Below are 230,686 nucleotides of genomic sequence, written 5' to 3' on the forward strand. Positions count from 1 at the left end.
AAAGCATAGTTACAACGTAGCGAAAGATGCAGCGGGACTTGTTGAAGGCTCACGCAAAGTAAACGATATGCTATTAACCTTTAAAGTTTAAAGCTGATTAATACAAAAAAGCCGCATCATTATCGATGCGGCTTTTTGTTTTTAATGCTAATTATCGACTAGAGAATACAAGTCCATTCTCATCAGCATCAATATGAATGATGGCACCTGGCTGGTAATCCCCGCCTAATAATCGCTGTGCTAATGGGTTTTCAATGGTATGTTGAATAGCACGTTTTAAAGGCCTTGCACCATACACAGGATCAAAACCACTTTCTGCGATGCGGTCTAAAGCTGCATCTGTAACTTCAAGAATGTAGCCTTTTTCAGTTAATCGCTCACGTAGCTTACTTAACTGAATATCAGCAATTTCTTTAATGTGCTCATTAGCAAGTGGGTGGAATACCACGGTTTCGTCGATGCGGTTAATAAACTCAGGGCGGAACTGACTGACCAATACACCCATCACTTTTTCTTTCAACCCGGCATAATCATTTGAACCCGCTTGCTCTTGGATAATATCTGAACCCAAGTTAGAGGTCATGATGATCACCGTATTTTTAAAATCAACGGTGCGACCCTGACCATCTGTTAAGCGGCCATCATCAAGCACTTGCAGTAAGATGTTAAATACATCAGGGTGCGCTTTTTCGACCTCATCCAATAAAATGACTGAATACGGACGACGGCGTACAGCTTCAGTTAAATAGCCGCCCTCTTCATAGCCAACATAACCCGGAGGTGCACCGACTAAACGTGCCACCGAGTGTTTCTCCATAAACTCCGACATATCAATGCGCACCATGGCATCTTCAGTGTCAAACATAAAGCTGGCTAGTGCTTTTGTCAGCTCAGTTTTACCCACCCCTGTTGGGCCTAAGAATAGAAATGAACCGATTGGGCGATTTGGATCAGCAAGCCCAGCACGAGAGCGACGAATTGCATTCGCAACAGCGACAACGGCTTCATCTTGACCAATCACTTTGTGATGTAATTGATCTTCCATTTGCAGTAGTTTTTCACGTTCACCTTGCAGCATTTTCGATACCGGAATGCCTGTCCAGCGCGATAAAATCTCCGCAATTTCGTCTTCACCTACTTGGTTTTTAAGCAAGCTCATTTCTTGCATTTCAGCTTGCGAAGCAAGGTCGAGTTTACGCTCAAGCTCAGGTATACGACCATATTGTAGTTCAGACATGCGCTGTAAATCACTAGCACGACGTGCCACTTCTAAATCAAGGCGCGCTTGCTCAAGCTCAGCTTTAATAACTTGCGTGCCTTGCAATGAGGCCTTCTCGGCATTCCACACTTCGTCTAGCTCGCGGTATTGTGCTTCAAGTTCAGTGATCAGCTCTTGCATTTCGGTGCGGCGCTTTTGACTCGCTTCGTCTTTTTCTTTCGCCAGCGCATTGTCTTCCAGTTTTAACTGAATAATACGACGTTCAAGCTTATCTAAAGACTCTGGTTTTGAGTCAATTTGCAAACGAATTGAAGAACCCGCTTCGTCAATTAAATCTATTGCCTTATCTGGTAATTGGCGATCGCTGATGTAACGGTGCGACAACTGCGCCGCAGCAACAATAGCCGGATCGGTAATATCAACTGAGTGATGCAGCTCATAACGCTCTTTTAAACCACGTAAAATCGCAATGGTGTCTTCAACCGATGGTTCATCAACAAACACTTTTTGGAAACGACGCTCAAGTGCCGCATCTTTTTCGATGTATTGACGATACTCATCAAGGGTCGTGGCACCCACGCAATGTAACTCACCACGGGCAAGTGCAGGCTTTAACATATTACCCGCATCCATTGCACCGTCTGTTTTACCTGCGCCTACCATAGTATGAATTTCATCAATAAAAAGGATGACTTGACCTTCTTCTTTGGCAAGTTCATTCAATACTGATTTTAAACGCTCTTCAAATTCACCACGGTATTTAGCACCCGCAACCAAAGCACCTAAATCAAGCGATAATACTCGCTTGTTTTTTAAGCCCTCAGGTACTTCACCATTGATAATTCGCTGCGCAAGGCCTTCGGCAATGGCTGTTTTACCTACGCCCGGCTCACCAATTAATACCGGATTATTTTTAGTACGGCGTTGTAATACTTGGATCGTACGACGAATTTCGTCATCACGGCCAATAACAGGGTCAAGCTTACCTTGCTCTGCTCGTTCAGTTAAATCGATGGTGAATTTTTTTAATGCCTGACGGGTTTCTTCAGCATTTGGGTCGTCAACCTTCTGACCACCACGAATAGCCTCAATAGCCGCTTCAATTTTGCTAGAAGTAATATTCAGCGCTTTAAAAATATCGCCTAATGGACCTTTATCGTCACACGCTGCAAGGACAAATAACTCACTCGAAATGAATTTATCTTTTCGCTTTTGAGCATACTTATCACACAAGTTAATTAACGAAATCAGGTTATTTGACAGCTGAACATCACCACCAATACCTTCAACTTTAAACAGTTTTTCGATTTCTTGAGATAACTTGGTATTTAACTCATCAGCACTGACACCTGCTTGCGCAAGTAGCGCACGCACGCTTGAACCATTTTGCTGAAGCAATGAATACATTAAATGCACAGGCTCAATAAATTGATGATCGCGCCCAAGTGCTAATGACTGCGCATCTGAAAGCGCAGATTGAAATTTACTTGTAAATCTATCTAAACGCATAAGGGTTTACCTATTAAAAAATCTAATTGCTTAATTAATGGGTATGCTTAGTGATTTGTTCAAGTAAAAGAAGAAAATTTAATCGTATAAAAGGCGTATTAATTGCGCCAGATCAAGCTAGCCATACGGCCTGTTTGTCCGTCGCGGCGATAAGAGAAAAACTGTGATTTATCAGTGACGGTACAGTACTCACCACCATATATTTTAACCACCCCTAATTGTGCCAGTTGCTGACGTGCCAGTAAGTAGATATCAGCCATGTATTTTTCGTGCTTGGCTGTAAAAGCTTGTTGATGCACTGGGTTTTGTGAGCAAAAACACTCTTTTACTTCTGGCCCGACTTCAAATTGCGAAGGACCAATGGCAGGGCCTAACCAAGCAATAATATCGCTCGCTGGCGCTTGAAAATGCGAAACTGTGTTTGCCACTATACCTTGTGCTAAACCACGCCAGCCACCATGTACAGCGGCGACTTCATCGCCTACACTCGAACAAAGTAGTACCGGCAAACAGTCTGCAGTCATTATAGCAAGCGGCTGCTTTACTAAACGGGTGTAGAGTGCATCAGCAGAGCGCACGAGACTTAAATCAGACTCTTCATCAATCACGACTACATCGCTGCTATGTGTTTGGTTTAACCACACAGCAGGGTTTGGCAGCTGATTTGTAAGTAACGCGCGATTTGCAAGCACGGCTTGCTCATCATCACCAACATGTAAACCCACATTAAAACTATCAAAGGGTGCAACTGATACACCGCCCTTTCGGGTCGTACTCAATGCACTAACAGTGTTTGGGGCAGTCCATGCTGGTGTGATCATAACGCTTAAAACTCGATATTTGGGTTTGCTTTAGTATCAGCGCGTAATGCTTCTGTCATTGCAGCCATATCATCTGGAATAGGGGCTTGCCAAGTCATTAGCTCACCCGTAATTGGGTGTGCAATTGATAGTTTTACAGCATGCAATGCTTGGCGTTTAAAGTCGCGTAGCATTTGAAACAGCTCTGGCGTCGCGCCTTTAGGCGGACGTGGGCGACCACCATACAGTTGATCGCCAACTAATGGGTGGTTTAAATAAGCCATGTGTACACGGATTTGGTGAGTACGGCCTGTTTCTAGACGTAAACGTAAGCGTGTATGTGCACGGAATTTTTCTGCAACACGATAATGCGTAACCGCTGGTTTGCCCATTTCATGCACGGCCATGTGAGTACGCTTTGTTGCATGACGACCAATTGGTTTTTCAACCATGCCACCAGCAGTCATTGTGCCATTACAAATTGCTTCGTATTCACGGGTGAAGTTTTCACGCTTTTGTAGCGCAGACACTAAATGTGTTTGTGCCGGAATTGTTTTCGCCACCACCATTAAACCAGTGGTGTCTTTATCTAGACGATGCACAATACCCGCACGAGGTACATTAATAATATCAGGATAATGGTGCAGTAAAGCATTTAATACCGTGCCATCTGGGTTACCCGCACCTGGATGAACGACTAATCCCATTGGTTTATTAATTACCAAAATATCATCGTCTTCATAAACGATGTTTAATTTGATATTTTGTGCCTCATATTCACGAGGGGCTTCGATGGTTGTTTCTACACTCACCATTTCGCCACCGAGTAGTTTTTCGCGCGGCGTGTTTAATATTTCGCCGTTTACAGTGATTTTATCATCCAAAATCCACGTTTTTATACGTGATCGAGAATAATCAGGGAACAATTGCGCTAATACTTGGTCTAGACGTTTACCGCCAAGGTCAATTGGAACCTCGGCTTGGAGAGAAATTTGCTCTGACATTAGTAACTTTACCCAATTTACCAGTGCAAGCTGTGCTCGACTGGGTTAGAATCGCTTTAATATAATACGTATAGTTTACTCGGTTTTCCTCACTTGGCCTAGCCGAAGACATCGAAGGTAAGAAATAAAATGATAAATAAAATAGGGAAACGTGCGTTCGCCATAGTTTTTTCAGTATCTGTACTTGGCTTAGGTGCCTGTTCATCAGCACCCGATCAAGAAGATATCCAACGCGTTCCTAATAAATCTGCGCAAGCTTTATATGAAGATGCAAAACAAACATTAGATTCTGGCTTATATGCGCGTGCAATTGAGCTATTAAGTGCGATTGATTCTCGCTACCCTTTTGGTCCTTTATCAAAACAAGTACAAATGGACTTAGTGTATGCGCATTATCAAGCAGGTAATACTGAGCAAGCACTCGCAACAATCGACCGTTTTATTCGCTTAAACCCAAACCACAAAGATTTAGATTACATGTACTACATGCGTGGCTTGGTAAACATCAAAGCCGATGAAAACGCATTCCAAGAATATTTTGGTGTAGACCGTGCTGACAGGGATGCAAACCGCACTCGTGTTGCGTTTACTGATTTATCGACGCTTTTAAAGCGTTTTCCTAACAGTGCTTATGCACCAGAAGCAAAAAAGCGTTTAGTATGGTTACTTAATAAAATGGCGCGCTACGAGTTAAAAGTTGCAGAATACTACTATGAGCGAGAGGCGTACCTTGCTGCAGCAAACCGTGGTAAATACGTGGTTGAACACTACTCACAAAGCAGCTACCTTGATCAAGCACTTGAGATCATGGAAAAAAGCTACAACAAACTTGGCTTACCTGAGCTAAGTGAACACGCTAAAGCAACACGTGAAGCTAATAAGCGTTAAAAATAAACTAAAAGCAAAAAAGGCGCCTAAGGCGCCTTTTTTAATATTTGCGATCGAATATACCCAAACCAGCTCAAGGTGCGAGTTTCAGTTGGAATTAAATCGCGTCTTCATCTTCTTCAGCGGTACGAATACGTACAACACGCTCAACGTCAGTGACAAAGATTTTACCGTCACCAATTTTACCTGTTTGCGATGTTTTAACAATAACATCGATAGCACGATCAACATCTTCATCGCTTAATACGATATCTAATTTTACCTTAGGTAAAAAGTCCACCATATACTCAGCACCGCGATAAAGCTCGGTGTGTCCTTTTTGACGGCCAAAGCCTTTTACTTCGCTTACCGTCATACCTGTGATGCCCACATCTGATAATGCTTCGCGTACATCATCAAGCTTAAATGGTTTAATAATTGCTTCGATTTTTTTCATTGTACTGGTTACTTATTATTTCTCGATTGCCTCGATTTTAGACAATCCCATTGCTGATGGCAAACAAAGCTATGAATTACGGTGATTAAATCAGCAATCATGATATTATTAAACAAAGTGATTCAAAATAGAGACAAAAATGAAATCATTGCAACAGGGTTTTACATTATTGGAGTTAATGGTCACGATTGCTATCGTAGGTATTATTGCAACTATTGCGATCTGGGATAGCTCAGACCTACTAGAAAATGATAGAGCGGAAAGCTATTTGCAAGAACTTAAACGCAATTTAAGTTTTGCCAGAGCAAAAGCTACTACTAGCGATGCTGTTGTGGTTGTTTGTAGTGGAAACACGTCAAGAATTGAAAGAAATAGACGAGTCCCATGTCTAAACGATTGGAGTCAAGGCACTGTATTCGTATTTTTCGATTCGAATCAAAATGGTATATACAACCCAAAAGTTGGCGATATCATTTTAAGGGTAATGGAAGAAATACCTGATAATAGTCAGTTAGCATTTTCAGGAGATCGCTCTTTAATATTCGATACCAGCGGTATGCTCACTTCAAATCCAGGAAAATTCACTTACTGCCCCTCTAAATCTAATGATGATAACAATAAACAACTTGAGGTTTTCAAATCTGGTACTGCTTTATATCTCGACAGTACGAAAGATGGCTGTAATTAAGCTTGGTAAATTGACAGCCCACACTCTCGAATTATAGTTAAATAAACAGTCGCAATTTTGGAGTCTTCAAGGATGAAGGCATTTACAACTCTGCGCAGCCTCAATGGAGCGACGTTAATTGAAAGCCTAATAGTGTTATCAATTTTATCACTCCTGCTGCATTTCGTCTTATTTGAATATAAGCCACTTCTGGCCAAAAACCGTTTAGAAAGCAACATGCAAACGGTGAAAAGAGCGCTGCAGTTTACTCGCCTAAAAGCGCAAACAAATGATGCCTATGTCACCTTCTGCGCCTTAAAACACAACAGATGCAACAACGCTATATGGCACAAATCGTTAACCGTTTTTGTAGACAGAGGCGTGCTAGGTGTATTTGAAAGTGGTGATACTAAACTAATGGAAATCGAAGCTATAAGTAAGTTTGACATGCTGACGTACCAACGTCATGCAGTTACGTTTAGTCCAGCGGGTATGCCGATGGGATTAGGCAATGGTACTTTTATTTACTGCCCTGAATATAGTAAAGCAAGCCTCAAAGGGCTTGCAATTAAGGTCAGCCCGATAGGCCGAGTTAGATTAATTGATACAGATAAATGCTAAAGTCTATTTACCCCAACAGGTGCTTGAGTCAGCAGAACCTGTTGACGTTTTTAAACCCGTATCAGAAATAGACAATGTTTTACATTCGGCATCTTGTAACGGCGGTCCAGACTCAGGTGTTGCCTTGAATGTAAATGTACCTGCGTCATTATCTACCTCGACACTAATGGTATAAAAGTTACTTTCTGTCGTCGTAGAAACACCTAAATCAGCAATTGTGCTTGTATATTCTCGATTATCGACAAAATACTGCTCTTGCTTATTAGCTGCATCTAATAACGAAGTAATTGCCTCAGTTCGAGCAGTACGTTTTACGTGCTCAAAATAACTAGGAATAGCAATGCTCGCGATGATCCCTAAGATAGCTACAGTAATCATAAGCTCGATTAGCGTAAAACCGTTGTGACCCTTTGTTCTTATAAAGTTCATTTTTTAAAAACCTATATGATTGTTTTTTACAGGAATTACCCCTATTTGTTCTTATCTTAGATGGCTAACAATAATTATGCAATTAAGGCGAATATTCAAATCGCTACCACATGCTCTGCCTTAACATCTAAGGCAGAGTATTCGCTTAGTGCTTTATTGGCTATTATCGTTTCGCTCTTGCTTGTAGATGAAAGTTTGTTGAGTTTTAAAGCCAAAACCAGTAGGGACAGCGTCACTAACAAGCTTAATTTTACCGTCTTCAACTGTTAGCCCTGGTCCTATGGTATCTTTAACCTTAAATGGGTTTTCTTGCCCCTTGATACCAGGTCCAATTGTTAAAAACTGACTTACCTCTTCAACTTTAATGTCGGTATCTTTAATGTTATCTGGATTTTCAGGATCTGGGTTCTCAGGATCTGGGTTCTCAGGGTCTGGGTTCTCAGGGTCTGTTATGTCATCACAGTAACCATTATTATTATTATCAACACAACTATTTCCCACGCCAAAATACAACTGTGGGGTATCCGGAACATCGTTAGAAGTAGTATATTTTAAACTATCGTAAACCTTTGTGCCATAGTGTAAATGAAAGGCATATACGCTTCCTGAGCCTCCAGTTAACGAGCACTGATTAGTTGTCTCAGTTGCGGAAGCAGGGGTATAGCTTGTGAAATAGGCAACTCCCCCTATAACTGTACTCGCAGCAAGTGATTTTTCTCCCACTGACGGAAGGTTATAATACCAGCCTTTATAGGCTCCAAGTTCAACTTCAAGCTTGGTAAATTTATCGACATTATCCAGCGCATTACCAAATGGATCTGAGTCCATATTCATTAAATCAGATTGAGTGATTACTTTGGGTACGTCACTATCTACAAAAGATTGAGTAACTGTATTAATGTCTCGAATCATGAAAAGTTGATCATTGGTTACTGTTGCAGTTGGCTTTGAACGATTACCACTGCCAACTAAAACTGCATCAAAGGGTGTATCTCTTCGAGTAAATATTTTTTTCCCATTAATAGTTGTTTCTGTTACCTTGCTGAACATAGTTCTTGCTATCAGCGGTTTGTAGAAAAAACGTCTATCTTGCGTGCTCAAAGGACTACCTAGACTTGCTAGTTTGAAGTGAGTCCAAGGACTATCAGAGCTATTTGGTTTATCACTCGGCATATCTATTCGCCAAATATCCCCGCCTGTGTCAGTTGCATATAAACGGTCAACAAAGCCATCATAATCCGAATCAAGAACACTAACATCAGCTGCAATACTGTGCTTACCTTTGAAACCGTTTTCGTTTGGAGTTAGTGCCCAAATCTTATTCCCTGTTTTCGCATCAATAATATAGATCCCACGACCTTTCTTATCATCTGTTCGAATAACGTTATCCTTGTTGGTGTCGTAACCTGCACCAAAAATCAACACAGGGCGGTTTTTATAACCTTCCATATTAATATAGGTAACCGTAGGCTTAGACCAAGTTTGACCTAACTCTTTGAAGTCACCAGAACCACCCTTAATTGGTTGATTCCAAAGTAAACTTGGTGAGTCGGGATTTGTAATATCTAAGCCATAGTAATAATTACCACCACGCCTCAAACCAAAAAATGCCCAAACACGATCACTCCCATTTACCACACCATCATTATTTTTGTCATCGAAAAATACAGATATTGGGCCATCAACACCATATACTTTGGTGTTTGCTTGATTCTCTCGTAGCGGCTTAATTATTTTGTACAAACTACTAGGAATAAATGCCCAGCTTTCCTTAAGAACGTCCTTTTTATCCTGGAAAAAGTGTAAGAAGCCTGCATTTGTACCAATTAAAATGCGAATGTCATCATTGCCATAATCAATTGTAACGGGTTTAGAATGTAGCGGATCACCGAAAATATCTTGTCGCTGATCTACTGAAGACGAATCGCCATCCTCATTATCAACATCTATCCCACGCGCCCAATCAATTGTTTTTTGTAATTGCGACTTATCAATCCCAAACAGCTTCGCGGCCTTATCATCACCACCTAAGGCACTCGAAACATTTGCTTTGGTAAAATCTACTAGGCTAGATTTACCCGCGTCTGTGTATAACTTTCGCGATGCCAGTTGTGTTAAATGCAAATTTACACCACCACGTTGTACTGTGTTTCCATCAGCCTCTTCATTACTTGGTAACCAGAATGTTTTTGCTTCTTTTGAAATCAGACCATCTTCATTTAGTGCTGATTTACCTGTTGAGTCAACAATTTGATCGCCTGAAACTTTTAATTTTTTCAAATTTCCACGCCAACGCGCGCCCGTTTCAGGGTAAAACATAGCGTAATAAATCGATTCTCGGCTACGCGTTTGATCAGCATTATTACTTGCAACAGATGGTGAAGTGAAACTATCGTTAACTTCGCGAATTTGTGTGATCGTATTTTTCAGCGCTTCGGATAATTGCTCCGATGTATTCGCATGCAGGTACTGCCCACCGCCTAACCTAGCGGTTTCCGAAAGTAGAGTTTTACCGTTATTACTCATCCCACTACCAAAGCCGATGGTATATACACGCCCTGTTTCATGGATATCCGTTGTGGTTGGCCTTAAGTCGACTTCAACATCATCAGTGCCATGTATGATCTGAGCTAACTTGTGTAGAAGAACCCCTGCAATTTTATCGTCATTTGATAATGAGCTACCAAAATACGACTTATATAATGCGCTAATATTAGAGTCTTGCTCATTATCAGATCCTGCAGATGGGTCCCCATCTGTCATGTAGATAATATTAACGGAGTTATCACAGCGCTTTACTTCATCAGAATTATCAAATGGTGAAATATATGAGAAATTAGTGATGACTTCATTTTCCCAGCGACACCCCCACCAGTAACATTTACGAACTCTGTTTGTTGTAGTTGATTTATTCTCTACGGAAGTATCACGTAAAAGCTCATTGACTTTTTCACCATAGAATAAGTTTTGCCCTGTAATATATAAGTATGCTTCCCACAAAGTTTCAGTCAGCGGCGTACCACCATCAGCAGGTAAATTGGCAATCGTCGTTTTCAACGTTGACATTGGCGAGCCAATACCAGCAAGTACATAACCACCTTCAGTACTATTAAAGCGCATTATGCCAAAATCAATATCATCGTTACCATCAACCAGTTTAGTAATAGCATCTTGTGCAACGCCTAACCGACTATCTGAACACGGGATATACAAACCATTTGAGAACCCGCAACTGTTACCCGAACTAGTAGAAAAGGCCATACTTCCAGAAGTATCGAATACAATTAATACGCGTGGTTTTTCATCGAGATCAACATTATGATTTACATAAAGCTCTATATCTTCTGCTGAACTAGAAAAGCTAACCGCAGCAAAGGCACAAAGAAGTATCCTGTTTACTGTTTTACTAATTTTCATTACTTCTCCCGTCACCTTAATGCTATTAATTTAGCGATTAGCTTTGTTATTGCCGAACTTCTGCTTTGTGATTTTCTGCAGCAGTTGAAAACCTTAACAGTGCGATAAATTACAACACCCTTATGTTTGAGTTGCTGCAATACTTATACAGAACCATAAAAAAGGCTAAAAAGCATTTTATAAAATTCAAACACGCTATAATTATTATAATAAAAAGCTACTACTATTCCACACTTTTCTTATCTAAATTAATAATAGAAAAAATAATTAAGGCATAAAAGAGAAATAAGAAAAAAGACCGGAAAATAATCCTGAATGGGTTGGTAAAACAGCGGAGATAAAAAATAAAAGTATAAAATAAACAGCAACTTAATAGAAAGTAGAAATATTAATTTAATATAGAAAAAACACTGACGATGAGTTCACCCAGGTTAAGCTTATAAAACGGGTGACTGAGAAAATAAATACTCAAAAACTCATAAAGCCAGTGTTCAAAAAAGGATGTTATTTAATCTAGTAACTTCTGTCGTTCTCTTCTTTTTTATATATGTAAGTTTGTTGGACTTTAAAACCAAGAGGTTCATCACTCACTAATTTTATCTCTCCATTTTCAATAGTTAAACCAGGTCCATTTACCCCTTTGACTTTAAATGGACTATCTTCACCTATGATTTTGGGCCCAACAGTCATAAATTGGCTTATCTTTATTTGCTCAATTTCACCTTCGTAGTCATCACAATAACCATTACCGTTTGTGTCTTTACAGCTGTCAACCTCTCCAAAAAAGAGTTTTGGGGTGTCTGGTACATCAGTACCTGTCTTAAACTTCAAGTTATCATATATTTTTGTACCGTAATGAAGGTGAAATGCGTATAGACTTCCCGTACCTGCACTCAATGAGCATTGGTTTTCTGTGCTATCGTCAGATGCTGGAGAAAAGCTAGTATAATAAGCAACACCACCAATTACAGTGCTAGCAGCAAGCGATTTTTCACCTGCAGAAGAGAGGTTATAATACCAGCCTTTAAATTTCCCTAATTCCACTTCAAGGTCAACAAAGGTATCTATATCTTTCAAAGCGCTACCGAATGGATCTGAGTCAACATTCATTAAATTCGATTGAAAAATAACATCAGGAACATCATTACCTTTAAATGACTTAGTAACCGTATTGCTATCTCTAATCATAAATAGCTGGTCATTTGCCAATGTTGAAGTCGGTTTAGCTCTATTACCGCTACCAACCAATATTGCATCGTATGGAAAATCAATTCTAGTTGTCTCTGATTTGCCATTGATTATTGTCTTAGAAACTTTACTAAATACAGCCCGAGCTACCGTCGGTTTATAAAAAAATCTACGATCATTACTTGCAAGTTGGCTGCCTAAACTTGCGAGCTTAAAATGCGTCCATGGTTGTTCAGAATCTTTTGGGTTTTCGCTTGGCATATCAATACGCCATATATTACCGCCAGTATCCGCAGCATAAAGCCGATCAATATAGCCATCATAATCTGAGTCTAATAAGCTGATGTCTGAAGCAATACTATGTTCACCGGTGAAATCATTTTCATCAGGTGTTAATCCCCAAACTTTTTCGCCTGTCTCTGCATCTACAATATAAATGCCACGTCCTTTGTTATCATCACTTCGAAGCACATTATCTTTATTAGTATCATAACCTGCGCCAAAAATTAGTACTGGTCGGTCTTTAAAGCCATTCAAGTTAATATAAGCAACTTCTGGTTTAGACCAGGACTGGGCAAGTTCTTTAAAATCACCAACCCCACCTTTTAATGGTTCTTTCCATAACAGTTTAGGTTGATTTGGGTTAGTGATATCAAGTGCATAATATTCATTCCCGCCTCGTCTTAGGCCAAAAAATGCCCATACTCTATCTGAACTATTAACAACACCATCACCGTTTTTATCATCAAAGAAAACTGAAATAGCGCCATCAACACCGTAGACTTTCGTATCTTGTGTATTATCTCTCAGTGGTTTAATAATTTTATACAAGCTCCGGGGTATGAATGCCCAGCTTTCGGCCAATACATCATTTTTATCTTGAAACATATGCAAATAGCCTGCATTAGTTCCAATTAAAATACGAACGTCATCATTACCATAATCTATAGTTACAGGTTTTGAATGCAGGGGATCACCAAAAATATCTTGACGAGAATCATCTGTTTTCCCATCGTTATCTTCATCATTAACATCCAAACCTCGCGACCAGTTTATGAGATCTTCTACCTCATCGGGTGAAGATTCAAAATCAACGGCAGCTTTGGCGATTGTATTATAGTGGAATACTACTCTATACCTTGTAAAATTAAGTAACCTTCCCCCTGAAAGGTTAGTAAGAACCTTTCTACCGGTATTTGGTAAGCTTGAAATATTTGCAAGATATGAGTTAACACCACCTAACTCAACTGCATTCCCATCTGGTAAATCGGAATTTGACCAAAAAGTTTTAGCTTCTTTTGCTATCAACCCATCACTTTGAATGGCGGACTGCCCATTAGCATCGACTATAATATCGCCCGAAACCTTCAATTTTTTCAAATTACCACGCCAACGGGCATTAGTGCTGGGATAGAACATAGTGTAATACAAACCATCTCTACTACGAGTTTGATCGGCATTATTTGAGGCTGTCGATGGAGCCGTAAAAGTTCCGGACTCATTTCTAAGAACCGCAAACGTTTCTTTGAGCTTTTCAGATAATGCTGTTCCATCACTGGCAAAAAAGTATTTCCCACCTCCAAGTTCAGCAGTTTTCTCAAGTAAACCCTTTGCAGGCTTACTGAGACCATTACCAAAACCAATTGTGTAAATAATACCTTGATCATGAATTTTAGGCGTCTTTTTATTTAAATCGACAATCACTTCATCTGTTCCGTGTATTACTTTTGCAAGCGCCGCTAAATAGTTTAGATTATGTTCATGACCATAAAGAGGGGCAGGCTCTGAGAAGTAGAATTGATTAAGCTTTTCAATATCAGCGTCTCGCTCATTATCATTCTGAGGCTCGCCATCAGTTATTAGCAGTACATTTACAGTGTTATCGCACCTTTTATCACCGGTTAGCTTTGTATCAAATGGAGAAAGGTATTTTTTTCCAATTTCTGCTTTTGTATCTCTCTCATCTACGGCAACTAAGGAACCAAAATCAACTTTTTGGCCAGTTAAGTACATGTAAACTTCCCAAAGTGACTCGGTGACAGGAGTCGAGCCTCCTGCTTTGATCCCACGAATCAAGTTTTTTAGGGTATTATGCTCTGTGCCTAAGCTCGCTTTTACATACCCCCCATGAGAGGGAGCAAAACGGTTAAAGCCAAAGTCCATATCAGAATTATTCTCAATTGTTTCAATTATGATATCTCTAGCAGCTGCTATTCTACTTTCGGGGCACTCAACTAAGTAACCTCCCGTAGGGTGATGGCAACGACTGCCATCAGTTGCTGAGAAAAGCATACTTCCTGATGTATCGAGTAAAAAAATAACTCTTTGTTTTTCTTTTAAGTCATGGTCATAATTAACGTACAACTCCGTATCATCCGCATACCCACTACAACCAATGAATAAAAAACTAATAACTGAAAGCTGACATAATAAGTTTAGTTTTCTCATAAAATTTTCCTTATCAACCACCCGTATTCAGGCTCGCCATTTCCTGGGCAACCCCTGTTGTAATTGTCAAAGTATGCTTACTTTTAGTGCCATAGGTAATGGTGGTATCAACTTGAACCATGTTGCAGGAGATACCTGCAGTGAAGTTAAATTTACGCGGACAAGGCAAATCAAGAACACCGTTATTTAAATTTGTCATCGTATTGGTTGCGCCACCAACCTCTCCCATAGCAAATCCACCATCAGGGATTTCTGCTGCTTTCATTAAAAATGCACTGTTGCCACCTGCGGCAGCTTCGTTTGCAATTACTTGCTGAACAGTTCCTATTAATTCATTTTCTGCTGTTTCTCGCTCTTGGGCGGCATTAGTAATTTTAATATCTATGCTACTACTACTCATCAAAGAAACGGCAATACCTGTAACAGCTACCACCATGATCAAAGCAACGATTAACACCACCCCTTGTTGTTTCTTTTGCAAGGTTAAATGCGCCATAAATTTGCTCCAACATTATTTAAACGAATCGTTGTAGTAAACACCGCCCGACGATAATTATCTGTAAAGGTTAATTCTTTTCTGCTTGCATCTTCACCAAGCGTATACTTTTGATTTTTGATTTTTAGATTCGGATCAGGCAATAGCGATCTAACTAATAAAAACACTTGTACTGTCAAAATACCACGGCGGTTCTCCCAATCACTGTTCGTCATTTGACTAATACTTCTATAAGTATCTACACGGCTGTTGTTCGTGGTATCTAGACCAAATACAAAATGCATATTCTCCACGCCTTCCATCACGCTTTCAGTTTCCATTTTCTTTTTCACTGTTAGGCGTTTTCGGCGTAAAACAGGGACTTTAATTGATTGGTCATTTATCGTGTATGAGTCTTCAAAGATGTAGTAAACATGATGACGGTAACGCCAAATCGTCGCATTACCATTGATAGTTGAGGCCGCGATTGGGCCTTGTCTAAATTCAGCCCGTTCTTGCTCAGCAATGAAGTAATAATAGTCATTGCTCGTCTGGTTAGGTTGGATCTGCAGCCCTTCAAGAAACTTCATCTGTAAAACTTCAGTATTTTTCTTTGCATTGTTGATACAACTAAGCGCAGAACCATCTGAGGTTTCTACAGCATAAACCGAGCGAAAATTACTAGTTGCACTGTCAGCAGGGAAGCTCGCATTATTGAGGCCTTCTGAGCAGTCACCTGTAGGGTTATTTACAGCATCCGTATTGGTATTTTCGTCTGAGAATGAGTCTTCATAGAATGTCCCCCAAAAGCCAATTTGTTCTATATCACGCTGCATGATATTTAAAGCTAACCGACCTGTTTCCTGCAATTCACCAATTGTCATGGTGTCTCGTGTTGTTACTTTCATACTTAAATAAGTAAACATCACCCCACCAAGCACTATGCCACCAATGAATAAAGCGACCATCATCTCAACAAGTGTAAATCCAGTTTGCTTTTTCATCTTATGACCTTAAGTGTATGTAGCTTTCAAGCACGACTATACGGCGCTTGTCGTTTTGTGTTCCACAATCAATAGCAGCTGTCGCATTATTTGCTTTTTGTTCCTGCCTACCTTGCCAACTGATCACCACCCTTATATTAAATTCACTCGCATTTCCTGCTGCGACTGGGGTGTTATTTATACACACAGTGGCATTATCTAAAGCCCCCGTATTTTCACGAGCTTGAATTGCGCGGATCCATTGTTGTTTATCAAACTCAGCTATATTTTGTGCGGTACAAGCAGAATTAAAACATGTCTGAGCTTTGTCGGCTGCTGATTGACTACTAAACTCTCCATTGTATAAGCCGGCAAAACCCGAAGAGTCATTTGCTCTCATACGTTGGATTATGTCATTACCAAGTGCCACAGCAGCTGCACGCTGCATTGAATCAAAGCTAGCTTGTTTTGCTTTAGCTTGTAAGGCCACGGCACCTAATAAACCAAAACTCAAAATAACAAAGGCAATAAGCACTTCAATAAGCGTAAAACCTTTCTGCTCAGAATGTTTAATCATGGTGAAGTTCATTGATACTTTTACATACCATAAGAATATTACGACACAGATAAATAACAATCTGTATATGGACAAGCGGTCATAATGCGCGATAAACGGTACTGAAACTTTCTTCAGAGCAAAGTAATAAACAATAAAGAAGCTGGGACTTTAGGAGATAAGCTGCTGCATTGAGAGTTTTTATTATTTACCCATTACAGCTTTTACATTTTTAAGCTCTCGACGACTAACAGACAAGGGCTCTTTAAACTGCTTCATCGTGACTGTATGTCCACCAGCAGAAGGACTAAAAAGGCTTACAATATGTTGCTTATTGACAAGCGTATTACGATGAATTCTAAGTAGCTGCAGCGGATAGGTCTGCTCAAGTTGTTTTAAACTTTGCTCAACAAGTGCCTCACCTTCAAAAAACACCACCCGCGTGTATTTTTGCTCTGCAATACAGCAAATAACATCATCTATATTTACTCTTCTTAATACGCCTGCAAGTTGATAACAAATATAGTTATTTTCAGGGGTTAATACTTGAGTTCGGTTTAATTTACTAAGCTGCGCCATTGCTTTTGTTAAAGCTTGCTCGGATACAGGTTTAACTAAATAGCCATCTACAGCGAGATCAAATGCAGTTAACGCATACTCAGGATGCGCTGTTAAAAACATCACTGCTGGGGGGATCGAAAACTGCTTTAGTTCAGCAGCTACTTCAAGGCCCGACTGCTTGGGCATATTAATATCCAGCATCACTAAATCAGGCTGGAGCTGCTTACAAAGTTCAATCACCTGTTCGCCGTTACTGGCTTCACCTACAACTGTGCAAAGTTCGTTAGTAGCTAATAAACGTTTAATACGCGCCCTTGCTAAAGGCTCGTCATCAGCAATTAAAGTTTTTATCATGCGCTTCTCTTAATAGGTATCACCAGTTTCACCCTAAAGATCTCATCACGAACAGTCGTAGTTAGTTGCGCTTTTTGATGATAGAAAAGTGACAAACGCTGGCGGATGTTTTCAAGTGCCATACCGTTGCCTGCTCGTGAATGGCTCCCTTGCTTCGCTACAGGGTTAGTAATAATGAAAGTATAAGCTTTGTTCGATTGATGCATCTCGACAGAAATGTTGCCCTGCTCTGCTGACTCTACGCCATAAAAAACCGCATTTTCAATAATCGGCTGTATTGTCAGACACGGAATATCTATATCTGGCAACTCATCAGGTAATTGCCAGCTTAAAACTAATCGCTCGCCATAACGCCAACGCTCAAGGGCTACATACTGCCTACACAAAGTGATTTCATCAGCAAGCTTTATGGCTTTACCGCTGCGCATTGCGGCCTGCGACAGCGCCGCCAGCGCCAAAATTGCTTGTTCAGCCGCCTCAGCATCATAATGGGTAAGCTCAGCAGCAGTGTTTAAACTATTAAACAAAAAGTGAGGGCGTATTCTTGCTTGTAATGCATCAAGTTCAGCCTGCGCTAACGCTTTCGTTTGTTGCTCTTTTTGATTATGAATAAGCAGGAATTGGCTGAACAACGCGGTGACCAAAAATATGATCAGTAAATTACTGACAATAAAGTTAGCCCTCGACTCCATAGCGAACACATCTGAAAACACAGACAAAAACAGCCAGCTAAAAACAGACGTTAATGCCAGTAAAGTGGATATCAGAATGAATAACTGTTTAGGGTGCGACAGCTTTGTAAGTAGAGCCCGGCATACATACAGTAACGACAAGCTTGAAAGAAAAATTAGATGTAAAAAGCAGCTAAATATAGCTAGACGTAACCAAACATCACCTAAGCTCATTGGTGAAAAGGCGAGTAAAATAGCAATGACTTGGCTGACGATCAGTGTGGCAAGGACACCACGAGATTGAAAAAGAGCCGCAATCAGCAAGCCGTTTGAATTAGGCTGTTTGCTCATGGGCTCCTCTTTTAACTGTTGACTACTATTTGCTTAGATTAGCGTAGCTCAACAGGAACGGCAAATACTATGTTCTCTTCTTCGCCAGGATTTTCAACAACTTGATTGCCACCCAATTCTTTTAGACGAGCAATAACTTGTTGAACTAAAACTTCTGGTGCAGATGCACCTGCAGTAACACCCACCGCATTTACATTGTTGAACCAATCAGCTTCAACATTACTTGCATCATCAATCAAATAAGCCGTAGTGCCCATTTTATCGGCAAGCTCACGTAAACGATTAGAGTTAGAGCTATTTTTAGCCCCAACTACAAGCAATACATCCACTTTATCAGCTAAGTCACGCACTGCATCTTGACGGTTTTGCGTAGCATAACAAATGTCATCTTTACGCGGGCCATCAATTGCTGGAAACTTAGTGCGTAATGCATCAATCACATCTGCTGTATCATCTACAGACAACGTTGTTTGGCTACAGTAAAACAGGTTCTCAGGGTTTTTAACCGTTAAGTTTGCAACATCTTCTGGCGTTTCTACTAAGTAAATACCACCCGCTTCGTTGTCGTACTGCCCCATTGTACCTTCTACTTCTGGATGACCATGATGGCCAATTAACACACACTCAGTACCTTTACGGCTTGCACGTGTTACTTCCATATGTACTTTTGTTACCAACGGGCAGGTTGCATCAAATACTTTAAGGTCACGACGCTTTGCCTCGCTTCGAACAGCTTGTGATACACCATGCGCACTAAAGATAACAATGCTGTCGTCAGGAACCTGATCTAGCTCTTCAACAAAGACTGCACCGCGATTTTTTAAGCCATCAACAACATATCGGTTGTGAACGACTTCATGACGCACATAGATTGGCTTTTCAAAGATATCGAGTGCGCGCTCCACAATACTGATTGCACGGTCAACGCCTGCGCAAAAACCACGTGGGTTCGCTAATAAAATATCCATTAACCTGTTACCTCTAAAATATCGACTTCAAAGGTTAAGCGTTGCCCTGCAAGTGGGTGGTTAAAGTCAATAGTAACTGACTCACCTTGCACTTCACGAACAAGACCTGGTAACTCAGTACCATCAGGCTGAGTAAAGGCAATAATATTACCTACTTCAGCAGGCGTGTCTGCACCAAACTTGCTGCGGTCAACATAGTAGATGTTATCTGGATTTGGCTGACCAAATGCATCTTCTGGCTCTAATGCAAATGACTTACTTTCACCAGCCGCTAAACCGAGTAAGCACTTTTCAAAGTTTGCTGTCAGACTGCCATCACCCATTCGCAATTTTGCAGGTTTATTATGTACTTTAGTTGAATCGGCTGCTGAGCCATCTTCTAACTTAATTGAGAAATGAAAGATCACTTCAGAGTTTTCACCTATTACAGCTTGGCTCATGCTTGTTGCTCCTTAGGACTTTCGCCTGTGAAGGCATCAAATAAAAGTAATGCGGCACCGATACAAATCGCACAATCGGCAATATTAAAAACAGGAAAGTGCCAGTTTTCGTAATATACATGCAGGAAGTCAATAACATAGCCATACGCGATTCGGTCGTATAAATTGCCTATTGCACCGGCTAAAACTAACGCATAAGCAGAACATAATACCTTGTTAGACGCAGGTAAACGTTTCAACCACCACACTAAAAGCACACTGATCGACACTGCAATCAAACTAAAGAACCAGCGCTGCCAGCCACCTGAATCACTCAAAAAGCTAAATGCCGCACCATAGTTGTGTACATAGGTGAAGTTAAAGAATGGCAGAATATCTATCGACTCTTGATAGGCCATGGTATTAACGACAAGTGATTTTGTCGCATAGTCTACTACCAAAAGCAGTAGACTAAGCCATAACCAAACCAAGCCACTTTTTCCGGCTAGTTTGCTCACAAACAACTCCTATGCGAACTGACGCTGTTCACCATCGCCGTCAACATTGCTTACACAACGGCCACAGATTTCAGGGTGTGCAGGATCAGCACCTACATCATCACAGTAATGCCAACAACGCTCACATTTTTCAGCGGTTGTTGCGGCAACTTTAATGTATAAGCCATCAATTTCTGTAGCTTGCGTATCCTCTGGCTGCGTAGTCACAGTTTCAACTGTCACGCCTGAAGTTAATAGTACAAAGCGCAGTTCATCACCTAATGCAGCTAATTTCGCGCTTAGCTCTTCACCTGCATAGATGCTTACGTTTGCTTGTAGAGTTGCACCAATAACTTCTTCTTTACGCGCCGCTTCTAGCACACGGTTTACTTCATCACGAACGTTTAGGATTGTTAACCAATCATCGTTGCTGAACTTACCTTGTGAAGAAGCTTGTAAGCCATCGTACCACACAGAAGTGAATACAAACTTGTCACGCTCACCTGGTAATGCTTCCCAGATTTCTTGCGCAGTGAAGCTTAAGATCGGTGCCATCCAACGAGTCATTGCTTCAGCAATGTGATAAAGCGCAGTTTGACATGAACGACGCGCGTGGCTGTCGCTTTTCGCTGTGTATTGACGATCTTTGATTACGTCTAGGTAGAACGAACCAAGCTCACCAGTACAGAAGTTCATTAGCTTTTGCGTTACAAGTAGCATTTGGTACTTGTCGTAAGCCGCTAAGATTTCATCTTGCAGCTCAGCTGCACGGCCCACAATCCAACGGTCAAGCTCAACCATGTCTTCAATAGCAACTTGATCTGTTTTTGGATCAAAACCACTTAAGTTCGCAAGTAAATAACGGCTCGTATTACGAATACGACGATAACGGTCTGCTGAACGTTTAAAGATTTCATCAGATACAGTCATTTCAGCTGTAAAGTCAGTTGATGCAACCCATAAGCGTAAGATGTCAGCACCTAGTTTGTTCATCACATTTTGTGGTGAAATTACGTTGCCTAATGACTTAGACATCTTACGGCCATTTTCATCAACCGTGAAACCATGTGTTAGCACTTGCTTGTATGGCGCATGACCATTGATAGCAACCGATGTCATCATTGACGACATAAACCAACCACGGTGTTGATCAGAACCCTCTAAGTAAAGATCAGCAGGACCGGTTAAATCGTCACGTGCATCAACCACACATGCGTGAGTCACACCTGAGTCAAACCATACATCCAGCGTATCTTGAACTTTCATGTATTGCTCAGCGTCATCGCCAAGTAAAGTAGCTGGGTCTAAGTCATACCAAGCTTGAATACCTGACTTTTCAACTAATTTCGCCGCTTCTTCGATAAGCTCTTGTGTATTCGGGTGAAGCGCACCAGTGTCTTTATCAACGAATAATGCAATTGGCACACCCCATGTACGTTGACGTGAAATACACCAATCAGGACGGCCTTCAACCATGTTTGCAATGCGGCTCTCGCCCCACTCAGGTAACCACTCAGTCTTTTTGATTTCGTTTAATGAATCTTGACGAAGATTAGCTTGGTCCATACTTACGAACCACTGTGGCGTAGCACGGAAGATAATAGGTGTTTTATGACGCCAGCAATGTGGGTAGCTGTGCGTAAGCGCATGATGATGCAATAACGCATTGTTTTCAGTTAATACGTCAATAACGCTCGCATTTGCTTTAAATACGTGCTGACCTGCAAACATTGGTGTGTCAGGTAAGTAAACACCGTTAGCACCAACAGGGTTAGCTACTTCTAAACCATAAGCAAGACCTGCCGCGAAATCTTCTTGACCGTGACCTGGTGCAGTATGAACAACACCAGTACCAGAATCAGTCGTTACGTGATCAGCCACAATCACAGGCACTCTGAAGTCATAGAATGGGTGAGCAACCTGTAAGTTCTCAAGTGCAGCACCTTTTACATAACCGAGTACGTGGTAATGTTTGAAGCCATAACGGTCCATAGCATCTTTAACTAGCTCAGAACCTAAAATTAGACGTTGCTGTGCACCTTCGTCATCAATTTGAACAAGGGCATACTCAAGCTTTTCGTGAACGGCTACTGCACGGTTAGCTGGTAATGTCCACGGTGTTGTCGTCCAGATAACTGTACTAACTGCACCTGTACCTTCATGGCCTTCAGCAAGTTCAAACGCATTGATTACAGCATCTTGATCAGCAAACTGAAAACGTACATCGATTGCTGGAGATTGTTTATCTTGGTATTCAACTTCCGCTTCAGCAAGTGCTGAACCACAATCTGTACACCAGTGAACAGGCTTAGCACCTTTGTGTAAGTGACCATTTTTAATGATGCGACCAAGCACGCGAATTGCGTTCGCTTCAAAGTCAAAGTTCATTGTTAAGTAAGGCTTGTCCCAGTCACCAAATACACCAAGACGTTTAAAGTCTGTTTTTTGACCCTCGACTTGTTTTTTAGCGTATGCGCGACATTTTTCACGGAACTCAGCAGCAGACACTTTCACGCCTGGCTTGCCTACTTTCTTTTCAACCATTAATTCAATTGGTAAACCGTGACAGTCCCAACCCGGCACGTAAGGTGCGTCGAAGTCAGACAAGGTTTTTGACTTAACAATAATATCTTTAAGAATTTTGTTTACCGAGTGGCCTAAATGGATATCACCGTTTGCATACGGAGGGCCGTCATGCAAAATGAAGGTTTTTTTACCTTTTTTAGCGCTGCGAATTTGACCGTAAAGATCGTCTTCATACCATGTCTTAAGCATCTTTGGTTCACGTTGTGCCAAATTGCCGCGCATTGGAAACGCTGTTTCCGGTAAATTCAAAGTATGTTTGTAGTCGCTCATTAATCCTACTTTCCGTATCGGCTACCTAATTTAAACCAAAACACTGCTTAGCGGCGGTTACATCATCTGCAATCTGCGCCGTCAGTTGTGTTAATGTCTCGAATTTTTTCTCATCGCGAAGCTTTTTAATTAGCTCCACGTGCATAAATTGTCCGTAAATGTCTTGCGCAAAGTCGAAAAGGTGAACCTCTAACAATGCGCGTGTCCCATTAAATGTGGGTTTGTTGCCAATATTTGCAACCCCATATAATTCTTCATCACCCACTTTTGCTCTTACAGCAAATACCCCATTTACTGGGCATACTTGGCGTTTTAGCGCTATGTTGGCCGTTCTGAACCCTAATTCACGACCTTTCGCCCAGCCATGAATAACACGCCCAGAAATCGCATAACCATGACCTAACATGGTTTTTGCATCTTCCAATTGCCCTGCAGCAAGCGCATGGCGAATAAGGGTACTACTTACTCTATCATTGAGTCTGCGAAAACTTGCAGTACTTTTCACATCCATGTTCAGCTCAGCGCCCATGGTTTTTAGTAACGCAAAATCGCCACGACGACGTTTGCCAAAACAAAAGTCATCACCAACAGTTAATGCTTTAACGCCTAGCTTTTCAACCAGTACTTGGCTGACAAACTGTTCTGCTTCCATGTTGGCAAATTGCTGATTGAAGCTAATACAAATCACTCGTTCCACGCCTAATTTAGCAAGCAAACTGAGCTTATCACGTAGTCGAGTTAAACGCGCGGGTGCATTATCTTTGGCAAAAAACTCTTGTGGCTGAGGCTCAAATAACATCACGGTACTTGGCAATTGATGCTTTTGTGCGTCTTGCAGCAAGCCTTTAATCACTTCTGCATGACCTAAGTGCACGCCATCAAAATTACCAATGGTCAACACACAGCCATAATGCTGCGCGCGAATATTGTGAATACCTCTAATTAACTCCATGCCACCTTTTTGCCTTTATCAGCGAGCCCAAAACATTGATATCGGGCTTGAAGCGCCGATTATAATCTTTTTTTTAGTTTGATTCAGTAGTTGCAACACTTTTTATCGTATTTAGTCTCACACCTAGAATGAATAAGGCCGCAAAGTAAACAAAAACCGCCAGCACCAATAACCCACTCAACAGCAGCACTTGCTCAGTAAAGTGCCATACTTCCCAGGCAAATTGCTGGCCCACATACCATACAGATGCGGCCATTAATAAACTTGAAAACAAACACTTAATGGTAAAACCAAAACTCATAGCAGAAAACTGATAAACGCCTTCTTTACGTAATTGATGATACAGCAGGTAAGCATTACAACTGGCCGACATCGCGGTTGCTAACGCTAACCCCAAATAACCAATAAATGGAGCTAGCATAATGTTAAACACCATATTTAACACCAGTGTTTTAATACCAATTTTTACGGGGGTTTTAGTATCTTGACGCGAATAAAAGCCCGGTGCTAACACCTTGATTAACATAAAGCTAACCAGTCCAACTGAGTAGGCCATGACACCGTAACTTACCGCTTTTACATGATCAATTTCACCATCCTGAAATGCACCATGATCAAATAAAACCGTAATAATGAGCGGGCTTATCACCATTAAACCAAACATAGCAGGCAAGCCTAAGAAAATAACAAATCTCACCCCCCAATCCAGGGTTAGCTGAAAATCTTTTGTGCTTTTAGTGCTATGTAGCTTAGACAATGCGGGTAAAATTACCGTCGCGATACCGATACCGAATAAGCCAAGAGGAAACTCAATTAAACGGTCTGAGTAGTAAAGCCACGCGATAGAGCCGGTCATCAACATTGAGGCAATCATGGTGTCGAGCAACAGGTTTATTTGACTGATAGACACGCCAAACAAGGCTGGTAGCATGAGTTTTCGCACTTTTTTAACGTTTTCATCTTGCCAGCCCCATTTTGGGCGGCTCAGCATACGGGCACGGTACAAAAATGGCAACTGAAACAGTAACTGCACTACTCCCCCAACAAATACGCCAATGGCAAGGGCATAAGCCCCCACCGAAAATTTATCGTGCAATAAAACTGCGCAGCTAATAATCGATATATTCAACAGCACAGGTGTAAACGCTGCAACAGCAAAGCGATTATAGACATTCATGACCGCACCGCTCAGGGCAACCAAACTCACGAAAAATAAATAAGGGAAAGTCAGTTTTAATAGTGCACTGGCAAGTACGAACTTCTCGGCATTTTCGCCACCTTGCCACCAATCAATAAACCAGCCAGTTCCAAATAAGGCCGCTATAACTGGAGAAGCAATAACTCCGAACAGGGTAACAATTAATAAAATAGTTCCTAACGTACCGGCGGCTTGAGCCACAAACAACCGGACTTTATCATCACCTTGTTGCTCTTTTATTTCAGATAAAACCGGCACAAATGCTTGGGCAAAGGCTCCTTCGGCAAATAAGCGTCTTAGGAAATTAGGAATTCGATTGGCAAATAAAAACACATCCGCAGCAGCACTGGCACCTAGGAGATTCGCCACAACCGCATCTCTTACTAACCCTAAAATACGCGAGATCATCGTCATTGCACTAACAATCATCCCAGAACGAAATAATCCTTTTGCCACCTTAAACCCATTATCAAAAAACTTCTAAGATAGGCGATTATGCCTAAAATATCTTTAAAGCACTAGGCTCGAACCCGACCCTTTGTTACAATGGCGATATTAACTGCTAAAGCGGCAAATTGATGTTCGTTATAAGGAGCAGTTTTTCTTGAGATGTCAAAATTTCATTGACATTCATGATAAAAACAGGCATATTCCACGGCCTTTAAATTAAGCTTATTTTAAGATTGTTAGGAGCAAACCTTGGCTAACATCAAGTCTGCAAAAAAACGCGCTATTACGAGCGAAAAAAATCGTCAACATAACGCAAGCCGTCGTTCAATGATGCGTACTTACTTCAAAAAAGTAGTTGCTGCAATTGAAGCGGGCGACAAAGAAGCTGCACAAGCGGCATTCGCTGTTGCAACACCTATCCTAGACCGTTACGCAACTAAAGGTCTAATCCACAAGAACAAAGCAGCTCGTCATAAGAGCCGTTTAGCAGCTAAAATCAAAGCGCTATAATTTGTTTTTGATAAATATGAAAAACCGGCTTTTGCCGGTTTTTTTTTGTTTGTAATTTAACAAGGCACTTTTCTAAATGCCCCAATAGTTAATTAGCTAGACAATTTCTAGTTCTGGGTAAAACTTTTTCAGCATTGCCGCAATTTTCTTAGGTGTAAACGGTTTTACTACAAATCCTTTAGCGCCCTTTTCAATTGCTTCTTTAACGTTTTCTACTGTTGAATGAGCCGAAACCATCACGACATTGGCTTCGGGCGAAATTTCATTAATTTGCGTGATAATCTCTTTACCATCTCCATCGGGTAATTCAATATCTAGAAAAATTATATTGAACTCTTTCTCTTTACATGCGCTTAAACACTGTGCGGCTGTAGAAGCTTCACGTACATTATCGATACCAAGGTGCATTAATGTTTGATTTAGAAAACTGCGGACCGTACCTACGTCGTCCACAATTAGAATTGAAAGCTGCGTATCCATACTATTCCTCTTAAACTATGAAGATAAACACTCATTGCACTGTAGAGTGTAACGCATTTAAGCTATGAGTGATTTGAATTTGACTATTATATCAAAAACTTCGTTATAATCTCATTATAGAGACCTATATTTAAAAGGCCAGATAAGCTTTATGTCTAATAAAATAAAAAAACAATCTTTACTTGGTAAAGCTCCTGCACGAAAGAAACCAACACAAGCAAAGCGCCAAAGACCAGTAAACCAACAACAAGCGCGCGCACAAGCTGCTCAGCACAGTGCTCCTGAAGTAGAACTTAAGAAAAGCAAAACACGGTGGTATGCACTCGCAGCAGTTGTATTAATTCTGCTAATTACACCAAAACCCGTGTTAATCACTTACGAAAAGCTAGGTATGGTCTCACAAAGTATATTTTGGCCCGGGGTTTTTGGTTATGGTGCAAACTTATTTGATTCTACTCTTAGCCCCCGTGCAGACCTAAGCCGCAACATTATTTACCTGTGCCAAGATAAGCGTAAACCAGACACCTGTCAGAAGTACCGAGTTACAGAACAAAATGGATTTTTTGCAGCGATGAAAAAGCTGATAATGGATTAAAAAATCTAATCCGAAAATTTAAAATTACTTGGTTGAAAGCTGTGTAAAAGATCACCATAATGGCGCTCCTTTTTCAACACAGACACGATCAGATACGACCATGCTAAACGAGCTAGATTGGCTTTTAAACTTAACGTTACTTGCACTAGGACTAGGTGCATTTTTTATTAACCAGCTAACATTACTGCGTTTTGCAGCGATTAGCGCGTGTAGTTTATTATTTTTATCGTTTAGTTTAGATCTGATGTCATCAAGCGTAATATCAAACATGAGCTTGGTGTTGATCAACACATTTTATTTATTCAAGGTCTACACATTTGGCCAGTTGAATATTAATCAAGGTTAATCTTCCCCTAAGATAAATTGATAGAATAGGCTATATCATCTATCAGCATTTATGCCCAAGCAGTCCCCTGCTTGGGCTTTTTTTTTACTTACAAAATGGTTGAACTGAGATACCATTAATGGCGTATATAAATAATTTGGAGGTACCTTATGTCATTAAACGACTTCGACTTATTTCTCTCATCTATGGAAGACGTAAAACCTCTTAAGCATGACACTGTTCAATTTGATTCCACCAAGCAAGGCCCTTCTTTAGCGCAACAAGAAAAACGTAAAGCAGCTGAGTGTGATTTAGCAATTGATGAAAACTATTTGCGAAGCGAGTTCGTCGAGCTGTTAGATCCTCATGCCATATTGGCATTTAAAAAAGATGGCGTACAAGGCCAAGTATATAAAAACTTACGTTTAGCTAAATATCAACTCGATGCCACGCTTGATTTGCATGGTCAGCCTCTTCAACGTGCACGTAGTACGTTATTTAATTTTATCGATGACTGTCATAAACGAAATATTCGTGTCGTACTTATTCGCCATGGGATTGGTATCAAAAATAAATCACAGCCAGGTATTTTAAAGAGCTATACCAATAAGTGGCTGCAAGAAATTCCAGCGGTTTTAGCCTTTCACAGTGCCCTTAAGCATCATGGTGGTAGTGGTGCAACGTATGTGATGATTAAAAAATCTGACGAGAAGAAACACGAGAACAGAGAAATCCACTCAAAAAGAAGTTAGTTGAATAAGCGATTAAAGTGCAGCATCTAAACGTGCTGCACTCGATGAGCATGCTGTGTGGTTATGATTGACTAACTTCAATGTCCTGAACTGGTTGCTCCGATGCATTAGCTTGGTTAAACCATGCTGACACACCTAAAACGATAACTGACACGACGACCAGACTAAATTTAGCTCCACTTTGATTAGATTTCATAACGCCTCTTTTATTATTGTTTTTTTATTGAGCAACTCCAGAATAGCAAAATTACAGATGTTAACAAGGTGTATATTAAACTAATTTGTAATGTGTCAATAACCTTTTGTTCTATCAACCTGATTTATTAGACTTTCACCTTCAATTAATCTTTTGACATTACCCGCGATTTGCAGCGTCACAGTCTCTAAATCTGACAATGCAGCACAGTGAGGTGTTAAGATCACCTTTTCATGAGACCAATAAGGATGCACCTTAGGTAAAGGCTCTTCGCTGAACACATCAAGGGTAGCGCCACGTAATTGCTCACTATCAAGTGCTTCAAGCAAGTCTTCATCGACAACATGCTTGCCTCTGGCAACATTAATAAGCACCGCATGATTTTGCAATTTACTTAGCAGTGATTTGTTAATGATACCCTGAGTGTGTTGGTTAAGTGGCAGCAAGCACACGAGATAATCAATTTGACCAAGCATGTCATCTAACCCCTGCTGTGAGTAATAGGTGCTTACTTCAGCATCGTGTTTTTCACTATTAGACCAAGCACTCACTCTAAAGCCATTTGCGAGTAAACGCTTAGCACAGGCTTTACCTAGTTCACCATAACCCAAAATACCCACATGTTGATGTGAATACGCTCGCTTTGGCTTCCAAGTACTGGCTGATTGTTTTAAATAATATTCTTTGAGTCTCAGCTTGTGTGCCAACACATGGGTCAACACGTACTCTGCCATATCATTTGCAAGATTATCATCAACAATTCTAACAACGGGGACATGCGCAGCTATCTTCGTTAAGTCGATGCTATCAACGCCTGCACCAAATGAAGAAACTGCTTTTAAATTTACTAGCTTAGGCCATAAATCAGCAGGGACATTCCAAGCCAGTACAAACTCTACAGCTTCGTAGTCGGTGCATTCAGACCAGAGCTGCACGTCAACCTCTGGTAATAACGCTTGTAATCGAGCAATTAATTGGCTGCAATCTCGGCCTGTTACAGCTACAAGTAAAATCATTGTCTTCTCCATTTTGCCTCGTCCTCGAAGCGCTCTTTAAAAAGTCACACAACTGCAACCTAACTGTCACAGCGAACTCTTACCCTAACCTCATCGCTGAATGCGTTTATGTTTGAGGTTTGTATGATCAGTGTTGATAAAGTAATAGAAGCAAATTTACCACAGTTAGAAAATTCACCAAAAGTAAAAGGCTTAGTAAAGAAAGGTCTGGGTTATTTATTACATGAGCAAGAGTTTGTTGCCTTTGGTGATGCATACCCACACTTACAAGGACTTGAGTTTGTAGAGCAAGTACTTGATGAGCTAGACTTTGACACGCGCTACAAGCCAAAGCAAATGGAACATATTCCTAGTGAAGGTAATGTCGTTATTGTCGCTAACCACCCTATCGGTTCTCTTGATGCATTAGCGCTAATAAAAGTCTTATCAAGTGTGCGCCCTGACTTAAAAGTCGTTGCAAACCGCATGCTGATGTCAATCACTCCGATGCACTCATTACTCTTACCCGTTGATAACCTCTCTGGTACAAGCAAAAAGAAAGAGCTGGCTAATATCCAACAGCATTTAAAATCAGACGGTGCGTTATTAATCTTTCCTGCAGGAGAGGTGTCACGCTTAAGTCCAACGGGCATTAAAGACTGTAAATGGAATACTGGCTTTTTACGTATGGCAAAGAAAGCCAACGCACCTATTTTGCCAATTTACATTAAAGCGAAAAACAGCCCATTATTCTACGGCACCTCAATGATCTACAAACCCTTAGCCAGTTTGTTGTTAGTCAAAGAGATGTTCAAACAGCGACAAAAATCATTAGAGTTTGAAATTGGCGCGTCCATCCCACCTGAGTCATATTTAATCGAGAATTTAAAAGATAAAGAAATAGCTCAGCTGATAAGAAAGCAACTGTATCGACTTATCACTAAAAAACCTCTGCCGTTAAAAACGCAAACTCCCATTGCTAGCCCAGAAGCAACAAAAGACCTTAAAAAAGCCATTGAAGAGTGTGAATTATTAGGTGAAACCTCTGATGGTATGAAAATTTACTTATACCAATACTGTGGTAGCTCACCGATTTTCCGTGAGCTAGGACGACTGCGTGAAATTGCGTTTCGCGCAGTCGGTGAAGGCAGTGGTAAACGCCGTGATATCGATAAATACGACATGGATTATCAACACCTTGTACTTTGGGATGCTAAACAACTTGAACTAGTTGGCGCATACCGACTTGCCTGCGCAGAAGACATTATAGAAAAACATGGCCGCAAAGGTTTATATACTGACAGCCTATTTAGCTACAGCGATGCTATGACGCCGTATTTTGAAAAAGGCATTGAGCTCGGTCGCAGTTTTGTGCAACCCAAATACTGGGGCAGAAAGAGCCTAGATTATTTGTGGTTTGGCATTGGCGCATTTGTGAACCGGTACCCGCAATACCGCTATTTATTTGGCGCGGTCAGTGTGTCTAACGCGCTCCCCGAGCAAGCTAAATCGCTATTGGTTCACTATTACCAGCATTATTATGGTGCTAAACAAGTATTAGCCATTCCAAACAATGAATATCGCCATACCGAATCACAAAAAGAGCAATGTGCTCAGTTATTTGCTGGGGATGATATTAAAGAAGATTTTGTTGAACTTAAGCATGTGCTTGCCAATATTGGTGCGCAAGTCCCAACCTTATTCAAACAATACACAGAGCTTTGCGAGCCAGGAGGCGTACAGTTTTTAAGTTTTAGCATCGACCCTGAGTTCAATAATTGCATTGATGGATTAGTGCTTGTCGACTTAGATAAAGTAAAAGCGAGTAAAGCCAAACGATACTTAGGGCAGCCACGCGAATAGTCGTTATAAAATAGCTTAAAAAAGTCGGCATATTCGCCGACTTTTTCTTTTTAATTAAAGATATTTCTAAGCGCAGCTAAGTATATTTGCTCAATAGTTTTTAAATCTGCGATAGGAACATGCTCATTAACTTGATGAATGGTATGGTTTCGCACGCCACATTCAATCACTTGCGTGTGCTCATTGGCAAAAAATCGCCCATCTGATGTGCCACCACTGGTACTAAGCATAGGGAAGCTGCCTGTAACTTCATGCACGGCTTGTTCAAGCTGCTGCAACAAGCAATTGCACGCCTGATGCAATGTATAAAATGATTCGCACGGACGCTCCCAAACAAGCGTTAGCCGCGATGCTAAATCTGCCAATGCAAACTGAATTTCTTCTTTAACGTCTTTACTTTTGTAGCCATGACTATAACGTACGTTAAACGTGATCTCACATTGAGCAGGCACAAGATTATCGACCACATTGGCTATATTAATGCCGGTTACTTGCAGTGTTGTTGCCGAGCTTGTTTCATCTTTGTGCCAGCTAATTGCCGTTAAGCGCTTTACGACCTCTGCACTTAAATGTGCAGCGTTTATGGTGTTTTCTGGATAAGCAACATGCCCAGCTTTACCTTGAATACATAATCGAGCAGACAACGCGCCTCGCCTGCCATTTTTAATGGTATCACCCACATGCTGATGACTCGTCGGCTCGCCAACTAGGCAACCATCAAGCACAACACCTTGTTTGGCTAGACGCTCAGCAATCAATAAGGATCCGTATTCAGCTTCGCCCTCTTCATCTGAGGTTATTAACCAGTAAAATGTGCCGCGTTTATTGCTATTTTGCGCTAAAAAACGTTTTGTTGCGCAAAGCATCGCAGCAACACCGCCTTTCATATCTGCTGCGCCACGGCCATAGACACTGCCATCGACTATCTCGCCACTAAAAGGATCAACTCGCCAATCACCTTCTGCAGCAGGGACCACATCAATATGGCCAGAAAAAGCAACGATAGGGCCTTCACCAAAGGTGATTTTAGCAATTAAATTAGTAACATGATTAAAGCTAAATACCTCACAATCAAAGCCGAGCTGGCTTAAGTTACCTTCAAGCCAATCAATTGCACCAGCTTGAGCGGGCGTTACCGATTTAAATCGGAGCAAGGTTTGTAATGTTTCAACCACCTCAGATTGCACCGACTGGTGCGTTACTAACTCTGCATTTGATATCAAACTCATAATAACCCTAATCAGTTAGAAAGCTTAGGTTATTACATCGAGAGATTATGACCGCAGTGTGAAACTTAAATTAATGATTTCCTTCTTCAATAAGGGTTTCTTGGGTTACCTTGGCAATGTCTTTGTCTTCTTTGGTTAATTGTGTTTGTTGCCAACGACCAGCTGCGAACCAAAGATAAGTAATAATCGCCACAAGTACATTCGTAATAGCAAACGAATACCAAATCCCCTGCGGTCCAAGAGAGGTATGCTTAGACAAAATATACGCGGCAGGAAATTGAATAACACATTGTGAAAGCAGTGACACAACCATCGCATTTAGCATGTTGCCTGAAGCCCTAAATGCAGCGACTATACAAAGCTGCACGCCTATTCCGCCCCAAGTTAAGCACATAACCCGAATGAACTCTGCACCACCCGCTATCACAGACTCATCATCAGGAATGAAAAAAGCCACCAAGTATTCAGCAAACAGATAAGCAACAACACCCACTATTGTCAGGCCCAGCAGTCCCCAAAGTGAGGCTAATCGTGTTATTTGTGCTGCACGCTGTGGATTTCCCGCCCCCATGTTTTGACCAACCAAAGTCGAAACAGCCATTGAAAGACCCATTGCGGGGATCATCACCATTTGTAAAATATTAGATCCAACACCATAAGAGGCAATCGTGTGCGTACCAAAGCTTGCCACCAAAAACGACATAATAATTAAACCAAAGGCTCGCGCAGAGAGTTCAACCGAGCCTGGCGCTCCTAAAAAGAAGGCTTGTTTCATATACTGCCAGTCTGGTTTAAAACTAGAGAGTTTAAGTTGAATGCCGTGACGCCCTCGCAAAAACACCCATACCCCGATTGCAGCCGCTAAACTTTGCGTGATAAGTGTGGCTAATGCAGCGCCCATTACGCCAAAACCCGAAAAGTCACCAAAACCAAAAATCAGTAAGGGGTCAAGCACAAAATTGAGTAACACAGTACCGCTTACAATATAGAGCGGCACCTTGGTTTGCCCTATACCACGCATTAATGCTTGAAACATGGCATAAATAAATACAAACACAACGCCGATAAAAGATACATGCATAAATTTAAGGGCATCACCAAACACTTGATCTTCAACACCTAATAAAGTCAAAAAATATGGTGAAAGCATATAGCCTATTAAGCCAAGTATGGTTGCGGTAATTGTCACCATTAACATAGTTTGGGCAGCAACGTGATTAACCTTATCTTGCTGACCCGCTCCCATGTATTGAGCGGATAAAATAGCGCCCGCCATTGCCAACCCAGAGCCAATAGCAATCACTAAAAAAGTGACCGGCATACTGACAGAAACGGCAGCTACTTGCTCTGCCCCTAACCGGCCTACCCAAAATGCATCGGTCAGTTGATAAGCCGACTGCAAAATATTGATTAAGATGATCGGGATACCTAATTTAAGTAGCGCTTTTGAAATCGAGCCATGAAGAAATAAGTGCTGAGGAGCAGCCATGCAAAACACCTAATAAGCAAATAACACCGTTAGTTTACCAGCCGCAACTGAATGTAGAGTCAATAAGAGTCAATCTTTTTTTGATCTTCCCATTTAAAAACTTAATCTAAATCAAAAAATGGCTTCACTTAGTTCAAACATTTTTGAAACTTTGATCTAGAACAGGTTTTGTCCGCTGCAACTTAGTAATAATAGCCTCAACCAATTAAGACAAGTAGTTCGCGGAGAACAACATGAAAACTAAATTAAGCATTGCATTACTTACTTCACTATTAGCACTCTCTCCTGTTGCAAACGCAAACTTAAGCGTGAATGTAGGTGCAATTAATGTAAACCCTGATAACGACAGCTCAAAAATCAATGAAGCGCCAACGTTAGGACTTCGTGGCGATGACAATACCCAATTAGGTATTACGATTGATTACTCTTTTAATGACAAATGGGTTCTTGAATTAGTTGCAGCGACACCATTTAGCCATGATGTTCAAGGAACTGGTGGCTTAGCGGGCAATAAAATTGCCGATATTAAGCAATTACCACCATCACTAATCGCCCAGTACCACTTCTTAGACTCAACTTATAAGTTCCGTCCTTTTGTGGGTGTAGGTATTAACTATACAACCTTCTTTGATGAGAAACCTTCTGCGGCTTTAAAAGCAACATTAGGTACTGACGATGTAGAAGTAAAACTAGATGATTCATTTGGCTTTGCAGCTCAAGCTGGTTTTAACTACATGATGAGTGAAAACTGGGGCCTACATGGCATGGTTTCACTAATCGACATCGATACAGACGCAACAGTTTATGCTGACGGCGCAAAGGCATTAACTTCAACGGTAGAAATTGACCCAGTTGTTGCTATGTTCGGTGTTAAATACAAATTCTAACTTTCATTTTGTGAAAGCCCATACGCACAAAAAGGCCATTTAATGGCCTTTTTTTTCATCTTCACTTAGTCGATTACAAATTTATTCTTTAACTCTGGCATCATATTTGTTAAACCCTAGTGAACAAATTATATTTTTGAAAAAAAACATTTTTTTGAGCTAAACTTCAATTTAAGACGTATTTATTTTGCTAAATTTCAACGTACTAAGAATTATCTGAATTTTCAGAGCCAGCGGTTATTGTTCCCGATAACTAACAAAGATACAATATAGCAATAATAATATTGACCTATAGAATGTAAAAAAAATGATAACGAGGCTTGCCTTTTGAAAAAGATTATCAACTATTTACTTATAATTTCATGTTTAACCTTAACAGCATGTAAAGTGAAAGACCCTGATGAAGATAAGCCGCAAGAGCAAAAGCAAGATTCCATCAGTGCTAGAGAAACTTTACTTGCTGGTAAGGCTGATTTATCCCTATCAGTGGTGGATGAGAGTAAAGCCAATTTAAGCAATGTTGTCATAAAAGTCGCAGGACAAAGCTACACATCAGATGCCAATGGCAAAGTTAACATTAGCGATTTGCCTTATGGTAACCATGCCTTAATGGTGCAACAAAACGGTTACTTTGCAAAAGCAGGGGTTATCGTTAATCAACCAAATTATGCAACTTCTCAAGTACAATTAGAAACAAAAGCTCAAAACAGTAAAAGCCTGATTTTTGCTGGAGATACTATGTTTGGACGCCGTTATTTAGATCCAAGCTTATCGACTATGGGAACAAACATCCCCGATGTTAAAAATGCACTTATTCGCCCTGAAACAGCTGGGGCAGATAGTGTTGCAATTACTGCCGATGTTGCTGAGCTATTTTTAAATGCAGACTTTGCTTCTGTTAACTTTGAATCACCAGTAACAAGCAATCCTAGTACCGTTCATCCAACAAAAGAGTTTAGCTTTTTTTCTTTACCTGATTCACTCCAAGGACTTTCAGCCATAGGCGTTGACTATTTGGGGCTCGGTAATAACCATGTGTATGACTATTTACAATCGGGTCTTGAAGACACACTTATAGAAGTTGCAAATGTGGGGTTCTTACACAGTGGTGCTGGAATAAATGACACTGACGCTCTTGCACCTGTGAATGCTAGTCTTGGGGATATTAACTTAACACTCTTTGCTGCAACCTCTATCACTGGAGATGAGCATGAATTTAATTATGTTGCAGAGCAGAGTAAAGGAGGAGCGGCAGATCTTACCAATGCAAATGCAGTAAATGATACTCTACAAGCTCTTGATACTAATAATTTTATAATTGCACAAATGCATGGCGGTGATGAATATAGTTACTCGCCAACAAGTTATATAGACGGTCGGTTCCAAGCTCTTTCTTCGCAAAATACTGATTTATTAATAGCTCATCACCCTCACGTTGCTCAGGGTTTTGCTGTTTATAATGATATTCCTGCAGTACTCGGCTTAGGTAACTTTGTGTTTGATCAACCTAGATTAGACACTCTATTAGGTGTTGCGGTGATGATTGACCTAAACGCAGACACACAAACAGTAAATCGTGCCTTTGCTTACCCTATTTACATTGAAGACTACAAGCCTCGTTTTACCACTGGCTTTTTAAGTAACTATTTAGTGCGCCGTCTAGCAGAGTTCTCAGATGACTCGGTAACGTTAATACCGCGTGACAACTATGCTGAAGTATATTTCTCTAAAGACCAAGCAACAAAGCGTACTTCACAAGTGACCGTTACACTCGATAGCAGCAGTGACATAATTGACTTACGTCAATATGCACCATCATCCGCTGCATACTTGTCTAATATTGAAGTGACTAGTGGTGAGCTTAGCAATAGTATTTTAGGCCGAGACATCATGGTATTCGGCGATTTCGAAGACTGGGATAACGACTCAGAAGCTTTTGAGGTAAGTCGCTGGGATCATACTAGTGATAGCGTTTTTCCTTGCACCGATAAACCCTACGCTGGGATTCAAGCTCTTTGCTCTAGCCGCGATGAGTTTGACAATACCCCTTCAATCATTCCTTTTAGACACACTATGCGAGTGATGGAATTGATTGACGAAAATGGGGCGCCATTATTGAGTAAAGATTTCTCATTATATGGCTACTTACAATCTGAGAATGGTGGCAAGCTAGAAAGCTTGTTAACTTATACAACCGAAATTGATGATCTTACTTTTTCGGAAAATGAAGTTGTTATCAGCAACGGAGGTGATAACTCGTGGCAAGTATTTAGCCATGATTTCAGCTTACCTTCTGACGACTTTACCCTTGGCCCAAAAAACTTACCGCCTCGTGGTATTAAGCTTCAATTTAGACAATATGCGCCAAGTAATGGCGAAGCAATGACGCGCTTAGACAATATCGCGATGATCACTTGGCAAAACCCAATCAGTCTTGAAAATAAGCAATGGCAAACCAGTAAAATGCATGGATTTGACTTTTTAAAAGTCTCTGCAAGTAATGATACGAGTATAAAGCTCACTTTCACTTTACTTGACTAAGGAGGAGCAGTGGCTGTATTTCAACAATTGTTACGATTGAGGCACCAACGTGCGTTTTGGTTAACAGTTAGCTTATTTGTGATTGTAATGTTCAGCAATTTACTGAACCTATTTCAGGCAAGTAATGCTTTTTTATACCAAGCACTTGAGCCATTAGGTCAAACACAGCAAACTAATATCGTATTAGTCAACAGTGATAATTTGAGCAATAATCACCAGCAGCTGGTAAGTAAACTTCATGATTATAATCCAAAAGCGATTATTGTCTTAGCCGATGAACCTTTGCAGCCCTTACCGATAGACAATGTATTCTATCCGTACTCAAACAAAAGCTATTGTGTCCCTCATGTAATTGCTTGGGCAACCTATCAGATTCAAATTCCTTCTCAAGAGGGTTTGAATTGCATAAGTATTTGGCAAGAAATATTTGATTATGAAAATAATCAAACAGCCTTGATTGACTTTAAGCTCGCCGTGGCCGCTTTACCAAAATTTAGTGCTCAAAGAGTGCTTAACTTTGATGTTATGAGTGAACAATTAGAAAATAAAGTCATCATTGTGGGTCAAAAAGCTTCCTCATTTAACGTGCAAATACACGCGCCAAAACTTAACGGCTTACATGACCCACTATTACTCACGGCTTACATGGCTGACAGTATTGATAAGAACACTGTAGTAACACTGCTAAAACCAACCTACTCTATTGTTATTGAATTAATTTTAGTGGTGGTTCTGCTTTTTAGTTTTCAGAAACTATCACTCTTTTACTCATTTTTCATTGCCTTCATGAGTATTTTTGTCTGGTGCACAATTGGTTATTTTTTCGTTGAATCAATGCAGATTTATATCCCGATAGGCCAGTACATTATACTTACCTTTATCACCCTTCTCTGGATCCTAGTTGTCCGCAAAGTAACAGAGGATGCAGAGCTTAATGTTGTGGTAAATAATATCCAACAAAAGATGATGGGACGCTTCATACCACAAAGCTTTATAGATCAAGCTTCGCCTTGGGACCCTATTATTCAGTTAATCAGTCAACAATTAGACTTAGAGAAATCAATTTTCCTTGCTCGCAAAGAAGATGATCACCGAGTTGTAGAAATTCGTGCAATGAATTGTAATTTAGATGACATACAAGAAATGCGCAGAGATTATCAACGAACGCCCTACAGTAATGCGTTAAAGTCATTGGGGATAGTGCAAATAACTCGACCTTTTTTTAAGCATGTTAGTGCGAATGAAATTGAATTTATGGTACCGCTTGTTTATGCCGGTGATGTACGCGGTTTCTGGGCACTTTCAGTGATCCCAAATACGCAGTTCAATCAACAAGCCTTTGAAAAGAATGTTAATAGATTTGCTGCTCAAGTCGCTGAATTGCTATTCCATTACCATATTTTTAAAGCCACTGAGAGAAAAAATAAAACTCTAATTAACCAACTACTTAACTTGAGACTGCATGAGCCTACGAGCCAGCGAGTTAAGCGCTCTATTGATGAAATGGAGCAAAAAATGACAACTTTAGAAATGGTATTCAGCCACACTCGTTCTGCTAATATTTTGTTTAACTTATTTGGCCAAGTTATTCAGACGAATGCCGCATTAGAGCAATTTGCAAAACAACATCAAATTGCTGTCTTTGAGATGACTGCATTAGATCTATTATGCCGCTGTTGCAAACTGGATACTGAGGTTGCCAAGGGCAAACTTCGTTATGTGACGTTAAACAAAGCTGAGATAAGTTTACCTGCCAAACTTAATAACCGAAACTATACGCTAAGTATTAAAGCGCTGAACACCGACAGTTCGCAAACAGCCTCAGGCGAACCATTTCAAGTATCAGGAATCTTATTTGAATTTATTGATAACCATGCTGTTATAGACGAGCAAGAAGCCACTAAAGAGGACCAAAGTTAATGGACTTTGTACTCGCGCTTTTTCCTGCAGGCACAGGCTTAGGCCAGTCTGTTATTACTACCGTATGGGTAGGTACTGCGGTCGTCTGCTTGTTAAATTTGCGTTTTGGTTTCCCTCTGACGGGGCTTGTTGTACCAGGCTACCTAGTCCCTTTACTGATTATTAGCCCAACCTCAGCTGCGGTTATTATTATCGAGGCAATCGTTGTTTATGCATTAATGCGCTTTAGTGCTCATTATATGATGGAAAAGTTTGGCTATGGAGAAATGTTTGGGCGGGATCGCTTTTTCGCCATAATCTTGCTTAGTATTCTTGTGCGTGTCTGCATGGACACATTGTTTTGGCCTTTAATTGCCGCTCAGTTAAGCCAATGGGATATTACTTTTGATTATGCATCTCAGCTTTATTCTTTAGGCCTTATTATTATCGCACTAACAGCGAACGTGATGTGGAACGGAGGGTTTAAGTACGGGCTTAAAGTAACTTTCATTCAATTACTTATCACTTTCTTGCTAGTTCGTTTTGTCTTAATGCCTTTTACTAATTTTAGTATTGCTAATTTGGGCATTATGTACGAAGCCGTTGCCGCTTCAATCATCGCGGCACCAAAAGCATATATCATACTAGTCATCACTGCATTTATTGCTTCCAGAGCAAATATAAAGTACGGCTGGGAGTTCAATGGAATAATGCTACCGGCATTACTTGCACTGCAATTAACTCAGCCTTCAAAGCTTTTAACTTCTTTTATAGAAACGGCCGTTATTTTAATAATTGGTAGCTCATTGGTGCATTTTACTCGGCTAAGACATGCGAACATTGAGGGTGCCAGACTATTAATGTTCTTCTTCACTATAGGCTTTGTCTATAAGTTAATACTGAATTATGTCGTTGTTTGGTATTTCCCTACGCTCAAAGTGACAGACACATTTGCATTTGGCTACATGCTTGCAACTCTACTAGCACTAAAAATATATCAAAAGAATGCGCTTGGATTAGTAATCAGAGCAACATTTCAAACTTCGGTAATTGGCGGCATTTTCGCTATTACTGTAGGTTTCTTAGTGATGTTAGTGCCCTCTTTGCTGTCTAATCAGGATGTACATTCAGATATCGACAATCCACATGTCATCACCTTAAATCAACAAGTAAGCCAATATAAGAGCTACTTATACACAACTCGGACAGATAAAGTAACAGTCAGTAGTTATAAAGCTAATCAAGCAATTAATGATTTTAAGTATGCTGTTTACCAGTTAAATCAGGCGCTTGATAACAAGCAATCCATAGCAAAGTTTGGTTATTTGTTTAGCGAGCTGGGTTTTTCGCTTGAAAGTGATGAGCAATATGTTTACTTGGTAGATACCTACGAAAGTCAGCAAAGGGGGCTATTTATTTTTAATAAAACGCCAAAGTCTCCTTTGTTGATAACTATTCCCTATCCAATTACAGAAAGTCTAGCGAGTGACTCTGCAAGCTTGATTTTTCAACATATGAATAATAAAGCAATGTTATTTGGCACTGCTAAAACGCCACAAAAGACGATTGCAACGGAAGATCAACAAAGCTTTTATTTTCAAGCTTTCATTGACGCACTACAAAGTGACGAAATCTTACAAATTCGAGAAGCTAATCGCTTCACGGCTGCACTAGTTGAAAAGCCTTCTAATAAATTCGACAGCCAATATTGGATATATAACCAACTACCAACTTCAATTAGCCAAAGAGACATTCACCAATTTATAGGCAGTGAGGCAACTTATTTTGGTGCAGCAACACAAAGCAGTTTGCCAACAGCGAATTACTCGGGCTCTATGCTTGAACTATTTTTAGATAGTGCTAACTATACTAATATTTTGGCTAACATTTATCGCGATAACTATAAGTACAATACCCCCCAAATTAGCGTTATCAATGAAGAAATACATACTATTGTTGACGAGTTTGCTTATCAAATTAGTAAAAAAGGTAGTTTTGAGTATCAACCTCTATCAGAAAGCCAAATAGCGCTGTGGGAGTATGAAGTTTTAAAGCCACTCTATAAATTAATTACACAGATAGGTAATGCCCCACTGACAGAAGATAAGCTTAATCAGTTAAAGCAAATCAATGGCACAACCGAACTACTTAACTATCAATTGCTACTAATCAACAATAGCAGTGGTCGATATCTATTGTTAAGCCCACTTAAAAATAATGAAGCGCGCTCACAAGGACAAGGGCTTTACGCTTTTAAATTGACTGCTCATGAAGCTATCACACTCAGTGTACCAAGGCCTTTATTTGAAAGTAATACGCTGAGTTTTGCAGCTGAATTATTCTCCGAGGCAAACACTGCCAATTTATTAATTGCGGGGGCTCACCCTTATGCGCACCCTAAAGCTAATGTACTTGGGGCTGATAATATTGACTCTTTATTTAATGTTATTCATCAAAGCTATTTGCGCTTTACAGCTAATCAGCCTAGTTTACACATTCAAATCCGCAGCCATAGCGCGCCGTCATGGGTACGCCCAAATGCAATTGCATTCTCAGCTACGCGCATCAGCGATGTGGCCTCGCCACTAATGAAACAAATCGACGGAAAACTGAATAACTTAGGGGTTGAATATCAAGTGGTATCAGGACAAAAATCAACGCGAGGTCTTGAAATAGGCAGCTCACCTCAATCAGGATACCAACAATTTAATAGCAATAGTGAGCTGGCAACATTATGGCTGGCATCAGACTTTAAAGAACAATTTTCAATCGACCAAAACAGCGTATTGCAACGATTATTGGCAATATCTACCAATACAAAGGTAAAAACTATAAATCTGGCTACCTTGTCGCCACTAAACTGGCAAGCAATCTCGACTAAAGAAAAGCAACGAATTCAAACTCTCGTTAAAAACTATATAGCTCATCAGCGTTTAACATCATTAAGCGGTTTCTGCGAGCAAATTAAAGATTGCTCTTTACACACCATTAAGCTGGAAAATGCAGACAAGTACGCGCTTATGATTAAGTACAATAACGATATTGTGGCAATCTACAATCCAACCAATAACCAGCTTATTGATCTGAGCTTATTTAATAGCATTATGGCTGGAGGCGCATATGTACTTAATTAAACGCCTACTTGCTATTTTAGCAATCACAATTGCTTTAGTGGCACTTTTTTATTTCTCACGAAACATAATGGTATGGATCGACTCCGCTGAACCCATTGATGCGCGTACTAGTCAAGAAACACGTTCAAATGTACAGTGGCTTAGTAGTCAAAAGCCACTACAGTTTACGTTTTCAAATCAACGTACTCACTCACTACGCATTTTATCAAATGCCGTGTTTGATCAGTCAGTCGTACTTGATCAACCGGTTAATTATGCAATTAAATACGTGCTATATGATCAAGAAGGAGATGTCATTTTAGACAAGGTTTACCATCATGCATCTAAATTGGTTACAAACTCGCAAGAGCAACAAGTAAAACAAATAATTGAAAACAAACAATCATTGAACGTCGCATCTGGTCAATCTTTTTATTTACCTATTAAAGATTACCCTAATGCTGCGAGTCTCGATCTAACGCTTATTCCTGAACAAACTAACCTACAGGGTGTGGTTGTTAGGGTCCACGCTAAAACTCCTGAGCAAAGTATTGATCCGCTTAACAGCTGGCTAAAGCGTCCTTTAGAAAGACGCAGACGAGCAACTGATTACCTTACTATGGGAGAAAATACTTTAACTGATGGAGAGATTAGAAATGCCATGGCCTTTTGGTGGCAAAAGATTGCACCACAGGGAATTCCTGACATAGATTTTAAATCAGACATATTGTATGAAAGTTTACCCTACAATGTAGTCACATATGACTTTAGTGAACAGCAACATGATCTAGGCTCTTATTTCACGAAACCGGGTCTTTGCGCGAGTATTCGCTTAGAGGAAACCGATAGCCTGATATTCAAAACAGACAAACAAGGGCTGCTTCCTTCGTTAATTTGGTATGACAAACTACAGTTTTCCCCTCCTTTACCTGTAAACTTTAGTGCAACAGACGAAGCTAATAGTTATCAAACTGAACCTCTTAATCTGGGCTTAGTCACAATCTGCAGCGAAGATAATTTATTAACGCAATGGCGAACATTATCTGGTAATGCAATCTTAACTAGTTACTCAGGCAGTTACTTGGCTAACACCCAATCCTCTGTCAGTTTTGATATTGAATCGCAAAGCCATTTAAATATTGAAGTTCGAGCTCTTGAGACAAGCCAACTAAATGTCACCTTGTTTGATGAAAGTAACGAGCAAATCGAGAGCTATTCTGTGACATTGAAAGGACAAGCTTCAGAGTTTGATCGTTTGATTGCCGAAAACACGCAACGTCAAGATGTTGGTATGTTAGTAACTTACTATTTGCGCTCACCAAAGAATGCAAGGCGAGTCGAAGTCAAGGCAGATAAAGATGTCTATGTTCGTCTGAAATCCCGCTTTGCTGATTTTAACTACCAAAGAGCCTTAACTCACGGCTTGGTGACAGAATCAACTACAAACTTTCATGATATCGCTGCGTGGTATGAACAGCGCGCCAATAATCATTATGAACTTACATTGATGGGGCACTTTTCGAATATTCGGACTTTCACGCCACCAGCAGAGTTAGATCCACAAGTCACATACTATCAATCTAGGGAACTATTTGATCAGCTACCAATTTCAAATGTAGCACTGACACTAAGCCCCAATAAGTACTATTTACCTGAACAACCCGCTCAGGTTTTTAACTACGGTATTTATAATAAGAATAATTATACGCCGTATATTAACTCTGAAGATAACAGCCTAATTTATCGTTTAAAGGGTAATAGTGCTAAAGAAGCTAATATGGCGGATTTATCTGTTTCACAACTACAGCAAATCCAAGACAGTTCTCGCTCAATGTATCAAAATTGGTATGGTAATCGGCCTTGGGTTAAACAACGCCTGTACCAACTAAATAAAAAGACTCCTCTAACACTCAGATTTGATAAGTATCAGCGCCCTATTAGTCTTGTTTTCAAAGTTGCTAAATCAAATAATAAGGCTCCCGTTGAACTTAGTGTCAAACAAAGAGCAAAATACAAGTCAGGACTCACAAGCGAATACAGTATTAAAAAGCAAAAATATCAGCTTTATCCATCTGAACTAATTAATGCTTTTTTGATTCACCCAAAGAATAGCCGACTGAATAGCTATCCAAGTGTCACGCACTTAGTATCAAGTGATATAGATACTTTACACTCAATAACAATCGAGTCATCAGAAACAATCTGGCTGTCTATTCTCGATGAGTACCCTGCTCAAGAGCAAAAAGTAAGGTGGTGGAATAATGAAAATTAATGCTATGTTACTGGTTTTTTGCACTTTTATGGCGGCATGCAGTGCCGAGGAAACTAGCTTGCATGATTTAACAGAAGATTTTCATGCTTGGCTATTAAAACCGAACACTGAACTAACACACTTCAATTACAAGGATGGTGTTTTTAAAGCAAAAAAAACAATTACCTCCGGTGGCGAGATTCATTATAAGAAGACTGGTAATAACTGTATTGCTTATGCACCTCATCGCTATTTTGATAAACACACGCTAAAAATAGCCAAGGCAGTGTTTGCTGAATGTCAGGTGTTACTCACAAATTCAAAACATAGAAATACCCTTGATCAAAGTAATAATAAACTCGATTTTGGCAAATACAAAGTTAGTAGCGCGAATGCATTTATTCTTGCCTATGCTAAGACTGTAGAGTCTTTTTCTATTTATCAGGTACATGGGTTTGCAAAGGAAAAGCGAAAAACTTTACAAGGGCGTAATGCAGATATCATTGTTAGCAATGGCTCTAAAACACCGTCAAAAGCAACTGTAAAAATATCTGAATGTTTAAATAATCAAGTAGGCTCTAATGTTATGCTATTTGGTCGTGATGTTTTTGAGCTCGGAGGGACAAAAAATATACTTACCGACATGGCGCCTGTTAATAGCCAGTTTTTTCATATCGAGTTAAGCCGTCAAATGCGTGAGCGTTTAATAACTAATAGCCAACTTTTAAAGCAGTTTAGCCAATGCCTTATATCATAATAGCCTTAGTCACTTTTACATTATTCAGCATCAACATGGTGTATGCTGCTAAGCCTGAGCATGCGGTTCTTGAGCCCCCTCTTTGGTTACAAACAACGCCAAAACTGGCCCCTTTAACGTCTACTCAAGAGTTGCAATTTGATGCCAAGCAGCATCAGTATTTATGGCTACCAGAAGGCCATTGGCTTGAGATAAATCCCGATTTATTAAATCAATTTATTATCAGCGCCGGAAACACACAATACATTCAGCAGCGTTTACAAGTTCATCGGGATCTACTTTGTAATTCGAAACGATGCCAGCTTCCGGCAACAGGCCATAATCGTATAATTGCCATTCAGAATCACCTTGACGAAAGCGCTAGCTTTAGGGCTCTTGTCGGTCACTATCAAGCAAAAAGAGATAGTTTTCGACGTGCACTCAAGCTAGCAAAACCATCTGTTTTATTGACCACACAGCAAGGCAATGAGCGTTATTATCAACTGCAAAAAGATGAAGAAGTTACGCTGTTTTTTCCTGCAGCAAAAAAATTAAAGCTATCTGTTAGGCAGAATATGCAACTTCCTGATCGAAACGGTGTTGTGTACGCCTATGTTGATAACGTTTTAACAGCAAAAGTGAATACGATTAATAGTCTCGCTGTTGAATATTCAGATAAGAATGTTGGTTTAGTTAACTCAGATTATTTGGCTATCGACGCAGGCCAATACCTAACCATTAAAAGCGCAACAAATTCACTGGTTAAAATAGAGCAAAGCCACCGCGCAATTTATGATGATGGTGCAGCCGCAAAAGAACAAGAAAAGCAACTAATGCCATATTGGCTAAATACTGCCAATGATCATTTAAAATCAATTTACCAAGAGCACTCGTTGGGGCCGTTAAGTAACACTGTTTTTTCTGAAAATGACCCGCTTAACGTAAAGCGATACTATAACTTGCTTTCGATGATGAGCATCGATTCACAACTTGTTGGCAGCTATCGAAACCAATTGCCTGTAGAAAGTAAAAGTGAAACCATCACCGAGCTTGCTGAGCTGCGTTTAGTCGATCATCATTTTTACCCTCGTATCAATCATCAGACTAGACTTTTAACAGCTCTGTCTCAATCTGCACTAGTGTTTGACTTAACGGTAAAAGAACGAGCTACACCTTGGCTTACCCTAATTGCAAAAAGTAACAATGACACACAATTAAAATTCACCGCAGGTGAGCAAAGCTGGCTAGTTAACCTGAAAGCGACAGAACACTTTCAAACATTAACACTCTCTGTGCCTTTAAAAGAAAAATCACTTTCTATACAAGCACTTAAAAACACAACGGAACATGTTGATTTTGCACTATACGCAAGAACTCTAGCTGATATCCCCATGGATGAAGTACTCTACCAGCAGCCGAACAAGTTAAGTGCAAAGAGCCCTACCACAGAGCTGATTATTAATAACTACTTGCACAAGCAGCATGCGGACTATTTAGCATCAATTGAACCTTATACACCCGCACAGCAGCAATTAAACATAACAGATTGGGAACAGCTGCTAATGACTGCTAATGATTTAGCAGAATCTGCGCCATTGGATGCCCTTCGCTTTTTGAAAAAGCTTAGCCAGCATAGTAACCATCAAGTTGCGGAAAAAGCATGGCAAGCAAGAATTGATATTTTGAGGCAGCAAAAACAATTCCATTTAGCGAATAGCTATCTAGAAGGTTTATACAAAAGTGCAAAACAGGCTCAATTGCAGCATTTTGCAAGTTTAGAGTTGATTAAAATTTACCAAGAGCAGCATCAAGACTACAAGCTATTTGCCTTGTGCGCTGGTAATTTATCGTCAATTTCCAATTGTAGAAAAATCTTGATCAGGCTTGCTGTTAAACAGCAGAAAAATCGTTTAGCGACGTGGCTAGCTCATCAGTCTGATCAGCGAAACATCGCAGAACCAAGTTTCGCAGCACTAAATTTTCAAAGTTTGGTTTCAAATACTAAACAAAATGACCCTTTATACCACTTAGTAACAGCAGAGCAAGCTGGACTTATTGATGGACAAGGCAAAGTACAAAATACCGTGCTAAGTGATAAGAAACCGTGGAAATTTACTGCTACACACCCTATTCATTTAGCGATCAAAGCTCGGGTAGCTGCGAAACAAAATGGTGAATATCAAACGGCTTGGCTAAAAGCCGATAGCCAATATCAGCATAAATTGATGCCAATTTTTAGTGATATTCCAGCAAATATTCAGTTTATAGATAATCAGCAACTAGCATCTATATCGGCAACCTTAATTATAAGCTTGCAAGTCGGAGAAACTCTGACTTTGAGCGCTGATCATATGACATACCTTGATGTAAGCCTGCTCCCTAATGATTTAGTTTCACAATTTGACTACCAGTCTGATGCTGCCAATAACCTGACTGCAATAGACTTTATGTCATTAGTTTATTCACCTACCGCATCACAGTATGACTTATTAATTAATGGCTTATACCAATTAAGCAAAAGGCGTTTAAACGACAATCAATACACTCAGCTACTGCAACGTCTAGAGACCTTACCAGCAACAGCTAGATCGACCTTCATTCAGAATAGAATTGAAAGTTTTGGTCAGTGGCAACCTATTGAAAGCATGCTAGATTATGCTGGAACTCGACTATTTAAAATGCAAGCTCCTGCACAAAGTAGCTTTGCTGATCGTTTTACCTTGCTTAACACCCAGTCTGCGTCAGAGCAAGGGTTACAGTTACGACCATTCCATACTTTGCATATTGATCTAGCTCAAACTGCTGGACAACAAATCCGTTTTAAATTTCACTTCTCTACTGCAGAGTTAGCACGAGACAATGTCGCAAATGTTTCACTTCGCCTAGCTAATGAACTGAAAACCTGGTCAGTTTCACAACAACAAAGTGTGCCATTTACTTTTACTAAGCAAGAGCTCGATAACAACATAATCAGTATTAGATGGCTCAACCCTTACCTATCACAATACTTAACAATAGAAGCAGAACAATATCTAGCCGGAAAATGGCAGCACTTAGAGCTACCAACCAAGTTATTATTCTACACGGTAATACCAGACACACCGCTAATAGCAACTTTATCGGCCGACAGGCTAATCAAGTTGGAAGAAATCGACGAACAAAGACGAACAGAACGTCGCTTTTTTCATCCTGCAGGAAAAATCGAAGTTAAAGCTGAAAAGTTGGAATATGTCCGCCTATACAGTTGGCAGTTAAGCGAGTATAACAATAAAATTTCTGCTTACTCGCAGACTAAAGCTGCCCTGCCAGAGTTGATCACCTATCAAGCGCCTGAAAAAGTAGAAATCGTTAAGGAGCAAACAGAACTACACGCAGATGAACTCAACTGGCAAGTTTTTGCTCGTTATGATCAACAGCAAATTTTTCAAAGCGCTGAAGATATTCCCACCCGCAAAGAAACTGATGTTGGCGCTAGAATTCGGATAAATGATGATAATCAATGGTATCAGTTAGAGGGATATTACTCATTCAGTGATACGCAAACTGATATTATTAATTTAAATGGATATTACTCTTGGGAGGATGAAACAACGCCTTGGTATATTGATAGCCAAATTAATAGTCGCTGGCAAATGAGCCGAGAGCAATTTGATAGTCAATACGCGATTGATGCCAGCATTAGTATTGGCCAAATATGGCGACAAGACTCAGTACATCGCCATCAATGGCAAATAACTCCTTATGTTCGCTACAGCAGCGCCGATTTAGCTGACTACCTCGCTGATGATAAGCTTAACTCAGGTATTTTTAATTTTTACAGAGAAAATCATTCATCTGGTTGGTTAGGGCTCTACCAATATAGATATCAACCCTGGGTCGATAACTACCTTAACTTTGGTGTTTCTTCCGGTTCTAATGATGATTGGAGCAGCTTGGATTATTTACGTTTTAACTCTAGTTGGAATCAATATTATGAAGGCCATATTTTCCAGGTGGGGCTAGATAGTTATTACCGCTTCGCTGATGAACATCGTGCAACTGCCACATGGCAATATATCTCTCGCTTTGCATGGCAAAAGCAGATTGACTTAGGGGGCTTCTCACAAGGCTGGCTTAAAGTAAGCTGGCAACAAGATTGGGTTTGGAATAACCACAATATTAGTGTTGAGTTTTCATCTGGCAATAACTTGCATACGGGCTTTGCTCCCTATGCACACGATGAAATTATTTTTCCAACACTTCAACTTAACCATTTGTTAGAGCTGAGTGACTATGAGCAGTAAAGTTTTAAAAGAGCGCCTTGAGTCTCTACTATTTGCCGATATAGCCAATTTTTGGTTAGACCTTTATCGCCAAAAGTATAAGCAACTCGTTAACGAATTAAGTGAGTGGAAGCTTATAAAGAACCAGCCAGATGATTATGACGAAGATGATTGGTTGTTGCTTCAAGCTATTGCTTTTTTAACTCACAAAATTGATAAGCTGCAAAACCAATTAACCAAACTTGATGGCGATCATCGTCGCTTTGTTGAGCGTTTGAGTCATGCGGAATTAAAAGCCGAGAGGCAATTTCATATCCTTGATTATGCAAAAACATTAGGGGCAAGTGAGTTGCAACTGCAAAAGGATCAAGATGCTTTTCAGCGTTGGTTTGATGAAGGGGCAATGATTAATCGTTACCAAGATAAAACCTCTGAACTTGAGCAATCATTAAAGTTTTTGATAGGAAAGCTCGGTGATTTAACAAACCGTTATTTACGTAATCACCAAAATGACATGGCTCAGTCATGGTTAAGGCTCGATTTAGAAGGCTTCTTTTTAAACCTACTAGAAAAAACAGACAATGAAGCAACACGAAACTCATTATTTAGAGCGTTAGCTAATCAGGTAAATTTGCTTAATGAATATGTCGAAGATCCTGAGTTTAATGCAGATTTAGTTGAAAACTTACTACAGTCATTAGAGAAGCCAACAACACCACACGCAGCAAAAGTCGATATTTTAGAAATACTAATTAATCTTAGACCCACTTTTACTCGCTACTTTATGCGCTCTCATATTGATCTGGACGTTGATAAAAACAGCAAAGTAGATCGCCAGCAGTTATTTTTAATTACTTCATTTGCCAAAATCATCAGCAAACAGTTTTCCTTAAATGAGGCAAACCGTAAACTGATTTTTTTACTTGCTAAACATGCTTACCCTCGTGTTCGTCAAAGTGTTATAGAGCAATGTTCCGTTTTGCCTTGGTCATGTGTAACCGATTTACTCAATGAGCGGATGCAACTTGAAAACAGCCCAGCTGTAAGACTAACATTAGTTAAACAGTTATCAGACCCGCGCTTTAGTGAACAGCAATTAGGCTTTAAATTATGGCAACAACTCCTTGAGGAAACTGATAACTTTGCAGAACTACGTCTATTACTTGAACTCACTCCGAGGATCATGTTTAACCTTCAAGTTGATAATGATAATCATGACTACACTCAAGATATATTTAAAGCGTTTATAAATGTATTAAACCGACAACTTGAAGAAAAATCTAACCTTGCAGTAAAACGTATTATTAGCCGTGTTCGAGAGCAGTTAGTCAGTTTTATGCATCAGCAACAAGTTGCACAATTAGAGGTGAGCTTAAGTTCAGACACATCCATTGACTGTAAAGAAGTAGATGAAGATTTGCTTGGCCGACTACTAAGTAAACAAGCTCAGTATTATGAAGCTTTCAATGTTAACCTTAAGAAAAAGTCATGGCAGGTGCAATTGGGTTATAAGCGTGGCTTTAGAATCTGGCGCTTATGGCATGAATTTAAAAACCCTAGTACCGGAAAAAGACAAAGCTATAATCATTTACAGGCCAGAAAGCCTAGTGCATTTATGCATGTACCAAGTTGTACTGTTGCAGAGATAAGCCAGACAGAAGTACCCGGTGAGCCTCGTTTTGATGAGCATCAATTTAGCTCACGACCACACTTGCCATTACTTGATTTCTTATTAAGTACCTTGTCTCAAGATAATTTAAAAGCGCCAGCTAAATCCTATACCCCTGATGGCATTTTGATAGTTTCACCACCAACAAGTTTATTTAAGCGTTTATATGCATACTGTTGGATTTCATTAAACTACGAAAAATTGAATGAGTTACGAAATGGTACTGAAGTAGAACAACAACACTACCTAGAAAACATTCGTAGTAAGGGCTTTACGCTAGACTTCCAACCGTATGGAATGTTGTTTGATGTAGCGTTCCCTGTCGAATCAGGTATTGCTAACCTTTATAAAAAGCTCGCAATTACACCCTTTATTTTTAACATTGGGTCAAGCTTTAAAGAGTATGCGTATTCAATTTACCAAAACAGCATTGGCCAGCTAATATTTTTTGTCATTAGCTTTATCGCTTACTTTTGGGCGAGACATATAAAAATAAGCCGTCAGATTCAATCTGACAGAGCACTTATTCCTGTATCGATTGGCGGCTGGGGAACACGTGGGAAATCCGGAACAGAACGCCTTAAAGCGGCCCTTTTTAGCAGCTTAAGTCTAAAAGTAGTAAGTAAAACAACGGGCTGTGAGGCTACGATGATTTATGCAAGGGCAAGTGGTGAGCAGTTTGAAATCCCCTTATTTCGTCCATTCGATAAGGCCAGTATTTGGGAGCAAGGAGATGTTTTGCACTTTGCTAAGAATGTAAAAGCAGACGTATTTTTGTGGGAATGTATGGGGCTCACACCACGTTATGTGCGTATTCTTCGCAACTGGATGAAAGACAATTTCTCAACCATAACAAATGCCTACCCAGACCATGAAGATATACTCGGTCCAACAGGTATCGATGTTGCAAACGAAACCAGTCACTTTATTGGCGAGAATAGCTTAGTATTTACAAGCGAACAAAATATGGCTCCTATTTTAGACGTCAATGCCAAGCAGAAGAACTCAAGTTTGATCCAGGTGCATTGGTCCGATGGCTTGCAAATTACAGACGATATACGTTCTTTATACCCATACCAAGAACATCCAGCTAATATTGCGCTAGTTTGTAAAATGGCACAGCATATTGGCTTAAGTAAAGACTATGTTTACAAAGAAACATCGGCCAGAATCATTCCTGATATTGGTGTTTTACAACATTTTGAAAAAGCTAAAGTGGGTAAAGTAGAACAATCATTTATTAATAGCATGTCAGCAAATGAACGTTTAGCAACGTTAGAGAATTGGCAACGGTTAGGGATCTATGATTTAAATGACAACCCCAAAAAACAGGTTATTGCTTTAATCAATAACCGAAATGACCGTGTGGCTCGCTCAAAAGTGTTTGCAGATATTTTAAGTCACGATTTGCGTTTCGATAAAATAGTTGTAATTGGTACAAACGTTGATGGGTTTTATAGCTACTTTATTAACGCACTCATTGAGCGATTAGATAAAATTATTGCTAATAATGATCTAGAAGAATTTAATAAACTTTTATCTCAGTTCAACTTTTTAACTGAAGAACAATTAATTGCTCGTTTGAGCGACGCATACGATCTAACTCTTGCTAATAAGCTCATAAAATTAAACGGCGACTCGCTTAAGAAATCTAATATTAACGCTCTTTTGAAAGATGCTACCGGTAACTTAAATGAGGCCGAAGCATCGGCTATTTTACAAAATCTATTTGTTTATCAACAACGTCAAACATTAGAGTTGCTTAAGCAAGATATCGTTAACAATAGCGAAAAGCTAAAAGAGGTTATTGTAAATACAATAAAATCTAACGTTGTGTTACATGAAAACAGTAGTTTATCTGCTGATGAACTAACGTGGTCAATTGCCCAATTAGGTTTAGTAAATAACCATCAAGTTATTGTTGGTATGCAAAACATTAAAGGCGCTGGCTTGAACTATGTTTACGCTTGGCAGCAGTGGCAGCGAATAAACCATACTCTTGAACATCTATTTGACCAACAATGTACAGCTAAGGAGTTCAGAACAGCACTAACAAACCTCAACATGATTGTTTCCTTTAATAGGTTAGAAGTGGCCACATTAAAACAACATTTGAGCACATTGAAAAAAATGCACTTGGCGCAGAATGAGTTCTGCCAAGCAGAAATCACTAATCTACTTGAAAAACTTGAGGCATATAGTTCTGAAGATAACATTGAGAAACAGCAAGCATTGCCTATTCAATATTTAAATCAAGTGGTTGAGTCATTTCTTGATGCAGGAGCAGCTGTTAAACGTAAGAAAAGAGCAAATCAAATTTATAAAGATATAGCTGATCAGCGAATTACCTTAGAAAAGGCGATAAAAATATTAGGCAAATTAAGCCGCAATCAAAAATCAGGCTGGTTTGCTAACAAATCTAAACCCAATTAACTTTTAACCTAGCATAAAAACGCAAGGTAATCCAAAAGGATTACTTTGCGTTTTTTATTATTTTCCCATCGAAAAATCAGAATTTTCCTACAAACTAAATTCTTATTAAAAATCAAATGATTAATATGAAAAATTAAAAAAGTATAAATTTAGATCTATTCCCTATTTGATAAACACCAGCAAAAAGCAGTAAAATGATACTATTAAATATTAATTTTATGTTAACAACTTCGGAGACTGTCATGAAAAGCTTAGTTTCTAAATTAGCAGTGTTACCTTTAGCTATCGCATCTGGTATGGCAATGGCAAGCACAAACCTAGTTGAAAACGGGTCATTTGAAAATAACACTGTAACTGGCCATGGTGGACAATGGCAGTTATTCAGTAATATCGATAACTGGAGCCGTAGTAACAATGCTAAATTTGAGTTACAAACTAACAAATTAGGTATTGTTCCAGCTCAAGATGGTAATCAACTTCTTGAACTAGACTCAACTGCTAACTATTCAATTTCGCAGAGCGTAGCTACTTCAGCTGGTAAAAAGTACGAACTTACTTTTTATTACTCTGCGCGTGTTGAAGGTAATGCGACAACAAACGCTGCCAAAGTTTTATGGAATGGTAATGAATTAGCGACCATTAATAGCAGCACAAAAGGCTGGACTAAATATAGCTTTACTGTAGAAGCAAACGATACTAGTTCAGTATTGAGCTTTGCTGGTGCTGGTAAATCAGACTCTTTAGGCGCATTTCTTGATAATGTTTCTCTAACAGAAATTCCAGAACCTTGTGCAGTTGAAACAGGTCTATATGGTATTAATAACTTCGGTTCAGAAACTGAGGGCTATGTTTATCATTTCAACCCAGTTTCAAGCTCTGTCACTATTGTTGCAGGCCTAAATAACACAGCTTCAAATATTGCAAGTAAAGACGGTGTGCTTTATTTCATGGAGCAACTAGATAAGAGCAGCAAAGCATCTAAAATTTACAGCTTAGATTTAGCAACTAACCAACAAGCGGAAGTAGTTGATGCAACTTCATTCCCTATTTACCGCTCAACAGTCACCGCTGATGGTCTTGCTCTTCGTGCAACAAGTAAGACATATATGTACGACTTTGATTTAGAAACAGGTGATAAGACAGTTCTTGGTAAACTATCTTACCCTGGTGATACTTTCTCAGATGGTGATATTGCTTACTCAAATGACTTTAACGTACTTTACGTGTTAACAGGTAAAGCACTTTATACGCTAGATGAAGGTAGCTTAGAATTGACACTTGTTGGTGAGCATGGTGTAAATTGGGCATCAGGTATTGCGATTGCAGATGATGGTACAATTTATGTTTCAGGCCGCGAAAGTGGTGAAAATGCTAAAATCTACTCACTTGACCAAAACACTGCAGAAGCAACGTTTGTAATGGATGGTCCTTCGCATGTTAATGACTTAACATTTGTTAGTGAAGCAGTTTGCGCTGCAGAGTAAACTGTGTTTAAAACCATAAAAATGCCAGCTTAGCTGGCATTTTTTTATTTATCTTGGGTATCACTTATTTGTGAGTTTCTTTTGCTCTAACATTTCTTTCCAGTGCATTACTTCTGTTGGCAAGATAGGAGCTACACCTTCAAACCCAGCAACTTCAAGCATTTCTTCAACGCTCACAACACCTTTCTTACGTTTAAATACCCCTCGTACATAGGCAATCGCATGCAATCCACGCTCAGAGTGAAACTTTTGTTCGATGTAAAAGTATTTATGGTCCCAGCCAACTAAACGCGTACTAACAGTGTATTTTTGCATTGGTTTAATATCGCGAATATAGGTAATTGCAGTCGCATTAACGATCGGGAACCAACGACGTTTCATAATATGTTGAAGCAACCCTACTCTTTCTGTCATCCAAGTGCGCGCCAAATCCATCATTGCTAAATAACGGGAATTAGTCAGGTGCAAGTTAATATCGCAATCAGTCGGCAGTGCTCTGAATTCAATATCTATCGTGTCGAGTAAACCTTGATAGTCACGATTACGTTTGATTTTAAAAAACAATAATATTAGTCGAAAATATAGATTCACAATAAAAGGTCTAACCAGTTGATAATTCACAAAGTGTATCACAGCATATTGCTAAGGCGAATATTCTGCTCTAATCTGTGCATATATTATTATAAAAACAGATAAGCCTAATGAAACTATTCAGTTTGGTAACTCTATTTTCTGCAAGTTTATTTACCGGCTCAGCATATGCTGACTTCAACTTTCCAGGTAACGGTACTTTAAAATACCCAACGGGTGTGGAAAAAGATTTTAAATTTGGTTTTGCTTGGCGACAAACTGCCGAAAAATTCACTATTGGTGATAAAAGCTATGACATGTCTTTGCCTGAGTCATACTCCGTTGCGATTACACTGAGTAAAGACGAACAACAAGTTTGGGTACAAGAGTTTAATAATGGCTTTATTGAAGGCTTCAATTGGCAAATAGCAGATCACTCCTTAAAACTTGAAAAGCGCAAATTTAGCGACTCAGTTAAAGGCGATTACGTTATTAGCCTAGATAACCGAGATTACTTTTTTGCCCGCAATAACATCAGTGTTGTTGTTAAGTTCGACAATGAGGGGATTAAAAATATTGCCATTGATGGTGTTACCAAAGATATGGGCACCAAACAATAATATTGAACAGCAAAAAAGGCTTGGGTTTTCACCAAAGCCTTTTTGCTTAATTTAAAGTATTATGAGCTGCTACCTTTAAACCTTCACTGTTTTGCGGTTAATACCATAATCTCGAAGCTTATTTGCCACTGCCGTGTGGCTCAATCCTAATCGCTTAGCGAGCTGGCGAGAGCTAGGATAAGCCGGATAGAGCTTACGAAGTAAGGTCGCCTCAAAACGTTTTACCGCTTGATCTAAAGTTCCTTCAAAGTCAGACTCAAGATAACCTAAATCATGAGTAAAGGTTGGTAACTGCAGGTGCTCAATACGCAGTTCGTTATCATCTAACAAAGACACCGCACGGTAAATCGCATTTTCTAATTGGCGCACGTTACCCGGCCACGGATAATCTTGTAAAAAGCGTAAACAATCTTCAGACATCACAGGCACAGAATGACCATTTTGTTGGGCATACTTTTGAATAAAGTGTTCTGCTAACGGGCCAATATCAGCTTTTCTGTCACGTAATGGCGCAATTTCTAAGGTCAAAACATTAATCCGGTAATAAAGATCTTCTCTAAATGTCCCCTCTTGCACCATGGCCGGTAAGTCTTTTTGCGTTGCAGCAACAATACGTACATTCACTTTTACTTCGTTTTCATCACCGACTTTGCGAAATGTGCCATCTTGTAAAAATCGCAGCAACTTAGTTTGCAATTGAGTCGACATTTCACCAACTTCATCTAAAAACACCGTACCACCATCGGCTTGTTCTAAGACGCCGCGTTTGGGTGCCGCGTTTTCTTCATAGCCCGCATAACCAAATAACTCTGACTCAGCCACGTCATCAGGTAACGATGCACACGATAAGGCAATAAATGGCTTTACTGAGCGGTTTGATGCATAATGACAAGCCCGTGCAAGTAGTTCTTTACCGGTCCCCGTTTCACCAGTTATCAAAATTGGCGCTTCAAGCTGTGCCATTTTGCGAGCTTCACGAACAACACGACGCATCGCAGTGCTAAAATTATGGATTGTCGCAAAACTTTCTTGGCCATATCGACGAAAGGCACTCACTTGCTGACCAAGTCGACTTTGCGATTTAATGTTAATAACGGCGCCTGCTAACACATCCCCTTCAGCACCTTGTGGAACTGAAATAGGAAGAATATCAGCAATAAAATCTTCGCCAGCAACTTCTACACGCGTTGTTTGACCAAGTACTTCTTTACCCTCTAACCAGCGAGTAAAGTTAAAGCCTTTCAGCAAGTTATTAATATTAGCGCCTATAACTTCACTTTCAGATAGCTGTAAATCGCGACAAGCTGCATCATTGCATAATCGCACCCAGCCTTTAGCATCAATAGATATCACACCATCAGGCAATGCTCGCAGTAATGTATTTAACTCATTATGCTCTCGCTCAGAAGGTAGAAATGCAGTTGTGCGAACATCCATCACGCCGTCAATTAAGCGAATAGAAGGCATGATCTTTTGGAATTGCTCAAATTCAATAGGAGGAAAACTGACATACATACGACAATTAACCGAATCTACTTCAATACCTTTTAAGTCAACCTGATAACTTACTAAGATATTGAGAATCTCTTGTGCGATACCGATTCGGTCAGCACAGTGGATATCTAAACGCATTACATCCTCAAAAAACGGGAACCTATAGTATGAGAATAATACGCTAACTACTAGCGGCTGAATAGTCTATTGTAAACAATTTTGGACAATTTAAAGTACTTGCTCAGCTATCCAGATGCCAAAAGATCCGCTTTCATTGCAATAAATTACACCTACCCAAACAAAAGTAACTCATCACTTAAACTTAAAATGAATTGCTAATTATTACTGACAAGTATCAAGTAATCTTAAATTGGTTGTATTTGGTAAGGTTAAGTTAACGCAACAAATGGTGTACCTACCGCAAGATCTTCCCCTGACCAAGAGGTCTATGTATACTGTAGCGCACTTGTAGCTAGGATAAGGGTGTGTCCTATACCCTTGAGTTCATAACTTGAGCAACAAACCATTATCTTAGCTGCATCAAAAAAACATGGCCGCCCGTTCACTGAATAAATTACATAGAACGACCAAAGCAAAAACAATAAGGCCTCAAATAAAAACTTAGAGTTAGGAAGTAAATATGAGTTCATTACCTAAAGCAGGTGACTTTTTAGGGCATCCTAAAGGGTTATTCCTGTTGTTCGGCACAGAAATGTGGGAACGATTCGGTTACTACGGCATGCGCGCCATTTTAGTTTTATATTTAGTAGCGCTTGTACAAGAAGGTGGTTTTGGTTGGTCAAATGCAGACGCATTGAGCCTATATGGTACCTTCACAATGGCTGTATATATCACACCACTATTCGGTGGTTGGTTAGCCGATAACGTATTAGGACAACGTAAAGCAATTATCCTTGGTGGTTTATTAATGGCTGCAGGCCATTTCACTATGGGTATTCCTCACAGCTATTTAGCTGGCCAAGAAGAAAATATTTTCTACATTGGTTTAACACTTCTTTGCATTGGTAACGGTTTATTCAAGCCAAACATTTCAACTATGGTAGGTGATCTATACAAAGAAGGTGACCAACGTCGTGATGGCGCGTTCACTATCTTCTACATGGGTATCAACCTAGGTGGTGCATTAGGTCCTCTAGTTGCGGGTTATGCTGCAGCTGCAATGGGCTGGCAATGGGGTTTCATCGTAGCTGGCGTAGGTATGGTGATCTCAGTTCTTCTCCAACTTGCACTAAGTAATAAATACTTAGGCGAAATCGGTGTAGTGCCTTCAGCTAAGCTTTCTCAAGCACAATCTGAATCAAATACTAAAGAGCCATTAACGAAAGTTGAAACTGACCGAATTAAAGTTATCTTTACTATGAGTGTATTTAGCATCATCTTCTGGATGGGCTTTGAACAGGCGGGTGGTTTAATGAACCTTTTCGCTAACGATTACACTGACCGTATGTTACTTGGTTTTGAAGTGCCTGCTTCATGGTTCCAATCTTTAAATTCAATTTTCATCATTGTATTTGCACCTTTAGTTGCCATTATTTGGTTAAAGCTTGATAAACGTGAACCTAATTCACCAGTTAAATTTGCTATTGCACTTATTTTCTTAGCGCTTGGTTTCATCACTATGATCTTCGCGTTAATGACACAAGGTCAAGGTGAGCACCTACAAATTAGCATGATGTGGTTAGTATTATTCTACTTATTCCACACACTAGGTGAGTTATGTTTATCTCCAATTGGTCTATCTATGGTGAGTAAACTTGCACCTCTTCGTCTAGCTTCAATGCTTATGGGTATTTGGTTCCTATGTACAGCGGTTGCAAACAAGATTGCTGGTTTCGTAGGTTCATTCCTAGGTGAAGGTGAAGAAGCGTTAGACAACGCGATGGGTATCTTCATTGGTTTAGGCGCAACAGCGGTACTTTCTGCTGTGATCATGTACTTACTAAGCGACAAACTTGTAGCTTGGATGCATGGTGCTGAAGGCCAACACGAGCCACAAACTACTGAGCACATTTTAGCTGAAGAGCTAGAAGTGACAGCTGAAAAGCAATAAAACTCAATCCCCACAGCTAGAGCTGTGGGGATACTTATAGCTTAATAGGCTACTAGTTAATAGTAGCAAAGTCACATACACTCCCCTTTCTGCCATTAATCTTTCCGATATTACTTTCTAATTTGAAACATTAACTCAAGAACGCTTCCATACAATGACAAAACTCCTATTTAAAAACTCTCAATTTCTGAACTTCGTTTAATCATAAACTTGAGATACCAGCCCTTAACAACCAGCATAAAAATGTAAACAATTCGATACATTCACTCTAACTTTATTTGGCGAAAACAAAACGAATAAAATACAAAAAAGCTTATAAATATCAGTTCATTAAATATTTATTAACGGCGCTTTATTTACTCTTTTTGATCTTTATTTTTACTATTTTCACTTCACATGATGAAATTAAAACCATTGTCTCATTAAATTTACAAAAGGGACTTTGACTAAATAACGCTGTGATCTTCCCCAAATTGAATTTCTGGTTAATCATCCGCTCATTACATAACAATAATTCTTTTTAGCGCAGTGCTTATAATTGCGGGAGTAATGACAATGAGCGAAGTAAATAATCCGTTAGGCCTAATGGGCATTGAATTCACTGAATACGCAACACCTGATGCAGATTACATGGACAAAGTATTTACTGATTTTGGCTTCTCAAAGCTAAAAAAATTCAAAGGTAAAGACATTGTGTACTACAACCAACACGACATTCATTTCTTACTAAACAATGAGCGTGAAGGTTTCTCTGCTGAATTTGCTAAAAGCCACGGCCCGGCAATCTGTTCTATGGGTTGGCGTGTAGAGAATGCACAAAAAGCATTCGAAGTTGCTGTTGAGCGCGGTGCAAAACCTGCTACAGACTCAACTCACAAAAACTTACCATACCCTGCTATTTACGGTATCGGCGACAGCTTAATTTATTTCATCGAGCAATTTGGCGACAAAGGTTCTATCTATGAGTCAGATTTTGAAGATTTAAGCGAGCAAAACATTGTTGAAGACAAAGGCTTCATCCGTATCGACCATTTAACCAATAACGTTTATAAAGGCACGATGGAAACATGGGCTAACTTCTATAAAGACGTATTTGGTTTTACTGAAGTTCGTTACTTTGACATTAAAGGTCAAAAAACAGCGTTATTATCTTACGCACTAAAATCGCCGTGCGGCACTTTCTCGATTCCAATCAATGAAGGTAAAGATAACAACAACAACCAAATCGATGAGTACTTAAATGAGTACAATGGTCCGGGTGTACAGCATTTAGCATTCCTAACGAATGACCTAGTAAGTTCACTTGATAAGCTTGACCAATCAACGATTGCGACACTAGATATCATCCCAGAGTACTACGACACCATTTTTGACCGTGTGCCTTGGGTTAAAGAAGATAAAGAGAAGATCCGTAAGCATCAGATCCTAGTAGATAGCCAAAGCGAAAACTGTTATCTACTGCAAATTTTCTCGAAGAACCTATTTGGTCCTATCTTCATCGAGATGATCCAACGTGTAGATGACGGCGGTTTTGGTGAAGGTAACTTCCAAGCCCTTTTCGAGTCAATCGAGCGTGATCAAGAGCGTCGTGGTGTAATCTAAACCGCCATATTGCGCTTAAAAAGCAGCGTTTAACACGCTGCTTTTTGTCGTTTTAAATTCTGTTTTAAACTAACTGTTTAAATTGCGTTGATTGCCTCCATATAGATAACTAATAAATCAGCGCGAACCAATAAGGAAAGAGTATGAGCCTAATTAACGAAACCCACGATATTAATCTAAAAAGCTGGGTTGCATCTGCTAACGAAGCGAACTGTGACTTCCCAATTCAAAACCTTCCTTTTGCAGAAGTACGTCGTAAAAATTCAGATGAAGCGTTCCGTGGCGCTGTAGCTATTGGTGATCAAGTTATCGACTTAGCAAAAGTAAATGAACTTGGTTTATTCTCTGGTGATGCACAGATTGCCGTTAAAGCTGCAAGCCAAGCTACACTCAATGAATTTATGGGTCTTGGTCAGCAGTATTGGTCTGCACTGCGTCTAGCGTTATCAAAAGCACTTCGTGAAGGTGCCAGTGAGCAAGCGCAATTAAGCGAAGCGCTTATCGCTCAAGCAGACATCGAATTTGCACTACCGTGCCGTATTGGTGATTACACTGACTTTTATACCTCTATTTACCACGCAACAGCGGTAGGTAGTCTATTCCGCCCTGATAACCCACTTCTACCTAACTACAAATGGGTACCAATTGGTTATCACGGCCGTTCATCGTCAATTGATGTATCTGGTCAAACGTTCCACCGCCCTAACGGTCAAACTAAAGCGCCAGATGCAGAAGTACCATCATTCGGCCCGTGTAAACGCCTTGACTACGAACTTGAGTTAGGTATTTACCTTGGTAAAGGTAATGAATTAGGCGATGCGATTGCCATCGAAAATGCTGAAAACCACGTATTTGGATTCTGTGTATTTAATGACTGGTCTGCACGTGATTTACAAGCGTGGGAATACCAGCCGCTTGGTCCATTCCTTGCGAAAAACTTCGCTTCGACTGTATCACCTTGGATTGTTACGACAGAAGCACTGGCACCATTTAGAACAAACTGGACACGTGACGAAAACGATCCACAACCAATGGATTATTTAGAGTCAGCTCATAACCGTGAGTTTGGTGCATTTGATATCAAGATGGATGTACAAATCGAAACTGAAAAGATGCGTGCAGCCGGCGAAGCACCAACACAAGTTTCTAAATCAAGCTTCAAGCACTCTTACTGGACAGTTGCGCAAATGGTGACTCACCACACTGTAAATGGCTGTAACTTTCAACCAGGCGATATGTTAGGTTCGGGTACGCAATCAGGCCCTGAGCACGAAGAAGCAGGTTCATTATTAGAGCTTTCTCGCGGTGGTAAGGAAAAGATCACCCTTGCTAATGGTGAGCAGCGTGCTTTCTTAGAAGACGGCGACAACGTAATCATGCGTGGTTGGTGCGAAAAAGACGGTTTTGCACGAATTGGTTTTGGTTCAGTTGAAGGAACCGTGCTACCTGCTAAATAAAAGTAACTCACTATTTTTATTTCCAGAACAAGTATTAAGGGCATTTTTTGCCCTTTTTTTTGTGCTTTTTCAGCTGAGTTACAATTTTTTGCTGGCTTTTTTAACTGAGGTTGCTATCTTAACTCGGTTATTAGTTAAATTTTGTACGCCATGTTAGTTAAACTTAAGTCTTTTTATCGCACGTTTTTTCCAGCTCGACAGCTGTTGATCCGTCAAAATGGCGAAGTAAAACACTTGGTATTAGCGCCTTGGCTACAATTGACGACCCTAATGGTTATTTTAATAGCCATTGCTTGGCTTAGTATCTCAACACTTCAAATCATTTCACAAGCAGACAAGATAACCAGCATTGAGCAAAAACAGGTTACCAAGCAGCAAGAGTGGAAAAAGCAGCACTTTCAACAGCAAGCTGCCTATGAAAAACAATTAGAGCAATTAGCCATTCTTGAGCAAAAACAAGCGCTATTGCAAAGCATGATTGAATCACTACCAGAATCGATGAACAAACCCACATTGCCAAACGATGCTGAACCTCTACTTTTACCGATTAAAGAAAATGCTGAAGATTTTCATGCTCCTTTAGAAGATGAGCAGCAACCAAAACAAGTAAAACGCTTAGAAAGTATGACTGAGCGTTTAGCACGTCTTGATGCGGCTTATAATCGTAGTTTCGTAGTGCTAGATGAACAAATCAAATTACGCCATCAAGAAATTGTTGCCATGCTCGAAGGGGCAGGTCTTGATAGTAGTCTAGCCAATACCTCAATACTTGAAAGCTCAGACACAGCCCAGGGTGGCCCGTTAGACTTGTTTGACGAATCAAGAATTCCTGCTGAATTTTTAGCAATTGCCGACAACTTACTAGCGTTAAACAACCTAGAAAACTTGCTAAGTGAGTTACCACAAACACTCCCTGCTGCTGACTACTATATTTCTAGCAGTTTTGGCCTACGCAAAGACCCAATGAATGGCCGCCGTGCTTTTCATAAAGGTGTTGATTTAGCAGGTTGGCATAAAACCGAAATTTTTGCTCCAGCCGATGGCACCGTACTTCGTGCAGGTCGTAATGGCGGCTATGGCAACTTTATCGAACTACAACACAAAAATGGCTTCGTTACTCGCTTCGGCCACCTTAATAAAATTAAGGTTAAAAAAGGCCAAACAGTAACTAAAGATGATGTCATCGGTTTAATGGGTAGTACAGGCCGTAGTACCAGTACCCACCTACATTACGAAGTTTTAGTGAATGGCAAACATGTCAATCCAGTTAAAATAACAAAGGCGCTTTCTCGTGTTCGGTAAAAAAAAACAATCAACAGCTAGTTCGTCTGGCTCATCATTAAAAAGAACCAACCATACTCCTTCTATTATTTCTGAAGACGTACGCTTAACAGGTAGCCTTACCAGCCAAGGTGAGGTTCAACTTGATGGTCGTATCGAAGGCGACTTACATGTTAAACACTTAGTGATTGGTCACACAGGTATGATTGAAGGTGTTATCGAAGCAGACAGTGTGGTCGTAAAAGGTAAAATCATCGGTTCACTCATTGCCAACAAAGTGACAATTGAAAGTACTGCTGAAGTCCATGGTGATGTATTTCACGACACTTTAAGTATTGAAGCCGGAGCTATCATTGAAGGCAGCTTAAAACATCGTAATGAAGAAGATAATGTGGCGCCTATTAAGCCTGAAGAACAAACGAGTACTTCAATATTGGCTGATGATGACAACGACTTGTCGTTTGTAAACAAACAAGCCGCTGATAAGTCTTAACGTTTTTTGGCGGTTACATACATAGTAATATCCGCGGTGAAGACAAGTTCATCGCGGCTATTGTAAACCTTAACGGGCACTAGCAAATCCTGCTTTTCTAGCCACTCACTCGGCACGTCTATCTGTGCAACTGCACGCATGTCTGTATCAATTTTTGCTAGGTAGTTCACTGTCATGCCTTTTGGGATCCAGCGATGCGTTTTTGCCGGCACAGTTGCATCAACCATTAAGCCAGCACAAAGCTCTGCCACATTGCACTGTGCAATTGCATGGATGGTACCAATGTGATTATGGATTGCGCGGCGATTTTGAACAATTGCACTGCAATGCCCAGCAGTCAAATTTGTGATCAATGGCTTTATAGACCCAAAGTAAGGTGCTTTAAAGCACACGGCTTTACTAAACAACCAGTTACCTTTCGGCAATGACTGACACTTAGTCCAAATTTTTAATAATGATGATGGTGAGCTCACGACGTTTATCCATTATTTTTATGATGTAAGATAAAAAACTAACACATCAGACCAGATAGCGAAATGGAAATTTTTTGTAAGCAGTTTTAATGATTACACATTTAGCTAACTGAACGCTTTTCTTTTCCTTTAGGGGCACATAAAATACCGTTTTAAAGGAGAGCGAATGCAGTCACGCCAGCACAAAAACCTCAGCTTACTATTTATTCTTGGCCTTCTGGTTATCTTTAGCCCGTTAGCAATTGATATTTACTTACCCGCATTTCCGACCATTGCAGAACAATTCAGTGCTTCAGAAAAGCAAATTCAGCAAACCGTCGCTATTTTTATGCTTACTGTCGGACTTGGGCAGCTCATTGCAGGGCCATTAGCAGATAAATTTGGTCGTAAGCCTGTGGCAATCACCGGGGTGACAATTTATGGTTTAGCGGCGTTTGGCGCGTATCTGGCACCAGATTTTGCAAGTCTGATGATTGCAAGAGCACTGCAAGGTTTGGGGGCCTGTGCCACATTTGTAGTGGCCTTTGCCATTGTAAGAGATCGATTTGGTAGTGAACGTAGCGGCCAAATTATTACTTATCTTAATGGTATCGTTTGCTTTATCCCTGCCCTCGCGCCAATTTTAGGCGCTTGGCTCACAGTACAGTTTGGTTGGCGCATGAACTTTTTATTCATGGCTGTATTTGCACTCATTGGTTTATTCATAACCTTGTTAATGTATAAAGAAACCCGCCCTGCAGATAGTGTATATAGTGGTCATATTCTTGACCTGCGCCGTTTTATGCCAATTATCAGCACACCATTGTTTTTATTCCATAGCTTAATTTGCTTGGTAACTATGTCGGCTATTTTAGTCTTCGTTACGCTAGCACCTGGCTGGCTTATTACTGAATTAGGTGGCAGTGTTACCGACTTTACTTTCTGGTTTACCTGTAATGCGGTATTGAGCATTGTTGCAAGCTTTATAATGCCACTGTACATCAAACGTCAACCAAAGCGCGCGCTAAAAGCAGGACTCCTGCTGCTTGTAATCGCAGGAGCCTTAATGTTGGCCTTTAGCCAACAACGTACTGCGCTTGCGTTGATGTTTCCGATGTTTATTGCTGCGTTTGGTTTTGCACTGACACTTGGCTCATCAGCAGGCCGTGCATTAAGTTTGTTCCCTAAACAAGCAGGTACGGCTTCAGCACTTATAGGCTTAATGCAAATGAGTGGCGCAAGTTTATTAGTGTTTATAACGCAATTGTTAAATTTGACTACACCAGTATTAATTGGCGTACATTTTTTAATGCTCATCCCATTTACCTACTTATTGATCAAACATAAGCATTTGTCATAAAAAGTTTTATCATACTTTTAGTTATATCGGGTAAATGAGAATCGTTATATTCTATTTACCCATTTAGACATCCTGTTATTTCCTACCGTTATAAAAAGCATCTTTCTAGAATGATTTGTTCCAGTTTTGTGGATTATTTTGCTTGTACCTATTGCTTTATTAAACTATTGTTTACTTGCGTTAACATTTGGTTAACCATAAAACAGGTTTGGGACACGAATTATGAAAAAGAATAAATTAGCATTAGCACTGATCATCAGTGGACTATGTGCAGCAGGAACTGCAAACGCAGCAAATGACCGTTACATCATCCAAGTCGACAACAATAAAAAAGGCGTAGTTAAAGCCCTCGCTAAAAAGCTTGGGGGTGATATTAAAGTTGATGGTAATGGCTTCATTGCAGCGCAATTTACAGGTCATGACCTTGCAAGTATAAAAGGCTTACTAAACAACCCTCACATCAAACTAGTTGAAGAAGATCAAAAGCGTGTACCTATGGCGCTTTATAACGATGACGCTGGTAATGCAATGCAACAGCAATTAACGCCTTACGCAGTTTACCAATCACAAGCTGATCAAGTTACCTTCGATGCGAATGCTGGTATGAAAGTATGTGTGATTGACTCTGGTTTAGATGCTACAAACCCTGATTTTGTATGGGGTAACATCACAGGTGATAATGACAGTGGCACAGGTAACTGGTACGACAATGGTGGCCCACATGGTACTCACGTAGCTGGCACAATTGGTGCAGCAGACAACAATGTTGGTGTGGTTGGTATGGCACCCGGTGTGGCAATGCACATCATCAAAGTATTCAACGCTGAAGGCTGGGGTTACTCTTCAGACTTAGCACACGCAGCAGATTTATGTTCTCAAGCAGGTGCAAATATCATCAGCATGAGCCTTGGTGGCGGTGGTTCAAATAGCACCGAGTCTAACGCATTTGCTAATTTCACAAGTGCTGGCGGCTTAGTCGTTGCTGCAGCGGGTAACGATGGTAACAGCGTACGTTCATACCCTGCAGGCTACCCATCAGTAATGATGGTTGGTGCAAATGATGCGAACAACCAAATTGCAGATTTCTCGCAGTTCCCTAGCTGTACATCTGGTCGTGGTAAACGTGCTACTACAGATGAAACTATCTGTGTTGAAGTAACAGCAGGTGGTGTGGATACACTTTCTACTTACCCTGCTGGAATGGCAACGTCAGCTAGCTTAGCAGCTGATGGCGCAGGCTTTGCTACTTCATCAATGGAAAACGCGGGTAATGCATCAGGCACGGCGTATTACATGGGTACTGCTGAAAGTGTTGATTCTGGCGCAGCGGGGAAAATTTGTATGATTGACCGCGGCAATATCTCGTTCTATGACAAGGTAAATAACTGCGAGAACTCAGGCGGTATCGGGGCTGTTATCATCAATAACGAAGCAGGCATGTTATACGCTACACTAGGCGAAACTAACGATACAACAATTCCAGCTGTCGGTGCGGCACTTGAAGACCGTTCAGCTCTTCTTTCAAGCACAACTATTGATATCGCAATTGGTACTAGTGATTATGGTTTCATGAGCGGTACATCAATGGCAACGCCTGCTGTTTCAGGTATCGCAGCGCTAGTATGGTCAAATCACCCTGAGTGTACGGGTACAGAAATCCGTGATGCACTAAAAGCAACGGCAGAAGATCAAGGTGCTTCTGGTCACGATGTTTACTTCGGTCACGGTATTGTTAAAGCAGCTGACGCAAATGCATACCTAACAGCCAATGGCTGTGCAGGTGGTGGCGATAATGGCGGTGGCACAACACCAGGTGGTGATGATATTAGTCTTTCTACTTCAGGTTATAAGTCAAAAGGCACTAAATACATTGATTTAAGCTGGAGTGGTGCTGCTACAAGCACTGTAGATGTTTACCGTAATGGCAGCAAAGTAGGCTCAGTGGCAAACACTAACAGCTATACTGACACTATCACAACAAAAGGCGGTGGTACTTACACTTACCAAGTATGTGAGGCACAAAGCACAACTGTTTGTTCAAACAATAGCACTGTGACGTTCTAATACTTTCCCCAACCCAAATCAGCGGGCATTGATTGCCCGCTTTTTCTTTTTCTAGAAGCTTGTTAAAATCAACTACCTAGCTTTTTATCTTTGTGCCGATGATCAATCCAGAATTTCTACTGTCGTTTTTAGGCGCCAGCTTTTTAATTGCCGTAGCCCCCGGCCCTTCTAATGCATTTTTAATGGCACAAACCTTTGCCAATGGCCGTAAAGCCGGAATGCAAAGTGCCTTTGGTTTTGCCTTAGGTGGTGTAGTGCATACTTTTTTTGCGGTGGTGGGTTTAACGGCAATTTTAAAAGCGTCGACTGTTGCCTATACCACAGTCCAGTACTTAGGTGCGACGTACCTGTGCTATTTGGGCGTAATGACGTTAAAGGACACCTTCACACAGCCTGAGCCAGACTGCGACGAAAAACCCCATGTAAGTACCAGTAAAAAGCAAAATGTGATGTTTCAAGCAATGATGACCGAGGTACTTAATCCAAAAGTCGCTTTATTCTTTATTGCGTTTATTCCGCAGTTCGTCGATCCGAGCTTATCTTCAACGACCTTTCAGCTCGCTTTTTTTGGCTTACTCTACCCGCTTTTTGCTTTTCCTATCGACTGCACGTATATTTATTTCGGCGATAAGATAGCCAGTTATTTTCGTGAGCACCCACAAACCCAAATTTGGATTGATCGGATCACGGGGCTGGTGTTTATTGCACTAGCAATTAACCTATTGATATAAGAGCACTTATGGAACAAAAACAACAAGCCTTACCAGCCAAAAAGAATATTGCCCTCGTAGCCCATGATGGTAAAAAAGCTGCTCTTCAGGCGTGGTGTGAAAAGCATCAAGCCATTTTAAGCAAGCATACGCTGTACGGTACGGGTACAACCGGTCATTTAATCGAACGTACAACAGGGCTTGAAGTGATTAAGCTGCTAAGCGGCCCTATGGGTGGCGATCAACAACTCGGTGCTAAAATTGCTGAACATGAAGTGCACATGCTGGTGTTTTTCTGGGATCCACTTGCATCGCAGCCGCACGACCCAGATGTAAAAGCATTGTTGCGTTTAGCTGCGGTTTGGAATATTCCTGTTGCCTGTAATGAAGTCAGTGCCGATATGCTATTAAGCTCACCTATGATGGAAACTGAGCTGTGCCGCACGTTGCCAGATTACGAAAAATACCTCGCAACGCGCCAAGTGACTCTTTAGTTCTATAAGTCGATATATCAAAGTGGGGGCTATTAGCTATAAAGCTTGTGCGCCCACTTAGTTAAACCTGCAGTAACACTACCAAAGTGATCCCCGTTCAGCATAGTAATATCACCCAAATGGGCTTTTAACGCGGCTTTGATCAGTGGTGATTGCGCGCTACCGCCCGTTAAGTAAATGACATCAGGCGTTGTGCCTGCTTCTTGAATCGCTTGTTTAGCTAGGCTCACTATCTGGCTTATCGAATCATCAACAGCTAAAGCGAGATCTTTTAGCGTTAAGCACTGCGTTAAGTCTGAATCTAAGAAGCGCAAATCTGTAGTAAATTCATTCGCTGACGAGAGCGCAATTTTTGCCGCCTCGCCTTGCTGCACTAATTGATGACCTTGCTTATTTTGCTGCAATTGAATTAAGCGTTTAAAAAGCGCAGGTTCTTTAACTTCTCGAAGTTGAGTCAGTAACTCACGATGATGGGCATCGCTATAAAACTGACTTTGCAGATTTACATCATTGATTTTACAAGCTTGCCAAAACGGTTGATTCGGCAGTGGAAGACCCGATTTAAACTCAGTGCCTAAACCTAGCAATGGCATTAAACCATGAAAGCTCAGCGCAATATCTAAATCATTTCCACCCACACGCTTACCACTGTGAGCTAAAAAATCATTGTCACGGCATTGCTTGTCACGAAAGCTCGGCCCCATTTGTACAAATGAGCAATCGCTAGTACCCCCACCAATATCGACAACCAACACTTTTTGGTCTTGCTGTAATGAGGTTTCATAATCAATCCCCGCCGCTAACGGCTCATATAAAAATGAGACCTCTTTAAAGCCTGCGCGTTTTGCTGCTCGCTCTAATATGCCGAGCGCTTGTTGATTAGACTCTTCACCACCGACTGATTGAAAGTTTACCGGTCGTCCAATGACCGTTTCGGTTAATGACTCATGCAGTGATTGCTCGGCGCGTTGTTTTATTTTTAAGATCATCGCCGTGGCAATGTCTTCGAAGAAGTTTATTTGCCCTTGCTTTAAACCCACTGCGCCAAAAAATGATTTCGGTGATTTTACAAAGTAACCTTCTTCAGGAAATTGCACGTATTCACTGATCGCTTCTCGCCCAATAAATAAGGTGTCATCTCCAGCTTGAATATCTAAATCGGATTTAATGCGAGGAATGGTATTTAAAAGCGCTTGACGTTCAGTTTTAAAATCCTGCTCAAATGGGCTGCCAGCAAGGTGTTTTGCTACAAAATCAACCACTAAAGCACTGTGATGAGTATAGAGTGTTGATGGTAAATATTGTTTGCCCTGCTCAAGCGGCACTAAAGAGACTTGTTGCTCGTTATTCATTACACCGATTGCACAATTTGAGCTACCGTAATCAAAGCCTGCAAACATTCTAACACCTATACATCAATAAAAAGGCCGCGAAATTTACCATAGTCGCAGCCGTTTTTGAATGACGCTATGGCGTTTCATGCAAAAAGCTTGCAAAACGTGGTAGGCCATTTTTAGTAAAGCCATGATATTTGTAGGTAATAGTACTACCTATCGCTGGCGGTGATGTTCTTTGTTGATCGGTAAACCCCGAGCCAATTTTAAACTCGGTACCATCACTGCTGCGCACCTTGAGTGCACCAAGCATATTTTTATACTTACCCTTTCCTGCGATATAACCGATTACAACCGCTTCAGCGTCAAAATAAGGCTTTAACTTTAGCAGTGCATCACTTCGCCCTGCACTATGCTTTGCAGCTGCTAGATGCAGCATGACGCCCTCAGCTCCTTGTGCGATTAGTTCATCCATAAACAAACTAAGTTGCTTGTTATCATTAAAGTGCATTTGCGCAACGGCTTTAATATGCTCAATTTTCAGCTGGTTTACTAACCTTGAGTAGTTTTCATAGCGTTGACTAAATGGCGTTGTCGCATCCGGCATATCAAATATCATGTAATTGACGGTTTGCCATTCAGACTCTACAGGTGTGACTTTTCGAACGATCCCGCTCACATTGGCAAAGTCTTGGCGCTTAGTCCAAAGCTCGCCATCAAGCCAAACATCTGGCAGCGGCGCGGTAAACCACTTTGGCGCATAAATTGGGTTACCATTTCGGGTTACTAATTGACTCCCCGTCCAAATAGCTCGAATGCCATCATATTTTTCACTAACTAAATAGTCGCTTACATTCACCCTTTCGGCTTGATAGACGTTTGCTAAAAGGACTGAAGGGGATTGTTGCGCTAAAGCTGAGAGGCTTAATAATAAAATGATTGCGCACATCAGCGCGCGAGTGAATTTAACCATTATTGCTTCCTTGCAAATTTGTAAATGTTATAGTGGCTATTCCTGCTTAATCATAACAACTTAACAATAGCTGTTTTGTGATTGCCAGCTAATTATAGTTTAGTTTCTAGCCATTTGAAAAATTCGTTCAAATCAGCAAACACGCCTGCCGCTTTACTAAAATCATGCTCTAACGTGAAATGATTCGGCACCGCATATACAGCAACAGCAGCGTTGCTCGCTGCGGTGACACCGGTATAGGTATCTTCAACTGCTACGGCTTCATTAGCTGTGATATTTAGCGTATCAAGGGCTAGCTGGTAAGGATCACCAGCAGGTTTAGGATTGTTAACATCATCTTTGGTAACAATACAATCAAACCAATCAAAAATGCCATAGCCTTTTAAAATAGGATAGGCTTCATTTTTTGCACTGCCTGTTACTAAAGCCATTTTTAAACCACTGTCTTTGACTTGCTCTAGCACTGCTTTTGCGTGAGGCATATAGGCGGGTAAATGAGTACTAACAAAACGGCCAAATGCAGCGTACTTATCATCCGTTAACTGTTCTGGGCTGATATTGAGTTGATAGTCTCTAACAACTTCTTTTGCCGACTCTAACGTTGGTTTACCAGAAAAACGCTGGCAAAACGTGATTTCATCATACTGCACGCCAAAAGGAGTTAACAAATCATTCCAAATAGTAAAATGCACACTTTCAGAGTCAACCAAGGTGCCATCCATATCAAACAATACTGCTTTTAAAGTCATCCTCATTCCTTCAAAGTAAAAAGGTGCCATAGGCACCTTTAAATATGATTATTCAGTTAAGCCCGCAGGAGGTTCAGCAAACGCTTCCTCGCCGGTTTCTACATCAACCAGCTCGTAGCCACGTTGCTTTCTTACCACTTTTAAAATCGGCTTAGAAAACGCTGTTTTTAAACGTTCTGCATCTGCTTCAAGTTCTTCGACTGTATTACCAAATGGTGCGGCACCGGTTTCTGACCAGTTAGTCACTTTACCATTCAAGTTATATTCAACTTCATGAATTTGATATTGTGCCGCTTCATCTTTTGTTGCTTCACAAAAAATGACACGGTAGTTCCAAAATCCAGCCATAGCTATTCTCTTTCTCTTTAATTAATCCTGCCACTTTAGCAGTTACCAACGCGATTATAAACGAAAAAACCCGCTATACAGCGGGTTTTCATAAGACTTATTATTTCAGCTTAGAAGAAGCTTACTTTGAACTCAGCACCGATGTAACGCTCTTCGTTCACCATTGCTGTGTTGTTATTGAAGTCGATAGCACCGATTGATTGTTGCTCGTCAAACATGTTACGAACGAATGCTGATACTTCATATTCGTTATCGCCTTCAGCCCAAGCATAACCTGCACGTAAACCTACTTCAGTTAATGGCTTGCCTTCAAACTCAACTGACTCGTATAAGAAGTAGTTAATTTCGCTGCGGTAAGACACGTCAGCGTAAGTGAAGAACTCACCGTCAGCTACTTCGCGGCTATAACGTAATGTAAGGTTAGAGATCCACTCAGGTGCGTGCGGTAAGCTGTTACCGTCTAAAATTGCACGATCTTCAGGGCCAAATGCACCAGGCACTTGGAATGTTGGATCTGTCACTGTACATTGACCACATACTGCTACAGCTAGGTCATCATCTTTGAGCTCTGTGTTGTTGTAGCTTAAGTTAAATGTAGCATTTAGGTTGTCAGTCAACACCCACTCAGTGTCTAACTCAAAACCGTAACCAGTTGTCTTATCAGCATTAACTAAACGGTTGAAGTTTGCACCACCACCTACAGCTGTTAATTGTTGGTCATCCATTGTGTAGTAGAACACTGTTGCATTTACACGACCTTGGCCGTCAAGTACGTCTGATTTAATACCAGTCTCGAAAGACGTCACTGTTTCAGACTCAGCAACAGTTACTTCATCACCGAATAAGATACGACCTTGAATACTTGGTGCGCGGAAGCTGTTAGCAACACGTGCGTACCAGTTTACGTCGTCGTTGATCTTGTAGTTAGCAGATAAATCCCAGCTAACGTGGTCGTCACTTGGGTTTTCTGTTAGGTATAACGCACCGCCACCGATTGGGCTTAAAGTACGGTTTGCAGAGAACTCTTTTTCGTCATCTGAGTAACGAAGACCCGCAGTAACTTTTAAATCATCAGTAATTGTGTAATCTAATGAACCGAATACCGCCCATGCTTTGGTATCTTGCTGCTGAATAACATAACCGTTCAATTCACCAGGGGTAGAGCCATAAGTATCGAAGCTAAAGTTTTCGATAGTCAATGCTTCATCAAAGTAGAATACACCTACTTGGAAGTTTACATCGCCAGCATAGTTGCTTGATAAACGAAGTTCTTGCGTGTATTGATCTTGATCAGGGATACCGTCAGCACTTTCTGAGTAGAACGGGATAAAACCTGGGCCCATTGGAGCTGAAGGATCGTCTTTAACATAAAAGCCGTAACCGCCGTCGATGTCAGCACGAGAATAGATTTCAGCACTTTCCCATGCAGAGATTGAGGTAAGGGTTAAATCGTTAATATCCCACTCAAGCTTTAAACTTGCGCCTTGAGATTCAACTTGCTGAGTAGCACGAGAAGCCGCATCGTGGTAAACCACATCGTGCTCAAAATTATCTACTAAGTCGTTTGTACCCGCTTTAATCGCATTACCACGAAATGGAATTGGCTTACCGTCCATATCACGAACGTGGTAGTTGAAAAGACCTGTGAAATCGTCACCTTCGTATAAAAACTGAATACGTGCCGCTTTTTCAGTGTAACCACCTAAAACGTCATCTTGTTCAAAACCAGGTGCACGATTATCGATGTAATCGTCTTTTTCTTGCCAAAGTACAGAAACACGCGTTGATAAACGGTCTGTTAAGCCACCGCCAACAGCACCTTCAAAGTCAACTGCGCCACGGCTACCGTAAGATACTGAGCCATAGCCTTCAAATTCTTGTGATGGTTTAACTGTATCAAATTTAACAAGGCCTGCCGGTGTGTTACGACCAAATAAAGTACCTTGTGGGCCACGTAGAACTTCTACACGTGCTACGTCAAATACAGGGAAACCTTTTAAGATTGCATTCTCTTGAACAACTTCGTCTACAACTAACGAAACTGGTTGAGAAGCATTTAGGTCAAAGTCAGTGTTACCTAGACCACGAACATAAAAGCGTGGGAAAGAACGACCAAACGAAGATTCGATTGATAAGCTTGGGATCTTCGCGTTCATAAAACGAATATCCATACCAGCTGAGCTGTAAGCGTCTAAGTTGTCACCTTGTAAAGCAGATACAGCAACAGGTACTTCCTGAGCATTTTCTACACGTTTACGTGCGGTGATTTGAATAACTTCTAGTTGGTTGTTTTTTGCTGCTGGCGCTTCGTCTGCAGCAAGAGTTGAAAATGAAGTACCTGCTACGGCAGAGAACAACGTTGCATTGATAAGTGTTGCTAACGTAGATCTTTTCATTGCTTTCATGTCGGGTTTTAACCTTTTTTATGCACTCTTATTCAACGGTGATGATGTTGCGTCAATTCATTTGACGGGCTCGGCCAATTTTTCGCGCCTTGTAATAAGCTGCGCGGACCTCTAAATCGAGAGTGCAAAACGAAGTGAAGAGGCTGAACGAACGCTGACGATTATAACACTTTATGACACTTTTACTGCATTAAAATTTAGAAATATACAAATTTTTTACAACAATTAGCGGCAACATCGGCACATTTAGAAGATTTTATGCAACTATTTTTCAACAAAGCGGACATATGTCCTGTGCATCTAATTACAACAATGTGTAGACAATGTGTACAAATGAGAGCCACTTTCATTTGCTCCTTTTTCAGTAACTAATCGGTAACTCGTGCGAATTCTGGGTTAGCTAATTCGCATTCATGCTCATTTAATAAGCCTAACACTGCTAAATTTAATTCTTCGATTACTTCCATATAAAATGCAAAGTCGACGGTCTCTACGTAGCTTAGTACATCCACTTGTAAAGCCCAAGGCGTAAAGCCTTTAAAGCGAACCCGACACGGTTCAAAGGCGATATGCTTATGTTGTTCTAATAACTCTCTTAGGGCCTGCATAAACGACATAAGATTTTGTTGCTTGGTGTTGGCGCTGAGCATCAGTTTAGGTCGATAAGAAATTCGCTCTCGTTCAGAGACGTTCTCAAGCTGCATATCAACAAACTTAGCATTTGCTACATAAATGACAGAGCGGTCAAGGGTTCGGATACGCGTGGCTCTTAAGCCTATTTCTTCCACAGTCCCCAACTGACTGCCAAATTTACATAGATTACCTATTTTTACCGGCGCAGAAATATAAAGGGTGATTGCAGCAATGATATTCTCAACAGTTTTTTGCGCTGCAAGGGCAATAGCAAGCCCACCAATGCCTAAGCCAGCTAACAAGGTAGTAGCATTAAAGCCTAAATTTTCAAACCACATAAATAGCAATGAAATGACAATCAGAGTTTTTGCTACATTGCTTATAGGTCGTAATAAGAAAATCGCTTGTGGCTTATCTTGTTTAATAAAACGCTGGCTTAATCTGTGTTTGGCAAGATCCACAGCACGTAAACAAATCCAACCCCACGCAATTAATAACACAGTTGCGCCATGGAATAGCGCCATTACAGCAATAGTGACATTTGATTGGTCGTTCAATGAACGCGCCATAAACACAGCAAGTAACAGGCTAATTGGCCCATTAATAAAACCAATAACGTCATTTTCTACAGGTACTTTCAAATGTGCTAGGATAAATGTGATTAAGCGAGTAATGATAATCGCGACTAGCAAAAACAACACAAATGAGAAGGCAAAATAAATCCATTGCCAAAGCATCACCCCCAAAAACTCGATGTCTGGCAAGTTATCATATAGCCATTCACCTACTTTGTTATAACCATACTCTTTGGTGAGTAACGGTATTTGACTTACCGTTGCATTTGATATTTTCCAGATCCGATTATCTGTTTTATCATCAGGTACTAGTTGTAATAAAATTTGTACCTTACCTTGTGATGTACTGATTTCCCCCACCAAATCACGATAGCTAGGCACACTTTCTTTTTGTTTACCTTCAGGCTTATTACTCAAGTTATCAACATCAACCCATAAGGTACGATCCAGTACCACTGATAAATTTTCAGCAAGTTGAATTTTTCCTAATGCTTCAACGTCTTTAGGTAGATTACGATAATCAAGATAATGGCTGGCCAGTTCAAAATCGCGAGCGCGAGCCGCTTTTAAGTAACCCTGCATTGAACTACGTGGCGTTATCCGGTCAAAGGCATCATAGGGCAAGTCATCTTCGAGAGGTTCCTGCGCTTTTTCAACTGTTGCAGGTGTATTGGTTTCAGATTCTTGTTTGACGGGCTTTTGTTCGACTTGTTCTTCCTTGCTGTCTTTATCAATTAAGGATTTAACGGTCACTTCTGGTGTGGTTGTTGCCCATAATGGCGCGTTAAACAACAGTAAAAAACACACTAATAATTTACTAAATTGTAATGAAAACTGGGTATTACAACGGCTCACGCTTTATTCCTTGTTAGATAAACATTAAATCGCTGAAATATTCAGCTAATTAAATTAGAGCATGGTTTGTGTAACTGTACAAAAAATAATTAAAAATCTTTGCAAGTAAGCGCTGAGATGTTAGTTATATAGAGACTAAAGCAAAGGAAAACGATAATGCAGATTTCAAGTTCACTCATTCCTCATTGGTGGTCATTAATGATCCATGGCGCCATTGCCATCGTTTTTGGCTTATGTGGTTGGTTTGCCCCAGAAGCTTCACTAGCGATTCTGATGTTTATTTTCGCCGCTTACTTTTTTGTCGATGGTGCCATTAGGACTTGGTTAGCTATTGCTTCAAAAAATGAAAACCCACTTTGGTGGATGCTATTAGTGGGTGGTTTAATTTCAATTGCTGCTGCACTTGTAACCCTGTTTGCTCCCAACGTAACGGCTATTTTAATGCTCTACTTTATTGCCGCATGGGCCATTGCTATCGGTGTAATTGAAATATTGATTGCGAGTAAACTACGTAAAGAGATCAGTAATGAGTGGCTGCTAATTGGTAGCGGTATTATTTCAATAATCTTTGGTGGCTACCTGATATTTAACCCAGGCGCAGGCATAATCACCCTCCTGTGGCTAGTAGCAAGCTATGCAATCGTGTTTGGCATAATGATGGTGTTACTTGCTTTGAAGCTGAAAAAACTCAATGAACAAGCATAAAAAAGCGGCTTAGCCGCTTTTTTTATTTTTGGCTGTTACGCCTTGTTAAAGCAATTTCACCATCAATATGAATATCGCGCTGCGGGAATGCGATAGTAATGTTGTTTTCAGCAAATACTTTATAGATGCTAAAACGCAGCTCACTGCGCACTTGGCGAAGCGGTGCTTCTGATTCAGCACATACCCAGAAAATAGCGCTAAAAGTTAAAGAGCTATCAGCAAAGTCATCAAATAATACTGACGATGCAGGTGTTTTTAAAATGGCTGGATGCTCATTAAGAATTTGCTTCATCAGCTTTTCAACCAATACCACATCTGAACCATAAGCAACGCCAACATTTACAAACGAACGAGCATTACGGTCAATTAAGGTCCAGTTAGTTACCGTGTTTTCTAATAAATGGCTATTAGGTACCAGCATATGCACACCATCGTTACGACGGATACGGGTTGAACGGGTATTAATAGTCTCGACAACCCCTTTTGCAGTACCTACTTCTAAAAAGTCACCAATACGAATTGGCCGCTCCCACATTAATATCCAACCACTAATAAAGTTATTAATAATGTTTTGCGCACCAAAACCAACACCGATAGCAATGGCACCAGAAACAAATGCAAACGCCGTCAAAGGAATATTGAGTACCTCGAGCGAGGTAAACACGAGCACAGCAATAGTAACAACAAGATAAATACGCGTGAACAGGTGAACTGTGTCAGGACCTAGGTTTTTTGCCTGCAATGCTTTTTTAATTAATCGACCAATCCAGGTGACCACAAACCACATTAAAAACAGCACCAAAGGCACTTGAATTACTTTTAGCACAGTAATTTGCACATCGTTGTAGGTGAACAAGGCAAACGATAGTGCAGATTGCAAATCAGCAAGGGTCATAAATTAACATTCCTAGTAAAAAATGAGTTTGATTCAGTTGTGACTAAGTTTAGCACGGCATAATAGGTGAAAACTTGGTAAATACTAAGTTCTTTATGCGCAATATGCGCTAATTATTAACTATTTTAGACTACAGCTGCTATATACATAGAGAGCTTGAGGTTTCACAGGCTTTGAATAGCACGAGGAGAACACAATGTCACAAATGACACTCACACAAAAACTTGCCACTTTACAACCCTTGGTCGATCTAAACTTATTTGAATCAAGTTTAGAGTATCGTAACCGCATCTTAAACTTACTTGCTGAGCAAGAACACTCACTGACTTTAATTAACAAAGAGTTTGGCAACGCTATGCCAGAAAGCTTTGGCTCAGAGAAAAAGTTTGTGTTGGGTTACAACTAACCTATGGTGATTTATTACCAACAAGATTTAAACTGGCAGCTAGTGCCACTTTTTACTTAAGTGAGCCATTAATACACAATTGATGGCTTTTTACGCACATTTATCCCCTCCATCACATTATTTGCGTTCAAATTCCCCATTCAGACGACAAACTTGATTGTTTCTAGCCAAAAATTTGATAAGTTAGAAAAGATTTATCCACATTTTTGGAGCTCTCATGCGTAAGACCTTAGTAGCAACTACGATTGCTAGTGTGCTTTTATTATCTGCTTGTAGTTCACAACAAGCCGACACTCAAACTCAAGTTGAAACTGCCGCTGAAACACAAACAGCTAATGTTGAAAACGTTCTTTTCAAGCCAAGCCCTTTACAATACATGGCCCCTGAGTTTGATAGAATTTCTACCAAAGATTACGAGCCAGCGTTTGAAGCAGGCATCGCACAGCAAAAAGCTGAAATTGCAAAGATTGCAAACAACCCAGAACCAGCAACATTTGAAAATACCCTTGTTGCTATGGAGTACTCTGGTGAACTATTAGACCGTACGTCTGCGGCATTTTTTAATCTATCGGGTTTAATCTCTGACAGTGAGTACCAACGTATCGCCGCGAAAATGGCGCCGATTATGTCAGCTCACACTGATGACATTTACTTAAACAAAGCTTTATTTGCTCGCGTACAAAGCATTTACGACAACAAAGCGTCTTTAAATGCTGAAGATCAACGCCTTGTTGATTACTACTACAAAAAGTTCGTTAACGCAGGTGCAAAACTAACTGAGGCTGAAAAAGCAAAAATGCGTGAAATCAACGCAGAGCTTGCCAAGCTTTCAACTGAGTTTTCACAAAATATCTTAAAATCATTTAAAGAAGATGTGATTTTAGTTAAAGATAAAAGCGAGCTAGCTGGTTTATCTGAGGGTGAAATTGCAAGCCTTGCAGCTGCTGCCAAAAAAGCAGGTAAAGAAGGTTACATGATCACACTGGTGAACACGACTCGCCAACCTATCTTACAAAGCCTTGAAAACCGCAAGCTTCGTGAAAAGATTTGGACAACGTCTTCAACACGTGCACAAGCAACAAACAGCCCTATTATCATCAAAGAGACCAAGCTACGTGCAGAAAAAGCGGCATTACTTGGTTATAAAGACTGGGCTTCGTATGTAATGACTAACCGTATGGCGCAAACAACTGAAAATGTTTACGGCATTCTTGATGACTTAGCACCGAAAGCGGTTGCTAAAGCAGAAGCAGAAGCAGAGCAAATCCAGCAAGTAATCAAAAAGTCAGGTGAAACATTTGCGCTTCAACCTTGGGACTGGGCGTTTTACGCTGAAAAAGTTCGCCAAGAGAAGTACGACTTAGACCCAGCTTTAGTTAAGCCTTACTTTGAAATGCAGTCAGTGATCCACGACGGCCTATTTTTTGCGATGAACAAACTTTACGGTATTACCTTTAAAGAGCGTAAAGATCTACCGGTTTATCACGAAGACGTCATGGTGTTTGAAGTATTTAACGAAGACGGCAGCGCTATTGGCCTATTCTACATGGACCCTTACGCACGTGAAGGTAAACGTGGTGGTGCTTGGATGAGTGCTTATGTTAGCCAAAGCGGTCTTAAAGACACTATGCCTGTGATCTACAACGCACAGAACATTCCTAAGCCAGCTGAAGGCCAACCGACACTCATGACTTTCTCTGAAGTAACGACTATGTTCCATGAGTTTGGTCACGCTGCACACGGTTTATTCTCTGATGTTAAATACCCAAGCTTAGCGGGTACAGCCACTGCTCGTGACTTTGTTGAGTTCCCTTCACAAGCACACGAAGACTGGAATATTGAACCAACAGTACTGGCAAACTATGCCAAGCACTACAAAACAGGTGAGCCAATTCCAAAAGCGCTTTTAAATAAAGTACTTGAGTCACAAAAATTCAACCAAGGCTTTGATACAACCGAGTATTTAGCTGCGGCACTGCTTGATATGGAATGGCACTCATTTGGTGTTGATGCTGACATTACAGACGTGCAAAAGTTTGAACATGATGCATTAGACAAGCATGGTATTGCTTACTACCCAGTACCACCACGCTATAAGTCTTGCTACTTCAGCCACACCTTTGCTGGTGGTTACTCAGCAGGTTATTACGCTTACCTTTGGACTGAAGTATTCGCAGCAGATGCGTTTGCACACATGACCGAAGAAGGTGGCTTAACACGTGAAAACGGTGATAATTTCCGTAAAGAGATTTTATCAAAAGGTAACAGCCGCGACTTAATGCAAAGCTACATTGAGTTCCGTGGTCAAAAACCAACAACAGACGCACTATTAAAGCGTCGTGGTTTAGTTGAATAATCTAAAATTATTCGCAAAATGATGAAAGCCCGCAATTAATGCGGGCTTTTTGTTATAGTGCAATTTTTAAAATGACAAATTAATCAAACATGACCTACTTATTTGCTGTAACCCTGCTTTGGGCTTTTTCGTTTAGTCTTATTGGTGTCTATTTAGCAGGCCAAGTGGATGCATGGTTTAGTGTATTAATGCGTATTGGCTTGGCAACTTGCGTATTTTTGCCCTTTTTACACTGGCGTAAAACTCCTAAAGCCTTAGCCCTAAAGCTCATGGCAATTGGCGCAGTACAACTTGGTGTAATGTACAGCTTCTATTACCATTCGTTTTTGTACCTTAGCGTGCCCGAGGTACTGCTATTCACGGTAATGACGCCACTTTACATCACTTTGTTAAACGATTTGCTTGAAAAACGTTTTAATGCCAAGTTTTTATTCGCCGCATTACTGGCTATTTTAGGCGCCGTTGCTATTCGCTATGAAGGCGTCGATGAAAACTATCTCATTGGTATGTTAATGGTGCAGGCTGCCAATATTTGCTTTGCCACTGGGCAAGTAACCTACAAACGTTTAATGCAAGATAAGCAGCTCCCCCACTCTCGGGTGTTTGCTTGGTTCTTTATTGGCGCTTTAATTGTCGCGCTGATTTGTTACGGTTTATTTGGTGATACCAGTAAGCTACCCACCACTACTACACAGTGGGGCGTGTTAATTTACTTAGGCACGATTGCTTCAGGGCTTGGGTATTTCGCTTGGAATAAAGGCGCGACCATCGTCAATGTAGGTGCCTTGGCTGTCATGAATAATCTACTGATCCCAGCAGGGATCATCGTTAACATTGTGATATGGAATCGTGATGCCGATATCATCAAGCTTACCATCGGCGCAGCGATTATCTTATTAGCACTTATTATAAATCAAAAACTTAATAAAACTGCCATGGAGCAATGATAGGCTAAACTCTATTAGATTAGAGGAATGCTGTTATGCGCGCACTGGTTTTATGTTGTTTAGTTTTCGTTATTCAAGGCTGTAAGAATCTGCCAGTGGATCAGGCAGTGCAAGTGGGTGCTAGGCCTTACTATTTAATCGACAAGATGACTGATGGACCTTTAAAGCAGCAACTTGCGACATGCGGTAATGGCCCTTTCTATAAAACTGATTTTGTAATTGGTCATCGCGGCGCCCCCATGCAGTTTCCTGAGCATAGCAAAGAGTCATATTTAGCCGCTGCAAGAATGGGCGCTGGCGTACTTGAATGTGACGTTGCTTTTACTAAAGACAAACAACTCGTGTGTCGCCATTCACAGTGTGATTTACACACCACTACCAACATTTTAGCGATTCCTGATCTGGCTGCAAAATGCAGCCAACCTTTTACCCCAGCCAAAGACGGCCAACCAGCTCAGGCTAAATGCTGTACCAGCGATATCACCCAGGCTGAGTTTTTAACCTTAAAGGCTAAAATGGATGGCGCCAACCCAAACGCCAAAACCGTCGCAGAATATATGCAAGGTACACCAAGCTGGCGCACTGATTTATACACAAACAGTGGCACTGTTATGACCCACCAGCAAAGCATTGAGTTATTCAAATCACTAGGTGTAAAAATGACACCCGAGCTAAAAAGCCCAGAAGTTAGCATGCCATTTAACGGTTTTAGCCAGCAAGATTATGCGCAAAAAATGCTTGATGAGTACCGAGCTTTAGGTGTGAATAGCGATGATGTGTATCCGCAATCATTTAATCTTGAAGATGTGAAGTATTGGCTAAACAATCACCCTGAATTTGCAAACAACAGTATTTATCTTGATGGCCGAGATGGGCAAGCTGACTTTGATGCTATGGATGAAACAACTTGGCAGCCATCAATGCTGGCTCTGTATAACGAGGGAGTACGCATTATCGCACCACCAATGTGGATGCTTTTAAGCCTTGATGAGTCAGGTAAAATCGTGCCATCGCTTTATGCAATCAAAGCTAAACAAGCAGGGCTGAACATCATTACTTGGAGTTTAGAGCGCTCTGGTCCATTAAATAATGGTGGTGGCTATTATTACCAGTCGATTGCCCGTGTAATTAAACAAGATGGGCAAATGATGAATGTGATAGACGTCCTTGCTAAGCAAGTGGGTGTGATGGCTATTTTCTCTGACTGGCCTGCTACCCTTACCTATTACGCAAGCTGTATGCAGTATCCTGCCTCAGAGAGTTAACTGAGCATCAATAAATTTCAAGGGCTTTTACTCGTCCAAAAGGTGGGGCTGAGGTATTATTAGCTAAACCGTTTTTTACAAGGATAAACATGATTATTCAGCACCACAGCCACGACATAGCGACCAACACTGGCGTAATGCGCACCAGTATTTATCGCCCTGTAGAAGAAGGTAAATACCCGTGTATTATCTTCTATTCTGAGATTTTCCAAGAAACAGCACCAATTGCACGCTCTGCGGCAATACTTGCTGGTCATGGTTTTGTCGTGTTAGTGCCAGAAGTTTTTCATGAGTTAAATCCTATTGGGACAGTACTTGCCTATGATGATGCTGGTAAAGACAAAGGCAATGCCGACAAATGGGCAAAACCGCTTGAGAGCCATGACTCAGATACTGACGCCTTAATTGCATTTGCACGCCAGCAAGATTACAGCACAGGAAATGTAGGTGCTATGGGCGTATGTATTGGTGGTCACCTTGCATACCGTGCTGCATTAAACCCAAGTATCAAAGCCGCTTTTTGTTTATACGCGACAGATATACACAGCGATACTTTACCAGCACAAGCAAGTAATAACTCTTTTGAGCGCATGGCAGATATCAAAGGTGAGATCCACTTTGTTTGGGGTAAACAAGACCCACATGTACCAAAAGAAGGCCGCCTTAAAATTTACCAACAAGCGGTGGCAACAGGCATTAATTACCAGTGGCAAGAAGTGAACGCCCAACATGCGTTTATGCGCGACGAAGGCGACCGATACGATCCAGCCCTTGCCATCAGCATGTATCAACAAGCCGTTGCTTTATTTAATCGCACGCTTGTTTAAATCGTCATAGTGGCTACTTGATTAGTAAAATAATCCTTCAAGTAATCGAGTAAAACCCGCATTTTTTTACTTCCCGCCGCCCCTGGCGGGAATACGCCATAAAGTTCAATATCAGCAGTTTTGTAATCATCTAAGATTGTGCGTAACAATCCTGCTTTGATCCTTGGCAATGCGTCATAAACTGGGATTTTCGCTAAGCCATGCCCAGCTTCTACAAAGGCAGTTCGTGCAGCAGCGTTATTGGTACTTATGCCACCACTAACTGCCACCTCAAAGCGGCGTTTCTCTTTTTCGAGCGTGACAACAGCACTACTTGGTTGATACACCACCCATGTATGCTCTGCTAAATCAGCAATGCTCTTTGGTATAGGGTATTTTGTAAAGTAATCGACTGAACCGCATAAGCAAGTCGCCATACTTGCAAGTTTAGTGGCTTGTAAGTTTGAGCTTTCAAGGGCCACGCCTCTAATCGCTAAGTCGTAGCCTTCTTTGATGATATCAACCACATCATCACTAAGCTGTAAATCAATATCAATTTTCGGATACAAACGCTTAAACTGAGCAAGTGCCGGTACCACAAGTTGCAAGCCTACATTCACCGGGCAACTCAATTTAATAACCCCAACCGGTTCACTCTTTAAGTTTTCAAGGTGTAAGTTAGCAGCCTCAGCGTGCTCGGTGATAGCCTGACAACGTTCATAATAAGCCATACCTGCTTCGGTGAGGGTCATGGTACGCGTTGAGCGGTTAAGTAACGTCAGCTTTAATTGCTGTTCTAATTTCTTTAAATGATAACTAACAACAGCCCTTGATAAACCAAGTTGTTGAGCCGCTTTAGTTAAGCTGCCTTGCTGCACAATGTGGGCAAACACCACCATACTTTTTAGCTGCTCAAACGATACTTTCATACAAACTCCTAATCTAACCTGAATTATTGTATCAATTATTAAACCAATGAAGTCAAATTTATCAGCGTTGTTTAATTCAATTCTCACCCCTATAGTTTTATCAACGATGTTTAATTCACAAAAAGGGATTCACTATGTCAGCTAAGAAAATTTTAATGGTACTTACTTCACACGATGAACTTGGCGATACAGGTCATAAAACGGGTTTTTGGGTTGAAGAATTTGCGGCGCCCTACTACGCCTTTATTGATGCTGGTGCAGAGGTAACTTTAGCCTCTGTTAAAGGTGGCCAACCTCCGGTTGATCCAAACAGTGCAGCCCCTGATGCAGCAACCGATGCCACAAAACGTTTTGAGCAAGACAGTGCGGCAAAAACTTTAATGGCTAACACTAAACCTCTGGCTGAAGTTAAAGCCGATGATTTTGATGCGGTATTTTACCCTGGTGGCCATGGTCCGTTATGGGACTTAGTTGATAACCAAGATTCAATTAGCTTGATAGAGCAATTTCTTAACTCAGAGAAACCAGTGGGTGCAGTATGTCACGCCAGTGCAGTATTACTGAATGCGAAAAATGCAGCTGGTAAATCTGTGGTGTTTGATAAAAAAGTAACTGGCTTTAGTAATTCAGAAGAAGATGCCGTAAAACTTACCAATGTTGTGCCATTACTTGTTGAAGATGAGTTAATCAAACAAGGAGGTCAGTATCAAAAAACCGATGATTGGGGCGAGCTTACGATTGAAGATGGCCTACTAATCACCGGGCAAAACCCTGCAAGCTCAGAGCTTGCTGCGAAAAAACTACTGACCAAATTAGGTTAAACAAGGTCAACATGCCCTAAACATTTAGTAAACACCTTGCATATCAAGGTGTTTACCTTCACTTTTAATAAGTTATACTCATTCGGTCACATTGATTTAAGAGCTTCTCATCATGACTGAAAAAAAAGCTGTCAAAATTCCTCCTATCAGTAGTAAGCGATTCGCAATTTTCGGCATTATGCTGGTGTGCTTGGTACTGCAAATAATTAATACCCTACCCGGCATAAACTTAAATGGTTTAGGTATTTTGCCAAGGCAAATGTCTGGTTTATCAGGGGTGTTTTTTGCGCCATTTTTACATGGTGGCTGGGCACACCTTTTTAGTAACCTAGTGCCATTTACTATTCTCGGCTGGCTAGTTTGCCAATTTAGCGTTAAACGCTTTTGGCTGGTGTTTGCAGGCACTGCGCTCATTGGTGGATTACTAGTATGGCTATTTGGCCGCAGCAATATTCATGTAGGACTAAGTGGTGTTATCTACGGTTTATGGGGCTATTTAATTAGCTACGGCATTATGCACCGCTCATTCAAAGCCATTTTAATCAGTATTGCGGTTGTTGTGTTATACAGCGGCCTGATTTGGGGTGTCTTCCCGCAGCGCGTTCATATTTCATTCGAAAGCCATTTATTCGGCGCAATCAGCGGCGCATTCATCGGCTATATTATGGCAAAGCGTGATAAACAAAAGAGCCCTAAGCTTTAAACTGACAGCTGAAAGCTGAAAGCTGAAAGCTATAAGTTAGTCTCTTAATTTCATTGTCACCATCACAACGCCATGGTCGGTACTTTGATCATCATAGGCAAACTGTGGGTTGATCAAGTGCTGATCATAGGTGTGATAATCAACTACCTCAAAAAAGCTGCTCTGAAACCCGGCATCAAACTCACGGGATAACAAAATATAATCAAATACTGAGCTGCTACTGCCAAAATAGTGGGTCGCTTCTCTATCGCCTTCTGTTACAACATGGCGCTGATAGAGTTGCCAACTATCTTGTAGTTTAAAATCTGAACGAGATGGGCTATTTTGGCTATGACCGCTAAAACGAAGGTGGTCAGCGATTAAATGGTTAAGCACACCATCGTGTAACTCATTATTAAAGTCCCCCATCACAATCACAGGGTTATTGGTGTGCGCTCTGCGCTTAATAATTTCAACGAGTAACAGCGCTGCTTCACTGCCACGCTGCATACTTGATGCCCAGCGCCCCAGGGCTTGCGATTTTAACTGCATCACTAAGTTTTGCTGTTCGCTGTGGCTTTCATCATCTTGGTGATGGAACATGCTGCGCTTTGATTTAAAGTGCACTACATAGCAATCGACGTGTCCTAAGTGAGGTACTTCAAGTGTCGCGCGAATAATACTACGGCTAAAGTTAAAATTATCGCTCAAGCCCATCGCTAAAATATCATCTTGCTCTGCCTCAACCTGACTTACAGCAACAACTTTATAGCGTGAGGCAATGGCCACAACCGGATCGCGATAAATAAAGTCATCAATCACCGTTGGCTCATCAACCACTGCAAAATAAGGGTACCCCTCTGAGTTAACTTGTTGTTTTAGTTCATTGATACTGAACACTTCTTGAAAGCCAATAATATCTGGCTGCTGATTTTTAAGGTAATCGGCCAACCAGCGCTGCTTTTTGGCCCACTGCTCAGCGCTATAAATGCGCTGAAAATCATAAAATGCGTCAGGTGGCGCTAAATAATTATATAAATTAAACGTTGCTACCTTTAATTGACTGTTTTTTATCACTTAACTCCTTATTCGTGTAACCACTCAGTGGCAATGATCGGGTCTTCAAAGTATTTCACTTCGCCACTGATAAACCAGTTACCCACTTTGCTTGCCACTTGTTGCCAGTGTTTGTTACCAACTACTGCTATACGGCAAAACTCTTTGTTGTGTTTAAGGCCTAGCTTAAAATCATCCCACGCGGCTTGTAACTCCCAGCCTTCTAACTCAGTAATATCAACATAGGCTCTTATTTTTGCACTCGGAACTGCCGCTACAGCATTATCGATTAGAGGGGTAAGAGTTTTGTAATCGTCGTGGGTAAGCTTTCCGACTACTTTAATTGTGAAATAAAAAGTCGTGCCAGTTCGCTCAAGGCCAATGGCTAAACCATGCTTTTTCATGTCATCCTCCTTGTTATTCATAATTAATAACTGTACTTCCCTTGCTCTATCTGATCAACTAGGATGGTAGTCTCGTAATGACATTCATTAAAGCACAATTTAGGAGTTTCAATGAGTAATACCGACAGTTATACGCCACCTAAAGTGTGGCAATGGGATGCAGAAAACGGTGGTGAATGGGCGAAGACTAATCGTCCGGTCTCAGGTGCAACCCACGAGCAAGACTTGCCCGTTGGTAAACATGACCTACAACTCTACTCGCTTGCGACACCAAACGGCCAAAAAGTCACTATCATGCTCGAAGAGCTATTAGAGCTTGGTATTGATGAAGCCGACTACGATGCATTTTTAATTAAAATTGGCGATGGTGACCAATTTTCTTCAGGGTTTGTCAGTGTTAACCCTAATTCAAAAATCCCAGCCTTAATGGATCACAGTACCACACCCGTTACTCGCGTGTTCGAGTCAGGTGCAATTTTACAATACCTGGCAGAAAAGTTTGATGCGCTGATCCCAAGCGATCACGCCAGTAAAACAGAATGTCGTAATTGGCTGTTTTGGCAAATGGGCTCTGCCCCCTACTTAGGCGGAGGCTTCGGTCACTTTTATAGTTATGCACCATTTAAAATGCAGTACCCAATTGATCGCTTCACCATGGAAGTAAAACGCCAGCTAGACGTATTAAACCGTCATTTAAGCGACCATGACTATATGGCTGGTAGCGAATATTCAATTGCCGATATCGCTATTTGGCCTTGGTATGGCAGCTTGGTACTTGGCAATTTATACGATGCGGCAGAGTTCTTAGATGTTGAGTCATACAGCCATGTGATGCGCTGGGCAAAACAAATTGAGCGCCGCCCTGCTGTAAAACGAGGTCGTAGAGTCAATAGAACTTGGGGTGATGAAGATGAGCAATTAGCAGAGCGCCACTCTAAGGAAGATTTTTAAGGGCTTAACGGCCCTTTTTCATAAAAATAAACAGTATGAAAAAGCTCAGTAAAGAAGATATCTATCAACGTCTTAGCAATACCGAAGATGCCCGTGCCTGTAAAGCGATTGATGAAGCTGCTTGTAAAGTGGTACCCGGCAATTTTATTACTTTATTAGTGAGCCAACTATTTAGTAAGTTTGCAGATGCCCTGCTAAACCCTAAAGTGACTCTGCCTTGGCTACTGCAAAGCATTAATGTACCAAGTAGTTTTATTGCTTGGCTTGTGCCTATTCGTGAGTCAGGCTCAATGTTGCCACAACTGGCCATCGCCAGTGCTATTCGTAGGCTCCCAGTTAGAAAGTGGGTTTGGGTGATTGGCGCCATAGTGCAAGCTTTGTGTATTGTAGGCATGCTTATTTGTGCTTTAACACTTCAAGGTGCAACAGCAGGTTTTGCTATCATCGCGATTTTGATTATCTTTAGCCTTGCTCGTGGCTTTAATTCCATTGCTGCAAAAGATGTATTAGGCAAGGTCATACCTAAACAACAACGAGGCAGTATTAGCGGTCTTGCTGCGAGTTTTGCCGGATTTGCAACGCTCACCTTTGGTCTTGGTTTATGGTATCTACAAAGTCTTGGCTATGAAAATGGGGTGTATGTTGCTTTAATGCTAGCCGCTTTAATGTGGCTGTTTGCAGCGCTCAGCTATAGTCGCATTCAAGAATACAAGGGCGCAACCGAGGGCGCTGAAAACGGCTTTTTGCATGCTTTGTCAAAATTAAAACTGCTTTACCAAGATAAACAATTTGCTCACTTTATTATCACTCGTGCGTTGTTGCTATGTTCTGCTTTGAGCGCCCCGTTTTATATCGTTCTTGCTAGTGAACAGGCTTTCGACTTTTCACTACTTGCTACGTTTATGGCGCTTTCTGGGCTTGCCAGCTTAGTCTCTGCGCCTATCTGGGGTCGACTAAGTGACTTATCGAGCCGCAAGGTATTAGTGTTTGCTGCAATGCTCGTCACCCTCAACGGTTTCGCCGTTTATTTAGTTGCTTATCTGAGCCCACAAACGCTCAATGAGTTTTGGCTATTACCACTCTGTTATTTTTTACTCACCGTAGCTCATCAAGGGGTTCGCCTTGGTCGTAAAACCTACCTTGTTGATATGGCTGAAGGAAACAAGCGCACTGACTATGTCTCTGTTAGTAATACGGTGATCGGAGTTATATTATTACTGCTAGGTAGCGTCGGCTTACTAAATACCTACTTAACGACTGCTGAGTTAATTTTTTTCTACAGTATCTTAGGCTTACTTGGTGCAATTAGTGCGTGGTTTTTACCCGATGCCTAGACCCTCGGGTAAAAAAAGCGCATAATCGCGCTGATTTTATTTCCAAAAAGGACTTACTATGAAAAAGGCAGCGCTTGCACTTTTTACCCTACTTACACTTTCTGCTTGTAGCACCAGTGTGCCTATTCGTAACTTTGACGCAAACCCTGTACCGCAAATGGCGTCTGGCCAACATGACCTTGAAAGTATCAAAACCAATATTTTAAAAGCATGTATGAAACTAGGCTGGACGTGTCGTTCAAATGCCGAAGGTCAAATTTTAGGTAAACTTGATATTCGTAAACACCAATTACGCGTTGATATAACGTTTAACGAGCAAGAATACTCTATTGATTACAAAGATTCGATCAACCTTGATTACAATGGCAAAAAAATCCACCGCCAATATATCAATTGGGTTACCAACTTAATGCGCAATATTGATGCTGAATTAGCTTATAAATAAAATTGACGCAGAATCAGGTATTAAAAAAGGCGACCTAGGTCGCCTTTTCTCTACTAGTTTTTTAAGTTCTTATCGAAGAACTCTAAAAACGCTTTCAATGTTTTAATTCTATATGGCTGATGCGATAAGTAGTGATCGCCATCCTCAAGCTCAATGTAAGTAACATCTTTGCCTTCGTCTTCGAGTTCATCATCCATTTCACGGCTATGATAAACAGGCACCACGTTATCATCTGAGCCATGAACTAATAGCACCGGGCGATTGATTTGCTTCGCAAAATTAACAGGCGACACCTTTTCTAGTTTATCGCTATCAGTACCAAATTGCTTACGCACAATTTCTTTATTAGTGAAATGTCGCGCCTTACTAACAATACGCTCAAGGTCAGTAACACCGGCAAAGCTTGCTGCACATTTGAATGTTTCTGGGTGCTTAACCACCGCCATTAATGCGGCATAACCACCATAACTTGCCCCACCAATACAGATTTTATCTTCATTAGCGATACCTTCCTTAACAAGCCAATTAGCCGCATCTTGCAAGTCATCTTGCATTTCTTTACCAAAACCTTGAACTGCAGCCATCTCAAATTCATGGCCATAGCCACTAGAACCACGGAAGTTTGGTTGCAGTACTGCATAACCATTATAAGCAAGTAACGCAGTCCAATAGTCAAAACCAGCGTAATCACGAGCCATTGGCCCGCCATGCGGGAACACAATTGTTGGTAATTTATCACCTTCTTTGTAGCCCACAGGTAAAGTTAAATATCCTTCAATAGTTAAGCCATCACGGGCTTTATAACTGATTCTCTTCTTACCGCTGTAAACAGTTTCATCAACATCTGGAAATGCCGAGGCAAATGCAGTTAACTCGTTAGAATCTCGGTCACCCAGCATATAGGTACCAGGGATTTGATCACCTGAAACGTAAACCACGTATTGACGCTGTTCTTTACTGGTATCAATAATATCAATATCAAACATATCTGCCGGCAATACAGCGCGTAAGCCAGTATAAAGCTTATCTAAGTCTTCATCCCAGTAACGGATCCCCTCAGCTAATTGAGAGTGGGTAAACCCTGCTACTTCACCGGTAAGCGATGAATAAAAAATGTGACCGTCGAAGTCATAGTTATCATCGCTAAACACTAGTTCTTTTTTTAATGTTGTTAGGTCCATTTTGTAAAGCGCGTCATAGCCGTTCTTTAGTGCCTTAAAGTAGATGATATTAGGGTCTTTATCAAAACCTAAAATAGACACAAAATCTGGACTAAATGCCTTATACTTGAATAACGTTTTACGTTTATCTCTATCTTCATCGTAAAGAATATATTCAAACTCATCTTTATCCATTTTAAGTGCAATACGCACATTGCCTTGACGATCAGCTATCCAATCAGTGACTTTACTACGTGATCGCTGCACTTTCTTTTTACGAAGCGTGTTTAAATTTAACTCATATACACCGGGTGAATTAGCAACATCAAAGTCACCCTGTATTAAGATTTTATCTTTTTGATCCGGTAAAAAACTGATCACTTGATCCGCAAACTGAGGTTGGCGTTCATTACGATTAAAGTTAGGCTTTATAGCTAGTTTTGTCTTACCATCACCATTAATATGGTACGCATATAAACGCGTAGATGTATATTTAGGACCGCCAAATTGGCGTTGAATGTAGCGTGCACCTAAAAGCAGTACCTCATCATTTGCCCATTCATACCAATCGAAGAAGATAGTGTGATTATCTGAACGAATAATAGAATCAGCTTCTTTAGTTTTTCGGTTATAAACCATTAAAACCAACTCACCATTCACATTTCGAATAAACGATATATATTCACCACTAGGAGAAAATTTTACTTGGCTAAAAGCCCGTAAAGAGGCAAATGATTCTACAGGGAGTTGCGTGTTTTCAGCAGCACGGGGCATTAAGCTCAGCACTGCAAAAAATGTAAGCAGTAAGTACTTCATAGTAAAGTCCATTTTTTTATTGTTCCGACAATATTAACATTAAATTACAAAAAAAGACTAACTCAAAAAAACTTAGGCATATCTTTCATTCGCTTAAAACGAACATAACACTCGATTAATAGCATTATTAATTTATTTTTTGCTAATTATAATTTCTGCACAACTTCAGTTTTCTTAGGTGACATGATGAAAAAAGTACTTGTGTTAAATTCATCTTTAAATGGTGAACAAGGTAATTCAACCAAACTTAGCCAACAATTTGTTGAGCAGCTTGCTAACAACCAGCAAATTTCAGTAACAACTCGCGATTTAAGCGACAATGCGATTTCTCACTTAACGCAGACAGAAATGGCTGCTTGGATGACTGATGCAAACGAGCGTAGCGATGAGCAAAAAGCACTTGCTGCAATTTCTGACGATTTAATTGCTGAACTTAACGATAACGACCTGATTGTTATTGGTATGCCAATGTACAACTTTGGTATTCCATCAACATTTAAAGCTTGGATTGATCGCATCGCTCGTGCTGGTATTACGTTTAAATACACTGAGCAAGGCCCAGTAGGTTTAATTACAGACAAAAAAGTAGTGGTACTTGCTGCACGTGGTGGTTTGTATCAAGGCACTGACATGGATACACAAACTAAATACTTAAAAGATGTACTTGGTTTTGTGGGTATGACTGACGTTGATTTTATTTATGCCGAAGGTCTTGCGATGCCGGGGGCAGAGCAAAGCTTAGAAGCAGCACAAAACGAAATAAAGGCTTTTACCGCGTCACTTTAATAAGTGACTAATAAAGCTAGATATAAAAAAGCGGTCATCATGACCGCTTTGTGATTTACGCTGTGACAGATAACAGCGATTCACCTTCAGATAAACCAAACTTTTCTTGCACAGAGGCTAGAATCGCTTCTTTATCTTCTTCTCCCAGTTGATCAGAATATTGCGCTAACAACTCATCTAAATAACTGACAACTTCTTCAGTATCAACCTGCTCAAGTGAGTTACCACTAGGCGGAGGTGGTGGCGGACCAGGAGGACGCTCACCTTCAGGACGACCTAATTCACCGACTTCAGCGGCATCAAAGCCTGCTTCAGCCATAATTGCTTCCATTTCTTGACCCGGTTGAATACCCGCATCTTTAAATGTTTGCATAATAGATTGTGCATCTTCTGCAGTTAAGTTTTCAGGATCAAACTGAGCTAAAGTTTCATTCATTAACTCTGTCTGTTCACTAGTTAACGGCTCTGCTTGCGGTCGTTGCATGGGCTGAAAATTCGCACCCGATGAAACACTGTTGATCATCGTTGATTTTCCTTACGTTTTGGTGGTTTATGGTTGTTGAACTCGTCTTCAGTTACTTCACCATTTTGATCAGCATCCATGTCATTAAAAATGGTTTGCAGCATATCTTCTGGCATAGGCTGCTCACTAAACTCAGTAAAATCAATCACCCCATTGCCATCAATATCAATCGTCGTAAAATCAGGTCGCTGGGGTGGACCGCCTTGATGGTCGCGAGCAAAGCAAGCGGGCGCTGTGGCTAACAACGAAATAGCTAAAACAGAAAGTGCAGATAAATGCTTCATAGCGAACCTCTTATGTCATTCAATTGACCATAAGCATAATCTGAATATCATTCAAAAGTGTGTGGGCAATATGCTACAAATGTGGAAACTTTGTGGATCGTTGTAGCTTTTAATCGAAGTTGTAACTTGCTACGTATAAGCACCAAAGCACTTTTTCAACTCCACGTTTATGGCAGGCTCAAAAAAACAAAAAGTAAATCTTGTTTGGTTCAAACGTGACCTAAGACTGTCTGATCATCAACCACTTGCCAGTGCGATTGCATCAGACCTGCCTTGCTTACTCATTTATAATTTTGAGCCCCTATTACTCGACGATCCCCATTACAGCTTAAGGCACTGGCGTTTTGTTGCTCAGTCACTTAAAGACATCAACCAACAACTTGAAAAATACAACGCTGAAATCGCCATTTATAATCAAGAAATGATTACCTTGTTAGAAACCCTTAGTGAAGATTTTGATATTGCAGGGGTTTATAGTCATCAAGAAATAGGCCTAAACAATACCTTTGAGCGAGACTGGTTGGTGAAGAGTTGGCTAAACAACAAAGCGATTCCATGGTATGAAACACCACTTGGGGGTGTAAAACGAGCGCGGCCAAAACAGTTTGATTGGCAAGCACATTGGCATGGCGTGATGAACCAACGTCTTGTAACGCCAAATTGGCAAGCATTTAATGCAGTACTGCCCAATAGTTACCAAGCAGCGACCTGTGTTGATGATTTTCTAAAGCACGACCCGCAGTTTCAATATGGTGGTCCTCATGCAGCTAGAGCTTGCCTACAGAGCTTTGTAGAAGAGCGTGCAAAAAACTACCAAAGTGGCATCTCGAGTCCTTCCAAAAGTAGAGATTCATGCTCTAGGCTTTCGCCTTACTTAGCCTTTGGCAACTTGAGCCTCAGACAAGTTTATCAAACTCTAAAATACTATTTAGCAAAGCAGCCTTTAAGCTGGCGTCGCTCATTACATGCTTTCGAGTCAAGGCTTCACTGGCACTGCCATTTTATGCAAAAATTCGAAACTCAATGCAGCATGGAGTTTGCACCGCAAAATGCGGGCTACAAGCACTACCCTTATCGTGATGATGAACATGTTGCTGAGCACCTAAAGCGCTTTGAGCAAGGTCAAACAGGTATTCCTATTATTGATGCGTGCATGCGCTGCCTAGCAGCAACGGGTTACATTAATTTTCGAATGCGCGCTATGCTAGTCAGCTTTATGACTCATCATATGAACATTCATTGGCAATCTGTTAGTTTAATTTTATCGCGTTATTTTTTAGATTTTGAGCCGGGTATTCACTACCCACAAATCCAAATGCAAGCATCGGTCACAGGAACTAACACCATTCGTTTGTATAACCCAATAAAGCAATCTGAAGACAAAGACCCAGAGGGTATATTTATAAAAACATGGTGCCCTGAGCTTAAAAACTTACCCATAGAAGATCTCCACCAGCCATGGCAACAACCGCCAATGGAGGCCTTATTTAATAACTTTAAACTCGGCGAAGACTACCCTGAGCCTATGGTCGATATAGAGCAGGCAGCCAAACAAGCACGTGAGCGATTATGGTCATTTCGAGAACGTGATGATGTAAAGCGTGGCACAAAAGCCGTACTGCATAAGCATGTGATAAGCCTTAAAAGACAACGACATGGCTCATAAAAAGCTGAATTTACCCAGCAAAACCTGCCCCGTTTGCGACAGGCCATTTATGTGGCGTAAAAAATGGCAACGTGATTGGCAGCATGTTAAATACTGCTCAGAACGTTGCAAGCGTGAGGCAAAAAGAAATATTGGCGTTTAAGTTGCACTTATATCGTGAACTCACCGTTTTCGGCACAAAACCCTGAAAGCCTTTCACGGTCGTCGAAAAAATTTACAAAGGAGATGACGATGACAATTAAAAAATCTGCACATACGAGTTGGTCTGGTGATATTAAATCTGGCAAAGGCTATATTTCTAGTCAAAGTGGCGCGCTTGAGAAACAGCCATTTGGCTTTAACACTCGCTTTGAAGATAAGCCAGGTACTAACCCTGAAGAACTGGTTGCAGCGGCACACAGTAGCTGTTTTAGCATGGCGCTATCGCTGGCACTAACTGAAGCAGGCTTTGTCGCTGACGACATAACGACCAAAGCAACAGTGAGCCTTGATGAGGTTGATGACGGCTTCGAAGTGAGCCACATTGCACTTGATGTCAGCGCAAAGATAAAAGAAATCTCACTCGAAAAGTTTGAGCAACTTTGTGAGCAAACCAAGCAAGGCTGCCCTATTTCTAAACTGATGAATGCCGAAATATCACTCACCACAACGCTTAATTAATCTCTGTAGGCCAAGCACTGCTTGGCCTTTTCACAAACTAACAGACCCACAACACTTTATTACATTCTTTTTACCGCCTCGTTGTATTATCTTTATAAAGCAAAACCAAATACAACAAGGATATGTATGATTAAAAAATTAGCCCCGATCGCTCTTGCAACACTTGCTTATTCAAACTGCTCAATCGCCACAGAACAACAAGTAAGTAAACAATGGTTCAACAGTATCGACTACACGCACATAGAGAACCACAGATATAGTTTTAATGCTTACCACTTAGTGAGTCATTACTACTTTGAGGAGCAGCAGAGCTCTGGGGTACTTGATGATTATGGCTACCTAGATACAGATTCAAACATCCGAGTGAATTACTTTAATAGCGATTACACTGATTATCTTGGCTTGTTTGGTGAAGGATTTTATAAAAACTGGTTTGTTACTGGTGAAATTTACGATGTTGATGATACTGATGACTATACCTTAGGACTTGGCTATTTATTTGCCAATGCCTTAAAAGTCTCTGTAAATAGGGATGTGCGTGAATATGGTGATGATTATTTCCGCTTGAAAGCGCAGTATAACCTCCAAATCAACGATAAGGATTACCTTGGTTTTAGTGCAGAAACAGATGATGAACTCGACGTTTGGAATGTCTCTGCCAGATACTTTAATCATTTAAGCGGTAGCCATTACATTACCGTCGATGTTGGCCATCAAGACAGCCTTTATGATTCAGCAAGCAATGCCATGATCAGCTACTACTTCGGCGATCACTATGCCATAGGTGCAGGGTTGGATGATTCTGAACTCGTTTTACAAGGTAAGTACTTTATTAATGATAAATACTATTTAACCGCGAATTACACTGAAAGCGGCTCTGCTGAACTTTATAACCTTAAGTTTGTTGCCCAATTCTAAAAAGGAATGAGTCACCAGTTTTAAACAAAAACGCCGCTATAAAGCGGCGTTTTCAGTTTATAGAATTACATATTACCTAGCTTCATCATCATTGCAGTGTACATTTTTAAGTTCAGTGCTAACTGCTCTTCAGTAATAAACTCATGCTCTGAGTGGCCTGTGTACTTTTTACCTGGCATTGATGGACCAAATGACACCGCATTATCAAACAGCTTAGCATTTGTGCCACCACCAATTGACACAAAGCCCGCGTCCTTATCGCCGGTAAAGTGCTTAAAGATATCGAGTAATGCTTCTGCATGAGGCGCACCATCTAACAGCATTGGCGTACCAATAATAACTTTAGTGTCTTTTAACGTAGCACCATTAGTGGTTTGCCAAGCACTAAGCGCTTCATTAATTTGCTGCTTAAGCACCGCTTCTTGTTTACCTACCGGACGACGCATATTAATCGACAGTTTAATGTCGTTACCGTCGCGGCTTAATAAGGTAGGCGAAACAGTCATCGGGCCCATAAAGTCATGCTTGTAACCAATTTCACCGAATTGCGCGCCGTATAAATCAAGGCCAATTAGCTGATTGATAAACTCAATGGCTTGACCATCACTATTGTTTTCAAGATCAATACCTTTAAAGATTTCTGCAAGATGCGCGATGGCATTTTCACCCGCTTCTGGCTCAGAAGAATGCGCTGAAATCCCCTTCACTTGTACTAACAAGCCATTTGTTTGCTCAGTCATCGCCACTTTGACGTTTTTAAGCTGAGCAACATTGTCGTGTAATTTAGCCACTGTCGCCGCATCAGCGTTATGCACTAACACGCTGGCATCTTCAGGGATTTGGCTAACAAAGGCGCCGCCTTTTAAATCACTGACATATAAGCCTGTTTGTGCTGAGGTCGCAGAGAAAGTCGGCGCAATTAGGCTCCAGCCTTTTTCTGCAACAACCACAGGGTATGAAGCATCAATAGTGACAGCATATTTTGGTTGCTGATAGGTTTTCATGAACTCTTCGAGTGGTGCCCAGTCAGACTCTTCTGCAAGGTAAACCATTAATTCAATACGGTTATTTAAGGTAATACCCTTGTCTTTAATCGCCTTCATTGCATGCAGTGCAGTCGAAATTGCGCCTTTATCATCTTCTGTACCACGTGCAATTAGCTTTCCTGGCTCAGAGGTTTTATCCATTTTAAAAGGACTTTGCTGCCATTTACTGGCGTCTGCTGGTTGCACATCACCATGGGTTACTATGGTTACTTTTTCAGCTTGGTTACCCATGCCAATTAACACTGTGTAGCCTAAATCTTGATAATCAAAACCAAACTGCGCCGCTTTCATTTTTAAGAACGACTTAAAGCCAATGAAATCTGGGTTATCTGGAGTCGCTAGACCTTCTTTATTTACCGTTGGATACGAAACTAAATTCTCTAAGGTATGAATTTGCGCTTGTTGATATTGCTCTACCGCGTAGTTAGCCAGCTTTTCACTTTGCTCAGACACAGCTGCCTGACTAGAGAAAGCACTTAATAAAAATGCAGCAAGTAATGAATGTTTCAAGATAAGCTCCAGAGTTTAAGAAGGTTTTTAGAAAGTCGCCTTGATTGTAACGCTTATAACGCCGACATAACATCTCTAATTCAAGCAAAATAGATCGCTTAAAAATACCAACAAGGTACAATAGCCACTCACCCTATTAATTCGTTTGTTAGACTCATGAACCGCAGAAAAAAGATCTTCACTAAACTTAAGCAAAAAGATAAGCGTGCCAATGCAAAATTGCATAAAAGCAATAAACCGGCCTACATCTCAAAGGCAGAACGCGAAAAATTAGCACAGCAAGAAGCTGAGCAGGAAAATTAAAATACCTAGCGGTAAGCGGTGAGCGCGATTTTATATCGCGCAACACGTAAAAGAAATTTCACGCCGTCATCAAAGACATGTATCTGCACAAAGAAGATAAGAGGCGCTACGCTTTAGAGAAAACAACAAGTAATCTATTGTTTTTCCTCATTACCTTCTCATTCTTTTCTCTTTGTGCAATTTGTTTTATCGCGAAATAAATTTCACGCCTACGTCAAAGACATTTATTTGCACAAAGAGAATATGAGGCGCTGCGCTTTAGAGGAAAACAACAAGTAATCCAGTGTTTTACCTCATTACCTTCTCATTCTTTTCTCTTTGTGCAATTTGTTTTAACGCGAAATAAATTTCACGCCTACGGCAGCTTATTTCACATTTGTATCGGACACGTGCTCTGACTCGCTAACTTTACTCTCGTAACTAGAAACTCTGGTTTTAATCTGAAAGCTGATAGCTTTCTCTAAAACCTATAACTCACACTGGCATTATAATAGCGGCCCTGTCCGGCAAGTTGCTCAAAGCCATTGCTCATATCTTGCTTGTAATTCGCAATACTTACACCACCAAGTGGCTGTTGGTAGTATTCATCTAGTAAGTTGGTAATTGCTAACTTAAAGGTTAAATTTTGCCACGTTTTCTGGCTTGAGATAGCCAGTAACTGATAACTGTCGGTTTGGTTTTCTAAGCGGCGCTCATCAACATGGGTTTTACTATCAACCCATTGCCAGCTCAGTGCGTTTTGCCAGCCTTTGTATTCGTGCTCTAGGCTCAGCTCAGTGTGTAGTGGCATAATTTGATATAAGTCTTCATTGCTATCATCACGCTCACCATGAGTACTGGTTAGTGAGCCTTTTAATTGCCATTTTCCTGCTTGCTTTGAGTTGTAAAGCTCTACCAAGCCCGCCAGTTTTGCACCGTAAAGAGTGGCATCTAGGTTCGTAAAGGTAAGAATATTACGCTTGGTATGCACCATGTCAGTGCGATTAAAGCTCTTAGTCACTTCAGCATCAATATAATCATTTACTTGCGTGTACCAAACATTTGCCGTTACTTGCCAGCTATCGTCTTTGGCAAGTTTGGTGTAGCTAGAACTCAATGTGTGGGCTGTTTCGGCTTCTAAATCTGGGTTACCAATATAACCATTACCATCACCAAACCAACCAATCATGGTGGTTGCCATCGTACCTACACCCCAGCTATAACGCTCATATAAATTAGGGGCGCGGTTTTTACGAGCTAAACCAAATTGTAGCTCATCGTTGTTCGATAATTGATAGCGAGCAAGTAAACTAATATCAACTAAGGTGTCGTCACGTTTACGGTCTAATTGGTTAAATTCCATCGCAGCTTGGGCGTCGGTTTTTGACATATCCATCATTGAACCCATATTAGCCATACCGCTCATGCCACCTTCGTTATAAGCCTGCACTTCGCCAGTATCTGTGCTGACTTGCTCAACTCGAACACCTGCCGACAGCCACCATGCTTGGTTTACTTGGTTTTGGTACTCCGCAAATGCCGCAAGACGGTCACGTTTGCCATCGTTAATGTTTACGTATTCATTTGGGCCCATCATCATTGACCCTGTAACCGCTGGCCACCAATCATCAATTCGATAACCGTAATATTCTTGCCCTAGCATTAGTGATGACTGTTTTGATAAGTCAGTGCGCCAATGAACTTGGTAACTGTAATCTTGTGCATCGGTATTCATCGGCATCATGCCGGTTTTCTCATTACTGAAAAAACCCATTTCGTGTTTTACATCATGCGCATTCACTTGCACCTGCAAATCACCATTTTCAAGCTCACGTTGATAATGAGCAACGAAACCATAACTGGTGTTATCGGTCATATCCATGTATTGATTTGCAAAGCCTTGGTAAGGAATTTTTTGATGGGTCAGCTTAACGACAAGCTGTTGTTTCTCATCACGAATAGAGCCTGTTAAAGCATGATTTTGCACTCGATATAAGGTATCAAGTACACGCTCACCATGCCCATCATCATAGCTGTTAGCATCTTCAAAGCTGCCTTGGTAAGACAAGCTAAACTGTTTGCTCGCAAGGCTGGCACCTAGCGCGTATGCTTGGCTATCGTTAACGCTTTTGTACTGGGCGGTAACATAGCCTGCGCGCCAGTTCACTGAGTCTGAATCACTAAATTCAGGGGCAATCGTATTTACCCTAATAACACCGGCAATATTATCCCCGCCACTGCTTACCGGTGATACACCAGCAACGACACTGTAAGAGGCAATTTGGTTTGCCGACACATAAGAGAGTGGCGGGTTCATTTGGTTAGCACACGCTGCTGTAACATCAGCCCCATCAACTAAAACTTTAACTCTATCGCCCATCATGCCGTTCATCACCGGCAAGTTAGACACCCCTCCGGCCGCTGAAAAATCAACACCTAAATCTTTCAGTAACGCGTCTGCAGAGCCAACTAATTGATGGTTATTTTGGGCATGACCTTGTACTTCTATCACTTCAATAGAATCATCAGCAAAGGCTGAAATACTAAATACACAGCTGAGTGCTGCAGCGATTTTAGAAAATAAAAAACCAGGGCGAGAAAATTGCGTGTTCATAACTCTTTTAAAATCAAAGCAAATAATTAATGACGCCGATTATAAAACTCATTAATTAGTCTGAACACGTGACATATTGTCGCACCCTGTCACAGGTAAATAACTTAGCGCAACACCACTAAAGGAATACGGCTATCTTCAAGCATTTTTAAGGTCGTGCTGCCTAAAAAGAACTGCCGCCATTTAGAGTGACCAAATGCGCCCATCACCATTAAGTCAACGGCGTGGTCACTTTTATATCGCCACAGCGCTTGGTAAACATCGCCATCGAGCATGCGCGCTCTCACATTAAAGCCGTTTTCAGCCAGCCTTGCTGAGGCAGTATCGAGTTTGTCTTGACAGTGACCGTCTTGTTTATCAACCATCACCAAGTGGCAATCTAAGCCGGATAAAATCCCGCCATTGATAATTTGTGTAATCGCTTTGTCGGTACTTTCGCTGCCATCATAAGCCAGCATAAAGTTTGTAGGCTCATGAAATTGCGGCGGCACAATCGCAACCGGGGTATGCACCTGACGGATCAGCGTTTCAATATGCGATCCCAGTACTTTAAAATCATCGTAATGGCCTTTACCAGAGCGGCCAATAATCATCACACGGGTATTGTCTTCATGTTCAAGTAAAGCATCAACAAGACTCATTGAAAGCTGCTGTTGCTCAATCTCGGTTAGGCCTGCATGCTCGGCTTTTTTCATTGCTTCATCTAACAATAATTGACCATGCTGCGACGCCACTTTATTGCGTTCTTGCTCAAGTTTTGCCAATTGCTCTAACAATGAGGTTTGCGAACCTAAACCAATAATTGCGGTTAAATCATCACTGCCTTGCGGCAAAGGTGGCTCTAATGCATGCAGAAAATTAATTGGATGGCTGGAGCGCTTAGAAATCCAAATAGCCGCTTCTGTCACCGCATCGGTCATGCATGAACCGTCGATACAAGCAAATATCTTCTTCATTACACTCTCCTTCAAACCAATTTAGTTAACCAAGTATAGTTGGCTTTTTCTCTGTATTTATTTTGAACAGCAAAGACTTAAGAAGTTCAGGTTATTTTCTTATAGCAAACAAACATAGAACGTTCCAAAAAGTACTGTATCAACCCCATTAATTTGTATTACAATAGCTCTGGGCACACATCTCTACTCCAGAACAAAGTATTTGTTACTGGCATTTTCAATTATCAAAAATCTATTTTGTTTTTAAATTTATTTTAAAGGAATTACATGACTAACGTAGCCAACTCCCAAGGCAACGCAAGCACGCTTACCATTCTGATAGTATTGGCTTTAGGCACATTCATTTTAGGCCTATCAGAATTTTCTATGATGCCAATGTTGCCCCTGATCAGCGAAACATTTTCGTCTACGCCAGCGCAAAGTGGTTATGCCATTAGTGCTTACGCGATAGGCGTCGTCGTCGGTGCACCGCTATTTATGATCACAACCGCCAACATGCGTAAGCGCAATGCACTGTTGATGTTTGTCAGCATGATGTTTTTATTCAATGGCTTAAGTGCTTTTGCAAACTCGCTTGAGCAACTTATTTTATTTCGCTTTTTAAGTGGTTTACCACATGGTGCCTACTTCGCCGCTGCTATTTTATTGGCTGCCGACATCGCCCCTGCCGATAAACGCGCAAGCTTTATGTCAAAAGTGTTTATGGGTTTAACCATTGCCACTATCGTTGGTGTGCCCATGGTCACCTTAGTGGGGCAAAACTTTAGCTGGCGTTATTGTTTGGCAGGCACCGCTGTACTTGCGTTAGTTGCCTTGGTATTGATTGTGAAATACGTACCTAACGTAAAAAATACCGCGCCAACATCGATTCTCGATGAGTTAAGTGTATTAAAGAACAAGCTCGTATGGACCATTCTAGGTATCATCATTATTGGTTTTGGTGGTGTATTTTGTGTTTACACGTTCATTGCCGACACTATTTTAGAAGTCACCCATACTCCTGCTTACACTATCTCTATTGCGATGATCATGTTTGGTATTGGTTGTACTTTAGGTAACTACCTATTAGGTAAAGCCGCCGACCACTCACCGCTGAAAACCACAGGCGCAGCACTGATTGGTGCAGTGGTATTTGCAGCTAGTTATGTAAGCGCTAGCCATAATATTTGGCTGTTATACACGGTGATTTTCTTTATTGGCTTTAGTGTTGGTTTAGGTACCGTGATCCAATCGTTATTAATGGATGTATCACCACAAGGGCATGCCATGATTGGTGCACTTGTACAGTGTGCGTTTAATACTGCCAATGCCATAGGCCCTTGGCTTGGCGGCATGGCTATTGCTGGGGGCGCACTCCCTAGTCAAACAGGCTATGTTTCGGCGGCATTATTCTTAGGTGGCTTTTTAATGTGGTCGTTAAGTGCGATGCAGATGAAAAAACAAAGCTGTAAGCTCTCAAAAATGTAGTAGCGATTTTATATCGCGTAGGATAAATGGCGTTTAACCTGAATGATTTAACATTCGGCGTTAAAACGCCTCCTACGCTATCAGACTTACTCATCCTGAAATATCTCTTCGATACTCAGGTTAAATAAACGCGCGGCTTTAAATGCTAATGGCAAACTTGGGTCAAATTTACCTTTTTCAATCGCATTAATGGTTTGCCTAGACACATCCAAAAGCTCTGCGAGTTTCGCTTGGGTATAGTTGTGCTCAGCACGGAGCACTTTCAAGCGGTTTTTCATTCTTCGTCCTCGTCGTTTAACTGCTTATTTATCATTAAAAGACTCACTAAATAGGTTAAACCCATAAAGAGCACGAGGTGTGAAATATCTTCTTTAAAACTAATTAAACCGCTTGATTGCACCACCGAGTAAGCTAAACCAAATACCAAGCTTGCACCCAAGGTAATGGCCATTGCATTAAGGTGCATACGCTGCTGCAGCTCATCCATTCCTTGAAGTTGTCGTTTGTTCGATAAAATCATCATGATGCCAACTACTACATTAATTAAGATTGCTACAACACTAAAAATAGCCTGCTCTTGCCATAAAAAATGCGGCCCAAATGAGGCAATTGCTAAAGTAATCACCCATGCTGATGTCCATTTAGCGAGGTTTAGCGTGTTCTGCTTATTACGTTGTTTAAAGGTTAATCCTGTTTGATTCATTATTCTCACCTTAAAAGTAAAGTAAACTTGACTAAAGATTAACCTAGCAACACAAAAAGTCAAACAAACTTTACAAAAAGTTTTATATACACGACATCAATATGATTTTTTAATGTCAGAAAAGGCAAGGCGCTTGCTGTTGATCTCATAATATTGTATTAATCAAAGAATTCCGTAATCTAATATAAAATCGGTCCACTCGGACTGCGTTTCTAACAATAACAATGAAGATAACACTATGAATACGGCACTGTTTTTCGTTGGCGAATGGCAAGTTACTCCGGCCACCAACTCAATCCGACGCGGTGAACAAACAAAGCATCTTGAACCCAAGGCGATGGATGTATTACTGCTGCTATGCGAAAAACAAGGTGAGCTACTAACAAGTGAAGAAATTATCAGCCATTGCTGGCCAAATGTGGCGCTCGGTGACAACCCCCTACATAAAGTGATCACCCAATTACGTAAAGCATTTGACGATAAAGCAAGCGATCCGCATTACATAGAAACCATTCGTAAACGTGGTTATCGTGTTATTGCCGAAATCAACTTTCCACTCAACGAAGAACAAAAAGCCAGCCAAACCAGTTGGCAAGGTGATTCGCCCTTTGTTGGCTTAAGTGCGTTTGCACCAGAGCAAGCCGATGTATTTTTTGGTCGTAACAAACAAATTGCCACCTTGTTACAGCGAGTGTCGGCTCAAATTGAGTTTGGTCGCGCATTTTGCTTAATTTTGGGAGCCAGTGGTTCAGGTAAATCGTCGTTAGTTAACGCAGGTGTATTGCCCGCTTTAATGTCGAGTAATGGCTACGATGGCATTAGAGTACACAGTTACTGCCAACTCGACTTTGCCGATGTCAGTAAAGAGCGCTTACTGCTTGATTTAGCCTCAACCTTGCTCGATTTAGAAATAAACGACGCACCTGTACTTAGCGATATAAGCGCCGATGAGTTGGCTGAATTATTATTAATAGACCCAGAACAGGTTATTTCCCGCTGTAAAGCAGCACTTGCAGCGCTAAATAAAGAGCGCACTACACCCTATTTATTTTTATTTATCGACCGGCTCGAAGTTCTATTGTCATCGCCGCTATTTAACGATGACGAGCGCAACCAGCTGTTAGCACTTATTGAGCGCTTAGCAACAAGTGGCTGCATGATCATTTTTAGTGCCTGTCGGAATGATTTTTACCCGCAAGTAGTGAGTCAACCAAGTTTAATGGCAGGTAAAGCCAATGGCGCACATTTTGACTTATTAGCGCCAACTCGCTCTGAGCTTAAGCAAATGATCCGTTTGCCAGCACTTGCAGCAGGCTTAAGTTGGCAACATCACCCTGAGCATCACACACCGCTTGATGAACAACTTTGTAACGACACTGCCAATAACCCAGATGCATTGCCAATGCTGCAATACACCTTGCAACAGCTTTATTTACAGCGCAGCCCAGACAACGAATTATTGTTTTCTGAATACCAAGCCCTTGGCACCATCGAAGGAGCCATCGGCCAAAAAGCCGAACAAGTATTTTGCCAATTACCCAAAGACCAACAAACTGAACTTGCCGCAGTACTTTCAAAACTGATCACCTTAAACCCAGATGGCGAAACACTCACCAGCCGCGCTGCACGTTGGAGCGAATTACCCAGCCCTGCTGCGACCAAGCTTGTTCAGGCCATGGTCGACAGCCGCTTATTTGTATCACACCTTAAAAATGAGCAAGCCTGCTTTAGCCTTGCCCACGAAGCGCTGCTGCGCCATTGGCAACGCGCCATAGATTGGGTGCAAGAGCACCAACAAAGCTTAGCGATAAAAAGCCGCATACAACTTGCCACCGAGCGATGGCTGCTTGAACACAAACACAGCGACTTTTTATTAGCGCAAGGTAAACCCTTACAAGAAGCACACAGCCTTGTGAGTAACCCTATGTTTAGCTTATCGAGCGACGAACAAGCGTTAATTAAAGCTTCTAACAACAAAGCCAAACGTAAAAAACGCGTGTTACAAATAACGGCGGCTGCACTTGTGTGCTTAACCTTTATTGCCACATTTATGAGCGTGCGCAGCTATCACGCCGAACAAATAGCAAAACAAAAACGCCAAGAAGCGGAGAGTTTATTGGGTTTTATGGTCGGTGAATTTGCCGATAAACTCAGAAGCGTTAAGCGCATGGATTTACTGGATGGTATTAGCAACAAAGCCCTTGAGTATTTTACCAATCAAGACGAAGAAGCAGCCTCGTTGTTTAACTTTAGCGATACACAAGCTGAATTTAATAACCGTTTTCAATACGCTCAAACCTTAGAGGCCATGGGCGAAGTCGCCTACTCTCGAGGTAAAACCGACGAGGCCTTCACCGCCTTTGAAAATGCGCGAACGCGCCTAGAATCATTACTAAAAATTCAACCCAACAACCTTGATGTTTTAATGCTTGCAGGGGCGAATGCCTTTTGGCTTGGCCAATTACATTATGACAACAGCGACTACAATGCGACAGAACCTTGGTTTAAAAGGTATCAAGAGTACAGCGAACGAATGTACGCGTTAGCATCTAATGACTTTAACTCAATTATGGAGTTATCTTATTCTTACAACTCGTTAGGCTCATTGTATTTAAAGCAATTTAACTACATGCAAGCAAAACAGAGTTTTACCCAATCTCTTGAATTTAAAAACAGAGCACTAGAAATAAAGCCTAATAATAAAAATTTATTAAGAGACAAGGCAGGTACAATTAGCTGGTTAGCTAGTACAGAAGAACATTTAGGAAACTTTAACGAGGCTCTTATGTTATTTGAACAAGCAGAGGGTGAGATTATTGAAATGCTAATTCAATATCCAGCAGATGCCAGTCTATTGACGTCATTAGCATATAAACAAATTCAACAAAGCTACTTACTGAGTTATCTTCCTGATAAATCAAAGGCTTATCAAAAAGCAAAGCAAGCAACAGAAACAATTAATAAAGCAAGATTACAAGATGATCAAAACCACACTTTCATGATGACATACTTTCAATTTCTGACATATCAGCTAACTCTTTTTCATGATACCGGCAAAGAAACAGAAATTAATAATATCTTAGAATTTATTAAAAATAGTAAGCCATCAGATAGGAGAGTAATAGATATCAAAATAAGCCTAATCAAATACCTAACAGGTAAAAACAAAGAAGAAATGGCAATTGAAATTTTAGATATTATAGATACAAGCAATGTGTTGCTTACTGATAATATTGATATTAACGGTACATTATTGCTGACCCGAATCAACCTAATAAAAGCCAAACTAGCAAATTCGCAAAGTGATAGATACAGCTTTTGTGAAAACACTGTACTAACTCTAAATAAAATACGTAAAAAAACTAAAAGTATAAAATTTACTTACCCATTAATTCAGGCATACACCTGTTTAAATAAATCACACGAAATAGAAGCGACCATTATTCCTGTAAAAGAATTGGGAATAATTAATTTTCAACTATAAAGTAAAGGAAAAAACATGAGTGAAGGTAAAGTATACAATTTCACAGTGAACATTGAATTAGATAGCAACAAAAAAGCTGTATTTACATACTTCCAAGATGGTCAACAAGTATCTGGTGGTGGGGTTGTTACAGAAAGAAATAGTCTTGGTATTTACACCCTAAATGAAGAAACTCAAAAAAGAGGGTTCTTATTTTCTGCCGCTACTTTTAGTAATCATGAGGGTGACTGCGCTAAAGATTTCAGTTACAAAGTTACAAACGCAGGCACGGTAATCAATATTTCAGATACCGACGAAAACAATGGTACAGCATGTATGATCTTCACTGTTAACTGTAACGGTGAGGAATATCAAAGCGAAGACCCGCAAGTAGAAAATAAAGAAGAAGTATAAAATCTAGAAATAACACCTACAAAAGGCTCCACCAAGGAGCTTTTTTCATTTCAAAAACAAGAGCTTAAAACCAGAAGATTACCAGAAGGTTAATTTGCACTTTTTTAAGTAACTTTGTAGACACCAAAATCGTTTGCATCAGCAAAAAGGAAACGAACGTGTCTACTAATAAAAATGAACAACCAAGCACTGCTAAATCAGAAGCTAAAAACGCACTACCGCAGTCTATCAATTCAGAGCAACTTGCACTGATTGCACAAATGTTTCAGAACATTCCTGAAGGAGTGTTTATCATTAATGGCCAAGGCACGTTTGAATTTGCAAACCCGATGGCGGCTCAGCTTTTAGGTCACAACCAAGAAGCGTTAATCGGTCAAAACCTGTTACATTACCTACACGACACCGACCGTGATAAATACATGTATACCCTACTCAGTTGGTTAGACCATAAAGACTCGCCGATAAGTCTTGGGCCAAACGAAGTTAAAATAAACCGTGCCGATAGTAAAACCCTTGAAGCGGATTTATGTATTTCAAGCTTGCCAAAAAACATTGCCGTTGCAGATAATTTATTTATTTGTGTATTACACGATTTATCATCACACAAAGAACAATATAACCGCTTAATTAAACAGGCTACTACTGACCATTTAACCGGTCTTGCAAATAGATTAACCCTTGAAGAGTCATTAAAAGAGAACTGGCAAGAAAGCGTACAAACCAATCAAGCTATTAGCACTATATTAATCGATATTGATTACTTTAAACTATTCAACGACCGATTTGGTCATGTAAAAGGCGATAAATGCTTACAAAAAGTAGCAAGTATAATCGCAGAGTCACTCCCTTCTCGCGATTGTTTAGCAGCCCGTTATGGCGGTGAAGAATTTGCTATTATATTACCCCGCTGTCAAAAAGAAACAGCCGCCGCTATTGCTAAACATATTCAAATAAAAATAAATAACATGCCATTTACTGACATAGGATTACCGAGTGATTTTAGAATAAGTGTAAGCCAAGGAATTGCTTGCGAGTTCAATAATCAATATCGTACTTCAGAAGCATTAATTTGTGCAGCAGATACTGCTTTATACCGAGCAAAAACAGAGGGCAGAAATAAAATCAGTATTAGCGCATAATAAAGGTTAATATAATGTAAATACAGTGAGCTAAATAGCTTGTTTAGATAATCATATAGTATACTTTTATGTTATTTGTTTGTTCCTTTTTTATTGATAAACTGCGAAGCGAAATCAACGTTAGATGGGATCCAACAATGACAATTTTTAAAAAAGTACCTTTGCAACTCGCTATTGCAAGTACACTAGCTACATCAGTGACTGCAATCGCTGCTGAGCAAACAACTGACAACACCGCTCAAGATGTTGAAGTTATTTCTGTTACTGGTACTCGCCGAAGCCTTCGTAGTATTTCTGAAAGTACCGTGCCTGTCGATTTATTAACAAGCCGCGATTTATCAAGCACAGGTCAGCTTGATATGAGCCAAGTATTAGCATCACAGTTACCAAGCTTTAACTACCCAAGTGCCACCATTGCTGATGGTACTGACCACGCAAAACCAGCTGTTTTACGTGGCCTTGCTCCTGATCACACATTAGTGCTGATTAATGGTAAACGCCGCCATGCCGGTGCATTATTAAACTTAAATGGTACGGTTGGCCGTGGTTCAACGGCCGTAGATTTAAATAATATTCCGACTTCTGCGATTAAACGTGTTGAAATTCTGCGTGATGGCGCTGCAGCTCAATACGGTTCTGACGCGATTGCCGGTGTGATCAATATTGTATTAAAAGATGCCGATGAAGGCGGTAGCGTGAGCTACACATACGGTGAATACGACACACAAATGGCAGGCTCTCCTCAGCTACTAAACACTACAACAGATAGCGAAGGCAACTTAAGCTTTGAGACTGGCAGCGACCGTGAAGTAAACGACGGCATTACGCGCACAGCAAGTGCTAATGCAGGTTTCGCACTAGGCGATAATGGCTTTATTAACGTGTCGATTGAGTCACGTAATAACGAGCCAACAAATCGCTCTGGCTTTGATGCACGTGAGCAATATAGCCGTGATGAGAATGGCGATTTAGATTCGCGTGAATTTGACTTTGACCGCTATAACCACCGTTTTGGTAAAGCCGATATCGAAGACTTCGCGCTTTTTTATAACCTAGGTTATGAGTTTGATAACTCGCTGTCGCTTTACTCATTTGCAAGTTACTCAAACCGTAAAGGTAACTCAGGTGGTTTTTATCGTCGCGCTAAAGATTCACGTAACTTAACTGAAGTGTATCCTGACGGTTTCTTACCGCAAATTGATACTGATGTAGATGACTACTCATTTGCAATTGGCTTAAATGGCGAAACTAATGATTGGGCTTGGGATGTAAGCACCAATTATGGTCGCAACGATTTTGGTATTGGCGTAAGCAACAGCTTAAATACCTCGATGGGTGTTAGCAGCCCAACAGAGTTTGATGATGGCTCGCTTGTGTATGAACAATACTTAGTGAACATGGATGCTAGCAACACACTAGATTTAGGTTTACCTGATGATGTGTTTGTTACGATTGGTGCTGAGTATCGTCACGAAAACTACCAAATTAAAGCAGGTGAAACAGCCTCTTACCTCACTGTATTAGATGATGATGGCAATCCAGTTGCTGCCGGTGGCGCGCAAGTGTTACCTGGTTTTTCACCAGAAAGTGCAACCGATAAAAGCCGTCATAACATTGCGGTGTTTGCAGAGTTTGATACTTACCTAACTACAGATTGGAACCTTGTTTTAGCAGGTCGTTTTGAAGATTACAGTGATTTTGGTAGTACCTTTACCTCAAAACTTGCTTCGCGCTACAGCATTAACGAGTCGCTGTCGCTACGTGGTGCAATTAGCACAGGTTTTAGAGCACCTTCACTGGCCCAAACATCTTATAAATCAGTAAGCACTGTTTTTGAAAATGGTGTGCCAAATGAAGTGGGGTTATTCCCTGTTGATGAGCCAGCAGCGCAAGCACTGGGAGCTCGTGATTTAGACGCTGAAGAGTCAGTTAATATGACGGCGGGTTTCATCTTTACGCAAGGCGGCTTTAGCTTAACCCTTGATGCGTATCGCATTGAAATTGACGACCGTATCGTATTGTCTGAAAACTTAAGCGGCCCTGAAGTTGAAGCGATTTTAGCCGAAGCAGGCGAAGTAAATACGCAGCGCGTTCGTTACTTTACTAATGCCATTGATTCACGTACGCAAGGTGTTGATATTGTTGCGACCTACTCACTAGGCTTAGAAAACTATGGTGATTTACGCTTAAGTGCAGCGGTTAACTTTAACGACACTGAAGTAACACACGTTAAAGAAAATCCACCTGAATTAGAGGCGCTTGGCGATAGCTACGAGTATTTCTCTCGTCGCGAAATCACACGCTTTGAAAAAGGTACTCCAGCCGATAAATGGAACCTTTCTGCAACATGGGATTATGAAAACTTCCAAACAACATTACGAGCAACTCGTTATGGTGAAGTAGTTGATACTGCAAGCAGTGAAGATGGTGATGAAGTACTTGATGCTAAATGGATTGCTGACTTAGAAGTGGCTTACCGCCCTGATGAGCAGTGGAAGTTTGCATTAGGCGCCAACAACCTTTTTGATCAGTACCCTCAAGATACTGTAAGTAATATTGGTTACAGCGATTTCAACCAAATTTTCCCTTATAGTGGCTTTGCGCCATACAGCTTAGATGGCCGTTTTATTTACGGTAACATCACTTATAGCTTCTAAAAAAATAGGGCGTGAAAGCAGTAATTGCTAACACGCCCTAACCTACAATGATAAGTGAATAAATTAACTAATTTGAATAGTGTGATACGCCAATAAAGTGCCATCACTATTTTGTGCTGTATTTAAAATAAACTGCTCATAATCACTACCAAACACGTTATCGATGCTAGCAAGAGTTGTATCTTGTTCACCGCGTGATTTGTAATCGCTGTGAGTGGTACAAATTTCTTTTGCAAACGCATCAGTAAAACAGAACTGGCTAATTACATAATCGTTATTGTTGTTTGCTACTTTAAAGTGAATATGGATAGTACGGCCAGCATACCAACCAGGGAAATGCGTTTTAAAGTTCACACGGCCACTGCTATCTGTGAGCAATGAACCACGGTACCACGTACTTGCCTCAGCTTCGGCATCGCCGTCAGTACAGAAGTCACCGGCAAAACGTGAGCTATCAGAACTACTACTTGTATCACCCGAGTAAATACCACGGGTATCACAGTGCCAAACCGAGATTTCGTAATTTGCTAATGGGTTACAGTCGCTATCAATTAACTGTAAGCACAACATCATAGGTAAACCCGTTAGGCCATCAGAGATATCTTCGTATGAATCAGCTTGGAAGTAACATGGGCCTTCAGTTGTTGCTTGAGTAAGTGCTAACACACATGCGGTTGATGTTTAAAAAATACTGTCATCAGGAAAGTCATCAGTAATAAGCGCTGTTGTGCCCGATACATAATCACTGTCGTTCGTGGTTGTTGTATCGCCTGTATCAGTGCTGGTGTCTGTGCCTGTTGAAGTGTCTGTATCTGATGTTGTATCCGTTGATGAGACTGTATCTGAGTTACAGCCTAAAAATGCCAACATAGGCACAGCAGCAACTGAAACACCTAATGTTTTAAGCATTTTTCTACGAGTATAAAGTTCAGGTTTTAAAGTCATCTTGTGCCCCTTCGCTAACATGAGTAATTAGCGTCGAGTATAAAGAACAAATGTAGAGACTTTGTGTAGAAAAAGTGGTGCTTTTATAGAGTGACTAGGATGCACATGCCAAAAAATAGACATTTATAGTATATTCAATATTGGCTATTACATTTTACTATTATATCTATGAAGTTAATTCACAAACTCTTAATTACTAATCTTATTATTACGTTATTGCTGGTATTGACCATGTTTGGCCTGAATGCAATTACCAATAAGCGAATGCTCAATAATGTGTTTGAAGATATAGATAACGAAGCATTTAACCGTATAGCCACTGAAATTAGCCTGCAGTATCAGCAAACGGGTTCGATTGGCATGTTTATCGACTCTAAAGCCCTGTGGTATGAGTTAATTAACCGTAATTTTCATTCAAGCCGTTTATTGTTTTCGCCGAACAGACCAAAACCAAGAGAGCCCAGACCTTTTTCACTAGAAGGCCCCCCACAAAAGCACATGCAAAATGAGGGAATGCCACCACCTCGCAATAAACCGATGGCTGATGACTTTATGCCTTTTGAAAAACGCCTCAGCTTGCTTGATGAAAAAGGCAAAATATTGATTGCAGGCAATACCGAAACTGAGGTCGTGAACGAGCAAGAAATCACTCACAATGGTGCCGTTGTTGCAGTGCTGCAGTTGCATGCTAACGGTAACCATGTCAGCGCGCTTACTCAGCATTACCTTAATACACAAATTAATATCAGTTTGTGGACAGCGGGGATTGGTTTATTAATTGCTTTATTGTTTAGTTACTTACTCGCACGTCATTTTACTAATCCTATTTCTCAACTAAAAGAAGGCGCAAAAGCGCTTGCTGAGCGCGAGTTTGAGACCAAAATTACAGTAAATAGTAGTGATGAATTCGCCACCTTAGCGGAAGATTTCAACCGTATTGCCACAGAGCTTAGGCGTTTTGAATCGCAGCAAAGTCAATGGATTATGGATATTTCTCATGAACTGCGTACGCCTTTAACTATTTTAGAAGGCGAACTTGAAGCAATTAACGATGGCATTATCGAACCCAACCAAAAAGCGATAAGTTCACTACAAGAAGAAGTGGCGCTGTTAAGTCGACTTGTGAACGACTTACATAAAGTCAGCACACTTGACAGATACAGCTTCAACTACCAGATGGAAGAGATTGATTTTAATACCTTAGTAACTTTACAAGCGCATAAATATGCCTTTAAGTTTCAATCAAAAAACATCACCCTCAATGCCACCTTATCTGAGCAACCCGTAATAATTTTGGCTGATCAGAATCGTATTACACAAGTACTACAGAACATTTTAGAAAATAATTTACGCTATACCGATGAACAGCAAAAAGTCTGGTTAGATTTAACCGTGTCTAAGCATCATGTATTTTTGTCGATAGAAGATTCTGGCCCCGGTGTCCCCGATGAAGCCCTTGAAAAACTGTTTGATCGTTTATATCGCACCGATAGCTCTCGCAACAGAAAAACCGGCGGTTTTGGCCTAGGTTTGGCGATTTGCCAAACAATTATTGAAGCTCACCATGGAAGCATAGATGCAACTAAAAGCCGGTTAGGCGGTCTGTGTATAACGTTAAAACTCCCGCTTGCAGAGGCGTAATAATATGTCAGAAACCATAGCAAAACAGCATATTCTCGTTATTGAAGACGAAGTTAAAATTGCCGAACTAATAGAAAAGTATTTATATCTGGAAGGGTTTAAAACAAGCTTAATTCACGATGGCACCTGCGCACTTGATGCTGTTAATGAGCTAAACCCTGACCTCATTATCCTCGATATCATGTTGCCAGGCACTAACGGCATCGAGCTGTGTAGCAAGATAAGACAATACAGTGATGTGCCTATTATTATGCTTACGGCACGGGTTGAAGAAATTGACCACTTAATTGGTTTTGATGTCGGTGCCGATGACTATGTTACTAAACCATTTAAACCAAAAGAGTTAATGGCACGTGTAAAGGCTATTTTAAAGCGCCGCCGAATGCCAACTACCGCACCAAATACGCTCAAAGCGGGCAATATTATTGTTGATCCGAGCGAATACAAAGTACTGGTAAATAATGCAGAGCTAAAACTAACAATTAATGAATTTAGCTTATTAAAAATATTAATTGCCTCACCCAATAAGGTTTTTTCACGCCAAGATTTACTAACCATGACCCAAGGGAAGTACTTTGAAAGCTACGAGCGTAGTATTGATTCACACATTAAAAACTTGCGTAAAAAGCTGACACAAGCCGACCCTAATAGTCATTACATTGAGTCAATTTATGGTGTGGGATATAAATTTAAAACTTAAACAACCTTTTTCATACTTGCGACGACTAACTAAATAACATAACCCTGTAGGATATCATTATGAATTTAGTACGCATCAGCGCAAGCGCACTCTTAATTGCTGCCACTACCGCTTGTATCGGCCTCTCTAATGCCAGTACAGCGAACGACCAAGGTGATTATCGCGTTATCACTTTTAAAGACTGTAAAAAGGTGAGCGAAAGTCCCCTCAATAACGAGCAAATTGCAGCATACCTAGAGCTTAAACATGAGCAAGTAAAACTAGAAGCGCTAGAACAACCAATTAGCAACATAGAACAACAAGTGACTGAGTACTCTGAGCAAATAGAAGCGTTCGCCGAAAAAGCTGTTATTGAAGACGAGAATCACCTGCGAATTAATAAAAGCTTATTAAAAGAGCAAGATAAGTTGGCTACAGAGCTCAATAAACTGATGGCTGCTCATGATGCCGATTTTAAAGCGCTAGAGCAGCAAGCAAAGTTAATTGAACATGCCGCTAAGCAGTTTGATAAAACTATGAAACCTTTGATGGAGCAAGGCGATTCAACCCATCTACAAATTTTAGCGCCAGGTGAAGATGAAAAATCTGGGTGTTTTTACACTATCTAAAGCACATTACTAAGATGTGCATAAAGTTTCGCATGTGATTGACGAATGTCTTCTTTATGCACTTGTTTAAACCACTTTAAAGCCTGTGCTGGCTTGCCAGCTTGCCAATTGATTTCAGCAAGGCGTAATTTATAAATAGCAACTGCGTTGCGATCTGAGTCCGTGTCCATGAATTTGAGTGACTGCACATAAACATGATTAGCTTTCACATAATCAGCAAGAAGTTGATGAGTACGGGCTAAGTTACCTAATGCTACAGAAATCTTACGATTATGATTAGTTTTTAAAATCCAATCAGCTGCAATTTGTCGGTTTACAAGTGCACCATCTATATCCCCTAATGAATGAAAAACATTCGCTTTATTCGACGCTAATTCAAAATGAAAAATGGGGTCTTTGCTTTTGCCAAAACGGCGCTCTGCCCTATCAAGAATTTGCAACGCTGTTTCTTTATTACCAAACACAAATTGCAAATTGGCCAGCTCGACCATACGCATCGGATTACCAAACGAATCAAAAATAGCTTGTAGCTTTTCAAACGCTTTCGTCGCATATTTATGACCAGTTTCTGAGTCACCTAAATAGTGTGTTGATTTTGCGTAATAAAAGTAAACTTGTACTTGAAAGACGACTGGCAATTCTTCACTTGTAATAAAAGGCTCAGCGCTATCCTTTAAAGCTTGAAATTCCATTTTGTCGTAGAAGTAATCTAACTGATACGATTTAATCTCATACCAACGCGCAGAGCCAATCTCGCTGCTGGCAAGCTGCTGATTAATGTAATCTAGGCAACTAATTTGCGATTGCCGCTCACAAAACATCTCATGATCACTAAAGTTTTCAGAGGCTGAGGCATTAAAACTAGATAATCCCAGCAATAACATGGCTAACTTTTTCTTCATCCACAATTATCTCAGTGATAACACCTTCAGAAAGCTAACAAAGTTTAATGCTTTATAACAGTATTTTTTAACTAAATTAATAAATGTAACCGACAATAGTTCTAATCCAGTATCTTAATAGAGACGCTAAATAATGAATAAATTCGAATAGTCACTTGTATAAGTTAGAACAATTCAACTTGGACTTTTGATGGCAAAGCAAAACGTCGTGCTATTGGAATTATAGGTAATTGCAACCAATACCCGTAAAGGAACAGCATAATCGAAATGAAGCTGGCTAAATGTCTTAGCCAGCGCATTAACCACTTAAAGTAAAAGAAGACTACCCAGGCCAAGGAAAGTGACAAAACCAACGATATCGGTGACTGTGGTAAGGATCACAGAACCTGAAAGGGCTGGATCAATTTTAAGCTTATCTAAAATCGATGGGATCACCACCCCTGATAACGACGCGGCAACTAAGTTAAGTAAAATAGCGATAGTGATTGTTAAACTTAACATACCATCGTTGAACCAAAAATAAGTGAGTACACCAATCACAAAGGCCCAAACACAGCCGTTTAACGCCCCTACTCTTAGCTCTTTTTTCAACAGTGCTTTGCGGTTGGAGTCGGTAACCTGACCAAGTGCTAGACCGCGTACAATAACCGTTAACGTCTGACTACCTGCAATCCCACCCATAGAGGCAACAACTGGCATCAGTACCGCCAGCGCAACCACTTGCTCTATGGTTGCGCCAAACAAACCAATAAACCAAGATGCTAAAAATGCCGTTGCTAGGTTTATACCAAGCCAAATACCGCGGTTTTTTGCCGACTTAGTGACACTTGAGAACAGATCCTCGTCTTCACGTAGACCACCGGCTTTTGCAGCGGCTTCGTCGGTCACTTCTTGACGCAATTCATAAGCTGATGATACTGACAATCGGCCTACTAGTTTGTTGTCGGCATTAACAACTGGCATCGCCATTTGTTCACTATGAATAACCACTTCAGCAGCTTCGTATAGGTCGTCATCAGCATGTAAAGCCGATACATCAAGGTTCGCGTAATCCAGCAGGCTGTCGTTATCATTGGCTTTGAATAATGCATTAATTGCCACTTCACCAATAAGTGTACCCTTACGGCTAACCAAATAAATCACCTCGGTGTATTGCGGTAAGCCTTTTTGAAAAATTTTACGCGCCCCTGCTACAGTCAGTTTTTCCGACACTTTTAGCGCATCAAAATCGAGCCAGTGACCTAACTGCTCTGGGTTATATTGCTGTGCAAGGTCGTACTGCTTTGTTTGAACTTCATCAAGTTGTTTACGTGCATAATCAACAAAGCGCTCAGGAATAATTTCTTCAAGTTCAAGTAATTCTTCTACGCTCACTTCGTCAAGTAGCTTAAAACCTTCAGCTTCATCTAAGCTTTGCAATAACCAGCGACAGCTATCACCGCCTAAGTTAATGAAGATTTCATGTTGCGTGTCTTCATCGAGTAATTGCCAAATCTCTAGACGTTGTTCTTTAGGTAGCGCTTCAAACAATAACGATAAATGTTCTGTAGAAAGCTTTTCTTTAGCATCAGCGAGTAACTTATTTTTACGCGTTGTAGTGTCACACTGAAGCAAGTCATCAATTAACTGGGGAAGTTGGTCAACAGGATACTCAATCATTTGAGACCTCGGTTAATTACATCAATAACAGTAGTCTAACGCAGCTTAATTAAAATAACTGCCCGTAATTGATATATTTTTATCTTCATCCAATCAGTCATATAGGTGAGCTTAAGGACTTTTTTCAATTATCACTCAGTAAAACTAAGTGAGTATTAGCCCTTCAATTGACTTGGCGTAAGCCCGGTCCAGCGTTTAAATGCTCGTCTGAAATTAGCAATATCATAAAATGATAAGCGCATGGCGACTTGCTCATTGCATTGTTCGCGCATGGCAAGAAGGTAAATCGCTTTGCGCTTACTTTGCTCATCATACAAGGTAGAAAAACGCACGCAATGAGCTTTTAGTTTGCGCTTGAAAGTTGCAGGGCTCATAGCAAATTGACTGGCTACTTGGTCTAAATTTAATGCCGGATTTTGATAAATTAATCGGCTTACGGCTTCCACAAACGTGCTATTTGCTGAATCTAATGCCGCTAGTTGCGAGTTAATTTGTGAAAACCGAAAACTACTAAACGCGGGGTTAGTAAGCCTAAGCGCGTGTTTATTTAATACCCAGCGGGTTATAGGCTTTTCAAAAGCAACTTTAAGGCCCAAATGCTGCTCGTATTCTTGGCTATGTCTGGCACGTTTATAGGCAAACTCAAACTGACAAGGGACTCGCTCACCCGCCACTTTTTTAAGAATTTGGTAAAACGCGGCGCTATAAATTTCCATTACGTACTGGCTGATTTCATCATCCAAGCCCACAGCATTTTGCAGCACAATGTAATACTGCTCATTATGCACATAACTGTAACTAAATAACAAAGGAGCTAGTTGCATGCGCAAATTGTGTAACTGCTTTAAGGCTTGGCCGATATGCGCTGCATGTAACACGCCTTGGGCGGCAACAGAGGTATCGTTTGCTAGTTGACTGCCTAATAAAAAGCCACTGTCGGCGGACTTCATCAACTGCTTAAACTGCATCAATAAGCGTACTTGCTGCGAAATACTAAACTGATGCTGCACACTCATTAAGTCTTGCTCAAACACCCCTGTGCCTCTGAGTAACTTATGCAGTGCAATGCCGCGACTTAAGGCCAGCTCCACCAGCGTGGTGATCAGTCCCTGTGCGGTGAGGTATTTGTCACCTTGATTAAGATACGGCTTCACAATGGCTGACTCTTTGTTGTTTTTGTTGTTGTAACTTAGCGTGTAAACGCGAGCTTAAACTTTGTGGTGTATCGCCATGCATACTGCCCACTAAGGCCGCTGTTACATCTTGAAACTTAGCGTGTTTTTCGCCTTCGACCTTAAATGCACAATGGCTCAGCGCCGAGGTAATTTGCGCCACCAGCTCTTTCGCTTGTACTGCGCTGGTGTTTGGCATTAGCACCATAAAGCAGTCTCCTGCATAGCGGCACACCACATCGCTAAGGCGACAATTCATCAATAAAAGCTCGCTTACTTCACCTAGTAAGCGGTCGCCTTCGATAAAACCAAATTCAGCGTTAAAATCAGCAAAACCGCGAATATCAATGGCGGCTAGTTGCAGAAGCTGTGGCTCATTTAACTGCTCTTTTAGCACTGCTTGTAAGTAATCAGCCTTATACAGCCCTGTTATTGAGCACACTAACTCATGCTCACGATGCTGTGCTTCACGGCGCTTTAATTGCCTGTTAAGTACGTATTGCTCTTGATGCCATTGATACAGCCCAAGGCTTGTGAAAATCATGCCTATCGGCGCAGGCAATGATTCAATCCAAGTAAGCCACGTGTTGGTTGGTTGATGTAACCACTCATCAAATAAATCAAGGGAAGCTGAAAACATAAAAAGCCCAAGCCCTAGCACTAAAAAGCTGGTGACTTTGCCGGGCGGCCTCGAAATAAGCAGCGCAGCTATCCAAGTAAGGGTCATAAGCACAATGCCACCCTCGCCTAAAATATCTAACCATGCGATATCAGCAAAAGGCTTTAATTCTCCTGCTTGCGCGCTTAGCAAAAACGCAATTACAAACAGAGCAATAACGGCATTGGTTAAAAATCGATGATGAGTAAAAGGGTTATATCGCATTCTCAGTACCTAACAATAATTCACGCTGTCATGCTAACTCGTTAGCGTTTAAAGCAGCAGGGTCATATTAGCTCAATGATGTGACAGCAAAACGACAGTCAAACCTTGTTAAACCCTTTAAGTACTGTAATTGCCTTAAAAAGATGGGGTTATTGCAGCTCAAAAGTACTTTTAAAAGCCTCTAATCACTTGTTTTTACTGGCTGTTAGCGATTTTCTGTCACATTTGCGTCATTTAAGCTGCGTACTTTGCTCATCAAACCAAGGACAACCAGGAGCAAACCCATGAAACAATTTAAAACGAAGGCGTTAGTAAGCGCCCTCGCCTTATGCCAATTTGCCGCTTACGCACAAGACGAACAAAGCAGCGATGAGAAAAAAGTAAAAGTCTCTGAAGAGCTTGTTGTATATGGCGAGATTGGTTATCGCAACCGCTCACAAGAGCTGGCACCGACGCTTGAATACTCACAAGAATACTTTCAACGTTTTGAACCGCTGACTGCCGGTGATGCATTAAAACGTGTACCGAGTGTGACGTTTTTATCAGATGTTTTAGAGTCTGATGGCGCCCGTATGCGTGGCTTAAGCCCAGCTTACACAAAGGTGCTTATCAACGGTGAAGAAGTACCTGGTGCAGGTGCTGACCGCTCATTCTTTGTTGACCGTATTCCTGCCGAGCTAATTGAGCGTGTAGAAATTATTCGTGCTTCAAGTGCAAACCGCTCTGCCGATGCCATTGCCGGTACGCTAAACATTGTATTGCGTGACGGTTACAGCCTAGATGGTGGTTACCTACGTGCGGGTGGCCTGCGTTATGACGATGGCGAATTAAAAGAAAGCTTTGCCGGTGTTTACGGCACTGAGTTTGCTGGCGGCCGTTTACTACTAGGTGCGAACTTACAAGGTCGTTATAACCCAAAACAAAAATCAAGCCTACGCTATGGCGACAGCCCAGAGAATAACGCTAATTACAAAACCGAAGAATTCGATAACCGCGAAGATCAATCAGATATTCGCGACGGTGACGATACCTCGCTAAATGCCAGCTACGAAATTGCTTTTGATGATGGCAGTAAGTTTGATATCAGCGCGATTTGGGTTGATACCGACCGTACTGAAGATGAGCGTTCATTTGAATATGACGACCCAACAGCAATTAATAACTCAATCGTTGAAGGGGGTAATCTTGAAACCGACAACGCCAATGTGTCTTTCATCGACCAAACCAACTACAACATCAACTCGGGTTATGAGTTACCCCTTTTTGGTGGCACCAGTAAATTCAAACTTGGTTTTGCAAGCTTTGAAGAGTCTGTTTACGAGCAAGAAGTGGAAATCGATACCTCTGAACTACCTATGGTATTTGAGGAAGAAGAAGAAACCGTAGACCTTGATGACAAAGAATGGTCATTACAATGGCAACATAGCTTGTTTGCAGGCGAGAACAAAACGATTCAATTCGGTGCCTTTGTACAAGGTAAAGAGCGCGATACTGCGGTTTATCAAGCCGAAGGTGAAAGTGAACAAAGCTTTACTAGCTGGGATCAGTTCAGCAAAACACCTCTGTCACTGGCAGGCTTTAACAACGAGTTTGAAGCAGCCGCTGGTGGCGTCAATAAGCTCGAAGAAGACCGCCTAGATGTATTTGCATTAGTTAAGCACGAAGACCAAGACTTCTCGTGGGAGCTGGGTGTGCGCTACGAAACAACTGACTCAACCATTACTGACAAAGCAGAAGGTGTCAGCGCTAAAAACGATTATGACTTTTTCTTACCATCGGCACATTTACGCTACAACGTCTCTGAAAACGGCCGTGTAAGTGCGTCGGTTGCACGTAGCTTACGTCGTCCTGACTTTGATTACATCACCCCTGCTCTACTTGAAAAAGAGTTAGGCGATAACGACTTTTTAGGAAACCCAGACCTACAACCAGAATCATCGTGGGGTATGGACTTAGGCTATGAATATCGCTTAGGTAAAAGCGGCGTCGTGGGTATCAATGTGTTCTATCGCGATGTCACAGACCTTATCGAAATAGCCAATACAGGCCAACAAGGTTCAGAAGGTGATGGTACTTACATTTTGCAACCGCGTAACACCGGTGATGGCAACGTAAAAGGTATCGAGCTTGATTTATCAACGCCGCTAAGCGCTATTAGCATGCCAAACACAGGGGTATTCTTTAACTACTCATGGCTTGATTCAGAAGTAGATGACACTTTCGGTAGCCGTAAATTCAACGACCAATCTGACTACGTGTTTAACGTTGGCTTTATCCAAGATCTACCTGATTTAGGCGCCTCGTTCGGTGCAACTTACCGTAAACAAGGTGATGCTTATGGTCGTATCGTGGGTGAAGAAGTAACCACACACTACGGCGCAGACCTTGAACTATTCGTAGAAAAACGCTGGCAAGACGTCACGCTTCGTTTGGTGGGCTCAAACCTATTAGATGCAAGTAAAGACGAAACCTTTAACAAATTCGACACGGTTGATGACCAAATCAACCGCGACTTTGACGAGTATGAACTGGAGTCTGAAGAAGCAGGCCCTGTTATTCAGTTAATGCTGCGCTACGCGTTTTAATACACATAAGAGTTATTAAGGCAGCGCATTGCTGCCTTGTTGTATATTTGGGGATCCCATGAATTTTAAAAAACCACTTAATCTTGTTGCCAGTGCAGTAATGCTAAGCACCCTAGCTGCGTGTAGCCAAACAACGGCAACCGAGGCACCAAGCAAAAACCAATTAACAGCCTTTGGCACAACTGAAAATATGCAAGGCTCACAAGCGGCAGCCCTTGCTGATGACACTTGGCTATTAAGCTCACAAAGCCAAGGCCTACAACTTATTGATGCCAAAGGTAAACAGCACGGATTACAAAAAGGTAACTTCGAAGCGCTGTCTGTTAAGGCAATCAGCAAAAACAGTTACCTTGTTGCTAGCATCGACAACGAAGCTGACCAAGCGGTGATTTTTAGCTTACAAAAAGCAGCTAAATGGCAGCTAACTGAAATTAGCCGTATCAGCCCACCAAAAGCAAAACCTGAGGCGGTGTGTTTATTTGCTAACCCTACAACTCAAGCAGTATCGGCATTTGTGGCAGACGCTCGTGGTCTTATCCGCGAAACACTGGTGTTTGATATGGTAAACAAACGCGCGTTAAACCTTGAATTACGTGAGTTTGCTGGTGTAAGTGAAACATCAGGCTGTGCGGTTGATGATAACAGTAAAACTCTTTATTTAAGTGAAGGCGAGCTAGGCATTTGGCAAATTAACGCCGACGCTGAATCGCGCGCCGATAAAAAGCCCCTTGCTATGATGTCGCCATTTGGCAGCTTAGCGCCTGAAGTTGGCGGCTTAAGCACAACAGAAGATGGCAGCTTATGGTTTACCACTTCTGAGGATAACCAATTACATCGCTACGAAAATAGCACAAAGCGTTTTAGCAGCTGGCAATTTGCTGGTGAACTGGCGATTGAATCTGCCGCAGTGCGCTTTAACAATAATCAAGCTGACATCGTGTTATACGATGATGAATCAGGTCATTATGTAAAAGGTCAAATAAATGGGCAGGCTAAACAACACAATAGCGCTAAAACAGCGGCTGTTACTTACATCAATGCACAAGCGCAAACCGATGCAGTACGTGCTTTTGGTGATGCCGCCGATGACCCTGCAATTTGGGTAAACCCTAATAATGCAGCTAAAAGCTTGATCTTAGGTACCGATAAACGCCGTGGCTTAATGGTGTATGACCTTGCAGGCAAAGAGCTACAAGCAATAGAAACAGGCCGATTAAATAATGTTGATGTGCGCCAACATGCAAATATCAACAACGCAACGAACACCTGGATTGCAGGTAGTAACCGTACTCATAACAGCATCAGTGTTTACAGCGTCGATACTCACAATCAGGTGCAACATCTTGCTGAGCTGCCAACGACTCTAAAAGAAATTTACGGTATGTGTATGTACTCATCAAACACAGGCAACTATGTGTTTATGAATGACAAATCAGGCCTATTTCAGCAATACAAACTAACTGGTAATAATGAGAGCGTATCAGCACAACTAGTGCGCGAGTTTAGTGTTCCAAGCCAACCAGAAGGTTGCAGTGCTGATGATAAAACCGCACAGCTATTTTTAGGTGAAGAAGACGAAGGTATTTGGTTTATTGGCGCTGAGCCAACAGCTGGAAATAAACCTGTAATGCTGCAAACCGTGAACGCTCTGTTGGTTGATGATGTAGAAGGCATGGAAATCTACCACGCAAAAGATGCCCGTTATTTAGTGGTTTCTAGCCAAGGTGATTACAGCTATGTGCTTTATAAAATTATCGATGGCACTACCCCTAGCCTAGAGTTTGCGGGTAAATTTGCAATCAGCAATAACCTAGAGTTAGCAATAGATGGCGTATCAGAAACTGATGGCCTAACAGTAACACCGGCTGCACTACCGGGCTACCCTGAAGGGGTGCTAATTGTGCAAGATGGTTACAACCGCATGCCACAGGCACCGCAAAACTTTAAGATTATTGACTGGCGCGAAGTAAAAAAAGCCATTCAATAAATTACTCTGTAAGGGTGCTCGGTTTATCTGGGCACCTTTTTTAACTGTTAAATGAGTGTACTTAGCCACCAAAGTAACAGTACTAACACAGAAATAGCCACTAAGGCTTTGGTTTTGTGCTTTTGAATAACTCGCTCAGCCTGATTACCCGCGTAATAAACAACGGCAGCAAGAGCAAAGTAGCGGATTGAACGAGCAATAACCGTTGCCAGTAAAAATAGAAAAATCGAATACTTAGTAGCTCCAGCGGCAAGCATGGCAATTTGAAATGGGATGGGCACAATACCGAGCGTCAATACAAACCAAAAGCCTTGTGCCTGCATTTTTTGCTTAACTTGCTCGAATTGCTCAGGGTTTGAGAAGGTATTAATCACCCAATCGCCCACTACATCAAATAGATAATAGCCAAGGGCATAGCCAAAAATAGCACCGATTATACAACCTATGGTCGCCATTAAGGCAATTAACCAAAGCTTTTCACGGCGGGCTTGCATTAACGGAACAAGCACAGCTTCAAGAGGAATAGGCACTATGGTTGACTCTAAAAATGATGCCACCGTAATCGATTTAAGCATATGTTTTGAGTCAATAAACTGCCGTGTTTTTTGCTTAAGCTTTTTTGCAATCGCCATTATTCATCCTTAATCGTTTTGTTGCATTTTAGGTTACAACAAAAACCCTTAACCGTCCCTTACGGTTTATGAACATAGCGACTACGACCCTGATTTTTAGCCAAATAAAGCGCTTGATCAGCACGTTTCAAGGTACTACTAAAGGTCTCAGTAGCACGTTTGATCGCTGAACCAACACTCACGCTGAGCGTTTTACTCGGTGTCACCATCACATTACTGGCCAGGCTCAGCAGTTGCTCGCAGGTAGCATGTAATTCATCTGCATCATCTGTGGCAACATACATTGCAAACTCCTCACCACCAATTCGCGCAAATAGAACGTCTTCTCCTAATGCTTGGTGACACTGATAAACAAAGTCTATCAATACCTGATCGCCTACATCATGACCATATTCATCATTAATCGCCTTAAAATGATCAATATCGGCGATCACTAAACTATGTGGTTTACTTTGGTTTTGCTGCACATAATGGTAAAAATAACGACGATTGTACGCCTTTGTTAATACATCGGTTTTTAGCTCTTCTTCGAGCTGCTCTCGGGTTTTAGCTAAATCAGTAAGCGCTAAATAAAGACCAAACCCAGTGATAAGCATCCCTAAGGTGCGGGTAATATCTTCGATATAAATGCCGACCCAGATTGGTTGGAACACCAGCTCATCTAAAAAATCAAATGTAAGTCCGACGCTCCAAAGGAAGATACCCACACTTAAAAATAAGTAACTGCGCTTAGCAACCACCGAAGTTTGCACAAACGCAAAAATACAAATCAAAATGAGCAAATTAATAGCATCACTGAGCACACCATTTAAGTAAACATCACTTTCAAGCCGATTAAAGTTATACAAATAAGTCACGACTATCATCAATAAAACGACAACAAAAAAGCTAATAAAGAATTGCTTTACTACAAGAGGTACTGAATTTAACTCAGCCTTTACTTCTGGAGGGGGTGCTTGCTTATTCATAATTAATCACGACAACTTGCTGCAATGAATTAAACATTAGCAAAGCAAATTTAAAAGTGCATGATAAAGCCACTATAAAGGGGAAAAACCAGCGTTTTTACTGGAGTAAATATTCTAAACATAAGCCGTTTTAGTCAGTAAAAAAGTCTAAGTTCATGCCATTTGCCACTAACGGTCGCAATTTTGTCGTTATTTTTTTATTATCCCAGCCAGTTTTAATGACATTACACAAATCTATGAGCAACGCGCGATTCATCCCTTTTCGAAAACACGACGTCATAAATCTTTGCCAAGCTTACTTGGGTGAGCCGCAATCAGCTTCGTTTATGGAGTTTGCTACTCTTTTGCAAAGCGTGACTCATTATCAATATCACGAGCTGCTGGAGTCTTTAAAAAATAACTATGCGCCATTTGACCCAAATAGCGACACCCGAACGCTAACACCGATTACCAACGAGCAACGTGCCAGCTACCAATCTGCCTTTGCAAAAGAGTTTGCCAAAGTACTCAATGCTGCCAATTTTGAAACCATTACCAATCAAGACTTACAAGATGCACTGAATGAAGAGTCTTTATTTAAAGTGCGTTTAGCCGTTGAGTTTGATGACTTTGCAGAAGTGGTCTTTTACCGTCGCGGCGAATCGCAAAAAACCGAGACGCTACGCAGTTTTTGGGGGCTTAAGAAAAAGCAGATTCAGTTTACTAACTATGACCGCGTTGCCATTTTCATCCGCTTTAAAGACGAGCAGTACTTTTTAGAGAAAGGCAAAATGCCGGTAGGCTTTGAGCCAAACTCAACCATCGTCAAATTATTCCAGAATGTGCCAAAAGCCGATTTAGAAATGCTGTTTCCGAATAGCGAAGTAAAAATGCGTCCAATAGATAAACTGATTATTGGTTCATCAGCACTGATTGGTGGAGCTGTGGTACTGGTAACAAAATTAGGTGCGTCAATTTTACTCCTGATTGCTATGATTGCCTTTTGGGGTGGTTGGCGCAGTGAAGAAGTACATATGAGTCAGCAACACTTTATTACCTTTGCAATCGGCATGGGGGTATTTGGCAGCTTTATATTCAAAGAGTGGAGCAAGTTTAAAAACCGTAAAATTCGTTTTATGAAAGCACTGGCCGACAATTTGTATTTTAAAAACCTCGATAACAACGCCGGGGTTTTTCATACCCTAGTCGATGCAGCTGAAGAAGAAGATGTTAAAGAAGCGCTACTTGCCTACACCTTTTTACTAAAAAGCGAATCAGCGATGACTGCACAGCAATTAGATAGTCAAATTGAACAGTGGTTTAACGCGCAGCATCATTGCCAGCTCGACTTTGAAATTGATGATGCTTTAGACAAACTCGTCAAGCTTGAACTAGTTAATCAGCAAAATGATCTTTATTCGGCAGTTGATTTAGATAAGGCTAAACAGCGCTTAGATGCGCGTTGGGATGACTATTTTAAGTTTGCCTAAGCCTTTAAAATCAGCTACTAGCAAGTACAAATAAATTTAGAGTCAATTCAACTGGGGTAAATGCAACTTTATCTCAATGTGCTTGCGCAGCGAATGCTCTGCTTTTAGGATAAAATTTTACGGCTAAAAAAAGACCATTCCATGCAATTAAAAAAAACAATTCTTATTGGAGCAAGTTTGCTGTGCGCAGCAACGACGGCTCAAGTATATGCTAACGACAAGTTTGTCTCTGAAGATATTTTTCAACTTGAATACGCAGGCGACCCACAAATAAGCCCTGACGGTAAACAAATCGTTTATGTGCGCAGCGGCTACGACATCATGAAAGATGGTAACAAGCGTAGTTTTTGGCTGTACGATTTAAAGTCAGGTCAACACACACCACTGTTTTCTGATGAGCATAACTACAGCCAACCTACTTGGTCTCCTGATAGCAAGAAAATTGCCTTTACCAGCAATTCAAGCGGCTCAAATCAACTTCACGTTTACTGGTTAGCGCAAGATAAACAAGCATTATTAACGCAACTACCAAAATCAGTACGAAACTTAACGTGGTCGAATGACTCTGCACAAATTGCTTTCACTATGAGCATTCCTGAAGGTAAATCTGCGTTCGCTAAATCAGTCAAATTACCGAAAAAACCAAAAGGCGCACAGTGGTCAAAACCAGTGAGAGTGTTTGAAAAAGCACGCTATCAAGCTGATGGCGCAGGCTTTTTAGAGCCTTCATATCGTCACGTTTTTGTTATTCCGGTTTCGGGTGGCACACCACGCCAATTAACATCGGGTGATTATCAGCATTATGGCCCACTGGCATGGGATCCAAGCAACACAAAACTGGCTTTTTCTGCTGATCGCAATGATGAGTGGGAATATCGCACAACTGAGTCAGACCTCTATGAAATCAATGTAAAATCAGGTGAGCTTACGCAACTAACTGATTTACCTGGCCGTGAGAGTAACCCGCGTTACGCTGAAGACGGTGATGAACTTGCCTTTGTTGCGCGTGACAACGCCCCTGTGCCTTACATTAACTCGACACTATCTATGCTCGATTTAGACGATAAATCAATCAAGCATATTACTGAAAAATTAGACCGCTCAGTGGCTGATTATAAGTGGTCAGGCGATGGCGACTTTGTTATTCAGTACGATGACTTTGGTAAGCGTAAGCTTGCTAAAGTAAACAATCGCGGTAAGGTCACTGATTTAACTGATACCGTGTCAGGCACTTCTATTGGTCGCCCATATGTCAGTGGTAGTTTTAGCATGGCCAATAATGGCGCGATTGCGTACACCACAGGCAGTGAATACCGCCCAGCTGATTTAGGCTACATCTACAGAGGTAAAAGTAAAACGCTAACTTCATTAAACGAAGATGTAATAGGCCATAAGAAGCTTGGTAAAGTGCACGAGCTGAATGTTAAATCGCAGTTCGACGGTCAGGCTATTCAAGGTTGGTATATCACACCACCTGATTTTGATGAAAGCAAACAGTACCCATTAATGGTTGAAATTCATGGCGGCCCACATCTTGCCTATGGCCCAAGCTTTACTGCTGAATTACAACGTTATGCCGCAGAGGGTTATGTGGTTGTGTATGTGAATTACCGTGGTTCAACAAGTTACGGTAAAGACTTTGCACTACTGCTAGATGGTAAATACAGCTCTGAAGAAGACTTTGCCGATCACAACTCGGCAGTTGATGCCATGATTGCTAAAGGCTTTATCGACAAAGATAACCTATTTATTGCGGGTGGTTCAGCAGGTGGTATTGCAACGGCTTATGCGGTTGGTTTAACAAACCGCTTCAACGCTGCGGCAATTACCAAGCCTGTGATCAACTGGTTAAGTAAAACGCTTTCAGCCGACAGCTATATTGGTCAAATTCGTAACCAATTCCCTGGCATGCCATGGGACAATGTTGAGCACTACTGGAAACGTTCGCCGCTTTCATTAGTGGGTAACGTCACCACACCATCATTGATCATGACAGGTGAAGAAGACCGCCGCACGCCAATTTCAGAATCAGAGCAATTCTATCAAGCATTAAAACTCCAAAAGGTAGATACCGTGCTTATTCGTGTACCGGGCTCACCCCATGGTATTGCGGGTCGTCCATCGCGTATGATTTCGAAAATTGAATACACGCTTGCGTGGTTCAAACAATATCAAAAAGATTAAGTTAATCTGAGTAACTAGGCTTCGAGCTCATTCGAAGCCTTAAACAATTGTACTTTAAAGTTAGAAAATGTGAAAATTCCCCCTCTTTTCACCTACCTCTAAGTGAGTATGAAATCGCTTAAGCTTTTTATTTTAAATTACGCAGCAAAGCTTAAAAACAATAGCAGCATTGAGCACTTTCGGTTTTTTTTAATAAAGTATATTTGTTTCTTTTTTGGCTGCTTTATCTGTTTCGTCTTACACGAATATTTTCGTGTTCCTATTGTTGTAGCCGCTGCTGCGACAGGCTTAATCGGTACGTTTTTACCTTTTTCAAGAACGTTAAAATCACACCCTTATGCGGCCATTTACGCTGGTAGCTTTGCTGGCATGTGCTCTTCAAGTTTAATAAACAGTTATTGGGAGCTAAGTCTTATTTCATTGATCGGTGCCAGTCTTTATATTTTGACTATGAATCTATTTGCAGGTTTTGGCGGCCGACTTGGTAGTGTGGCTTTTGCCAGTGTGGCGCTTTATATGCTTGCAAAAGGGATTTTTTGATGAATATATTTATTGCGATAACAGCGTTATTAGGTGCTTACTCAACCTACTTTTTAGCACATCATAATCGCTTCGACGGCATTCGCGCCTCAGCCGCCACCAGCATTATTGCATTTGCAATTTTGAGTCTATTCCCCGTTGATGTTGAGCTATACAGCGTGGCATTTTTCGGCGGTACTTTCATCGGTATGAGCGCACCAAAACGCTTTGGTATTTTTACATTAGCCATTGCGTCATTACTATTTGCTTTATTGTTTGAGTACCTCGTGCCGCGCTTACATGGCTATGGCGGTGCATTAGGGTTGAGTGCGTTTTTATCTGTCTGTGTTTGCCACATCGGTATTTTACTCGGTGCGCCACGAAGCAAAAAGAACAACTAATTCCGACTCACCGATTAAAAACCTATACCTTTTTATTAATATTCATTACTATGTTAACAATATGTTTAAAGGTGTAGGTTCTTTAATGCTTCTTCGTTCATTGCTGATTGTTATTATCTTCTGCTTTATCAGTAGTGCTACGACGGCGAAAACACTGACCTTTATTGCCGAAGATTTACCCCCATACCATTTTAAAAATCAGCAAGGTAAAGCCGATGGTGCGCTTGTTGAAGTGATAAAGTCTGCCCTAGCGAAAACAAACATCACTGGCGAATTCGCAATTATGCCAATGGCCCGAGCTTTTCATGAGTTTCAAAATGACCCAAGCATATTGATGATTTCATTGCTAAAAAATGAGTCTCGGGAATATAAATTCCAATGGCTAGCACAAACCTATTTTACCGATGCTTATTTAGTTGGGCTTGCCAAACAAAACCACGATATAAAAAGCTTAAAACAAGCAAAGAAATATCGTGTGGCAACAATTCGTGGCTACTCAAGTGAACATTATTTGAAACAAGCCGGCTTTAATGAAAATAAAAATTTGGTGCTGGTCAGTCATTACCATCAACTTTGGCAAATGCTAGAGAAAGGACGAATTGATTTTGTACTAACCAACACGCTTACCTTACAAAACGAACTCGCGTTATCAGGAGTTCTCCCTAGTGACATTTATAAGAGCCTCCACTTAGACGACTACCCATCAGGCCTTTATTTAGCCGCGAATCTAAAATTGGACAAGCAACTTGCTATGCAATTGAGTGATGCCATAAAAGCATTGAAACAAAACGGTCAATACCAAGCAATTTTACAAAAATGGCATCTGCCTTTACCTAGATTATAATGAAAAACACGCAATCACCTTGCAAAGGCTTAGCTTTAGCTATTTTGCTTAGCTGCTTATCGCTAAATACCCTTGCTATTACCCCTGAACAAGCTTTAGAGAAGCTTAACGAAGCACAATTGTTACGTAACAGTAACCCAAACCAAGCCACTAAAATATTTGAGCAATTAACTAACGACTCGACCCTTTCCAATGAACCTAACATTATACAAGAGGCATTCGAATCGCTGGCATTTATGAATATGGGCAGTGGCGATTATGACCAAGCTCTTAGCTATGCAGAGCAGCTGCTTGATTACGGGGAAAAGCACAATAACCAGTCAGTAACAGTACGAGCAATGCTTATTCAAGGTTACGCACAAGGCAGAAAAAGTAACTTTTTTAAGGCAGAGCAACACTACCGCGATGCATTATCCATTGCCAAACAGATAAATAACTCAGTGCTGATTGCCCAGTCCTATGAGCGATTAGCAGCCATTTTACGCTGGCAAGATAAGTACATAGCTGCCCTCAATGAAGCACAAAAAGCAGTCAATATTTTACAAGAGTTTGATGACGATAAATCTTATGCCTCTGCATTGCAGAACTTAGGTATTATTGAAGCAATTATTGGTGACCACCACGACGCACTAGCCAATCTTACTTTGTCGTTTTCTTTACATCAAAAACTTGACGATAAAAAAGGCATTGCTGATGCACTTTATGAAATTGGCGAAGTTTATCGACGTATGGGTGACAGTGCCCAATCGTTAAAGCACTTTAAAATGTCGCACGTTCTGGATTTAGAAATTGGCTCTAAAGTCGATATCGGTAATAGTGCCATGAAGGTCGGCTATGCAGCGCTAAAACAAGGTGAGCTTACAACAGCCACAGACTATGCAGAAAAGTCGATTAGCTATTATCTACCCTCATCTTCAAACACAGGATTGTGCCGTTCATATAATTTAATGGCGTTAATTGCTCTAAAACAAAATAACATTAGTGAAGCGCAAGCATATATTGACCGCGCTTTGGCAATCGCCACTGACTTTAATTTTCGCTCCCATTTAGTGTCTTTAGCGATCACCCAAACACGTATCTATCAAGCTCTTAATGACCATGCAAAAGCAATTAAAACCGCAGAACAGGCCTTAAACCAGGCTAATGAGTTACAAGATGTCGAAGATCAAATTAGCTTAAATAAATTACTCACTGACTCTTACCTTGCATTACAACTTTATAAACAGGCATTTGAATCGCAAAGCCGCTATCAAACCCTTGAAAATAAAACGGGTAAAAATCAGCACGACTTAACTGTAGCCGCGATGCAAAGCCAAGTCGCCTTTATGCGAAATCAGCAAGAAATAAACCAATTAAGTGCAGATAAACAAATTCAAGCAGCACAACTAAGCGAAAGTGAATGGCAATTTAAAGCCTGGTTACTCGGCCTAAGCTGTGTGATTTTATTGATATCAGGCTTTGGTTACCGCTCATTTAAAAAGCGTAAACTTGCCAGCGAGCGAGCACAACTATTACAAGAAGTCGTTGATAAGAAGAACCGCTTACTAGCCGATGTATCCCATGAAATTCGCACACCACTCACAGCGCTACAATTGCAAGTTGAAGCATTGCAATACAATATCGCAAAAGACGTTGATGCCTCTTACGATGCAATTAATCGAAAGCTAACCGATATCAATGTACTGATCCGTGATATCCACCAACTAGCACAAGCAGACTCAGATAGCCTATACCTGAACCTAAAACCCTATTTACTTGCTGATGTATTATCCGTTTGGCAGCAAGACTTTGCTGCTTTTGTACAAAGCAAAGGCTTTGAATTTACCAGTGACATTCATGTTACTGCTGATTTAAAAGTGACATGGGATATCGATAAAATTAAGCAAGTACTGGCTAATCTTTTATCAAACAGCACCTTTTATACTGATAAACCCGGCAAAATTAAATTTGTAGCGACAGCCTCAGCGCAGAGTATTACTTTTAGTATTGAAGATACCCCACCCGGCGTGACTAACAATCAGTTAGTTGAAATATTCGAACGTTTATACCGCGTTGATAAATCGCGTAGCCGCCAAACGGGTGGCTCAGGCCTAGGACTTGCGATTTGTAAAAGCCTAATAGAAACGCACAAAGGTACTATCAAGGCTGAGCACAGTGAGTTAGGTGGCGTTAAGATCCTCATTTGCTTACCGCTTATTAGTGAACAACAGGTTTAATTAGCACCGTGATTCCCTGAAATCGCCTCAAATCCGGGCGATTTAACGACATTTAGCCCCATTAATGCCGACCAAGGTCGCATATTATTTAATCAAAAACCGCCCTATATTTTTTAGTACGTTGTACAAATCTCTCACTAAAAAGTATAGGAGCCTCACAATGGCGGGCGAATATCAACAACAATACCAACAGTTCCAGCGCGATCCGGGTCAGTTTTGGCTTGAGCAAAGTAAACGAATTCCTTGGTTTAAAGAGCCAAGTGCCCCTTATCAATATGACGATAATGATTTTTACCATTGGTTTGCCGATGGTCAACTAAACACTTGTTATCTAGCCCTCGACCAACATGTCGAAGCAGGCTATGGCGACCAAACTGCACTAATTTACGACTCCCCTGTTACCAATACTAAACAACAATACACTTATGGCGAGTTACAAACTCAAGTTGCTAAATTTGCAGGACTCATGCAATCCCTTGGCGTAAGCAAAGGTGACCGTGTAGTCATTTATATGCCAATGATCCCACAAGCGGTTATTGGTATGCTAGCGTGTGCTCGCCTTGGTGCCATTCACTCCGTTGTATTTGGTGGTTTTGCACCGCACGAACTCGCGGTGCGTATTGATGATGCAAAGCCTAAGCTTGTGCTTACTGCGTCTTGCGGGGTCGAAATCAATCATGTGATTGAATATAAACCACTGCTTGATGAAGCACTCGAAAACGCCCAGCATACTGTTGAACACTGTATTGTCTTTCAGCGTGAGCAAGCCATTGCCGAGATGCAAGATGGCCGAGACATCGATTGGCAATCAGCCTCTGATACAGCAAGTGCAGTCGATGCAGTGCCTGTTGCAGGTGATGATCCGCTTTATATTCTTTACACCTCAGGCACCACAGGAACACCTAAGGGAGTGGTTCGAGAAAACGGTGGTCACGCTGTTGCAATGCATTACAGCATGGAAACCGTGTATGGCATTAAGCCCGGCGAGGTATTTTGGGCTGCTTCTGATATTGGCTGGGTGGTAGGTCACTCATACATTGTATATGCACCGCTCATTTATCGCTGCGCTACCGTACTTTATGAAGGCAAACCAATAAGAACCCCTGATGCCAGTGCGTTTTGGCGTGTTGTAGAAGATTATAAAGTCACCGCCTTATTTAGTGCTCCTACTGCGTTTCGCGCTATTAAAAAAGAAGACCCTACCGCCGAGGGCTTTAAACAATACGATACTTCGAGTTTAAAACGTTTATTCTTGGCCGGTGAGCGCCTTGATCCTCCCACTTATGAATGGCTAAAAGACAACACCGGCTTGCCCGTACTTGACCATTGGTGGCAAACAGAAACAGGTTGGGCCATTGCGTGTAATCCAATTGGTATTGAACAGCTTGCCACTAAGGCGGGTAGCTCAACAGTGCCAACACCGGGCTTTGATGTACAAATTCTTGATATGAATGGGCAGCAGTGCTCAGCAAACGAAAATGGTGCGGTGGTAATTAAACTGCCCTTACCTCCTGGCTGCTTACCAACAATTTGGCAAAACAATGAACGCTTTCAAGCGGGTTATTTAAGCGAGTATCCGGGTTATTACCTCTCTGGTGATGGTGGCTATATTGATGACGATGGTTATCTATTTATTATGGGTCGTACCGACGATGTAATTAACGTTGCGGGTCACCGCTTATCAACCGGTGAAATGGAAGAAATTGTTGCAGCCCACCCTGCTGTTGCTGAATGTGCAGTATTTGGCGTTAACGATGCACTCAAAGGGCAATTACCTATGGCGATGATAGTGCTCAAAGACGATTACCTTGGCGATAACAAAGAAGTCGAGCAACAGCTAGTCCATTCTGTAAGGCATCAAATTGGTGCCATTGCCTGCTTAAAGAATGTTTTGCATGTTGAGCGCCTACCAAAAACCCGTTCAGGGAAAATACTCAGAAAGAACTTACGCCAATTGGTCGATGGTGAAGAACTACAAATTCCATCTACCATTGATGATGCGAGTATATTTGATGAAATCAACCAACAACTTAACAATCGCTGATCTGCGTTTGTAATTTTGTAATGTTACCAAAGGCCTTGTTTAAGGCCTTTATTCGTTTTGGCCTATGGCTTGCAACTTTACTAATAAGTTAGCAAACGAAAAGGTGGTTAACATGGCTATTATTGCAGGTTATTTCCAATTCAATGATTCAGATAAAACTGACTTTAAGTATATAAATCAACTAGCTAATGTATTTAGTAACTATGAAAAAAAACATGTTCGTTTTTTTAATTGCGAGTATGGAGCCATTTTTCAGTATGATTTTGATGCCTATCAGCAGGCGAGCTGGTTGCGAACTGAGTCGCAAATTGCAACACTCATTGGACACCCTCTCATATCAAGCTCTAGAACACAGGACCTAATTACACTTGCGGGCTGCGAGTCTCTCGACTTTTCTTTGCAGCAATGCGAAGGAGTATTTAGCTTTTGTCAATTTGATCTGCAGAGCCAGCGCCTAACATTAGCGACTGATCCACTTGGATTAAAACCTTTTTATACCTTACAAACACAGTATGGTTTACTATTTTCCACTAACCTTAATTTATTCAAGCAGTTGGATATCCAACTACAGAACAATCCGGATGCATTAACTGAGCTTGCCGTGCTTGGTTATCCTCTTTTAGATCATACGCCATTTAAAGACGTAAAATGCTCATACCCAAGTGAAATGCTATGCTTTAATGCAAAACAGGGTGTAACTAGAAAAAGATATTTTGATTGGGTATCACTTGCAAAACAAAAGCTCGTTGCACCAGATGCAATTGAAGGGATCTCAAAGGCTTTTAAAACTTTAGTTGCAAAGGCAAAACATAAAGATAAAACAATTCTTAGCACTTTGTCCGGCGGTTTAGATTCTAGGCTTATTAACAGTGAGTTATTGCGCCAAGGCGTGCAATTGAAGTCGTTTAACTTTTCGCAATCTGATAGCCAAGATCTATTTTGTGCTAAACAATATGCATCACAAAATGCAGTACCATTAGAAGTAATACAAGTTTCAGACACCCAGCGGCTATCTGTCGAACAGCGCCTTGGCAAATATTGGCGTAAAGCGAAACATCAAGATTTCACTAACGTATGCAGACCACAAATAAGCTGGTCAGGAAATGGCGGTAGTGTTGGTGTCGGGCTTATTTATTACGGTGATGAAATTTATGCTGCAGCAAAAGAAAACAACTTAGATAAACTAATCAGTGCTTACCTCAAACAACAATACGCTTTTTTACCTAAGTCAGTTGTTCATAATGCTGAACAATTACAACAAAAACTGATAGCTAACTTAAAAATTAGCTTCGAACCACTCGCTGAATTACCACTTGAAAAAGCATTTCAATTATTCTTGCTGCTTAACGATCAACACCACCATTTGAGTGTTCCTAACGAGCAGGTTTGCGAATTTAAAATGGAGTTTTTCCATCCATTTTATTCGTGGAAGGTCCTACAATATCCGTTGGGTTTACCGGTGGAGTACGTTCGCAAACACCGTTTTTATCAACGATGGTTAAAAACCGATTACCCACGAGCTTTACTTGCGCCTTGGCAAACTTACCCAGGACACTTGCCTTGCCCAATAACCGTCAAGCATCAAACCCAATGGCAATTGAATAGCGCAAAACTTATGTCGCCCACAGAACTATTAAAGCTATGGTTTAAAATTATGTTTTTTGACCGCCATTTATTGATAAAGCGCTGCCATTTCACTTTACTTTGCATTTTACAGTTAACTCATTTAAAGAATGTTCAGCCTAATTTACGTGTTGCTCAGAAATTCTGCCAATGGTGAATGAAGTTCAGGCCATCATTTTGAATTAATTGTTTTGAAGTAAAAACAGCTTTCTAACAACGAACTTTTCGGGCTAGAATCTATTAGGTTATTAATATCATAAGCTGAGATTTTAATGAGAAAATGGACTCTTCCTCTACTGCCCCTAATCGTATTAGCAGGCTGCACCTCGGTTAGCAAAAATGAATGTTTACAAGCTGACTGGCATGGTATTGGTTATAAACATGGTGCAGATGGCACTGAGTATCGCGATGGCATAGATGCACTATCACAATGCAGTGAGTATGGTGTAAATGCTGACATTGCTAAATATAAAGTGGGATACGATCAGGGCCTCGCTACATACTGTGAACCAGAAAATGGCTTTACGTTAGGCATGCAAGGCGCATCATACAATGGTGTCTGTAATAGCACAGCGTTTCGTAAAGCATGGCAAGAAGGTAACGATAGATATCAAGTGCAACAAAGACTGAGTTATATTGATAATCGTATTGACGATATCGACCGTCGATTAAAAGATATTCGTGGCGAGCTAAACAGTAACCAACTTAATAATACTCAGCAAAAAGAGCTTTATCGAGAACGCAAAGATTTAGAAAACGAGCGTAAAGATTTGCGCAAAGAACGCGCATTACTTCCGCTTTTGAATAAACTGCCTAGTGTTGAAATATCAACCGAGTGGTGAGACTTTTAGAGCCAATTTCATTTCATACATTTGTTTATCAGCGATGGCCAAAAGTTCCTTTGCACTGTGTCCGTGTAAAGGATACATGGCGATACCAAAGCTCGCACTTACCGGCTGAACCGTTTCATAATCTTGCGCTACTTTTTTAACCGCCTGCTGACATCGTAGCGCTATATCTTGGCACAAACTAGCCTTTGTTAATGAAGGTAAAACAATAACAAACTCATCACCCCCAATGCGCGATAGCACATCTTTATCTCTCATTTGTAAACGCAATTGCTGACTAATGTCCAGTAACAAATTGTCACCCTGTTCATGACCATATGTATCATTAACGAGTTTGAAATTATCAAGATCAAGATAGATCAATGCAAATTGGTTATGCTCTGCTGGCGTTCTTTGTGAGAAAGCACGCAATTGAATATCGAGTCCTCTGCGATTCAATAGCTTAGTAAGTGGATCTTGATTAACTAGCTCATTGAGAAGCTGGCGCTTTTCTACCGCCGAAGAGATATCATCAAATGCACCGATATAATGAGAAACCAAGCCATTTTCATCATACAATGCATCTATGGATAATTGCTCAGGAAACACCTCTCCTGACTTTCGCTTATTCCATACCTCTCCTTGCCAACAGCCTTTATCGAGCAACTCAGTCCACATTTGTTGATAAAACTCATCTGGTTGCTTCTTTGCAGAAAGTATTGAAGGTTTTTTACCTATTACCTCATGCTTCTTAAACCCTGTTATTTGCTCAAAAGCAGGATTTACATCAACAATTACAGACTCAGCGGTGGTGATCAGAATCCCTCGGCTAGTTGTAGAAAAAACAGCCGTTAATAGTTTAATTCGCTCATTACTTTTAACTTCCTCTGTAACATCCTCAGAATAACCATTCCATTCTACACTGCCATCAGCTCGGGCTATAGGAGATGATTTTGCCGAAATCCAGATCTGTCCTTTTTTGGGGTGGTTAACGCGAAACACTTCACACCAATCAGTTAGCTCTGCGCGTGAATGCTCAATACTTCGTACAATACGTTCCAGATCATCTTGATGTATCGCTTGCATAACTCTATCTGCTGATGACTCAATATCTTTGGGAGAGCAGCCATAGATATCAAATACTTTTGATGTAGCAAATGGGAAAAACGCTTCATCTTTATTGTCTATTACATATTGATAAACAAAGCCTGGGAGGTTATCAGTGAACTTTTTTAGTTCTTGATGTAGGAATTCAATTTCGCGTTCTTTTTGCCATTGTTCCGTAATATCAATATGTATTCCAACCATCCATTCTGGATTACCGTTTTTATCCCACGTTTGTACTTGGCCTTTATCAAGCACTTTAACCCAGTGGCCTCGTTTATGTTTCATACGCGCTTCACAGACATATCGCGCTGATTCACCGTCGAAGTGCTCATTTAATAATTGCTCAGATTTCACTAAGTCTTCAGGGTGAGCAAAGGTAAGCCAAGTATCAATTGAAACGGGTTCTAGTTCGCACAGAGAATAGCCAATGATATCTGCCCATTTATCATTAAAAATTGTTTCGCCTGTTTGCACATTCCAGAGCCAAACTCCTACATCCCCACTTTCAAGAAGCAACTGTGCAATATCTAGTCCTAGCTGCGACTTTAGTTCATTGTAAGCTTCACTAAATGCCATAATCTGCCTTAATAACTAGCCTAATGATAAACAATTAAGTCTTATTCATTATTTTAGTTAAAAAGGCAAAAAATACTAAAATATAATCAAATAAATATACTCTTACAGATTTATTGCGGATTGGTATTTTTCACCTTGACGGCCAGTCAACCTCATCAACCGAGTCAAAAAGCGTTGTGGTCGTTTGCTCGCCATTCCATTTGCGAATGTAACGTGACAAAGGATCATAAAGCGCTGTTTGCTTATTGATATGAAAGTGACGCCCACCTCTAGGGTCGACACCGACACCCGCAATATATTGCCAATTGCCCCAATTTGCAGCCACATCATAATCAATAAGTTGCTGTTCGAAGTAAGCTGCACCATAGCGCCAATCAAGAGCTAACTCATTAACCAAACAGCTTGCTGCAATCTGCCGCGAGCGGTTAGATATAAAGCCTGTTGTGTTGAGTTCATGCATTATCGCATTTACCAATGGAAATGGAGTGCAGCCATTACACCAAGCAGTGAAACGCTGGCTGTTAAACGTTGTTAGCGGCGCATTTTGCTTTTGACCTTTGAATAAAAAAAGCTTTGCTCCCGCTTGCAGTGCATGCCATTTGAAATATTCGCGCCATAGCAATTCAAACTTTATCCAATAGCTCGACTCATTTGCACCGTTTTGATGCTCATATTTTTCAACTTCGTTATACAGTTGCTTAGCACTAATTGTGCCTCCAGCGAGCCAAACACTAAACTTAGTGCTGTTGCTAAAGCCATCTAACTCATTGCGAGTCTCTTTATAGCTGCTTGGTGCTTTTGAGGAAAAGTACGCACTGCAATGTTGCTGAGCTGCAAATAAACCTCCTTTAAAGCTAGCTGACTGGGTAACTACGTCAGCAATATTGTGTTCAGCGCATAACTGTACTGGGTGAGGTAATCGGCTGACCGCAGGTCGCGGTGCAGCTATAAAGGTTGGCTCAGCTTCTACCTTTTTCCGAAAGGCGGTAAAATTTTTTGGTAATTCATCAAGCTGAAAAGGTAAGTCCGCTGCTTTAAACAAGGTATCTTGCTGATAAGTTTTCACGGCTGCTTGAGGGCATAAAGCTTTTATTTTTTCGAGCTGTTTTTGCTCATAAACGCCAACTTGCTCGGTACAAACCAATGTTTCAATATTATATTTTTGCAAACGCTGGCTGATTACATACTCAGGCTCACCTATGATCACATGAAGTGTTTGGCCAAGATTCTCAACTGCGTTTGCAAATGCAGATAGGCTCTCAAGTAAAAAGTTGTACTTATGTTCCCCATATGGCTTCTGTTGGTAATTAGTTTGCCTAAACCAACGCGGTTCAATCACAAACACTAAATCAAGCTCGCCAGCAAAATCTGCTAATTCAGATAAAATTTCATTATCAGCTAGGCGTAAATCATTTTGTAGCCAATATAAAACTCGTTTTTTCATGGGATAACTCATATGTTTTAACATACATACGAATACCCTTCTTATCCGGATTTAAATATCAGAACAAAATGATTAACTATAATTTGCAGATAGGTATTAAGCATCTTGCTCTTTACTCATAAGCTCGCTCATGCGCTGCATAAGCTCTTGCTCACTGAGGTCTTCTTTGTGTGTACCTATAGTCCAAATATGGCCAAAAGGATCTTCTAGAGTCCCTGACCTATCGCCATAAAATTGGTCATGTACTGGACGCAGCTCTTTCGCCCCAAGCGATAAGGCTTTAGCAAAAACAGCATCGACATCTTCAACATACAGCATAATGCTCACCGGCGTACCGCCAAGTTGTTGCGGCGACTTAAATTGCACATCAGGGCAATTATCAGAAAGCATAATATGAGAGTCGGCTATTTTTATTTCAGCATGTGCCACCCCACCATCAGGCAAGGGCATTTGCATTACAAGTTCAGCAGCAAAAGCTTGTTTGTAGAACTCTATCGCCTTAGTGGCACCTTCAATAACCAAATACGGGGTTACCGCATGGTAACCTTTTGGGATTGCAGAAACAGCCATGTTACACCTCAACGTTAAATGTGTGAGTTATAAAGGTAGCAGTTGTAGCTAATTTCACTAATCTAATGATAAAAACGCCAGCGAAATATTTCGCTGGCGTTTTAAATATGAATACCAATCAACTTAACAAAGCGGTGTATTATTCAGGCCAGCTTTGCGTCCCATCAATTGCAACTTCTGTTTGATTTAACGTCGTACAATAGCCGGTGGCAGATGAGGCATAGAAAACATCACCTAATACCGTGTAGTTTTTCGCTTTAACCTGCTGTTTTGCTTTGTCTGACGTTGCCATGCCCCACATGCTGAAGTAGTTGCTCAAATCGAGCTCGGTTGCTTCTGAAAGTGCGATTAGGAGCCAATCATTGTTGCCTATGCTTTGTGCCTCCGACAAGCTGTAGCTTGAAAAGCCAAGTGTATCTTTTTGTGCCTGCCAAGCAGCCTCACTGTTATCAGCTAGATTAAACGCACGCTCCAAAATGTGTAAGCGAGGGTATAAATGCCAGCCGTTTTCAAGCTTATTGTGTGCCTGTGCGGCCATCATAATTTGTAAATAAATAGCGTGGCTTTGCGACCACTCTGACATCGCTAAATCTTGCATATAAGCAAATGCATCTGCGCTTTGTTTACTGGCTTGTAAATGATCAAACAAGTTCTCGAATGGCAAGTTTTGGCACGATGCCGAAAAGCCGGTTTCATCTTCAAACTTCGACTTACTGTAGTAGGAGTAAAAATTGGTATTTGAATGGCCACCAAACCCTTCGATACGAAAGCGCCCTTTCTCAAGACCATGCCCTAACTCATGGATATCGCCATGCCCTGTTGGATTAAAATTCCAACCTGCGTCATACGGATTGCCCGAACAGCCCCAACCACAGGTCGGTTGGTCAGCATTCATATGTTTTACAATATCAATTGTTTGTACTTCGATATTGCGTGCACTCGCAAAGTCATGAATTTCGCTAACCACATCGATGCCCGGCCCTTTGAAACCAGCAAGTACATGCGGATAGTTATGGGTATAACGCTCTACAGCATGGGCGAAGTCAGAGGCTACAGGCCAATAACCATCGTTAATTGAAATACGCATTTTCTCGAGCTTTGAATGCACCTCAAAACCACCGGTTGCCACCTCAGCCCAATCATAATCCCCTTTTTCAAGCAACTCAGCAAAGCGCTCATCATCACTGCTGCTTCGCCAATACGGGTGCTCACCTACATTGCTAAATTCAAAGCTGACATCTAAATCATTTTGATCAAACTCAATTTGAATTGGCCCACCATAAGGTGACGTAAAATAGACCGTTTCATTTGTCTCTATAGGCACATGAACCGACTGCAATTTAGCGGGTCGATTATAGCCATTGCTGCTCATGTAATGTGTTGCGCCATCGCGCAGAGTATTAACAAACACCTTGGTATTCACTGCTTGATTATCGGTGCGTTTAATAGCAAACGTTTGCCCCGGCAAGGCATACACACCCGTTGAGCGAAAATACGCCTTACTCTGCATATTCACGGTGACGGTTTTAGGTGTTACATGACTAAAATCACTACGGCTGAAATTCCCCATATCAACTTGAAGTGGGTTAACTTTACGTATATTTAATACCGCATGATCAGTAAACAGGGCACGAAAGAAGCTTGTATTATCGGTGCTTAGTTTATCCATCGGGAAGCTCACTACTTGGCGATAATGATCTGCAAGCAGTGCCAGTAACTGATAAAAGCGATAGCCTTGCTCAGTAAAGATATCTGTTTTCGCTTGGTCAAAACCTCTAAACACCGAATTAATGATCGTTGCCGCATCACTAAACTGTTGCTGATATTGGCTTTCAGCTGGACAGCTTCGATTATCGCAAGCACTTAAATCAACACTAAATTCGCTGCTTTTAAAGCGGCTAAGTAAGTCTTTAATAGTTTGCGCATCAGTTGGCAAGCTGTCGTTGATAGCAATTGGGTTCCACTGTGCCAGTTCTAACCGGTGCCAGTAGTTATCACCTGCAACGCTCACATGGAGTAATTCAAATAACGCTCTACCTAGTGCCGTTTGACTACCATCACGCTGAATATAGATCACTGCTATATCGTTTTCTTGCGCTTGCTTTACTGCAGCCACAACATTATCAATATTTAATCCTTCACGCTCATGCTGAGAGATAATCAGGATATCCGTGTCAGATGTTAAACACGCTGCTAAAGCGTCGTTGTCACAACTTGCATTGTCGTTATAGCTCACCATGCCTTCATATTGACTATCAAACCACTCTCGCGTTTTGATCCTATCTTGAAAGTAATAGCTTTGATCTAGTTGTGCTAATACAAGTTTGAGTGGCTGCTCTGCGGTTATTTCTCTGCCAGCTAACCATGTGGTGCTGTTTTTCAAAAACTGAGTCATTTGCTCGTTAATGGTATTTCGATAAGGATTACTACCAAATACCAAGTAACGGCCTTGCTCACCATCACTAGTCCCGACTACAGCAAGGTTTCTGACTTTTGTCTCGTAGCCATCTTGCCAACTATTGTTGGTAAGTAGTACCGGCTCATTGAATGGATACGTGGCATTTAATAGCGTTGCATCCCAGGTTGGATACCAGCTTAATTCATCAAGGGTGGAGCTTGAGCCAAACCCAAATAAGCTATTTTTAATGCTTTGAAAGCGCGCTTTGTGGGTATCAATTTCATTAAGTGTCGCATCAAGAAGTAATTCGCTGTTTGGCACAACCAGCGCATTACCCGTTTCGAGTGCCTCGGCCACATAACTTTGAGTAATGTTTAACACAAACTCGAAGCTAGTCTCTGTACGTGAATCAGAGGCTGTGATTGTGAATTTATGTTCACCAAGTTCTTCATTACTCGCGGTGCCAGATAAGATGCTAGTTTGCTCATCAAAATTTAGCCACGTTGGTAAACCTGTTACGGTTAAGCTCACATCATCGTTGTCTGCATCGTTGCTGATTAACTGCACACTCAATGCCTGCTCAGCACGCACTTCACTACTCAGTGGAGAAACCACCGGCGCTGAGTTTGCTCTGGCAGCGATGTTAAATGTTTGCTCTGCCTGCTGCGTCACTTCGCCATCTGAATAACGAAAACGAATTTGCTGTTCGCCCGTATTCGCAAACAAGGGCGTGCCGCTAAAACTGAGGTTAGTCGCATCAAAGCTAAGCCAATCAGGTTTACTAACTTCACTTATTACCACAGTGTCATTTTGTGCATCAGTAAATGTTAGCTGGTAAGTATAAGCTTGGCCTTCATTGCTATCCGATGGTGTTGACGTGAGCGTTGGCGGCGTATTTTCGACAAGCTTGGCTTCTACATTAATATCAATCAAAAGCTGGGCAGACAGCTGCCCATCAGTGACCGTAAACTCAATGTTTGCATACTTACCTGCTTGCTCTGGCGTGCCACTGATACTTGCTGAGGCTTCATTAAAACTTAGCCAACTTGGTAAGTTTGTTACAGACAAAGTAAGAGGGTCATTATCTGGATCAGAGACTTCAGGACTAAAGCTTAGGGTTTCACCAACACGTAAAGTCTGTGATTGACCACTGATTTGCGGCGCTTGATTTTGTGGTGTTTCGGTTACAGGAGGGGTTGTTGTTTGTTTTTCATCTGAGCCTGAGCCGCCACAAGCAGCAAGTGTTAGCAATACAGCCGAGCATAATAGCGAGCGTTTGCACAAAGAGTAAGGTGCGTTCATTGAGTTCTTATCGGTATGGTAAACAATTTTTTAACATTATAAGCTGATACTACAAACTAATATCTCGGAAAAAATACGTAAATTGATATCGCTGTCATTAATTGTTAAAGCGTAAAAAGCCCCATAAAGGGGCTATTTAAGGGTTACGAGCTTGGGTTTGCAAAATCGGGTCTGGGTAACTTTTCGAGTATGGCGTATAAATAAATCACCACAACGCAAAGCCCTCCCGCTACAAAGAATAAGGTTGGGCCATCGTAATAATCTAAAATTAAACCACCACCGAGTGGTGCTAAAGCAAACCCTAAATCATAAAACGAAGCTGCGCCAAAGTAGGCACCACGAAGATGAGAAGGCGCCAGCCTATCAAGGTGAACGTTCATCGTCGGAAACAAAATGGTTTCGGCCAAACTCATCACCACTATCGCACCAATCCAGCCCCAGAATAAATCGATTGGATTAAGTGCTAGCCAAAACTGCGACACCATCAATAGCACCAAGCCAATTTGAATTCGCACCGTTAGGCTAAATCGTGCCATCATTTTTAACAGCAGAAATTGACTCGAAATGATCACTAACGCATTGGTAAATATTAGTGCAGAAATCAATGCAAGTAGGTCGGGTGCCTCTGCACGAGTTAGGTATTGTATGAGTGAACTATCCATTTGCGCATAAATAAACATGCACAAAATATTCGCTAAAATTAAACACTGCAGCAGCTTATCTGCAAATAGAATACGTAAGATTTGCTTGCCCTGTACAGCTGGTTTTTTCTCTTCTGGCTCATCAATTGCTGCGGTATTTTTTGCTGCTTTATCACTAAAATTAAAGCCCCAAACAAGCAGCACCAATAAAATAGCAAATGCCCCTGCGGTAATATAAAAGCTCGACTGCTCACCGGTTAAACCTAGCCATACCCCTGCTAATGGACCCACCGCACAGCCCACATTAACAATAAAGTACAGCGACTGCATAGCCAGTTCACGAGTTTGTGCATCATCAATAATATCGCCAATTGCCGCACTGGTTAATGGTCGCCAAAGTGCAGTCGCAATCGAGCATAACGTCATTACAATCACATAACCGGCCACGGTTTCTACCTCAGCCAACAGCGAGAAAGAAATGATATACAGCACACCAGTAATGTACATCAGCGTATGCCGGCCCACTTTATCGGATAGGCTGCTGCCAATAAAACTGGTGAACACTGAAATCACGGCGGCACTGGTAAGTACCAAACCGACTTCAGTTGCCGATAAAGCAAACTTTTCGTACAAGATTACCGCAAGAAATGGCCACACCATGTAATAGCTGCCACGGGTAATAAATGAGCCAAATAGGAAGATCCACATAAGCACAGGAAATTGCTTAAAGCGCGCTAAAGAGATATCTGAATTCATTACTAAAATTTTAATTGTGATGGTTAAAACAATATACCTCAATAACCTCTGCTAAGAGTATTTAATCTACAGCTCATTTGTAACACCGCATTAATTAGCTAAGAACCAAAACAACTCAACTAAAAAATATTATTTAATGAGTTAAGATCTAAAAACCTAAATACGAATAATTATTGATTGTATTTTTAATTTCTGTACTATACGCACCGTTCCTCAAAGGTAAAATCAACATAAAGAACTGGAAACCTACAATGAAATCAATAAAACCAAGTTTACTGGCACTTGCCATAGCAACACATTTTTCAGCCTTTGCTGATGACGCTAAGCCGAAACAAGATATGGAACGTTTAGTGATTACTGCAACAGGCTTTGAGCAAAAAGTTACCGAAGCACCTGCAAGTATTTCAATTATCACCAATGAAGATATTAAGTCTCATGCCTTCACCTCAGTACTTGATGCTGTGCAGTATTTAGAAGGTATCGACATTGGCACAACTCGTGATAAAACGGGCCAGGGCAGTGTGAGTATGCGTGGTTTAACAGGTGAATACACCCTGTTACTTATTGATGGTAAACGCCAAAATAACCATGGCGACATTTACCCAAACAATTTTGGTGGCAACGCGTTTAACCACGTACCACCAGTTGATGCCATTGAGCGTGTTGAAGTAATTCGCGGTCCTGCATCAACACTTTATGGTGCAGATGCGCTGGGTGGTGTAATCAATATCATCACTAAAAAGCACACTGACAGCTGGAGTGGTGCAGTATCTTTTAGCCGTTCATTACAGCAAAACGATGATTTTGGTGATGACATTACCACTGACTTTAGTGTGGTGGGCCCGCTAATTAAAGACATATTAAGTTTAGGTGTGCGCGGCAGTGTTTACGAGCAACAAGCATCATCGCCAACATTTGAACCAGCAACTGATCCAAATGGTGTTGTTCATACTCGTTCATTAGGTTTTGGCAGTGGCGGTCGTACCGTTGATAACACAAATGAGCAGTATGGTTTTACGTTAACTTATACCCCGTTTGAATCTCATCATTTACGTTTTGATTATGACAATTCAAGCCAAGTGTACGACAACACACCTAGCTACGACATTGAATCAGGCACCATTACTTACCCACTTGGTACTAAAGATAACATTGAATCAATTTGGCAAGACCGCCGCGGCCAAGTAAACCCGCGCGCAGGTTATGCGGCAGACCAAGAGTTTGACCGTGAATGGTGGTCACTCAGCTACGATGGTGAACTTAATTGGGCAACGGTTAAGGCCTCTGTATCTTATGTTGATACACAAAACAATGGCCGTACTTTACCGCTGAGTGTAAGCGAGCGATTAGAGCTACAAGCTATGTACGATGGTACAGGCGAATACGAAGGCATGGACGAACAAGCACGTAAAGATTTAGCTGAAGAAACATTCTTACCGCGCCCTGCTCGCCCACTTGAAAGCAGCCAATATACCTATGACTTACGTTTTGATATTCCAATCGAGGGGCGCTTTGGTAGCCATAACCTAGCAGTTGGTGGCCAGCTCATCGACGGTGAATTAAAAGACGGTGTATTTGGTCTTGAAAGTGATCAAGCTGGCAAAGTACAAGAGCAAAACATGTACTCAATCTTTGCCGAAGATAACTGGATGGCAACTGATAACTTCACCTTTACACTTGGTGCTCGTTACGATGACCACGATGTATTTGGCAGCCAAGTATCACCTCGTGTTTACGGCGTATATAACTTATCTGACACTTGGACGCTAAAAGGGGGTGTAAGTACGGGTTATAAAACACCACAAACCACTGATCTTTATGACGGGATCACCGGATTTGGTGGCCAAGGTACAAGCCCATTTGCGGGTAACCCTGAATTAGAGCCAGAAACCAGTGTGAACTCTGAAGTTGCACTTTACTGGACATCACTTGATGGCGATCACAACATTAACGTGACTTACTACAACACCAAGTTTGAAGACAAAATTGCCCGCGGCGACACTATTTTAAGCTGTGAGCAAACTAACGATGTACGCCCTTGTGTGAACTTAGGTCAGTACGATCAACTTGGCTATGATAGCTATAGCCAAAAAATCAATATCGACGAAGTAGACCTACAAGGTGTTGAAATTGCAGGCCAATATACTATCAGCAAAACAGTGTCTGTTAACGGTAACTACACCTGGACTGATAGCGAACAAAAGAGCGGTCCTGAACAAGGCCAGCCATTAACTAACTCAGCTGAGCACATGGCAAACCTAACCCTAAACTGGGAAGCGACTGACTTTATGAACTTATACCTGCAAGGTGTATATCGTTCAGACCGTTACCGCGGTTGGGATAACGTGCACGATAAAGCGCTATATTACAAAAACTACAACCTACTTAATTTAGGTGCGCAGTTTTATGTAAATGAGTACGTGCAAATCAATGCCCGTGTAAACAACCTATTAGACGAAGATTTCACCTCATATAGTACTAGCTATACCGACCTAAATGGCGATGGTGAGTACGAATACCTAACAGGTCGCGGTGTAGTTAGCGAAGTTACATTCACAGACGACTACAACGTTAAAGATAAAGGCCGTAACTTCTGGATTGGCGTTACCGCTTACTTCTAAGTAAACTCCCTGAAAATAGACAGCATGTAGTCATATGCTGTCTATTTTTCTTACCGTCCCTATTATTGCTCCTATTATCAGTATTCTTTTTACTGTCACTAAATTGCCAACTTCACACATTAAGCTGATGGTACCTGCGTAAGCTTATTTGTCAGTCTATGGAACATATCCTTACAGCCAGCGGTATCTGTATTAGTTATCAAGATGAAGGCGATAAAAATGCGCCGGTGATCATCTTAATTATTGGCTTAGGTGCTCAATTTACCGTTTGGCCAGAGTCGCTATATTTTGGCTTGGTCGAAAAAGGCTTTCGGGTTATTCGTTTTGATAATCGTGATGCAGGGCTATCCTCATCGTTAGATGAGTTAGGCAAGCCGAGTCTCGTAAAGCATTGGCTTAGCCGCCGATTACCCATTCGAGCAAAGCTGCCCTATTCGCTCGATGACATGGCTCGCGATGTAAAAGAATTAATGGATGCACTGGCTATCAAAAAAGCGCACTTAGTGGGGGCGTCGATGGGTGGCATGATTGCGCAAATTGCCGCGGCAAAGTATAAAAAGCGCGTACTGAGCTTAACTTCCATTATGTCGAGTAGCTCGCCGTTATCGTTTTCGGGTTCAAACATAAACCTATTAGTAAAGCTCGCTAAAATACGCCCCCGAAGCAGTAATAAAGAAGCCGCGATTGATTACAATGTTAGGCTCAACCAACTCATTGGCAGCCCAGCCTACCCACAAGATGAACACGCTTTATACGCCAACGCTGAACGCTATATTGAGCGGGCCCACACAAATCAAACAGGCTTTAAACGTCAGCTTGCGGCCATTGCCGCAACACCCTATCGTGAGCAATTACTAAAAAAGATTAAATCGCCCACGTTAGTAATTCACGGCAGTGCTGATCCTGTTATGCCACTGTCTGCGGGTATCAACACCGCACTGTTAATAAAGCGTAGTAAGCTAAAAGTTGTGCCCGGAATGGGCCATGATTTTCCACCCGCTTTAATGAAAAAAATGACTAAGTGGATTGCCAAACACGCCGCTAAAGTCAGCGCCAAAAAAGCAGCTAAAAGACCCTAAAAGCATGATAGAATTATCATACAATTTATAAGGTTAGCGTTTTATGTTGCGTGTATTTTTTAGTCTGTTTTTAATTATCCCTTGGTTAAGCTTTGCCGGTGTGTCACTAAGCGAGCAGCGCATTATTTATCAGGGCGAAATTAGTGCCAAAAACAATCAACATGTTGCACAGCTTTTGGCTGAGCAGCCAAACATAAACAGCATACAAATCACCAGTGGTGGCGGAAACGTTGATTTAGGTATGGATCTCGCCGAATTGATTTTGGCGCATAATTTAAAAGTTCATGTAAAACAATTTTGCTTTTCGTCGTGTGCTAATTACGTATTGCTTGCAGGAAACCCTGCTATCATAGCTAAGAACGCCATTGTCGGTTGGCATGGCGATGCCGCTTCAGCTCGCTGGCGAGATAGCGATATTGATGCCATGGTAAGCCATTTAAAAGAGCCAGAAAAAACAACCAAGTGGCAGGCTTTACGCACTCAATACAACGAAATAATCGCAAAAGCCGTGGCACGTGAAAAAGCCTTTTATGCAAAACGCGGTGTTAAGCATGACTTGCTAACCATTGGTTTATCTGAAGAGCTAAAGCGTGCAGCTGTGGCTCAAAAAGCCAGAGGCTGGAGCTACTCAAAAAAAGCACTCAACACACTGAATGTGAGTAATATTGAGTTTGCAGATTGGCAGCCCCGCTCAGCAAAGAACTTTCCGTTACTAATAATTGATGAATTAGAGTAAAGCTCTTTTATTTGTTAAACACTAAACTGATGCCATGGGCCTGTTATAGCTAGTGTTTTTGACGGTGAGTAAACGTTCACAAACAAAGTGCTACCATCTGGTGAAAAACAGGCACCTGCCAGCTCGGTTTGCGCCACTAAGCGGGCAAAATTATAAACTTGGCCTTGGGGTGTCACACCGCGAAGATGATTATCAACCACATCGGTGTATTGGTCTTCACAGACAATTAAGTGACCATTAGGTGACACGGTTAGGTTATCGCCAAAGTTGTAGAGAGTTTTGCTAGTACTTTCTACAAACAACGAGATCTTACCAGGTTGCTGTGCTTCTTTATCTGTGCCCTCAAATTCTGATGGCTGATATTTCATAACCTGACCAAGTTGTTTTTTACCACCATTGGTACAGCAAAAATAAAGCTCTTTATCACCCCAGTGAATACCTTCACCGCGAGCAAACAATGCTGCACCTTGTTTGTAGCCGCGTAGGCGTAGGTCGTCTTTCGGGCTTTCAGGGTTATCTAGATTGACCCACTCAACCTCAAGCTCTTGATGTAGCCCCATGGCTTTATTATTCCAGTTACGGCTATCGAATTGTGGCTTACCTTTTACCACCATCGCTTGTAATTGCCCGCCTTTATGCAGCTTGCCATATTCATTTGGAATAAAACGATAAAAGACGCTATCACCTTTATCTTCAGTTAAATAAACAATGCCCGTACGCGGATCAACGGCAGCCGCTTCGTGGTTAAATCGACCCATGGCTTTTAATGGCTCAGGTTTAATTAAGCCTTTGCTATTTGCGGGTACTTCAAAAATATAACCATGATCTTGGTTAAATCCATCGGCTTTAGTATCTGTGGTTTCTTCGCACGTAAGCCAGGTGCCCCAAGGCGTGATACCGCCAGAACAGTTACGAATAGTGCCGACCAATGACAAGTATTCTTGCTCTTTTTGATGGGTTTTTAAGTTATAAACGATATGACTTGTGCCACCCGGTAACGCCACACCGTCACTGTTAGTATCAAAAGCCAGAGGTGTTTTATGATTGGCAATACTTGCTTCAGCTTTCGCTAAGTCTTTTGGCTTTAGCTCATGGTTTCGCACTAATGCAACACGGTCATTACCAAGCGCTAGACAGCCCATGCCATCAGCTTTGTCCGGTACTGTAAACCCATCAGACATTTTCTCACCTAGGCTTGAAACTACTTGATAACTAAAGCCCTCAGGTAAGTCGAGCAATTTATCTGGATCAGGAATTAACGGACCAAAGCCCACAGCCGTTGTTTTTAAATCACCTAACGACACTTTACCTATGGCACTTTTTGATAATCCTAAAAAGGCTAATGTGCCCGCCCCTACTAAAAATTCTCGACGTGAAACCATGCTAACTCCAAGCTCAAAACCAGCTTTATCATACAAATAAAAAAGGCATTATATAGCAATGAAACTATAAAAAGTTACATTATCACAATATTCACGAAATTGTCATAAAGCACTACTCTTTGATGATTGCTAGTTGCTCATTAGGTAGCAGCACAATTAAGTAACCACGCTGCTCTAAGTTACAAAAATCAAATTCAAAACCGGCAATTTGTAAGTCACTAGCGCAATGAGTTAACGGTATATAAGCTGTTGCTGTTGCTTCAGTTAATTCACTATTAGCAAGTTTATAGCTGTAGTTCGTATTGCCGATAAAACTAACCAGCCTAACCACAGGGTAATCACCACTATCTACAGCCTCAGTGCGTGCTAAAAAAGCCAGTTTCAGCGTTTCGCCATCCATATAAATGATCACATAATTAGCTATATCACTAACAACCCACTTTTGTAGATGAGCTTTTATTTCAGCATCATAAAAAGCTGCAAAGCCAACCTTTCCGACCACAGAACGCTTAAAGTTAAGCTTTTCAAAACCACCGTAGCCATCGATTGATTGTTGGAAGTTCTGCTCCTTATAAATTGCGCTTGTTGGTGTGTTGTTTCGTAGGTTCATCATATAAAAATCAACCGGGTACTCGCTAAAGTTATAAACATAATAGTCACTTTCATAGACACCTTGGTATAAATCGTCTTCGTCAAACACTTCCTCTTCAGCGCTATTGCAACCAGTTAGTAAGAGTAAAATGCATAATCTCAGTAGATAATTCATTGCTCATCCCTTTCTCTAAAAACGATAATTTATAGTTGCAGTGAATTGCTGCTTGGCAGTTTCTCCCACGAGCGGGCTTTTTTTGATAGTTGAGTCAAGTTGCTCATACCGAAAGCTCGTAAAAACAGACCACTGCTCATTAAAAACATAAGTCAGGTTTAGCGAGGTAAATGGGTTAAGGGCTGCACTTGGCTGATATTCATATCTGCCAAACTCAGGGGCGATATTGCCATTAGCTATGCCATACAGGTATTGAGTGTATTTTTTATCTTGCCAATAAAAACCGAGATCAGCACTTAGCTGTAACCCTAATCCTTGGCCATAAATCGGTAGGTTATAGCGGGCAAGAAACGTAAGTCCATCGGAGTGATTCGAAATATCTTGCGCTAAACGAACAAAAAGCTGTTTATATTGCAGCTGAGTTCTGAAGGTTAGCTCACCTTTGCCGTCTTTATAGTCAGTGAAAACCTCATCATCCGACAACTCATCACTAAAGATTAAACTGCTATCGTAGGTTTCATCTCGGAGACTAAGCCCCATTGACGCTTCAAATTCTGCGCCTTGTAAAAAGGCATATTGCACTAAGCCATATTTAGGCCCTATGCGCCAGTTGCCTTTTCGGGCGTTGAAGTATGGCAAGACCATGGTTTGAATATCGTGATCTCGCCATGCTGTATCAATAGCCAATTGTGCAGCACCGACCTCCATTTGCCATTGCTGTGATTGCTCATCGGCCTTGGCATCATCAACAAATAATGCTGCTAAACAATAAGCTACAATCAACAGATAAGAAAAAAGACTATTTCGCAGAAATTCATGTTTGGTCATGATAATGTCCCTATATTGGTGTTTTAATGCAGTTTAACGCCTCACCATTAGGACTGACTTGCTGCAAATGTCACATATTTAATCGTGACATTTGTCATATACATAAACGAATAATTGCGGATTAAACTAAGCGTATGAACAAACTCTTGCAAACGTTGATACATCGAAGCGATTTTATACTCTCAGCAATCACCTGGGGGTTTGTGTTTATTTATACTCTGCACGCTTGGTCGCAAAGAGCAGAGTCAGCGCAGCTAAGTTTTAGTACAATAAATACGTTTTTGATCAGTGTGTTATTTATAAGCTTTTTTGCTTTTTTAATTTATTTTGAGTTTTTCAGATCACGATTTAAGCACTATCAAACCCGTATTTTGAACTTCACTATCGCTAATGTTGTGCTATTGATGTGGCTATTTAATATTGGCTTTGTTGCAATTCTATTGATCATCTTCTTAGTTAAATTCAGCGATTACGAGCCAAACAAAGCCAGCCTCTATTTACTCATTTGCCTGCCCTTTTTGATGGCGCTGACGCTTCACTATGGCTTTGATAAGCAATTTGTATTGCTCAACGGGTTGGCTTTCACTTTATACAATAGCTTTGCCTATCGCTTTGCTACTCGGCTTATTTCTGAGCGTAAAGCCAAAGAACAAGCAGCCCATTTATTACGTGAATTAAAAGCAACTCAAGCGCTTTTAAACGACACCGCAACTCGCGATGAACGTATTCGTATTGCCAGAGATTTACATGATACCCTTGGCCACCACCTTACAGGACTCAGTATTCACTTAGAAGTCGCCAATCATTGTGCTAATAATGAAGCACCAAAACACATAACTAAAGCACAGCAAATTACCCGCTTGTTATTAAATGATGTGCGTGACTCTGTCTCGTCAATGCGAGAAAACCAAACCATTGATTTACATGCATCGCTTAATTCACTGTGCAGCCATGTTACAGGCTTAAATGTCACACTCAATTACGATGAAAATATAAAAATAAGTGATACGTTATTGGCACAAACGTTATTTCATACTGTGCAAGAAGCGATTACGAATTGTATTAAACACAGTGATGCGACTGAGCTGTCGGTAAGCTTAGACCTCCAAGCTGATTCAGTGCATCTCACTATTTATGATAACGGCGGCGAAATGCCCAAGCTGAACTTAGGCAATGGCTTAACAGGCATGCAAGAGCGCTTAGCTTTAGTGCGAGGGGCAATTGAGTTTGAACAAAATAATAATGGGTTTGCGATTGCTGCAACGTTACCTCATAAACTTAATCCACATACTTTGGCGTAAAAAATGATTAGGATATTACTCGTTGATGACCAAACATTATTAAGAGAAGGCTTAAAAAGCTTACTCGCCCTTAAAGCAAATATTCAAGTCGTGGCTGAGGCTGACAATGGCCAAACGGCTCTTGAGATGCTCAAGCAACATTCTATTGATGTTGTACTCCTTGATATTCGCATGCCTATTCTAGACGGTATTGGCGTACTGAAAAGTATGCAAGCACAACAGCTGAGGCAACCAGTACTGGTACTCACGACCTTTGATGATAGTGAACAAGTGCTAGAATGTATTCGCTATGGCGCTAAGGGTTATGCGTTAAAAGATATTAATTTAGAGCGCTTGGTCAGCGCCATCGAAACACTTGCTAAAGGTGGCTCAGCGCTAGCTCCTGCGATCACCGAGCGAATTTTGAATAAGCCCACGAAAACAACCGATACTTCTTTAGCAACTCCTGATAAATTAAGTAAAAGCGAGCTTAGAGTGCTCAATTTAATCGCTGCAGGCTATTCAAATAGTGAAATCGCCGAGGCACTTTATAAGTCTGAAGGGACTATCCGTAATCAAGTGTCTTTTATTCTCAGAAAGCTAGATGTACGTGATAGAACCCGTGCAGCATTAAAAGCAATTGATCTAGGTTTGATATAATTGCAAATCATTTTTAATCTCATTAAGCTTTTATCATACAAGTAAATCGCTTAAACTAAGGCTTAAATTATTTTTAAGAAGCAACCGCTATGTTCCTAAAATCAAAAACATTTATTGCATTTTCATTGGCGCTTTTAAGCTTTAGCCAACACGCCTTTAGCTTACAGTTTGGCAATCCAGTCGACAGTGACAAACTCATTAAAATTTCGACGGTTATGGCCTCACCAGACGATTACCTTGCAAGTCCAATTACCGTGGAAGGGACTATCACTGGGGTTTGCGAAAAACGTGGTTGCTGGATGACGCTTGCATCTGACAAACGCTTTGAAAACTTACGTATCAAAGTTGAAGATGGCGACATGGTATTCCCGATGACGGCTAAAGGCAGTAAAGCTATCGTAACTGGTAAGCTCGATAAAATTCAGCTTAGCCTTGGCCGCACTAAAGCGCTACTTGCTCACAAAGCGCAGCAAGCCGGCGAAAGCTTTGATGCAAACTCAGTGACTGAAGCAATGGCTATTTATCAGCTCGTACCGAGCGGAGTTGAAATCATTGAGTAATAAATCAAGTATCAACTGGTTTAAGTTAAACAGAAACTTACACCGCGATATTGGTTACTTTTGTGTTGGTTTAGTAATTATCTTTGCGGTTTCTGGCATTGCAGTGAACCACAAAGATGATTGGAACCCAAACTACAAAGTAAGCCACCAGCAAATCAGTGTGAGCGATGAAACTTGGCAATTAGATAATGACGAGTTGCTGATTGAGCAAATTATCTCTCATGCTGATGTAAGCGAGCCGGTAAAGGCTTCTTATTGGGTGTCGCCGCAAGAGTTTAAGGTGTTTTTAAAAAACGGTAACAATCTCAGCCTTAAACTTAATAAAGATATCATAAGCTATGAAGCCATTGAGCCTCGTCATGTATTTCAAGCATTTAACCGCTTACACTTAAACGAGACAACCGCTTCATGGGTGATTTTTTCTGATATTTTTGCAGGGCTGCTGCTGTTTTTAGCGATCAGCGGCTTGTTTATGATCAAGGGTAAAAATAGCCCATGGGGCAGCCGCTCAGTTTTAGTCATTAGCGGTATGCTACTCCCCGCTGCTTATGTGTTTTTATAAGCTAAAGTTCCCTGTTGCCATTCTCGCAAAGAGCGATGGCAACTTTTTTAATTAATTTAATCCTCACCTACTTTGTAACACAGTCTTTTTTAAAATAACTATTCGCAGAACCCTCTCTGTGCTTGCGTATTTTATAGCAACTTAGAGTGTGTTTACTTAGCTCTTAAAACCTCTCACCTACCTATTATTGTTTTTTTAAATGATGGCTTTATTGCTTTTATTTGTGAGCATTTTCATCGAAAAAGCAAAAAAAGCTGTCAAATAGAACCTAAAAAGGGACTAATTTAGTCATAATTTATGACTAAATTGCAATTATTTATTACTAGATAAATTTAAAAAACAAAACACTTTCAACTTATAAAAGGTAATTAAATTGTAAAGTAAATTAATGATTTATCATTATTGATATTGATAATCACTATCATTACGATCCCGATTCAAATTAACCAAGAAGGAATTGAGTCGTGAATCAATTAGCCCCCGTGCTTAATGCTCATTCATCAATAAACGTTGATGAACAGCCCCATGCGTTTATTTTTAACGAAAATAATTTACTCAAATATGAGATGGCTTCAATGCAAACAATGTCGCTCATCCATCAAGCGCTGCGTTCTGCAAAACAAGTTCATTCTGGCGTCTGCCACAAGGAGCTCAGTAAACAAATAGCCAGAGTAGAACTAAATCAACCTCTCAATAACGTTGAGCAAGCGCTAAATGAAGTAAAATCGTTGTATTTAGATCATGCTGTCTATTTTCATCATCCAAAGTATGTTGCCCATCTAAACTGCCCCGTTGCTTACCCTGCGGTGATAGCCGAACAGTTATTAACTGCTATAAATTCTTCGTTAGACACCTGGGACCAAAGTGCTGGCGGGACGCTCATTGAGCAAAAGTTAATTGACTGGAGTATCGAACGCATTGGCTTAAGTGCTACTGCCGATGGCATATTCACAAGTGGCGGCAGTCAATCTAATTTAATGGCATTGTTACTTGCTAGAGACCATGCAGCAGAGCGCTTATCAGGGCACCTTATTCGCGATTTTGGTTTAAGTCCAGATGCTCATCGCTACCGTATTTTTTGCTCTGAAGTCAGCCATTTTAGTATTCAAAAGTCAGCCGCTTTACTGGGCCTTGGCTATAACGCGGTTGTTCCTGTTGCTGTTGATAAAGAGTTTAAAATGGACCTAGCCGCACTTGATGCAGCGATTGATGAATGTAAAGCACAAGGCAATATTCCGATAGCGCTTGTTGCCACCGCAGGCACAACTGACTTTGGTTCAATAGACCCTATCGATAAGCTAAAAACGCGTTGCAAAGCTGATAATTTATGGCTTCATGTCGATGCCGCTTATGGCTGTGGACTACTTGCCGCTGACGATCACCATCACTTACTCAATGGCATTGAAGATGCTGACTCGGTGACGTTAGATTACCACAAATCATTCTTACAACCTGTCAGTAGCAGTGCTTTTATTGTTGCTGATAAAAAGCAATTTAAACATTTAACTCATCATGCTGATTATTTAAATCCGTTTAACGACAACCCACAAGCAGCGCCAAACCTTGTTGATAAAAGCATTCAAACTACTCGCCGTTTTGATGCCTTAAAACTTTGGCTAACTTTACGCATTATGGGCCACGAACAGATTGGCAAAGTGTTTTCTTCTGTTATGGCATTAGCCCGTAGTAGTTATGTGGCACTCAAACAAGACCCTGAATTTGAGCTAATTCACCAACCTGAACTGAGCACTTTAGTGTTTCGCTTTAACGATAAAAACCTCAGTGATGAGCAATTAAACCTGCTTAATTATCAAATTAAAGATGAGCTATTCAAACAAGGTGAGTGTGCCATTGCTCGAACCAAATTTAGAGGTATCAACTACTTAAAGTTCACGTTACTTAATCCAAACACACAGATTGAAGACATTAAAAGTATTGCAGCTGATATTAAAGCCTGCGCCTACAGCATCAAGGCACGTCTAAAAGTAGAGGAAACTAGCTATGAATAAAGTGTACGATTTAATTGCTGTGGGCCTTGGTCCGTTTAACCTCAGTTTGGCATGTTTAGCTGAGCCAATTGAAAAACTTGATTCGTTATTTTTAGAACAACGTGATGAATTTAATTGGCATCCAGGGCTGATGCTCGATGGCGTTACATTACAAACACCGTTTATGTCAGATTTAGTTACATTGGCAGATCCAACCAATCCATACAGCTTTTTAAACTATGCGAAACAACAAGGTAAGCTGTATCAGTTTTATATTCGAGAAAGTTTCTTTTTACTGCGCGAGCAATACAACCAGTATTGCCAGTGGGCAGCAAGCCAATTAAGTAACATACAATTTGGTCATAAAGTCATTCATAGCCAGTTTGATCACACTAAGCAGCTCTATGTACTCACTGTCGAATCAGCAAAGCAAACTAAAACGCTTTATTGTCGTCACTTGGTACTGGGCACAGGTCCCTCACCTTATTATCCGCCCGCTGTTCAGGCAGAAGATACACAGCTCTGCCATGCCACTGAATATCTGTATAAACGGGATGAGTTAGTAAATAGTAAGAGCATTACTGTGATTGGCTCAGGGCAAAGTGCTGCTGAAGTATTTTATGATTTGTTGTGTGACATTAAACAGCATAACTACCAACTCAATTGGGTAACGCGAGCGCCGCGTTTCTTTCCTCTTGAGTACACGAAACTCACGCTAGAAATGACTTCTCCTGAGTATGTTGATTACTTTTATAACCTAGATCAGACCACCAAACAGGAGTTACTAGCCAAGCAACGTAATTTATACAAAGGCATCAACTCAGAGTTAATTAATCAGATTTATGATCAGCTCTATCAACTTGATATTCAAGGGGTAAACCGCGCAAGGTTATTGACCAACAGCGAGCTCATTAAAAAACAAGGCAGTAAACTAGTTTTTAGACACAGTGAACAGCAGGCTGAATTTAGCTTACATAGTAATCACGTCATCATGGCTACGGGCTTTAGTTATCAGCTACCCGATTTTCTAAGTGGCTTAATGAGCGAGATAAATTGGCTAGATAACGGGTGCTTTGCTGTTGAGCGGAATTACAGTATCGACAAGCTACAAAGGTTGTTTGTACAAAATGCTGAGCTGCACAGTCATGGTTTTGTAACGCCAGATCTGGGCATGGCCTGCTATCGAAACAGCCATATTCTGCGCTCAATTTTAGGTTATGCCCCCTACCCTGTTGAAACACAAATTGCCTTTCAAGAGTTTGGTTTACCCGATGTTGTCAACGAAAAACAGAAGCAAATAGCATGAAACAACCCGCATTAAAATCAAGCTTGGTGCTGCTGACGATTATTTCTGTTGTTTGTGACACCATGATTTTGCCCTTTTACCCGCAGTTTTTTAGTGCCCAATTTGGTTTGCAATCAAGTAATCACATTGGTGCCTATATCGCTGTTTGCTGCATCACCGTGATGTGTGCTTTCCCTGTATGGGCGAAAATAGCGCAGCACGTGCACGAGCTGTATTTATGGGTGATCACCCAAATAATGGCTGGGCTATTGGGTGTTGCGTGCTTTTACAGCGAAAACGTGTGGAGCTTTTGGGTGTTATCACAGCTGATGCTGGTATTTAAAGCAAGTTACCTGCTTATTTACCCCTTTGTTCTTAGTATCGAAGAAAAACAACAGCACCTCGGTGTCGTTGCTTTATTTAGTGTGCTTTTACACTTTGGCGGTATTGGCGGTGCTTTATTAGGTGGCTTGATCATCCAAAGTATTGAGCCGCGCTTTTTATATTTAGTAATGGCTGCGGGCGACTGCTTACAGGTTATGCTCTGCTTATATTTAATTTACTTATTAAAAGTAAGCTACAAGCCACGGGAATTAACCGCATCATCAGTAAAACGGCAGCGTTTCCCTGGCTACATTATTCGCTTAGGGGTTATATCTATGGGCGTGTACTTCAGCATGTTCTTAGCAACGCCATACTTTACGCTACTTTGGCAACAAGTAAGTGATTTCAGCAATGCACTGTTAGCTGGCGCTGTGTTTGCTATCCCTGCTTGGGTTGCACTTGTCATTCTGGTTACAACCAGAAACAAACCTGCAACCAATAAGCACAGTAAAACAATCGCCTATGCACTTATGTTAAGCAGTATCGGCCTATTTATACAACTTAGCTCACACTGGCAATGGCTTGTGCTCGGCCGTGTTGTATTTGCTATTGGGCTATTTTTACTGACCGTGCGTCTGCAAGTCATGTTGTTTGCAATGAGCGAACCGCGCTTTTACTCAAGCGACTTTGCCAAGCTTCATTTTATGCAAAATATCGGCGTCATCTGCGCCTCATTTTTAGCGGGAGATTTAGTATCTCGCTTTGAACTAAACACCCCATTACTGACTGGTTCTGTCGGCTTTGCCATCACTTTATGTTTGTTTTATCTGCTTTTTTTACGCAACAAACATACCTCAACAAACCCTATTCACAGTTATTAATTTTTAAGAGAACACGATTATGAAAAACATCACTGAAACTCCTATCAAGCACGCTTTGCTTGGTGATGTAAAAATCAGAACATTAAACCCTGAACACGATCTAACGACTATTACCCCTTGGCTTAAACACCCCCAAGCTCAGTTTTGGGGAGCAATGGAACATTCACCCGAAGAAATTTTAGAATTTTATACAACACTCAATAAAGATGAGGCTCAACAAGCCTATTTGCTTGAAATAAACCAAACACCCATTGCTTTAATTGAGATTTACCAACCACACATACTAAAACTTGAGAACCACCTAGCGCTTAAAAACGGCGATTTAGGCATGCATATTTTACTCGCTCCAAAGCAGTTCTCTGTGGCAGGGTTTAGTCTTGCTGTTATGCAGTCGGTGTTAGAGTTTATGTTTAATACCCTCGCCTGTGAGCGAGTGATTGTGGAGCCAGATGTAGCCAATCATAAAATTCATCGTCTTAACTTAAAGGCAGGTTTCAGCCATCATAAAGTTATCAAATTGGGTGAGAAAACCGCATTACTTGGTAGTTTAGAAAAAGATCATTTTAATTACTTACAGCATCTTTCGTCTCGCTTCGACACTTCACAGCAAGGGCCTGCAGTGCAACAATCCACGCCCTCTAGCAGTACTTCGCACCTAGACCAACAGGCTTGGCAATACGCAAACCGTTTACTGATTGCCAAAATGCTCAGTGAGTTTTATCACGAACGACTGTTTAGCTACGACAGTGAAAAATCTAACCATTACGTGTTGCATACCATGGGTGGGCAAAGCTATCAGTTTAAAGGTGAATCAATGCTGCTTAATCACCTACAAGTTGAGCCAAGTAGCATTACTAAAATGGCGCTTGATCACAGTCAACCATTAGATGCTATTGCGTTTGTGCTTGAGTGTAATGACAAGTTAAACATAGATAAATCAATGCTTGGCACCTATCTCGAAGAACTCGCGAGCACACTCAGTGGCTTTGCATTTAAATTTAAAAATAATCGCTATAGCGCTCAGCAATTAGCAGACGCAGATTTTCAAGTGATCGAAACCCAAATGACCATGGGTCACCCAAGCTTTATTGCCAACAATGGCCGGATTGGTTTTAACTCACAAGATTTTCACCAATATACGCCGGAAGCCGCAAACCCATTTCAAATTATATGGCTTGCGTGTCACAAACAGCACACCACCTTTAAAAGTACCCATGATTATAAATACGAGAGCTTGATTGCCGATGAGCTTGATTTAGCTGAGCGTTTACGCTTTGAAAAAGCACTAACTGAGCAAGGTTTAAAGCCAAGTGACTATCTGTTATTTCCAATGCACCCATGGCAATGGTTTAACAAATTAGCCCATGTTTATAGCTATCACATCTCGCAAAAACATATTGTGTGTTTAGGCTACTCACAAGATAGCTATTTACCGCAGCAATCAATTCGTACCCTGTATAACATCAGCAAACCACACAAATGCTATGTTAAAACCGCCTTATCGATTTTAAATATGGGCTTTATGCGGGGCTTATCGAGCGCCTATATGAAAGTAACTCCGGCAATAAATCAATGGTTGTTCGACTTAGTAAACCAAGATAGCTATTTAAAATCACTGAAGTTTCAACCTTTAAGAGAAGTCGCAACCCTTGGCTTTGATGAGCAGTATTACACTCATCCAGCGCTTGGCGATAACCCTTATAAGAAAATGATGGCGGCTCTTTGGCGTGAAAATCCTGCTCAATACATGGACGAGAATGAAAGCCTTGCCACTATGGCAAGTCTGCTTCATATCGATAGCGAAGGCCGTTCATTTGTGAGCGCTAAAATTGCCAAATCGGGGCTAAGTGCTGATAAGTGGTTAGCCCACTACTTACAGGCTTATATGACACCATTGCTACATTGTTTTTACCAGTATGATTTAGTCTTTATGCCACATGGTGAAAATCTCATCGTTCGATTTAATAATCATGTTCCGGTAGGCGTATTCATTAAAGACATTGGTGAAGAAATTGCCTTATTAAATAGTAATATCGAGCTGAATGATGAAATAAAGCGGATTAAGGTAACCATTCCAGAAGGCGTTGCCGTGTTGTCTATTTTTACTGATATTTTCGATTGCTTCTTCCGCTACCTTTCGGCAATTTTAGTAACTGATGGCCTTTTGACTGAACAACAGTTTTGGCAAGCCGTCGCCGATACAATTGTTCAGTATCAGGCGAGCCACCCAGCTCTAAAAGACAAGTTTGCTGAGCATGATTTATTTGCTGAGTCATTCCCATTGTCTTGCTTAAACCGCTTACAGCTGCGTAATAATCAACAAATGGTTGATATTACCGACCCAGCTTCAAGCTTGCAGTATGCAGGTGATTTACAAAACCCATTGGCGCAATATGCACTTGCAAACACAACAGCATAATAAGCTTGAGTTAGCCTTACGTCAGCAGTGCTCACTGCTGACGTTCTTAACTCCAACAATCGATGAACAATGGTTTAGCAGTCAATGTTTAACTAGCAAGCAATTAACCGATTTAGCTAACGCTATAAAATTAAGAGGAGTAAATGTTACTGAGGGATATGTCGCAATCAATCTCTACTTACAACTGAACTGGCAAGTTATTTACTTATTAGTAGCCTGTGTAGAGCAGCTTGGTTGCATTCCTGATCTGGTCAATATTAAGCAGCGGGTAATGGGCTCACATATTTATGGTTTGGCTAATTTAAATATCATGGCTCAACAAGACTCTTTTAATAATGCAGATTTGATTGAACTGGCAGCCAATCATTTATTTGACCACCAGCAAGCTTGGTATAATAACGTGCCATTGCAATACAGGCTAAATAAAGGATTATTAAAACGTTTACAAAGTGATACTTTTCACGCAGCGTTAATCGCTTGCTGGCCAGACAAATCGATAAAATTTATAGCAAAGCGTTTTCAACCATGGCAAAAGCTATGTGGTAAACATCGCTTTCATGATCAAAACAATAAGCTGACATTTATGCGTAAAACCTGCTGCTTACACTACCAACTTGTAACCGCTGATTATTGCGCTAACTGTCCGTTAAACAAAAAAGGCACTAGCGCTTGCTAATGCCTTTTCCAAACGTTTACTATATGAAGGCTTTAAACCTATTTATTAAGCGCGTTCATCCTTAGGTGATTCCATTACCACATGAGTTGTAATGGTGCGTACCTGTGGTATTGAGCCTAGCACATCAGCATGAAATGCTTTATAGGACTTGAGATCCGCCGTCTCGACTCTCAGCAAATATTCAAACGAGCCAGTTACATTGTGGCACTCTTTTACTTCATCAATAAACTCAAGAGCGTGTTCGAATGCTCGCTGAGAGACGGTTGAGTGCTCATTTAAACCAACCCCAACATAAGCGATAAATCCTAGGCCAACAGCCTGATTATTTATAACCGCCCGATACCCCGCAATAACCCCAAGCTTTTCTAGCTCTTGCACTCTACGAAGGCATGCCGAAGGTGATAAACCCACTTTATCTGCCAGCTCGGCATTGGCAATTCGGCCATTGCGTTTAAGCTCATGCAATATTCTGTCGTTAATTTTATCTTTTTTCATTTTTCATTGTGAACTTTAAATATACACAACAATATTAAGCGCAAAAATTGCGCGCATTACAACTTATAATTGCATCTTAATTCAAATGGAGAGATAGCGATGAGTTTTGAAATTTTAACAGCCTTGGCATTATTTGCTTTGGTGTCATCAATTACCCCAGGGCCAAATAACTTAATGTTGATGAGCTCAGGTGCTAACTTTGGCTTTAAAAGAACCACACCACACTTACTTGGCGTGACGCTTGGCTTTATGTTGATGCTGGTTTTAGTAGGCCTTGGCATCATGCAGTTATTTGACTTGTTCCCACCAAGCTATTTGATATTAAAAGTATTTTGTATTGCTTACTTGCTATATCTGGCGTTTAAAATTGCCACAAGTAACGCACAACAAAAAGCCAGTAGTGAAAATAAGCCGTTTACTTTTATTCAGGCTGCACTATTTCAATGGGTGAACCCAAAAGCGTGGGCAATGGCATTAAGCGCGGTTAGTTTATATGCCCCAGATAAAAACCTCACCTCAGTGTTAATCGTAAGCCTCGTATTTGGTTTAATTAACCTGCCTTGTGTCAGCTCGTGGACACTACTTGGCGAAAAGCTACAACACTGGCTTGCCAGCCCAAAGCGCTTAAAAGCATTTAACTACCTAATGGCAATTCTATTAATCGCTTCAGTGATGTTTAGTTTGTTTTAAATGATTATTAAGATTGAAATACCAATTCACTTGATTAAGTGAATTGGCTTGGATCTAAACTACATAAATTCAAACTGCTCAACAGTTGCGAGCTTTAATTTGTCTATATCTTTTTTGGCCGCTTTACAATGACGACGTAACTTTGAAGGAACATCTTTATCTGCAACAAGGCTTTTTAGCATAGCTTGATAACGCATCGTTTGTGCATTGGCAATAATTTTACAATAGTACGCGACACCATCTAGCATACGCCCATCGACAGTATATTTATTTTGCCAGAGCTTATTCGCTAATGCGTCTAGGTATTGCTCTTTATAAACACCGATATTATAAAATTTCTTACCAAGGATTTGAGTTTCGGTACCATCAGCTTGGTTCACTACATCAACAAACTGATAATGCTCTTGGCTATTAACATTATAAGTTAACTTTGAGTAAAACTGCCCATCTGCAGGTGACTTAACCATTTGAACACTGCCAAGATCTGTGAAATGAAATATTTGTATTTCAGGCTTGTTATTAAAAAAGCCTTTTTCAATATAACGAATATGATCAGGCTCACCTAACTTCTTAATAATAGCTTCTGCGCTTAGCCCCTGCTCAAGAAAAAACAATGGGTTATCAAATGACTCTGTTGTGATAGCAACCTGCTTTTTAATAGTCGCTTGCGTTTTTGGCGGCTCGGGAAGTACAACTTTACCCTTAACTAATTTGGCGATTACAGCTGTACTCTTATCAGGATCACCTTTTAAAACAACAGCATCAGATACTTGCTCACCAGCGCTATTTACAAGCCAAACAGACGAAAAGTCACTACTCAAATATCCCTTTACTAGATAGCTTTGTCCTGCTTCTGGAATAAAAGATACATCACCTGTAACAATGTAATTCGTTCCTGAATTAAACATATAGTTAATAGGTGCGGCATGATGGACCTGCGCTACTAGTGTTAGTGTCATTTCCTCTGCTGGTACTTTTCGACTAAACCCCACTGGTGACAGAACCATACCTTGTCCATAAGTAGCTTGGTTTGTTGCCCTAATAGCGTTATTGACATCTTTACCATTCACTTTACTCAAGTAAAAGAAGCGACCTGTACTAGTTGCCATGGTTCTGAAGGTGTCATCTATAGTTGCTGTTTCGCCCTGATATCCTTGAGGAACAGGGTTATAAGTTGTCATACAAGCAGATAAAGTTGATACAAAGAATAAAATAGCAAAGATTTGTATTAATTTTTTCATATTTTTAAATTCTATATTTAATAGTAAATTCTAAATTAAAATGCTTAAGCTATATGCATAGTGAGGCTTTAAGCATATTAAATACAAACAGAGGCATGATTCTATTTTTCTTAAAGAAAACGTGAGGGACTTACTTAAAAGTGGCACAAGTTGAAACATCCATGTTTTGCGCAACGTACTTTATCAGCTTTCAGCTGCTTGTTCACTAAAACCGTATAATCTAATTAACAATTCTAACCGTAATGAATTGAAGACTATTTTTCACACGGCACTAAAAAATCAACATGGTAATGCTCATCATGTCGCACCCAGGATGGTTTAGTCGAAAACTGAATATGCTCTTTTAAATAGTCGGCATACTTGGTTTTATAAAGCCCAGCTTGCAGGCTTGGGTCAAAGATCACGCGCCAAAGATCGTAACCTTTTGCTGTTGCCGATTTATGTAGCTCAACAATATGAGCTGCTAAAGCGGTGTAATCAATCTTAAACTGTTCAAACCGGCCTTGTTTATCAAATTCTATGTCGTAGCCAAAGCGATTAAATACATGTGTTGGCAAATGAACTGATTGCCCCTTTTCGTTAACAACCGGCGTCATAAAATCAACCGACAAGCCATTTTGATGGGTTTTATGCGGGCTAAATTTCCCGCCATTGTCTAAGCCCGTTTCAGCGTATTTGTATCGTTTATCAGGATGGGATTTCTGGAGCGCTTGGTAGGTATCAACAATGATGTTTTTTACCTGCGAATGAACATACGTACGCCCTGCCAACTCTGCCATTTTGCTGTAACTGGTAAAGTTATCACCTTTGCTTGGTAGTTTTACTGCATTACGCACATAGCCATTGGCAGTCGTTCCACCACAGACGCTATTAGCCAGAACTGACCCAGAGCAAAATAATAAGGCTAAAACTAAACATGTTTTCATTGCAGTAGCTTCTTTAAAAATTTAAAGCTTAGCGACCTGAGAATGAACAAAAAGTGAAAATAGAACCTACTTTTAATCCTTATAAATCAATCAAATGTTCTAGCCTTTCTAAAATTATCTAGACACTAAAACAGCTTACTCATTATCACTCGGAGAGAAACACTAATTGCTGAAGCTCGGTGTAACCAAGCTCTAACGGAATATGGAGTGTTTGCATATTCTTACGACTCAATGCGGCGTGCAGAGGGAGAACAGCTAACCCTTTTATAGTGATATTAGCTACATCCGGGGTTTTTATAAGTCTAACAACCTCTCTGTCTCCATATTGCGAGATCGAAGGTATAAAAGGACGTAACTGCTTAATTAATTTCTCTAATAAAATTTCATTCACATCACCACCCATAATGATAGTTTGCGTATTTAAAAGAGATTCAAGGGTATGAATTGCAATACGAAGAGGCTCTGATGCTTGCTCTACCCACAGATCTAACTGCTTACTTACAGCACAATGAGCTATAAGCTCTTCTTGAGTTACCCCATTTAGATTTAACATCGTTCTTAAAGACGCCATTGACGCAAAGTCATTTAAACGTCCAAGCTCAGCTGTCTTTTCATCAGTTTCTGGCGTAACAAAAATATCGCCAAGTGCTCCAGTTAAGCCATTTTGACCCAGCAGAATTTGTCTGTCATAAACGACTGCCGATTCGACTCTTAAGCCTAAGTGGATAAAAATAAAGTTATGTAATTGCTGAGCTTCACCAAATAACATATGGTATGCCGCACAAGCAGACGCTGACGTCTCTAAGGCGATGGGTAATTGTAATTTATTAGCGAGCTTGTGCTGCAACTGTTTATTAAATGTATAACCATTTATTGCGCTATCATCACTCGTTTCTACAGACAAACCAGCACCTAGAATCAATGATTTATCGATATCATCGACTTGAACTAACGTATCAACTAAGTACGCAGTTTTGTCTAGTAGGTTTTCTGATTCAACGAGTGTATGTAACCGATTTATTTGCTCACCATTGAGGTAAAAAAGACCTACCTCTAGCTCGTTATTAGCGACTCTTATCGCTATTGTGTAAGCTGCTTTTTTATTAAGGACAAGCATTTTAGAGGGTTTTCCTGCCCCTTCAGCTTTTTTAATCCCTACTTCTTCTACTAGTTTTGCAGCTAAGAGCTCTTCAACCATGTTGGTGATTGTTTGCTTTGTCAGCTGCGTATTTCGCGCTATTTCCACACGAGAAACGGGGCCTTGAGTAACAATTTGCGAGAGCACAAGACGCAAATTTATCGCTTTATTTTGCTTTGCGTTAGATCCTTTCACTTTAAGCCCACCTTTTTACATCTTTTATAACGTCTTACGCAGTTTAAGCCATCCTAGCAGGAAACCGAATAAAAATTAATTAGTAAAAACATTTGACATATTTATATTCATAGACAAATATGATTATAAATAAAACAATTAAGAAATGTTATTTTTACTTTACCCTTACATTACAAAACCAGCTTACCTAACAATTACATATAGTTATAGTAAGTTATTACTATTAAGTAAAAATGCATGAATTAAACAGGACTGTTTAATATGTCTACAACTAGAAAAAACAAAAATCATAGCGCATTAAAATCACCAAACATCGTCTTTTTGAGCCTTTTATATATACTTTGCTCTTACAGCTTCTCTTTATCTGCGAAAAATATACAAGAGATAGACTGGTCAAAAGCCGCTAACTCTAGCGATATCAACCTTTCAGCTGAGCAAATAAACACAATAAAAGATAAAAAGCTCACTGCTGCTCTCGTTTGGCACGGCGCGAGCCCTTGGATCAATGCTGTTAGCCGAGGTGCAGAAGATGAATTTAAAAAACTAGGCGTGAGGGTAATTGCTCAGACAGATGCGCAATATGACCCTGCAAAACAAGTAGCTGATTTAGAGAACATTTCAGCATTAGAGCCTGACCTAGTTTTATCTCTGAGTATTGATGGCATAAGCACAAAGTTAAGTTATCAAAAAATACTCGCTGGTGGCGCTAAACTCGTCTTATTAAGTAACCCTATCCCTGGCTTCCAACATAACAAAGACTTCGCCGGAATTGTCACTGATGATATGTTTGGTATGGGCGAAGCTGCCGCAACGCTTGTTGCACAGGCATCAAATGACACAGGGAAAATAGGGATCATTTTCCATGATGCTAACTATTTTATAACCAACAATCGCGATCAAGCCTTTCGAAAAGCTTTAACACGTTACAGCAATATTAAAGTGATTAGTGAGAAAGGCTTTGTAAAGGAACATGAAACCAGCAATATTGCCGCAGCAATGCTGTTACAACACCCTGAAATAGATACTATTTATGTATCATGGGATACTGCAGCAGAAGGTGTAATTGAAACACTGCGCTCAATTGGCCGTAAAGATATAAAAGTAGTCACTCACGATTTGGGAGTAAATAACCTGCTTGATATGGCCATGAATGGCAACTTATACGGCACGATTTCAGACCGCCCATACGACATTGGTAAGACCATGGCTCGCATTGCTGCAGGTGCCGAAATTGGTATTCAAGCACCTGAATTTACTCTGGTCCCTTTCGATTCGGTAACCCACGAAAATATAGCCTCAATTTGGCACAAAGCATTCAAAGCACCGCTACCTAAACTACTTGATTTAGCATTAAAACAATAAGGAATGACATGAGCATAAATCAACTAACACTTGATCAAATAAAGGGGCTTGCGTTAAAGCGAGAGTTCTTTATTTACTACATATTTCTAACCGTGATGCTGTTATTTACTGTGACGCTTCATGACAGTGGCTTCTTTAGCCTAACTAACTTCATGAATATCGTAAGACAAACAGCCCCCGTCACTATTATGGCAATTGGACTAACATTTGCGTTAGCTGTCGGACACATTGATTTATCAATAGGCGCTGTCGTCGCACTGTCGGCCTTAGTTGGCGCAATTTTACTACAGCATGTTGGCATTCCTCTTGCGGTAGTTGGTGCCTTAAGCGTAGGGCTGATTGTAGGTCTGATTAACGGCTTACTAATCGAGCGTTTACAGGTCTCGTCTTTGCTTATTACCTTAGGAACTATGGGTGTAATCACCGGCGTTGCAAGACAAATTACTAATTTAGAGTCTGTACCAATTATTGACCAAACTTTTACCGCTTTTTTTGGTGCCGGCGAGCTATTTGGTGTGCCATCTTTGCTTATTTGGACCCTTGTTATCGCAGTTATTGCCTATGTAGTTTTAACTAAGCTTTCTTTTGGTCGCCACTTGCTTGCTGTAGGCGGTAGTCCAAAAGCAGCACTTGCTATGGGCATTAAAGTAACCCGAATTCGACTTTATGCATTGGTTATATCTTCTTTAGCCGCTGCCCTTGCAGGTCTGTTATATGCAGGTCGCTTACATGGCGCACGTTACACACTCGGTGAAGCAGACTTATTAACGGTTATTGCCGCCGTAGCTATTGGCGGAACCAGTCTTTTTGGTGGGCGCGCTTGCATAATTGGCGCAATTTTAGGCTCTTGGTTAATGGGCATGATCAATAATGGACTTATTCTTTCTGGTTTTTCAACCAATGAACAAATGATTGCACGCGGTGTAATTTTAGTTATTGCCGTAGCTATTGGCGTCAAGGAGTTAAAAAATGGTTAGAACAGCACTCGATCAAGTCGCCTTAGAAGTTCGAAACATTAGAAAAAGTTTTGGCGGTGTTCACGCACTTCAAGGAGTTAATTTTACCATTAATAAAGGCGAAGTTGTTGGTTTACTTGGAGACAACGGCGCAGGTAAATCAACTTTAGTTCGCTGCGTTTCAGGCATTCATAGCCCTGACGAAGGAGAGATTATTGTCAATGGCCATGAGGTCAATATTAACTCTCCTCTTGATGCACGCAACGTTGGAATCGAAACTGTTTTCCAAGACTTAGCTATGGTGCCTGAGTTTAATATTACGGAAAACTTATTCCTTAATCGTGAAATAAAACACAAAAACCCAATTCTTCGTAAACTTGGCTGGCTAGATAAAAAAGCGATGGAGAAAAAAGCCAAGAAAGCACTAAACCGGCTTAATAGCCGTATTCCGAGCTTCGAAGAACAAATTTACCGTTTATCGGGAGGCCAGCGTCAAGCAGTTGCTATTGCACGAGCAGTAAACTGGGGAGCTGATATCGTTATCATGGACGAACCAACAGCCGCTTTAGGTGTGGAACAAAGTGCTCAAGTCAACGAGCTTATTAACCTCATCAGTTCGCAAGGTGTTGCCGTATTACTGATCAGTCATAATATGCAGCATGTCGTCGAAACATGCGACAGAGCTGTTGTACTTTACCAAGGTCGATCAGTCGCCGATGTTGCAGTTTCAGAGGTAACTAAAGAAGACTTAGTAAGCTTAATCACAGGCGCTAAAACAGCGGCATAAAGGAGTATGAGAATGAGTATAGAAAAAAAAGTAGCCCAGTTAATCGACACACTTCCCTTAGCCGAAAAAGTTGGCCAACTGTTTTTACTCGCATTTGCAGGAAAAGACTACGATTACGCAAAAACATTAGTCAAACAGTTTCATGTTGGTGGTTTTTATATCACAGATGACAACGCTGCCAATCAAAAAGAAGCAACCATTATGGCTGCTATGTTGCAGCAGGAAGCTGCTTTAAGAGCATGTGATGTCCCATTGTTACTTGCAGTCGATCAAGAAGGTGCCTGGGGCATACTTACACACCATACAGATTTAGGCCCCGGAAACCTTGCGCTTGGGCAGGTAAATGACCGCTCATTAACAGCTGACATGTATCAAGTGTATGGGGAACAAATGCAGCACATTGGCTACAACACTCTGCTCTCGCCTTGTGCAGATGTTAATGCAAACCCTAATAACCCGATTATTGGTTTGCGCTCTTTTGGGGAGGAGCCCGTGGCGGTTGCTCAACATGTCGGTGCAGCAGTTGAAGGGGCAAATAAGTCAGGTAATCTCTGTTGTGCAAAGCATTTTCCAGGTCATGGAGATACACACAGTGACTCGCATCAAACTTTACCTTCTGTGGATAAATCTTTTACCGCACTCATGCAGCAAGATCTAGTACCATTTAAAGCCGCTATTGAACAAGGTGTTGGGCTTATAATGACAAGCCATATTTGCTACCCGCAAATAGACCCCGACAACCCAGCCACATTATCAAAGATAATTTTGCAGGATATTCTACAGAAACAATTAGGCTTTAAAGGGCTTATTATTACAGACAGCATGAATATGTGGTCTATGAGGCGTAATTATGAGCCAAGCGAGGCCGCAATAAAGGCACTTAAGGCAGGGGCTCATATTGTCATGTTAAGTGAAGAACATTACGAAAACAGTACAACTCCCTACAAAGAAATTCAAGCTGCCACGATTCAAGGTGTTATCGACGCCGTTAACAATAACGAGTTATGTGAAACCGTGATTAATGACAGGCTTCAACACGTATTAGTGTTTAAATATACGCACTTTGCAGATGCAATTAGAACGCCATATAGCCTAGTTAATAAAGCCTCAGATATTGCAAAACTTGCAGCAGAGAAAGCGATAAAAGTGCTGAGAAATGAAAATGGACTTTGGCCACTCGACAAACACCAATTTACCTTAGCTTTTGCAGCGAACCCGCAAGGTTACGATAAAATAACTAATGACAGAGGGATTGGTCCTAACGATCCCTTATCTGCTCAACATGTCATAGTAAATACACTAAAACAGCGAAATACACCACATACTCTTCTCAGTTATCAACAACTACTGGCTGCGCTTAATAGTGAAGAGTTTCGGCTTAAAGAACCATTAGTACTAGTAACCGAAGATTATCCTTTGCCAGGCGAGTCATTCGATGTTTTAGACCAACAAAACATACTCAAAATGGCCGTTGAAAAGTGGCCAGATCAACTTGTAGTCATTGGGATGCGCTCTGATTACGAGCTTGCTAATCACCCACGTTTAAAAACCTATATTTGCGCATACTCTAGCCGAGCTATTAGTGCTGAAATAATTGCAAAGCTGCTTTAACACGCTCATAAAACAACCAAATTAAACTTGACAATTAGTCAAAATGATTTAATAAATAATTAGTAAATCATTTTTATTAAACATAATGATAACAACAAAGGGGTAAACAAATGAAAACCACCGCGGCTTTAAAAACTCATTATTTAACGCTATGTATTATGACAGCGCTATCAAGCGCTTCATTATCAACCTACGCTCAACAGAATGAAACTCAAGCGCAAGAAAACAAGGAAATGGAAACCATTGAAGTCCGTGGTATTCGTCGTAGCCTTACTGAAGCATTAAACACCAAGCGCTTCGCAGACTCTGTTGTTGATTCAATTTCAGCAGAAGACATTGGTAAGTTTCCAGATAAAAATATTGGTGATGCTATGCAGCGCATCCCTGGCGTTACGGTAGTGCGTACTTTTGGCGAGGTTGCGGGCGTAACAGTACGTGGTACTGCACCAGAACAAAGCATGGTGTTACTTAATGGACAAAATGTTGCCAGTGTTGGTTGGTTTGACTTAGGCGGTATGAATCGTAGCTTCAACTTTGAGATGCTCGCAGCAGAGCAAATCTCTGGAATGGATTTATACAAATCAGCAGAAGCTGACATCAATGAAGGCGCAATGGGTGGTACTGTTAACCTAAAAACAAGAAAACCGCTTAACCTAGATAGTGGCACCGTATACGCCTCTGTTGAAAACAGCTATCACGCCAACGCTGAAACTTGGTCTCCTGCATACTCTGCTCTTGTTAGTTGGAAAAACGACAACGAAAACTTCGGTATTTTAGTCGCTTACTCAAACGAAGAGTCAAAAGTATATCGTGAGACGTTATCAAACTTTGGCCCAGCGGGTAATGCCACATTTGTTGATACAAATGGTGTCGAACGTCAATCATATGGGGCAATGTCATCAATTCTATTTGATGAAGATAGAGAGCGTAGCAGCTCACAAATCACTCTACAATATGCTCCTAGTGATGCGTTGAGTATGGATTTAAATTACAACTTGTTTGAACTTGAAAACAGCCATGTAAACTCTGCTCAATTTGCCATTGTGGGATTTGGTCAAATGCAAGGTGACTCTGTTGTGGTTAATGACCAAGGTATTGTCACTGCAGCAACGTCACTTGCATCAGGCCCAGGCCCAGCTCCTTTGTTTAATAACACCGTATTACGAACTCCGAAAATGCAAACCGACGCCCTTAACTTTTCACTTAACTACAATGCGGACATTTGGTCTGCTGACTTTGTAGTTGGTCGTTCTGATGCTAAAGGCCGTACTTTACAATCAAGTACTTGGTGGGGCGATATTACTGATACAGCAAACTCGAGCTTCAGCTTTGATGTTGCAGGCCCATTAGAGTTGGTCCCTACGAACCCAGACTACATGAAAGATCATAACAATTTTGCGCTATTCCAAGAGTTCACATACATCAATTACAAGCGAGACAATACTATTGACTATGCACAGGCTGACTTTACCTTTCAACTTGAATCGGGCTTATTCACATCTGTTCAAGCAGGTATAAAGGTCCAAGAGCAGGTGTTTTCATCGCAAGGTGATTTCCAAGATTTAGATGTAGTAGCGGCACAAGCTGACAACTTAACTTTAGCTGATTTTAATGGCGGTTTTGTATCTGGCTTACACAGCGCTGAAGGTCGAGCTGGTAGTTTGTCAGCATTCCCTGTTGCTAGCACCGCTATCTGGGATTACGCACACAAAAACAAGCCTTCTGAAATTACAGTAAAAGATGCATTCTCAATTGAAGAAGACATTACTGCCGCCTACGTGAAAACTAATTTTTCTGGTGAAGGCTTTAGAGGTAACATCGGCTTACGTTATGTCGATACAGATATCCTCTCAACCGGCAGTATAAATGGCGAGCCTGACAAAATCAGTAAAAACTACAGCAACTACTTACCTAGTTTAAATTTGGCGGTTGATTTATCAGAAGATATGATTTTCCGTTTTGCAGCAGGCTCTGCAATATCACGTCCTGATTATGACGATATGAAGGTTGCCGATATCATTTCACAAAGCTTTCAAACTGCCAATGTAGGTAGCCCAGAGCTAGACCCTTATAAATCAGATCAGTATGACATGGGTGTTGAGTGGTATTTCAGTCCCTCTTCAATTATCGGTGCAACATTCTTCATCAAGAATATAAGTGATTATATTGAGCAAACCACAGTAAAAGAAAACTATCCAGGCTGTGGCCCTGAATGTCTTGTAACGCGTTCAAGAAATGTCGGTACAGCAGATGTTCGAGGCATAGAACTGCAATATCAACAAGACTTTGATAATGGCTTTGGTATACAAGCAAACTACACCTACACAGACAGTAGCCGTACAAATTCAGCGGGAGAAGAAGTTCCAATTGAGGAAGTTTCACAAAACTCATTTAACCTATCTGGTTACTACGAAAATGATATGTTCAGTGCGCGTCTAGCCTACAACTACCGCGATGACTGGGTTCGACAATATAACGGTAGTAGCCTAGACAGTATGAACGACCCATACGATCAATTAGATGCATCCATTGTTTGGCATGCCACAGATTATCTAGATATCACCCTTGAAGCAGCAAACCTATTGAATGAGGCCCTCGTCTTACGTCAACCAAAAGCAGGCAATATTGTTCATAGCGTAGATGAGTTTGGTACCCGTTACTTTGTTGGCGCAAGCATACGATTCTAAAAACCTATTTATGCAGTTATTTGCTTATACCAGGTTAGGTTTCAGCTTCCCTCCTCTGGTCTTTTAGCTAACGCAGAGCCCCATGCTCAACCATAAGGCAAGTTGCCCAGCTTGCCTTACTTTCCAACCAAAAGCTAAACCCACCACATTAGTAAAAACATTTGACTTATTATCAAGGTCAACTACCTTTAACCTTGAGGTGAATAAATCGTTAACAAAAAAGCACCTTAAATCCAATTTCATGGATAGCTAATCTCATACTTTTTAACTTCTGCAGTAAAGACTAGGTATGTGTTGAAGGCCATGAGTAACAACATTATCAACAGGAATAATCGAATGAAAATTACAAAAACAGCGGCAATAGTTGGCCTACTTCTTACTAGTAACGCATCAGCAGGTACCGGTGTGCAAAGCTTTTTAGATAGTCTAAGGGACTTCGAATCTGGTATTAACCCAAACCTTGCAAACTTTTACAGTGATAATCTAAATAACCCTGTTTACACGTATGCAAAAGTATCGGCACCTGGTCGTATGATCAGAGACTGCGCAACAGGCAGTATGATCCCTGAACCAACCACTATCAGTGAATTTTTTACTAAGCTTGGAATTGACGACATTTACAATCCTCAAACGCCAAACGACCCTCAAATGTTCAAAAACATGCAATACAACTCAATGAATGCATGGGGTTTTGTTGGTTATCAACTAGGTGAAGCAGTCTTAATTGACGCAGGATACTACAGCCCAAAAGTTGTTGAAGTTGATGGTGTCGAATACGACAGTTTCTATGTATTTGTAGATGACTCGACTTGGATTGGCTGTGAAACAGAAGCACTTGTCGAAATTGTTGGATCAGGCGGTAACATGATTCTAGCAACAGACGTAAACAAGTGGGAAGGTAACTTTGTAGGTAAAAATGGTGTTAATTCTTTTCAAGATCTGCTCATTCCAGACAATCAAGAATTAGTCATGCGCGATGCAATGCGCTTTAACTATGGTGTTATGACACAGTTATTGCAAGACGCTAACATGACATGGTCACAAGCATTAGCTAAAAGTTGGCCCGGCACTGACGATGATGGTAATGCTATTCAAGTTCAAGCAACTATGTCTGGATTATTAGCTGCAGCTCACCTACGCGGGGCATGGGGAACAGCTAGACTACTTACCAATGATGAAATCACTTGTGATGAATTAGGCACTTGTATTACTAAGTATGTACATAAATTTGGTGGCTACAATACAATTTTTGATACCCCTGAAAATGATACGATTGAAGGTTCACAGTACGATGAAAGACTATCGGCAGGCTGGGGCAATGACGCCGTTATCACAGGCGGCGGAAGCGACATAATTGAACTTCATGAACAGGCAGGATCTATCACTACGCTGACCGACTTTACTATAGGCGATGATTTAATCGTACTGAGAGATTGGCAAACGACGAATCCGTTAGCTAACTTAACAGTTGCAGATGTAGCGCAAGGGGTTGAGTTAACATTTTCAGGTCAAACAATCTTAATCAAAAATGCGACTGCTAGCCAAGTAAACCAAAATACAGCCAATGTCATTGCTGAATCCAAAATATACGAAATAGCTTGGTCAGGTTCGCAAACAGTAAATGGCTTTAACCCTTTACTAGACAAAGTTCGCGGTACAGCAGGCATTGGCTTCAAACATTTAAAAGCCTACGAAACTGACACATCGCTTGTAGTCGGTGTTCAGGCTCAAGACGGAGGTATTTACAGTTCGATTGAGTTAGTAGGCTTAACTTTGTCTGATCTTACACCTGAAATGTTCGATAATGTGACGGGTGGCTTTGACCGTTTAGGTTATATTGTCCCATTAAGTAACCAAAACTGGGGTTGGAATGTTGAGTTAACAATTAATAATTTTGATATTGATAAAACAGTAATCAGTATGCCGTTATTTAACTACAGTTACTCTATGTTGGTGCTAACGCAAGAAAATAATGACACTGTTATTACGCTGAATGAATCTTCATCACAGGGAGATCAAAAGCGTCTAATATTAAAAAACATCGATGTGACGAGCCTTACAGCTGCTAACTTCGAGTTTGTGTCTGGTAGCTTTAGTGACGCATCAATTGAAATTCCTGTTTACTTTGATATCTCAGCTCAAGTGATTGGTAGTGGTGGCGCAATCTCACCAACTCCTGATGCTAGTAATGTAATTGCTGCTCGAGGTAACCAAGATTTCACTATCAACTTTATCCCTGATGCAGGTTATCGTGTTGCGTCTGTAAAAGTGGATGGCACTTTTATCGCTAATCCTCAAAGCTCATATACATTCAGTAATTTATCAGCTCCTCACTCAGTTGAGGTCACATTTGAATTAGGAAGTAGCTGCCCTACTGCTTGGGACTCAACAGCAATCTATGTAGGCGGAGATCAAGTTACCTACAATGGTCAAACCTATGAGGCCAAATGGTGGTCTCAAAACCATCAGCCAGATTTAGGCGACCCATGGAAACTAGTTACTCCATGTAATTAAGTCATACTCATGCCGAGGCACTTCACCTCGGCATACTTTTTATAAAGGAGCTATAAATTTAAATTTTTTGGAATAAACCTTTCACCCACTCGTTACCTCTATGTCAATTCGCAAAAAAGAGGACGAGACAATGACAAATTTAAAACAATCACTTATCGCAATCTGTGTCGTAACTGCAACAGGCTTTTCAGCGGCTTCATCAGCAGCTAACGTGCAACTATCAGTCGCATCTGAACAGCAAACAGCCAGTGATAATCAAGTTTCGACAAGTTCAAACCAAGCATCGTCGAATACGACAATGATGCAATCAACTCAACTGTCAGGCTCGGCAACAACACAAAATTCATCAGTTGGTGTGAATACTGAAAGTTCAAATAGCGGGCAAGCAAATAATCAAACAACGATTGAAAACGATGAACAGCAGCCTGCTGAAACAATGCCCGAGCTTGGTTTAACAAACTCAGTATCAAGCGCTTCTCAAGCAGCTAATACCGTAGCGCTAGCAGGTGAGTCAATGCTGTCAACTGCTGTTAGTAATGTGACCGTCGCTAACACAAATTCGAACATAACCAACGCAATGCAAAATCAATTGAGTCAGCAAACAGATGTATTAGCGTCTTTAGAGCCAAGTGAGCTAAGCACAGCAGGCTTAAATCAGGCCTCGCAAATCACTAATGACCTGCAATCATCACTGATTAGTAATGTACAACAAGCTGCAATGAACTCTGTACAAAGTAGTGTTGAGCAAACCATTTCATCAACTGTTAGCAACAGCGTCAATCAACAAGTTGCTGAGCAAGTATCCGCAGCGACGACTACTGAAGTCGTTAATAACATTCAAAACAGCTTGAACTTAGGCCTTTAACCAATAGCGTGCCGGGTTATCCCCCGGCGCTCCTTTAGGAGATTATTATGCGTTCAATTAATAAGCTCATCACCTTAAGTGCGTTAACCACAAGCATTCAAGTATTTGCTTCGGATGCAACTTTTCATGCTGATGCACAAATTGGCTTAACGACTAACTCCGATTTAGCCATTAAAGAGTTAGATGATATTTCTTCACAAAGTGATACGGGTTCAATACTTAAAGCTGGCGTTAGCGCTGAGTTACATGCAACTGACAACCTTAAGTTCACACCAAGTTATCGATACGAGCAAACAAATTATCACCAGCTTGATCAGTATGACTTGGCATTGCATCAATACAGCCTTGATTCTAGCTATAGCCTTTCTGGTACTAATGTCGGTATTCGTTATGACGGCGCTTTAGCAAAAGTAGCAAAAGAAACATTTTTAACCTTGGATCAAGCAAGTTTGTATGTGGGCCATTACTTTAATCCAACAACCTATCTGCGTACTGCAATTAGGGCATCAGATAAACAATTCGCCACACAGTCAATGCGCGATGCAAAAGGGTTAGGGCTTGATTCAAACCTGTATTACTTTATTAATCAGGGTAAAACGATGCTGCTTTTAGGCGCTAGTTTAGATAAAGAAAATGCTGATTCAGAGCAATTTAACTTTAAAAGTTGGGGTTTAAATACAGGCATCACTCATCGTTTTAAAGCGTTTGATATAAGCAATAAAGCAGGATTAAGCTGGCGCTATCAAGATAAAAACTACCAAGAAGTTATCAACCAACCACTTACACAAAGCGAGCCATCTCGGGATGAAAGTCGCAGTGTAGTCAGCGCATTTTGGCAGCTTTCTGTTTTTGACTCTTTGCAAATTGTTACTGAAGCAGAGTACGGCGATTATCAATCTAAGCTGGCAGCAAACACCTATACCCAAAGTATTGCTTCGCTGTCATTAAAAGCCAGCTTTTAATCGATTACGCCATGTCCAAACACCGCATCTTTGCCTACTTCACCTAAATCATTCGCTTGTTGCTGTAACGCCTGGTAAATGTTTTTAGGAGAAGCATTTGGCTTTGCCGCTAAGCATGCAGCCGCCGCTGAAATACGCGGCGCGGCAATAGAGGTTCCAGATTCCCGACCAAGATCCCCCCCAGCTTTTAACGTCATGACATTGACGCCTAATGCCGCAAAATCAATATAATTACCTTTGTTTGACCAGCGATAAATTCGGTTTTGGCTATCTAGTGCCGTGACAGCAATGACATGTTGGTATGCCGCAGGATAAAGTGGCAGCGCAGCAGGTCCTTCATTGCCTGCAGCCGCCACTAAAGTTACTTGTTTAGCCGCTGTAGCATTGATTGCGGCCGCTAAAATAGCGTTGTCGGGCCCAGTAAAACTCATATTGATAACAGGCACCTCGTTAGCAACCAACCAATTAAGTGCTTCAACTATTGCAGCTAATGTCGCCCCTTGTGATAAATCAGACTGCTGATAAAACACCGCCGCGCTGTATAATGTTGCCTCAGATAATAACGGCATGAGCTGCCCATACTTACCTACCAAAACGCCAGCAACCGCAGTGCCGTGCAAATCGGGGGATACTAAGTCATTTGCAAGAAATGACTGCATTTTTATCTGTGTGTTACTAAATCCCGGATGAGTCGTATCAATCGCACTATCAATCATGCCAATTTTCACAGGCCAGTCACACGTTGCTGTAAGCTTTGATGAAGACGCATCTTGCTGAGAACCATTTTGCGCTTGATAAATATGATTTCTATCCAATAACGCTGCATCATCGAGTGAAAGTAAACGTTGCAAATGCGCTTTTGAATCGTAATTGGTCGGGACAACAAACCGCATTAATGACAAACCCAATGACGTGTATTGTTTAGTGACGATAATTTGCGCGCCAATTTGCAACAGTTTTGCCTGATGCTGTTCATTCGCCAGTATTATCCATTGCCTTTCAACTGCACGAAAACCATGCTCAACGTCGACTTCAACAAATGCAGGAGCCTGTAACTGATTGAGTATCTCTAGCCTTTTGGGTAGCGAGGTCACAATGGCTGTTGCGTCGTCGATTAACTCATGTTTGCGTATGCTTTCTACTTGGCTGGTTATGCGCGGTTCAAGTTGATTAATAACAGGATCTACCTGTTCTATCACACCATTTATTGGCTTGATAATCGCAGCTGATAGCGTACTTGAAGTAAACAGCAAACTACTTAAAATGACTGATTTCAATTTCATGTTACAGTGACTTCTCATTTAGTTAGGTACTACTATAACGTTTCAGTGAAAGAAAAATTGCATTTATTGGGAATAAAACTTTTTCTTGCCCGTTATAGTAGTGTGAGTTGGCTGAATCATTGATGAGTTATTTCATTAATCGGCCCTTGCCCTAACCAATAAGGGAAACTATGACAAATACAGTAACCAGTTTATTACCAGCGCTGCGACGTTTTGCATTTTCGCTTACCGGCAATCAAGCAGATGCCGATGATATTGTACAAATGACCATCGAGAAACTTTTACAAAAAGGCATGCCCGATGATATTGAACCACTAAAATGGGCTTTCAAGATCTGTCGCAATGTTTGGATCGACGAATACCGCTCGCAAAAAGTGCGCTTAAAGGCAGTTCAAAATACTGAACTTCAAGAACCCGTCTGTGACGATGAACAAGAGAGTTTCGCTACCCAAGAGACTTTGCAACGAGTAAATAACGCTTTAACAAGTTTGCCAGATGAACAGCGCGCTATAGTATCTCTCGTGGCAGTGCAAGGTATGGCTTACAAAGATGTTGCGCACACCCTCGAGATACCTGTTGGCACCGTGATGAGTAAATTGTCACGAGCCAGAGCTGCACTTTATCAATTAATTAAGCCTGATTTCACTAAGGAAAACGCATGAAGATTGATGACCAAACACTCAGTGCTTTTTTAGACAATGAATTACCAGCAAACGAAATGGACGCAATACGTAATGCAATTGCTGAAGATGAGCAACTCGCTTTACGCCTAGCTGAACTATCTGAAGTTGACATGCTCGTTAAACAACACGCAGCACAGATTGATGCAATCCCCTTGTCTGATGAACTTGCACAAACAATCGAGCAACATAATAAAGAGAATGTCGTTTCGCTATCTAGATGGCAGCAAATTAAACTAGCTGGTCGCAAACAAATGGCCGTTGCAGCAAGTATTGCGGTGCTTTTTACAGTCGCTATTGCTAGCTTTGTTCAACAACAAGGTTTGGAACAACCCATTGCCAACGCATTAGATCAACAACTGAGTGGCGACAACACGGTAATAGATACAAACAGAAGCCTAACTGCACAGCTTAGCTTTGTTAATACTAATGGCGATTTTTGCCGCCAATACACGCTGTATTCTAAAACTACCCAGCAAACACATATTGCTTGTAAACAACAAGGAATTTGGCAGCTTCATGCATCAAGCGAGCAACGCGCAATGTCAAGCCAAAGCTATCGCTTAGCAAGTAAAACACCTGCGCTTGATAGTTACATCGACGAGCACATTCAAGGCCAGCCGTTAGACCGTAACGCCGAACAACAAGCACTGACTAGCCATTGGCAATAAGCGAGACAATCATGAAACACGTATTATTAGCTTATTTTGCCATTGTATTAATTGGCTGCACCAGCAGCCAACATTCGAATGATAAAAACATTCCTGGCCTAACAACTAAGCAGCTTGCGGATAATCAATATATCCTTCAATACGAGACTCGTCACGGTTCAAAGCGCTCAGCGCTTGAGCAAAGTATGCTGCAAGCCGCCAACATTACGATAGACACCGGTTATGACTGGTTTCTCGTTGCCGAGCAGGCAGTTGATGTTGAACGCGCCAAGCCCACTAACAAACCACGTTTTGAGCAAAGAGCACACTGCGGTTTATTAACCTGCACAAGTCAAACTTCGCCAGCACTGCATGAGTCAACGTTATTAGAGCGCACAATAGTCGTACAATTAACAATCATTTTAGGAAAAGGCATAAAACCAAGTGAGAAAGCGCATGATGCTTATACGCTAATTGAACAAGCTAATAATTCATAAAATTAATATTTAAAGGTAAAAATTATCCTCATTACATCTTTTTACCTACGGCTGAACTGCATAAGTAATTACACCGTTAATCACTAATACTTTGATCTCACTTAAGTGAAATTAACTAGATAAGCGCTAAACTTACCACAACTTGATTAATTGTAAGGATGTAGCCATGACACACCTAGTTAGTGATTTAATGACGCCAGACCCATTTGCTATTAGCGCGCAAAATACCCTGCATGATGCTCATAATCTAATGAAAGAGAAAAATGTTCGTCATATCCCCGTGATCAATGAGCACGGTGGTTTGGTTGGCATGTTAACGCAAAAAATCATGATTGCTCAGGTAATGAATATCATGGCGAATTACAGCGCCAGCGCCCTCGAACGCAAGGAAAAGCAAACTAAAGTGGTTGATATTATGGCTACCGATTTTACCAGCATCTCGCCAGAGCAACCGCTTCACGAAGTTGCTAAGTTTTTTGTTGAAAACCGTCATGGCTGCATGCCTGTGGTTGATAAAGATAACAACCTAGTGGGCATTCTAACTTCATCTGATTTTGTTCGTTTAGCAGCTGCATTGCTTTCTTAAGTCGTAACTTTGTATCTGCACACTGAATTTTTTACAGAAGGTGTGCAGAGTTTTCATACTTCTTCTTAGCTAGTATCCCCCCTCTCAAGACTTAAATAAAATTAACCCTTTAAATTCAGAATCTTATAATTTAAAAATTATTAGGCACAACGCTTGCTTCTGTGTAATTACACATGCTTTTTAGATTAAAAGCGAAAGGAAATTTACAAATAATCTCGGAGGAGTAATGAGTAATTCATCATCAAAAATCGCAGAATTTACAGCACCGGGTGTTAAAGACCAAGCTGCAGCGGACACGATTGCTATTCTAGACCAACGCATGGTCGCTTTAATCGATTTACACCTCACTTTAAAACACATTCATTGGAATGTTGTTGGTCCTAATTTTATTGGTGTACACGAAATGTTAGACCCACAAGTAAGCGCAGTGCAAGAGATGACTGACACGATTGCAGAGCGTATTGCAACCATGGGCGGCGTACCTGTTGGCACACCTCAATCAATTGTAGAACGCCGTACTTGGCAAGATTATTCAATTGGTAAAGGCTTAGTTACTGACCACCTAACAGCGCTTGATAAAGTGTATAACGGTGTTAATAAAGACCACCGTGCAGCTATCGATAAGCTTGGTGAGCTAGACCCAGTTTCTGAAGATATGATCACCGGCCAACTGGCTGATTTAGAACAATTCCAATGGTTTGTTCGTGCGCATATTGAATCGTCTACCGGCGAATTGAAAGGTTAAACCCCCTAGGTCTATCCGAAGACCCCTTGCCCAGCATTTGCTGGGCTTTTTAATGCTTTGTTACAGCCAACCTTTATGTTTAAAGAACAAGTAAGGTGCAAAGCCAGACAGCAACATAATGCCAATTGCAAACGGGTAACCCCATGCCCATTGCAGTTCAGGCATACTGTTAAAATTCATCCCATAGATACTGGCGACAACGGTCGGAGGTAAAAACACCACTGAGGCGATAGAGAAGGTTTTGATAATTTGGTTTTGTTCGATGTTAATAAAACCCTGAGTCGAGTCCATTAAGAAATTCACCTTATCAAACAAAAATGTACAGTGAGACATAAGGGTATCAATATCGAGTACAATTTCACGTAGTGATTCGCGGTCTTCTGTCGGCGCTCCTAGGTGGCGCAGTAAAAACGAAATATTCCGGCGCGTATCCATCAAACATAAACGCACCTTACCGTTATTATCTTCAAGGCGAGAAATTCGGCTAACGGCTTCTTCTAAGTCAGAGTCATCCTCTTCAAGTACATAGGCACTAAGTTTTTCTAACTGATGATGCATGTCTTCAAGCATATCAGCGTGGTTTTCGACTTTTTGGTCAAATAAAGTCACCAAAAGTTGCTTTGGATTATCACACGCCACTTGCCCTTTCCGAGCACGTAGTCGTAATAGACGAAAATCAGCTAGTTCATCATCGCGGATTGTCAGCAAACAGTTGTCTTGTAACAAACAAGCTACGGTTACCGTGTTAAAGCGCCCTTCGTTTGGTGACATGAAAAGCGCATGCACATGCAAGCCTTCATGGTCGATAAAACAACGGGAAGAGGCCTCGATTTCTTCAACATCATCAGCGCCGGGTAAGGTGATATTAAGGGTGCTTGCCAGCGCTTGTCGTTCTTCTTCAGTCGGATTTATAGTATCAATCCAATGGGCATTCTTAATAGCGGTTGCAAGAGGCATATCAGCAGCTGGCTCTGTTTCTGTTATCACACCTTGGTCTATAGAAAAAAATCGTAACATGCGCCCTACTTAAAAAATAAAATTATTTAAAGAATTTAGGTGTTTCAAAGACAAACAATATATCAGTGTTTTTATGGAGCAAGCCATTAAAATAGCTTGGCAAATGCAAGCTGGTTTCGCCCAGATAATTTAGCGCTATACAGTGCATTATCAGCTCTTTTCATTAAAGATATTAAGTTTTCTTCATGAGAACGGTCCCAATCAGCTACCCCTAAACTAACTGTAATCTTTAGCGGTTGCTCAGCGTAATTAATTGTCATCTTTGCGACAGATTTACGGAGCAATTCTAGCTTCTGTTTTGCCTCTACCACTCGCGTGTTTACCAAAATTAGAGCAAACTCTTCACCCCCTAAACGACCTAGTAAATCCTCTTGCCTTAAAGTTTTCTTGACTAGGTTTGCAAAACTTACCAATACCTCATCTCCAGCAGCATGACCGTATGTATCATTAATTTTTTTGAAGTGATCTAAGTCTAAATAAGCAAATACAACTGGTTGATTATTACTTTGACACATTTGCAATAGTTCATTCCCTTGAGCTAGAAACTCTCGACGAGATAGCAATCCTGTTAAATGATCATACATTGCTAGTTTTCGATGTGTTTCCTCTAATTTTTGAACTTTAATCATCAAACCACAAATAGACCATGAAACGATTGGCGCAGTAACTGCAGGAGCAATTGTCGCTATAATAAAAATGATAGGCATCATTTCTGTCCCTGTAGCAAGAAGAATCAAGAAAGTAATCTGTAAAGAAATTGCAATACTAATTACAGTAATAAAAAGCATCCTAAGCCAACGGCTTTTTTCTCTTTCTCGATAATCCATTAAAGTTCGTTCTGTTTCATAAAAACGCCTCATGCAAGCCTCCCGCCCTCAAAGTAATTGATGATCGAGTATAATCTAAATTTCATCCAACAAGACTAGCACAAAGAGTTGAACTACGAAGTTACACCCCTAAATACATATTGATTGTGATAACTATTTTCATTTGCATTTAATTAATTATAATAGGGCTACTATCATTCAAGTGAGTGCAAATATGAAATACTTAAGCGTTATGTTATTACTGCTTTCAAGCTCAGTCTTCGCTGAGCAACGAATAGTGAGTGCCGGAGGAACATTAACAGAAATTATATTCGCGTTAGGTCAGCAGCAAGAGCTAGTAGGTGTTGATCAATCGAGTATGTATCCAAAAGCGGCCACAGAGTTACCTCAGGTTGGGTATTACCGCGATCTTGCTGCGGAAGGTGTACTTTCTTTACGCCCAACGGCACTTTTTGCACTTGAAGGAACTGGCAGACCTGAAGTATTGAAACAAATCAGTTCGACTGGTGTAACGTTAAAAACCTACCCTAAGCCAGACTCTATCAGTGAGCTAAATAGCTTAATTACTAATTTAGGTAATGAATTAGGTGCGCAAGAGCAAGCACGTGCTTTAAATCAAAAAATCCAAAATAGCTTACCTGAAAAATCTTCGCTTACTGGTAAAAAAGCACTTTTTCTATTATCGGCCAATGATAGAGGCTTAGTTGCTGCCGGTACTGATACCGTGCCGCAAATGTTGTTTGAATATACTGGAATTAAAAACTTAGCGCAGGCTCACTCAGGCTTTAAACCATTAAATAGAGAGATCCTTGCCGTAGAGCAACCCGATTTTATTATTGCACCTGCTCATGTCGTTTACTCATTAGGTGGTAAAGATGCATTTTGTAAGCTGCCCGCTTTATCTTTATTAAAAGCAGCACAAAACTGTAAGTTACTGGTTATGGATAGTTTATTATCATTGGGGTTAACACCAAGAATAGCGATTGCCATTGAGCAAATTAGTGAATATCACAATAAGCTATGAACGGTTCAATTACTTTACCAATAGTGCTAAGAACAAGGCTTTTTCCTAATAAATGGATAGTCCTTTGCGTTCTGAGTATTGCCGCCTTATCTTTACTAAGCATTGGTTTTGGCCCCGCAGGCTGGGACTGGCGTTTAGCTATTGCTTGGCTTGCACCAGAGCACTTTACACAGTTTGACCCGTTACAAATTAATGTTGTTACGCAAATTCGTTTACCACGTTTTATGTTAGCAGTAATGATTGGTTTAGTGCTGGCTCAAACTGGTACGGCGACTCAAGCCCTGTGCCGTAATCCACTTGCCGACCCATCTATTATTGGTATTAGTTCAGGCGCTGCAGTTATTGCCGTGGCATTTATCGCACTGGGTGCGAAATTTGATTTTCAAGCCGATAAATATTTACCTTATGCCGCATTTTTAGGTGCATTGTCTGTCACGCTTTTTGTTTACCTTATCGCTAAACAGGCCGGTCAAGTTAATGTGACGACCTTGATTTTGGTCGGTGTAGCAGTAAACGCTCTTGCCTTTGCATTAATAGGGTTATTAAGTTTTTATGCTGATGACAGTGCGCTGAGGTTAATAAACTATTGGACTATGGGCTCACTTGGCGGTGCTACGTGGGCTAATTTAAATCAAGCATTACCACTGTTACTTATCAGTGCAATTGGCCTGTGGTATTTAAAAGAACCTATGAATTGTTTACTGCTAGGTGAATCACAAGCTCAGTATTTAGGAATAAACACGCAGACTCTTAAATTTCAAATCATTATTTTAGTTGCATTAGGTGTGGGAGCAAGTGTCGCAATGACAGGCTTAATCGGGTTTGTTGGTTTGGTTGTTCCGCATATTGCAAGGCTTATGGTGGGTCCCCATTTACGGGTTATGATGCCTTTGTGTATGTTGCTTGGCATTATCGTTTTATTACTCTCTGATTGGCTCGCACGCACATTAGTCATGCCAGCAGAACTTCCTATTGGGATTATCACCGCCCTACTTGGTGCGCCTTTGTTTATCTACCTTATTTTAAAAAGTAAGCAAGGAGGCGCAATTGCTTAGTTTTAATAACTTAAGTGTTAATTACGGCGAAAAAGCCATCTTGCAAGATTTAACTGGTGAGATTAAAGCAGGTCAATGTGTGGGCTTAATTGGTGAAAATGGAGCTGGAAAATCCACCTTGCTCCACACTCTAGCCGGAAGTCATCCTTATCAAGGTGAAATACTGCTCCACAACCTCCCCTTAGCAAAATTTAGCCAAGCTAAACTGGCCCATCAACGTGCCGTTGTTATGCAGTCTCAGCAGCTAGGTTTTGCATTCACAGTGCAAGAGCTTGTCGCAATGGGGCGCTACCCTTACAAAGAAACAACGCAGCACTGTGCTAAAAAAGTAGCTCAATACATTGATTTTATGGAGCTGGGTCACTTGAGAGATCGTCGTGCCACGGCTTTATCGGGCGGCGAGTTACAACGAGTGAGTATGGCGCGTTGTTTAGCGCAACTCGATGCATTTAGTGATGATGCTCAGCCGAAACTCATGTTATTAGATGAGCCAACTTCAGCGCTCGATATGCGCCACCAGCATGCTTTATTGGGTTGTGTTAACAAGTTTGTTGAGCAAGGCAATGCCGCCATTATTGCAATCCACGACTTAAATTTAGCAAGTCTTTATACCAGCGACATTATTATGTTGCATCAAAAACACATTTTGGCGTCTGGCAGAACATCAGATGTCCTCACTGAACATAATTTAAAACACATTTACGCCATGCCTTTGTATGTTAAGTCACATCCACTGCATGATGCCCCAATGATTTATTCTCAACGTCAGGAGTTTTCATGAGAACACAAGCCGTCAACGACGCCAAGCAATTGGTATACAAAAAAAATAGCGGAGTAATGTCTACCCTTTCATATAATTTACGCGGCTATCCATTTGGCTCTGTAACTCCTTACATGTGTGATGAGCAAGGAAAACTGTATTTTTTTATCAGCGATATTGCTCAACACACTAAAAACCTAGTTCACGACAAGCGCATGAGCCTAACAATATTTGATGCAGCGCAAACAGGTGATCAAAACGAACATGGTCGAGTAACCATCGTGGGTGATGGCTCATTAGTTCCAGCAGAACATGCTGAAGTATTACTCAACAAATATATTGCTTTATACCCAGAAGCTGACTCTTATCGTAGCGCTCATGACTTTAACTTATGGCAATTAGACCCTGTTCGCATTCGCTATATAGGCGGCTTTGGCAAGATTTTTTGGATTGAAAAAGATGAATGGCTTACATCAGAAAAAGCATGGGATGACAACCAAGAGCTGCATATGATCAATCATATGAACGAAGACCACAAAGATGCAATGTCCTTAATTCTAAACCATCACTACCATGTTGACGACACAGTACCAGTAATGAATGGTTTGCTACCGCAAGGCTGCTACATCAGAAGCCATAACAAGAACTACTACATCCCTTTTAATGAGGTATGTGATAACCCTCAAGCAGTACGAAAAGCACTTGTTCAACTAACTAAAGATGCACGTGCCACTGTATAAATATGTTCATTTAAGGAGAATACCATGAAGAAAATTTTAGGCTCTATTTTGTTTATTCTTGCAGCTTCAGCAAATGCTAATGAATGTGAACTAACAATTGAATCAAACGATATGATGCAGTTTTCAACTAAGTCATTAACTGCCCCAAAAAGCTGTAAAGAAGTGACGGTAACACTAAAACATACTGGCAAATTACCAAAAAATGCCATGGGCCATAACTGGGTGCTTTCTAAACAAGCAGATATTCCAGATATCGCCAGCGATGGCATGGGCGCAGGGCTTGACAAAAATTACCTAAAAGAAGGTGATAGTCGTGTACTTGCTGCAACTAAAATTATAGGGGGTGGCGAACAAACCAGCGTAACCTTCGCAAGCAACCTATTAAAAGAGGGCGAAAATTATGCATTTTTCTGCTCATACCCTGGTCACTACGCAATTATGCAAGGGACGTTTACCTTAATTTAAACCTTATATTTTCACCAATAGATAGCCAGCTAGTTTGCTGGCTTTCTTGACTTAAGTTAATCCCTATTCACCCCAATAGCAGGTTTTAATATTGCCGATAGAATACCCAATAAAAATATACCACCAATTGTTAACTGATGTGTTTTGTAACATTTATCTCGTTTCCTTTTGATTTTAAATCACCTAATCTGGGCACATATCTGCAAGGAGAGAACAATGAAAGACTTACAAAAATTAGTGGGTAATTTAAATAAATCAGGCGCGCTGAATGGCTTTTTGGGTGGTGTTGCCGGCGGTGGGCTAACGAGCTTGATGGGCGGAAAAAGTAAAAAGAGCAGTAAAAAAGCCGTTAAATACGGAGCATTGGCTGCTGTAGGTGGTCTTGCCTGGAAAGCCTATAAACAATATTCAGAGCAAAAATCAGCCCCAGTTCAGCAAACTAGTTCACGTGGTTTTGATTTTACTCCCGCCACGCTGCCTGAGCAGTCATTCACTGATGCAATCGACGATAATCACAGTGATGGGCAAATATTACTCATGCGCGCTATGATTGCAGCTGCCTATGCTGACGGCCACATTGATGAAACCGAAAGACAAAAAATCTTCGCACAAGTTGAAACAATGCAATTGTCAGTGCAAGAAAAAGCCATGCTGTTTGATGAGCTAAGAAAACCAATGCAACTATCAGAGTTAGTTGCCGCTGTGCCAAACGCACAAATGGGTATTGAAGTATATGCAGCCAGTGCCAGTGCAATTGATTTGAACCAAACAGTTTCTAAACACTACTTAGACACATTGGCCAATCAGTTATGCATTCCTAGCGAACTGGTAATGAGTATTCATAGAGAACTTAACACTATTAGCTAAACCATTAACATTATTAGTTATTAGATACAAAAGAACGCCAGCAAAAATTAAACTTAGTTCTGTTTATATGGATATTTTGCAAGTGACGTACAGCAGCGTCATCGCACAAAATAAAATATCAAAATACAATCAAAAAAAATGGCCACAATTAACATGTGGCCATTGAAACGCTAAAATACTATAGAGCTTATTGCAGCCACTAATTCATTTTATTGTATTAGTGCTATTTCTTTGAATATCACGAATCCCTTGCTTACCTTCTTTTTCCAAAGCAGCAATTTGTTCAGGTGTACGACACACGCGAGTAGCAATATTGCTGCCAGTCGGTTTTTCCATTTTACAAATTAAGCCATCGTTACTTGCTTGTTCTTTACCTGAGTTTGCGCATCCAGATAAAACTAAACCAACCAAGGCCAACATTAAAAACCTCATAACCAAACTTCCTTTTAAAACTAATAGATAATCATGAAAACGAGCCGCCACTATAGCAATTCATTATCAACAAGAAAAACGTTAATGTGCTTTTTTAGTCCCATAACGGATCATATCTTTACCGTTTTCATAAACATCATTACTTACGTAACGACCCAATAGCAGCTTATGACTATCATCAAGCACCGCAACAAATGGGCGACCATCACTATTGTTTGTAGCAAGTGCAACTCCGGCTACGTTCTCAAGCCCTAAACCGCCATTTTCAACTAGGCGTAAAAACGTTTCTAACTCATCTAATGTTTCAATTACATCGTTATCGTTAATCATCTCAAATACTCAGTGTTGCAAATGCGCGTAGCATAGCAGGATTCAAAATAAGGTGCTAATTGGCGTGTCTAAGCAACTCTATAAAATGTCGTTTTTTTGCAATATTAAACAATGTAAAAGCACTAAGCTCGTTGAAAATATTATTTAAGGATCACTTATGAAACGAGCTAACTATTTTTCTTTACAACCACTGCTAATAAAGCACCTAATGGAACAAGAGCAACTTATAAAACAGGCTGCCGAAACGACTTTCAGCTTAAAAACATGGGAGCTTATTAAATTAAGAGTGTCGCAACTTAATCAATGTGCTTTTTGTATTGCGATGCACACACAACAAGCAAAAGACTATGGTGAAACTACGAACCGTATTATTGGTTTATGTGCTTGGAAAGATATGCCCTTTTACACAAACCAAGAACAACTTGCGCTAACTTTGTCAGAAAAATTGACACAAGCACAGCCAATTGATGATACTTTCTACCAATCGCTAGTTAAAGAATTTACAGACGAAGGGTTAGTCGCTCTCACAATCGCTATTAATGCCATTAATAGTTGGAACCGTATTGTGAAAATGTTTAAACCTGAAGTGGAGTTTAATGAGTAACCACCTTACCTTAGAACTGATGACCCCTAAAGGTGATATTGCCCAAAGTATTCAAGCTATTTGGTTTGCCAAGGCCAATTTTCAAGGGGAGCAATGGCTTGCTTGTGACGGAGCTACAGGTGTTATATTTCCTGTTGCAGGTGAGCTACTGCTTGATGACCATCAGTTGCTCCCCCCTTATGCATTCCAACAAACATCTACACATGCTTCTAAACTTACTTTTTCAGAAAATGCTGTGTTCTGTGGTATTCGTTTTAACCCGACCGTATTGCCTGAACTTGAACGCTCTGCACACCCTATCGTCGCAAAGAGTTCATTAAATGCTATAGCAAAAACCTTGCAACAGAGTGCCAACCTCGAAAAGTTTGTGACCTTGGTCAAATCGTATTTCACTAGCCAGCACAGATTAAATCAACATAATAAACACTCAAAACATTTAATCCGTAATCTCATTGAGTTAACGCCTCTCGAAACGGCTTATCAGCGTACCCCACTGAGTCAACGTCAGCTTGAAAGGCAGGTTAAGGAGCAATGTGGTGTCACACCTAAATATTTTGAACGTATTTACCGAGTAAAACTGGCTAAACAAGCAATTAAGGAAAACCCTGAGCAAAGCTTTGCAGATATTGCTGTAGAGTGTGGCTTTACCGATCAGCCCCATTTAATCAAAGAGTTCAAAGCAATAATGCACGTCACCCCGGCAAAATACCGCAAGTTATTAAAAGACGCTCAAACTAAACAAACAAAGCTAATATTGAAATAATTATCACACTGTAGATGAAAAGTTAGATTAAACGATTTTATTTGCGCTCAGCTTTTATCCATAGGATAGTTAACTCAAGCCTACAAAACCTGCTGTAACTTAATAGGATAATCATGAAAAAAGTTTTACTTGCCACTAGCTTAATCGCCTCGTCATTTACTGCATTTGCAGCCAATTTAACCGTTGAAGAACTGCGTATTGAAAAAGCCAGCAAAGCCATGCCAAAGGTGTTGAGTGCTTTTTCTGATGAAGTAAATCAATTTGAAAAACAATGGCAAGCTGCCACCAGTTATCAGCAAGCAAGTGACCTTATTGATGATTACGCCAAACAATTATGGCGCGATGCCAAAGCGCGTATAATTAAAACCAACAGCTTCGACGACCGAGAGCTGTATTGGGCACGTTTACTTTCAAGCAAGATTATTCGCACCAGCAAACCTCAGTTTGCAATGACCGACAGTGAACAAACCGCGTTATTAACCATGCTTGAAAATGGCAGCCGAGGCCGTACCGACCTTGATTACAGTAAAAAAACCGATAAACGCATTTTAATTACAGGTTTTGATCCATTCTTATTAGATAGAAATATTAATCAAAGTAACCCATCAGGTGTTGCGGCATTATTACTTGATGGCCAAGTGATTAATTACAATGGCATTAGCGCAGAGATCAATACGGTGATGGTGCCAGTACGCTACGAAGACTTTGATCAAGGTATTATCGAATCATTACTTGCGCCATATTACGCACTTAACAATGTCGATATGATTGCCACTATCAGTATGGGCAGCAAAGACTTTGATCTTGAACGCTTTCCGGGTAAACGCCGCAGTGTAACGGCACCCGATAACGCCAATATTGTATATGGCGGCACGGCCACTGCACCGAAAATTTCGAGCCTAAATGACCGCCCTCTTCCGGGCAATGAGTTTGTCACTTTCAGCTTACCCGTTAAGCAGATGCAACAAGCCAAAGGGCCATTCCCAATCAACGACAATCACAAAGTCGTTACGCTTGAAAAAGCATTTGAGCCACAATCACTTAAAGAATTAGAAGGTGCGATTGCAGTAAAAGGCGGTGGCGGCGGCTACTTATCAAATGAAATTTCGTATCGTAGTATTCGCCTACGTGATGAGCTTAATTCAGACATCCCTACAGGGCATATTCACACCCCACGTATTCAACAATTTGAGCCAGAAACAGAAGCAAAAATTGTTAAGCAAATTAAAGCAATGCTTGAGCAAAGCTTAGTTGCAATTTAAAGCGTTAAGCTCAGCTATAAAGTAATAGCTGAGCTTTTTCCAACTCACAATTGATTCTTATTGTGGACCTGTTCCGCCATTCACTTTACTGCCCAAAGAATTTGGATTATCTAATCGATATGGATAGAGTTGAACATCACCAAATACCGTTGCTCCTCTATCACGATATTGATCAGTTGCAGAACTTCCAGTGTAAATATTTCCTGAAGCACTAAAATAACCAGAGCCTTGATTCCAGTGAGGTTTCGCTGAGTTTTCAAAGTAATTATTTTCCACTAAAACCTCGGCGCCATTCCCCGCACTAATTGAGAAATAAGTAATGTTCTTCCAGTAATTATTAAACATATGCACACGTGAATTATAGCCATCGACTTTAGGGTTTCTCCCTGCTGCTGTATCCCAAAAATTGTGATGCGCTGTTATTTGAGAGTTTCTGAATAAATGAGTATACCAATGCTGGTTAGCGCAAACTTGCGTGTTATGCCCGTAAAAACGATTCCAACTTAAAGTAATGTTTTGACTATTGTCCACATCAATATATCCATCACTTATATTATTAAATGCCATGTGATCAACCCATACATGACTACTATCATCTATTGAAATAGCATCACCAGCTTCAACAAGCGCAGGGTTAATATCCTCAAGCATAATGTTCTTAATAATAATATTTCGCTGATTACTGATAACGAGGCTGGCACCAATTATTTTCGAGTTTTTACCTACCCCTTGCAGCGTTTTATTTGATTGCACAATGATACGTCTATCATTGCGGGTAACATTCACGGTTGAGTTTGAGCTGCTTCCCAACTCACTACAGCTTTGATTACTAACAGGTATTCTGTACCAAGTTTTACCGTAATCACCCCATTGGCCACAATCAAGTGGGCAAGCTGGCACCGTTCTATTGGCGGTTCTACAATCAATCACGGTGTTATCTGGAACCTGAATAACCGCAGCAGAACTAGAACTCAACGCCGTACTTAAATCATCACAGCTATATACTGTGATGGCAGTGTTATTACCACCACCGGTCGTTGTGCTCAATCCATCTTGGCCTGCTTGAGATGCAAAGCCTATTAAGTCACTGGGAGTGGGACCTGTGCTTCCACAATCATCATTTACAGGGTTAATAAACCATCTTTGTGAACTGATCCCAGCATCATCATTTTGATAAACATTTGCAGTATTATTTGAGCCTGCAACTGTCAAAGATTTACCAGTTAACTTATTGACGATATTAAAGCCGCCCGATGAAGATACTTTTAACAACCAACGTTGATTAGCCCCTTGCCAATCATCATAAGCAATTATATTTGCACCATTTGATTGCGATGAGTTCAACACATCAAGAACTTTATTGTTAAATTTAGAGCGTATAATCCAATAGCCATCTGCTTCTTGGATAAGCTGGAATTTTTGGTTATTTCCACCCCAGTATTCGTAGCTAATAATACTCGGGGCTGAGCTAGAATCACTGGTATTTACATCAAGTGCAAGGCCAGACCCCCTATTAATTACGGAGTATACATTGCCAGATTCTGTCATAGCACTACATTCTCGTGCCTGTAAGGTATGTTGAGTAAAGCACAAAAGTACTATTAATGTTTTCACTAACAACTTAGTTGAGCTGTAAATCTTCAAGACTATCTTCCTTAACTATTTATAATATTAAATTACCTATAGAGATAGACTACCCATATGTACCCAAAAAACACAATTAATGTTTATTTTTTGTAAAAAAATAATAAAACCATCTGAAAAACTACATGGCTACAACTCCCGACAAAGTCTGTGTTATTTAAAGAAAAAAACTTAATAGCTGATTTTATCGCTAGCCATACTAAAGTTTGATACATAAAAATTGTAAAACTCTTGTTTATATCTAAACTTTAAGTATGAAAAATCATTAGGCCAATTATATGAAAGGTATCGTCTTTACCGAGTTTTTAGAAATGGTCGAAAATGAGTTTTCTTATGAGGTCGCAGACAAAATCATTGAAGAAAACTCACTTACTTCAAACGGCGCTTACACCAGCGTTGGAAACTACGACAATAAAGAGCTGTTAATGTTGGTCAGCTCATTGAGCAAACACATAAATAAGCCCGTTGATGAACTAGTTCATGCTTATGGTAAGTATTTGTTAAAGCGTTTTTTTGTTTTATTTCCACACTTTTTTGATAGTGTCGAAAGTACTTTTGATTTCCTTGATACCATTGACCAGCACGTACATATTGAAGTTAAAAAGCTCTACAACGACGCTGAATTACCAAGCTTTGAAACTAAACGAATTAGCCAGAGCGAAATGCAAATGTTTTATCGCTCTGGTAACCCATTTGCATGTCTAGCTGAGGGCTTAATTGAGGGCGCATGCGAACATTTCAATGAAGCTATTACCGTTAAAAGCGAGATTGAGGATAACTATCAATCTGCCACTTTTACTCTAACAAAAGAAGCTTAATGTGGATGAAGAACTCTACAAACGTAGAATAGAACGAGAGCGCCAGGCCCGAAAAGAAGCCGAAGCGCTTTTAGAACAAAAATCCTTAGAGTTATATGAAGCCAATATGACGCTAAAACATGCAGCCGAAAATCTAGAACAAGAAGTCATCATTCGCACCCAGGATTTAAATAAAGCCAAAGAGTTAGCCGATGCCGCCAACCAAGCTAAATCGATGTTTTTAGCGAATATGAGTCACGAAATCCGCACGCCAATGAATGCAATTCTAGGCATGGCCCACCTCGCCCTTGATACAGAATTAACCGACAAACAATATGATTACATTGAAAAAATCCAACTCTCGGCCAAATCACTGCTTGGTATTATCAATGACATTCTCGATTTTTCTAAAATAGAAGCAAATAAGCTCGAACTTGAAAACAGTGATTTTAACTTGAACGACTTTCTCGCTAACCTAGCTAATTTAGCCAGCAGCTTAATTGAGAAAAATAACATCGAAGTCATTTTTGAAATTGACGATGATATTCCTGAATTTTTAATCGGTGATGCACTTAGGCTCAATCAAGTATTGTTAAATTTACTGAGCAATGCCATTAAGTTTTCAAACCAGCAAAATGTCACGCTAAAAATGACAAAAGAGTCACAAACCGATACCTCTATTTGTATTAAATTTCAGGTCATTGACCAAGGCATTGGTATGTCTCAAGAGCAAGTAAATAGTGTGTTTAAGCCTTTTTCACAAGCCGATGTTTCAACAACACGTAAGTTTGGCGGTACAGGTCTAGGTCTAGTTATCAGTAAAAAGATCATCGAGCTTATGGGTGGTCACATTGAGGTAAAAAGCCAATTAAACAAAGGGAGTTGCTTTAGTTTTGATGTGTCATTTGCGCTATCGGGTATGCAAAGCTGCCACGACACAGATATTTTTAAACATAAACGTGCTCTTATTATTGAGCAAAGCGACAGACCTGAAACTATTTTACATGACATGCTCAAAGTATTAGACATCAATGTGCAGACGATTAATTGCCTAGATGAAAAGCTATATGAGGTCGATATTAGCCATAATTACGACTTCATTTTTTTAGATTGGCACGTACTAAACTGTGAGCAAAATAATATTTTAGAGAACCTCAAAAAGCAGCTTTCTATCGATATTAAAAAAACCATTATTCTCGCATCTTTTGAAAACCAACAAGTTAAAGACACGCTAAGTACACTTGATAAAACCGTTGAAGAAATATTATTAAAGCCAATTATTAAAGGAAACTTACTAAAAACCCTCGGACATGTGATGGGTATCGCTACGAAAAAAGAGACCAGAGTCGATAATACATGCTTTAAAACGCTCGCGGGCTCAAAAATACTTCTCGTTGAAGATAACCCGCTAAACCAACAAGTCGCATCGCAAATATTGCGTTCAAATGGCTTTATTGTTGATATCGCTGAAGACGGCATTGCAGCGATTGAAGCTGTTGAGAAAAACACTTTCGATTGCATTTTAATGGACTGTCAAATGCCGAGAATGGATGGTTATACCGCCGCGAATAAAATTAAACAGCAATCAAAATTTGCCCACATTCCAATCATCGCCATGACCGCCAACACCATGGAAGCCGACCTAACTAAAGCAAAAGAATCTGGCATGCAAGGCTACATCGCCAAGCCAATAGAAGTACAAACCATGTTTGAGGTCATTGCAGAGCATTTAACGCAAAAGCAGCTGTAACTTCTAGTCAGTAAGCTCTATGATTTTTTGCTCTACTAATGAGTTGTTTTGCTTACGAAACTCGTTAGGGTTAACCCCAACGATACTTTTAAACACACGGTTGAAGGTAGCAAGCGAAGAAAAACCACTTTCCATTGCAATACTGAGTATACTCCAATGAGTTGCTTCGTCTTTTAGTAACAGCCCTTGCGCATGCTGTATTCGGTACTGATTAATAAATAAATTAAAATTTGCGGCTTTAAAATGATAACGAATAGCCCGGCTGATCTTATACTCAGGTACTGCTAATGCTTGGGCAAAATCAGAAATTTTCAAATTAGTTTGCAAATAAACCTGCTTATTGATAAGTGCTTCTATGCCAGTAATAAGCTCAGCCTCTACCTCATTATTTTCAGATTGTTCAGCCTGATTGGTAGCTTTCACTACCTTTTCAGGGTTCAACACTTCAATATCAGCAGATTCAGGCACGCAGCTGTGGGCACGTTTTTGCAAAAACATCACTAACTGCATGGCAAGTACAATTAACAATGCAGATGAGGTAATTATAAGCGGTTCAAATTGTTGAAATTCGCTTTCACTGAATAAAAACTTAGGCAGAATGCTGGCATTAAATACCGCTAAAAAGTAGCAACTAGCAAAAATATTTGCCTGCAACTTTTGTGTTTGTGTTTTCTCTTTATAACCCCGTAATGCTTCCCAAAAAGAGAGCACCAAAATACTAGACGATAGCAACACCGTTATTTCGCCCATACCCTGCTTTAAACGCCACATGAATTGGTTATCAGGGAAAACTTGCACATCAACACTCACCAAGTAATGCCAAGTTTGGTTGAACATAATTAAACCTGCAATAGTGCCTGCTACAGCAATATGTACCTTAGAAATAGGCGTGTGTTTACGAAATAAAGTGCGTGAAATAAGCCAAGACATATTACAAGTTGCGCAGGTAAATAAGCCGATCAAATAACTATAAACACCAATACTTGGCGCACTGATTTTTTGCACACCAACCATGCAAAGCGAACCACAAAATACAGCAAACAGATAATGAATAAGCTGCTTCTCTTTTTTCATGCCATTTAGCAGCATTAGCCCCATACAAACAAAAACGAGCACGTAATAAGGGGAAGTATTTTGCATAACCCGACATACCTTACATTGGGTGGTTGATGAATTATTTACGAATCAGGTAAGTTTACTTTTTCAAAATCAACATAGCAAAAAGAGTTTGTTAGTGAATGTGTCAAACCCTGTGTGAGTTCTCATAAATAAACACAATATTTCATTGCTCAAATTTCGAATTTGAGAAGAAATCTTGCTCCAGCCCTTTATATTAGCGGCATTAGAAAAATGTAATGGAATTGATGATGTTTAACAAAAATAGCAAACTCACACCTTTTAAAGCGCTCGAATACAGTAAAAAACTTTGGTTTATTAGCCTGCTAATGGCGCAAACTTGCTTTGTGATTTACCTCATTCTTGGTTATGGAATGACAGGGTTAACTACAGGTCTTTCTGGTTGGAACCGACTTAATAACACCGCCTATGTTGCTAATGATGCCACAGGGAATTTGATGTATGCAGTGCATGTATTATTTGCGGTAGTGATGATCCTTGGCGGAAGCTTACAGCTGATTGAAAAATTGAGAGCAAAATACAGAGCATTTCATCGCTACAATGGCCGTGTATTTGTTGTTTTAGCTTGCTGTATTTCATTTGCTGGCATGTATTTAATGATAGTAAGGGGCACCGTTGGTAATACCTTAATGCATGCGCTGACAATGTTTGGCGGCTTAGTGGTTATCATATCAAGTATATTTGCAGTGAAAACTGCGCGGGCGCGTAACTTCAATGCCCATCAAAAGTGGGCTATACGGTTATATCTTGCGGCTAATGGTGTGTTGTTTTTTAGATTGCTGATATTTGCATGGTTTTTAGTATTTGGCACCTTAGGCGTCGATACCGCTACATTTACAGGGCCTGCCGTGCTTGCCGTTAGCCTTTGCTCTTACTTAGTACCACTTTTAATAGCCGAACTTGTCCGCTATGCAGCTCGCACAAATATTACGTTTATCACTATCAGCACTGCCTGTTTGATGACGCTAATATCAATCGTGTTCTTAATCGGCTTAGTTGGGGTGACTTTGGCAAACTGGTACCCTGCGATTGTTGACTAACTACGTCTCATACAATAAAGCCACCTAAGTTGGTGGCTTTATGATCTAATTTTACGTCACTATAAAATTAATACAGTTCAAATAGCGGACGACCATTTCCGTCGTATTTTACTTCCATAACACGAGCATGGCGGTTTGGATCGTAAAGCGGATCTTTTACAATCTCTTCAAGTGGACGCGTATCTGTTTTTGGCACCACACTTGGCTCACCTACTGCGTGCTCATAGTCACGGGCATGGTAAACACACAGTGGCGTTTCATCATCTTCAGCCACTGTAAAACAGTTATGACCTGGTCCAAAAATGTTCTTTTCAACACTTGTTTCAAGCACAGGCATACGTGTTTTAGTCCACGAGTTACGATCAAGTAAATCGCTGTTTTCATCGGCTTCCATATAACCCATGCAGTAACATGCACCTGTTGCGCTTGCAGAGAAAGCAATGAAGATTTTACCGTTATTTTTAAGCACTGCCGGGCCTTCGTTTACCCAAAAGTCGACACGTTCCCAATCGTAATCTGGTGTCGTCAGCATAAACTGCGCTGTTTTTAGCTTAATAGGTGATTCCATCTGTGCTAAATACAAGTTGGATGCCGCAAATTGGCCGCCAGTTTTCTCTGCCCAACAAAAGTAACGCTTACCGTTATTTTCAAAAATAGTGGCATCTAGAGAAAAATCAGTGAATGACTTTTCATCGCCCTCAGCCGCTTGCATCATGCCAAGCTCAACCCATTCATCATTTAACGGATCTTGACCTTTACACTCAAGCACATACGGGCGTAATGCCCAAATATCACTTTCTTCACTCGCTGCAAAATAGATATACCATTTGCCATCGAGGTAATGAATTTCAGGTGCCCAGATATGACGACTCATCGGGCCGCTGTCATGTTTGAACCAAATATCAAAGGTTTCAGCGTCTTTTAGGCCCTCTAATGTCGCAGCCCTACGAAGTTCAATGCGATCATAAGTTGGTACAGAACCGGTAAAATAATAAAAACCATCGCTGTGCTTATGCACAAATGGATCGGCACGCTGCTCTACTAACGGACTATTTGTTTGTAATGTCATCTTGAAACCTGATCGTTAAATTTAATTTGTATTATTTTATTACTTTTTGGTAAGAATACAAATATAACATTATTTTTAACAGACAGTAATCATAAACCTTTCATACCTTCAAAAAGCACATTTGCATTATTCACTTCACGGCTCGTTTCAGAAAGTCCTACCTTTGTGGCGCCACCCACTAGCCAAATTTGGCCGTTTAACGTAACAGCTCCTAAACCGTGGCGTGGCGTTTGCCACTCGAAAGATTTGCGCCATTGCTGCTTAGACAAATCATAGCTAAAAACCTCACGGTCAACTCCTTTGTGATGTTCACCGCCAAACACAGTGATAGCATTATTAATAACCGCTGCCGCATGCCCTGCTCGTGCTTTAGGGAGTGCTGTATGTGCTTGCCAGGTATCTTTATTGGGTAAGTATTCGAGCATGTCAGTGATAGGCTCACCGCCAACGGTTCTGCCACCTAGTACAAACCAACGACCATTTACTTGTGCACTCGCCGCACTGTTTCTAGCCGAAGGTAGAGGAGCCGCTTCTGTAAATGTGAAGCTATTAGGATCAAAGACTAAATGCTCACTCACATCTAAACTATGTTGCCATTGTCCATTTTTCTCACTGCTTGGGCTGCGACCGCCAGCTAAATGCACTTTACCATTAAGCACGGCGCCCACCGTTTCGCTTAATGCAAAAGGCAAACTCGCCACCTTTTGCCATGCTTTAGCACCTTTATCTAGCATTAGCACATCACGGCTATTGGTCCATTGGCCTTGGCTATTAACAAAACCTCCAAAAGCAAATAGTCTGTTTTCTACTGCGATTAAATACGTGTGATGACGCCCTTCAGGCAAACTCGGGGCTGATTGCCAACTTGCATACTCGGGTGACCAAAAATGAACTTTTGCGGTCATCTTACCCGCAGATGCCGGCAGCTCAGTAGAGATACCACCCGCAACCCAAATCTGTTGATTCATGACTGTAGGGTAGATTTCTTGTATAGCCTCAGGGAGCTTTGGTGCTAACGACTCATTTGCCGATAACGTATAAGGTAAACAAGTAATAGAAAATGCTAACAACAGTTTGGCTAAGCGCATATAAGTCCTTAATAAGCAGTCATTTATCTAAAGGTTAAGCCAGTTGTACCGGTTAGTACACTGTCAAATAGTCTTACTTATTCTGTAATGTTGCTATCAGGAAATAGCATTGCTTGACTACCAGCAATAGACATATCTACTGGCCGAGAAAGAGTAGAAGTCCTCGCTCGTATCTATTCAAATACTTCGTTTTACGGGGCAGTTTTAATTGCTTTCTCAGCCCAACCTGGTCGTTTTCATCTTTTTTACATAAATCAATAAGCGCCGGGTGAATATAAGAATTACGGGCTATCGTTGGCGTATTACCCAAATGGCTCGATACCGTTTCTAGCATGTCGCACAATGGGAGCTTTTTCTTTGCATTATAAAAAGCTTCGAATGCTAAAACACTTGCACGCCAGGTTCTAAAGTGTTTTGCGCTAAACTCCTCTCCCATTACATTCTGGATAAATTGATTAACTTCACGTGAAGTCACGGGAATACATTCACCATCCTCTTTGTATTGAAACAGGTTTTGTCCGGGTAAATCTTGCAACTCTTTAATAATAGAGCTCAAAACGCGATCTGTAAGGTTAACCTCTCTCACTTTGCCAGATTTAGCTTTATATTCTAAGCGAATATTTTTCCCTGTTATCTTCGCATGGCGGCGACGTAAGGTTGTCGCTCCAAAACTATTATTTTCTTTCGCGTTACGTTTAGATCCTATCCTTAAAGAGCCTAAATCCATCAATCTAACAACTGCAGCTATTGTCCTTTGATAATCAAGTGTATTACCTTCTAAGTATTCATCTAACTTTGCTCTTAGTAAGGGTAATTTATTTCCGAAAAGCTCACACACTTCGAACTTTTTTAGCTCCTGCTGCTCTCTAAAATCTGGGTGATAAAGGTATTGTTTTCTCCCTTTTGTATCGTAACCAGTTGCTAAAATATGGCCATTTTCTTCAGGACAAAACCAAACATCTTTGTATGCAGGAGGGAATGCTAGTGCATCTAAACGGGCGATTTCACTTTTATCATTAATCCGCTTACCTGTTGGGTCGTAGTAAAGCCAACATTTAGAGTGACTTTTTCGAGTAATACCGGGCAAATTATCATCAACATAAATTAATTTCACTGCACCTTCTCACTATATAATTATTACTCAAGGCGAGTAGCCCTCGCCTTGAAAGATGAGTTATCGTTGCCAATAACGAAGTTGTGTTAGTGTCTGAAGAAAGTCACATGCCTTGCACGTTTCTAGGTTAATGATGCCGTCGTCTTGGTCTTCATTTAAGCCAACAGCTTTTAACAACTCCATTGAGCTTTCAGTAAAACCAATAAATTTTTTGTGTGAGTACGCATCAGAAACGAAATCTCTCGCCTCTGGAATTTTAATTAACTCTTTAGCACCTTCCTCTGATGTCAGTAAAACAACTGCATCATATAAAACAGAAGGGCCGCCGTTAATAACTTGCTCTGCTCCAAGGTGAACACCAGTAGAGCTTTTCGCTCCACCGATTTGGGCTGCAATGACTTCAAAGTTCGCACCTTGCTCGTTTAGTTCGCTAACTAATGAATTAAATAGCTGATCGTCAAAGCCATCACTAACGAGAATACCGAGCTTCCTTCCCTCAAAAGTAGCCAAAGCACTTTTTTGAATACTCAGTGCATCAGATACAGGTAAATCTTGGCGAGTTTTTAGTGCAGCCTCAGCAGGTTCAGGCATTGTTTGCAAACCCAAACCAGAGGCCACTAACTTAGCTAATTCGCTATCAATATTTAGTAAATGAGACACCACACGCTCCCTAATAGCTAAATGTTCCACTTTTGACAGTTCAAAAATCAATGCGTCCTGGATATGTGATTGCTCTATCTTAGTTTGACTTAGATAAAACTGCCTAGCTTGGCTGTAATGATCACTGAAGGTTTCTGATCGATACCTTAGCTTGCTACCTTGCGCTTCATCATCAGAGCTTTTAAAGCCAAGAACAGGACATTCTCTTGGATTGTTTTCATCACTTTGCCAAGAGTTTGGCTCATAATTTACTCTTCCTTTGGGGTTATGCATTGCCATGTGACCATCTTGGTGAAAGTGGTGCATTGGACATTTAGGTGCATTAATAGGGATATGAGTGAAATTTGGCCCTCCTAATCGCTTTGTTTGCGTATCTAAATATGAGAAGTTACGCCCTTGTAATAGTGGATCTGGTGTAAAATCGATTCCGGGAACTATGTTTTGTGTGCAAAAAGCAACCTGCTCTGTTTCTGCAAAAAAATTATCAACCACTCTATCTAAAACCATTCGACCAATGATCTTAACGGGTACTTGCTCTTCAGGGATAAGCTTTGTGGGATCAAATACATCAAACTCAAAGTCATCGGCAAAAGCTTGGTCAAATACCTGTACGCCAAGTTCCCACTCAGGGTAATCGCCATTTTGAATTGATTCCCACATATCGCGACGATGAAAGTCAGGATCTGCTCCATTAATTTTAACAGCTTCATTCCAAACCACTGATTGCAGACCTGATTTAGGTTTCCAATGGAATTTAACGTACTTTTGCTCACCATTTTTATTGATAAACTTAAATGTGTGAACGCCAAATCCTTCAATAAAGCGTAATGAACGTGGAATAGCTCTATCAGACATCGCCCACATGACCATGTGCATTGATTCAGGCGATAAGCTAATAAAGTCCCAAAAATTATCATGAGCCGTTTGAGCTTGCGGAAAACCACGATCTGGCTCAGCTTTAGCGCTATGGATCAAGTCTGGGAATTTCATCGCATCTTGGATAAAAAACACAGGAATGTTATTCCCAACTAAATCCCAGTTTCCCTCTTTTGTATAAAATTTAACAGCAAATCCGCGCACATCCCTTGCTAAATCAGGTGAGCCCTTACTACCAGCTACCGTTGAAAACCGAGTGAATACAGGTGTTTTCTCGCCTTTTCGTTGAAATATATCCGCGCATGTCAGCTCTTCAAGTGTTTCGTAAGTTTCAAAGTAACCGTGTGCCCCATAACCTCTAGCATGCACAACCCTCTCAGGAATACGCTCATGATCGAAATGAAACATTTTTTCACGAAAAATATGGTCCTCCATTAATGTTGGACCACGCTTCCCTGCTGACAAGGAGTTTTGATTATCACTAACAGGACAACCTTGTGCTGTAGTCATTGTTGAATACTGATTATTTGCATGTTGATGTAGCTCACCACCATGCCCCTTTTGACCTGAATATTTAAATGACTCCGGCATAAGTTTCCCTTTATTTTAAACTCGTTAAATTGTTATTACGTAAATTTAGGAAAACTAGTAAGCAAGTAAAAAGCCAAAATTAAAACAAACAATATCAATAAGTTAAAATTAAATTAAATAACCTGTAATTAAACTTATTACACAATTTGTGTAATTTTTTCTAACTAAAACACTCTAAACCTCCTACTTTAGATTTATCCTCCCCACCATAAAATACACTCAACATTCGGCATTTATTAACTTCGTCTTTTTAGGTAAGCACACAGCAAAAGCTCAGCTTTCACTTATAAAAATCAATGCGATAGCGTATTACACTTCACTACCGTGAACCTTTATCTTGCATTAACACATAACAACTATTCCTAACCGCCTCTCTGTTGATATATTATAACAAAACATTTATCGTATTTGTTTAATCTAATTAAGGGTCACTATCATGAGCAAACTTCCCGTCACCGTGCTCTCTGGCTTTTTAGGTGCAGGTAAAACCACTGTGCTCAGCCATATTTTAAATAACCGTGAAGACAAAAAAGTGGCTGTAATCGTCAATGATATGAGCGAAATAAACATCGATGCAGCAACAGTTAAAAACGATGTTTCGCTTAGCCGCGGCGAAGAAAAACTAGTAGAAATGAGCAATGGTTGTATCTGCTGCACACTGCGTGAGGACTTACTCATTGAAGTACGCGCTTTAGCGCAAACGGGCCAATTTGATTATTTGGTTATTGAGTCAACGGGTATTTCTGAGCCCCTTCCTGTTGCCGAAACATTTACCTTTGCCGATGAAGATGGCGTGTCACTTTCTGATGTTGCAAGGCTTGATACCATGGTCACGGTCGTTGATGCCGTTAACTTTTTAAACGACTTTAACGAAGCCAAATTTTTACAAGAAACCAACGAGCATTTAGGCGAAGAAGATGAGCGAAGCGTGGCCGACTTACTCATTGATCAAGTTGAGTTTGCTGATGTCATTTTAATTAGTAAAACAGACTTAATTAGCGCCGATGAGCTTGAGAGTTTAAAAGCCATTTTAAGCTCATTAAATACCTCAGCAAAACTGATTGCCATTGAAAATGGCCAAGTTGATATCAATAAAATTCTCGGCACGGGCCTGTTTAACTTTGAAAAAGCTCAGCAAGCACCTGGCTGGCTAAAAGAGCTACGCGGCGAGCATACCCCAGAAACAGAAGAATACGGTATTAGCAGCTTTACTTACGAGGCTCGCCGCCCTTTTCACCCTGAAAAATTTTATAACTTTATTCATAACAATCAGCGCGAAGGCAAATTACTTCGTTCCAAGGGCTACTTTTGGTTAGCCTCTCGACCACAATTTGCTTGCCAATGGAATCAAGCTGGCGGCATAGCCCGCTATGGTTTTGGCGGGATATTTTGGAAAGCCTTACCGAAAGATCAGTGGCCAACAGATAGCGACTACTTAGATTCAATTAACCAAGTATGGCAAGAACCCTTTGGTGATATGCGCCAAGAGCTGGTTTTTATTGGCCAAAACCTCAATCAAGCAGCGATCATTCAAGCTCTCGATAACTGCTTACTTAGCGACGATGAATTATTAGCAGGCAAAGCGCTTTGGCAAACCCTGCCCGATCCATTTCCTGTTTGGGAGGAAGCATAATGACAGCCTACGCATTAGAACATGACACTGATAACCTACCATCAGCGGCAGCAACAGCACTAAGCCCTGTGGTGTTTTCACAAATTTATAAACCTGAGCATAACATTGCAATTTGGCAGCGTAACTTAGCTGAACAGCTGCAATCAGAAGTAGCTGAGAGTATTACAGCCAACCCAGAACTCAGCATTAACGCAGTAATCAATCAAAACAGCATTGTGGCTGACATTGATAAAGCCCTTGAAAAACTACCTCAAGCAAAAGAGCTTAAAGCCGACCTCGCTCAGCTTGTTGATATGTTTTGTTATTTATTTGAGTTAAAGCGCGCCGGATTACGTTTAAGAGTTCTTGAACGTGCCATGTGCCCACGTTTTCATGTTGATAAAGTCCCTTGCCGGTTAGTCAGCACATATTATGGTAGTGGTTCGCAGTGGTTGCAAAATGCAGGACTTGATCGCACCAAACTTGGCGCTGGTCATCAAGGATTAAGCGATGAAGAATCAGGATTAATGACAGCAAATGCTAAAATTCACTCTCTAAATGTGGGTGATGTAGCCTTATTAAAAGGCGAAACTTGGCAAGATAACGAAGGCAAAGGCCTTGTGCACCGCTCACCAGCACTCGCTGCTGGCGAAAAACGACTACTTGTAACCCTTGACTTTATTGCTTAATACGAGCGTACCTGTTGCGTCTATTGATTTTAATAGGCGCTATTTCATTCAAGAACACACAACAACTGCTCATGGCTTTAAATTAATGAAAAGCATACTAAGCGCACTTGCAATTGCTGATAGAGCAAACATCCTTAGTAACAAAATTAAGACATTCCCTGCACCACCAGCAAAAGTGCCTTTCGAAACCATTTTTTATCATTTAAATCCAGTTCCAGTGAGTGCTTAGCCATAGAACCCATAAACATCCCTTTTAAAATAAAGCTTAATAAGAACAACTTTCGTCGTTCCTTAAACTTATACACAACCCGACCTTACGAGTAAATACTCAAAGAACTAATAAGTTAGGTTTAACTTGGCATATAATAAGTTCAGTAATTAATCAAAAACGAGCTAAACTACGTATATTAAAGAAATTAATTTGTGTGAGTTGATATGGAGCGCCTTTTTCAAAATAGCCGGTTTTTAGTTATTATCGCGATTCTCACCACGGCCATTTCATCGTTACTCGTTTACATTGCCTGTGTGAATATCGTTTTCAATGTTGTTAAAGTCACCATCACCGCGCTACCTGACTCAGCAAAAGGAGGGAAAGAGTTAATTGTCGAGCTTTTAAAAATTCTCGACCTATTACTCATCGGTATTACTCTTCAAGTCATTACCATCAGTCTGTACCGGCTATTTATATCGCCCTCAACAACAAAAAGCAGCCAGTTTTTGGCCGCCTTTCATATCGAAGATTTTCATGACTTAAAAATTACTTTAGTGCAGGTAACATCTGTGATTTTGGTGATTCTGTTTTTAGAACACGCCGTTGAGTTTGGCGGCACAATAGAAACCCTCTACCTTGGTATTTCTATTGCGATTGTGGTTGCCGCCTCGACCTTTGCATGGCGCTCAATGAAATAGTGAACACTCACATACGTTATGTTTATTTTTCAGGGTAACGTAGCTTATATTGCTCTTTCATCGCGGCATTAAACCGCTCAAGTAAACTGCCCTTTTGGGTATCTTTAGCCAGTTCGAGCAAATCAATTTTTAAGTGGTTATGTTCATTAAATTGGCTAGCAAACGTGCCCATCATTGCTGATTCAAACTTACCATCAGTGAGCAGTTCAAGTACCTGATTACCAAATTGAAACGCCTCGTACTCATTAAGTAGTGTTAAAAAATCACTAAATGATGCGCTCGATAAGTTACTCTGCGTTTTAAATGCACTTAAGTAACCTTTTGCTAATAAGTTTTGCTCTTTAAAGGCTAGCTGAAATTGGTATGCATGGCGGGTTTCGTGTAATAAAAACGCTAATGGCGCATAAACTTCCATCTCTTTGAGCTTATCTGGGTTTAAATAAACTAATCCTGCACCTGGGTAACGTACATCAAACACAAAATTAACTGCTCTTTGCGGATACAAGGTGTTATTTATCACCAAGGTTGGTGCTGTAATAGCAAAGCTTTTAATTTCAATTGCAAACACCTCTGGTAGTAAAGCCATTCGCTGCTCAAACGATAGCGCTTCCCAGTTCATTAACTTTTTATAAAGCGCTTTATTTTGCTTTAAGGCGTTGACCAGTTTTTCTGCATCAAGTTGTCTTTGCTTATGTGCTTGCTCTAACCAAGGAATATTAGATTCACTGAGCGCGTATGCTGTTGGCGTTTGTTTTTGCAATGCTTCATTAGCATAAAACTTTGCAGGTTCTGCATAGACAAAGCAAGATAAAGCTAAACAAGCGCTTGAAAATAAATGGGTAAGTTTCATGGTGTGATTTTTATCGATAATTTATTGCCTAGATTTTACTAGCTTATGCAATAGAATTAAACGTCTTCAATTTTTTAAAAAGGCGTAACAGCTTATGTTACGCCTTTAAATTTAAGCCCTAAAGTGCAAGCGCTAATATTTGCTTAACTTTCGCTAAATCAATATCACCGTGTTCACCTAGCGTAGTTAACTCATTCTTTTCTAAGTTATTAACAACCGCGTCGATTGCTTGTTCATCAAGGTCATAATCAGCAAGGCGTGTTTTCACAGCCATTGCTTCGAAGAAGTCTTGCACTGCTTTAATCGTTTTATCGATTTGTTCAGCTTCATCGCTATAATTAAAACCAAACACTCGCTCACCAAGCTGCTGAATTTTAATAGACTTCTGCTCTTTTTGAACATGCATTAGCGCAGGTAAAACAATCGCTAGTGTTTGTGCGTGATCAAGATTATAAAGTGCTGTTAATTCATGACCAATCATATGTGTAGACCAATCTTGCGGTACACCCTGACCAATCAAACCATTAAGTGCCATTGTAGCCGACCACATAACATTGGCTCTTACATCATAGTTTTGCGGCTCGCTCAGCGCTTTAGGTCCTTCGCTGATCAAGGTTTGTAAAATACCTTCTGCAAAGCGGTCTTGTAATGGCGCATTTACTGGGTAAGTTAAGTACTGCTCAATAACGTGTACAAACGCATCTACAACACCATTACTTACTTGGCGCTCTGGTAACGAAAAAGTATATTCAGGATCAAGTACTGCAAAAACTGGTTGCACACTCGATGATGAAAAAGCACGTTTTTGCGACGTCTCTTTTTTAGTAACCACTGAGTTACCGTTACTCTCAGAGCCAGTTGCAGGTAAAGTTAAAACTGCACCAATAGGAAGCGGGTTACTAAACTCAGCACCTTTAACAAGGATATCCCACGGCTCACCTGCAAAGTTATAAGCTGCTGCAACAAACTTAGCGCCATCAATAACGCTACCACCGCCAACAGCTAGAATAAAGTTAACATTATGCTCTTTAGCAGTTGCCACAGCTTGCATCAGTGTTTCGTAAGTTGGGTTAGGTTCAACACCACCAAACTCAATCACGTCAACATCGGCTAATGCACTCATTGCTTGGTCGTATACGCCATTTTTCTTTATTGAGCCACCACCAAAAAGTAATAGTACTTTAGCGTTTTCTGGTAAACGTGACGTGATCTCACTCATTTGACCTTTACCAAACAAAATTTCGGTTTGATTTTTATAAATAAAGTTCAACATTTAAATGCCCCTTAAATTAGGTTTAAATTGCTAATTAGCTAATTTACTTAGCTAACATTTCTAAAAGTTTTTCTGCTAATAATTTATCTGAAAACGGGTTTTGCCCCGTAATGAGTTCGCGGTCAACAACTACGTTTGGCTGCCACTCACTAGCGAATGCCATATTTCCACCGGCTTTTTCCATTGCCATAGCAGGATAGAACTTAAGCTTTTTACCTTCTAAACTGCTTTCAAAAACACGCTCTTCAGGGTTTGAAAAAATAGTCATTTTGTAGCCATCATAAATCCAGTTGTTGGCCGCTGCCTTTTCGCCATCTTTTATTGCTTGATAATAAGAATTTGGCTGAACTTGTGCCGACAACAACGTAATTGGGCCATGGCAAATTGCCGCTGTTGGTTTACCTTGCTTATTAAAATGACGCAAAATTTCACCCACTTCCGGGTTGTTTGCTAAATCAATTAAAGGTGCATGGCCTCCAGGGATAAACACAGCCTCATATTGGCTTAAGTCACCCGCTAAAACTTCGCTCAAACTCGCGGTATCATTGATATCAGGAAGTGATGCTACAAAACGCTGAATGCTCTGCATTTTAGCTTCATCACCATCAAAGTAATCGGTGCTCACTGATTTTTTATCTACTTGAGGCGCATTACCTTTAGGTGTTGCAAGTACAAGCTCATAACCCGCATCAACTAATGCTTTTGCTGGCACACCAAATTCATTTAGGTAGTAGCCTGTTTCGATGCTCTGGCCGTCAGCTAAGTCCATGGTTGTTTCACTTGATAAAATAACCAACACTTCACCTTCACTCGCCACTGCAAACATCGACATAGTTGATGCAGCCACAAGCGTTAGTCGCTGTAATATCTTTTTCATAACTCATCCTCTTAGAAAGTGCAGCCATCATAGTGGGTTTGCGGGGCGAGTAGAATTCGGATAAATTAAGGGGAGCAATCAGAATATTTATGGCTCGTACAGTTACATGTCTTATCTCACGCAATTAAAAACCTTTGTTGAAGTTTATCGTTGTAAAAATATTACGAAGGCTGCGGCTAATTTAGGCTTATCTCAGCCTTCAGTGACCTCACACATTCAAGCAATGGAAACTGTAGTTGGTAAATCTTTATTTGAGCGCAAAGCCCGCGGTGTTACCCCCACTGCCGCTGCACATGATTTAGCGCTGCAGGTTTCTGGTCATATCGATATATTAGAGCAAAAAATCATGTCGATACGGGCACGTTCTGATGCCGCGCATGGCACAGTTAATATTGCAGGACCTGCCGAATATATTAGTAGTGTATCGGGGCCACAAATTGCCAACTTACTGCAATCTGGCAATGTAAATCTTGTTCTGCATATTGGTAATAAAGTGAGAATTTTTGATGCCTTGCAATCAGGTACTGCAGATATTGCTATTGCCGCATCAGCGCCTGATCCAGCACTATTCGATAGCCTTGTGCTCGACAAAGAAAAGCTCATTTTGGTAATGAACCGCCTACATGGAAGAGAAATCAAAGACAGCACCATTACCGCAGATTTACTCTCAAGCTACAATGTCGTTGCTTATGATGAAGAACTGCCTTTGATCAGACAATACTTTGAAGCTGTATTCAACGCAAAATGCCACTCAAACGTCATTGCTATTTGCCCAGACATACGTGCTATTAGCAATATTATTCGTTCAGGTATTGGTTATTCTGTATTACCCGATTACCTTTGTCGCGATCAGATAAAAGCCGGGGAGCTTGTGCAACTAGGGCCCGAAGGCCCAGAAAACATAATTTACTTAGTTTGGAACAAAGGGGCATTAAAGCACCCCCGTATTGCATTTGCCAAAGATGTTATTTCGGCCTTTGCAAATATTAATTACTTTGCAAACTAAGCAAGGCTTGTTTTGCGTCTAGCAGTTTTACTCGTGGGGCAAGCGCATTTAGTGCGATTAAATGTAGCATTTCAGATACTGTGGTACACACATCTGTCAAAACTTCTACGTCGTACTCTTTAGCTTGCTCTGAGATAGCTGTATGAGTCACACAGTTTTGCGTCATCATGCCTGCGATCAAAAGTTTTTTAATACCATGCTGCTTTAAAACATCTTCTAAATTAGTTTGATGAAAGCTGTCTGCATAGTGTTTTACAACCACAGGGGCTTTTGGTTCTGCATTTAAAATATCAGGATGAATATCAACACCTTCTGTACCTTCATTAAAAAATGGCGCTAAACCCTGAGAAGGATCAGCAACATGCTGAATATGAATAGGTAAAACCCCGCGCTCTGTGGCTTGTTTTATCACATCGACGAGCTGATCTTTTACTTGTTTAGCCTGCCATAAAGGAAACGCGCCATCCTCAAAGTAATCATTCTGTAAGTCGATAATTAGTAATGCTGTGTTTGTCATTGTATAAACCCTTTTTCATTGTATTGACGCCTAGTTTGCTGAATTTTTAACGTATCAAACAGTGACCCAAACACCATTTATCGATAATATTGGGCCAAAGTGTTTGATAAGGCTTTACCATGAATGTTGCAGTATTCGCATTTCCAAATATCAGTCCATTTCACCTTGCAGTACCATGCATGGTGTTTGGTGAAGGCGCTCGCTCGGCTGGTATCAAAGAATTTAACTTAGCAGTGTGCAGCGAAAGTAAAGCTGTAATGCCCTCAAGCGCGGGGTTTGATATTCAAGCGCATCACTCAATAACAAAGTTTGATCAAGCAGATATTATAATTATTCCGTCTTGGCCATCACCTGAAACAGCCCCCTCTAAAGAATTAGCAACCAGTTTGCTAAACGCGCATAGCCGTGGCGCTATAATTGTAGGGCTTTGTTTAGGCGCTTATGCGTTAGCGCACATTGGGCTTTTAGATAATATTGAAGCAACTACCCACTGGGCATACAGCGATGACTTCAAAGCGCGCTTTGCAAAAGTGAAGCTTAACAATCAAGTGCTTTACCTTGAACATAATCGGCTATATACATCGGCAGGAACAGCGGCAGCCATTGATTGTTGCTTATATTTAGTTCGCAAATTTTTAGGAAGCGAGCAAACTAATGCTATTGCCAGAATGATGGTAACTGCGCCGTATCGCACTGGCGGGCAAACACAATTTATTGCCCTACCCGTCCCGCAAAATGTTGCTGATGAGCGTTTAGCAAGCTTGCTTGAACAGATGCAAAAAAACTTAGCTAGCAACCATACGATTGATACACTCGCAGAGCAAATGCACATGAGCCGACGCACCTTTACCCGCCACTTTCAATCGCTTACTGGACAGAGCGTTGGGCAGTGGCTGTTAAATCAACGTTTAAACCACGCGCAGCGACTTCTTGAGTCAACTGATTTACCACTAGAACATTTAGCCGAGCAATGCGGCTTTGGCTCATCTGTTACTTTACGTCACCATTTTCGTTCTCAGTTTGGTTTATCACCGCGAGACTGGCGTAATGCATTCCGCCAAGCATGAAGCTTAGGTATAATTAGTTTTTCGACTCGATTTTGGTTTTTAAATGAAAAAGCTTTCTAAAGTACAATTAAAACAGCAAGCCCTTGTATTAAATGTTGCCAATTTCTAAAAAGCCACCTTAACTAAGGTGGCTTATGAAGTTATCGATTAATTGCCGCATCTATTGATAAATACACATAGTTACTAAATTTAGGGTTTGCGAGATGCCCCCCCTCAGCAATGGTTTCTAACAGCTGCTCATAAGTTTGTTTATCTGTATTATTACCAGCATAACCATAAAGTAAAATGTTCACCTTCTCTGCCGTAACGTCAGCTACAGGTTCCGCGAAAACACTACCAAACGATAAGTCAGGTATTTCACCTCGGATCCCTCCAGAAATTTGCCAATCAAAACGCGTTGCGGCTGCATCATCAACTAAAAAGCTAAATGACCAATAAACACGAGCAAAGCGACTGTCAGCACTACTAAAATCATAATTCAAATCAGAACTACTTAGGAAATTTAGTAAGCTGTCTCCAATTTCATTTGAAATTTCAGGCAAAGCAGTTAGTTCAAAGCTACCGTCATTATCCACACGACTTCTAGCATAACTAGTGGTTCTCATAGTGCCACTTTCTATACTTTGTGATTCAGAATTTACTTGAACATGAAAATTATGTTCAGTTGCTGATGGGAATACATAAAGATATTCAGAGTTGCTAAGAAATGAAAAATCAATAAGGTGATATTGGTGCTCTTCTAAAAAATAACCTCGGGTGCTGGTATAGTCGATATATGGGTTATAATCAGCAAGAACTTCAACACCTTGATGGATAAAATCAGACTCTTTTATTTCTATCGTGTTTGAGTTTTTAGGGATTTCAATAATCGCGGCTTTTGCATCGTAGCCATATTTAGATTTAGCTTGAATATAAAGTTTATTGTCTTCAGGGCACACTGAATAAGTATCACCTAATGTCGTACCATTATCCAAACCTAAAGTGTAGTCATAGGAAATACTTCCTAATTGCGAAGTGTCAAGTTGATAATCTTCACAACTACAGTTTAAGCTAGGGTCAAAAAAACTAAAGGTACCTAAGTTTGAGCGTCCTTCAATATCTAGTTCAGAAGAAATAAACGTATATTTTTCAGCGTCTTCTACTGTCTCCCCCAAGATTGAGATGTGTTTAGTGCCTTTTGGAACCGTATCAGAGAACACTCCCTCTTCATTCGTTTTAGCAAAACCAATCGGTGAACCATTTTCAGCATGGAAGACAATATCAGCTTGGTAAGGTACATCAGAGCATCGAAAGCTATAATTGCGCGCTTTTAAAGATATTGTTTGTAAATCACTAGCTCCTCCGTCACCTAAACCTTGGTTTCCAGAGCTGCTTTCGTCTGATGAACTCCCCCCACATCCAGTCAATGCAAGTACGATAGCAGTGAGTAGAGGTAGCTTAAGAAATTGCTTCATTTATTAATCCTTTAAAATATAAATATTCAATCTTTATTATCCATATTTGTGTAATACGGTAGCAAGTTTTATTTTTCACTCAGTGCAAATGAACGTTAAGTTGTTGCAGCAATCAAAGCTTAGGTATAATTAGTTTTTCGACTCGATTTTGGTTTTTAAATGAAAAAGCTTTCTAAAGTACAATTAAAACAGCAAGCCCTTGTATTAAATGTTGCCGACGCCCTTGAAGAGCAAGGTCGCGCAGAACTTGAAGGCATGTTGCAATGCTGGTTTGATGTGGAGTACCACTTATTCCCAGGCTCATTGCTATTATGTTTTCAATTTGAAAACCAGCAAACACTCGATGCAGCGACCCCAGAGCTATTAAAATGGCAAAAACGCCTTAGTGGCGCAATGCTGAAAAAAGGCGTGATTTTAAAAGACATGCGCAGGCATTTAGTGTTTACCCTAAAAGGCCCAGACGATTAAATGAGGTGAGTTGCGAGTTAGCAAGAGTGTAGCCGCTATTTTATACCGCGTAGGAATGGTTAAAGGTGCTAGGTGCTAGGTGCTAGGTGCTAGGTGCTAGCAGCATAGTATTGGTTTTGGATTCGTAAGGGGGTTCCATACCCAATCGACTTTTTTGTTCGGCGTTGGAACGCCTCCTACATCTCGTATTTCGATGGCTTAAAGCGTCTGCTTTTCCACACCCATTTGCTTCACATGCTCAACCAGCTCAGGGAAAAACGCTAAAAACACCGCGTCTAATTGTTGGTAGTGGCGAGCAATATCTTCAGCGGCTCCTGCAAAGTTATTAGCAAAGCGAATACGCTTGGCGATGTTATCAAGGGCAAGGCCGACCCCATCGAGGGTTTCATATTCTTTAAACCAATCATTGTTGGTCATACTAGTCACAACTTGCTGCATACGCGAAGGCATCATGGCTTGCCTAGCATTTAAAAGCCCATAACTGTGCTGTTTGAATTCAGCTAATGGTTGGTCATTAAACCGCTGCCAATGCTGAATTAGAAAGTGATCGAACGCTACATCAATCGCGACACTTGCAAAGCGTTTACGTGCTGGCGAAAAGTACTGCTTAGCCTCTTTTACAAGGGGATGTGAGTCAGTAAACCTATCAACCAAATAATGATTTTCAAGGCCATTTTTAACCGTATTGGGTAACTGCGCAGAATACCGACGCCCACCAAAGTCCCCCAGCAAATTACCAAAATGTGAATCAGCCGTCGGTTGTGCTAAATAAAGGTGAGCCAAGTAGTTCAACGCATTCTCTAAAAAAAGTCATTTTATGCATTGTAAAAGAATACAGGTGAAAGGGTCTAGGGGCACGAGTTGCGGATTAGCAAGAGTGTAGCGGCGATTTTATATCGCGTAGGAATGGTTAAGGTGCTAGGTGCTAGGTGCTAGGTGCTAGGTGCTAATATCATAGCGTTGGTTTTGGGTTGGAATACCTACCAATTTGACTTTTTTCGGTGTTAAAACGCCTCCTGCACCTCGCATCTCGCTAACTTTTCAATCTGATAGCTGACGGCTGAAAGCTGATGGCTCCAAACGTTCAGTTTCACCCCGCTCTAACCAACCTACGAGCTAATGAATCAAGCACTGTAGGTCGTCATTTATGGCGACACATAATCGCTAACATTGACGGGCTAAAGCCCGACCTACATCTTGCTTCTGTGGTTTAGATAAGCATCGCGCGAAATAAATTTCACGCCTACGGGTATGCATTTCACTGAAACTGCGTGCAGGCTGATCTGACTTATAGCTTAAAGCTTACAGCTCTGTTGTTTTAATCTAACCTCTAAACACTTATATCTGATACCTAATATCACCATTTTTTCAGCGTTAAAACGCCTCCTACACCTCGCATCTCGCTAACTTTTCAATCTGATAGCTGACGGCTGAAAGCTGATGGCTGCAAACGTTGAGTTTAAATCCGCTCTAACCAACCTACCAGCTAATAGCCATACAAATAACTCACCTTTATGACTTTAAATTAAATGCCAACATGACAAGAGCCGATATGATCGCAGAAAGAGAAATTAACCGCATAATCAAAATAACTATTTTACCTGCACCGCTTGAAGTTGTACTTCTGAATAGTAGCGGGTATTCGTGGAATTTTAAAAGGTACAGCACATCAAAAAGACCTACTCGCATACTATCTAGCGTAACAACATCGCCACTTTTTTGATGAATTTCACAAGCGTGTAAATTGGCCGTTTTTTCGTTCACAGTATGACCACTTCTACCGTGAAAAGTATAATTAAAAATGATTTCTTGGATATCGCCCTTAGCGATTTGCAAAACTTTTGAAGCTTTACCCTCTATTGCTTGCCTATCTATTTCGAGTGAGTCTTTAGATATACTCATAACCCACTTACGACCAAATCCAAATTTGTTATAAATCACAATTCGCTTGATAACAAATACACAAAGATAACAACTCACACAAGTTACAAAAGCAGGTATCGGCTGCATCGTTTCTTGAAGCACTAGGCTCATTACAGCAATAGCGATAGTCATAAAGAAAAATAAAAATTCAGCTCCGCCCGACAGCACAGCTAGGCCCGGTAGCGACTTTAGTTTTGAATTAGAGTCTGCTTGTAAAACTGTCTTTTTATAGAAAGTTGAATACCTAAACCAAACTCGGTCGCTCAGGTTTAAATCTAGGGAGTGCTTCGAAAGTGGCTGATTATAATCCATTATTTAAGTTTCCATTTTTAAAACACAATTTTGCCATTACTTTCCTATTAAGCCAACCTATGTACTTGATAGTATATTTACTTTACCTTTATGTACTAAACTAACTGCCCAACAAAGTTAACCATATTGTGAGCTACAATTGGAAAAACAAGGCTACCAGTACGCTCTCTTAACCACAGCAAAATAAATCCATAACTCCCAGTTAATACGATTCTGAATGCAGACAAATGCCACTCACCATCTATATGCATAACCCCATGAACTAGACCAAATAATAAAACCAAAAGTAACCCTGCAATGTTTATTGGCGAGCCAAAAAAGTTAATGCGCGATGAAACAACAGCCAACGAAAAACAAAATAATAAAACTCCTCTAAACATTGGTTCTTCATCTAACCCAGGAATAAGAGCTTGATAGAGTAGCGTTTCAAAATCGAAATTTGGTCCGTTACCAAGGCTAAGCGTTACAATAATCTGCAACGCAACAAACAGGGTTAAAACAACGAGTGCAGGCTTAATAGAGCCTTCATTTTGTCTAAGAGTAAAACCAGCGTCCTTGATTTTAAAGTCACTTTTAAAAGCTGCTAATAAAGCCAAAACCAAAGCCCAAAGAGTAATAGCGACAATTTTACCTGACCAATTCCATTTGAGATCTGTAAAGAGTAAATCTAAGGAAATGAACTCTTTACCTTTGAATAAAGCTAAGAAATAACAAAATAGAATTAACAGAGTAGCAAGCAGCCAAGTTAAGTTTATAGTTACTTTACTGAATGCTTTTAAAATTAAAACGAGTAACAGAACCACGCCTAAATTGGCGAGTATTCCAAAATACATATCTGGCATAACCGTCCTTGGTGAGCATAAAGCTCAAACTTTATTATTGTTTAATTTCTATGATAAACACAAAAACAACCTATTAAACAGATATTTGTTTGAGTTTAAATTCCCATTGAGCATATTTTTATTTTAAAAGTATATTGAACCACAGAGAGCACCGAGGCACTTTGCGCTACACAGAGAAAAGTAAGGTTTAAAAATAATATTCACAAAGAGGATAAGAGACGCTGCGCTTTAGAGGAAAAAACAAAATACTCTTTTGGTCTATCTCATTTATTTCTCATTCTTTTCTCTTTGTGCAAAAAAATATTGAACCACAGAGAGCACCGAGGCACTTTGCGCTACACAGAGAAAAGTAGGGTTTAAAAATAATATTCACAAAGAGGATAAGAGACGCTGCGCTTTAGAGGAAAAAACAAAATACTCTTTTGGTCTATCTCATTTACTTCTCATTCTTTTCTCTTTGTGAAAAAAATATTGAACCACAAAGTACACCGAGGCACTTCGCGCTACACAGAGAAAAACAGCATTTAAAAATAATATTCACAAAGAGAATAAGAGACGCTGCGCTTTAGAGGAAAAAACAAAATACTCTTTTGGTCTATCTCATTTATTTCTCATTCTTTTCTCTTTGTGAAAAACAAATTGAACCACAGGGTTCGGCGAAAAAACGCCTAAACTCGTATCTCGCAAACTTTTTCGTCTGATAGCTGACGGCTGAAAGCTGATAGCTCCTACTCCTAGCAACTCGCTAACTTGTTGGGTTTCGCTTTGCTCCACCCAACATACGATAAGAGCTACCTTTTACTCTCCCGCAAACTTTAACATTCGCGTTTGGTCGGTAAGCTCAATATCCACCAGCTCGAACGGGGCTTTGGCTGCTTGAGTGACCACAAAAGGCATGGTGAAACTATCATAGCTATCAATCTGTTTTGCTACTTCAACCGTTGCCAGTTTGATGCGCTCACCTTTATTACCTTTGCCAGTTAAGGTTGCACGAATAGCATAGCGGCCTGAGTCGGTCACTTGCACCGGTACTTTAGCTTGGTATTTGTTATTGCCAAGCGCAGTGACTTTGGCTTTATCCATACTGATGGTTTGTGAGCTATGTACAAACGGCATTTTTATAGAGCGTTTTACCGTTTGGCCATTCACTTTAGTGTCTACACTGGCCTCAAGCTCATAGTAACCATTTATTGCGCCTAAGGTTTCAAGCGGGTAATTGAATACTGCTTCACCATTTTCGTAACGTACATCTAGTTTTTCGCCATCAGGGCTTGAAAGCGTTAACTTCACATCACTATCTTTAAAGCGCTTTTTACCCATACTAAGCTGCATAGCAACACGCTGTTGCTGATCTTTCACTTTAAATTGCGATTTAGCATGCAAAGCATTGCTCGAGCCTTTTTCAATCACATGCAGCAAGTAGGTGTCGTTGTCGTTAAGCGCTTGGCTTGTTCTTAACATTGCTTTGCCATTTACCTGACCTAGCTTGAGCCCAACACTGCCATCGCTAAATCCTGCATTTTCCATTTGCTCACGTGCAACCATAGCTTGCATTGGCATTTGTCTAAAGTTGTCATCTCGCACCGACAGTTTATCTAGCTGTAAGCCATGAGGCTTAAATACTTCGCCACTATCAAAGCGTGCTTTAGGTGCAATGCGAATAAAGTTATCAGCTTGGTTTACAAAGACAGGCACACCACGCTTAAGCTCTTTACCCGAAACTTTCTGCCAATATTCAACACTGTCTTTTTCAAGTGTTTGTAGTTGAGCGCTTGATGCTGGTTGAACTTGAGGGAATTGATAAACCGTTTGCTCATTAGCATTTGCGGCTGTGCTTACAAGCACTATTGCAGCTGCAATTGTGGTTAACTTATTAATCATAGCGAGCTCCTAAATTCGGTTTTTAAGCATGTTTGGCAAGCCAAAACAGTTACGTCGACTTTGCTGATGACTCAAAGGCTCACCACCTTGGGTTCGTGATTTATCGGTAAACCACACCACCCCAGCTAACGACTGAGAGCTGCAATTTAAAAAGCCATCTGAACAGCTGTCTAACCAGTTTTGTGTTACTTCAAGGCCCACTTGATTTTGATAACCGCCACAATAGCTGTCGCTATCCCATACCGCTGATTCAACATCACTGCCCACCACGGTTTCGAATCGAGACGGTAAACTTGGGCGGTTCGGTGTGCCATACAGCCACTGTGCGTTATACGATTCCATCCAGGATACTTGCTGTTGTTTTACTGCATCGCTGCCGTAGCCTAAAAGCCAACCCAAGCTTTGCTCAAACGAATTACCCGCAATAACCGCATCAGCCAACGGCGTGCCACCACTTGAAGGAGCCAGAGCAATGGTACGCGTGACTTTGCTAATAATATTTGGATAACGGCTATCCCATGTTGGGTTAGATAAAATCCAACGCACCACATTGCCACCGTTAGAATGGGTGATCAGAGTTAAATCTGTGATGTTTTTATTATTGATAAATGTAGTGAGCTGCCCTGCTAAACAGCCAGATGCCGCGTCTGCCCACATGTATTGATCAAAGTCACAATTAATGACCGTGTAATTACTACTATTTGGTAAACCTTGACGAACCGTGTCGACAAAACTGCCAGTCCAATAGTCATTATACGCATCGCTTTGCTGGCCTGTACCGTGCACAAATGCGACTCCTTGCGCAGCAAAAGCACTGTGGCTGATACCCGCTGCCAACATTAAAGCTGGCACTAGTGAGAGTGTTTTTATTTTCATGTGTGTTCCTGTTGATTGTCATTTTATCTATCAGGTTGGAGGAGTGACCTCCGACCAAAAACATAGACCAAACAGGTACGAAAGCAAGATTTAATTTACATTAATTTAACTTTTGTGCGTTTTTTAAGTACAAATTATTAGGTTTTAGGAGAAAAAGAGGGGGTGAGATGCGAGGTGCGAGGTGCGAGTAAACTTTCCCCTTTACTCTTTCTAGCTCGCTAACTTTTCAATCTGATCGCTGACGGCTGAAAGCTCTTTTGTTCATCGCGCGAAATAAATTTCACGCCTACAGTGCTAGCAAAATATAACGGTATACATTGCACAATGCGAAATAGTATCGCTGCACGAAAGTACTATATCCAGCCCTGTTTAAATTTCATACGTTGTAAATTAAATGTTAAACAGGAGAACACACAATGAAACGCCTATTGACGATGATTGCGCTATGCGCAGGTATGAGCACAACTGCTTTTGCAGCATGTAGAGATAACGTTGTACTGGTACATGGTAATACCGCCTCCCCTTCGAGTTGGAATAACACAATCAACGAATTAAAACGAAAAGGGTATGTCGACAGTGAAATTTTCACCCCAGATTGGGGCTCTAAATCTTGCGCGAGTTGCAACGATCATAACGGCAGTGAAGAAAAGCCCGTACGTAACGCCATTCTTACTGCAATCAACCAATCTTGCACAGGTAAGATCGATATTATCGGCCATTCAATGGGGGTTACACTCGCAGCCCAGCAAATTTATAAGCTAGGCATGGCATCAGATGTTGATACCTTTGTTGGTGTTGCAGGTGCCGCGCGCGGCCTGCTTAGTTGTGGTGTTTACCCATACAATGTGTGGAATAACACATGTGGTTACTATGGCTTATCGGTTGGCAGCCCATTATTAAATAGTATTTATGGAGAAGCATTAGGCGACAAAGTGTATTCCATAAAGAGCTACTCGGATCAAATCGTCTGCTCAACCGGCACTTGTTATGTGTACGGCATTCACAGCAGCCGATTATGGAATGAAAATGCCACCTACACCTACGTTCTCGGCCACTTTGGTTTACAAACCGATACGTATGTAAAACAAGTGAGTTTGATTCAGTAGGTTTGAGTTAGCGAGATGGTAGCAACGATTTTATATCGCGTAGGAATGGTGCTAGGTGCTAACAGCGTAGTGTTAGTTGCGCCTCCCCTATGACTTTTTTCGGCGTTAAAACGCCTCCTACAACTCGCATCTTGCTAACTTTTCAATCTGATAGCTGACGGCTGAAAGCTGATAGCTCCTTTACCCTTTCCCCTTGTAACTTGCTAACTTGTTGGGTTTCGCTCCGCTCTACCCAACCTACCAGCTTGCTAACTTATACTTTTACGAACCATACAGCGCTTTCATTAATTGACGCAGGTTCTTTTGATTAGTTTCCGTCTTAACCAGCGCTTTTAAACGGCTTTTAACCTCTGGTTTTGACTTCGCTTGTTGACTTAACGCCGATATAGCGGCACTGCGAATATCTTTCGGGTTACTAGCGTCAGCAAAGGCATAAATACTATCGACTTGTTCTGCGTCTAACTCATTATTACCCATAGCCTTTAATATCGCCCCTTGCGTTTTACTATCAGTTTCTTGATTTAGTTGATTACTCAAGTAATTCAAACTGGTTTTACTTGGCATTTTTGCCAAGGCCTCTGCTGCATTTAGGCGTAATCTTGGGCTGTCGCCAGCTAAATAATCACCAATAAGCTGTTGATGATCATAGTCTCCGCTATTGCCCAGTGCGGTGATTAGGGCAGATGCTTTTTTATCTGTTGCACTCGAACTTAATGAATCAGCTAACTTTTGGGTTAACTGACTCGAAAACTCACTGCCCTGCTGATTTTTTGCAATCGCCCCCATTACCATTAAAGCACTATGAGCCAGCTTAGAATTTTCTTCATCAAGACCATATGACATGGAATACTCAAAAATCGCCTCAACCTGCATGTCAGTTAACGGTTTTTCACTGTATTTTAGTGCCATTAAACTTCTAAAGCGCTGATTTGGAGAAAATAAACCAGGCTCAACAAATACCTCTGTCAGTAATTGTTTTGAATTAACTGAGTCATGTTTACCTAAGTACATAAACAATTTACTTTCTAAGGGATCTGCAATTGCTTTTGTTGAAATAAGCTCTTTTAAGCTCAGCAAATACTGATCATTGTCATAAAGAAATTGCAAAAGCGTTTTTCGGTCTCCCTCTAGCCAATCCATACTTTTTAAAGCAGTGATAAACGCTTCAGTATTTTTTAAGGGTTGAGGCGGCGCTTTAGGGTAAACCCAATCTGTGCTTAAATTTTCCCATTGATTAGGGTCTTCGGGTAATTGTAGTAACCTTGCATCATCGGGTATCGATTGATTTGAACGATTTAAACTTAGTGTTTGCAGTACTTCAATATTCATACTTCCATCACTACTACTGACTTGAATATGACTATTTCCGAGGGTTTTTGTTAACCAGCATTTATCGTTTTCAAAGATAAACTCATCACTAATAATGTTCGCCACTTCCAACTGCATTAGCTTTTTCGCAGCATTAGTGCTTTGCCTAGTGTCGGTTGATTCTAAATAACTGAGTTTATTTCGCTTTAGTTTATTATCAGCTAACACTGTGTAGAGTGATTTGTACTGACCGATATCATCTCGCTCTTTAACCCAGTACTTATCACCCTGTAAATTTTCAGGGGGTTTTGCACGGTGAAAGGCACGGTATAAAGCAATCAGCTTTTGTTGATCAGCCGCTTTTAATTTAGCGTTAAACCGATAATCTAAAACTTCACCTGAGTTATTGCTAACTTTCACAGCAAAAGGCACAGCATACTCATTGCTGGTACTCACTGTTTTATTCAACTTTGCTTGAGCTTGGTATAGCTCAAAACCCAACCAGTGAAATTTTTCTGCAACTAACAAAGGCCGATAAATTAACCGCCCTTGCAAGTCAAACTGGCTTTTTGAGGGGCTATTCATCGAAACAATATTCGTATCAGCTTTTGATTGAAGTTCACCCCAAACAGTACAATGAGGCACTGCATAAGCAGCCGAAGCATAGCCTAATAAAGTGCCAAATAATAAACTCAGTTTAATTAAACGCATTATACCTATGCCTTCATACTAATAATTTAAGGTTGCTGATTCGTCTAAAATTGTCCAGCTTTTATCGTACAAGGTACTAGTATCGTAGATAGTTTGAGTTTTGGTTTTTGTCTTAACCGTGCAACACCACTTGTATTTAGGGTATTTCACATAAACATAAAATTCGCCGGAAATAGCCTCAATATCATTCGTTACATCAATGCCTAAGGTGATTTTAGAATCAGTGATAGCTTTAGCTAAATCTGCATAAAGTGTGGCATTAAATGTATCTGCAATAATCAAAAAGTCTATACCAACACCGCCACTTGCAATACCTAAGTTTATTTCTGCAGTGGCATACG

Annotated in this window: 197 protein-coding genes (2 of these 197 cut by a window edge); 110 read left to right on the forward strand and 87 right to left on the reverse strand. The window is 40.8% G+C overall.

The window, feature by feature from the left end:
* Nucleotides 1-91, forward strand: partial view of a methyl-accepting chemotaxis protein gene (locus tag ISP07_RS01710; protein ID WP_209326578.1) — the end only. 1,457 nt of this gene lie to the left of the window's left edge; the window shows 91 of its 1,548 coding nt (coding positions 1,458-1,548); its start codon lies beyond the left edge, outside the window; its stop codon occupies nt 89-91.
* A gap of 60 nt (nt 92-151) precedes the next feature.
* Here the strand turns inward: ISP07_RS01710 and clpB are convergent, their stop codons facing one another.
* From clpB to rluD, 3 genes are all read right to left on the reverse strand, one after another.
* Nucleotides 152-2,728, reverse strand: a complete 2,577-nt coding sequence (gene clpB / locus ISP07_RS01715) for an ATP-dependent chaperone ClpB (RefSeq protein ID WP_209326579.1) — start codon at nt 2,726-2,728, stop codon at nt 152-154.
* 98 nt (nt 2,729-2,826) lie between these two features.
* Complete coding sequence (pgeF, locus tag ISP07_RS01720; protein ID WP_209326580.1) at nt 2,827-3,549, reverse strand: peptidoglycan editing factor PgeF; 723 nt, start codon at nt 3,547-3,549, stop codon at nt 2,827-2,829.
* A 5-nt stretch (nt 3,550-3,554) separates the two neighbouring features.
* The gene (gene rluD, locus ISP07_RS01725) at nt 3,555-4,532 is read right to left on the reverse strand and encodes a 23S rRNA pseudouridine(1911/1915/1917) synthase RluD (protein ID WP_054551746.1); all 978 of its coding nucleotides are present in this window, start codon (nt 4,530-4,532) and stop codon (nt 3,555-3,557) included.
* 129 nt (nt 4,533-4,661) lie between these two features.
* Here rluD and ISP07_RS01730 point away from each other — a divergent pair, with 129 nt between their 5' ends.
* Nucleotides 4,662-5,420 carry an outer membrane protein assembly factor BamD gene (locus ISP07_RS01730; protein WP_054551747.1) on the forward strand — a complete coding sequence of 253 codons (759 nt, stop codon included), beginning with the start codon at nt 4,662-4,664 and terminating at the stop codon, nt 5,418-5,420.
* A 97-nt stretch (nt 5,421-5,517) separates the two neighbouring features.
* Here the strand turns inward: ISP07_RS01730 and ISP07_RS01735 are convergent, their stop codons facing one another.
* Nucleotides 5,518-5,856 carry a P-II family nitrogen regulator gene (locus tag ISP07_RS01735; protein ID WP_054551748.1) on the reverse strand — a complete coding sequence of 113 codons (339 nt, stop codon included), beginning with the start codon at nt 5,854-5,856 and terminating at the stop codon, nt 5,518-5,520.
* Between the two features lie 139 nt (nt 5,857-5,995).
* On the opposite strand from ISP07_RS01735, the gene ISP07_RS01740 reads away from it, so the two are divergent.
* On the forward strand, nt 5,996-6,544 hold the full coding sequence (locus ISP07_RS01740) for a GspH/FimT family pseudopilin (protein WP_209326581.1): 549 nt from the start codon (nt 5,996-5,998) through the stop codon (nt 6,542-6,544).
* Between the two features lie 72 nt (nt 6,545-6,616).
* Complete coding sequence (locus tag ISP07_RS01745; protein WP_209326582.1) at nt 6,617-7,144, forward strand: GspH/FimT family protein; 528 nt, start codon at nt 6,617-6,619, stop codon at nt 7,142-7,144.
* Nucleotides 7,145-7,147: 3 nt separating this feature from the next.
* On the opposite strand, the gene ISP07_RS01750 is transcribed toward ISP07_RS01745, so the two are convergent.
* From ISP07_RS01750 to murJ, 14 genes are all read right to left on the reverse strand, one after another.
* The gene (locus ISP07_RS01750; protein WP_209326583.1) at nt 7,148-7,573 is read right to left on the reverse strand and encodes a type IV pilin protein; all 426 of its coding nucleotides are present in this window, start codon (nt 7,571-7,573) and stop codon (nt 7,148-7,150) included.
* A gap of 153 nt (nt 7,574-7,726) precedes the next feature.
* Entirely contained in the window at nt 7,727-10,990 is a 3,264-nt protein-coding gene (locus tag ISP07_RS01755; RefSeq protein WP_209326584.1) for a pilus assembly protein, read from the reverse strand.
* A 513-nt stretch (nt 10,991-11,503) separates the two neighbouring features.
* Nucleotides 11,504-14,626, reverse strand: a complete 3,123-nt coding sequence (locus tag ISP07_RS01760) for a PilC/PilY family type IV pilus protein (RefSeq protein ID WP_209326585.1) — start codon at nt 14,624-14,626, stop codon at nt 11,504-11,506.
* A 13-nt stretch (nt 14,627-14,639) separates the two neighbouring features.
* A complete protein-coding gene (locus tag ISP07_RS01765; protein ID WP_054551754.1) occupies nt 14,640-15,122 on the reverse strand; it encodes a pilus assembly PilX family protein in 483 nt (160 codons plus the stop codon).
* Nucleotides 15,110-16,105, reverse strand: a complete 996-nt coding sequence (locus ISP07_RS01770) for a PilW family protein (RefSeq protein WP_209326586.1) — start codon at nt 16,103-16,105, stop codon at nt 15,110-15,112. The genes ISP07_RS01765 and ISP07_RS01770 overlap by 13 nt, the downstream gene beginning before the upstream one ends.
* Before the next feature lies 1 nt (nt 16,106).
* On the reverse strand, nt 16,107-16,661 hold the full coding sequence (gene pilV, locus ISP07_RS01775) for a type IV pilus modification protein PilV (protein ID WP_209326587.1): 555 nt from the start codon (nt 16,659-16,661) through the stop codon (nt 16,107-16,109).
* Between the two features lie 183 nt (nt 16,662-16,844).
* Nucleotides 16,845-17,555 carry a LytR/AlgR family response regulator transcription factor gene (locus ISP07_RS01780; RefSeq protein ID WP_228290475.1) on the reverse strand — a complete coding sequence of 237 codons (711 nt, stop codon included), beginning with the start codon at nt 17,553-17,555 and terminating at the stop codon, nt 16,845-16,847.
* Entirely contained in the window at nt 17,552-18,577 is a 1,026-nt protein-coding gene (locus ISP07_RS01785) for a sensor histidine kinase (protein WP_209326588.1), read from the reverse strand. Before ISP07_RS01785 ends, ISP07_RS01780 begins: the two co-directional genes overlap by 4 nt.
* A 38-nt stretch (nt 18,578-18,615) precedes the next feature.
* The gene (ispH, locus tag ISP07_RS01790; RefSeq protein WP_054551757.1) at nt 18,616-19,545 is read right to left on the reverse strand and encodes a 4-hydroxy-3-methylbut-2-enyl diphosphate reductase; all 930 of its coding nucleotides are present in this window, start codon (nt 19,543-19,545) and stop codon (nt 18,616-18,618) included.
* Complete coding sequence (gene fkpB / locus ISP07_RS01795; protein WP_054551758.1) at nt 19,545-19,985, reverse strand: FKBP-type peptidyl-prolyl cis-trans isomerase; 441 nt, start codon at nt 19,983-19,985, stop codon at nt 19,545-19,547. The genes ispH and fkpB overlap by 1 nt, the downstream gene beginning before the upstream one ends.
* Complete coding sequence (gene lspA / locus ISP07_RS01800) at nt 19,982-20,482, reverse strand: signal peptidase II (RefSeq protein WP_054551759.1); 501 nt, start codon at nt 20,480-20,482, stop codon at nt 19,982-19,984. Before lspA ends, fkpB begins: the two co-directional genes overlap by 4 nt.
* A 9-nt stretch (nt 20,483-20,491) precedes the next feature.
* Nucleotides 20,492-23,317, reverse strand: coding sequence for an isoleucine--tRNA ligase (ileS, locus tag ISP07_RS01805; RefSeq protein ID WP_209326589.1), 2,826 nt, complete (start codon nt 23,315-23,317; stop codon nt 20,492-20,494).
* A gap of 25 nt (nt 23,318-23,342) precedes the next feature.
* Nucleotides 23,343-24,269 (reverse strand): bifunctional riboflavin kinase/FAD synthetase, encoded by a 927-nt coding sequence (ribF, locus tag ISP07_RS01810; protein ID WP_209326590.1) that lies wholly within the window; start codon nt 24,267-24,269, stop codon nt 23,343-23,345.
* Between the two features lie 73 nt (nt 24,270-24,342).
* Nucleotides 24,343-25,923, reverse strand: coding sequence for a murein biosynthesis integral membrane protein MurJ (gene murJ, locus ISP07_RS01815; protein WP_324616083.1), 1,581 nt, complete (start codon nt 25,921-25,923; stop codon nt 24,343-24,345).
* 243 nt (nt 25,924-26,166) lie between these two features.
* Here murJ and rpsT point away from each other — a divergent pair, with 243 nt between their 5' ends.
* The gene (gene rpsT / locus ISP07_RS01820) at nt 26,167-26,427 is read left to right on the forward strand and encodes a 30S ribosomal protein S20 (protein ID WP_036967030.1); all 261 of its coding nucleotides are present in this window, start codon (nt 26,167-26,169) and stop codon (nt 26,425-26,427) included.
* Between the two features lie 96 nt (nt 26,428-26,523).
* Here rpsT and ISP07_RS01825 read toward each other — a convergent pair whose 3' ends face one another.
* Nucleotides 26,524-26,907, reverse strand: a complete 384-nt coding sequence (locus ISP07_RS01825) for a response regulator (RefSeq protein WP_054551762.1) — start codon at nt 26,905-26,907, stop codon at nt 26,524-26,526.
* A gap of 151 nt (nt 26,908-27,058) precedes the next feature.
* Here ISP07_RS01825 and ISP07_RS01830 point away from each other — a divergent pair, with 151 nt between their 5' ends.
* The 3 genes from ISP07_RS01830 (at nt 27,059) to smrA (ending at nt 28,579) form a co-directional block, all read left to right on the forward strand.
* Entirely contained in the window at nt 27,059-27,502 is a 444-nt protein-coding gene (locus ISP07_RS01830) for a hypothetical protein (protein WP_054551763.1), read from the forward strand.
* A 100-nt stretch (nt 27,503-27,602) separates the two neighbouring features.
* A complete protein-coding gene (locus tag ISP07_RS01835) occupies nt 27,603-27,848 on the forward strand; it encodes a hypothetical protein (protein WP_054551958.1) in 246 nt (81 codons plus the stop codon).
* A gap of 149 nt (nt 27,849-27,997) precedes the next feature.
* The gene (gene smrA / locus ISP07_RS01840) at nt 27,998-28,579 is read left to right on the forward strand and encodes a DNA endonuclease SmrA (RefSeq protein ID WP_054551764.1); all 582 of its coding nucleotides are present in this window, start codon (nt 27,998-28,000) and stop codon (nt 28,577-28,579) included.
* 61 nt (nt 28,580-28,640) lie between these two features.
* Here smrA and ISP07_RS20655 read toward each other — a convergent pair whose 3' ends face one another.
* Nucleotides 28,641-28,775 (reverse strand): hypothetical protein, encoded by a 135-nt coding sequence (locus ISP07_RS20655; protein WP_262387613.1) that lies wholly within the window; start codon nt 28,773-28,775, stop codon nt 28,641-28,643.
* A 95-nt stretch (nt 28,776-28,870) separates the two neighbouring features.
* On the reverse strand, nt 28,871-29,791 hold the full coding sequence (locus tag ISP07_RS01845; RefSeq protein WP_209326591.1) for a 2-hydroxyacid dehydrogenase: 921 nt from the start codon (nt 29,789-29,791) through the stop codon (nt 28,871-28,873).
* Between the two features lie 123 nt (nt 29,792-29,914).
* On the opposite strand from ISP07_RS01845, the gene ISP07_RS01850 reads away from it, so the two are divergent.
* A complete protein-coding gene (locus ISP07_RS01850; protein ID WP_209326592.1) occupies nt 29,915-31,633 on the forward strand; it encodes a lysophospholipid acyltransferase family protein in 1,719 nt (572 codons plus the stop codon).
* 50 nt (nt 31,634-31,683) lie between these two features.
* Here ISP07_RS01850 and dapE read toward each other — a convergent pair whose 3' ends face one another.
* Nucleotides 31,684-32,862, reverse strand: coding sequence for a succinyl-diaminopimelate desuccinylase (gene dapE / locus ISP07_RS01855; RefSeq protein ID WP_209326593.1), 1,179 nt, complete (start codon nt 32,860-32,862; stop codon nt 31,684-31,686).
* A gap of 70 nt (nt 32,863-32,932) precedes the next feature.
* Complete coding sequence (locus ISP07_RS01860; RefSeq protein ID WP_209326594.1) at nt 32,933-34,351, reverse strand: MATE family efflux transporter; 1,419 nt, start codon at nt 34,349-34,351, stop codon at nt 32,933-32,935.
* Between the two features lie 233 nt (nt 34,352-34,584).
* Here ISP07_RS01860 and ISP07_RS01865 point away from each other — a divergent pair, with 233 nt between their 5' ends.
* From ISP07_RS01865 to ISP07_RS01905, 9 genes are all read left to right on the forward strand, one after another.
* The gene (locus ISP07_RS01865) at nt 34,585-35,238 is read left to right on the forward strand and encodes an OmpW/AlkL family protein (RefSeq protein ID WP_209326595.1); all 654 of its coding nucleotides are present in this window, start codon (nt 34,585-34,587) and stop codon (nt 35,236-35,238) included.
* Nucleotides 35,239-35,565: 327 nt separating this feature from the next.
* Nucleotides 35,566-37,779 (forward strand): CapA family protein, encoded by a 2,214-nt coding sequence (locus tag ISP07_RS01870; protein WP_209326596.1) that lies wholly within the window; start codon nt 35,566-35,568, stop codon nt 37,777-37,779.
* A gap of 9 nt (nt 37,780-37,788) precedes the next feature.
* Complete coding sequence (locus tag ISP07_RS01875; RefSeq protein ID WP_209326597.1) at nt 37,789-39,699, forward strand: hypothetical protein; 1,911 nt, start codon at nt 37,789-37,791, stop codon at nt 39,697-39,699.
* The gene (locus tag ISP07_RS01880; RefSeq protein ID WP_209326598.1) at nt 39,699-42,812 is read left to right on the forward strand and encodes a poly-gamma-glutamate biosynthesis protein PgsC/CapC; all 3,114 of its coding nucleotides are present in this window, start codon (nt 39,699-39,701) and stop codon (nt 42,810-42,812) included. Before ISP07_RS01875 ends, ISP07_RS01880 begins: the two co-directional genes overlap by 1 nt.
* On the forward strand, nt 42,799-45,063 hold the full coding sequence (locus ISP07_RS01885; RefSeq protein ID WP_209326599.1) for a hypothetical protein: 2,265 nt from the start codon (nt 42,799-42,801) through the stop codon (nt 45,061-45,063). Before ISP07_RS01880 ends, ISP07_RS01885 begins: the two co-directional genes overlap by 14 nt.
* Nucleotides 45,053-45,799, forward strand: coding sequence for a hypothetical protein (locus ISP07_RS01890; RefSeq protein WP_054551773.1), 747 nt, complete (start codon nt 45,053-45,055; stop codon nt 45,797-45,799). Before ISP07_RS01885 ends, ISP07_RS01890 begins: the two co-directional genes overlap by 11 nt.
* On the forward strand, nt 45,784-50,061 hold the full coding sequence (locus ISP07_RS01895) for a hypothetical protein (RefSeq protein ID WP_209326600.1): 4,278 nt from the start codon (nt 45,784-45,786) through the stop codon (nt 50,059-50,061). The genes ISP07_RS01890 and ISP07_RS01895 overlap by 16 nt, the downstream gene beginning before the upstream one ends.
* Entirely contained in the window at nt 50,051-54,142 is a 4,092-nt protein-coding gene (locus ISP07_RS01900) for a poly-gamma-glutamate synthase PgsB (RefSeq protein ID WP_209326601.1), read from the forward strand. The genes ISP07_RS01895 and ISP07_RS01900 overlap by 11 nt, the downstream gene beginning before the upstream one ends.
* 242 nt (nt 54,143-54,384) lie before the next feature.
* Entirely contained in the window at nt 54,385-55,626 is a 1,242-nt protein-coding gene (locus ISP07_RS01905; RefSeq protein ID WP_054551960.1) for a DUF642 domain-containing protein, read from the forward strand.
* Nucleotides 55,627-55,686: 60 nt separating this feature from the next.
* Here ISP07_RS01905 and ISP07_RS01910 read toward each other — a convergent pair whose 3' ends face one another.
* The gene (locus ISP07_RS01910; protein ID WP_138601468.1) at nt 55,687-56,217 is read right to left on the reverse strand and encodes a thioesterase family protein; all 531 of its coding nucleotides are present in this window, start codon (nt 56,215-56,217) and stop codon (nt 55,687-55,689) included.
* A 110-nt stretch (nt 56,218-56,327) separates the two neighbouring features.
* Here ISP07_RS01910 and ISP07_RS01915 point away from each other — a divergent pair, with 110 nt between their 5' ends.
* Nucleotides 56,328-56,816, forward strand: coding sequence for a hypothetical protein (locus tag ISP07_RS01915; protein ID WP_209326602.1), 489 nt, complete (start codon nt 56,328-56,330; stop codon nt 56,814-56,816).
* A 75-nt stretch (nt 56,817-56,891) separates the two neighbouring features.
* Here ISP07_RS01915 and tyrR read toward each other — a convergent pair whose 3' ends face one another.
* Nucleotides 56,892-58,448 carry a transcriptional regulator TyrR gene (gene tyrR, locus ISP07_RS01920; protein WP_054551778.1) on the reverse strand — a complete coding sequence of 519 codons (1,557 nt, stop codon included), beginning with the start codon at nt 58,446-58,448 and terminating at the stop codon, nt 56,892-56,894.
* A gap of 502 nt (nt 58,449-58,950) precedes the next feature.
* Between tyrR and ISP07_RS01925 the strand changes: the two genes are divergently transcribed.
* From ISP07_RS01925 to ISP07_RS01945, 5 genes are all read left to right on the forward strand, one after another.
* Entirely contained in the window at nt 58,951-60,381 is a 1,431-nt protein-coding gene (locus ISP07_RS01925; protein WP_138616931.1) for a peptide MFS transporter, read from the forward strand.
* A 555-nt stretch (nt 60,382-60,936) separates the two neighbouring features.
* Nucleotides 60,937-61,983 carry a 4-hydroxyphenylpyruvate dioxygenase gene (gene hppD, locus ISP07_RS01930; RefSeq protein ID WP_055021474.1) on the forward strand — a complete coding sequence of 349 codons (1,047 nt, stop codon included), beginning with the start codon at nt 60,937-60,939 and terminating at the stop codon, nt 61,981-61,983.
* Nucleotides 61,984-62,126: 143 nt separating this feature from the next.
* On the forward strand, nt 62,127-63,440 hold the full coding sequence (gene fahA / locus ISP07_RS01935; protein ID WP_054551781.1) for a fumarylacetoacetase: 1,314 nt from the start codon (nt 62,127-62,129) through the stop codon (nt 63,438-63,440).
* Nucleotides 63,441-63,590: 150 nt separating this feature from the next.
* Nucleotides 63,591-64,742 (forward strand): M23 family metallopeptidase, encoded by a 1,152-nt coding sequence (locus ISP07_RS01940; RefSeq protein ID WP_209326603.1) that lies wholly within the window; start codon nt 63,591-63,593, stop codon nt 64,740-64,742.
* A complete protein-coding gene (locus ISP07_RS01945) occupies nt 64,732-65,214 on the forward strand; it encodes a bactofilin family protein (RefSeq protein WP_209326604.1) in 483 nt (160 codons plus the stop codon). The genes ISP07_RS01940 and ISP07_RS01945 overlap by 11 nt, the downstream gene beginning before the upstream one ends.
* On the opposite strand, the gene ISP07_RS01950 is transcribed toward ISP07_RS01945, so the two are convergent.
* Complete coding sequence (locus tag ISP07_RS01950; protein ID WP_209326605.1) at nt 65,211-65,687, reverse strand: hotdog fold domain-containing protein; 477 nt, start codon at nt 65,685-65,687, stop codon at nt 65,211-65,213. The genes ISP07_RS01945 and ISP07_RS01950 overlap by 4 nt on opposite strands.
* A gap of 166 nt (nt 65,688-65,853) precedes the next feature.
* Between ISP07_RS01950 and ISP07_RS01955 the strand changes: the two genes are divergently transcribed.
* From ISP07_RS01955 to ISP07_RS01970, 4 genes are all read left to right on the forward strand, one after another.
* The gene (locus ISP07_RS01955; protein ID WP_209326606.1) at nt 65,854-67,026 is read left to right on the forward strand and encodes a multidrug effflux MFS transporter; all 1,173 of its coding nucleotides are present in this window, start codon (nt 65,854-65,856) and stop codon (nt 67,024-67,026) included.
* A 222-nt stretch (nt 67,027-67,248) separates the two neighbouring features.
* Nucleotides 67,249-69,090, forward strand: coding sequence for a S8 family serine peptidase (locus ISP07_RS01960; RefSeq protein WP_209326607.1), 1,842 nt, complete (start codon nt 67,249-67,251; stop codon nt 69,088-69,090).
* A gap of 98 nt (nt 69,091-69,188) precedes the next feature.
* A complete protein-coding gene (locus tag ISP07_RS01965; protein WP_209326608.1) occupies nt 69,189-69,821 on the forward strand; it encodes a LysE family translocator in 633 nt (210 codons plus the stop codon).
* Between the two features lie 8 nt (nt 69,822-69,829).
* Complete coding sequence (locus tag ISP07_RS01970) at nt 69,830-70,294, forward strand: methylglyoxal synthase (RefSeq protein WP_063700272.1); 465 nt, start codon at nt 69,830-69,832, stop codon at nt 70,292-70,294.
* Nucleotides 70,295-70,326: 32 nt separating this feature from the next.
* On the opposite strand, the gene yegD is transcribed toward ISP07_RS01970, so the two are convergent.
* The 6 genes from yegD to ISP07_RS02000 form a co-directional block, all read right to left on the reverse strand.
* Nucleotides 70,327-71,694 carry a molecular chaperone gene (gene yegD, locus ISP07_RS01975; RefSeq protein WP_209326609.1) on the reverse strand — a complete coding sequence of 456 codons (1,368 nt, stop codon included), beginning with the start codon at nt 71,692-71,694 and terminating at the stop codon, nt 70,327-70,329.
* Between the two features lie 67 nt (nt 71,695-71,761).
* Nucleotides 71,762-72,601 carry a DNA ligase gene (locus ISP07_RS01980; RefSeq protein WP_228290476.1) on the reverse strand — a complete coding sequence of 280 codons (840 nt, stop codon included), beginning with the start codon at nt 72,599-72,601 and terminating at the stop codon, nt 71,762-71,764.
* A 92-nt stretch (nt 72,602-72,693) separates the two neighbouring features.
* A complete protein-coding gene (locus ISP07_RS01985) occupies nt 72,694-73,350 on the reverse strand; it encodes an HAD family hydrolase (protein ID WP_209326610.1) in 657 nt (218 codons plus the stop codon).
* 48 nt (nt 73,351-73,398) lie between these two features.
* Nucleotides 73,399-73,698: a hypothetical protein gene (locus ISP07_RS01990; RefSeq protein WP_119853425.1), complete on the reverse strand. Its 300-nt coding sequence runs from the start codon at nt 73,696-73,698 to the stop codon at nt 73,399-73,401.
* A gap of 110 nt (nt 73,699-73,808) precedes the next feature.
* Nucleotides 73,809-76,103 (reverse strand): TonB-dependent receptor, encoded by a 2,295-nt coding sequence (locus ISP07_RS01995; protein ID WP_209326611.1) that lies wholly within the window; start codon nt 76,101-76,103, stop codon nt 73,809-73,811.
* 368 nt (nt 76,104-76,471) lie between these two features.
* A complete protein-coding gene (locus tag ISP07_RS02000; RefSeq protein WP_324616084.1) occupies nt 76,472-78,166 on the reverse strand; it encodes a mechanosensitive ion channel family protein in 1,695 nt (564 codons plus the stop codon).
* A 156-nt stretch (nt 78,167-78,322) separates the two neighbouring features.
* Between ISP07_RS02000 and ISP07_RS02005 the strand changes: the two genes are divergently transcribed.
* Entirely contained in the window at nt 78,323-78,871 is a 549-nt protein-coding gene (locus ISP07_RS02005; protein ID WP_209326612.1) for an HdeD family acid-resistance protein, read from the forward strand.
* A gap of 22 nt (nt 78,872-78,893) precedes the next feature.
* On the opposite strand, the gene ISP07_RS02010 is transcribed toward ISP07_RS02005, so the two are convergent.
* A complete protein-coding gene (locus ISP07_RS02010; RefSeq protein ID WP_209326613.1) occupies nt 78,894-79,766 on the reverse strand; it encodes a mechanosensitive ion channel family protein in 873 nt (290 codons plus the stop codon).
* A 196-nt stretch (nt 79,767-79,962) separates the two neighbouring features.
* On the opposite strand from ISP07_RS02010, the gene ISP07_RS02015 reads away from it, so the two are divergent.
* From ISP07_RS02015 to ISP07_RS02035, 5 genes are all read left to right on the forward strand, one after another.
* Nucleotides 79,963-80,172, forward strand: coding sequence for a hypothetical protein (locus tag ISP07_RS02015; RefSeq protein WP_138616917.1), 210 nt, complete (start codon nt 79,963-79,965; stop codon nt 80,170-80,172).
* A gap of 217 nt (nt 80,173-80,389) precedes the next feature.
* Nucleotides 80,390-82,528 carry a M3 family metallopeptidase gene (locus ISP07_RS02020; protein ID WP_209326614.1) on the forward strand — a complete coding sequence of 713 codons (2,139 nt, stop codon included), beginning with the start codon at nt 80,390-80,392 and terminating at the stop codon, nt 82,526-82,528.
* A gap of 89 nt (nt 82,529-82,617) precedes the next feature.
* On the forward strand, nt 82,618-83,475 hold the full coding sequence (locus tag ISP07_RS02025) for a carboxylate/amino acid/amine transporter (protein ID WP_209326615.1): 858 nt from the start codon (nt 82,618-82,620) through the stop codon (nt 83,473-83,475).
* A gap of 35 nt (nt 83,476-83,510) precedes the next feature.
* Nucleotides 83,511-84,740: a glycerophosphodiester phosphodiesterase family protein gene (locus ISP07_RS02030; RefSeq protein ID WP_209326616.1), complete on the forward strand. Its 1,230-nt coding sequence runs from the start codon at nt 83,511-83,513 to the stop codon at nt 84,738-84,740.
* Nucleotides 84,741-84,829: 89 nt separating this feature from the next.
* Nucleotides 84,830-85,567 (forward strand): dienelactone hydrolase family protein, encoded by a 738-nt coding sequence (locus ISP07_RS02035; protein ID WP_209326617.1) that lies wholly within the window; start codon nt 84,830-84,832, stop codon nt 85,565-85,567.
* On the opposite strand, the gene ISP07_RS02040 is transcribed toward ISP07_RS02035, so the two are convergent.
* Nucleotides 85,564-86,475 (reverse strand): LysR family transcriptional regulator, encoded by a 912-nt coding sequence (locus tag ISP07_RS02040; RefSeq protein ID WP_209326618.1) that lies wholly within the window; start codon nt 86,473-86,475, stop codon nt 85,564-85,566. The two genes, ISP07_RS02035 and ISP07_RS02040, sit on opposite strands and share 4 nt — an antisense overlap.
* Nucleotides 86,476-86,609: 134 nt before the next feature.
* Between ISP07_RS02040 and ISP07_RS02045 the strand changes: the two genes are divergently transcribed.
* Together ISP07_RS02045 and ISP07_RS02050 are read left to right on the forward strand one after the other, a co-directional pair.
* Complete coding sequence (locus tag ISP07_RS02045) at nt 86,610-87,296, forward strand: type 1 glutamine amidotransferase domain-containing protein (protein ID WP_209326619.1); 687 nt, start codon at nt 86,610-86,612, stop codon at nt 87,294-87,296.
* 112 nt (nt 87,297-87,408) lie between these two features.
* Nucleotides 87,409-87,999 carry a rhomboid family intramembrane serine protease gene (locus ISP07_RS02050; RefSeq protein WP_209326620.1) on the forward strand — a complete coding sequence of 197 codons (591 nt, stop codon included), beginning with the start codon at nt 87,409-87,411 and terminating at the stop codon, nt 87,997-87,999.
* Nucleotides 88,000-88,035: 36 nt separating this feature from the next.
* On the opposite strand, the gene ISP07_RS02055 is transcribed toward ISP07_RS02050, so the two are convergent.
* Both ISP07_RS02055 and ISP07_RS02060 read right to left on the reverse strand, forming a co-directional pair.
* Nucleotides 88,036-89,055 (reverse strand): endonuclease/exonuclease/phosphatase family protein, encoded by a 1,020-nt coding sequence (locus ISP07_RS02055; protein WP_209326621.1) that lies wholly within the window; start codon nt 89,053-89,055, stop codon nt 88,036-88,038.
* 8 nt (nt 89,056-89,063) lie between these two features.
* Complete coding sequence (locus ISP07_RS02060; protein WP_209326622.1) at nt 89,064-89,438, reverse strand: STAS/SEC14 domain-containing protein; 375 nt, start codon at nt 89,436-89,438, stop codon at nt 89,064-89,066.
* A 111-nt stretch (nt 89,439-89,549) separates the two neighbouring features.
* Here ISP07_RS02060 and yghU point away from each other — a divergent pair, with 111 nt between their 5' ends.
* The 3 genes from yghU to ISP07_RS02075 are packed head-to-tail and all read left to right on the forward strand — an operon-like array spanning nt 89,550 to nt 92,168.
* Nucleotides 89,550-90,389 carry a glutathione-dependent disulfide-bond oxidoreductase gene (gene yghU / locus ISP07_RS02065; protein ID WP_209326623.1) on the forward strand — a complete coding sequence of 280 codons (840 nt, stop codon included), beginning with the start codon at nt 89,550-89,552 and terminating at the stop codon, nt 90,387-90,389.
* A gap of 35 nt (nt 90,390-90,424) precedes the next feature.
* Nucleotides 90,425-91,723 (forward strand): MFS transporter, encoded by a 1,299-nt coding sequence (locus ISP07_RS02070; RefSeq protein WP_054551807.1) that lies wholly within the window; start codon nt 90,425-90,427, stop codon nt 91,721-91,723.
* A 58-nt stretch (nt 91,724-91,781) separates the two neighbouring features.
* Nucleotides 91,782-92,168 (forward strand): hypothetical protein, encoded by a 387-nt coding sequence (locus ISP07_RS02075; RefSeq protein WP_054551808.1) that lies wholly within the window; start codon nt 91,782-91,784, stop codon nt 92,166-92,168.
* Nucleotides 92,169-92,221: 53 nt separating this feature from the next.
* Here ISP07_RS02075 and ISP07_RS02080 read toward each other — a convergent pair whose 3' ends face one another.
* The gene (locus ISP07_RS02080; RefSeq protein ID WP_209326624.1) at nt 92,222-94,144 is read right to left on the reverse strand and encodes an alpha/beta hydrolase family protein; all 1,923 of its coding nucleotides are present in this window, start codon (nt 94,142-94,144) and stop codon (nt 92,222-92,224) included.
* A 186-nt stretch (nt 94,145-94,330) separates the two neighbouring features.
* Here ISP07_RS02080 and ISP07_RS02085 point away from each other — a divergent pair, with 186 nt between their 5' ends.
* A complete protein-coding gene (locus ISP07_RS02085; RefSeq protein WP_209326625.1) occupies nt 94,331-94,930 on the forward strand; it encodes an FMN-dependent NADH-azoreductase in 600 nt (199 codons plus the stop codon).
* Nucleotides 94,931-94,985: 55 nt separating this feature from the next.
* On the opposite strand, the gene ISP07_RS02090 is transcribed toward ISP07_RS02085, so the two are convergent.
* Together ISP07_RS02090 and ISP07_RS02095 are read right to left on the reverse strand one after the other, a co-directional pair.
* Complete coding sequence (locus tag ISP07_RS02090; RefSeq protein ID WP_138601393.1) at nt 94,986-95,453, reverse strand: hypothetical protein; 468 nt, start codon at nt 95,451-95,453, stop codon at nt 94,986-94,988.
* Complete coding sequence (locus ISP07_RS02095; RefSeq protein WP_209326626.1) at nt 95,450-95,737, reverse strand: EF-hand domain-containing protein; 288 nt, start codon at nt 95,735-95,737, stop codon at nt 95,450-95,452. The genes ISP07_RS02090 and ISP07_RS02095 overlap by 4 nt, the downstream gene beginning before the upstream one ends.
* A 169-nt stretch (nt 95,738-95,906) precedes the next feature.
* Here ISP07_RS02095 and ISP07_RS02100 point away from each other — a divergent pair, with 169 nt between their 5' ends.
* The 4 genes from ISP07_RS02100 (at nt 95,907) to ISP07_RS02115 (ending at nt 98,981) form a co-directional block, all read left to right on the forward strand.
* Nucleotides 95,907-97,403: a cryptochrome/deoxyribodipyrimidine photo-lyase family protein gene (locus ISP07_RS02100; protein ID WP_209326627.1), complete on the forward strand. Its 1,497-nt coding sequence runs from the start codon at nt 95,907-95,909 to the stop codon at nt 97,401-97,403.
* Nucleotides 97,393-97,545 carry a DUF2256 domain-containing protein gene (locus tag ISP07_RS02105; protein WP_082389187.1) on the forward strand — a complete coding sequence of 51 codons (153 nt, stop codon included), beginning with the start codon at nt 97,393-97,395 and terminating at the stop codon, nt 97,543-97,545. The genes ISP07_RS02100 and ISP07_RS02105 overlap by 11 nt, the downstream gene beginning before the upstream one ends.
* 89 nt (nt 97,546-97,634) lie before the next feature.
* Nucleotides 97,635-98,063, forward strand: coding sequence for an OsmC family protein (locus ISP07_RS02110; protein ID WP_054551814.1), 429 nt, complete (start codon nt 97,635-97,637; stop codon nt 98,061-98,063).
* Between the two features lie 126 nt (nt 98,064-98,189).
* On the forward strand, nt 98,190-98,981 hold the full coding sequence (locus tag ISP07_RS02115; RefSeq protein WP_209326628.1) for a putative porin: 792 nt from the start codon (nt 98,190-98,192) through the stop codon (nt 98,979-98,981).
* 65 nt (nt 98,982-99,046) lie between these two features.
* Here the strand turns inward: ISP07_RS02115 and ISP07_RS02120 are convergent, their stop codons facing one another.
* On the reverse strand, nt 99,047-100,537 hold the full coding sequence (locus ISP07_RS02120) for a dipeptidase (protein WP_209326629.1): 1,491 nt from the start codon (nt 100,535-100,537) through the stop codon (nt 99,047-99,049).
* A gap of 156 nt (nt 100,538-100,693) precedes the next feature.
* On the opposite strand from ISP07_RS02120, the gene ISP07_RS02125 reads away from it, so the two are divergent.
* Nucleotides 100,694-100,840 carry a DUF2986 domain-containing protein gene (locus tag ISP07_RS02125; protein ID WP_082389188.1) on the forward strand — a complete coding sequence of 49 codons (147 nt, stop codon included), beginning with the start codon at nt 100,694-100,696 and terminating at the stop codon, nt 100,838-100,840.
* 460 nt (nt 100,841-101,300) lie between these two features.
* On the opposite strand, the gene ISP07_RS02130 is transcribed toward ISP07_RS02125, so the two are convergent.
* Nucleotides 101,301-103,433, reverse strand: coding sequence for a TonB-dependent receptor (locus ISP07_RS02130; RefSeq protein WP_209326630.1), 2,133 nt, complete (start codon nt 103,431-103,433; stop codon nt 101,301-101,303).
* A 104-nt stretch (nt 103,434-103,537) separates the two neighbouring features.
* Nucleotides 103,538-104,389 (reverse strand): universal stress protein, encoded by an 852-nt coding sequence (locus ISP07_RS02135; RefSeq protein WP_209326631.1) that lies wholly within the window; start codon nt 104,387-104,389, stop codon nt 103,538-103,540.
* A gap of 267 nt (nt 104,390-104,656) precedes the next feature.
* Between ISP07_RS02135 and ISP07_RS02140 the strand changes: the two genes are divergently transcribed.
* Nucleotides 104,657-105,856: an MFS transporter gene (locus ISP07_RS02140; protein WP_209326632.1), complete on the forward strand. Its 1,200-nt coding sequence runs from the start codon at nt 104,657-104,659 to the stop codon at nt 105,854-105,856.
* A gap of 86 nt (nt 105,857-105,942) precedes the next feature.
* On the opposite strand, the gene ISP07_RS02145 is transcribed toward ISP07_RS02140, so the two are convergent.
* Nucleotides 105,943-106,134, reverse strand: coding sequence for a helix-turn-helix transcriptional regulator (locus ISP07_RS02145; protein ID WP_054551820.1), 192 nt, complete (start codon nt 106,132-106,134; stop codon nt 105,943-105,945).
* The gene (locus tag ISP07_RS02150; protein ID WP_209326633.1) at nt 106,131-106,559 is read right to left on the reverse strand and encodes a hypothetical protein; all 429 of its coding nucleotides are present in this window, start codon (nt 106,557-106,559) and stop codon (nt 106,131-106,133) included. The genes ISP07_RS02145 and ISP07_RS02150 overlap by 4 nt, the downstream gene beginning before the upstream one ends.
* 238 nt (nt 106,560-106,797) lie before the next feature.
* Here ISP07_RS02150 and ISP07_RS02155 point away from each other — a divergent pair, with 238 nt between their 5' ends.
* The 4 genes from ISP07_RS02155 to ISP07_RS02170 all read left to right on the forward strand — a co-directional run bounded on the left by ISP07_RS02155 (nt 106,798) and on the right by ISP07_RS02170 (nt 114,232).
* A complete protein-coding gene (locus ISP07_RS02155; RefSeq protein WP_209326634.1) occupies nt 106,798-110,043 on the forward strand; it encodes a winged helix-turn-helix domain-containing protein in 3,246 nt (1,081 codons plus the stop codon).
* Nucleotides 110,044-110,058: 15 nt separating this feature from the next.
* Nucleotides 110,059-110,436, forward strand: coding sequence for a DP-EP family protein (locus tag ISP07_RS02160; protein WP_209326635.1), 378 nt, complete (start codon nt 110,059-110,061; stop codon nt 110,434-110,436).
* A 158-nt stretch (nt 110,437-110,594) separates the two neighbouring features.
* Nucleotides 110,595-111,575, forward strand: coding sequence for a diguanylate cyclase (locus ISP07_RS02165; RefSeq protein ID WP_324616085.1), 981 nt, complete (start codon nt 110,595-110,597; stop codon nt 111,573-111,575).
* A 137-nt stretch (nt 111,576-111,712) separates the two neighbouring features.
* Entirely contained in the window at nt 111,713-114,232 is a 2,520-nt protein-coding gene (locus ISP07_RS02170; RefSeq protein WP_209326636.1) for a TonB-dependent receptor plug domain-containing protein, read from the forward strand.
* A 63-nt stretch (nt 114,233-114,295) separates the two neighbouring features.
* Here the strand turns inward: ISP07_RS02170 and ISP07_RS20485 are convergent, their stop codons facing one another.
* On the reverse strand, nt 114,296-114,898 hold the full coding sequence (locus ISP07_RS20485; RefSeq protein WP_324616086.1) for a hypothetical protein: 603 nt from the start codon (nt 114,896-114,898) through the stop codon (nt 114,296-114,298).
* Nucleotides 114,899-114,913: 15 nt separating this feature from the next.
* On the reverse strand, nt 114,914-115,177 hold the full coding sequence (locus tag ISP07_RS20490; protein WP_228290477.1) for a hypothetical protein: 264 nt from the start codon (nt 115,175-115,177) through the stop codon (nt 114,914-114,916).
* A gap of 231 nt (nt 115,178-115,408) precedes the next feature.
* Between ISP07_RS20490 and ISP07_RS02180 the strand changes: the two genes are divergently transcribed.
* From ISP07_RS02180 to ISP07_RS02190, 3 genes are read left to right on the forward strand one after another with little or no spacing between them, the layout of a single operon-like run.
* Nucleotides 115,409-116,818, forward strand: coding sequence for an ATP-binding protein (locus ISP07_RS02180; protein WP_209326637.1), 1,410 nt, complete (start codon nt 115,409-115,411; stop codon nt 116,816-116,818).
* 4 nt (nt 116,819-116,822) lie between these two features.
* Nucleotides 116,823-117,518, forward strand: coding sequence for a response regulator transcription factor (locus tag ISP07_RS02185; RefSeq protein WP_200909086.1), 696 nt, complete (start codon nt 116,823-116,825; stop codon nt 117,516-117,518).
* A gap of 59 nt (nt 117,519-117,577) precedes the next feature.
* The gene (locus tag ISP07_RS02190; protein ID WP_209326638.1) at nt 117,578-118,126 is read left to right on the forward strand and encodes a hypothetical protein; all 549 of its coding nucleotides are present in this window, start codon (nt 117,578-117,580) and stop codon (nt 118,124-118,126) included.
* On the opposite strand, the gene ISP07_RS02195 is transcribed toward ISP07_RS02190, so the two are convergent.
* The 4 genes from ISP07_RS02195 to ISP07_RS02210 form a co-directional block, all read right to left on the reverse strand.
* On the reverse strand, nt 118,123-119,028 hold the full coding sequence (locus ISP07_RS02195; protein WP_209326639.1) for a tetratricopeptide repeat protein: 906 nt from the start codon (nt 119,026-119,028) through the stop codon (nt 118,123-118,125). The genes ISP07_RS02190 and ISP07_RS02195 overlap by 4 nt on opposite strands.
* Nucleotides 119,029-119,334: 306 nt before the next feature.
* On the reverse strand, nt 119,335-120,687 hold the full coding sequence (locus ISP07_RS02200; RefSeq protein ID WP_138599934.1) for a magnesium transporter: 1,353 nt from the start codon (nt 120,685-120,687) through the stop codon (nt 119,335-119,337).
* 155 nt (nt 120,688-120,842) lie between these two features.
* A complete protein-coding gene (locus tag ISP07_RS02205) occupies nt 120,843-121,841 on the reverse strand; it encodes a helix-turn-helix domain-containing protein (protein ID WP_209326640.1) in 999 nt (332 codons plus the stop codon).
* Nucleotides 121,825-122,742, reverse strand: coding sequence for a GGDEF domain-containing protein (locus tag ISP07_RS02210; protein ID WP_209326641.1), 918 nt, complete (start codon nt 122,740-122,742; stop codon nt 121,825-121,827). Before ISP07_RS02210 ends, ISP07_RS02205 begins: the two co-directional genes overlap by 17 nt.
* A gap of 284 nt (nt 122,743-123,026) precedes the next feature.
* Between ISP07_RS02210 and ISP07_RS02215 the strand changes: the two genes are divergently transcribed.
* Nucleotides 123,027-125,327 carry a TonB-dependent receptor plug domain-containing protein gene (locus ISP07_RS02215; protein WP_209326642.1) on the forward strand — a complete coding sequence of 767 codons (2,301 nt, stop codon included), beginning with the start codon at nt 123,027-123,029 and terminating at the stop codon, nt 125,325-125,327.
* 58 nt (nt 125,328-125,385) lie between these two features.
* Nucleotides 125,386-127,314: a phytase gene (locus ISP07_RS02220; RefSeq protein WP_209326643.1), complete on the forward strand. Its 1,929-nt coding sequence runs from the start codon at nt 125,386-125,388 to the stop codon at nt 127,312-127,314.
* 47 nt (nt 127,315-127,361) lie between these two features.
* Here the strand turns inward: ISP07_RS02220 and ISP07_RS02225 are convergent, their stop codons facing one another.
* Complete coding sequence (locus ISP07_RS02225) at nt 127,362-127,946, reverse strand: YqaA family protein (protein ID WP_055021262.1); 585 nt, start codon at nt 127,944-127,946, stop codon at nt 127,362-127,364.
* Nucleotides 127,947-128,005: 59 nt separating this feature from the next.
* A complete protein-coding gene (locus tag ISP07_RS02230) occupies nt 128,006-128,914 on the reverse strand; it encodes a GGDEF domain-containing protein (RefSeq protein ID WP_054551839.1) in 909 nt (302 codons plus the stop codon).
* A gap of 236 nt (nt 128,915-129,150) precedes the next feature.
* Here ISP07_RS02230 and ISP07_RS02235 point away from each other — a divergent pair, with 236 nt between their 5' ends.
* The 9 genes from ISP07_RS02235 (at nt 129,151) to ISP07_RS02275 (ending at nt 141,056) form a co-directional block, all read left to right on the forward strand.
* Nucleotides 129,151-130,383 carry a TMEM143 family protein gene (locus ISP07_RS02235; RefSeq protein WP_209326715.1) on the forward strand — a complete coding sequence of 411 codons (1,233 nt, stop codon included), beginning with the start codon at nt 129,151-129,153 and terminating at the stop codon, nt 130,381-130,383.
* Nucleotides 130,384-130,524: 141 nt separating this feature from the next.
* Nucleotides 130,525-132,567: a prolyl oligopeptidase family serine peptidase gene (locus tag ISP07_RS02240; RefSeq protein ID WP_209326644.1), complete on the forward strand. Its 2,043-nt coding sequence runs from the start codon at nt 130,525-130,527 to the stop codon at nt 132,565-132,567.
* A gap of 192 nt (nt 132,568-132,759) precedes the next feature.
* The gene (locus tag ISP07_RS02245) at nt 132,760-133,107 is read left to right on the forward strand and encodes a hypothetical protein (RefSeq protein ID WP_209326716.1); all 348 of its coding nucleotides are present in this window, start codon (nt 132,760-132,762) and stop codon (nt 133,105-133,107) included.
* On the forward strand, nt 133,107-133,487 hold the full coding sequence (locus tag ISP07_RS02250) for a hypothetical protein (RefSeq protein WP_054551843.1): 381 nt from the start codon (nt 133,107-133,109) through the stop codon (nt 133,485-133,487). Before ISP07_RS02245 ends, ISP07_RS02250 begins: the two co-directional genes overlap by 1 nt.
* A gap of 85 nt (nt 133,488-133,572) precedes the next feature.
* Nucleotides 133,573-134,331, forward strand: a complete 759-nt coding sequence (locus ISP07_RS02255) for a transporter substrate-binding domain-containing protein (protein WP_209326717.1) — start codon at nt 133,573-133,575, stop codon at nt 134,329-134,331.
* On the forward strand, nt 134,331-136,547 hold the full coding sequence (locus tag ISP07_RS02260; RefSeq protein ID WP_209326645.1) for a tetratricopeptide repeat protein: 2,217 nt from the start codon (nt 134,331-134,333) through the stop codon (nt 136,545-136,547). Before ISP07_RS02255 ends, ISP07_RS02260 begins: the two co-directional genes overlap by 1 nt.
* Before the next feature lie 160 nt (nt 136,548-136,707).
* Nucleotides 136,708-138,591 carry a propionyl-CoA synthetase gene (locus ISP07_RS02265; RefSeq protein ID WP_209326646.1) on the forward strand — a complete coding sequence of 628 codons (1,884 nt, stop codon included), beginning with the start codon at nt 136,708-136,710 and terminating at the stop codon, nt 138,589-138,591.
* A gap of 112 nt (nt 138,592-138,703) precedes the next feature.
* Entirely contained in the window at nt 138,704-140,371 is a 1,668-nt protein-coding gene (locus tag ISP07_RS02270) for an asparagine synthase (RefSeq protein WP_209326647.1), read from the forward strand.
* Between the two features lie 115 nt (nt 140,372-140,486).
* On the forward strand, nt 140,487-141,056 hold the full coding sequence (locus tag ISP07_RS02275; protein WP_166339142.1) for a DUF2799 domain-containing protein: 570 nt from the start codon (nt 140,487-140,489) through the stop codon (nt 141,054-141,056).
* On the opposite strand, the gene ISP07_RS02280 is transcribed toward ISP07_RS02275, so the two are convergent.
* The 5 genes from ISP07_RS02280 to ISP07_RS02300 all read right to left on the reverse strand — a co-directional run bounded on the left by ISP07_RS02280 (nt 141,042) and on the right by ISP07_RS02300 (nt 149,835).
* Nucleotides 141,042-142,724 (reverse strand): sensor domain-containing diguanylate cyclase, encoded by a 1,683-nt coding sequence (locus tag ISP07_RS02280; protein WP_209326648.1) that lies wholly within the window; start codon nt 142,722-142,724, stop codon nt 141,042-141,044. The two genes, ISP07_RS02275 and ISP07_RS02280, sit on opposite strands and share 15 nt — an antisense overlap.
* Before the next feature lie 130 nt (nt 142,725-142,854).
* Nucleotides 142,855-144,168: a DASH family cryptochrome gene (locus ISP07_RS02285; protein ID WP_209326649.1), complete on the reverse strand. Its 1,314-nt coding sequence runs from the start codon at nt 144,166-144,168 to the stop codon at nt 142,855-142,857.
* A 96-nt stretch (nt 144,169-144,264) separates the two neighbouring features.
* Nucleotides 144,265-144,738 carry a VOC family protein gene (locus tag ISP07_RS02290; RefSeq protein ID WP_054551851.1) on the reverse strand — a complete coding sequence of 158 codons (474 nt, stop codon included), beginning with the start codon at nt 144,736-144,738 and terminating at the stop codon, nt 144,265-144,267.
* Between the two features lie 139 nt (nt 144,739-144,877).
* A complete protein-coding gene (locus ISP07_RS02295) occupies nt 144,878-148,438 on the reverse strand; it encodes an ImpA family metalloprotease (RefSeq protein WP_209326650.1) in 3,561 nt (1,186 codons plus the stop codon).
* A gap of 143 nt (nt 148,439-148,581) precedes the next feature.
* Nucleotides 148,582-149,835, reverse strand: a complete 1,254-nt coding sequence (locus ISP07_RS02300) for an MFS transporter (protein ID WP_209326651.1) — start codon at nt 149,833-149,835, stop codon at nt 148,582-148,584.
* A 251-nt stretch (nt 149,836-150,086) separates the two neighbouring features.
* On the opposite strand from ISP07_RS02300, the gene ISP07_RS02305 reads away from it, so the two are divergent.
* The 3 genes from ISP07_RS02305 to ISP07_RS02315 all read left to right on the forward strand — a co-directional run bounded on the left by ISP07_RS02305 (nt 150,087) and on the right by ISP07_RS02315 (nt 154,271).
* On the forward strand, nt 150,087-152,456 hold the full coding sequence (locus ISP07_RS02305; RefSeq protein WP_209326652.1) for a TonB-dependent receptor domain-containing protein: 2,370 nt from the start codon (nt 150,087-150,089) through the stop codon (nt 152,454-152,456).
* A 158-nt stretch (nt 152,457-152,614) separates the two neighbouring features.
* A complete protein-coding gene (locus ISP07_RS02310) occupies nt 152,615-153,535 on the forward strand; it encodes an alpha/beta fold hydrolase (RefSeq protein WP_209326653.1) in 921 nt (306 codons plus the stop codon).
* A 43-nt stretch (nt 153,536-153,578) separates the two neighbouring features.
* A complete protein-coding gene (locus ISP07_RS02315; protein ID WP_209326654.1) occupies nt 153,579-154,271 on the forward strand; it encodes an ATP-dependent Clp protease proteolytic subunit in 693 nt (230 codons plus the stop codon).
* Between the two features lie 14 nt (nt 154,272-154,285).
* Here ISP07_RS02315 and ISP07_RS02320 read toward each other — a convergent pair whose 3' ends face one another.
* The 3 genes from ISP07_RS02320 to ISP07_RS02330 all read right to left on the reverse strand — a co-directional run bounded on the left by ISP07_RS02320 (nt 154,286) and on the right by ISP07_RS02330 (nt 157,247).
* Nucleotides 154,286-155,653: an alkaline phosphatase PhoX gene (locus ISP07_RS02320; protein ID WP_138599908.1), complete on the reverse strand. Its 1,368-nt coding sequence runs from the start codon at nt 155,651-155,653 to the stop codon at nt 154,286-154,288.
* 112 nt (nt 155,654-155,765) lie between these two features.
* Nucleotides 155,766-156,419, reverse strand: coding sequence for a hypothetical protein (locus tag ISP07_RS02325; RefSeq protein ID WP_054551859.1), 654 nt, complete (start codon nt 156,417-156,419; stop codon nt 155,766-155,768).
* 15 nt (nt 156,420-156,434) lie between these two features.
* Complete coding sequence (locus ISP07_RS02330) at nt 156,435-157,247, reverse strand: MipA/OmpV family protein (RefSeq protein WP_138619681.1); 813 nt, start codon at nt 157,245-157,247, stop codon at nt 156,435-156,437.
* A gap of 404 nt (nt 157,248-157,651) precedes the next feature.
* On the opposite strand from ISP07_RS02330, the gene ISP07_RS02335 reads away from it, so the two are divergent.
* From ISP07_RS02335 to ISP07_RS02375, 9 genes are all read left to right on the forward strand, one after another.
* Nucleotides 157,652-158,548, forward strand: coding sequence for a sensor histidine kinase (locus ISP07_RS02335; RefSeq protein ID WP_209326655.1), 897 nt, complete (start codon nt 157,652-157,654; stop codon nt 158,546-158,548).
* 3 nt (nt 158,549-158,551) lie between these two features.
* A complete protein-coding gene (locus tag ISP07_RS02340; protein WP_209326656.1) occupies nt 158,552-159,187 on the forward strand; it encodes a response regulator in 636 nt (211 codons plus the stop codon).
* 89 nt (nt 159,188-159,276) lie between these two features.
* Complete coding sequence (locus ISP07_RS02345) at nt 159,277-159,747, forward strand: DUF4920 domain-containing protein (protein WP_054560702.1); 471 nt, start codon at nt 159,277-159,279, stop codon at nt 159,745-159,747.
* Nucleotides 159,740-160,309 (forward strand): PepSY-associated TM helix domain-containing protein, encoded by a 570-nt coding sequence (locus tag ISP07_RS02350; protein WP_209326657.1) that lies wholly within the window; start codon nt 159,740-159,742, stop codon nt 160,307-160,309. Before ISP07_RS02345 ends, ISP07_RS02350 begins: the two co-directional genes overlap by 8 nt.
* 464 nt (nt 160,310-160,773) lie before the next feature.
* Nucleotides 160,774-162,318, forward strand: a complete 1,545-nt coding sequence (locus tag ISP07_RS02355; protein WP_209326658.1) for a pyridoxal phosphate-dependent decarboxylase family protein — start codon at nt 160,774-160,776, stop codon at nt 162,316-162,318.
* Nucleotides 162,311-163,603: a lysine N(6)-hydroxylase/L-ornithine N(5)-oxygenase family protein gene (locus ISP07_RS02360; RefSeq protein WP_209326659.1), complete on the forward strand. Its 1,293-nt coding sequence runs from the start codon at nt 162,311-162,313 to the stop codon at nt 163,601-163,603. The genes ISP07_RS02355 and ISP07_RS02360 overlap by 8 nt, the downstream gene beginning before the upstream one ends.
* On the forward strand, nt 163,600-164,787 hold the full coding sequence (locus ISP07_RS02365; RefSeq protein WP_209326660.1) for an MFS transporter: 1,188 nt from the start codon (nt 163,600-163,602) through the stop codon (nt 164,785-164,787). The genes ISP07_RS02360 and ISP07_RS02365 overlap by 4 nt, the downstream gene beginning before the upstream one ends.
* A gap of 19 nt (nt 164,788-164,806) precedes the next feature.
* On the forward strand, nt 164,807-167,206 hold the full coding sequence (locus ISP07_RS02370) for a GNAT family N-acetyltransferase (RefSeq protein WP_209326661.1): 2,400 nt from the start codon (nt 164,807-164,809) through the stop codon (nt 167,204-167,206).
* On the forward strand, nt 167,181-167,882 hold the full coding sequence (locus ISP07_RS02375) for a (2Fe-2S)-binding protein (RefSeq protein WP_209326662.1): 702 nt from the start codon (nt 167,181-167,183) through the stop codon (nt 167,880-167,882). The genes ISP07_RS02370 and ISP07_RS02375 overlap by 26 nt, the downstream gene beginning before the upstream one ends.
* Nucleotides 167,883-167,927: 45 nt before the next feature.
* Here the strand turns inward: ISP07_RS02375 and ISP07_RS02380 are convergent, their stop codons facing one another.
* On the reverse strand, nt 167,928-168,377 hold the full coding sequence (locus tag ISP07_RS02380) for an Lrp/AsnC family transcriptional regulator (protein WP_054551870.1): 450 nt from the start codon (nt 168,375-168,377) through the stop codon (nt 167,928-167,930).
* A gap of 99 nt (nt 168,378-168,476) precedes the next feature.
* On the opposite strand from ISP07_RS02380, the gene ISP07_RS02385 reads away from it, so the two are divergent.
* Nucleotides 168,477-169,067 (forward strand): LysE family translocator, encoded by a 591-nt coding sequence (locus tag ISP07_RS02385; RefSeq protein WP_199529155.1) that lies wholly within the window; start codon nt 168,477-168,479, stop codon nt 169,065-169,067.
* Between the two features lie 59 nt (nt 169,068-169,126).
* Here the strand turns inward: ISP07_RS02385 and ISP07_RS02390 are convergent, their stop codons facing one another.
* The 3 genes from ISP07_RS02390 to ISP07_RS02400 form a co-directional block, all read right to left on the reverse strand.
* Nucleotides 169,127-170,308, reverse strand: coding sequence for a hypothetical protein (locus tag ISP07_RS02390; RefSeq protein WP_054551872.1), 1,182 nt, complete (start codon nt 170,306-170,308; stop codon nt 169,127-169,129).
* Nucleotides 170,309-170,562: 254 nt separating this feature from the next.
* The gene (locus tag ISP07_RS02395) at nt 170,563-171,234 is read right to left on the reverse strand and encodes a penicillin-insensitive murein endopeptidase (protein WP_209326663.1); all 672 of its coding nucleotides are present in this window, start codon (nt 171,232-171,234) and stop codon (nt 170,563-170,565) included.
* A 145-nt stretch (nt 171,235-171,379) separates the two neighbouring features.
* On the reverse strand, nt 171,380-172,567 hold the full coding sequence (locus tag ISP07_RS02400) for an ROK family transcriptional regulator (protein ID WP_209326664.1): 1,188 nt from the start codon (nt 172,565-172,567) through the stop codon (nt 171,380-171,382).
* Between the two features lie 261 nt (nt 172,568-172,828).
* Here ISP07_RS02400 and ISP07_RS02405 point away from each other — a divergent pair, with 261 nt between their 5' ends.
* The 8 genes from ISP07_RS02405 (at nt 172,829) to ISP07_RS02440 (ending at nt 184,311) form a co-directional block, all read left to right on the forward strand.
* Nucleotides 172,829-173,929, forward strand: a complete 1,101-nt coding sequence (locus ISP07_RS02405; RefSeq protein ID WP_082389194.1) for a substrate-binding domain-containing protein — start codon at nt 172,829-172,831, stop codon at nt 173,927-173,929.
* An 8-nt stretch (nt 173,930-173,937) separates the two neighbouring features.
* Nucleotides 173,938-174,906, forward strand: coding sequence for an ABC transporter permease (locus tag ISP07_RS02410; RefSeq protein ID WP_054551875.1), 969 nt, complete (start codon nt 173,938-173,940; stop codon nt 174,904-174,906).
* Nucleotides 174,899-175,672, forward strand: a complete 774-nt coding sequence (locus ISP07_RS02415) for an ATP-binding cassette domain-containing protein (RefSeq protein WP_054551876.1) — start codon at nt 174,899-174,901, stop codon at nt 175,670-175,672. Before ISP07_RS02410 ends, ISP07_RS02415 begins: the two co-directional genes overlap by 8 nt.
* Nucleotides 175,673-175,684: 12 nt before the next feature.
* Nucleotides 175,685-177,283, forward strand: a complete 1,599-nt coding sequence (locus ISP07_RS02420) for a glycoside hydrolase family 3 protein (RefSeq protein WP_209326665.1) — start codon at nt 175,685-175,687, stop codon at nt 177,281-177,283.
* Between the two features lie 110 nt (nt 177,284-177,393).
* The gene (locus ISP07_RS02425) at nt 177,394-179,970 is read left to right on the forward strand and encodes a TonB-dependent receptor (RefSeq protein WP_209326666.1); all 2,577 of its coding nucleotides are present in this window, start codon (nt 177,394-177,396) and stop codon (nt 179,968-179,970) included.
* A 336-nt stretch (nt 179,971-180,306) separates the two neighbouring features.
* Nucleotides 180,307-182,484 (forward strand): carbohydrate-binding protein, encoded by a 2,178-nt coding sequence (locus ISP07_RS02430; RefSeq protein WP_209326667.1) that lies wholly within the window; start codon nt 180,307-180,309, stop codon nt 182,482-182,484.
* Nucleotides 182,485-182,614: 130 nt separating this feature from the next.
* Nucleotides 182,615-183,349 (forward strand): hypothetical protein, encoded by a 735-nt coding sequence (locus ISP07_RS02435; protein WP_209326668.1) that lies wholly within the window; start codon nt 182,615-182,617, stop codon nt 183,347-183,349.
* Between the two features lie 47 nt (nt 183,350-183,396).
* A complete protein-coding gene (locus ISP07_RS02440; RefSeq protein ID WP_209326669.1) occupies nt 183,397-184,311 on the forward strand; it encodes a surface lipoprotein assembly modifier in 915 nt (304 codons plus the stop codon).
* Here the strand turns inward: ISP07_RS02440 and ISP07_RS02445 are convergent.
* Nucleotides 184,308-185,594, reverse strand: a complete 1,287-nt coding sequence (locus tag ISP07_RS02445) for a S8 family serine peptidase (RefSeq protein WP_228290479.1) — start codon at nt 185,592-185,594, stop codon at nt 184,308-184,310. The genes ISP07_RS02440 and ISP07_RS02445 overlap by 4 nt on opposite strands.
* Nucleotides 185,595-185,764: 170 nt before the next feature.
* On the opposite strand from ISP07_RS02445, the gene ISP07_RS02450 reads away from it, so the two are divergent.
* The 5 genes from ISP07_RS02450 to dps all read left to right on the forward strand — a co-directional run bounded on the left by ISP07_RS02450 (nt 185,765) and on the right by dps (nt 188,752).
* Nucleotides 185,765-186,256 (forward strand): RNA polymerase sigma factor, encoded by a 492-nt coding sequence (locus tag ISP07_RS02450; RefSeq protein ID WP_063700442.1) that lies wholly within the window; start codon nt 185,765-185,767, stop codon nt 186,254-186,256.
* On the forward strand, nt 186,253-186,945 hold the full coding sequence (locus ISP07_RS02455) for an anti-sigma factor family protein (RefSeq protein ID WP_209326671.1): 693 nt from the start codon (nt 186,253-186,255) through the stop codon (nt 186,943-186,945). The genes ISP07_RS02450 and ISP07_RS02455 overlap by 4 nt, the downstream gene beginning before the upstream one ends.
* An 11-nt stretch (nt 186,946-186,956) precedes the next feature.
* On the forward strand, nt 186,957-187,421 hold the full coding sequence (locus tag ISP07_RS02460; protein WP_209326672.1) for a CC0125/CC1285 family lipoprotein: 465 nt from the start codon (nt 186,957-186,959) through the stop codon (nt 187,419-187,421).
* Nucleotides 187,422-187,587: 166 nt separating this feature from the next.
* The gene (locus tag ISP07_RS02465; protein ID WP_054551886.1) at nt 187,588-188,007 is read left to right on the forward strand and encodes an HPP family protein; all 420 of its coding nucleotides are present in this window, start codon (nt 187,588-187,590) and stop codon (nt 188,005-188,007) included.
* Nucleotides 188,008-188,233: 226 nt separating this feature from the next.
* Nucleotides 188,234-188,752 carry a DNA starvation/stationary phase protection protein Dps gene (gene dps, locus ISP07_RS02470; protein WP_054551887.1) on the forward strand — a complete coding sequence of 173 codons (519 nt, stop codon included), beginning with the start codon at nt 188,234-188,236 and terminating at the stop codon, nt 188,750-188,752.
* A gap of 60 nt (nt 188,753-188,812) precedes the next feature.
* On the opposite strand, the gene corA is transcribed toward dps, so the two are convergent.
* On the reverse strand, nt 188,813-189,769 hold the full coding sequence (gene corA, locus ISP07_RS02475) for a magnesium/cobalt transporter CorA (protein WP_054551888.1): 957 nt from the start codon (nt 189,767-189,769) through the stop codon (nt 188,813-188,815).
* 86 nt (nt 189,770-189,855) lie between these two features.
* Entirely contained in the window at nt 189,856-190,629 is a 774-nt protein-coding gene (locus tag ISP07_RS02480) for a GGDEF domain-containing protein (protein WP_209326673.1), read from the reverse strand.
* Nucleotides 190,630-190,810: 181 nt separating this feature from the next.
* On the opposite strand from ISP07_RS02480, the gene ISP07_RS02485 reads away from it, so the two are divergent.
* The 6 genes from ISP07_RS02485 (at nt 190,811) to ISP07_RS02510 (ending at nt 195,507) form a co-directional block, all read left to right on the forward strand.
* Nucleotides 190,811-191,620 carry a heme/hemin ABC transporter substrate-binding protein gene (locus ISP07_RS02485; protein WP_209326674.1) on the forward strand — a complete coding sequence of 270 codons (810 nt, stop codon included), beginning with the start codon at nt 190,811-190,813 and terminating at the stop codon, nt 191,618-191,620.
* Nucleotides 191,617-192,675 carry a FecCD family ABC transporter permease gene (locus ISP07_RS02490; protein WP_209326675.1) on the forward strand — a complete coding sequence of 353 codons (1,059 nt, stop codon included), beginning with the start codon at nt 191,617-191,619 and terminating at the stop codon, nt 192,673-192,675. Before ISP07_RS02485 ends, ISP07_RS02490 begins: the two co-directional genes overlap by 4 nt.
* Entirely contained in the window at nt 192,668-193,456 is a 789-nt protein-coding gene (locus tag ISP07_RS02495; RefSeq protein ID WP_209326676.1) for a heme ABC transporter ATP-binding protein, read from the forward strand. The genes ISP07_RS02490 and ISP07_RS02495 overlap by 8 nt, the downstream gene beginning before the upstream one ends.
* The gene (locus ISP07_RS02500) at nt 193,453-194,175 is read left to right on the forward strand and encodes a HugZ family protein (RefSeq protein ID WP_209326677.1); all 723 of its coding nucleotides are present in this window, start codon (nt 193,453-193,455) and stop codon (nt 194,173-194,175) included. The genes ISP07_RS02495 and ISP07_RS02500 overlap by 4 nt, the downstream gene beginning before the upstream one ends.
* A gap of 24 nt (nt 194,176-194,199) precedes the next feature.
* On the forward strand, nt 194,200-194,640 hold the full coding sequence (azu, locus tag ISP07_RS02505; RefSeq protein WP_054551894.1) for an azurin: 441 nt from the start codon (nt 194,200-194,202) through the stop codon (nt 194,638-194,640).
* Nucleotides 194,641-194,856: 216 nt separating this feature from the next.
* Entirely contained in the window at nt 194,857-195,507 is a 651-nt protein-coding gene (locus ISP07_RS02510; RefSeq protein ID WP_209326678.1) for a tellurite resistance TerB family protein, read from the forward strand.
* A 204-nt stretch (nt 195,508-195,711) separates the two neighbouring features.
* On the opposite strand, the gene ISP07_RS02515 is transcribed toward ISP07_RS02510, so the two are convergent.
* Nucleotides 195,712-195,939, reverse strand: a complete 228-nt coding sequence (locus tag ISP07_RS02515) for a hypothetical protein (RefSeq protein WP_054551896.1) — start codon at nt 195,937-195,939, stop codon at nt 195,712-195,714.
* Between the two features lie 81 nt (nt 195,940-196,020).
* Nucleotides 196,021-196,269: a hypothetical protein gene (locus ISP07_RS02520; protein ID WP_054551897.1), complete on the reverse strand. Its 249-nt coding sequence runs from the start codon at nt 196,267-196,269 to the stop codon at nt 196,021-196,023.
* Nucleotides 196,270-196,426: 157 nt separating this feature from the next.
* On the opposite strand from ISP07_RS02520, the gene ISP07_RS02525 reads away from it, so the two are divergent.
* From ISP07_RS02525 to ISP07_RS02535, 3 genes are all read left to right on the forward strand, one after another.
* Complete coding sequence (locus tag ISP07_RS02525; RefSeq protein ID WP_138599883.1) at nt 196,427-196,873, forward strand: carboxymuconolactone decarboxylase family protein; 447 nt, start codon at nt 196,427-196,429, stop codon at nt 196,871-196,873.
* Entirely contained in the window at nt 196,866-197,636 is a 771-nt protein-coding gene (locus tag ISP07_RS02530; protein WP_209326679.1) for an AraC family transcriptional regulator, read from the forward strand. The genes ISP07_RS02525 and ISP07_RS02530 overlap by 8 nt, the downstream gene beginning before the upstream one ends.
* A gap of 113 nt (nt 197,637-197,749) precedes the next feature.
* Nucleotides 197,750-198,898 carry a hypothetical protein gene (locus ISP07_RS02535; protein WP_209326680.1) on the forward strand — a complete coding sequence of 383 codons (1,149 nt, stop codon included), beginning with the start codon at nt 197,750-197,752 and terminating at the stop codon, nt 198,896-198,898.
* Between the two features lie 57 nt (nt 198,899-198,955).
* Here the strand turns inward: ISP07_RS02535 and ISP07_RS02540 are convergent, their stop codons facing one another.
* Nucleotides 198,956-200,446 (reverse strand): RICIN domain-containing protein, encoded by a 1,491-nt coding sequence (locus ISP07_RS02540; protein WP_209326681.1) that lies wholly within the window; start codon nt 200,444-200,446, stop codon nt 198,956-198,958.
* Between the two features lie 374 nt (nt 200,447-200,820).
* Here ISP07_RS02540 and ISP07_RS02545 point away from each other — a divergent pair, with 374 nt between their 5' ends.
* A complete protein-coding gene (locus ISP07_RS02545) occupies nt 200,821-201,360 on the forward strand; it encodes a heme NO-binding domain-containing protein (protein WP_209326682.1) in 540 nt (179 codons plus the stop codon).
* A gap of 1 nt (nt 201,361) precedes the next feature.
* Nucleotides 201,362-203,089 carry a response regulator gene (locus ISP07_RS02550; protein ID WP_209326683.1) on the forward strand — a complete coding sequence of 576 codons (1,728 nt, stop codon included), beginning with the start codon at nt 201,362-201,364 and terminating at the stop codon, nt 203,087-203,089.
* A gap of 3 nt (nt 203,090-203,092) precedes the next feature.
* On the opposite strand, the gene ISP07_RS02555 is transcribed toward ISP07_RS02550, so the two are convergent.
* Nucleotides 203,093-204,229 (reverse strand): helix-turn-helix domain-containing protein, encoded by a 1,137-nt coding sequence (locus ISP07_RS02555; RefSeq protein WP_228290480.1) that lies wholly within the window; start codon nt 204,227-204,229, stop codon nt 203,093-203,095.
* Nucleotides 204,230-204,456: 227 nt separating this feature from the next.
* Between ISP07_RS02555 and ISP07_RS02560 the strand changes: the two genes are divergently transcribed.
* Nucleotides 204,457-205,266: a DUF2306 domain-containing protein gene (locus ISP07_RS02560; protein WP_209326684.1), complete on the forward strand. Its 810-nt coding sequence runs from the start codon at nt 204,457-204,459 to the stop codon at nt 205,264-205,266.
* Nucleotides 205,267-205,333: 67 nt separating this feature from the next.
* On the opposite strand, the gene ISP07_RS02565 is transcribed toward ISP07_RS02560, so the two are convergent.
* From ISP07_RS02565 to ISP07_RS02580, 4 genes are all read right to left on the reverse strand, one after another.
* Nucleotides 205,334-206,335: a family 43 glycosylhydrolase gene (locus ISP07_RS02565; RefSeq protein ID WP_209326685.1), complete on the reverse strand. Its 1,002-nt coding sequence runs from the start codon at nt 206,333-206,335 to the stop codon at nt 205,334-205,336.
* Nucleotides 206,336-206,424: 89 nt separating this feature from the next.
* Entirely contained in the window at nt 206,425-207,423 is a 999-nt protein-coding gene (locus tag ISP07_RS02570; protein ID WP_209326686.1) for a Kelch repeat-containing protein, read from the reverse strand.
* A 136-nt stretch (nt 207,424-207,559) separates the two neighbouring features.
* Complete coding sequence (locus ISP07_RS02575; protein ID WP_209326687.1) at nt 207,560-208,537, reverse strand: DNA topoisomerase IB; 978 nt, start codon at nt 208,535-208,537, stop codon at nt 207,560-207,562.
* A 60-nt stretch (nt 208,538-208,597) separates the two neighbouring features.
* Complete coding sequence (locus ISP07_RS02580) at nt 208,598-210,664, reverse strand: catalase (protein WP_209326688.1); 2,067 nt, start codon at nt 210,662-210,664, stop codon at nt 208,598-208,600.
* A 436-nt stretch (nt 210,665-211,100) separates the two neighbouring features.
* On the opposite strand from ISP07_RS02580, the gene zigA reads away from it, so the two are divergent.
* The 4 genes from zigA to ISP07_RS02600 all read left to right on the forward strand — a co-directional run bounded on the left by zigA (nt 211,101) and on the right by ISP07_RS02600 (nt 213,874).
* Nucleotides 211,101-212,297: a zinc metallochaperone GTPase ZigA gene (gene zigA, locus ISP07_RS02585; RefSeq protein ID WP_209326689.1), complete on the forward strand. Its 1,197-nt coding sequence runs from the start codon at nt 211,101-211,103 to the stop codon at nt 212,295-212,297.
* Nucleotides 212,297-212,965, forward strand: coding sequence for a DUF1826 domain-containing protein (locus ISP07_RS02590; protein WP_209326690.1), 669 nt, complete (start codon nt 212,297-212,299; stop codon nt 212,963-212,965). Before zigA ends, ISP07_RS02590 begins: the two co-directional genes overlap by 1 nt.
* A gap of 85 nt (nt 212,966-213,050) precedes the next feature.
* Complete coding sequence (locus ISP07_RS02595) at nt 213,051-213,194, forward strand: hypothetical protein (RefSeq protein WP_209326691.1); 144 nt, start codon at nt 213,051-213,053, stop codon at nt 213,192-213,194.
* Between the two features lie 206 nt (nt 213,195-213,400).
* Nucleotides 213,401-213,874, forward strand: coding sequence for a YqhA family protein (locus ISP07_RS02600; protein ID WP_166339213.1), 474 nt, complete (start codon nt 213,401-213,403; stop codon nt 213,872-213,874).
* 22 nt (nt 213,875-213,896) lie between these two features.
* Here ISP07_RS02600 and ISP07_RS02605 read toward each other — a convergent pair whose 3' ends face one another.
* The 3 genes from ISP07_RS02605 to ISP07_RS02615 form a co-directional block, all read right to left on the reverse strand.
* Nucleotides 213,897-214,724, reverse strand: a complete 828-nt coding sequence (locus ISP07_RS02605) for a hypothetical protein (protein ID WP_209326692.1) — start codon at nt 214,722-214,724, stop codon at nt 213,897-213,899.
* Nucleotides 214,725-214,842: 118 nt separating this feature from the next.
* Entirely contained in the window at nt 214,843-215,997 is a 1,155-nt protein-coding gene (locus ISP07_RS02610; RefSeq protein WP_209326693.1) for an iron-containing alcohol dehydrogenase, read from the reverse strand.
* 43 nt (nt 215,998-216,040) lie between these two features.
* Nucleotides 216,041-216,874, reverse strand: coding sequence for a type 1 glutamine amidotransferase domain-containing protein (locus tag ISP07_RS02615; RefSeq protein WP_209326694.1), 834 nt, complete (start codon nt 216,872-216,874; stop codon nt 216,041-216,043).
* A 106-nt stretch (nt 216,875-216,980) separates the two neighbouring features.
* On the opposite strand from ISP07_RS02615, the gene ISP07_RS02620 reads away from it, so the two are divergent.
* On the forward strand, nt 216,981-217,880 hold the full coding sequence (locus tag ISP07_RS02620; RefSeq protein ID WP_138619649.1) for a LysR family transcriptional regulator: 900 nt from the start codon (nt 216,981-216,983) through the stop codon (nt 217,878-217,880).
* On the opposite strand, the gene ISP07_RS02625 is transcribed toward ISP07_RS02620, so the two are convergent.
* The gene (locus ISP07_RS02625; protein WP_062564994.1) at nt 217,861-218,397 is read right to left on the reverse strand and encodes a cysteine hydrolase family protein; all 537 of its coding nucleotides are present in this window, start codon (nt 218,395-218,397) and stop codon (nt 217,861-217,863) included. The two genes, ISP07_RS02620 and ISP07_RS02625, sit on opposite strands and share 20 nt — an antisense overlap.
* Nucleotides 218,398-218,516: 119 nt before the next feature.
* Between ISP07_RS02625 and ISP07_RS02630 the strand changes: the two genes are divergently transcribed.
* The gene (locus ISP07_RS02630; protein ID WP_054551919.1) at nt 218,517-219,464 is read left to right on the forward strand and encodes a GlxA family transcriptional regulator; all 948 of its coding nucleotides are present in this window, start codon (nt 218,517-218,519) and stop codon (nt 219,462-219,464) included.
* A 140-nt stretch (nt 219,465-219,604) separates the two neighbouring features.
* Here ISP07_RS02630 and ISP07_RS02635 read toward each other — a convergent pair whose 3' ends face one another.
* Entirely contained in the window at nt 219,605-220,918 is a 1,314-nt protein-coding gene (locus tag ISP07_RS02635; protein WP_209326695.1) for a hypothetical protein, read from the reverse strand.
* 159 nt (nt 220,919-221,077) lie between these two features.
* Between ISP07_RS02635 and ISP07_RS02640 the strand changes: the two genes are divergently transcribed.
* Nucleotides 221,078-221,386 (forward strand): hypothetical protein, encoded by a 309-nt coding sequence (locus ISP07_RS02640; protein ID WP_054560743.1) that lies wholly within the window; start codon nt 221,078-221,080, stop codon nt 221,384-221,386.
* Between the two features lie 198 nt (nt 221,387-221,584).
* On the opposite strand, the gene ISP07_RS02645 is transcribed toward ISP07_RS02640, so the two are convergent.
* From ISP07_RS02645 to ISP07_RS02665, 5 genes are all read right to left on the reverse strand, one after another.
* Nucleotides 221,585-222,178, reverse strand: a complete 594-nt coding sequence (locus ISP07_RS02645; RefSeq protein ID WP_209326696.1) for an ACP phosphodiesterase — start codon at nt 222,176-222,178, stop codon at nt 221,585-221,587.
* 720 nt (nt 222,179-222,898) lie between these two features.
* The gene (locus ISP07_RS02650) at nt 222,899-223,621 is read right to left on the reverse strand and encodes a hypothetical protein (protein ID WP_209326697.1); all 723 of its coding nucleotides are present in this window, start codon (nt 223,619-223,621) and stop codon (nt 222,899-222,901) included.
* Between the two features lie 95 nt (nt 223,622-223,716).
* Complete coding sequence (locus tag ISP07_RS02655) at nt 223,717-224,463, reverse strand: CPBP family intramembrane glutamic endopeptidase (protein ID WP_138599863.1); 747 nt, start codon at nt 224,461-224,463, stop codon at nt 223,717-223,719.
* Nucleotides 224,464-225,261: 798 nt separating this feature from the next.
* On the reverse strand, nt 225,262-226,344 hold the full coding sequence (locus ISP07_RS02660; protein WP_209326698.1) for a DUF4785 domain-containing protein: 1,083 nt from the start codon (nt 226,342-226,344) through the stop codon (nt 225,262-225,264).
* A gap of 9 nt (nt 226,345-226,353) precedes the next feature.
* Nucleotides 226,354-227,220, reverse strand: a complete 867-nt coding sequence (locus ISP07_RS02665; protein WP_054560749.1) for a hypothetical protein — start codon at nt 227,218-227,220, stop codon at nt 226,354-226,356.
* A gap of 416 nt (nt 227,221-227,636) precedes the next feature.
* On the opposite strand from ISP07_RS02665, the gene ISP07_RS02670 reads away from it, so the two are divergent.
* The gene (locus ISP07_RS02670) at nt 227,637-228,326 is read left to right on the forward strand and encodes an alpha/beta fold hydrolase (RefSeq protein ID WP_209326699.1); all 690 of its coding nucleotides are present in this window, start codon (nt 227,637-227,639) and stop codon (nt 228,324-228,326) included.
* A 261-nt stretch (nt 228,327-228,587) separates the two neighbouring features.
* Here the strand turns inward: ISP07_RS02670 and ISP07_RS02675 are convergent, their stop codons facing one another.
* Together ISP07_RS02675 and ISP07_RS02680 are read right to left on the reverse strand one after the other, a co-directional pair.
* A complete protein-coding gene (locus ISP07_RS02675; RefSeq protein WP_209326700.1) occupies nt 228,588-230,345 on the reverse strand; it encodes a HEAT repeat domain-containing protein in 1,758 nt (585 codons plus the stop codon).
* A gap of 18 nt (nt 230,346-230,363) precedes the next feature.
* Nucleotides 230,364-230,686: the 3' end of a hypothetical protein gene (locus ISP07_RS02680; protein ID WP_209326701.1), read on the reverse strand. It continues 1,546 nt past the right edge of the window; the window shows 323 of its 1,869 coding nt (coding positions 1,547-1,869); its start codon lies beyond the right edge, outside the window; it ends in the stop codon at nt 230,364-230,366.

This window comes from Pseudoalteromonas sp. PA2MD11 (assembly GCF_017808125.1).
GTDB classification, from domain to species: domain Bacteria; phylum Pseudomonadota; class Gammaproteobacteria; order Enterobacterales; family Alteromonadaceae; genus Pseudoalteromonas; species Pseudoalteromonas simplex.

Bases quoted from the DNA above. Each gene is read 5' to 3' on its own strand.
- ISP07_RS02040 (WP_209326618.1), bottom strand. From the start codon at position 86,475: ATGAAAGTATCGTTTGAGCAGCTAAAAAGTATGGTGGTGTTTGCCCAC.
- ISP07_RS02480 (WP_209326673.1), bottom strand. From the start codon at position 190,629: ATGAGGCGTTTTTATGAAACAGAACGAACTTTAATGGATTATCGAGAA.
- ISP07_RS02045 (WP_209326619.1), top strand. From the start codon at position 86,610: ATGTCAGCTAAGAAAATTTTAATGGTACTTACTTCACACGATGAACTT.
- ISP07_RS02145 (WP_054551820.1), bottom strand. From the start codon at position 106,134: ATGAAAAACCGCTTGAAAGTGCTCCGTGCTGAGCACAACTATACCCAA.
- ISP07_RS02440 (WP_209326669.1), top strand. From the start codon at position 183,397: ATGCGTTCAATTAATAAGCTCATCACCTTAAGTGCGTTAACCACAAGC.
- ISP07_RS01730 (WP_054551747.1), top strand. From the start codon at position 4,662: ATGATAAATAAAATAGGGAAACGTGCGTTCGCCATAGTTTTTTCAGTA.
- ISP07_RS02270 (WP_209326647.1), top strand. From the start codon at position 138,704: ATGGCTATTATTGCAGGTTATTTCCAATTCAATGATTCAGATAAAACT.
- ISP07_RS02265 (WP_209326646.1), top strand. From the start codon at position 136,708: ATGGCGGGCGAATATCAACAACAATACCAACAGTTCCAGCGCGATCCG.
- ISP07_RS20655 (WP_262387613.1), bottom strand. From the start codon at position 28,775: ATGAAATCTAATCAAAGTGGAGCTAAATTTAGTCTGGTCGTCGTGTCA.
- ISP07_RS02435 (WP_209326668.1), top strand. From the start codon at position 182,615: ATGACAAATTTAAAACAATCACTTATCGCAATCTGTGTCGTAACTGCA.
- ISP07_RS02240 (WP_209326644.1), top strand. From the start codon at position 130,525: ATGCAATTAAAAAAAACAATTCTTATTGGAGCAAGTTTGCTGTGCGCA.
- ISP07_RS02315 (WP_209326654.1), top strand. From the start codon at position 153,579: ATGTTGCGTGTATTTTTTAGTCTGTTTTTAATTATCCCTTGGTTAAGC.
- ISP07_RS02600 (WP_166339213.1), top strand. From the start codon at position 213,401: ATGGAGCGCCTTTTTCAAAATAGCCGGTTTTTAGTTATTATCGCGATT.
- ISP07_RS01900 (WP_209326601.1), top strand. From the start codon at position 50,051: ATGAGCAGTAAAGTTTTAAAAGAGCGCCTTGAGTCTCTACTATTTGCC.
- ISP07_RS02250 (WP_054551843.1), top strand. From the start codon at position 133,107: ATGAATATATTTATTGCGATAACAGCGTTATTAGGTGCTTACTCAACC.
- ISP07_RS01995 (WP_209326611.1), bottom strand. From the start codon at position 76,103: ATGAAAGCAATGAAAAGATCTACGTTAGCAACACTTATCAATGCAACG.
- ISP07_RS02035 (WP_209326617.1), top strand. From the start codon at position 84,830: ATGATTATTCAGCACCACAGCCACGACATAGCGACCAACACTGGCGTA.
- ISP07_RS02405 (WP_082389194.1), top strand. From the start codon at position 172,829: ATGTCTACAACTAGAAAAAACAAAAATCATAGCGCATTAAAATCACCA.
- ISP07_RS02310 (WP_209326653.1), top strand. From the start codon at position 152,615: ATGGAACATATCCTTACAGCCAGCGGTATCTGTATTAGTTATCAAGAT.
- ISP07_RS02300 (WP_209326651.1), bottom strand. From the start codon at position 149,835: ATGAATTCAGATATCTCTTTAGCGCGCTTTAAGCAATTTCCTGTGCTT.
- ISP07_RS02650 (WP_209326697.1), bottom strand. From the start codon at position 223,621: ATGGATTATAATCAGCCACTTTCGAAGCACTCCCTAGATTTAAACCTG.
- ISP07_RS20490 (WP_228290477.1), bottom strand. From the start codon at position 115,177: ATGACTTTAAAACCTGAACTTTATACTCGTAGAAAAATGCTTAAAACA.
- ISP07_RS02530 (WP_209326679.1), top strand. From the start codon at position 196,866: ATGAGTAACCACCTTACCTTAGAACTGATGACCCCTAAAGGTGATATT.
- yegD (WP_209326609.1), bottom strand. From the start codon at position 71,694: ATGTTTGCAGGCTTTGATTACGGTAGCTCAAATTGTGCAATCGGTGTA.
- fahA (WP_054551781.1), top strand. From the start codon at position 62,127: ATGAGCCTAATTAACGAAACCCACGATATTAATCTAAAAAGCTGGGTT.
- ISP07_RS02260 (WP_209326645.1), top strand. From the start codon at position 134,331: ATGAAAAACACGCAATCACCTTGCAAAGGCTTAGCTTTAGCTATTTTG.
- ISP07_RS02060 (WP_209326622.1), bottom strand. From the start codon at position 89,438: ATGAAAAAGCATGGTTTAGCCATTGGCCTTGAGCGAACTGGCACGACT.
- ISP07_RS02580 (WP_209326688.1), bottom strand. From the start codon at position 210,664: ATGCCGGAGTCATTTAAATATTCAGGTCAAAAGGGGCATGGTGGTGAG.
- ISP07_RS02050 (WP_209326620.1), top strand. From the start codon at position 87,409: ATGACTGAAAAAAAAGCTGTCAAAATTCCTCCTATCAGTAGTAAGCGA.
- ISP07_RS02305 (WP_209326652.1), top strand. From the start codon at position 150,087: ATGAAATCAATAAAACCAAGTTTACTGGCACTTGCCATAGCAACACAT.
- ISP07_RS02340 (WP_209326656.1), top strand. From the start codon at position 158,552: ATGATTAGGATATTACTCGTTGATGACCAAACATTATTAAGAGAAGGC.
- ISP07_RS01770 (WP_209326586.1), bottom strand. From the start codon at position 16,105: ATGAAAAAGCAAACTGGATTTACACTTGTTGAGATGATGGTCGCTTTA.
- ISP07_RS02295 (WP_209326650.1), bottom strand. From the start codon at position 148,438: ATGAACGCACCTTACTCTTTGTGCAAACGCTCGCTATTATGCTCGGCT.
- ISP07_RS02095 (WP_209326626.1), bottom strand. From the start codon at position 95,737: ATGAAGCATTTATCTGCACTTTCTGTTTTAGCTATTTCGTTGTTAGCC.
- ISP07_RS01745 (WP_209326582.1), top strand. From the start codon at position 6,617: ATGAAGGCATTTACAACTCTGCGCAGCCTCAATGGAGCGACGTTAATT.
- pilV (WP_209326587.1), bottom strand. From the start codon at position 16,661: ATGATTAAACATTCTGAGCAGAAAGGTTTTACGCTTATTGAAGTGCTT.
- ISP07_RS02545 (WP_209326682.1), top strand. From the start codon at position 200,821: ATGAAAGGTATCGTCTTTACCGAGTTTTTAGAAATGGTCGAAAATGAG.
- ISP07_RS02660 (WP_209326698.1), bottom strand. From the start codon at position 226,344: ATGATTAATAAGTTAACCACAATTGCAGCTGCAATAGTGCTTGTAAGC.
- ISP07_RS02420 (WP_209326665.1), top strand. From the start codon at position 175,685: ATGAGTATAGAAAAAAAAGTAGCCCAGTTAATCGACACACTTCCCTTA.
- ISP07_RS02655 (WP_138599863.1), bottom strand. From the start codon at position 224,463: ATGCCAGATATGTATTTTGGAATACTCGCCAATTTAGGCGTGGTTCTG.
- ISP07_RS01735 (WP_054551748.1), bottom strand. From the start codon at position 5,856: ATGAAAAAAATCGAAGCAATTATTAAACCATTTAAGCTTGATGATGTA.
- ISP07_RS01990 (WP_119853425.1), bottom strand. From the start codon at position 73,698: ATGGCTGGATTTTGGAACTACCGTGTCATTTTTTGTGAAGCAACAAAA.
- ISP07_RS02200 (WP_138599934.1), bottom strand. From the start codon at position 120,687: ATGATTGAGTATCCTGTTGACCAACTTCCCCAGTTAATTGATGACTTG.
- ISP07_RS02540 (WP_209326681.1), bottom strand. From the start codon at position 200,446: ATGACAGAATCTGGCAATGTATACTCCGTAATTAATAGGGGGTCTGGC.
- ISP07_RS02640 (WP_054560743.1), top strand. From the start codon at position 221,078: ATGAAAAAGCTTTCTAAAGTACAATTAAAACAGCAAGCCCTTGTATTA.
- ISP07_RS02675 (WP_209326700.1), bottom strand. From the start codon at position 230,345: ATGCGTTTAATTAAACTGAGTTTATTATTTGGCACTTTATTAGGCTAT.
- ISP07_RS01865 (WP_209326595.1), top strand. From the start codon at position 34,585: ATGAAAACTAAATTAAGCATTGCATTACTTACTTCACTATTAGCACTC.
- ISP07_RS01905 (WP_054551960.1), top strand. From the start codon at position 54,385: ATGAAAAGCTTAGTTTCTAAATTAGCAGTGTTACCTTTAGCTATCGCA.
- ispH (WP_054551757.1), bottom strand. From the start codon at position 19,545: ATGGATATTTTATTAGCGAACCCACGTGGTTTTTGCGCAGGCGTTGAC.
- ISP07_RS02160 (WP_209326635.1), top strand. From the start codon at position 110,059: ATGAGTGAAGGTAAAGTATACAATTTCACAGTGAACATTGAATTAGAT.
- ISP07_RS02195 (WP_209326639.1), bottom strand. From the start codon at position 119,028: ATGAAGAAAAAGTTAGCCATGTTATTGCTGGGATTATCTAGTTTTAAT.
- ISP07_RS02280 (WP_209326648.1), bottom strand. From the start codon at position 142,724: ATGGCATTTAGTGAAGCTTACAATGAACTAAAGTCGCAGCTAGGACTA.
- ISP07_RS02635 (WP_209326695.1), bottom strand. From the start codon at position 220,918: ATGAAGCAATTTCTTAAGCTACCTCTACTCACTGCTATCGTACTTGCA.
- azu (WP_054551894.1), top strand. From the start codon at position 194,200: ATGAAGAAAATTTTAGGCTCTATTTTGTTTATTCTTGCAGCTTCAGCA.
- ISP07_RS01940 (WP_209326603.1), top strand. From the start codon at position 63,591: ATGTTAGTTAAACTTAAGTCTTTTTATCGCACGTTTTTTCCAGCTCGA.
- ISP07_RS02290 (WP_054551851.1), bottom strand. From the start codon at position 144,738: ATGGCTGTTTCTGCAATCCCAAAAGGTTACCATGCGGTAACCCCGTAT.
- ISP07_RS02030 (WP_209326616.1), top strand. From the start codon at position 83,511: ATGCGCGCACTGGTTTTATGTTGTTTAGTTTTCGTTATTCAAGGCTGT.
- ISP07_RS02500 (WP_209326677.1), top strand. From the start codon at position 193,453: ATGAGAACACAAGCCGTCAACGACGCCAAGCAATTGGTATACAAAAAA.
- ISP07_RS02485 (WP_209326674.1), top strand. From the start codon at position 190,811: ATGAAATACTTAAGCGTTATGTTATTACTGCTTTCAAGCTCAGTCTTC.
- ISP07_RS01835 (WP_054551958.1), top strand. From the start codon at position 27,603: ATGCTAAACGAGCTAGATTGGCTTTTAAACTTAACGTTACTTGCACTA.
- ISP07_RS01885 (WP_209326599.1), top strand. From the start codon at position 42,799: ATGTACTTAATTAAACGCCTACTTGCTATTTTAGCAATCACAATTGCT.
- ISP07_RS02360 (WP_209326659.1), top strand. From the start codon at position 162,311: ATGAATAAAGTGTACGATTTAATTGCTGTGGGCCTTGGTCCGTTTAAC.
- ISP07_RS01830 (WP_054551763.1), top strand. From the start codon at position 27,059: ATGTCTAATAAAATAAAAAAACAATCTTTACTTGGTAAAGCTCCTGCA.
- ISP07_RS02285 (WP_209326649.1), bottom strand. From the start codon at position 144,168: ATGAAAAAACGAGTTTTATATTGGCTACAAAATGATTTACGCCTAGCT.
- ISP07_RS01980 (WP_228290476.1), bottom strand. From the start codon at position 72,601: ATGGTTAAATTCACTCGCGCGCTGATGTGCGCAATCATTTTATTATTA.
- ISP07_RS02365 (WP_209326660.1), top strand. From the start codon at position 163,600: ATGAAACAACCCGCATTAAAATCAAGCTTGGTGCTGCTGACGATTATT.
- ISP07_RS02155 (WP_209326634.1), top strand. From the start codon at position 106,798: ATGAATACGGCACTGTTTTTCGTTGGCGAATGGCAAGTTACTCCGGCC.
- ISP07_RS02450 (WP_063700442.1), top strand. From the start codon at position 185,765: ATGACAAATACAGTAACCAGTTTATTACCAGCGCTGCGACGTTTTGCA.
- ISP07_RS02515 (WP_054551896.1), bottom strand. From the start codon at position 195,939: ATGAGGTTTTTAATGTTGGCCTTGGTTGGTTTAGTTTTATCTGGATGC.
- ISP07_RS02230 (WP_054551839.1), bottom strand. From the start codon at position 128,914: ATGAATAAGCAAGCACCCCCTCCAGAAGTAAAGGCTGAGTTAAATTCA.
- ISP07_RS02625 (WP_062564994.1), bottom strand. From the start codon at position 218,397: ATGACAAACACAGCATTACTAATTATCGACTTACAGAATGATTACTTT.
- ISP07_RS02075 (WP_054551808.1), top strand. From the start codon at position 91,782: ATGAAAAAGGCAGCGCTTGCACTTTTTACCCTACTTACACTTTCTGCT.
- ISP07_RS01750 (WP_209326583.1), bottom strand. From the start codon at position 7,573: ATGAACTTTATAAGAACAAAGGGTCACAACGGTTTTACGCTAATCGAG.
- ISP07_RS02620 (WP_138619649.1), top strand. From the start codon at position 216,981: ATGTCTTATCTCACGCAATTAAAAACCTTTGTTGAAGTTTATCGTTGT.
- rluD (WP_054551746.1), bottom strand. From the start codon at position 4,532: ATGTCAGAGCAAATTTCTCTCCAAGCCGAGGTTCCAATTGACCTTGGC.
- ISP07_RS01880 (WP_209326598.1), top strand. From the start codon at position 39,699: ATGGACTTTGTACTCGCGCTTTTTCCTGCAGGCACAGGCTTAGGCCAG.
- ISP07_RS02425 (WP_209326666.1), top strand. From the start codon at position 177,394: ATGAAAACCACCGCGGCTTTAAAAACTCATTATTTAACGCTATGTATT.
- ribF (WP_209326590.1), bottom strand. From the start codon at position 24,269: ATGGAGTTAATTAGAGGTATTCACAATATTCGCGCGCAGCATTATGGC.
- ISP07_RS02385 (WP_199529155.1), top strand. From the start codon at position 168,477: ATGAGTTTTGAAATTTTAACAGCCTTGGCATTATTTGCTTTGGTGTCA.
- ISP07_RS02375 (WP_209326662.1), top strand. From the start codon at position 167,181: ATGCACTTGCAAACACAACAGCATAATAAGCTTGAGTTAGCCTTACGT.
- ISP07_RS02185 (WP_200909086.1), top strand. From the start codon at position 116,823: ATGTCAGAAACCATAGCAAAACAGCATATTCTCGTTATTGAAGACGAA.
- ISP07_RS02535 (WP_209326680.1), top strand. From the start codon at position 197,750: ATGAAAAAAGTTTTACTTGCCACTAGCTTAATCGCCTCGTCATTTACT.
- ISP07_RS01825 (WP_054551762.1), bottom strand. From the start codon at position 26,907: ATGGATACGCAGCTTTCAATTCTAATTGTGGACGACGTAGGTACGGTC.
- ISP07_RS02615 (WP_209326694.1), bottom strand. From the start codon at position 216,874: ATGAAAAAGATATTACAGCGACTAACGCTTGTGGCTGCATCAACTATG.
- ISP07_RS02445 (WP_228290479.1), bottom strand. From the start codon at position 185,594: ATGAAATTGAAATCAGTCATTTTAAGTAGTTTGCTGTTTACTTCAAGT.
- dapE (WP_209326593.1), bottom strand. From the start codon at position 32,862: ATGAGTTTGATATCAAATGCAGAGTTAGTAACGCACCAGTCGGTGCAA.
- ISP07_RS01960 (WP_209326607.1), top strand. From the start codon at position 67,249: ATGAAAAAGAATAAATTAGCATTAGCACTGATCATCAGTGGACTATGT.
- ISP07_RS02105 (WP_082389187.1), top strand. From the start codon at position 97,393: ATGGCTCATAAAAAGCTGAATTTACCCAGCAAAACCTGCCCCGTTTGC.
- ISP07_RS02085 (WP_209326625.1), top strand. From the start codon at position 94,331: ATGAAAAAAGTACTTGTGTTAAATTCATCTTTAAATGGTGAACAAGGT.
- ISP07_RS02115 (WP_209326628.1), top strand. From the start codon at position 98,190: ATGATTAAAAAATTAGCCCCGATCGCTCTTGCAACACTTGCTTATTCA.
- ISP07_RS01890 (WP_054551773.1), top strand. From the start codon at position 45,053: ATGAAAATTAATGCTATGTTACTGGTTTTTTGCACTTTTATGGCGGCA.
- ISP07_RS02070 (WP_054551807.1), top strand. From the start codon at position 90,425: ATGAAAAAGCTCAGTAAAGAAGATATCTATCAACGTCTTAGCAATACC.
- ISP07_RS02490 (WP_209326675.1), top strand. From the start codon at position 191,617: ATGAACGGTTCAATTACTTTACCAATAGTGCTAAGAACAAGGCTTTTT.
- ISP07_RS02430 (WP_209326667.1), top strand. From the start codon at position 180,307: ATGAAAATTACAAAAACAGCGGCAATAGTTGGCCTACTTCTTACTAGT.
- ISP07_RS02390 (WP_054551872.1), bottom strand. From the start codon at position 170,308: ATGAAAAAATTAATACAAATCTTTGCTATTTTATTCTTTGTATCAACT.
- ISP07_RS02190 (WP_209326638.1), top strand. From the start codon at position 117,578: ATGAATTTAGTACGCATCAGCGCAAGCGCACTCTTAATTGCTGCCACT.
- ISP07_RS02125 (WP_082389188.1), top strand. From the start codon at position 100,694: ATGAACCGCAGAAAAAAGATCTTCACTAAACTTAAGCAAAAAGATAAG.
- ISP07_RS02560 (WP_209326684.1), top strand. From the start codon at position 204,457: ATGTTTAACAAAAATAGCAAACTCACACCTTTTAAAGCGCTCGAATAC.
- ISP07_RS02555 (WP_228290480.1), bottom strand. From the start codon at position 204,229: ATGCAAAATACTTCCCCTTATTACGTGCTCGTTTTTGTTTGTATGGGG.
- ISP07_RS01845 (WP_209326591.1), bottom strand. From the start codon at position 29,791: ATGATTTTACTTGTAGCTGTAACAGGCCGAGATTGCAGCCAATTAATT.
- ISP07_RS02025 (WP_209326615.1), top strand. From the start codon at position 82,618: ATGACCTACTTATTTGCTGTAACCCTGCTTTGGGCTTTTTCGTTTAGT.
- ISP07_RS02370 (WP_209326661.1), top strand. From the start codon at position 164,807: ATGAAAAACATCACTGAAACTCCTATCAAGCACGCTTTGCTTGGTGAT.
- zigA (WP_209326689.1), top strand. From the start codon at position 211,101: ATGAGCAAACTTCCCGTCACCGTGCTCTCTGGCTTTTTAGGTGCAGGT.
- ISP07_RS02010 (WP_209326613.1), bottom strand. From the start codon at position 79,766: ATGACCCTTGCTGATTTGCAATCTGCACTATCGTTTGCCTTGTTCACC.
- ISP07_RS02455 (WP_209326671.1), top strand. From the start codon at position 186,253: ATGAAGATTGATGACCAAACACTCAGTGCTTTTTTAGACAATGAATTA.
- yghU (WP_209326623.1), top strand. From the start codon at position 89,550: ATGAGTAATACCGACAGTTATACGCCACCTAAAGTGTGGCAATGGGAT.
- ISP07_RS01755 (WP_209326584.1), bottom strand. From the start codon at position 10,990: ATGAAAATTAGTAAAACAGTAAACAGGATACTTCTTTGTGCCTTTGCT.
- ISP07_RS02080 (WP_209326624.1), bottom strand. From the start codon at position 94,144: ATGAAGTACTTACTGCTTACATTTTTTGCAGTGCTGAGCTTAATGCCC.
- ISP07_RS02135 (WP_209326631.1), bottom strand. From the start codon at position 104,389: ATGAAGAAGATATTTGCTTGTATCGACGGTTCATGCATGACCGATGCG.
- ISP07_RS02020 (WP_209326614.1), top strand. From the start codon at position 80,390: ATGCGTAAGACCTTAGTAGCAACTACGATTGCTAGTGTGCTTTTATTA.
- corA (WP_054551888.1), bottom strand. From the start codon at position 189,769: ATGTTACGATTTTTTTCTATAGACCAAGGTGTGATAACAGAAACAGAG.
- ISP07_RS02460 (WP_209326672.1), top strand. From the start codon at position 186,957: ATGAAACACGTATTATTAGCTTATTTTGCCATTGTATTAATTGGCTGC.
- ISP07_RS02565 (WP_209326685.1), bottom strand. From the start codon at position 206,335: ATGACATTACAAACAAATAGTCCGTTAGTAGAGCAGCGTGCCGATCCA.
- ISP07_RS02150 (WP_209326633.1), bottom strand. From the start codon at position 106,559: ATGAATCAAACAGGATTAACCTTTAAACAACGTAATAAGCAGAACACG.
- ISP07_RS01965 (WP_209326608.1), top strand. From the start codon at position 69,189: ATGATCAATCCAGAATTTCTACTGTCGTTTTTAGGCGCCAGCTTTTTA.
- ISP07_RS02415 (WP_054551876.1), top strand. From the start codon at position 174,899: ATGGTTAGAACAGCACTCGATCAAGTCGCCTTAGAAGTTCGAAACATT.
- ISP07_RS01850 (WP_209326592.1), top strand. From the start codon at position 29,915: ATGATCAGTGTTGATAAAGTAATAGAAGCAAATTTACCACAGTTAGAA.
- ISP07_RS02520 (WP_054551897.1), bottom strand. From the start codon at position 196,269: ATGATTAACGATAACGATGTAATTGAAACATTAGATGAGTTAGAAACG.
- ISP07_RS02605 (WP_209326692.1), bottom strand. From the start codon at position 214,724: ATGAAACTTACCCATTTATTTTCAAGCGCTTGTTTAGCTTTATCTTGC.
- ISP07_RS02630 (WP_054551919.1), top strand. From the start codon at position 218,517: ATGAATGTTGCAGTATTCGCATTTCCAAATATCAGTCCATTTCACCTT.
- ISP07_RS02610 (WP_209326693.1), bottom strand. From the start codon at position 215,997: ATGTTGAACTTTATTTATAAAAATCAAACCGAAATTTTGTTTGGTAAA.
- ISP07_RS01740 (WP_209326581.1), top strand. From the start codon at position 5,996: ATGAAATCATTGCAACAGGGTTTTACATTATTGGAGTTAATGGTCACG.
- ISP07_RS02110 (WP_054551814.1), top strand. From the start codon at position 97,635: ATGACAATTAAAAAATCTGCACATACGAGTTGGTCTGGTGATATTAAA.
- ISP07_RS02275 (WP_166339142.1), top strand. From the start codon at position 140,487: ATGAGAAAATGGACTCTTCCTCTACTGCCCCTAATCGTATTAGCAGGC.
- ISP07_RS02170 (WP_209326636.1), top strand. From the start codon at position 111,713: ATGACAATTTTTAAAAAAGTACCTTTGCAACTCGCTATTGCAAGTACA.
- ISP07_RS02330 (WP_138619681.1), bottom strand. From the start codon at position 157,247: ATGACCAAACATGAATTTCTGCGAAATAGTCTTTTTTCTTATCTGTTG.
- ISP07_RS02210 (WP_209326641.1), bottom strand. From the start codon at position 122,742: ATGCGATATAACCCTTTTACTCATCATCGATTTTTAACCAATGCCGTT.
- ISP07_RS02225 (WP_055021262.1), bottom strand. From the start codon at position 127,946: ATGGCGATTGCAAAAAAGCTTAAGCAAAAAACACGGCAGTTTATTGAC.
- ISP07_RS02335 (WP_209326655.1), top strand. From the start codon at position 157,652: ATGTGGCTATTTAATATTGGCTTTGTTGCAATTCTATTGATCATCTTC.
- ISP07_RS02670 (WP_209326699.1), top strand. From the start codon at position 227,637: ATGAAACGCCTATTGACGATGATTGCGCTATGCGCAGGTATGAGCACA.
- ISP07_RS02345 (WP_054560702.1), top strand. From the start codon at position 159,277: ATGTTCCTAAAATCAAAAACATTTATTGCATTTTCATTGGCGCTTTTA.
- ISP07_RS02380 (WP_054551870.1), bottom strand. From the start codon at position 168,377: ATGAAAAAAGATAAAATTAACGACAGAATATTGCATGAGCTTAAACGC.
- ISP07_RS02220 (WP_209326643.1), top strand. From the start codon at position 125,386: ATGAATTTTAAAAAACCACTTAATCTTGTTGCCAGTGCAGTAATGCTA.
- ISP07_RS02325 (WP_054551859.1), bottom strand. From the start codon at position 156,419: ATGAATTATCTACTGAGATTATGCATTTTACTCTTACTAACTGGTTGC.
- ISP07_RS01895 (WP_209326600.1), top strand. From the start codon at position 45,784: ATGCCTTATATCATAATAGCCTTAGTCACTTTTACATTATTCAGCATC.
- ISP07_RS02510 (WP_209326678.1), top strand. From the start codon at position 194,857: ATGAAAGACTTACAAAAATTAGTGGGTAATTTAAATAAATCAGGCGCG.
- ISP07_RS02005 (WP_209326612.1), top strand. From the start codon at position 78,323: ATGCAGATTTCAAGTTCACTCATTCCTCATTGGTGGTCATTAATGATC.
- fkpB (WP_054551758.1), bottom strand. From the start codon at position 19,985: ATGAGCCAAGCTGTAATAGGTGAAAACTCTGAAGTGATCTTTCATTTC.
- ISP07_RS02215 (WP_209326642.1), top strand. From the start codon at position 123,027: ATGAAACAATTTAAAACGAAGGCGTTAGTAAGCGCCCTCGCCTTATGC.
- tyrR (WP_054551778.1), bottom strand. From the start codon at position 58,448: ATGCGTTTAGATATCCACTGTGCTGACCGAATCGGTATCGCACAAGAG.
- ISP07_RS02590 (WP_209326690.1), top strand. From the start codon at position 212,297: ATGACAGCCTACGCATTAGAACATGACACTGATAACCTACCATCAGCG.
- ISP07_RS01765 (WP_054551754.1), bottom strand. From the start codon at position 15,122: ATGGCGCATTTAACCTTGCAAAAGAAACAACAAGGGGTGGTGTTAATC.
- pgeF (WP_209326580.1), bottom strand. From the start codon at position 3,549: ATGATCACACCAGCATGGACTGCCCCAAACACTGTTAGTGCATTGAGT.
- ileS (WP_209326589.1), bottom strand. From the start codon at position 23,317: ATGAGCGACTACAAACATACTTTGAATTTACCGGAAACAGCGTTTCCA.
- ISP07_RS01860 (WP_209326594.1), bottom strand. From the start codon at position 34,351: ATGGCTGCTCCTCAGCACTTATTTCTTCATGGCTCGATTTCAAAAGCG.
- ISP07_RS01985 (WP_209326610.1), bottom strand. From the start codon at position 73,350: ATGACTTTAAAAGCAGTATTGTTTGATATGGATGGCACCTTGGTTGAC.
- hppD (WP_055021474.1), top strand. From the start codon at position 60,937: ATGAGCGAAGTAAATAATCCGTTAGGCCTAATGGGCATTGAATTCACT.
- ISP07_RS02525 (WP_138599883.1), top strand. From the start codon at position 196,427: ATGAAACGAGCTAACTATTTTTCTTTACAACCACTGCTAATAAAGCAC.
- ISP07_RS02665 (WP_054560749.1), bottom strand. From the start codon at position 227,220: ATGAAAATAAAAACACTCTCACTAGTGCCAGCTTTAATGTTGGCAGCG.
- ISP07_RS02100 (WP_209326627.1), top strand. From the start codon at position 95,907: ATGGCAGGCTCAAAAAAACAAAAAGTAAATCTTGTTTGGTTCAAACGT.
- ISP07_RS02465 (WP_054551886.1), top strand. From the start codon at position 187,588: ATGACACACCTAGTTAGTGATTTAATGACGCCAGACCCATTTGCTATT.
- clpB (WP_209326579.1), bottom strand. From the start codon at position 2,728: ATGCGTTTAGATAGATTTACAAGTAAATTTCAATCTGCGCTTTCAGAT.
- ISP07_RS02180 (WP_209326637.1), top strand. From the start codon at position 115,409: ATGTTTGGCCTGAATGCAATTACCAATAAGCGAATGCTCAATAATGTG.
- ISP07_RS02255 (WP_209326717.1), top strand. From the start codon at position 133,573: ATGCTTCTTCGTTCATTGCTGATTGTTATTATCTTCTGCTTTATCAGT.
- ISP07_RS01760 (WP_209326585.1), bottom strand. From the start codon at position 14,626: ATGAGAAAACTAAACTTATTATGTCAGCTTTCAGTTATTAGTTTTTTA.
- smrA (WP_054551764.1), top strand. From the start codon at position 27,998: ATGTCATTAAACGACTTCGACTTATTTCTCTCATCTATGGAAGACGTA.
- ISP07_RS01915 (WP_209326602.1), top strand. From the start codon at position 56,328: ATGAAACTATTCAGTTTGGTAACTCTATTTTCTGCAAGTTTATTTACC.
- ISP07_RS01785 (WP_209326588.1), bottom strand. From the start codon at position 18,577: ATGAGCAAACAGCCTAATTCAAACGGCTTGCTGATTGCGGCTCTTTTT.
- ISP07_RS01970 (WP_063700272.1), top strand. From the start codon at position 69,830: ATGGAACAAAAACAACAAGCCTTACCAGCCAAAAAGAATATTGCCCTC.
- ISP07_RS01780 (WP_228290475.1), bottom strand. From the start codon at position 17,555: ATGATAAAAACTTTAATTGCTGATGACGAGCCTTTAGCAAGGGCGCGT.
- ISP07_RS02130 (WP_209326630.1), bottom strand. From the start codon at position 103,433: ATGAACACGCAATTTTCTCGCCCTGGTTTTTTATTTTCTAAAATCGCT.
- ISP07_RS01955 (WP_209326606.1), top strand. From the start codon at position 65,854: ATGCAGTCACGCCAGCACAAAAACCTCAGCTTACTATTTATTCTTGGC.
- ISP07_RS02570 (WP_209326686.1), bottom strand. From the start codon at position 207,423: ATGCGCTTAGCCAAACTGTTGTTAGCATTTTCTATTACTTGTTTACCT.
- ISP07_RS02595 (WP_209326691.1), top strand. From the start codon at position 213,051: ATGAAAAGCATACTAAGCGCACTTGCAATTGCTGATAGAGCAAACATC.
- ISP07_RS02410 (WP_054551875.1), top strand. From the start codon at position 173,938: ATGAGCATAAATCAACTAACACTTGATCAAATAAAGGGGCTTGCGTTA.
- ISP07_RS02235 (WP_209326715.1), top strand. From the start codon at position 129,151: ATGAGCAACGCGCGATTCATCCCTTTTCGAAAACACGACGTCATAAAT.
- ISP07_RS02320 (WP_138599908.1), bottom strand. From the start codon at position 155,653: ATGGTTTCACGTCGAGAATTTTTAGTAGGGGCGGGCACATTAGCCTTT.
- ISP07_RS02015 (WP_138616917.1), top strand. From the start codon at position 79,963: ATGTCACAAATGACACTCACACAAAAACTTGCCACTTTACAACCCTTG.
- ISP07_RS02395 (WP_209326663.1), bottom strand. From the start codon at position 171,234: ATGAAAACATGTTTAGTTTTAGCCTTATTATTTTGCTCTGGGTCAGTT.
- ISP07_RS02140 (WP_209326632.1), top strand. From the start codon at position 104,657: ATGACTAACGTAGCCAACTCCCAAGGCAACGCAAGCACGCTTACCATT.
- ISP07_RS02090 (WP_138601393.1), bottom strand. From the start codon at position 95,453: ATGATCAACAGTGTTTCATCGGGTGCGAATTTTCAGCCCATGCAACGA.
- dps (WP_054551887.1), top strand. From the start codon at position 188,234: ATGAGTAATTCATCATCAAAAATCGCAGAATTTACAGCACCGGGTGTT.
- ISP07_RS01925 (WP_138616931.1), top strand. From the start codon at position 58,951: ATGAGTTCATTACCTAAAGCAGGTGACTTTTTAGGGCATCCTAAAGGG.